Raw genomic sequence first — 230,686 nt, forward strand, 5'->3', positions numbered from 1 at the left:
CGCCGTCATGGCCTGACCGCGTCTCGTAACGGGCGATGATGGCGGCGTAGTACCGGTGGAAGAGGGCGGCGCCCGCCCTGAGGGCCTCGCTGCGCTGGGTCGCCCGCTCGCGCGCCGCCAGCTCCTGCGCGGCCCCGACCCGGGTGGGGCGCTCCTGGGCCGTGCGAGGGGCGCAGTGGCTCGCGCAGTCCTGCCCGGGCATGCCGGACGCGGCGGCGGAGCTCTCCGGGACGCCCGCGGCGCCGCCGGGCAGTGCGGACGCGACGGTCGTGACGAGTCCGAACAGGCCGGCCATGAGCATGAGCAGCCTGCGGCGACGTGGCGTTGTGCCGTCCACGCCCACCTCCGTCCGCTCGGTGTCGTCCAGCGCACACCTTAGTAGCGGCTGGGAGCACCGTCCACACGGCCGAGCCGTCCGGCCCGGCGTGGGCCCCGGCGTTCTGAGAGGAACCTCCGGTACGCCGGGTCTGGACGGGAAGATCACGTTTCGCTACCTTCCGCGCCATGACTCTCACGCGGAAGATCGTCCGGACCCTCCCGCTGGCGGGCCTGGCGGCGGCGGCCCTGGCCGCCGGACTCGCCGGGACGGCCCACGCGGGGACCCCGCACGCGGGACGTCCGCACCCGGGTGACGCGCGGCTCGGCTGGAGGCTCACCGACACGGGCGTGCAGGCGCGGTTCCGGGGCCTGGCGGCCGTGGACCGGCGCACCGCCTGGGCCGCGGGCAGCGGCGGGACCGTCCTGCGCACCGTGGACGGCGGCCGGACGTGGGCGAAGGCCGCCCCGGCGGACGCGGCGGGCCTGGAGTTCCGCGACGTGGAGGCGTTCGACGCCGACAACGCCGTGGTGCTGGCGATCGGCGACGGCGACGCGTCCCGGGTGTACCGGACGTCCGACGGCGGACGCACCTGGACGACCGGGTTCAGGAACGACGACCCGAAGGCGTTCTACGACTGCATGACCTTCTTCGACCGGCGCCACGGGCTCGCGGTCAGCGACCCGGTGGACGGCAGGTTCCGGATCCTGTCGACGGCCGACGGCGGCCGGAGCTGGAAGGTGCTCCCGAACGCCGGGATGCCCGCCGCGCTTCCGGGCGAGGCCGGGTTCGCCGCGAGCGGCCAGTGCCTGGTCTCACGCGGCTCCCGGGACGCGTGGATCGCGACCGGCGGCGGCGAGCGCTCGCGGGTGTTCCACAGCCGTGACCGGGGCCGCACCTGGACGGTCACCGACGCGCCGCTGCCGAGCGGCGCGGCGGCGGGCGTGTTCGGGCTGGCGTTCCGGGACGCCCGGCACGGCGTCGCCGTCGGCGGCGACTACCGCGCGGGCGAGCCGTCCCCGGACGCCGCCGCGACCACGGGCGACGCCGGACGGTCCTGGCGGCTCGCGCCGCGTCCGCCAGCCGAGTACCGCTCGGGAGTGACGTACTTCGGTCCGATGCTGTTCGCGGTGGGCCCGACCGGCAGTGACGTGTCCCGTGACAACGGACGCACCTGGACGCGCTTCGACACTGGCAGCTTCGACACCGTCTCGTGCGCGCGCGGGGGCTGCTGGGCGTCCGGCGAGAAGGGCCGCATCGCCCGCATGGGTTCGTAGGACCGCCGAGCCCAGTCGTTCCAGATTTGGCGATTCATCCCGAACCGGCGCTTCGTGACCGGCATCTCATGATGCGCACGGAGTCCATCGAGAACGGGGAATCAGCATGAGACTCAGCAGGAAGATCACGCGTCCGGCGATCGTGGTGGTCGCCGCCGGACTGGCGCTCGCCACGGGGGCGACCGCCGCGGGCGCGGCCGACCAGCAGGCCGCGGCCAAGCAGCGCCTCACGTCCTTCGGGTACGGCAAGGTGCGGATCGGGGAGTCCGCCAAGGCCGCGCTCCGCTCGGGCGCGGTCGTGGTCAAGCACCGCGACCGCTACTGCGTCGGCTACGACCTCAAGGGTCACCCGACCGGGCGCGACAACGTCGGCGGCTACATCTCCACGAAGTACGGCGTCGCGCTGATCACCGCCCCGAAGGGCGTCTCGACCACGCGCGGCATCCACGCCGGATCGTCGCTGGCCCAGCTCAAGCGCGCCTACCCGGGCGTTCGCCGCACCGTCCACGGCTACTACGACGTGACCGCGCCGGGCAACCGCAAGGCGCTGTACTCCTTCGCGGTGGGCCACGGCAAGGTCACCGGCGTCATGCTGGAACTCAAGAAGCAGAACTGCTTCAACTGACACCCCCGTGGGGAGGCGTCCGTGCAGGGCGCCTCCCCACTTGCGCCCCGCCGCTGTCCGGCCGCCCGGTGACCGTGGTCAGCAGCGTTCGCGCGGGTCGAGGCCGGTGGTTCCGGGGGAGCGGTCGCGGTAGGTGTCGGCGAGGAACGCCAGCAGGCGGTCGACGTCGTCGGCGTTGGACGCGACGCCGAGGGACGCCCTGATCGCTCCCGCGGTCGGCAGGCCGAGCCGGACGAGGTAGTCGTCGAGGGTGTCCTGGTCGGTGCCCGCGCGGGCGGCGGCGAGCAGCCGGGGCCGTTCGATGCCGAGCGCCGCCTCGCCCGCGCCCGGGTTGCAGAAGCAGCCCGTCCGGACCGAGATGCCGCGCGCGGCCGTGTCGCGGGCGACGACCCGTTCGTCCACGACACGGCCGTCCGCGCTCAGCACGTTGAAGGCGACCGTCCCGCCGCGCCGCCGGACCGTGCTGGGCCCGTAGATCCGGATCATGGGGCGTCCGGACGCGTGGCGGAGCGCGGCCAGGCCGTCGAGGAGGCGGCCGGTGAGGGCGGTGACGTGCGCGTGGACGCGGTCCATGCCGAGTCCGCCGATCCACTCGACGCCCTCGGCCACGTCCGGGATGGCGAGGAAGTTGAGCGTGCCGTCCTCGAAGGCGGTCTCGTCGCGGGCCAGGACGTGCCAGCCCCCGAGCGCGCTCGACGCCTGGATCGTCCCGCCCGCGAACCAGGGGCGGCGGAGCCGGGCGAGCGCCGCCCGGCGCGCGACCAGGCAGCCGACGCCGGTCGGGTAGCCGAACACCTTGTACCAGCTCACCGGCACGAAGTCGGGCTTGACGGCGCTCAGGTCCAGCGGGCTGGCGGGGACGAACGCCGCCGCGTCCAGCAGGACGTCGTAGCCGCGCCGCTGGGCGAGCGTGACCCATTCCAGCGGGTGCTGGACGCCCGTGAAGTTGCTCTGCGCCGGGTAGACGAACAGGCCGGGTGAGCGGCGGCGGGGCAGTCCGGCCCGCACGGTCGCGCCGTCCGCGCGCAGGTCCCCGGCACGGAGGGGGATGTACCGGACACGTACCCCGCGGGCCCTCGCGAACTCCCGGATGCCGTTCACCGAGTTGTGGTCGTCCATCAGCATGACCAGCCGGGTGCCGCGCCGGAACGGGTACGCCTCGCCGACCAGGCGGCACGCGCCGGTCGCGTTCGGGGTGAAGACGACCGCGTACTCGCCCGGGTCGGCGTGGAAGAAGCGCAGGACCGCCGCGCGGGCGTGCTCGACCAGGTCGGTGGACGCCTGGGAGGACGGGCTCTCCGAGTGCGGGTTCCCGAAGACGCCGTGCAGGTTCCGTTCGTGGTGTCCGTCGATCAAGCGGCGCGGGGCGAGGCCGGATCCGGTGAAGTCGAGGTAGGTCTGGCCCGTTTCGTCCAGCCGGGCGAACTCCCGTTCGCGCACCTCGCCGAACACGTCCATCAGTCACTCCCCCGGAGGACGGAACCCGCGCACACGTCGACGATAAACCAGGATAAATAGTCCAATCCATATGAATTGGGCCGCACGGCATGGCGGAAAAGGACCTTCGGCACGTGACTCCCACGGCCGTCTCCGGGAAGGATCGGCGGTGTGGGACAGGCGATCACCGGGAGGAAACCGTGAGCACGACCGCGCCGCCGACCGACGCCGAACTCGGCCTGATCGACGCCTACTGGCGTGCCGCGAACTACCTGTCGGCGGGCCAGATCTACCTGATGGCGAACCCGCTGCTGCGTGAGCCGCTGCGGCTCGGGGACATCAAGCCCCGGCTGCTCGGGCACTGGGGCACCTCGCCCGGCCTGAACCTCTGCTACGTCCACCTCAACCGGGTCATCCGGGACCGCGACCTCGACATGATCTACATCATGGGGCCGGGGCACGGCGGGCCGTCCGCCGTCGCGAACGCCTGGCTGGAGGGCACCTACAGCGAGGTCTACCCGGAGGTCCAGCAGAACGCGGCCGGGATGGAGCGGTTGTTCCGGCAGTTCTCCTTCCCTGGCGGCGTCCCGAGCCACGTCGCGCCGGAGACCCCGGGCTCGATCCACGAGGGCGGTGAGCTCGGCTACTCGCTCGCGCACGCCTACGGCGCCGCGTTCGACAACCCCGGCCTGGTCGTGGCGTGCATCGTCGGGGACGGCGAGGCCGAGACGGGGCCGCTCGCCACCAGCTGGCACTCGACCAAGTTCGTGGATCCGGTGCACGACGGCGCGGTGCTGCCGATCCTGGCGCTCAACGGCTACAAGATCGCGAATCCGGCGGTGCTGGCCCGGATCCCCGAGGACGAGCTGCGCGCGCTGTTCGAGGGCTACGGGTACGCGCCGGTGATCGTGTCCGGTGACGACCCGGCGCGGGTGCACCGGGAGATGGCCGCCGCGCTCGACGCCGCCCTGGACGAGATCGCGCGGATCCAGCGCGCGGCCCGCGAGGAGGGCGCGACGGACCGCCCGCGCTGGCCGATGATCATCCTGCGGACGCCGAAGGGCTGGACCGGCCCGAAGGAGGTGGACGGCCTGCCCGTCGAGGGCACCTGGCGCGCGCACCAGGTGCCGCTGGCCCGCGTCCGGGAGGACCCCGGGCACCTGGCGCAACTGGAGGCGTGGCTGCGGTCCTACCGTCCCGAGGAGCTCTTCGACCAGGACGGACGCCCGGTCGAGGCGCTCCGCGGCCTCGCCCCCGCCGGGGACCGGAGGATGAGCGCCAATCCGCACGCCAACGGCGGACGGCTGCTGCGCCCGCTCGCCCTGCCCGGCGTCGCCGCGCACGCCGTCCCCGTGGACAAGCGCGGCACCACGATGGCCGAGGCCACCCGTGTCCTCGGCGCCTACCTGCGGGATACGGTGTCCGCCAACCCGGACAACTTCCGGATCACGGGCCCGGACGAGACCCTCTCCAACCGGCTCGGCGCGGTCTTCGAGGTCACCGACCGGGTCTTCGCGGGCGAGCGGCGCGACACCGACGAGCACCAGGCGGCGTCCGGGCGGGTCATGGAGGTGCTGAGCGAGCACCTGTGCCAGGGCTGGCTGGAGGGCTACCTGCTCACCGGGCGGCACGGCCTGTTCAACACCTACGAGGCGTTCACGCACATCGTGGACGCCATGTTCAACCAGCACGCCAAGTGGCTGAAGGTCACGCGGGGCCTGCCCTGGCGGGTGCCGGTCGCGTCGCTGAACTACCTGCTGTCCTCGCACGTCTGGAGGCAGGACCACAACGGCTTCACCCACCAGGACCCCGGGTTCATCGACGTCGTCATGAACAAGAAACCCGAGGTCGTGCGCGTCTACCTGCCGCCGGACGCCAACACGCTGCTGTCGGTCGCCGACCACTGCCTGCGCTCGCGCGACTATGTGAACGTGGTCGTCGCGGGCAAGCAGCCCGCGCCGGTGTGGCTGCCGATGGACGAGGCCGTCCGGCACTGCGCGCGCGGCATCGGCATCTGGGAGTGGGCGAGCACCGACTGCGGCGCCGACCCGGACGTCGTCCTCGCGTGCGCGGGCGACGTCCCGACCCTGGAGACGCTCGCCGCGGCCGACCTGCTCCGGCAACTGCTGCCCGACCTGCGCGTCCGCGTCGTGAACGTCGTGGACCTCATGCGGCTGCTGCCGGTCGGGGAGCATCCGCACGGCCTGCCGAGCAACGAGTTCGACGCCCTGTTCACCACGGACAAGCCGGTCATCTTCGCGTTCCACGGCTACCCGTACCTGATCCACCGGCTCGCCTACCGGCACACCAACCACGACAACCTGCATGTGCGCGGCTACAAGGAGGAGGGGACGACCACCACGCCGTTCGACATGGTCATGCTGAACGACATGGACCGGTACCACCTGGTCATGGACGTGATCGACCGCGTCCCGGGCCTCGGCGGACGCGTCGGGCACATCCGGCAGCGCATGGCCGACACGCGGCTGCGGCTGCGCGCCTACACCCGCGACCACGGGGAGGACGCCCCCGAGGTCCGCGACTGGGTCTGGCCCTACTGAACCAGGTCTCATCAAGGGGGATTGCGATGCGTGTGCTCACTGTGAACCCGGGGTCCAGCAGCGTGAAGCTCGCGCTGCTGGACGCCGACGACGAGGTGCTCGTCCATGCCGAGCTGCCGACCGGAGGCGTGGAACGGGAGGCCGAGCGCGTGCTCGCCCTGGTCGCCCGGATGCCCCGCCCGGACGCGGTGGGCATCCGGTTCGTCCACGGCGGGCGGGACTACACGCGTCCGGTGGTCGTGGACGACGAGGTGACCAAGAACCTGCTCACGCTGACCGACCTCGCGCCGCTGCACCAGCCGATGTCGCTGTACGCGCTGGGGGAGATGCGGCGGGCGCTGCCGGACGTCCCGGTCGTGGCCTGCTTCGACACCGCGTTCCACGCCGGTCTTCCGTCCGCCGCCGCGACGTACGCGCTGCCCGAGGAATGGCGTGAGCGGTTCGGGATCCGCCGCTACGGCTTCCACGGGCTGTCGTTCGCCCACGCGTCGCGCCGCGCGGCCGGACTCCTCGGACGGCCACGCCGCATGGTCGTCTGCCACCTCGGCGCGGGGGCCTCGCTGGCGGCCGTCCTGGACGGACGGTCGGTCGACACGACCATGGGCTTCACGCCGCTCGAAGGGCTGGTGATGGCCACGCGCGCGGGCAGCGTGGACCCCGGCATCCCGATGTGGCTGCTCAGGCACGGCGTCCCGGCGGAGGAGATCGACGACGCCCTGGAACACCGTTCCGGACTGCGCGCCCTGGACGGGACGGGCGACATGCGCGAACTTCGGCGGCGGGCGGCGTCCGGGGACGAGACGGCGGAGGCGGCGCTCGACGTCTACCACCACAGCCTGCGCAAGTGCGTCGCCGCGATGGCCGCCTCGCTCGGCGGGCTCGACGCGCTGGTGTTCACCGGCGGCGTCGGCGAGCACGACGCGGCGGCCCGCGCCCGGCTGGCGTCCGACCTGGCGTTCCTCGGCGTCCGGATCGACGCGGTCCCGAACGAGAACGCGCACGGCGACGCCGTCCTCAGCCCGGCGGGGGGTGAGGTCGGCGTCGCCGTGGTCGGGGCCCGCGAAGACCTGGAGATCGCCGCGGGCACCCGCGCGGCCCTGGCCGGTTAGCCCCGTGGGGCGTCCGGCCGGGGCCGCGCGGGCGGACGGACTCAGTCGTCCAGTGCTCAGTCGTCCAGCGCGAGGAGCAGGCCCGCGGACCAGCTGAAGTTCGGCGAGTTGAGCGTCGCGCCGGTCAGCGGGTCGTAGTTCTCGTGCAGCGCGCCGTCGCCGAGCATGCCGGACGCGTTGGCGCGCAGCCGGTCGGCGAGGGCGCGGGCGTCGGCCTTGTAGCCGTAGCCGCGCAGGCCGGTGAGCGCGAAGTACGCCTGGTCGATCCAGACCGGCCCGCGCCAGTACTTGGTCGACTGGAAGTACGGCGAGCTCTTGGAGACCGTCGGGAACGGGACCTTGGTCGCGAACTCGTTCGGGTCGACCATCTTGAACCGGACGGCCGCCGCCTGCTGCTTCGAGGCGACGCCTGCCCACAGCGGGATCGCGCCCTCGATGCCGCGTCCGCGCTCGGTGAGGGTCTTCCCACCGTCGGCGGCCATGGACGAGTCGTAGAAGAAGCCCGACTTGGCGTCGTACATCCGCGTGCGCACGAGCCCGGCGACCTTGGCGGAGTCCTTCTCGAACCTCGCCGCCCCGGCGCGCTTGCCCAGCTTGCCCGCGATCAGCGCGAGGTAGTGCTTCTCGGCGGCCAGGTAGGCGTTGAGGTCGACCGACTCCTGGTTGATGGAGTAGCCGACGACCTTGCCGGACGCGTCGGTGTTGGCCAGCATCCTCACGCCGAGCTCCGCGTCGAAGCGCGGCGCGTTGTCCATGCCGCTCTCCCACGCGGCGGCCTGGCGCTGGTCCTCCTCGGTCCCGTTGGCCGGGTCGACCGTCGCGCCGTACTCGGCGAGCCCGTTGCGGTCGTGGTCACGGGTCCGGTACCACCAGTCGTGGTAGGCGACCAGCTTCGGGTACATCTCGCGGAGGAACGAGGCGTCCCTGTCCTTGAGGTAGACCTGCCAGACCGACCAGGCGGCGAGCGGCGGCTTGGTGTTGCGCTCGTTCCAGTTGCCGCCGCCCTCGGCCGGGGTGTTGTAGAAGATCGCGTCCGGGATCATGCCCGCGTCCTGCGGACGGTCCTTGGACCCCGCGGTGATCTGGTAGTCGAACATCGAGCGGATCTGGTCCCGGGCGAGCGCCGGGTCGAACTCCGCCGTGCCGACGGCCTGCTTCCAGGTGTCCCAGGACCACAGGCCGCTGAACCACTTGTAGGTGATGGACGGCGTGATTCCGTTGTGGCGGATCGCGCCCGCAGGGCCGCGCCAGTTCGACACCAGCGTCTCGACCGACTTGACCGCCAGGCCGCGCCGCCCGGCCGGGACGCCGCGCGTCACCTTGGAGACGTACCCCTGCCAGCGGGCGTCGCCGCGCGCCTCGGCGTGCTCGGGCGAGCGCAGCAGGCCCGCGACGGCCGGGGCCTCCGTACGCCGCTCGGCGTCGTCGAAGGTGTAGGTCTCCGCCCAGGTCAGGGCGCTGGTCGCCCGCGGCCTGACCGTGAGCGGGCGGGCCAGGTCGGTGGTGTAGGAGTCGCCCGCGACGGTCGTCCTGACCGGCTCGGCGTGGGTGATCTGGAACCGCTCGGTGCCGTTGGTCAGGTAGGACCAGGTCTTGCGGACCTTGGCGAAGTCGACCTGGACGCCGGTTCCGGTCGCCCTGAGGGAGGGGGCGCTCTTCATCGGCTCGGCGTCCGGGCGCAGCAGCTCGCCGGTCCAGCCGACCCGGAGCGTCCGGGCCGTCCGGCCGGTGTTCTCCACGAACGCGCGGACGAGCGCGGTGTGGCCGCTGCCGAAGCGCAGCTCCAGGGTCAGCTTCAGGCCGTCCAGCTCGTAGACCTGGCGGAGCAGGCCGGGCAGCGACGACAGCTTCGGCTTGGCGCCGGAGAGGTCGATCGCGTGGCCGTTCTCGCTGAGCCGGATGCGGCTGAACGCCTTGCTCAGCCACCACGGGTACTCCTGCGCGATGTACAGCGGGCCGGTGAAGCCGCCGTAGGTCGCGGGGTCCTCGGGCAGGGCGTAGGCGTGCCACGCGCCGCGGTCGGAGAACACGTTGATGTCGTTGAACTCCGGCGGCTCGGACGCCGTGGGGGTGCCGCGCATGTCGAGGACGTTGGCGTAACCGGACAGGCCGGGCGCGCCGGCGGGGGCCGCGTGGGCGGGCACCGCCGTCAGGGGGAGGAGAGCGACGACACCGATGGCGGCGCTGAGGGGATTGCGCATGGTCACCTTGTTTCGGATGCGGGGGGTTCGGGGGTGAGGACGGCGGCGCCGAGCGGGGGGAGGTCGAGCCCACCCCGGACGGTCGCGCCGGACAACAGATCAACACCGGACAATCCGGTCACGCGTGACACGGTGTCCGCGTGGTTCAGCAGGAACAGGTGGTCGCCGCGCCGGGTCACCTCGACGCCCTCGGGCGCCTCGTGGACCGGGCGCACCTCCGCCGCGTCCAGCACCAGGCCCAGCGCGGACGGCAGGTGGCAGCTGAAGTACCAGCCGAGCCCGTCGCCGTGGACGTTGCGGGTGATCGCGGGCCGTCCGGCCAGCGGCCCCTCGGCGTAGGACGCGACGCTCTCGGCGGTCGTGACGTCCAGCCACTCGCTCCAGTGCGTCGCCCCGCCCAGGTCCTCGACCCGCACGGTCGCGTCGTCGGGCACGGGCCAGAACTCGTCCACGACGACGCCGAGCGCGTCGCGCAGCGGCGCCGGGTAGCCGCCGAGGTGGATGTGGTCGTGCTCGTCCACGATCCCGGAGAAGAACCCGCAGGCCAGGTGGCCGCCACCGGCGACGAACCGGGTGAGCCGCTCGGCCGTGTCCGTCCGGAGCATGTACAGGTTCGGCGCGAGGACGACCTTGTACCGCTCGAAGTCGGCCTCCGGAGGGACGAAGTCGACCGCGATGTTCCGCCGCCACAGCTCCCGGTACCAGGACGCGACGATCGCCCGCAGCTCCAGCCGCGTGGACGGGTGGTCCTCCTGCTCCAGGGCCCACCACGAGTCCCACGACAGGACGATCGCGACGTCGGCCTCGGTGCGGCTCCCCGCGACCCCGCCGAGCTTCGCCAGCTCCGCCCCGAACCGGACGGTCTCGGCCCAGCCGCGCGACGTCGTCCCGCCGTGCGGGAGCAGCGCGCTGTGGAACTTCTCCGCGCCCGCGCGCGAGGCTCGCCACTGGAAGTACATGACGCCGTCCGCGCCGCGCGCGACCGTCTGCAGCGACCACAGCCGGTGCAGTCCCGGACGCTTCGGCACGTTCACCGGACGCCAGCTCACCGCCGACGGGGCCTGCTCCATCAGCAGCCACGGCCGGCCGCCCTTGAGCGAGCGCATCAGGTCGTAGTTCATCGCGGCCGTGATGTGCGCCTCGGGGTCGTGCGGGTCGGGGTAGGCGTCGTCGGACACGAAGTCCTCGCGGGACGCCCACCTCCAGTAGTCCAGCGCCTTGAACATCGACATGAAGTTCGTGGTCACCGGGACGCCGGGGGACACCTCGTCCAGCATGTCCTTCTCGCCCTGGTAGCAGGCGAGCAGCGCGTCCGAGCAGAACCGCCGCCAGTCGAGCGTCTGCGTCGGGTTGACCGGGCCGGGCGCGTCGCGCGGCGGCTCGATCTCGTCCCACGACCCGTAGTGCTGCGACCAGAACGCCGTGCCCCACGCGAAGTTCAGGGCCTCCAGGCTCGTGTACCGCTCGCGCAGCCAGCGCCGGAAGTCGGCCGCCGACTCCGCGCAGAAGCACTCGGTGACGTGGTCGCCGTACTCGTTGTGGATGTGCCACAGCGCGAGCGCCGGGTGGTCCCGGTACCGCTCGGCGATCTTCCGTCCGAGCGTGAGCGCCGCCTCCCGGTACACCGGCGAGGACGGGCAGTAGTGCTGCCGCGACCCGAACTCCAGCCGCACGCCGTCCGAGCGCACCGGCAGGACCTCCGGATGCGCGCGCACGAGCCACGCGGGCGGCGACGCCGTCGCCGTGGCCAGGTCGACCGCGATGCCCTGCCCGTGCAGGAGGTCGAGCAGCCGGTCCAGCCACCCGAAGTCCCACGTGTCCGGACCGGGCTGCAGCCTGGCCCAGGAGAAGACGCCGACCGTGATCATGTTGACCCCGGCCTCCTTCATGAGGGCGGCGTCCTCGGCCCACGTCTCCTCGGGCCACTGCTCGGGGTTGTAGTCCCCGCCGTACAGCATCCCCCCGACGCGCGTCAGGGTCTCGTTCCCGCCGCCGGTTCCCGTGCCGCGCGTCATCCCTTCACCGCCCCGCCGAGCAGGCCGGCGACGAACTGCCGCTGGAAGACGAAGAACACGATCATGATCGGGAGGGTCGCCACGAACGAGCCCAGCATCAGGCCGGAGTAGTCCACATGGGACAGCCCGATCATCTGGTTGAGCGCGATGGGCACGGTGAACTTCTCCTCGGTGTTCAGCATGAGCAGCGGCCAGATGAAGCTGTTCCACTGGCTCATGAAGGTGAAGATGACCAGGGCGCCGAGCTGCGGGCGGACGCCCGGCAGGACGATCTGGTAGAAGATCCGCAGATCGCTCGCCCCGTCGATGCGGGCCGACTCGATCAGCTCGTCCGGGAAGGCGAGGAACGCCTGCCGCATGAGGAAGATCCCGAACGCGTTGGCGAGGAACGGCAGGATGACCGCCTGGTAGGTGTCGGTCCAGCCGAGGTTCGCCATCATCTGGAACAGCGGGACCAGCAGCACCTGCATCGGGATCATCATCGTCGCCAGCACCACGCCGAGCAGGATCCCCCTGCCCCGGAAGGTGTACTTGGCCAGGCCGTACCCGCACATTGCCGAGATCAGCGAGCTGAGCACGGTGTACACGACGGCGACGCCGAGGCTGTTGACGACGACCCGTCCGAACCGGTGCTCGGACGAGAGCCGCGACAGGTTGTCCATCAGCGCCCCGCCGGGCATGAACGGCGGCGGCGAGCCGAACAGGTCGGCGGTGTCGTGCGTCGCCGCCACCGCCATCCAGTAGAACGGCACCAGGCTGACGACCGCGCCGGCCAGCAGGATCAGGTACGCGCCCGCCCGGCCCAGAATCCGCGGGTTCACCGCGCCCCCTTCCCCAACAGGCGGAACTGGATCAGCGACACCAGCCCGATGAGCAGCACGACCACCCACGCGATCGCCGCGGCGTAGCCGAAGTCCATCTGGTCGAACCCGACCTTGTAGAGGTACAGGACGGGCGTCATCGTCGCGTTGTCCGGTCCGCCGCGCGTCAGCACGTAGTTCTCGTCGAACAGCTGGAGCGTTCCGATCGTGGAGGTGATCGAGCAGAACAGGATCACCGGCTTGAGCTGCGGCACGATCACCCGCGTGAACGTGGTGACCGCGCCGGCGCCGTCGATGGACGCCGCCTCGTACTGCTCCCGGCCGATCGCCTGGAGCCCGGCCAGCAGGATCACCGCGTTGTAGCCCGTCCACCGCCAGGTGATCGACAGGATCAGCGAGATCCGCGCCCAGGTCGCGTCGTTCAGCCAGTCCACGCCGCCGACGCCGACGCCGTCCAGCAGCTGGTTGACCATGCCGCCGTCGGTCTTGAGCAGCACCCGGAACACCACGGAGTAGGCGACCAGGGTGGTGACGGCGGGCAGGAAGTACACCAGCCGCCACCCGCCGCGGAACCGCAGCCAGGACGCGTTCAGCACCCCGGCCAGCACCAGCGCCAGGCCGATCATGACCGGGACCTGGATCACCAGCAGCAGCGCGGTGTTGACCAGCGACTGCAGGAGCACCGGGTCCTGGACGAGCCGCCGGTACTGGCGGAGTCCGACCCAGACGGTCGCGCCGTCCTGGTCGGCGGTGAAGCTCTGGTACACGCTCGCGGCGAGCGGATAGGCGAAGAAGGCCACGAACAGGACGGTCGCCGGACCGGTGAACCACCAGTGGGTCAGGCTGAACCGTCGCCGGCGGGGCCGGGGAGCGTCCCCCGCGGGGACGCTCTCGAGCCTCGCGGGCTCGGTCTGCACGGCTGCCATGCGCTATCCGGCGGTCTGACGGCCGGTGGCGGAGGCGATCTGCTTGGCCGTGGAGTCCAGCGTCGCCTTCGGGTCCTTGCCGCGCAGCATCACGCCCGCGTTGGCCGACCACACCAGCTGGGTGGCCTTGGCGCCGTCCTTGGTGTACTCGATCGGCGGGACGGACGGCAGCAGGTCGGCGAAGACCTTGTTGACCGGCTGGCCGCCGAAGTACGGGTCGGCCTGCTGGACCAGCGGGTCCTTCAGCGCGGGCAGGAACGCCGGGAACAGGCCCTCGTTCTTGAGCATGGACACCTGGTTGGCGCTGTTGGCGAGCATGAACTCGGTGAACGCCCACGCGGTCTTCGGGTTCTTGGTCTGCGAGGTGACCGTGAGCAGCGAGCCGCCGTTGTTGGACGTGTGCGCCCCGCCCTGCTCGAACGCGGGAAGCGGGAACACGCCCCACTTGCCGCTCATCTCCTTCATCTCGCCGGTGAGCGTGCCGCCCCACCAGGCCGCCTGCGGCGTGGTGGCGGACTTGCCGGTCTTGGACGAGGTGACCGTGGCGTCCCAGCCGCGCGCCCAGTCGACCAGGCCCTTGTCGGACAGCTGCTTCAGGACGGTCATCGCCTTGACGGCCTGCGCCGAGTTCACGGCGACCTTGCCGTCCTTGAAGTACCCCTGACCCTGCTGCTGGAGCATCATCAGGAAGGTGTTGTCCTCGGCCGGGTCCAGGGTGATGAACTTGGTGCCGGTCTTGGCCTTGACCTGCTCACCGGCCTTGACGTAGTCGTCCCAGGTGTTGATCGAGTTCGGGTCGACGCCCGCCTTCTGGAACAGGTCGCGGCGGTAGAACACGCCGCAGGGTCCCGCGTCCCACGGCAGGGCCAGGGTGCGGCCCTTCTCGTCGGTCGCGGTCTTCCACGAGGCCTGGTTGAACTGGTCCTCGTACTTGGACGCGAGCGAGGTCAGGTCGTAGAAGCCGCCGGGGAACGAGCCGAGGAAGCTCTGGAACCGCGGGCCCTCGACGGTGGTGATGTCCGGCAGGCCCTTGCCCGCCTTCAGGCCGACGGTGATCTTGTCGTAGGCGTTGTCGTAGCCGATGTCGACAATGTTGATCTTCGTCCCCGGGTGCTGCTTCTCGAACTCGGGGGCGAGGCGCTTGAGCGCGGTCGCCGCGACGTCCCACGACCAGATCGTGACGTCGCCCTTGATGTCGGCGTCCGCCCCGGCGGCCAGGCTCGGCGCGGCCTTCTTGCCGCCCGATCCGCCGCCCGCGGCACAGCCGCTCACCGCGACCACGGCGGCCACCGCGCCCGCGAGCAGAACCGACCTTCGTGTCCGGTTCATCCGGTTGATACGCACCCTTGCCTCCTGACACCGTCATGCTGAATGCTGTATACAGCACACCGAATGATGATGTTTCGTCAAGAGGGGGAGCATGACCGGCTCGTTTGCCCACCCGTACATCCCCAATTCGGCACCCGATGTGAAGCGGGCGATGCTCGACGCCGTCGGGGCCGAATCGGTTGAGGACTTCTACGCCGACGTCCCCGCGGACCTGCGGCTGCAGGGCCCGCTCGACCTGCCGGCGCCGATGCGCTCGGAGGCGGGGCTCGTCCGGCACATGAACGGCCTGCTGGGCCGCAACACCAGCACCCGGGACGCGCTGAGCTTCCTCGGCGGCGGCGTGTACCAGCACCACGTGCCCGCCGTCGTGGACGAGGTGGTGGACCGTTCCGAGTTCCTCACCGCCTACGCCGGCGAGCCCTACGAGGACCACGGCCGCTTCCAGGCGCTGTGGGAGTACCAGTCGCTCATGGGCGAGCTGCTCGACATGGACGTCGTCAACGTCCCGACCTACGACGGCTTCCAGGCCGTGGGCACCGCGCTGCGCATGGCCGGACGGGTCACCGGCGCGCGCCGGGTCGTCGTCGCCTCGGCCGTCGCGGCCGACAAGCTGTCGAAGGTCGTCGACTACGTGCGTCCCGACCACGACGTGGTCGTCGTCCCGGTCGTGGACGGACGCGCCGACGTCGCGGCCGTCCGCGCCGCGATCGCCGAGGGCGACGTCGCCGCGGTCTACGCCGAGGCCCCGTCCTTCCTGGGCGTCGTCGACCCGGCGCTGCCCGAGCTCGGGGAGCTCGCGCACGAGGCCGGCGCGCTGTACGTGGTGAACTGCAACCCGATCTCGCTCGGCGTCGTCGCGCCGCCCGCGTCCTACGGCGCCGACATCGTCTGCGGCGACGTCCAGCCGCTCGGCGTGCACATGAGCTTCGGCGGCGGCAACGCCGGGTTCATCGCCACCCGCGACGAGGAGCACCTGGTCGCCGAGTTCCCGTCCCGGCTGTTCGGCGTCGTGCCGACCGTGGTCGAGGGCGAGTACGGCTTCGGCGACGTCGCCTACGAGCGCACGTCCTTCGCGATCCGTGAGGAGGGCAAGGAGTGGGTGGGCACGGCCGCCGCCCTCAACGGCATCGCCGCCGGCGTCTACCTCGCCCTGATGGGCCCGCAGGGGATGCGCGAGATCGGCGAGACCATCATGGCGAACACCCGCTACGCCATCACCCGGCTGTCGGAGATCCCGGGCGTCGAGGTGCCGAACGCCGACGCGCCGCACTTCGCCGACTTCGCCGTCCGGTTCACCGGCTCCCGCACCGTCGCCGAGATCAACGAGGCGTTGCGCGAGCGGGACGTCTTCGGCGGGCACGCCCTGTCCGAGCGCGACGCCCTGTACTGCGTCACCGAGGTGCACACCAAGGACGACATCGACCGCCTCGCCGCCCTGCTTGAGGAGATCGCACAGTGAGCGCCCCCGCCAACACCGGACCCGTCTCGACCGAGGACGCGCGGATCGCCCCGAAGCCCGCGCTGCGCCGCTTCCACCAGGCCCGCTGGGACGAGCCGCTGCTGTTCGAGCTGGGCACGCCCGGCACGCGCGGCGTGGCGGTGCCCGCGCCCGAGGTCCCCCTGGACGACTCGCTCCCCGAGGCCCTGCGCCGCAGGGAGGCCCCGGGTCTGCCGGAGATGTCGCAGCTGCACGTCCTGCGGCACTACCTGCGGCTCTCGCAGGAGAACCTCGGCGTCGACCTCAACATCGACGTCGGCCAGGGCACCTGCACGATGAAGTACAGCCCGAAGGTCAACGACCGGTTCGTCCGCGACCACCGGATCTCCGAGCTGCACCCGCTCCAGGACGAGTCGACCGTCCAGGGCGTCCTCGAGGTCATGCACCACCTGGAGAAGATGCTCGCGGAGATCTCCGGCATGGACCGGGTCTCGCTGCAGCCGGGCGCGGGCTCGGCCGCGATCTACACCAACATCGCGATGATCCGCGCCTACTTCGCCTCGCGCGGCGAGCTGGAGCAGCGCGACGAGGTCATCACGACGATCTTCTCCCACCCGTCCAACGCGGCGTGCGCCAAGACCGCCGGGTTCAAGGTCATCACCCTGTACCCGGACAAGGACGGCTACCCCGACATCGAGGCGCTGAAGGCGGCCGTCGGGCCGCGCACCGCCGCCCTGATGATCACCAACCCGGAGGACACCGGGATCTTCAACTCGCGGATCGCCGAGTTCGTCGACATCGTGCACGAGGCCGGCGGCCTGTGCGCCTACGACCAGGCGAACGCCAACGGCATCCTCGGCATCACCCGCGCGCGTGCCGCCGGGTTCGACATGTGCCACTTCAACCTGCACAAGACGTTCTCCACCCCGCACGCGTGCGGCGGTCCGGCGGCGGGCGCGTCCGGCGTGAGCGAGAAGCTCGTGCCGTTCCTGCCGCGTCCGACCGTGGAGTTCGACGGCACCCGCTACCACCTCGACGACGACCGTCCCGAGTCGGTCGGGAAGATCCGCCCGTTCTACGGCGTGGTGCCGAACCTGGTGCGCGCGTACGCGTGGATCATGTCGCTCGGCGCGGAGGGCCTCCGTGAGGTCGCGGAGATCGCCGTGCTGAACAACAACTACCTGATGAAGAAGATCCTGGAGATCCGCGGCGTGTCCGCGCCGTACGCCGAGGGCAAGCGGCGCATCGAGCAGGTGCGGTACTCCTGGGAGGAGCTCGGCAGGGACACCGGCGTGCACAGCGAGGAGATCGGCGTCCGCGCCGCCGACTTCGGCACGCACTACTGGACGAGCCACCACCCGTACGTGGTGCCCGAGCCGATGACGCTGGAGCCGACCGAGTCCTACTCCCGGCAGGACCTGGACGAGTACGCCGCGATCCTCGCCGAGGTCGCGCGCGAGGCGTACGAGGACCCGGAGACCGTCCGGACCGCCCCGCACAACTCGACGATCCACCAGGTCCGGCACGAGACCCTCGACGACCCGAAGACCTGGGCCGTCACCTGGCGCGCCTACCGCCGGAAGATCCTCGGCCAGTGAGATACGGACTGGTGGTCAACCCGGTCGCCGGACTCGGCGGCCGGGTCGGCCTCAAGGGCAGCGACGGCCCTGACGTGCAGGCCCGCGCCCGTGAGCTGGGCGCGGTCCCGCGCGCGTCCGAACGCGCGTCCGCCGCGCTGGCGGAGCTCGCGGCCCGGGTCGGCGCGCCGGTCGTGCTGACCGCCGCCGGGCCGATGGGCGAGGACGCGGCCCGCGCGGCCGGGCTCGAGCCGGACGTCCGCTACACGCCGGACGGCTCGGCCACGACGGCGGCCGACACGGTCGCCGCCGCCAGGGCCCTCGCTCCCGACGTTGACCTGCTGCTGTTCGCGGGCGGCGACGGGACGGCCCGGGACGTCCTGGACGCGGTCGGTTCGTCCGTGCCCGTCCTCGGCGTCCCGACCGGCGTGAAGATGCACTCGGCGGTGTTCGGCGTCGGGCCGCGCGCCGCCGGCGAGGTCGCCGCCCGTGTCGCCACGACGCGGGCGTTCACCGAGGCCGAGGTCATGGACCTGGACGAGGACGCCGTCCGGTCCGGCCGGGTCTCGGCCCGGCTGTACGGCCACCTGCTCGTCCCCGACGCGCCCGTCCGCGTGCAGCAGCGCAAGGTCGGCAGCTCGGCCGCCGACCCGTACGCGGTCGGCGGGATCGCCGCCGAGCTGGCCGGACGCGTCGGCGGCGGGCGGCTCGTCCTCGGCCCCGGCGGGACGACCCGCGCGATCGCCGCCGCGCTCGGCGTGGACGTCCCCGTCATGGGCGTCAACGTGCTGCGCGGCGGACGGTTCGTCGCCGCCGACGTCAACGCCGCCGAACTCGCCCGCATCGTCGAGGCCGATCCGGCCGGCACCTGGATCGCGGTCACCCCGATCGGCGGGCAGGGCTTCCTGCTCGGCCGGGGCAACCAGCAGATCGCGCCCGAGGTGCTGCGCGCCGTCGGCCCGGACCGGCTGCTGGCCGTCGCGACCGAGGCCAAGCTCGCCGCGCTCGGCGGCCGTCCGCTGCTGCTCGACACCGGAGACCCCGACCTGGACCGTGCCCTGGCCGGCTATCGCACCGTGATCACCGGCCGCGGCCGTACCGCCCGCTATCCCGTTCAAGGAGCCTGAAGATGATCGACCTGACCGGTAAGCGCGCCGTCGTGACCGGCGCCGCGTCCGGAATCGGCCGCGCCACCGCCGAGCTGCTCGGTGAGCTGGGCGCGTCCGTCGTGCTCGCCGACCTCAACGCCGACGCGGGCGAGGAGGCCGCCAAGGCCATCCCGAACGCCCTGTTCTCCCGCTGCGACGTCTCGAGGGCGGCCGACTGCGAGCGGACGATCGAGCTGGCCAAGGACGCCTTCGGCGGCGTGGACGTGCTGTTCAACAACGCCGGGATCATCCGCCGTTCGACCGTGTGCGAGATCACCGAGGACGACTGGGACCTGGTGATGGCGGTCAACATCAAGTCGATCATGCTGATGAGCCGGTACGCGATCCCGCTGATGGCCGAGGCGGGCGGCGGAAGCATCGTCAACACCGGGTCCGGATGGGGCATCCAGGGGGGCGCGCAGGCCGTATCGTACTGTGCGTCGAAGGGGGCGGTCGTCAACATGACCCGCGCGATGGCGATCGACCACGGGCCGCGGAACATCCGCGTGAACTGCGTCTGCCCGGGCGACACGGCCACCGGGATGCTCGCCGACGAGGCGGCGCAGCTCGGAGAATCGGTCGAGACGTTCTACGCCGACGCGGCCGACCGGCCGCTCGGACGCATCGGCACCCCACGCGACATCGCGAGCACCGTGGCGTTCCTCGCCAGCGACGCCGCGGCGTTCGTTTCGGGTGCCGTCCTCGCCGTGGACGGCGCGGGCACCGCCTGATCCAGGCCGGGTGCGCGGCGGGACGAACCGGCCGCGCGCCCCGCCGTCACGGTCGGATCCGGGGACTGGGGAAGAGGGAGAGCATGGCGATCGAGCGCCGTCCGCTGCGTGAGCAGATCAAGGACGAGCTGCTGGAGCGGCTCGGCCGGGGCGAGTTCGCCGCGAACGAGCCGATCAACGAGAACCGGATGGCCGCCGACCTCGGCGTCAGCCGGACCCCGCTGCGGGAGGCGCTGATCGCGCTGGAGCGCGAGGGGGTGATCCGCAGCGAGCGCGGCAAGGGCTTCCGGTTCGCGCCGATGAGCCGCAAGGAGTTCCTGGACCTCAGCACGATCGTGCGCGAGATGGAGTCCCTGGCGCTGCGGCTGAGCGACCCGGCGTTCCTGGTGTCGCTCGCGCCGCGGCTGCTGGCCGAGGCGCGCGCGTTCCCCGATCCGCGCGCGGCCTACGCCGTCCTGGAGAGCCACGACGACGCCTGGCACGAGATGCTGACCTCGGGCTGCCGCAACGAGCGGCTGCTGGACATGATCGGTTCGCTGAAGCTGACCATGCACCGCTACGAGCGGGTCGTGGTCGGCGACCAGGACGTGCTGGAGCGCTCGGCCGCCGAGCACGAGCGGATCGCCGAGTGCCTGCTCGAGGGCGACGTCGAGGGCGCGGTCACCGCGCTCAAGACCAACTGGGCGAGCGGTTCCGAGCGCATCCTGGAACGCTTCGACCGCGAACGCGACCGCCGCGCCGCCGCCGAGCCCACACCGTCCTGACGAAGCCCTGGCCCCGGCCGGCGATGGCCGGGGCCAGGGCTCGGTCAGTCCAGGGCCCGGCGGTCGGCGGCGATGCGGGCCGGGTCCCAGCCGGGCCGGGGCACCGAGTCGAGCAGGAGCCGGGTGTAGGGGTGCCGGGGCCCGTCGAGCACGGCCGCGGCCCGGCCCGCCTCGACGGTCCGTCCCCGGCGCAGGACGAGCAGGTCGTCGGCGACGTGCCGGACCAGCGACAGGTCGTGGCTGACGAACACGTAGGCGACGCCGAGCGAGGCGCGCAGGTCGCGCAGCAGCTCGACGATCTGGGCCTGGATCGACACGTCCAGCGCGGACGTCGCCTCGTCCAGGACCAGCGCCCTCGGCTCGACGGCGAGCGCGCGGGCGAGCGCGACGCGCTGCCGCTGCCCGCCCGACAGCCGCCGGGGGAGCGCCGCCGCCTCGCGTTCGCCGAGCCCGACCCGGTCGAGCAGTTCGTCCCGGCGGGCGCGGCGCGCGGCCGGGTCCAGGTCGAAGTGCAGCCGCAGCGGCTCCTCGACGGCGTCGGCGACGGTCACGCGCGGGTCGAGCGACAGGTACGGGTCCTGGAAGACCATCTGGATCGCGCGGGCGCGGGCGAGGCGGGCCGTCCGCCCGCGCGGCGGTGCGGTGCGGTCGGCGCCGTCCACCAGGACGCGTCCGGCGGACGGCCGCTCCAGCCCGACGAGCATCCGCGCGGTCGTGGTCTTCCCCGATCCGGACTCGCCGACGATCGCCAGGGAGCCGCCCGGCGGGACGGCGAACGACACGTCGTCGACGGCCGCGTGGTCGCCGAACGTCTTGCGCAGCCCCTCGACGGCCAGAACCGGCTGTTCAGTCATGGATCGGCTCCTCGGCGCGAAGACAGGCGACGGACACGCCGTCCACCGGGCGAAGGGTGGGCCGCTCGGCGGCGCACTCCGGCGCGGCGAGGCGGCAGCGGGCGGCGAAGGCGCACCCCTCCGGGTTCTCGGCGAGCGACACCGGACGGCCCGGCACGCCGCGCGGCGGCTCGGCGGACCCCATCCGGGGCGTCGCGGCCAGCAGGCCCGCCGTGTACGGGTGGCGGGGGCGCGCGAACAGGCCGTCCGCGGTCTGCTCCTCCACGATCCGGCCCGCGTACATGACGTAGATCCGGTCGCAGACGGCGGCGGCGAGGTCCAGGTCGTGCGTGACGAACAGCAGGCCCGTGCCGCGTTCGGCCTGGAGCCGGGTGAGGATCGAGATGACCTCGGCCTGGGTGGTGACGTCCAGAGCGGTGGTCGGCTCGTCGGCGAGCAGCAGCCGCGGGCCGCCCGCGAGCGCCCCGGCGATCATGACGCGCTGCAGCATGCCGCCGGAGAACTCGTGCGGGAACCGGCGCAGCGCCCGGCGCGGGTCGGGGATGCCGACCGCCTCCAGCAGCTCCTCGGCCGTCTTCCGCGCGGCGCGCGCGGGCGTGCCCCCGGCGCGCAGGCCCTCGGTGACGAAGTCGCCGACGCGGCGGACGGGGTTGATCGAGGCGCGCGGGTCCTGGAACACCATCGCGGCCTCGCGGCGGCGCAGCTCGCGCAGCCGCGCGGGCGGCATCGCTAGCACGTCGTCCCCGGCCACCCGGACGGTCCCGGTGGCGGTGGCCCCGGCGGGCAGCAGTCCGAGCGCGGCCCGGCTGGTCACCGACTTGCCGGAGCCGGACTCGCCGACCAGCCCGACCGACTCGCCCCGCGCCACGCGCAGCGACACCCCGTCGAGGACGGGCCGGGCGGCTCCCGAGGCGAGCCGGACGGTGAGGTCGTCGATCTCCAGCAGCGTCTCTCCCGTCGTCCCGGGCATCACGCCTCCCGCTTCGCGACGCGGTCGGCGACGCCCTCGCCGACGATGCCGAACGCCACGACCGCGACCACGATGGCCGCGCCGGGCGCGAGCGCGGGCAGCGCCGCGCCCTGGAGCAGCGCGTTCGCGCCGTTGTTGATCATCGCGCCCCAGTCGGCCGCGGGCGGCTGCACGCCGAACCCGAGGAAGCTGAGCGCGGCGAGGTCCATCAGCGCGTACCCGAAGTTCATCGCCGACTGCGCCAGCACCAGCGGCGCGATGTTCGGCACGAGGTGGCGCAGGCAGATCGTCCAGCCGGACCATCCCTGCACCCGGTACGACTGGATGTAGGGACGCGTCGTCTCCTGGACGGCCACGTTCCGCACGAGTCGTCCGACGTAGGGGACGTAGGCGATGCTCATCGCGACGGTCGGCGCGGTCAGGCCCGGCCCGAACACCGCGACGAGCACGATCGCCAGCAGCAGGCCGGGCAGGGCGAACACCAGGTCCATCGCCCGCGACAGCACCGCGTCCACCAGGCCGCCGCACCACGCGGCGGCGACGCCGACGAGGGCGCCGAGCGCGGTCGACACCGCGACGACGACCAGCGGGCCGAGCAACCCGCTGCGGGCTCCGTAGACCAGGCGGGACAACACGTCCCGTCCGGATTCGTCGGTGCCGAGCAGATGGTCGCCGGACGCGCCGCCGAGCGCGGCCGACAGGTCCAGGCCGTTCGGGTCGTATGGCGCGATCCAGGGGGCGAGCACCGCCACCAGGACGACGAGGACCAGCACGATCAGCGCTGCCGTCTGCAGAGCGTCGCCGCCGTGCAGGCGGCGCAGCAGGGCGCGCTTCTGGAAGGGGACGGCGGTCACCGGGCGGCTCCCTTCACTCGGGGGTCGATGAGGGGCTGGAGCAGGTCGACCAGCAGGTTCGCGGCCACGAAGGCGAACACGACCAGCAGGGACACGGCCTGCACCACGGGGAAGTCCTTGACGGTCACCGACGACACCAGCAGCTGCCCGACGCCCGACAGCCCGAACGCGGTCTCGACGATCGAGGTGCTGACCAGCAGCCCGGCGACGACGGTCCCGGTGACGGTGCTGATCGGGCCGAGACTGTTGCGCAGCACGTGCCGGCGGACGACGGTCGCGCCGGGAACGCCGCGTGAGCGGGCGACCTCGACGTGCTCGCGGGCGAGTTCCTCCAGCATCGCCGAGCGCGTCACGCGCGCCAGCAGGCCCGCGAACGTCAGCGCCAGGGCGATCGCCGGAAGCGTCAGGTGGCTGATCCGCCCCCCGAACCCGCTGCCGTTCCCGAACGCGGGGAACCAGTGCAGCTTCACCGAGAACACCGAGATCAGGCCGATCGCGGCGACGAACGCGGGCGTCGCGGTCGCCATGCCCGTGCCGATCAGGACGATCCGGTCGGCCGCCCCGCGCCGGAGCGCGGCGACCGCGCCGAGCGCCAGGCCCGCGACCAGGATCAGCAGCGCCGCGTAGGCGACCAGCCAGAGCGTGGTCGGCAGCCGGGACGCGATCAGCCCGCCGACGTCCTGCCGGAACTGCACCGACCGGCCGAAGTCACCGGTCAGCGCGTCGCCGAGCCACTTGGCGTACTGGACGGCGAAGGGGTCGTCCAGGTGGTACTGCGCGCGGATCGCGGCGAGCGTCTCCGGCGTGACGGGACGTCCCCGCATCAGGAACGTCGCCGGGTCGCCGGGCGCGAGGTAGAGGGAGCCGAAGACCGCCAGCGAGGTCGCGACCAGTGTCGCGACCATCGCGGCGAGCCTTTTGACCAGGAAGAACGCCACGTCAGCCCGCCGATCCGAGCATCGCCGCCCAGGGGTACATGAGCTGGGTGATCCCGGTCGGCGCGCCCGTCACCTTCCGGTTGAGGAACAGGCTGTGGGGGACCTCGTAGAGCGGGATCCAGACCATCTCGTCCACGGCGATCTGCTGGAGCCGCGCGACGACGGCGGCGCGGGCGGCGGGGTTCGGCTGGGTGTTGGCCTGGTCGACCAGCTTGTCGTAGGCGGGGTTGGAGTAGCCGCCGTAGTTGGAGAAGTTGCCGGTCTGCAGGATGCCGTAGAACTCCAGCGGGTCGGGCGTGGAGTCGTACCAGGTCGTCATCATCAGGTCCACGCCGGACCGGGCCTTGGGGTCGGAGAACAGGGCGCTGTAGGCGTCCGGCGCGACCGACCGCAGTTCGACGTTCAGCCCGATGGACCGTGCGGCGGCCTGGACGGCGTTGGCGATGACGCCGATCTCCGGAGCGACCGTGCTCGTCGTCATCACGAGCTTCTTTCCGGTCGCGCCCGCCTGCTGGACGAGCTGTTTGGCGCCCGCGACGTCGTGGGCGGGCTCGGGAAGTTTGGCGTAGTAGCCCTTGGCCGCCTCCGGCGCGATGCCCCAGGCGCCGGTCGCCCCGGGGGCCTTGGCCGGGGTGGCCACGCCCCCCGCCGCGGCCTTGATGATGCCCGGGCGGTCGAGCGCCATGGACAGCGCCTTGCGCACCCGCACGTCGCCGAGGGTCCCCTTGAGGTTGGTGGGGATGAGGGAGACAGCGGTGGTGTTGGGGCCGAAGTAGAGCTTGCCGTTGGGCGCGTTGCGCAGCTTCGCGAACCCGGACATGGGGATCAGGTAGCCGCCGTCGACCTCGCCGGACAGCATGGAGTTCACGCGGGTGGACGGGTCCTGGATGAAGACGTTCCTGACGGTGGCGGCCTTCGGCTTCAGGGACGCGTCCCAGTAGCCGTCGAACCGCTTCAGGGTGATCGACTGGCCCTTCTGCCACTTGTCCAGCGTGTAGGGGCCGGTGCAGTTCACGCCGCCGTCGGGGGTGCCGTAGGAGCGTCCGGCCCTGTTGAGCGTCGCGGCGCTCTCGACCGTCCCGGCCGAGGTGCCCATCTCCTCGTTGAACAGCTGGTCGGGCTTCTTCAGGTGGACGGTGACCTGCATCGGGCCGGTCTTCTCCACCGACGCGACGTTCGTGAACGCCGAGATCCAGTACGAGCCGATCTTCGGGTCCAGGTGCCGCTGGAGGCTGGCGACCACGTCGTCGGCGGTCAGCGTCGTCCCGTCATGGAACCTCACTCCCGGACGGATCGTGTAGACCCAGCGCTTGGCGTCGGGCGCGGACGAGGCGACCGCCAGGCCCGGCTGCATCTTCAGGTCCGGGGTGATGCGCTGCAACTGCTCGCAGACGTTGGCGAGCACGGTGTTCGGCGGGTAGTCGAACGCGTAGGCGTAGTCGAGCGACTGCGGCTCGCCGTACAGCGACCAGGTGACCGAGTCGACCGGGCCCTTGGCGGGCGGGGTGTCCTTGGAGATCTGGAACGCGCCGGAACCGACGGGTCTCGGACTGCCGCCGCAGGCGGCGGCCACGAGCGCGACGAGCGCCAGCGCGGCCAGGGAACGGGAGGTGCGCATCGGACGACCCCTTACGACGGTCCGGCCGCGGGGACCGGCCGGAGAGTGCTGGTGAGTATTGGTGAAGGAACGTTCCTGCACAAGACTTTGAAGGAACGATTCCGCACAGGTGAAGCGGGGGTGAACCGGGACATGGCCGGGCTAGGATCCGGGCATGACCTCACCCTCGCCCAGGGTCCGGCTGGTGGACGTCGCGCGCGTCGCCGGAGTGTCCAAGACGACGGTCTCCGACGCGCTGAACGGCACCGGCCGCCTGCCCGCCGCCACGCGCGAGCACGTCCGCGAGGTCGCGCGCGGCCTCGGCTACCGGCCCAACGCCACGGCCCGCAGGCTGCGCGCCGGGCGGACCCGGCTGCTGGGCCTGGCCGCCCGCGAGTACGTGTGCTCCCCGTGGGTCTACGCGGAGCTCGCGTACTTCTCCCAGCTGACGACCGCGGTCACCCGGACGGCGCTGGAGCACGGCTACGGCGTGGTGCTGCTGCCGACCGCCGCGCCCGACGACTGCTGGCTGGACATGCCCCTGGACGGCGTGTTCGTCATCGACCCGGTCGCGGGCGACCCGCTGGTCGCCGACTTCCTGTCGGCGGGCGTCCCGGTCGTGAGCGACCGCCGCGCCCTGGAGGAGGCCGCGGCCCGAGCGCGCGAGGCCGGAGGAACGAGCGGCGACGGAACCGCGGGCACGCGGCCCGCCCGGTGGCTCGACTTCGACTACGAACGCGCGACGCTCGACGTCCTGGACCACCTGCGCGAGCAGGGCGCGGAACGGATCGCCCTGGTCACCGCCCGGTCGACGTCCTGCTTCTTCGAACGCTCCGGGGAGGCCTACGGCCGGTGGTGCGCCCAGAACGGCAGGGTCCCGGTCAGCGTCGCGACCGACGCGCCCGGCCCGGCGCACGTGCTCGCCGCGGTCGAGACCGTCTTCTCCGCCTCAGCCTCAGCCTCGGGCCCGGCCTCAGCCGCCGGGTCGCCGGACGCGCTGCTCGTGCTGACCGAGGTCAGCCCGCCGCTGCTGCTCGACGCCCTGCGCAGACTCGGCCGGTCGGTGCCGGACGATCTGCTGGTGGTGTGCGCGACCGAGGACCCGGCCGCCGCCTACACCGACCCGGGGATGAGCACGCTCGGCTACCTGCCCGTCGAGAGCGCGCGGGCCGGGGTCGAGCTGCTGGTGGACGCGATCGAGGGGCGTCCCGGCCCGGACGGCCGGCTGTTCGGGGCCCGGCTGGAGGTCCGCGCGTCGTCGCTGGCCGCGGGGGCTCGACGCCGGACGCGCTGAGCTGCTGCATGACGGCCATCAGAGTCCTCCCGCGGTCATCCGTCAATGGTGTTGTCGTAAGCGCGGGCCGCCGGAAGCCGGGCCTCCATGGCGTCCAGGAGCAGATCGAGGGTGAAGGGGTACACGCTGTGGCGCATGTCGGCGGCGAGCAGCTGCGAGGTCGCGGCGATGTGCGGATGCGTCTCCCGGCTGAGCCCGGCGTACCGCCCCCGCCAGACCCTCAGGTCGGCGTCCCGCGCGGCCGGGGGCATCGCGATGGCCGCCGCCTCCAGTGCGGCCAGGCCGAGCGCGTGGTCGATGAACGCGTGGTAGAGGATGACGGCCTCGGCGTCGGGGAACCCCGCCGAGCGCAGCACGCCGAGGATCGCCTCCACCGCGCGCATCTCGTTGTCGCGCCCGGTCGTGCGGTGCGCCGCGAGCATCGCCAGCTGCGGGTGCGCCTGGTAGGACGCGTGGATCCGCAGCCCGATCTCGCGCAGGTCGGCGCGCCATTCGCCGCTCGGCGTCCAGCCCGCCTGGGTGCGGCCGATCAGCTCGTCCGCGACGGCCAGCAGCAGGTCGTCGGTGTCGTGGAAGTACCGGTACAGCGCGCTCGGGTCGGCGCCGAGCGCCGCGCCGAGCCGCCGGACGGTCAGCGCCGCCGCGCCGTGCCGGGCGACCAGCCGCAGCGCGGTCTCCACGATGAGACGCTCGGACAGCACGGTGCCCTGCTTGGTCGGCCGCCTGCGGCGGCGCCGGTCCTCGGGGGTGACGCGTTCGCTCATGCCGGGGACTTTACGTCAACGTTATTGACGTTGCGAGGGCGGGCGGGTTTGCCTTGGCTGCCGTCCGGGCCGCCAGGCACACGGTTCGGACGCGACATCGACATCATCGACGGGAGCGACACCCATGACCCATGCCGATCTGGTCTTTCTCGGCGGACCCGTCCACACGGTGGACGCGGCCCGCACGCGAGCGACCGCCCTGGCCGTCCGGGGCGAGCGCATCGCCGCGGTCGGGCACGACGAGGTGCGCGACCTGGTCGGCCCGCGCACCGAGGTCGTCGACCTGGCCGGGAGGCTGCTGGTCCCCGGCTTCGTGGACGCGCACGTCCACGCGGTCGGCGGCGGCGTGGAACTCGGCGAGTGCGACCTGACCGGGACGGTCGTGGTGGCCGACTACCTCGAGGCCGTCCGCGCGTTCGCCGCCGCGCATCCGGACCGCGCGTGGATCACCGGCGGCGGCTGGTCGATGGAGAGCTTCGAGGGCGGGCTCCCCGACCGGCGGCTGCTCGACGCGGTCGTGCCCGACCGTCCCGTGTACCTGCTCAACCGCGACCACCACGGCGCCTGGTGCAACACCCGCGCGCTGGAGCTCGCCGGGCTCACCGCCGAGACGCCCGATCCGTCCGACGGGCGGATCGAGCGCGAGGCCGACGGCACGCCCAGCGGCGTCCTCCAGGAGGGCGCGACGGAACTGGTCGGACGGCTCGTCCCCGCGCGGACGCCCGCCGAGACCCTCGCCGGGCTCCTGCGCGCGCAGGAGCTGCTGCACTCGCTCGGCATCACCGGCTGGCAGGACGCGGCGGTCGGCTCGTTCGGCGGCTTCGCCGGGAACGACGAGGCGTACCTGGCCGCCGCGCGGGACGGAAGCCTCACCGCGCGGGTCAACGGCGCGCTGTGGTGGGAGCGCGAGCGCGGCGCGGAGCAGATCCCCGAACTGGTCGAGGCGCGGGCGCGGCTGCGCCACGGCCGGTTCCGCGCGGACACCGTGAAGATCATGCAGGACGGCGTCGCGGAGAACTTCACCGCCGCGATGACCGGCCCGTACCTGGACGCCTGCGGCTGCGCGACCGACAACTCCGGGCTCAGCTTCGTCGACCCCCTGGCGCTGCGCGGCCACGTGACCGAGCTGGACGCGCTGGGCTTCCAGGTGCACTTCCACGCGCTGGGGGACCGGGCCGTCCGGGAGGCGCTGGACGCGGTCGAGGCCGCGCGGACCGCCAACGGCCACCGCGGCACCCGGCACCACCTGGCGCACCTCCAGGTCGTCCACCCCGATGACGTGGCGCGGTTCGCCCGGCTCGGCGCGATCGCCAACATGCAGCCGCTCTGGGCCGCGCACGAGCCGCAGATGGACGAGCTGACCATCCCGTTCCTCGGCCCCGAGCGCGCCGCGTGGCAGTACCCGTTCGGCGACCTGCTGCGCGCGGGCGCGACGCTCGCCGCCGGGAGCGACTGGCCGGTGAGCAGCCCGAACCCGCTCGCGGGCATCCACGTCGCCGTCAACCGCAAGGAGCCGGGGACCCGCGACGACCGCGTCTTCCTGCCCGAGCAGCGCCTCGACCCGGTGACCGCGCTCGCCGCCTACACCGCCGGATCCGCGCACGTCAACGGCCAGGACGACGCGGGCAGCCTGCGCGTCGGCAACCTCGCCGACCTGGTGGTCCTGGACCGCGACATCCTCACCGGCCCGCCGGAGGAGATCGCCGAGGCCCGCGTCCTGGCCACCTACGTCGGCGGCGAGGCGGTGTACAGGGCGGGCTGACCGGCGAGCGCGGTGAGCGCGCGGTGAGGAGGCGGTGAGCGCCGCCCGGCACTGTCTCCTCATCGCCGGTCCGCACCGAGGACCGGCCGCCGAGAAGGAGACGGCAGTGGACACGTCGCAGGGCAAGCTCGACGGCAAGGTGGCGCTGGTGACCGGCGGCTCGCGGGGGATCGGCCGGGCGGTCGCGCTGCGGCTGGCCGCGGAGGGCGCGTTCGTGGCCGTCCACTACGGCAGCGACGCGGACGCGGCGAAGCGGACGGTCGCCGACATCGAGAAGGCGGGCGGCTCGGCGGTCGCGATCCAGGCCCGGTTCGGCGAGGACGGCGCGGTGGACCGCCTGTTCGACGCGCTCGTCCGCGAACTGGACGGACGCGGCCTGGACATCCTGGTCAACAACGCGGGCATCGCCTCGGCCAGCCCCGCCGCGGCGCTCACCCCGGACGAGCTCGACCGGCTGCTGAAGGTGAACGTCTCCGCGCCGTTCTTCGTGACCCAGCGCGCGACGCCGCTGCTGAACGACGGCGGCCGGATCATCAACATGGGCTCGGTCGCCAGCCGGATGGCCGTGTCGGTGCAGATCGGCTACACCCTCACCAAGGCCGCCCTCGAGTCCCTGACGCCCACCCTCGCCAACGACCTCGGACGGCGCGGCATCACGGTGAACACCGTCGCGCCCGGCGCGATCCGCACCGACATGACCGCCGGGTACTTCGCGATCCCCGAGGCCGCCGCCGGGCTGGCGTCGATCACCGCGCTCGGCCGCCTCGGCGAGCCCGAGGACGTGTCGGACGTCGTGGGGTTCCTCGCCGGACCGGACGCCCGCTACATCACCGGCCAGACCATCGACGTCTCCGGCGGCACCTGGCTCGGCCCCATCGTCCCGTCCGCGTGAGGCCCCCTCCGGGCGCTTATGTCAACGCTATTGACGTAGTTCGCCGGGACCGGCTTCCCTGGCTCCTGCCGCGCCCCGTCCGGGGCGCGCAGGAGGACACGGCGGGGGCGGGCGCCCTCGCCGCGAAGGGAGGACGCTGTGGACCTGAACGGCAGGACGGTCATCGTCACGGGGGCGGGGAGCGGGCTCGGCCGCGCCTACGCGCTCGCGCTCGGCGCGGCCGGGGCCGCCGTCGTCGTCAACGACGTCGACGCCGAGGCGGCCGGGCGGGTGGCCGGGGAGATCGAGGCGGCGGGCGGGCGCGCGGTCGCCGAGCCCGGCGCGGTCGGGCCCGCCGAGGTCGCCGAGCCGCTCGCGGACCGCGCGGTCACCGCGTTCGGGCGACTGGACGCCCTGGTCACCAACGCGGGCATCCTGCGCGACCGGGTGCTCTGGAAGATGTCCGACGAGGACTTCGACGCGGTGCTCGACGTCCACCTGCGCGGCACGTTCACCTGCGTGCGGGCCGCCGTCCGGCGGATGCGCGACCAGGGCGAGGGCGGACGGATCATCGTCGTCGGGTCGCCCGCCGGACAGCGCGGGAACTTCGGCCAGACCAACTACTCGGCGGCGAAGGCCGCGATCGTCGGCATGGTCCGCACCTGGGCGATGGAACTGGCCAAGGCCGGGATCACCGTGAACGCGGTCGTCCCGGTCGCCGCGACGGCGATGACCAAGACCATCCCGGCGTTCGCGCCGCACATCGAGGCGTGGGAGGAGCGCGGCGAGCCGTTCCCGGCGTGGCTGCGCGCCGCCGAGGGGTTCGGGCTGCCCGAGGACGTCGCGGCCCTGCCGGTGTTCCTGGCGTCCGACGCGTCCGCGGGGGTGACAGGCCAGGCCATCGGCATCGGCGGCGACCGGCTCTCGCTCTGGTCGCACCCGCAGGAGGTCGCCGTCGCCTACCGGACCGGGGGCTGGACGGCCGACGACATCGCCACCGCCTGGCCGACCGGCGTCGGCGCCGCGGCGCAGACCGTCGGCATCCCCGCACCGAAGGACCCGAACGCGTGAGCCCCGCCGATGTGAACCCGGCCGATGTGAGTGATGATGGTGTGGAGCCCAACGGCGTGGGAGCGGCCGGTGTGAACCTCGACGAGATCGTCGCGATCGACGTGCACACGCACGCGGAGGTCTCCTCGTCCGGGCATCCGTCGCTGCCGCCGTACCTGATGGAGGCGTCCGAGAAGTACTTCGGCGCGCAGGGGCACCGGCAGCCGGCCATCGACGAGACGGCCGCGTACTACCGCGAGCGGAACATGGCGGCCGTGGTGTTCACCGTGGACGCCGAGCACGCGACCGGGCACCCGCCGATCCCGAACGAGGAGGTCGCGGAGGGCTGCGCGCGGCACCCGGGCACGCTCATCCCGTTCGCGAGCCTCGACCCCTGGCGCGGGAAGGCGGCCGTCCGCGCCGCGCGGCGGCTGGTCGAGGAGCACGGCGCGCGCGGCTTCAAGTTCCACCCGAGCCTCCAGGGATTCCACCCGAACGACCGGATGGCCTACCCGCTGTACGAGGCCATCGAGGAGCTGGGCGTCCCCGCCCTCTTCCACACCGGGCAGACCGGCATCGGCGCTGACGTGCCGGGCGGAGGGGGCATCCGGCTCGCGCCGTCGAACCCCATGCTCGTGGACGACGTGGCGGCGGGCTTCCCCGGGCTCCGGATCGTCCTGGCGCATCCGTCCTTCCCCTGGCAGGACGAGGCGCTCGCGGTGGCGCTCCACAAGGAGCACGTGCACATCGACCTGTCGGGCTGGTCGCCGAAGTACTTCCCGCCGCAGCTCGTCCGGTACGCGAACTCGCTGCTGCAGGACAAGGTGCTGTTCGGGTCCGACCATCCGGTGATCACCCCGGACCGGTGGCTGCGCGACTTCGAGGGGCTGGACATCAAACCCGGGGTGCGGCGGAAGATCCTCAAGACGAACGCGGCGCGGCTGCTCGGGCTCGCCGCCCCTGAGGAGGTGTAGCGCCATGCGAGACCAGGGCATCGGCTCGTGGACGGCCCGCCGCGCCCGCAAGACCCCGGATCGGATCGCGATCGTCCATGAGGAGACCCGGCGCACCTACGGTGAGCTGCACGAACGCGTGTGCCGCCTGGCGAACGCGCTACGCGGCTTGGGCGTGCGGCAGGGCGACCGGGTCGCGTTCCTCGGCCCGAACCACCCCGCCTTCCTGGAGACGCTGTTCGCGGCGGGCGCGCTCGGCGCGGTCTTCGTCCCGCTGAACACGCGCCTGGCGGTCCCGGAACTGGAGCACAACCTGACCGACTCGGGCAGCGGTGTGCTCGTCCACGCCCCCGAGCAGGCGGAGGCCGCCGCCGGGGCCGCCGGGTCCGTCCGGCACCGGATCGCGCTCGCCGGTCCGGACGGAGAAGGCGTCCTCGGTTACGAGGACCTGCTGGCCGGGGCGTCCGCAGAGCCGCTCGACACCCCGGTGAGCCTGGACGACCCGTGCCTGATCATGTACACGTCGGGGACCACCGGACGGGCCAAGGGCGCCGTCCTCACCCACGGCAACATCACCTGGAACAGCGTCAACGTCCTGGTGGACGTCGACCTGGCCGGGGATGAGACGACCCTTGTCGCCGCTCCGCTGTTCCACGCCGGGGCGCTGAACATGACCTGCCTGCCGACGCTGCTCAAGGGCGGGACGGTCGTGCTGATGTCCGCGTTCGACCCGGGGCGGGCGCTCGCAGAGATCGAGGCGCACCGCGTCACGTACATGTTCGGCGTGCCGGTCATGTTCGACGCGATGGCCGCGCACCCCGGCTGGCCGTCCGCCGACCTCACCAGCCTGCGTCAGCTCAACTGCGGCGGCGCGCCCGTGCCGCTCGGCACCATCGGCGTCTACCGGGAGCGCGGGCTCGCGTTCAGCCAGGGCTACGGCATGACCGAGGCGTCCCCGGGCGTCCTGTTCCTGGACAAGGCCGACGCGACACGTAAGGCGGGCACGGCGGGCGTCCCGCACTTCTTCACCGGCGTCCGGATCGTGGACCCCGCCGGACGGGACGTCCCGCCGGGGGAGAAGGGCGAGATCCTCGTCTCCGGCCCCACGGTGATGCGCGGCTACTGGGGCCGTCCCGACGAGACCGCGCGCGTGCTGGCCGGGGGCTGGTTCCACTCCGGCGACGTCGCGACCGCCGACGAGGACGGCCACGTCGCCATCGTGGACCGGATCAAGGACGTGATCATCTCGGGCGGGGAGAACGTCTACCCCGCCGAGGTCGAGGCCGTGCTCGCCCGGCATCCGGACGTGGCCGAGTGCGCCGTCGTCGGCGTCCCCGACGAGCGCTGGGGCCAGGTCGGCCGGGCCGTCGTCGTCCCGCGCCCGGGCACGTCCCCGGGCGAGGCGGAGATCCTCGCCTTCCTGCGCGAACACCTCGCCGGCTACAAGGTGCCGAAGTCGGTCGTCCTCGCCGCGGGCCTGCCCCGCAACCCCACCGGCAAGATCATCAAGCGGGCCCTGCTCGCCCACCTCGGAAAGGACCCAGCATGAGCTCCGACACCGCCCCCGCCACCGGCCCCGACACCACCGTCGCCCACGGCCTCGCCGGACTCCTCGCGCTGCGCGGAACCGACCTCGGCCACACCGCCTGGACCGAGATCGCCCAGGACCGGGTGAACACCTTCGCCGACGCCACCGGCGACCACCAGTGGATCCACACCGATCCGGCGCGCGCGGCGGACGGCCCGTTCGGCGGCACGATCGCGCACGGCTACCTCACCCTCGCCCTGCTCATCCCGCTGTTCGGCGAGCTGCTGACGATCGACGGCGTCAACATGAGCGTCAACTACGGGCTGAACAAGGTGCGCTTCCCGGCGCCGGTCCCGGTCGGCGCGAGGATCCGGCTGCGCGGCGTCGTCGCCGACGTGACCGAGGTGAAGGGCGACGGCGTCGAGATGACGCTCGACTTCACGATGGAGACCGACCGGAGCGACAAGCCCGCGCTCGTCGCCCAGGCCGTCTACCGCCACTACGCCTGACACCCGAACCTCGCCCGGCCCGGCGTCAGCCCCGGCCGGTCGGGGGCCTGTTCTCGTCCGGGGTCAGCATGCCGTGCATCATCTCGACCCAGGTGGCGACGAACGTCTCGTCGTCCACGCCGACCGAGGAGACCTTCAGCAGGCCGCTCATGACGCGGGACGAGAACAGGGCCCCGAGCCCGACCGACGCGACGGCGGCGGCGCGCTCCCCGGGGACGCCGGCGCTGTCCCGGAGCCAGGCGGTGAACTCGGTGAACGTCGTGTTCACCAGCTGGCGGACCGCGTCCTCGACGATCTCCGGACGGCTGCGCGCCTCGGTCAGCATGATGCGCAGCAGCTCCTCCTCGCCGTCCAGCTCGGCCAGCACGTAGCGCGCGCTCAGCGTCAGCTCGGCGCGCAGGTCGCCGAGGCCACCGAGCACCCGGCGGATGTCGCGCAGGGCGTCCAGCCGGCTCAGGTTGCGCTCGATGCCCGCCCGGAGCAGTTCCTCCTTGGTGCGGAAGTGGTGGTAGAGGCCGCCCGCGCCGGGGGTCAGCCCGGCGGCCCGCTCGATCTGCGCGACGCTCGTGCCGCGGTAGCCCTGCTCGCCGAACAGCCGCATGGCCGCGTCGAGGATCCGGTCCCGGGTCGGGGTTGACGACGTCATCTCCTAAGTAAACACTGAGGAGTAGACAGTGTCCACTTACGGGGGCTCATCGATGACCGAACAAGGCTGGTCCCATGTCGTGCGGCGCGGCCGGGTGTCCCGGGCCGCGCCGCTGCTGGGCGCCGCGAGCCGGACGGCGGGGGAGGCGATCGTCGCGTCCCTGCGCGGACGCCGCGACACCGGGTTCCACGAACGTGTCGCCGAGCGGTACGCGCAGCGGCTCGGCCGGTCCAAGGGCGTCCTGATGAAGGCCGGGCAGCTGCTGTCGTTCGTCAGCTTCACCCCCGCCGTGGACGGCCAGTACGCGCCGATCTACCGCGCCGCCCTCGCCCGGCTCCAGGACGACGCGCCCCCGATGCCCTACGCGGACGCCGCCGCGGTGGTCACCGCCGAACTGGGCGCGCCGCCGGAGGAGCTGTTCGCCGAGTTCGACCGCGAGCCGCTCGCCGCCGCGTCCATCGGGCAGGTGCACGCGGCGACGCTCCAGGAGGGACGCCGCGTCGCGGTGAAGGTGCAGTACCCGGGCGTGGCGGAGGCCATCCGCGCCGACCTGGCGAACACCGAGCTGCTCGTCGGCTTCTTCGGCCTGGCGCGCTCGATGGCCCCCGCCCTGACCCGCATGGACCTGCGCGGCCTCGCCCACGAGGTGTCCGAACGCATCGGCGCGGAGCTGGACTACCGCGCCGAGGCCGCCAGCCAGGCCGAGTTCGCCGGGATCTACCGGGGACACCCGTTCATCCGCGTGCCCGAGATCGTTCCGGAGCTGTGCGCCGACCGCGTCCTGACGATGGAGCTGTCGGACGGGATGCGCTGGCAGAAGGCCCTCACCGCCGAGCCCGCGCTGCGCGACCGGTGGGCCGAGGCGCTCTACCGCTTCACGATCGGCTCGCTGCGCCGGGTCGGGCTGTTCAACGCCGACCCGCATCCCGGCAACTACCTGTTCCACGAGGACGGCACCGTCACCTTCCTCGACTTCGGCTGCGTCAAGCGCTTCACCCCGCGGCAGGTCGCCGAGATCTGCGCGATGGTGACCGCCGCCGTGGACGACGACGCCGACGGGTTCGCCGCCGTGATGCGCGACACCGGGTTCCTGCCGGCGGGCGACGGGAACCTCGACCCGGCCGAGGTGGTCGCCTGGTTCCGGACGTCCCTGAACTCGCTGGTCGAGCCGCAGCCGTTCACCTTCACCCCGGAGCGGACGGCGGCCACGATCGCGAGCGCGTACTCGCCGAGCGGACGGTACGGGCCGCTCGTCCGGAAGCTGAGCCTGCCGCCCGAGTTCATGCTGCTCATGCGCATCGAGCTGGGCATGAACGCCGTCCTCGGCGAACTGAACGCCACCGGTCCCTGGCTGGACATCTGCGCCGAATGGGACCGCGGCGGCCCGCCCGCGACGCCGTACGGCGAGCTCGACCAGGCGTTCTGGAAGGAGCATCATGCAGGCCGCAGCCTCGCCTGAAACGACGGCTTCGCCTGAGGCGACGGCCTCGTCCGACGCGACGGCTTCGTCGGGCGCGAGGGTCGTCCGGGACGAGGCGCTCGACGCGTTCGTCGTCTCCGGCTTCGACGAGGCCGCGCGGGTGCTGCGCGAACCCGGCTGGAGCAGCGACCCGCGCCGGATCACCGGGCGGCCCCTCGACGTGCCGCCCGGCGTGCTCCTGTTCCTGGACCCGCCCGACCACACCCGGCTGCGCCGCCTGCTCAGCCCCGCGTTCACCCCGCGCGCGGTCGGGCGGCTGCGGACGCGCGTCGCCGCCATCGCCGACGCCGTCCTGGACGGCCTGTTCGCCGACGGGAACCGGGCGGACCTGATGACCGAGGCCGCCCACCTGGTCCCGCTCGCCGTCATCGCCGAACTCCTGGACGTCGGCGCGGAGGGCGCGCGGGTCTTCCGCGACCAGACGCCGGGGCTCGTCCGGATGCTGGAGGTCGCCCCGACCAGGGAGGACGTCGAGCGCGGAGTGGAGGCGTCCGACGAGGTCATGATGTTCCTGCTGCCGCTGCTGGTGGAGCGTCGCCGTGACCCCGGCGACGACTTCGTCAGCGCCCTGGTGAGGACGGACGAGCTGAGCCTCGAAGAGCTGCTCGCCACCTGCGTCCTGCTGCTCGCGGCCGGGCACGAGACGACCGCGAACCTCATCGGCAACGGCGCGCACGCCCTGCTGGGCGACCCCGGTCATATCGCCCACCTGCACGCCGACCCGGCGCGCGCCGTCGAGGAGCTGTTGCGCGCCGAGCCGCCCGTCCGGCTCGCGGGACGCGTCGCGCTCACCGACCACGAGCTGGACGGCGTGCGCGTCCCGGCGGGGTCGCGCGTGATCGTCCGGATCGACGCCGCCAACCGCGATCCGCGCCGGTTCGCCGATCCCGACCGGCTGGACCTCTCCCGCGCCCCCGGGCCGCACCTGGCGTTCGGCGGCGGCCACCACTACTGCCTGGGCGCGGCGCTGGCCCGGCTCGAGACGGCCGAGACCCTGACGCGCCTGTTCACACGGTTCCCGGAGCTGGCGCTCGCCGGTCCCGAGCCGCGCCGGCGGACGTCGAGCACCTTCCTCGGGTGGTCGGAGCTGATCGTCCGGCCCGGGTGAGCGGTCAGGCGTCCTTGCGGAGGAGGCCGCCGTACTCGTGGCCGGGGAAGTGGGCGGACGCGCCGAGGAACCGCTCCAGGTCGGCCGGGACGGGCGGCAGCGGCGGCTGGGACGGGTCCGGGCGCCAGTCCTTGATGTTGACCAGGCCCGGCTCCACCGGCGTCAGCCCGGACAGCAGTTCGTCCACCTCACCGGGAGAGCGCGTCCGCCACGGCATGCCGTTCGTGTTGGCCTGCTCGTCCATCGCGGCGCGGATCGCCGCGTCCGCGGTGACGATCTGGGTGAACGCCAGGTGGGAGCCGGGGACGGCGACGTCGTCCACGATGTGCCGCAGCAGGCCGCGCGGGTCCATGTCGTCCAGGAGGTGGTGGCCGACCGACAGCCACAGGACCGCGACCGGCTCGCCGAAGTCGATCAGCCGCTTCACGCCCGGGTCGGACAGGATGCGGTCCTGGTCGCGGAAATCGGCGGCGACGAACGCGGTCGTGTCGTCCTCCGCCATCAGCGCGCGGCCGTAGCTGAGCACGGTCGGGTCGTTGTCGACGTAGACGACGCGCGAGCCCGGCCCGAACTCGGCCGCGACCTGGTGGACGTTGTTGTTGGTCGGCAGCCCGCAGCCCATGTCGAGGAACTGCCGGATCCCCGCCTCGGCCGCCAGGTGGCGGACCAGCCGGTACAGGAACAGGCGGTTGTCGCGGGCGATGTCCACGATCCCCGGGAAGTGGGGGAGTGACTGGAGGGCGAACCGGCGGTCCACCTCGTACCAGTCCTTGCCGCCGAGCGACATGCCGTACAGGCGCGCCGACGACGGCGTGTTGTGAATGTCGGCGATGGCGTCGCTGCTACTCATCGGGACTCCGGTCGGGCGGGCGGCGAAGGCACATTCCGGACGCCACGCTACCGGCCGTCCCGCCGCCGCGAGGGAGTTCCATGATCTTGGTGTCGCGGACCTGTCCGCTTCGGGCCACGCCGGACGGCCCGGGGGACGGGTGACAAGCCCGGGCCGCGGGCGTATCAATAGGAAACCTTCTTAAATGCTGCGCCGCCGGGGGAGCGCTCGCCCGTCCTCGAAGGAGGCTCCCCCGATGGCTCCGACAACCCCGTCCGGCGCATCGTCCCGGCGCGCCGGGATCCTCCGCGCGCTCGCGGCCCTCGCGGTCGCCGTCCTCGCCGTGGCCCTGGCGGTCGCGCTGCGTCCCGGCGCCGCGCGGGCCGACGTCACCCGCAACTGGTACGGGGCCGCGCCCTACGTGATGCCGCTGGACAACGCCCCGCCCGACCTGTCCCAGGTCATGGCGGCGACCTCGCAGAAGTCCTTCGAGCTGGCCTTCATCCTCGCCTCGGGGAACTCCTGCTCACCGGCGTGGGACGGCACCGCGCCCGTCTCGTCCGACACGGCGGTCGGCGCGGTCATCAACACCGTCCGGGCGGCCGGGGGCGACGTGTCGATCTCGATCGGCGGCTACAACGGCACCAAGCTCGGCCAGGTCTGCTCGGGCGCCGCCGCCACGGCCGCCGCATACCAGCAGGTCATCAGCAAGTACTCGCTCAAGGCCATCGACTTCGACCTCGAGGAGCCCGAGTACGAGAACAGCGCCGCCGTCTCCAACGAGCTGGGTGCGGCGCAGATCCTCCAGCGGAACAACCCCGGGTTGTACGTGTCGGTGACGACCGCCGGGACGGCCTCGGGCACCGGCTGGTTCGGCACGCAGATGCTGAACACGGCCAAGGGCCTCGGCTTCACGCCGGACAACTACGCGATCATGCAGTTCGACGGCGGTTTCAGCGGATCGTCGTCGCAGATCTCGGCGCTGGAGAACTTCCACTCGCTGCTCATGAGCACCTTCGGCTGGGACGGCGCCACCGCCTACCAGCACGAGGGGTTCTCCGGCATGAACGGCCGCTCGGACTCCGGCGAGTACTTCTCCCAGGCCGACTTCCAGGCCGTCCTGAACTACGCGACGAGCCACCACCTGAGCCGCTTCACGTTCTGGTCGGTGAACCGCGACCGCCAGTGCGTCCCGCCCGACAACAACGGCCGGACGTCCGGGACGTGCAGCAGCGTCGCGCAGGGAGCATGGGACTTCACCAGGTTCACCGCCGCGTTCGCGGGCGCGACCCCGCCCACCTCACCGCCGACGACCCCGCCGACCAGTCCGCCGCCCGGGACCTGCACCGCCCCGGCGTGGAACGCCACGACGGCCTACAACGGGGGCGCCGTCGTGAGCTACCAGACCCACACATGGCAGGCCAAGTGGTGGACCTACGCCGACGTCCCGGGAGGCCCGGCCGGAGTCTGGGCCGACCAGGGCGCCTGCTGAGCGGCGCGGGACGCGCGGGGCGCCCGGCCTCAGCCGCCGAGCGCCTCGCGCTCGATCCGCTCGAACTGCGCGCCCATGGCCTCGGCCAGCGCGTTCGCGCCGGACAGCGGACGCACCATGACGGTGAGCTCGTCGATCAGCCCGTCCTCGCGGACGTGGACGAAGTCGCAGCCGTGCACCTCGCGCCCGCCGACGGTCGTGCGGAACACGAACGCGTGGTCGCGGCCGTCCGGATCGGAGATCTCCCGGACGTACCGGAGGTCCTCGAACACGCGCAGCACGCCGCGCAGGATCGCCATCGTGATCGGCTTGCCGGTGTAGGGCTTGAACACGACCGGGCTGGTGAACACCACGTCGTCGGCGAGCAGCGCCTCCATGGCGGCCATGTCGTGCGCCTCGGCGGCCTTCCGGAACGGATGCATGCCTCACCCCTGCTCAAATCGAGTCCGACCACGTGCCCGCAGGCTAGCACACGCACCTAATCAACAAATTGACTATCAGGGGCGGCTAGGCGAGGTGTTCGAGGACCGGGCCGAGGGTGTCCATGAAGGGCGCGTGGACGGTGACGTTGGTGAAGCCGTAGCGCTCGCGCGACTCCCGGATCTGGTCGGCGATCTGCCGCTCCGTCCCGACCAGCAGGAACGGGGTGTCGAGCACCTCGTCCAGGGTGAGGTGCGGCTGGAACCTGGTCGCCATCTCCGTCAGGACGCCGCGCCGGTCGGCGGTGACCTGCACGTGCTGGACGAGGACGTTCAGCTCGAGGCCGGAGAAGCGGTCGCCCGCCTGCTCCCGGACGAAGGCGACCCGGCCCGCGGCCTCCGCGGCGCTGCCGAGCCGGAACGTCCCGGGCGGCGCGCCGGGCACCTGGTAGGTCCCGGCGACCGCGACGATGTCGGCGTGCGCGGCGGCGACGCGGAGCACGCGGTCGCCGGTCCCCCCGACCAGCAGCGGCGGGCCATGGCCGCCGAACCCGATGTGCTGGACGGGCTTCAGGGCGTCCAGGCCGAACCGCTCCTCGGTCGCGGCCCGCTGCTCGTACCCGTCCGCCGCGAACAGCCGCTTCAGCTCGGCGATGGTCTCTTCCATCCGCCGGGCCCGCGCCCCGAAGCCCTCCCACGGGATGCCCGCCTCGTCGAACTCCCACTTCATGTGGCCCGCGCCGAGCCCGAGCTCGAGCCGTCCGCCGGTGAGGCGGTCGACCGAGGCGACCTCGCGGGCCAGCAGGTGCGCGTTCCAGAACGGGACGTTCAGCACGAGCGAGCCGACCCGCAGCCGCTCGGTCGCGTCCGCCGCCGCGACCATCGTCGGGAACGGCGCGGGCGAGCCGAGGTGGTCGGGCACGAGCGCGACGTCGAACCCGTACCGCTCGCCCCGGCGGCACTGGTCCACGAAGTCCTCGCGTGAGCGGATGTCGAAGAAGTTGAACCCGAAGCGGAAGTTCCTCATCGGCTGATCATCCACTCACCCGGCCGGGACCCGCCAGGTCAGGGCTCACGCCCACCGCGAACACCGCGGGCGCGAGCCCCCGGGGGAAGGGCCCGCTACTCCTCGACCCGGACCTTGTCCGCCTGCATTCCCTTCTGGCCCTGGACGGCCTCGAAGGTCACCGCCTGCCCCTCCTTCAGGGACTTGAAGCCGCTCGTCTCGATGGCGCGGAAGTGGACGAACAGGTCCGGGCCGGACTCCGGGCTGATGAAGCCGTAGCCCTTCTCGTCGTTGAACCACTTCACGGTGCCGTTCTGGCGCTCCGCCATGTCTGCTCCTGCTCACGTTCGAGTGTTCTGGCTCTGCAGATCCTCTCACGCAAAGCACCGATGTCCTTGCTTAGGGTGATGGTGTCGCCGCGCGTGTCAGGGGCGGCGGTGGCTTTGCTGGAAGCGGGCGGTCTTGGTGCGGTTTCCGCAGACGGCCATGGAGCACCAGCGGCGCGAGCCGTTCTTGGTGAGGTCGTAGAACCATAGGACGCAGGCGGGGTTCGCGCACTTGCGGACGCGTTCGCGGCGTTCGCCGAGGAGGCGGACGAGGTCGGCGGCGGCGATCCAGGCGGGCGTCCAGGCGGGGTCGTCGACGACGACCTCGGCGGCGGGCTCGCCGTCGCGTAGCAGCGGGCGTCGCGAACCGTGCGCGAGGACGGCGTTGAGCGGTCGTTCGTCCCCCTGCTCCAGGGCGGTGCGGACGGCGTCGCGCGCGGTCGTGAGGTGGGCGCGGACGACCTCGGGGCCCTCGGGCGGGACGGGGAGGGCGTGCTCGGTCAGCCAGCTCTCCAGGCCGTCCGGCTCGTCGAACTGGTCGAAGTCCTGCCCCTGGTCGATCCAGATCGTGTCGACGAGGTCGAGCGCCAGGGGTTCTCCGGTGAGTGGTCGTGGCATGCCCTCATCCTATCAACCGGCTAAGTGGACTTGACCGGTTGATCGTGTCCGGAGTACGTTCCTTCCATCGGCAACCGGCTAAACGCCTTTAGATGGTTGGAGAGAGACCATGGCGAACGTGCGCCACAAGACGGTCCGGATCGACGGGCTCGACGTGTTCTACCGGGAGGCGGGCGACCCGTCCGCGCCCACGCTGGTGCTGCTGCACGGCTTCCCGACGTCCTCGGTCGTGTACCAGGGGCTGATGAACGAGCTGGCGGGCGAGTTCCACCTGATCGCGCCGGACTACCCGGGCTTCGGCCTCAGCTCGGCCCCCTCGGTGGACGAGTGGGAGTACACCTTCGACCACCTGGCCGACGTGGTGGGCAGGCTGCTCGACGAGCTGGGCCTGACCCGGTACGCGATCCACGTCCACGACTACGGCGCGCCGGTCGGCTTCCGGCTGGCGACCCGGCACCCCGAGCGCATCACCGGGATCGTCACGCAGAACGGCAACGCCTACGACGAGGGCCTGACCCCGTTCTGGGAGCCGATCCGCGCCTACTGGGCCGACCCGTCGGCGGAGAACGGTGACGCGCTGCGCGGCCTGCTCACCCGCGAGGCCACCCACTGGCAGTACACGCACGGCCTTCCGGACGCGTCGCTGGTCGACCCGGCCTACGAGCTGCACGACCAGGCGCTCCTGGACCGTCCGGGCAACCAGGAGATCCAGCTCGCGCTGTTCCTGGACTACGGCGGCAACCCGCCGCTCTACCCGTCCTGGCAGGAGTACCTGCGCACGCGGCAGCCGCCGCTGCTGGCGGTGTGGGGTCGCGGTGACGAGATCTTCGGCCCGGACGGGGCGCTCGCCTTCGCCCGCGACCTGAAGGACGCGCACATCCAGCTGCTCGACACCGGCCACTTCCCGTTCGTCACCCGGACCGGGCAGAGCGCCGCGCTGATCCGCGACTTCCTCCGCCGCCTGACCGACTGACGACCCGAGTGCGCCTGCGGCCCGGTCGACACGCCCCGCGTGTCGGCCGGGCCGGCGTCGTTCGGCGCCCTTCATGCCGGCATGGTCACCCGCCCATCGGGAAGGGGGCGGTCGGCGCCATGGGGGCGCAGCCCATCGGCCCCATCGGCCCCATCGGCGGCCCGGGGATGGGGAGCGGGATGGGAAGCGGGATGGGCAGGGGAAGCGGGGCGGGGGCGAAGCCGCACGGGGCGGCGTCCCGCGCGGCGCCGACGTGGTTCGTGAGCGACGCGGCCTGGGCCGGTGACGCGCTCAGCAGGATTCCCAGGACTGCGGTGGCCGCACCGGCGGCGAGGGTCTTGCTCATAGAGATGACTCCCGTTCTGCGCTCGATCCCTCCCTGGGATCGATTCTTGGGCAGACACTCTATGGGCACGCTGCGTGACAGTTCTGTCACGCACCGGATCGTCGGCGCGCCGAAAGGGCGCTTCGCCCGGCTCCTGGCGGAGGCCGGGTGAAGCGCCCTTGAGGTGGAGAGGCTCCGCGCCGGTCAGGCGAGGGTGAGGAACATCTTCTCCAGTTCCTCCTCGCTCATCGGCGGGGCGCCCTCCTCGGCGGCGACCATGCACTGGCGCATCCCACTCGCGACGATCTTGAACCCGGCCCGGTCCAGGGCCCGGGCGACGGCGGCGAGCTGCGTGACGACGTCCTTGCAGTCGCGGCCGGCCTCGATCATGGCGATCACGCCGGCGAGCTGGCCCTGAGCGCGGCGGAGCCGGTTGAGGACCGCGCCCTGCGCGTTCTCGTCGACCTTCATCGCTGACCTCCCTGTCGAGCTGAGCGGCGACTCCATGGTACCCACGGGGGTATACGGTCGGACCGCTTTCGTGGCGGGCGTCTCATTCTCCGGGACGGCCTCGGGCTCAGTCATGGGAGAACCTGACGTCGGGCAGCAGCCGGTTCAGCCACCGCGGGCACCACCAGGCGGCCCGCCCGGTCGCGCGCAGCAGCACCGGGAGCAGCACCAGCCGGACGAGCAGCGCGTCCAGCAGGACGGCGACGCCCAGGATGACGCCCATCTCCTTCGGCGGCAGCGGCCCGGACAGCGCGAAGGTGAAGAACACCGCGACCATCACCCCGGCCGCCGCGAAGATCACCCGGCCGGAGCGCGCGAGCGCGCCGACGGCGGCCTGCTTCGGGTCGCCGGTCCGTTCCCACTCCTCCTTGGCCGTGGCCAGCAGGAACACGGTGTAGTCCATCGCGATCGCGAAGATCATGGCGAAGAAGAACACCGGGGCCCAGCCGTCCAGGAAGCCCTGCGGGGTGAAGCCCAGCAGGCCCGATCCGTGCCCGTCCTGGAACACCAGCCGGGCCGCGCCGAACGCGGCGGCGGTGGACAGCAGGCTGGTCAGCGCGCCGAGCGCGGCGATCAGCGGCGCCCGCAGCGCGAACAGCAGCAGGACGAACCCGAGGCCGACGACAGTGCCGAGCGCCAGCGGGGTCTTGGAGTCCAGCAGGTCCTTCAGGTCCAGGTTCTCCACGGCCGCGCCGCCGACCAGGGCCTTGTCCGGCAGGTCGGCGCGGAGCCGGTCCACGGTCCCGGCGAGGGCCGGGTCGGACGGGTCCACGTTCGGGACGGCCTGGACGAGCGACAGCCCGGAGCCGTCCGCGGACGGGGCGGCGGGCATGACGGCCCGGATGCCGGGGTCGTTGCGCAGCACCGACGAGGCGGCCTCGGCCTCGGCCTGCGGCGTGATGATCTGGAGCGCGCCGGGCGCGCCCTTTCCGAACGCCTCCTGGACGGCCGAGTAGCCCATGCGGGCCGACGCGTCCTCGGGGACGACGGTGATCGACGGCATCGCAGTGCGCAGGCCGAAGACCGGGATCGCGAGCGCGACCAGCAGCACGGTCGCGACCGCGCCGAACAGGGCCGGGCGGCGCCACAGCAGGCGTCCCCACGCCTCGAACCGGTTGGGCCGGGCCTTCGCCCCGTCCTTGCGGCGGGCCCACGGCGGCGTCCCGAGGTCGATCCTCCTGCCGAGCATCCCGAGGACGGCGGGCAGCAGCGTCAGCGTCGCGGCCAGGACGAACACGACGGCGAGCATGATCCCGCCCGCCATGGAGCGGAAGGCGGGGGACGGCACGAGCATCACGGCCGACAGGCTGACCAGCACGGTCACCCCGGACAGCAGGACGGCCTTGCCCGCGGTGTCCATCGTCTCGACCACCGCGCGGACGGGCCCGGACCGCTGGAGGGCGTCCCGGAACCGCATCACCAGGAACAGCGCGTAGTCGATGCCGAGCGCGAGCGCGAACATCATCGCGAAGTTCATCGCCCAGATGGAGATCGGGGTCAGCTCGGTCAGCAGCACCAGCGAGCCCGCCGAGGCGGCGAGTCCGGCGAGGGTGAGCAGCAGCGGCAGCCCGGCGGCGACGAGCGAGCCGAACGCCAGCACGAGGATGGCCATGGTCACCGGCCACGACAGCATCTCGGACTTCATCATCGCGTCGTGGTTGGCCTTGTTGAAGTCGCTCCACAGCACCGAGGCGCCGGTGGCGCGCACCTGGACGCCGTCCGCCGACAGCCCGGCGAGCGGGTCCTTGAGGTCGTCGGCGGCGCGGACCATCTCGTTGGGGTCGGCCGCCGCGCCCGCGAGGATCATCGCGGTCCTGCCGTCCTGGCTGACCGTGGCCCCCGGCTGGGGCCGGACGATCTGCCCGACGCGGGAGTCGGCGTCCAGCGTGGTGACGGCCTTGTCGACGATGGCCGCGACGGCGGGGTCGGTGACCGGCCTGTCGGCCTTGATGGTGACCTGGAGGGCGCTGGAGGCGTTGCCGCCGAAGTGCTTCTCGGCCAGCTCGCGGACCTGGACCGAGGCCGATCCGTCCGCCTGCCAGCCCGCCCCGGACAGCGCCGAGTTGACCTTGGGCGCGAACGCTCCGAGGACGGCGACCAGGATCACCCAGGCCAGCAGGACGAGCCGCGCGTGCCCCGCGGCCCATCCGCCGAGCCGGCCGAGCAGCCCGTCCCGTCCCGGTGGACGGTTCGCCTCCCGAGTGTGTCCCCCTCGGCTCTCCACGACGCTCATGCGGCTCCTCTCCAGGATCCGGACATACCCCATGGGGTATCTGACCAGGCCCACCGTACCTGATACCCCATGGGGTATCCAAAGGTGATCGGCGGCTCCCGCTCGGCGCGCTGGATTTCGCCGCCGGACGCCCTGGGGCCGGCGTTCTGGGAGTGTGTTGATAGAAACACGGTGGGTGACGATCTCTCCGGCTCAGGGGACGGACGTGGTGCGGCGACGTGTGGTGATCATCGGCGGGGGAGTCGCGGGAACGGCGGCGTTCGCCGCTCTCGCGCGTGCCGGGGTGGACGTCCAGGTCGACATCGTCGACCCGCTGGCCGCCGGAGCGGGTCCGGCCTTCGGGGTCGGCGACGCGGCACTGTTGTGCAACACCTCGGTGGACCTGATGTCCCTGCTCCCTGGCCTGCCCGCCGACTTCCACGAGTCGTTGCGCGCACGCGGCGTGCCCGCCGGACGCGAGGAGTTCGCGCCGCGCCGGGAGTTCGCCCGGTACCTGCGCGAGGTCTACGAAACCTGGGCGGGACGTCCGGGGATGTCGCATCGAAGGGTGTCGCGGCGCGCGCTGGCCGTCCGGCCCCTGGGGCCGGGCGAGGGGTATCGCGTCGTCCTGGACGACGGATCGGGCCTGACCGCCAGCGACGTCCTGGTGTGCCTGGGGTGGGGACCGCCGCGCGTCCCGGACGGTCTGCGCGACCGTCCGGGCATCGTGACCAGCCCCTTTCCCGAGGAGCGGATGCTGGAGTCGGTGCGGCCGTCCGGCCGGGTTCTCGTACTGGGGACGAGGCTGTCCGCCATCGACGCCGCGCTCCTGCTGACGCGCCACGGTCATCGGGTCACGCTGGCCTCGCCGTCCGGCGCGCTGCCCGCCGTGCGCACCCGAACCGTCCGGGGAGCCGCGCGGATCGATCCGGCCGAGGTGCACGCCCTCGACCCCGCCGACCCGCGCCTGACCCGGCGGATCCTGGACCTCGTCACCCGGACGCTCGGCACCGCGCCGACCTGTGCCGACGCGTCCATCGGGACGCTCGAACGGCTCCGCTCCGAGGTCGAACTCGCGCGCCGGGGACAGGTCGGCTGGCAGGACGTCCTGGTCGAACTGGTCGATCTCGCCAACCCGATCCTCGTCCGCCGGGACCAGGACGCGCGCCGCCGGGTCCTGAGGGCGTGCGAGCCGCTGACGCGCTACCTCGGCTCGTTTCCGCTCTGCAACGCCGAACGCCTGCTGGGGCTGCTCGACACCGGACAGGTGAAGGTGCGCGCGGGGACACCTCGACGCCTGGACGGTCCGTCCCCCTTCTGGCGGGTGCAGTGGCCGGACGGCCGGTCCGAGCACTTCGACGGCGTTGTCTGCGCGACCGGCTTCACCGGCAGGCCGCTGCGCGTGCGGAGCGGCGTCCTGACCCTGCCCAAGGCCCACGACGCGTCGCCCGTTGCGGGCGCGCCTCCGGAACTGGACGCCGACCTGCGTCTTCGCGTGGACGGCCGCAGTGAGCGGATCTGGCTGCTGGGCGTCTCGTCCGGTGTGCGCATGCCGTTCGTCAACGCCGTACATCACGCGACCGACCAGGCGGAGGCGTTCACGCGCGCCTTCGCCGAGACCTGACCCGCCTCACCCGAACCGGGCCGTCCAGGCGTCGAGCGACCACGGGGCCTGGTCGAGGAAGGGCAGGTCGGACCGCACCATCGGGCGGACGGCCAGGATCGGCAGCGGGCTGCGCAGCGGCCGGAACCCGGGGTTGCGGATGCCCTGGGCTGCGGGCGGGCCGGGATGGAACTCGCCGACCATCAGCCCGTGCCGCACGAACGACGGCTTCAACCGCCGCTGCGCGCCTTCGATGATCGTCCCCCAGTCGGGCTCGTCCACGCCGGGGAAGGCCACGAGCAGCGCCCGGTGCGGATCGTCCGCGCCGTCCTGCCGGGCCACGAACCAGGAGAGGTACCGGCGCATCACCCGCGCCACCTGCTCCGGCCCGTCCGGACGCGTCGGCCATACCGCGCCCAGCAGCCTCCCGCCCTCCAAGGCTTGCCGCGTGTACGGGCACACCGCGCCGGACCGTCCCAGCTCGGGATGCGGACGGCACAGGTAGTCCCGCACCCACCGGGTGATCACGTCGAGCGGATGCGGGCCCGCGTCCCCCCGATCGCCGAGCGCCTCCCCGGCCGGCAGCGGCCGGGGAGGCTCCCAAGGGCCGGTCATCGAGCCGAGAACACCTCCACCGGCTCGTCGGAGACGTAGAACCGGCGGGCCTCGGCCAGCAGCTCCTGGGTGCTGATGTGCCCGTCGCGGTCGGTGTCGAGGCCACGCGCGGACGCCGTCGCCTGCCGCTGGTTCGCGCCCATCGCGGTCAGGACCTGCGTCCAGGCGTCCACCGACACCCGGCCGTCGTCGTCGTGGTCGGCGACGGCGATGACCGCCTCGGCCCACGGGCGCAGCGCGTCGTCGAAGCCGCGCATGCCCGAGTGGAGGGAGTCCTGCGCGGCGGCGAGGAACTCGGCCCGGCCGATCGCGCCCTCGGGGTCGGCGTCGACGCTGCGCGCCAGGCCCTCGAAGTAGCGGCGGGCGGCCTCGTGCAGCGCCCGTCCCTTCTCCGATCCGGGGTTCTGCGCGACGGCCCTCAGGATGCCGTCGGCCATGAACTCCAGGTCCTTCCGGGAGATCACGCCGTCGTTGTTGCGGTCGAACGTCTCGAACCGTTCGGCGAGCTTGATGTCGTAGGTCCCCCGGCGGGCCTGCTCCACCTGTTTGGCGCCGTGCCGCTTCTTACCGTTGCGCGGCTTCTTGTTCGGGCGGACCGACGGCTTGTTGTTCTTCCTGTTCGCACTCACGGTGTCCTCCGGCAACTTGAATGTCGCGTTTCGCACCTATATCGCTACCCTGAGTGACCATCTGTATCCGAGATCATCTCTCTGGCGAACGGTAAGAGTCGGCAAACAGCGGTGGCTACGGGCGCAGGGTGACCGCGACGGGGAGGTGGTCGGAGGACGGGACGTCCCGTTTATCGGCGTCCTGGGCGGTCAGGTCCGGCGTGGGCGCAGCGCCGCGGCCTGCCGGTCGACGGTCATCGTCCCGTTCATGCCGAAGCCCATGCGCAGGTTGTAGGCGGCGACGCGGAGCCCGCCCCCGCCGGCGGGCCTCCAGGACGGCGTTCCCGGCCAGCTCGTGGTCAGTGTCACCACCAGGGCGGAAGCCAGCGCGGCGGCGAGCACGCCCCACTGCCGTCCCGCCTCGGGACGGCGCTCGGCGCGGCTGAACGAGACCGCCGCGACGACGACCGAGGCCACCACCGGCACCCACCGGTTCGGCATGCCGAGGTCGTAGGCCGAGTAGTACGCGAGAACAGCACCACGAAGACCAGGAACCCGGTCGCGGTGGCCAGTCCGCGCCCCGCGCTCGAGCCGGACGGGCGCGCCGCAGCCGCCCAGCCGAGGCATCCGGCGAGCGCGAGCTGCCCGGCGACCTGTGCGATCAGCGTCCAGGTGGGGGGCGCCGTGGACGCCGTCCACCGTCGCGCGCCCGAAGGCGAAACCGAGCGCCGACAGGACGAGCACGACCCCCGGCACCGCCGGGTGGCGCGTCCAGAACGCGGGCCGCTCGACCACCGCGACCGACAGGACGGCTCCCGTCGCCACCACCACGGCCGCCCAGATCGCGCCGTCCGCGCTGGCCTGCCCATGCGACGAGCTGCCCGTGTACAGACCCCACAGGAGGAGCGCCGGGCCGAGCGTCCACCACAACCGGCCACCCTGAGGGGTCTCCTCCTCAGGCGCGCGTCCGCGGCGCAGGGGGAAGGCGAAGATCCCCAGCTCCAGGACGAGCACGGCCCAGGGCCAGACGCCGCCCCGCCACACCAGGTCGATGCCGTCGAGCGCCGCATGCAGGACGCCCGAGGCGGCGAGCCCGGCGACGAACGTACGGCATCATCACCGGCACCGCCTTGGCCCCGGTCGCGGCCAGCCCGGGGAACTCCTCCTCCGGGACGCCGAGGTGGTAGAGCCACTCCTGCACGATCTCCTCGCCCGTGCACTCCTGCATCGGCTTCTTCACGTAGTCGCCGGGAACGTCCACGAACAGCGAGTACAGCCACGCGACGATCTGCCCCTCGGGCTGCTGCTTGAAGTGCGGCTGGCGGTTGACCGTCCAGCTCAGCAGCCAGGCGGAGTCGCGGACGGTGACGATGCCGCCGGTGACGACGCGTCCGCTGAACGGGTCGCGCTTGCAGATCTTCTGGATGTACCGGGGGATGCGCTCGTCCAGCGTGGTGACGGTCGCCGACTCCCACTTGGTCTCGGGGATGGGCGACCCGAACACGTCCGGACGGCCGAACGCCGGGTCCTTGGACGCGATGCGCCGCCACAGGTCCCACGCGGGCGCCGGGCCCTCGTTCGGCTTCGCCGGGGGAGGGGACCTAAGGTGGACCGTCCAGTCCAGAGAATGAGGTGCCGTGGAGAAGAAGCTGACGGCGAAGGGGACGGCCACCCGGAACCGGATCATCGTGGGGGCCGCCGAGGTGGTCCGGGAGACCGGCGTCGCGGCGGTCACGCTGGACGACGTCATGGCGCACACCAGGGCCAGCAAGAGCCAGCTGTTCCACTACTTCCCCAAGGGGAAGGACGAACTGCTCCTCGCGATCGCGCAGCACGAGGCCGACCAGGTCCTGGAGGACCAGAAGCCCTACCTCGGCCGGCTCGACTCGTGGGAGGCGTGGCGGAAGTGGCGTGACCTCGTGGTCGAACGCTACGAGAAGCAGGGCGACCGCTGCCCGCTCGGCTCGCTGTTCCTGCACGTCGGACGTGCCACCCCCGGTGCGCGCGCCATCGTCGTGGAGATGCTGGGGCAGTGGCAGGAGAGCCTCGCCGTCGGCATCCGGTCCATGCAGGCCGCCGGTCATCTGCCCGCCGACGTCGACGTCGACCGGCGGGCCGCCGCGCTGCTGACCTCCATCCAGGGCGGCGTCGCGATCCTCCAGGCGACCGGCCAGGCGGCCCACCTGCGCGCCGCGCTCGACCAGAGCATCGAGGACCTCCGCCGCAGCGCCGCCGCGTAGCCCCAAGTTTGGACTTGCCAGTCCATTTTCCCCTTCGCATAGTGGCATGTGCCCGCGCCGATCCCGGTGCGGGCGGTACCGAAGGGGATCGAGATGAGTGGACGGCTCGAGGGTAGGCGCGCGCTGGTGACCGGCTCGACCAGCAACATCGGACGCGCCGTCGCGGAGGAGTTCGCCGCCGAGGGCGCGCACGTGGTCGTCTCCGGACGCGACGCCGGTCGCGGCGCGGAAGTCGTGGACGGCATCCGCGCCCGAGGTGGACGCGCCGACTTCGTCCAGGCGGATCTGGACGGAACCGCCGAGGCCTCGAACGCCCTCGCCCGCGAGGCGACGGCCGTCCTGGGCGGCGGGATCGACATCCTGGTCAACAACGCGGGCGTCTTCCCCGGTGACAGCACCGTCGCCACCGACGAGAAGACCTTCGACCGCGTCTACGCCGTCAACGTGAAGGCCCCGTTCTTCCTGACCGCCGCGATCGCCCCGGCCATGGCCGAGGCGGGAGGCGGAGCGGTCATCAACCTGGGCTCGTGGGTCGCCCGCCTGGGAATCCCCGTCGGCGCGCTCTACAGCTCCACCAAGGGCGCGATGGAGACCCTGACCCGGGCCTGGGCCGCCGAGTTCGGCCCGCGGGGCGTCCGGGTGAACGCGATCTCCCCGGGCGTGGTCATGGACCCGGCCGCGGACGCCGCCCGCAGGGCCGCCCCCATGATGAACGGCACCCCCGCGGGCCGGATGGGCGAACCGAGGTCCATCGCCCGCGCCGCCGTCTACCTGGCCGGTGAGGAGTCCGCGTTCGTCCACGGCATCGTCCTGGACGTGGACGGCGGCCGGACCACGACCGCCGTCATCGCCGCCTGATCTCCGGCGGCACGAGATCCCCGGCGGCGCGGGTGGTCCTGATCGAGATGTGGGTGGATCTCGGTAGGTTTCCGGCATGAGTGTTGTGGAGCTGAGCGAGGACGAGGCCGAGGAGCTGGCCGAGTCGCTGTGCGGGATCGTGTCCGACTACCCGATGGACGATCCGCGGGTGACGCTCCAGGGGTGCGCCGACCGGCTCGCCGCGGGTCCGGGCGGGCCGGAGCGTGACGGGCTCGTCATCATCCTGAACGCCACGGCCTGGTACGCGGCCTCAGGACGGATCGGCGCGTCCGAAGTCCTCCAGGACATGGCGGCGGCGTTGGGCGCGGCGCTGGCGACGCTCGACCCCGACGCCTGCGACGGCGGCCACCCGCATGTCGACAGCGCGAGCTGGGACCTGGGGTCGGCCGTGAGCGTCGGGGCCCAGCTCCTCACCGAGAAGGGCCGCCGCCTCTACGACCCCGACGAGCACGAGCTTCCCCTGGAGGCGTGGCGCTGCCCGAAGGCACTCGCCGCGCTCGCCACCGAAGCCGTCGAGGCCCTGTCGGACAGGCTGCGGAAGATGCGCGGCGAGGGGATCACCGACGGCCTGGACGAGCGGTACGTCGCCCCGGACGGACGCGTCGACGTCCCCCTCCTCGCCCGCACCGCGCACGCCAAGTGGCAGAACCCCGACGCGTCCCCCGCCGCCGGGCTGTGGGCCGCCCACCGGATCGTCTCCGGCACGGCCGACACCCCGGAGGACCGCCTGGGTCTCCTGCTCTCCCTCGCTCTCTGCGTCTCGGCCTGGTACGACGGTCTCGTCGACCCCTACCTGCCCGCGATGGAGGCCGCGATCGCCACCATCGACCTCACGCCCGGCGAAACGGACTGTCCGCACGGCGACACGCCCCATCCGTGGTCCACCACCCAGCACCGCGACCGCCTGTCCGCCGTCACCGCCCTCTTCGGGCCCAAGGCCCCGTCCGCCGAGTGGTTCGCGCTCTGGTCCTGCCCACGCAACCTCTCCGACCTCGCCGACGAGTGCCTCACCTCGTTCAAGAACTGGCGCACCATGCGCATGTGCGACTGACCGGCCCGCGGCCCGGTCCCGTCCGAGGACATCGCGACGGCCGGGGTCGTGAGCTCGCCGGTCTCGCCTCGCGCCGGGGTCTGCTAGCGTCACGCGCTCGAGGCACAGGGGGAGACCGGCAATCGTGGTGATCACCAATCCGGACGTCGTGAACGCGCTCCGGCAGCTCGACCGACCGATGCGCGTGATCGTGACGGGTGGCGGGACCGGCGGGCACACCTATCCCGCGCTGACCGCCGTCCGCACACTCCAGGCCGGGTTGAGGGCCGTCGGAGCCCCGCCCGCCGAGGTGTTGTGGGTCGGCCAGGCCGACAGCCTGGAGGCCCGCGTCGCCGCCGGGGACGGCATCGAGTTCGCCGCGGTGGCGACCGGGAAGATCCGCCGGAGCGCCAACCCGCTGCGCATGCTGTCGGCGAGGAACATCCGGGACATGTTCCGGGTGCCGCTGGGCGTGGTGCAGGCGTGGTCGGTCGTGGGACGGTTCCGGCCCGACGTCGTCCTCGCCACGGGCGGCTACGTGGCCGTGCCGGTCGGGCTGGCGGCGTGGATGCGCAGGCGGCGGCTCGTCGTGCACGAGCAGACCGTCCGGCTGGGGCTGACGAACCGCGCGCTCGCCCGCGTCGTGACGCGGATGGCGGTGTCGTCGGAGTCGACGCTTCCGCTGCTCCCCGGATCGGCCCGCGAAACCGCCGTGGTGACCGGCAACCCCGTCCGGCCGGAGGTCCTGGCGGGGCACGCCGAGAAGGGCGCGGCGGCGCTCGGGGTGGACCGCCGGTACCCCACGATCTATGTGACGGGCGGGGCGCAGGGCTCGCAGCAGATCAACACGCTCGTCCTGGACGTCCTGCCGTGGCTTCTGGAGTACGCCAACGTGGTGCACCAGTGCGGTCCGGCCAACGAGGACGGGCTTCGGCAGGCCACCGCGAACCTGCCGCCCGCGCTCGCCGGCCGGTACCGCCTGGCGGGTTACGTCGGCCCCGAGCTCCCGGACGTGCTCGCACTCGCCGACGTGGTGATCTCTCGCAGCGGCGCGGGCACCATCGCGGAGCTCACCGCTCTGGGGAAGGCGTCCGTGCTGATCCCGCTGGCCAGCTCGGCGGGTGGCGAGCAGGCGCACAACGCGCAGCACCTCGAGCGGGCCGGGGCGGCGGTCGCGCTCGTCGGCGAAGTGACACCCCGCCAGCTCGCCGACGCGATCGGCCCATTGCTCGGCGACCCGTCCCGCCGCGCCGACATGGCACACCGAGCCCGCGCCCAAGGCCGCCCCGACGCCGCCGCCCACCTCGTCGCCGTCGTCCTGCAGACGGCGCTGACCTAGCAGATCGGCGGCGCGCGGTCAGGGGTTGGCGGGTTCGAGGTCCGCGAGGAGCTCTTCGAGGACGATGAGGGCCCGCCATGCCTTCGTCATGCCGAAGAGGGCGGAGAAGCGGACCACCGCCCGGACGTCCTGCGGGGTGGCCCCGGCGCCGAGGGCGCGGGTCACGTGGGCGCGGAAGCTCTCGTTCAGGGTCTGGTACAGGACGTCGACGGTCATCGTGGCGAACGCGCGTTCGCGCACGCTGAGCATCCGCATGTCGGCGCGCATGCGCGACTGGAGTGACATGTAGTCGGCGAAGCCCTCGTTCAGGTCGCGGACGCTCTGGAGCATCGCCGCGGGGAGCGGACTTCCCGTGCCGTCGGCGTTCACCGCGTGACCCGCGCCCGTCGGGCTCACGCCGAGGTCCCGCTCGATCGCGACGAGCCGTCCGAGCGCCGTCGCCGCCGCCGGGTAGCCGCTGTCGTAGGAGATGAAGCGGAGGAGCTCCCGCAGGTCGTCGGGGGAGAGGCCGTTCTCGTAGGCCGTCCGCACATGCTCCTCGAACGTTGGTCCGAGGGTCTGCTGGCAGACGTCGGCGACCAGGCGGAGCAGCGCCTTCTCGCGTGCGGACAGTTCGGGGATCCCGTCCGACAGCAGGCGGTCGGTGGCGTCGTGCATCTCGGTGAACACCGAGTCCAGGGTCTGGAGGCCCATCGCCGGTCCCTTCTAGGTTAACGGCTGTAGCGCTACGACTGTAGGGCAACGGGCGCGCCCTTACAATGGCGAACCATGGACACGACCTCCGCGCCCCGGGGACGCAACCCGCGCGGCCAGGGCTCGCGGCTGAAAGAGGACATCGTCGCGGCGACCCTGCGCCTGCTGGACGAGCTGGGCGACGACCAGGCCCTGTCCCTGCGCGCGGTCGCCCGCGAGCTCCGCATCGCGGCGACCTCGGTCTACATCCACTTCGCCGACCGCGACGAACTCGTCCTCGCGACGCTCGAACGCGCCCACCACGACCTCATGCGGGCCGTCGACGGGGCGGAGCAGGCCCAGACCGACCCCGTCGGCAGGCTCCGGGCCCGGGTCCTGCTGCTGGGCCGGTGGGTCCAGGAGCACCCCGGCCTCTACAAGGTGATGCACGAGAGCACGCTCAACCGGCGTGCGTCCATGGCGTTCAAGGCGGAGCTGGCCGAGCGCACGACCGCCGCCGTCCAGCGGTGCATGGACGCCGGTGTCGCCCCGTCCGACGATGACGCGGCGGTGGTCTCCCTGGACCTGAGGGCCGCCGTCCACGGCGTCATCTCCATGCGCGTCAACCAGCCGGACTTCCCCTGGCCGCCGTTCGAGGACCAGGTCGACCGCTTCCTCACCAAGCTCGTCGGCGTCTCACCGGGTCGTCGAACGGGATGACCTCCGGTTCCATGGCGAGGGCGCGGGCGAACGCGACGCGCTGCTTCCGGCCGCCCTGCCCGCCATCACCACCGATTTCATCCGGCCAATGCCCTGGCCGGAGAGCAGCCCCGGCCGTTTATCGGCCGGGGCTCATTTGTTCTTTCGGCGGGATGGTCCTGCCTTGGTGGAATTCGCCTGGCGGCGGATTCGGCTCAGCGGTTCATCGGCTCGACGAGTAGATGTGCCCGGCGAACTCGGCGAGCTGGTGGTCCGAAAGGTTCTGGGCGAGATCCGCCTCGCTGATCATGCCGACCATCCGTTTGTCCTCGATGACGGGGAGTCGGCGGATGCGGTGGTTCTCCATCTCGTGGAGCACCTCCGTGATGTCGGCGTCCGCGCCGATCCAGCGCGGGGTGCCCTCGATGACTTCGGACGCCGTGCACTCGGCCGCGTCGCGCCCCTCCGCGACACATTTCGTGACGATGTCCCGGTCGGTGATGATCCCGCACATCCGCTCGTTGTGCGTCTCGTCGCCGACGGGCAGCGCGCCCACGTTCAGCCGGCGCATCAGCTGGGCCGCGTGCTGGAGTGTGTCGCTCTTGGTGATCCAGTGAGCACCGGGATTCATGATGTCCCTGGCCGTGGTCATGCGTCCTCCTTCATCGCTGCGACCGCGAAGAGCGCGGTACGCCTCACGTGTGCTGCCTGGTCCCGGCCTTCGCGTCGCCTCCCGACATGTCGACTTCGCGAATCGAACCTTGACGCTTCGGCCACGCGGATTGGCGGGCACTGAGAACGAAGACCTCCACGATGGAGCCGCGATGGTTGACGTGAACTCGCGCGACGCCGGTCATTGTCGTGAGGGTCGGGCGCCAAGTCCGATCTGGCGACGGTCACTCAATGGTGACCGTGAGATCCATCGCTTGCTCCCTGAGGTGCGAGACGCTGGTGGCGTACCACCTAATCCTGACATGTCGGCGTTACTCCTGGCCACCGGCCTTGACCATACAGTCATGTCTCATGGGTGCCCATTTGCCCGCGCGGTGTCGCTTGACCGTCTCGCGGGAGCCTTCGCACTCGACCGGGCGCGTCCATCCACGCCTCACGGGGCCGGGCCCCGCCTGCAGTCATCGCGTGGTGGGTCGGCGAAAAAAGGGGAGGCGAGAACGATCATGGCGTTGGCAGGATGTCCTGGTCCATGTTCCATGTCCGCCCGTGAAAGGACCCACCGACCGTGGCTCGTGCCATCACTTTGATCCGCTCCGACTCCCTCTCCGACGTCGCGCAGTACGCCTACGCGGCCACGGCGCCCGCCGAGTCACGCCTGATCTTCCTCGCCGGGGCGTGCCCGCTGAACGATGACGGCTCCACGGCGGCGATCGGGGACTACCCGGGCCAGGCGGCGAAGGCCATCGAGAACATGCAGACCGCTCTCACCGCCGCCGGCGCGTCACTCCAGGACGTCATCAGTACGAGGGTCCTCGTCGTGTCGACCCGGCAGGCGGACCTGGGGGCCGCCTGGAAAGTGGTCAGGGAGGCGTTCGGCGATCACGACGTCCCCAGCACCCTGATGGGCGTCACCGTGCTCGGTTACGAGGACCAGCTCGTCGAGATCGAGGCCGTCGCCGCCGTACTCGATGCTTGAGACCCGTTGACGCCGGGGGTGGCCGGGCCCAGCGGTCGCCCGTCCTCGGCCCGGATCAACCGCGGTACGGTTCGAACGTGATCAGTGACGGAGGGGCTCAGCTCGGGCGACAGGCCGCGCAGCGCCTGGTCCACCTTGGCCGCTGCGTGATCGAGCCAGGCCTGACCGAAGCGGAGTTCGCTCGCATCGAGCGCGAGTACGGATTCGAGTTCGCCGACGACCACCGCGCGTTCCTCGCCGCCGGACTGCCCGTCCACGAGCCGCGGGAAGAGGAGCCGGGCACCACCTACGCGTGGGAGAGGCCATGGCCGGACTGGCGCAACGGCGCTCCCGACGAACTCCGCCGACACCTCGACTGGCCGATCGACTTCCTGCTCCAGGACGTCCGGCAGGGGCACTGGCACCCCGCGTGGGGCGAGCGGCCCGATTCCGGCGAAGCGGCCCTCGACCTGGCACGATCGCAGCTGGCCGGGGTGCCGAAGATGATTCCCGTCTATGGGCACAGGTTCTTGCCCGCAGGCCACGGCACCTTCGGCCACCCGGTCCTGTCGATCTGGGGCAGCGACATCATCTACTACGGCGCCGACCTGCTCGACTACATCAGCCAGGAGTTCGAAGAACCCCGCCCTGAGCACCCCGACGGCTGGGCGCTCCGGGCCACCGTGCCGTTCTGGCGCGACTACCTCTGAGCACCCCCACGTCGGCCCCGCTTCGCCCGGCCGTCTTCGAGTACCACCGGCCACCCGCTCCTGCCGTTGGCTAGAGGCGTGTCGCGGTGCGGACCAGGTCGGCGACGGCTTTGGACCTGCTGTGCGGCGGCCAGGCGATGACGGTCGTGACAGTCGGCGCGTCCGGCACCGGCACCGTCGCGTGATCGTCGCGCAGGTGGGCCCGGAGGGACTCGGGCACGACCGCGCAGGCCCGTCCGAGCGCGATCAGCTGGAACAGCTGGGTGTGGTCGCGCACCTGCGGTCCAGGTCCGTCCCGATAGCCACCGCCCGGTCGAGGCCAGCGCGGCAGGGGCAGGTCCGTCAGGGTGGTGACCTCGGCTATCGACATGTGGGGTCGGTCGGCCAAGGGGTGCCCCGCGGGCAGGACCACGACCTGCTGTTCGGTGTGCAGGTCCTCGGTGTCGAGTCCGGCCGTCGGGTCGAAGGGACGCTGGAGCAGAGCGACGTCGGCGCGCCCGTCGCGCAGCAGCCCCACCTGCTCGCCGGGCCCGCACAGCATCACCTCGACGGCGACCGCGCCGGGCTCGGCGGCGTAGGCGTCCAGCAGCTTCGACACCAGTTCGCTGGACGCTCCGGCCTTCGTGGCCAGCACCACGCCGGGTCGTTCGGCGGCTGCGCGGCGGGTGCGGCGCTCGGCGGCTTCGACCGCGTCGAGTGCGGCCCGGGCCTCCCTCAGAAGCACCGACCCGGCCTCGGTCAAGGAGATCGCACGAGCGGTGCGGTGCAGCAGAACCACGCCGAGCCGCCGCTCGAGCTGCTGGATCGCCCGCGACAGCGGTGGCTGCGCCATGGAGAGCCGTTGCGCCGCCCGCCCGAAGTGCAACTCCTCCGCGACGGCGACGAAGTATCGCAACTCCCGCGTCTCCACCGCGTCATCGTATCCGGCGCTCACCACGACCGATATCCGTGCGGTATCGACGCCCACCCAGTCGGTCCTGGACGTCCCACCCGAGCTCGCACCACGATCGATGACATGAGCGAACAGACGATCGCGCTGGTGACCGGTGCGAACAAGGGAATCGGATACGAGATCGCCGCGGGCCTGGGCGCCCTCGGCTGGCGAGTCGGCGTGGGCGCGCGGGATCAACGGCGCCGCGACACCGCGGTGGAGAAGCTGCGCGCGGCCGGGACCGACGCGTTCGGCGTTCCGCTGGACGTGGCGGACGACGCGAGTGTGGCCGCCGCGGCCGAGCTGATCGCCGGCCGCGTCGGAGGGCTCGACGTCCTGGTCAACAACGCCGCGATCACCGGTGGCATGCCGCAGACGCCCACCACGGTCGATCCCGCGACCGTGCGAGACGTCGTGGAGACCAACGTGATCGGGGTCGTCCGCGTCACCAACGCGATGCTGCCCATGCTGCGCGGCTCGGCATCGCCGCGGATCGTGAACATGTCCAGCAGCGTCGGCTCGCTCACCCTGCAGACCACGCCCGGCGTCGACATGGGCCCGGTTCCCGTTGCGTACTTGGCGTCCAAGACCTTCCTCAACGCCGTCACCGTCCAATACGCCAAGGAACTGGGCGACACCGACATCCTGATCAACTCCGGCTGTCCCGGCTTCACCGCCACCGACCTCAACGGCTTCCAGGGCGTCCGCACCCCCAACCAGGGCGCGGCGATCGCGATCCACCTCGCGACCCTGCCCGACGACGGCCCGACCGGCGGCTTCTTCGACGACGCCGGCCCAGTGCCCTGGTGACAGCCTCACCGGGCCCTGGCCTGTGGGCCGGGCCTTAAGATCATCGTGGCCGAGAGCCGGCCTGTATCAGCTCGTCCGGGAGTATCGCGTTGCGTTCGACATCGGGTTTCGCCGATCCCTACAACCCCACGGCCGAGGAGGTCGTCCGGTGGGCTTACGACCCGGACGCCTACGCTCCGACGCAGGACTTCGATCTCATGCTCCTCGGCGAGGACGTCTCTGGTGAGCTGCCGGGCCTGGTGGCCGATCCGGAGTGTCCCAAGCGGGGCTTCTTCCTCGGGGCGCTCTACGTCATCTCCGGCGACGCCGTGCGCTCCGAGTACAACCTCAGGACGCGCGAGCACCTCATGTCGTTGTTGCGGCGGGCGGACGAGTTGGACGAGCCGGTGACCGGGACCTGGGCGCGGCGGACCCGAGCGCTGATGGCGAAGCCGGAGACGTTCCAGTACGACCTGTGGTGCGACGGCGGCCTCGCCCGCCGCCCCTTCGACGACCCGGCCTGATCACGTGATGACCATCCTCATGCCACCCGAACCACGGTGATCGCGAAGCGGTCGCCGGATCGTGGTTCCCGCCAGGAGGCATGCCAGGTGTCCGAGGCTGACAACAAGGCGTTTCTGCAGGGGACCGCGAAGGGGAACGGGCGGCCGTTCGTCGACGCGCTGGCGGACGACGTCCGCTGGACGATCATTGGACGGACCGCGTGGTCGCGCACCTACGAGGGCAAGCGTGCCGTCCTGGACGAGCTGCTCCGCCCGCTCTCGGAACAACTGGCCAGGTTCAGGGGGAAGGACAGCGGCAGAAGGACGACTCAGGAGGCGAGGGGCTTGATCTCCCCCGCGAAGACGATGACCTGGTCGATGAGGCTCCGTCGCAGATGGACGACATCCGTTCCCGCCAGGCGGAGGCCTCCATCAGGCGTGGCGAAGACCCACTGGTAACGGGCCCATTCGTCAGGCATGTCCACCGCTGAGCAGCGCACCATCGTGCCGGTCCCCGCCGGGTGGCGTCGGATGTCCAACACGAACCGCTCGACCGCCCCGATTCCTTCGCTGCGACCCAACGGCCCCCAGAAGACCACGTCTGAGGTCAGGGCCTGGGAGAGCAGGGCAGTCACATGGCTGTCGTCCGAGGCGTTGAAGGCGGAGATGAACGTGTCGATCGCGGAGCGTGCGGTCTCTTCCGGCATGCCCCAGTAATACCAGCCGCTACGCGTGCGCTCCTCCCACAAGCCGCCTTCCGATCACGGTGAACCGTCCCGTTCACGGCACTAGTGATGGCCTTCTGAACAACCCGTCCTCGACATGGGCATAAGGGCCACGGCAGGGGCCACGGTTGGTCGGTCATGAGGTCGTTTCCGGCGTTGCGGTTTGAGCGCGTTCCAGGACCCGGTAGACCGTGGCGCGGCCCACGGAGAAGGATTCCATCAGGTCGGCTTCGAACTTGGCGAGGGTGGCCAGGAGGTTGAAGAACATCTCGCCCATCGGATCGGCGGGGTCATGGATCGTGCCGCCGACGGACAGGCGGACGCCGCGGCTGACGAGGGTGTCGCCGATGGCGCGGGCGTCTGTGGATGGCACACATGAGCAGGGCCTGCTCACTGCCGATCGCTTTTCTCGCCGGCGACCGCCTCGTCAAAGCCGACGAGCGTGGCCCTGCCGCTGCGGAGGTCGTGGACGGCGCCGGGCGCGGCGAACTCCAGCAGCCGGGCGCCTTCGGTCTCGACCTCGGCGCGCTCGGTGGCGGTCAGCGGCCGGAACGGGTCGATCTCCAGAGTCGCTGACGCCTTGCCCGGGTGGAGCTTCCAGGCGCCCGTCACCTGCCCGTCCACCAGGAAGGTGGCGCGCATTCCGTTGCGTGTCATGACTCGCTTGCGGGCCTCCCCCGAGATCACGCGGGCGCGGTCGGCGTGGGAGGCCAGCAGGTTGTCGTATTCGGGCAGGAAGCGGACCGGCGCGTGGGCGTCGGCGCCGGGGCGTGGCGCATTCGGCAGGTCGAACAGCTCCACCCCGTGCTCGTCGCGGAAGACCGCCAGTTGCGGCCGTAGCCTCTCCAGGACGGGACGCAGCCGGGTTCGGCCGGCCCATGTCTGCACGTCGGCGACCGAGGCCGGGCCGAACGCGGCGAGGTAGCGCAGCACTATGTGTTCGGAGTCGGCGGCGGAGGCGGGCTCGGCTCCGGTCCAGCCGGCCGCCGTCGCGTACCGGGTGGTGCCGCCGACGCCCCAGACGGCGCGTGGCGGCACCTGGACCAGCGGCACGAGGTTGCGCACCACGGTGGCGAGCGCGCGGGGCTCGTGATCGGGCCACCGCTCGTGCAGCGCCGCCCTGAGTTCCTTGGGGGTGAGGTGCCGTGCGTCGAGCAGCGCCCGGCCCGACTCCGCCACGGCCACACGGTCCAGACCGGTCAGGGCCGTTCTGAATGCAATGTCCAGCTCACGGTCGAGCGCGGGCTGCGCCCATGGCCGCAACGAGCGGTAGTCCGCCGTGGTGACCAGGTGGACGGTGCTACGCATCAGCGCGACCCGCACCAGGCGGCGCTCAGTCAGCGCGTCCGCCAGGTCGGCGGTACCGAACTTCCGCAACCTGCTCCAGAGCCCGAAGTAGGGCGCGTACGGCGCCTGCGCCTGCATGCCGACCAGCCAGGTGACCGCCTCCTCAGCGGTCGCGTCGGCCCGTTCCAGCAGCCACTGACGGGCCAGCAGGGCTCTCCCCAACTCCCGTCGCCCCAGTACCTGTGCCACCGTGCCGTCCTCTCCGTCCACACGGCTGGGGCGGCGGATGCCGTCCCAGCATCGTTGATCAGCCGCCGAAGTCGGCCCGGTGATCCGCGGCCCACCGGGCGTAGGTCCGCGCGGGGTGCCCGGTGATCTGCTCGATGACGTCGTTGACCGGCGCGGGCTTGCCGACCGCCTGCGCCATGAGAGCGAACAGCGCGGCCAGGAACTCGGGGTCCATGAACCGGCTCATCTGCTCCAGCACAGGCTCCGGGGCGAGGTCCTCGACGGTGAGCGGGCGCCCCAGCGTCTCGCCGAGGATGCGGACCTGCTGTGTCTGGGTGAGCGACTCGGGGCCGGTCAAGTCGTACGCCCGCCCCGCGTGCCCGCCGCCGATCAGGATCCGCGCGGCCACCTCGGCGACGTCACGCTCGTGCACGGCACTGAAGGCCGCTTCGGTGTACGGCGCGCGAACGACGTCGCCGCCCTGGAGCTGCATCGCGAACGTCAACGAGTTGATGGCGGGGAACAGCAGCCGCAGGAACGTCCACTCGATTCCGGACGCCTCGACGGCCCGCTCGACGTCGCGGTGGTACTGGGCGATCACGTCGGGCTGCCGCTCGGCGCCCGGGACGACCGCCCCCGAGGACAGGAACACCATCCGACGCACCCCGGCCCGGCCCGCGGCCGCCAGCAGCGGAGCGACATCCATCCCGTACTGCAGAACCAGGAAGGCGGCCTGGACGCCGGCCAACGCCGCCGGCAATGTCTCGGGCTTGGTCAGATCGGCCCGGACGACGTCGACTTCCTGCGGGAGCCCGGCCCGCTCCGGAGTACGGGTCAGCGCCCGCACCGGGGCACCCGCGGTGACCAGCTCCTCTACCGCCTGACGTCCGAAGTGTGCCGTGGCACCGATGACGAGATACATGAGATTTCCTTCATGTGAATACACGGGTCTGAGGGGGCCGCCGACAACCGGCGGCGGATCAGCGAACCTTGCCGAAGAGCTGCCGGATGTCGCCGACGAACAGATCGGGGGCGTCGTGCGCGGCGACGGCGAACGTCCGGATGGACTGGAAGTCCCAGGCGAAGTCGGCCAGGCCGAGGGCACGGTGGTCGGGCGGCGCCGACTCGCCCGCGGGCAGTTCCTCCGCCCACCGGGTCCGCGCCAGCCGCTGCTGGAGATCGTCGAGGTCGGCCTGGGGGATGCCGATCCGGAACGGGGCGGTCGTGCTGTCGTTCGTCATGGTCATCAGCGTAGGATCCATTTAGGCAGAGTTCGTTCCTAATGAACCCCGGGCGGCGGACTCCGAAGAATGTTGGAAACCTCGGCGCGGCTGCTGCGCCTGCTCCAGACGCCCCGCGAGTGGACCGGCGCCGAACCGGCCGAGCGGCTGGCGGTCAGCACCCGCACCGTCCGCAACCACCCAGCTCACCCGTGCACGCGACTTCGGACATTCACATGCGCTGGACGATCTCGACTGTCCGTCACCGATCTCCAACGGTCACCGAAGGGCGCGTCGACGGCCCGAAGGGGTGAGCGGCTCGGAGATCAGCCCCGTTGACAGCAGGGCAGAGGCGCACTTTCGGTTGTCCCCATTCTCTGGCCGGATCGGTATGTTTAGCATCAATTACAGAAAGTAGTTGTTCGGCCAATATTTGCTTGAGATGTGGGCCGTCGGCGGCCACAGTGGCCTGAGGAACCCTTGGATGGTGGACGGAAGGCGGGTGGCACGCCATGACCAAGCCGGCCACCCGCTCCACGCGGCGCCTCCACTCCCTGACCGGCCTGCGTGCGGTCGCAGCGGGCTTCGTACTCGTACCCCATGCGTTGTTCATCCCCCTTCATTATGCAAATGTCGCCGCCCAAAAAGCCGCCGCCGCACTGCTTCCTCTGGCCACCGCAGCCGTCAGTCTCTTCTTCATACTCTCCGGAACCGTCCTCACTTGGTCGGCTCGAGAGTCGGATACCAGGGCCCAGTTCTGGCGACGTCGGATGGTCCGGATATACTCGAACCACTCCATGGCATGGATTCTGGCCGTGTTTCTCGTCGCCACTTTTGGGAGCCAAGCGACTTTCGCCGCTCCCGGCGATGCAAGCTTTGACGTCTTCAGCCAAATAGCAGGTCTCGTCCTGCTGCAGTCCTGGATCCCGGCGGGCGACCACCTCCCGTTCGTCGCCAACCCACCCAGCTGGTCCCTGGCATGCGAAGTCTTCTTCTACGCGCTCTTCCCGTTCCTTCTCCCGGGCATCCGCAGAATCCCGCCTCGCCATCTCGCGCCGGCCAGCGCGGCTGCCGTGGCAGTCTGCCTGTCAGTTCCATGTCTGGCTCTCATGTTCGACGGTTCCAGTACCGTGCCCGACGTTCCTGTTCCCCTCGACCAAATCTGGTTCGCCTACACACTGCCTCTCATGAGACTTCCGGAGTTCGTTCTCGGGATGCTGGCCGCACGCATGCTCCAAGAGGGCATCTGGCCACAAGTGCCCCTGCGATACGGCATCGGCCTCGCCCTGGCCGCGATGGCGATGCTCGCTTTCCTTCCCCCTGTTTTCGCGTTCGGGCCCTACTTTGCGCTTCCGATGCTGCTGATCGTGGCAGGGACGGCAAGCCGTGAACTCCACAAAGCCCCTTCTTTTCTGCATCATTCCGTTATGGTCTACCTGGGCGACCGCTCTTATGCGCTGTACATCATCCACTACGTCGTGATCACGTATCTGTGCCGGTTCGTATTCGGATGGGACGCAGCGCTCGGCATCCTGGGCGCGACCGCGTGCTCGCTACTCCTGAGCATTCCCTGCTCCCTTGCAGCGGCCTGGCTGCTGCACAGATACGTGGAAAGGCCGGCCATGGCCCGCCTATCGGGCCGTCCGGCGACGACGAGCCCGGGCGGGCGAAACCTTACTGCGTAAAGAGCGCTGGCGGGAGCGGGCTGGAACGGGTTGATCTGGGTGAGATTCCCTACGGCGAAGCGGTTGGGCAGATGGGCTGCTGGGTCCGCCAGCGGCAAGAGGGGGTGATCGCAGATCGGGCCTGGCCGCGTTCTCGACGTTCACGGCCTGCGGACTGCCCGAGGTCGCCATGACCCCCTTTGCGGAAATGGCCGCCGCCATGGGAAAGGCCGCGCCCGCCGAAGGAGCGGTACGCGGCGCTGTAGCCGCCGCACTGGTGCAGCGCCGCGTTGATCCTTCGGGGGTTCATGCGGCTTTGAGTGGGCTGCCGTCGCAGGTCCAGCGGTAGGGCTTGGCGTCGTGTTCGTCGTAGGCCAAGACGAAGGTGGCGCTCGACGATGCCGGCGAAGGGAACCCCGCGCCGCACGACATACTCCCGGCGGATGACTCCGGTACATCGTGGGGGCTACGAACGACTTTACATCTATGGGCTGATTCGGTACGGGAGCTGTGGAACCTAGCGTCCATCCCATGAAACGCAATCGCCGTATCAGCGCTGTCGCGGTGCTGGCGCTCGCCGCCCTCGCCACCGGAACCGGCACCGGGTTCGCCGCCACGACCACACGGGTGGCCACACACACGTTCGACACCGCACCGGCCACGGCCACCGCGCCCTCGCGGTCCTTCCAAGGCACGCTCCCCGCGCCGACCGGCCCCTACGCCGCCGGCGAGGACGTCATCCACCTCACCGACGCGAGCCGTCCCGACCCGTGGGTGCCGTCATCCGGCCCCCGCCAACTGACCGTCACGATGGTCTACCCGGCCGTCCCCGGGACCGGGACTCCGGCCCCGTATATGACCCTCGCCGAGGCAGCCGGATCCATCCAGCACCGGAAGCTGCCGGCGAGCTCCGGCGTCACCCCACAGAACCTTTCCAGCGTCACCACTCACGCCTTCGACGGCGCGCGGCCGAAGAGCGGCAAGTATCCGCTGGTGGTCCTCTCACCCGCATACGAGGACCCGCGCATGACGCTCACCTCACTCGCGACCGACCTGGCCAGTCACGGCTACGTCGTCGCGCTCGTCGGCCACACCTACGAGGACACCGGCGAGACGCTGGCGAACGGCCAGACGCCGCCGTGCGCGATCTGCGATGACCCGGCGCTCGACTTCGGCTCCGTCACCGCCAGCCGCGCGCTGGACGTGTCGTTCGTGATCGACCGGTTGAAGCATGGCAATACCGCGTGGCGCCTGGCACACCTCATCGACAAGCACGAGATCGGCATGGCCGGACACTCCCTCGGCGGAGCGGCGGCCGCCGCCACGATGATCGCCGACCCGCGAGTACGGGCCGGAGTGAACATGGACGGCTCCTTCGACCCGGCCCCGATGCCCGGCCAGATCAACCGGCCATTCCTCATGTTGGGTATTCCCGCCAACCACTCGGTCGGCGGCCACGACACCACGTGGGGGCAGACCTGGGCCGCCCTCGGCGGCTACAAGAAGTGGCTGACGGTCGCCGGCGCCGACCACTTCAGCTTCAGCGACCTGCCCGTGCTTCTGGAGCAGGCCGGGTTCCCGACGCCGACCCTCTCCCCGGAACGCGGGGTGGTGATCACCCGCGAGTACGTGAAAGCGTTCTTCGACCAAACGCTGAAGGGGAGCCACAGTCCGCTGCTGGACGGCCCCTCGCCGAACGACCCGGAAGTACTCTTCCAGCACTAGCGCAGCGCCGCGTTGATCCTTCGGGGGTTCATGCGGCTTTGAGTGGGCTGCCGTCGCAGGTCCAGCGGTAGGGCTTGGCGTCGTGTTCGTCGTAGGCCAAGACGAAGGTGCGGGTGGCCGCGGCCAGTTCGTCGCGGGAGGCGAACTGGCCGCGGCGTAGTAGACGTCGGGTCAGGGTGAAGAACAGCTCGACTTGGTTGAGCCAGCTGGCGTGTTTGGGTGTGGTGGATGTTGAAGCGGGGACGGGTGGCCAGCCAGTCCTTCGTCTTCTTCGCGACGTGGGATGAGCCGCTGTCTATGACCAGGTGGACGCTGGTGCCGGCGGGGATGGACTCGTTGAGTTGGCGTAGGGAGCCGATGAAGGTGTCGGCGTTCGTCATTCCCTCGGCCAGTGGCAGGACCACCGAAGCCCGCTGCACCTGCCCGAACGGCGCCCGCAACGCCGCGGTCCCTTCGTCCTGCCAGGTCCGGTGCCAGCGCCGCACCGGTCGCACACTCCACGACAACACCCTTTGAAGGTCAGTGGTTGGCCGGTGAGGTGAGGTCGTAGAGGGTGTATTCGCCGAGGGTGGTTTGGGTGAAGTTCGTGTCCACCCAGTTCGCGATTTCGAAGCTGGTCGGCTTTTCGCCTCGGTTTCCGGGAGGGCCGCCATTGCCGGGAGAGCCGCCATTGCCGGGAGGGCCGCCGTTGCCGGGAGGGCCGCCGTTGCCGGGTGGGCCGCCGTTGCCGGGTGGGCCGCCGTTGCCGGGTGGGCCGCCATGTTTGGCGCCGATCTGGGGGCCGCCTCCCTCGATGTAGTAGCGGACTTGGCGTGCGGCGACCAGTGCTTTGAACTGTTCGAGTGTGGGTGCCGGGTCGTGCATGCCGAACCCGCCGATGCAGATGATCGGGGTGTTGCTGTCGAGTTGGAGCTTGGCGCCGTTCTGTGCGCCGATTGTCGCGGCCGACCATCGGGTGCCGGCGGATCGCAGCAGTGTGACCAGATCGGCGTCCGTGGTGGCCGGCTCGTCCCCTGTCTGGCCGGCCGGGCCCGGACCGCCCGCTTGGTTCGGAGTGCTGGCCTGGGGTCCGGCCAGCCCCGTGTCGGAGTGCGGTGTCGCGGCGGTGTCCAGCGCGTACGCGATGGGCCCGGCGAGCGCGCTGACCGAGACGGCCAGCGCGGTGGTGGCCACGGCACGCCGGGTGACGGCGCCGAGCAGGATCGCGGCGACGGCGACGGCGGCGGTCGCGACGACGATCCACCGCAGCCATGGCACGAAGTCGGGCACGCGGCCGAGGAGCACCCAGCCCCAGGCCGCGGTCCCGATCACCACCACGGCGAGGGTGACCCGGCCCGGCCAGGAGCCCCGGTGTCGCCACAGCCGGTGGCCGCCGATCGCGACGAGGGCGGCGAGTCCGGGTGCCAGCGCCACGGTGTAGTACTCGTGGAAGATCCCGCTCATCAGGCTGAAGACCAGCCCGGTGGTGAGAGTCCAGCCGCCCCAGATGATGAGCGCGGCGCGCACGGGGTCGGTGCGGGGGCGGTGACGGGTCAGCCAGAGCCCGGTGACGAGCAGCGCGAGAGCCGCGGGCAGCAGCCAGCCGGCCTGCCCGGCGGTCGATTCGTTGAACATGCGCAGCCAGCCGCTCTGTCCGCCGAAGCCCGCCGTCCCGCCTCCGAAGCCCCCGCCTCGGGCGCTCCGCATGCCGGTGGGGTTGCCGCTTCCGCCGAAGACGCGACCGAGGCCGTTGTAGCCGAGCGCGAGCTCAAGTGCGCTGTTGTTCGTGGATCCTCCGATGTAGGGACGGCTGCCGGACGGCCACAGTTCGACGGCCGCGAACCACCAGCCGCCGCTCACCACGATCGCGACGCCGGCCGCGAGGAGCTGGCGGATCCGTCGCCACGACCCGGTGGGCGCGGCGAAGAGGTAGGCGAGCGTGAACCCGGGCAGCACGAGGAACGCCTGGGCCATCTTGGTGAGGAACGCCAGGCCCATCAGCACTCCGGCGAGCAGCAGCCAGCGGGTGCCCGCCTTCTCGATCGCACGCACCGTCGCGTAGGCGGCGGCGGTCATGAGCAGCACGAGCAGCGCTTCGGGATTGTTGAACCGGAACATCATCGTCGCCACGGGGGTCGACGCGAGCACGGCGCCGGCGACGAGCGCCGCCTGCGGCCCGCTGACCCGGCGGACCGCGGCGTGGAGCAGCGCCACGGCCGCGACCCCCATCAGGGCCTGCGGCACGAGCATGCTCCACGGGGAGAACCCGAAGACCCGCGCGGAGAGCGCCATCACCCACAGCGAGCCGGGTGACTTGTCGACGGTGATGATGTTCCCGACATCGAGCGAGCCGAAGAAGAACGCGGTCCAGTCCTGTGCCATCGCCTGGACGGCCGCGGCGTAGTAGGTGTTGGCCCAGCCGACGGCGGCGAGGTTCCACAGGTGCAGCACGGCGGTGCCGCCGAGCAGCACGGTCAGCGCGACCAGCTCGCCCCGGCCGCGTCGATGCCCGGTGGTGCCGGGCGAGGGGGCCGGTGGTGCGGGTGGGATGGTCTGCGTGATGGTCATGCGGAGGTCTCCTGTGCCGGGGGTGCGTCGTCGGCGCGGCGGGTGCGGAAGATCCAGGAGCGGAACGCGACGAACCGCAGCACGGTGGCGGTCGCGTTGGCGGCGACGAGCGCCAGGATCTCGACGCCGCCCCGTCCGGCGGTGGGCGCCCAGGCCTCCAGCGCGGCGAGCGCGCCGGAGGTGAGCGCCAAACCGAGGCCGAACACCACCAGCCCCTGGAACTGGTGGACGGCGACACTCCCGCGGCCGCGCACACCGAAGGTCAGGCGCCGGTTGGCCGCGGTGTTGGCGACGGCGGTCACGAGCAACGCGACGAGGTTGGCCGCCAGGGGGCCGAGCGTGCCGCGCAGCAGTACGTACAGAGCCAGGTGGCTGAGTGTGCTGACCGCGCCGATCACCGCGAATCGTGCGAGCTGACCGGGCAGGCCGGGCGGGACACCCGCGGCGCCGGCGTCGGCGCGTAGCGCGCTGCGCCCGAGTTGGTGGCGCAGGTGCGCCACGGGGAGTCGCCCTGTCATGAGCGCCCGGCCCAGCCGGGCGATGCCCCTGAGGTCGGCGACGACGGTGGCGACGATGTCGACCCGCGAGTCGGGATCGTCGATCCAGTCGACGGGCACCTCGTGGATGCGCAGGTCCGACCGCTCGGCGAGCACCAGCATCTCGGTGTCGAAGAACCAGCTGGTGTCCTCCACCAGCGGCAGCAGGCGCCGGGCCACGTCGGCGCGGATGGCCTTGAACCCGCACTGCGCGTCGGAGAACCGGGTGGCCAGCGTGCGGTGCAGCAGCACGTTGTAGCCGCGGGAGATGAACTCGCGTTTCGCACCGCGCACCACACGCGAACCCCGGCTGAGCCTGGTGCCGATGGCGAGGTCGGAGTGCCCGGAGATCAGCGGTGCGACCAGCGGCAGCAGCGCGGCGAGGTCGGTGGACAGATCGACGTCGCAGTAGGCCAGCACCTGGGCGTCGGAGGACGACCACACCGTCCGCAGCGCGCGTCCACGGCCCTTCTCGGCCAGCCGCATCAGAGTGACCGCCGGCAGCTCCTCGGCGAGGCGGGTCCCGATGGCCTGGGTCGCGTCCGTGCTGGCGTTGTCGGCGATGGTGATCCGAAAGCTGTACGGCAGCTCGCTGAGCAGGTGGGCGTGCAGTCGCCGGATCGACGGCTCCAGGTCCTTTTCCTCGTTGTGGACGGGTACGGCGATGTCGAGCACGGGGTGCGCGGGTCGGGGACGGCCCGGTTTCGGCTCGGTCTCCGAGGTATCAACACTCATGCCGTCCACGGTGTCGATCGTCGCTGTGCGGTCCGTTTGCCTGACCTGTGCGGCCGCTGTGCGTTGACGAGGTGACGGGTGACGAGGTGACGGGTGAGGAGCCGGTCGCTCAGCGGGGCGCGGACGGCGCGGGCAGCCACACCGAGAACGCGGTCCGGCCGGGCCGGCTGACCACACTGACCTTCCCCCCGTGCGCGGTCACCACGGCGTCGACGATCGCGAGGCCCAGACCCGTCGACCCGCTGGTCCGTGAGCGCGACGACGAACCGCGGGCGAACCGTTCGAACACGTGCGGGAGCAACCCGGCCCGGATCCCGGGACCGGAGTCCACCACCCAGATGCGCGTGCCGTCGTCGGCGGCGGCCGATCCGACGGTGACGTCGGTCCCGGGCGGGGTGTGGGTGCGCGCGTTGGCCAGCAGGTTGCCGAGGACCTGTGCCAGGCGTGCCGCGTCGCCGGTGACCACCAGGGGATCGTCGGGCAGGTCCAGCCGCCAGCGATGGTCCGGACCGGCGGCGTGAGCGTCGCTGACGGCATCGATGACGAGCCGTGTCAGGTCCACCGGTTCGCGTTCGAGGGGGCGGCCCGCGTCCAGCCGGGCGAGCAGCAGGAGGTCCTCGACGAGCGAGCTCATCCGCTCGGCCTGCGACGAGATCCGGTTCAGCGCGTGCGCCGCCTCGGGACCGAGTTCGTCGTCGCGGCGGGTCAGCTCGGCGTAGCCGCGGATCGCGGCCAGCGGCGTGCGCAGCTCGTGGCTGGCGTCGGCCACGAAGCGGCGCAGCCGCGTCTCGGAGTCCTGGCGTGCCTCCAGCGCGGAGCCGACGTGATCGAGCATGCGGTTGAAGGCCGCTCCGACCTGGCCGACCTCGGTGCCGGCGCCGGCATGGGGCACCCGTTCGCCGAGGTCGACCTCGCCACGGTCCAGCGGCAGCGCGCTCACCCGCGCGGCGGTCGCGGCGACGCGTCGCAAAGGTCGCAGCTCACGGCGGATGAGAACGGCCCCGGCCGTCCCGGCGCCGAGCAGGGTGACACCGGCGACGACGAGTTCCGTTCTGACCAGGGCCGCGACCGTCTCGTCCACGGTCGCCTCGGGCAGACCGGTCACGAAGACCTCGCCTGAGGCCCCGTTCACGGCGACCATCCGGTACTCGCCGAGCCCGGTCAGGTCGAGGGTGCGTGGCAGGGCGCCGGGGGACAGGGGGAGCAGCTCCGCGGGCTCGGGGACCGGGCGCTCACCGGCCGCGTTGAGCATCCTGGCCTCCAGCACCCGCCCGTCCCGCACGACCGCCACCAGCATGCCGTTCCCTGGAGCGAAGAAGGCGGCGTCGCCCGATCCGAAGCGATGACTCGCCGAGCGCAGGTCACCGTCGAGACGGTCGATGAGGAAACCGCGCAACACCACCGCCGTGATGACCACGATCACCGACCCCGCGACGGCGAGCAGCAGCAGCACCAGGGCCACCAGCCGCGCCCGAAGCGACCAGGTCCTCACCCGTCGACCGCCGGCTTCAGGACGTACCCGGCGCCACGAACGGTGTGGATCATGCCGGGGCGTCCGGCGTCGATCTTCTTGCGCAAGTAGGAGACATAGAGTTCGACGACGTTGAACTGCCCGCCGAAGTCGTAGTTCCAGACCCGGTCGAGGATCTGCGCCTTGGACACCACGCGTTTCGGGTTGCGCATCAGGTAGCGCAGCAGGTCGAACTCCTTGGCGGTCAACTCGACCAGGTCGCCGTCGCGGCGGACCTCGTGGCTGTCCTCGTCGAGGGTCAGGTCGCCCACCACGAGGAGCGAGCCCTGCCTCGCCGCCGTCATACCGGCCCGGCGCAGCAGCCCGCGCAGCCGCGCGAGGAGTTCCTCCAGGCTGAACGGCTTGGTGACGTAGTCGTCGCCCCCCGCGGTCAGTCCCGCGATCCGGTCCTCGACGGCGTCCTTGGCGGTGAGGAACAGCACCGGCAGTTCCGGGTTCTCCGCCCGCATCCGCCGCAGCACCTCAAGCCCGTCCAGGTCGGGCAGCATGACATCGAGGATGACGGCATCGGGACGGAACTCCCGCGTCGCCCGCATCGCCGACGCCCCGTCGGCCGCGGTCCGTATCTCACAGCCCTCGTAGCGCAGCGCCAGCGCCAGCAGTTCCGACAGGGTCGCCTCGTCGTCGACGACCAGGACGCGCACCAGGCTGCCGTCCGGCCGACGCAGCCCGCCCTTGTTCACCTCGATCACATGCCGAGCCTCGCATGTGCGGCTGTGCCACCAATAGGCGATTCCTGTGTGTTTCCTGTGAGAGTGTCGAGCCTGTCCAAGACTCGGCCCTCCGGCCCGACACGCCGGACTGCCGCCTGGACGTCCCGGTTCAGGAGGTTCACGTGCGCGCCAGGCCAGGTGCTCAGGGGTGGCTCGAGCCGTGGCCGCCTGGCGTTGGACGGCTCGTTGGGGTGTGCCCGGCGGGACGAAAGTCCTCCGCGAGGTCGCGCAGGATGGGGCCGTACTTCGGGTGGGCGAGAGCGAAGGCCATCTGGGCGACGAGGTAGTCGGACGGGTTGCCGGTGTCGTACCAGCGTCCCTGGATGACCTGCCCGTATGCGTCCTTGGTGGAGGCGTAGGCGTTGATGGCGTCGGTCAGGTAGACCTCGCCCATCGGGTGGCCCTGCTTCTCGGCTTCGTACCAGCGTCGTGTCTGCTCGCGCAGTTCGTCGATGATGCCGGGGGTGACGACGTAGCCGCCGATCGCCGCGTATGAGGACGGCGCGTCGGCAGGGGCGGGCTTTTCGACCAGGCCGGTGATGCGCAGGAGGCCGTCGCCGAGGTCGTCCTTGACGATCGGCACGCCATAGCGTTGGGAGTCGCCGGGGTCCATGGGCATGAGGGCCAGGACCGGGCAGCCCGTCCGCTCGTAGGCGCGGATCAGCTGCTGGGCGCGGGGCACCTCGGCCACGAACACGTCGTCGGGCCACAGCACCAACACGGGCTCGTCGCCGAACGACCGGGCGGCGTTGAGGACCGGGGTGCCGTTGCCGTAGGGGCCGTGCTGGTCGAGATAAGTGATGTGGCCTCGGTGGGCGAGCTCGGCGACCTCCTCCACCGCGTCCGCGTAGGCCGTCTTGCCGTCGGCGCGCAGCTGCGCGACCAGGGCCGGGTTGGGCCTGAAATGGTCCTGGATGATGGATTTGCCGCCGGAGACGACGATGGTGATGTCGGTGATGCCTGAGTCGACCAGTTCCCGCACGGTGTGCTCGATCACGGGCTGGTCGCCGACCGGCAGCATCTCCTTCGGGATGGCCTTGGTCAGGGGCAGCAGGCGGGAGCCGAGTCCGGCGGCGGGGATCACGGCCCTGCGGATCGTCGGGGACATCAGGTCTCTCCCGGTCGTCGAACGGCACGCCGCACCTGCTGATACGGCATTCCCGACGCTACCAACGCGCCGCTTCCAGGAGCCGACGACACCCACGCTGAGGTCTACCCGACGGCGGCCCCTCCCTGAGCGCGCTCGCGCCTCGAGCCCTGGCGGTGCTCAAGCGCCCGGAATGATGATCCGCATCTCGGGCCGACGCGTCCGATGCCTCACGGCAGAACCTTACTGCGTAAAGGTCAGCGGCCGGTGTCGCCCTCGGCCGCTGGCCGGCGTGTGGTCGGCGCACTGGCGACCGCACGTGAGGAGTCGCCCCCACCTTCAAGGTCGCTGCGTGCTCTCCCCGGGCAGCGCGTTAAAGTCCGCGGCATGTTGTTGATCAAGGAAGACCACATCAGCGGGAGTCGAATCGGGGGGAACCTGGCATGAGTGACGAGGTGTACGTCCCAGGGTCAGGGCAGGGCGAACGGTTCGGCGGTCGCGGACATCGGGGATGGAAACGCTTGATCGTCGGATTACTCGCCGGTGGAGCCGCCGTGGCTGTCGTCGCCACGGCTGTCGTCCTGACGTCGGACGATGACGACGTCGGCACCAGGCCGTACAAGCTCGTCGCCCCCGCCACCATCGCGGGCTTCTCCTTCGATCCCGCCGCCAATGCCCTCGACCCGCCCAGCGAGCTGAGTGAGGACTACCGAGTGCGGCTCAAGGCCGCACTCGGTGGTACGCCCAGCGACCGCATGTCCGTCGTCTACACCGAGGCGGCCAGCGGATTGAAGCTCAGCATCGATGGTATGACGGGCACCGGTTTCATCCCCCGCAAGCACATGTCCGGGAAGAAGAGGCTCGATCGCGAGGCGAACAATCCACTCGAACTCCAGTCCGTGGAGCCAGGTCCCAACGGGGGGTCAGCCGAATGCTCGAATCTGGGAGCAGTAGGTGTCGGATGTTCCTGGCTGACGTCGACGACCTTCGTCGTCGTTCAGTTCAGCCCTAGAACGGGCGCCAACAAGGTCGGGCTGGACCGTGCTGTGGAGCTCCTTCACGCCGTACGGTCCGCTGTGGAGAAACCCGCCTAGCGCGCCCTGATCCTGAGCACTGACCAGACGCGTTCACCGGGTTCGATCAAGCACCCTCGCGGACATCGACGAGCGTGCCACCGGACCCGGTGAACGCGTGCGGTCGACTCGCTGGCCAGAGGTGGGGGCGCTCGAGCGTGGTCGCCGTTCCGGCAAGCAGGAGCACGTCGCAGATCGTTAGCGCCTCCGCGTCCTTCACAAGGATGGGGGCCACTTCAGGCGGGGGCTGGGTGTCGGAGGGGGCGCGTACGGTTTGGGCATGGGTGAGCAGTGGTGGTCGGGTGTGCGGCGGCGGGTTGAGGTGGCGGGGGCGGGGCCTGGGGGCGGCGAGGTGTTCGGGGCGCTTGGGCATGGGTGGGGCTTGGAGGAGCCGCTCACGCGGGACGAGGTTGCTGAGCTTGAGGCTCAGATCGGTGTGCGGGTTGCCGGAGGAGTACCGGGCCTTCCTGCTTCACGTCGGCGCGGGTGGTGCCGGGCCCGCGTACGGGGTGTTCCCGGTTCGGCGGGTGCAGGGCCGCTGGCGGTGGGAGGGCGATTGCGCTGACTTGGCCGACCTTTCGAGGCTTGCTGAGCCGTTCCCCGAGGGCCCGGACGCGAAGCTTGTCGCCGGACTCCTCGCCCAGCGTCCTGAGGAAGAGGACTTCGACGCCATCGAGGACTTCGACGAGGCCAACGAGGCGTGGGAGGAGCGGTGGGAGGGCGTCATGTTCGCGCGGGAGCGCACCGTGGGCGCCCTTGTCATTTCCGACCTGGGCTGCGCGCAGAGGGAGTGGCTGGTCGTCAGCGGCACTCACCGTGGGACGGTCTGGTCCGACTGCCGCGTGGACGACGTCGACCTCGTGCCGCTTCTCGAGGAGGGCGGCACTCCGGTCACCTTCGCCCGCTGGTACCTTCGCTGGCTCGAGGACGCGGAGCGCGGTGCGCTGACAGCGCTGTAGGGCCGTCCGCCGTCCGCGCGTGTGCTGGGCTTAGGGTTTGAGCGCGCCCGGGAGTTCCTGTCGCAGGTGGTTGAGTCGCGTGCGGAGGTCGTTCCAAGGGAAGGTGCCCTCGTTCGCCCCGGGCGAGTCGGGGGCGGGGAGCTGGTCGGGGTCGAGGATGACGGTGACGCCCCAGGCCCGGAGGTCGGCGACGCTGCGTTCGAAGGCGGGGTGGCGGGCCAGGGCCTGGTTGGGCCACGGGACGGCGATGATCGGGCGGCCGAGGCCGAGGGCCTCGTTGAGCAGGCCCAGGGCGAGAGTGTCGCTGATGCCCTGCGCCCATTTGTTGATGGTGTTGAAGGTGGCCGGGACGACGGCGAACGCGTCGGCGGGCGGGAGGACGTCGGGCTCGTCGGGACGCTTGTAGTCGGAGCGGACCGGGTAGCCGGTGAGCGTGCGCAGCTCGTCGGACGGGATGAACCTGGTGCCGGACGGAGTCGCGATCACGCAGACCGTCCAGCCGTCCGCCTGGAGCCGGGGGACGAGGTCCGTGAGGCCGCCGGCGGGTCGTCCGCCACAGGCGATGAGGTAAAGCACCGGTCCGTCGGGCACGTATTCTCCTTGTCGTGGGCGTCGCGCCCAGCCTGTCACGCCTGAGCTGAGGCCGGTTTGTTCGGGAGCCGCGAAGCTGATGGCAGCAAGGCTCCGCCTTTTGCGGGCATGACGGCCAGGGAATGGCAGTACCTGGCTGCCGCAGGTCCGTTCGTGCAGGCTGGGGGGCGACCTTCAATTTCGTCCGGGGGCGGCGTCAGTTTCTCAGAGGGACGAATGGGCGTGTTTCAACCTGCCGACTTCACCATCGCGGTGCCGGACCGCGACATCGTGGACCTACGGCACCGGCTGACGGCGACGCGCCGGCCCCGCGCCTGGCGCAGGCGCGCTGCGATTTCGGCCAGCGCGCGGGTTGCCCGCCTGTCACCTGCCGCCCTGATGGCTTGCCGCGCGGTGCCGAGTCCCGAGCCTGCCAGCCAGACTTTTGAGTCTTGCGGAGGAGCGGGGATCTCGGTGTCACCGCAATGATCGCCTTGGCCAGTGCCGCGTCAGGCGACGTTTGCCCTGTTGGTGATGTGCCGTACGGCTGAGCAGGGGTGTCACCGCTCAGGCGTCGGCGGTATGGGAGGCTGGGCCGGTGCCTGTAACCCTCCGTCCCCTGGACGCCCGACACTTCTCTGCCTGGCTCGAACGCAGTCGAGCCGAGTACGCCAAGGATCTCGTTACTCTGGGGCAAACGTCCGAGGACGCCAACCGGCACGCGGACGAGAGCATGGCTGAGTTCTTTCCGTCCGGGATACCGCTCCCGGAGCATGTGGTCTTCGACGTAGTCGACGATGCCGGGGTGACCGTTGGCTACCTCTGGATCGGACCGGACACGAGCGACGACGCCGGCGCCTGGTGGATCTGGGACATCGTGATCGACGCCGACAAGCGTGGTCGGGGCCTGGGACGAACGGCGATGCTCCTCGGTGAGGAGTACGCCCGGGCGCAGGGCGCTCACACTCTGGGTCTCAGCGTCTTTGGCTTCAACACAGGCGCGCGTGGCCTTTACGAATCGCTCGGCTACGAGACGACCTCGGTGAAGATGCGCAAGAAACTCGACTGAGCCTCAGGCGACATTTGCCCTGATGACGACGGCGCGTAGGCGCCGGTCGTCGGCGTGACGGTTTCGCCAGATGATGTAGCGGCGGATCATGCTGCCCTGTTCTTTGTGGGTGGCGTGGTCCGTACCGTCGAGAGTGAAGTAGCGCAGGGCGGTGAACTGGGCTTCGATGGGATTGAGCCAGGAGCGTTGGTTGGGGTGTAAGCGATCTCGACGTTGTTCGCCGTGGCCCAGGTGCTGACCCGCTGGCACTTCTTCGTGGTCAGGTGCGGGGAGAAGCTGTCACAGACGATCGCGATACGGATTTCGGGCGGGTAGAGGCTGTGTAGGTACCGGCAGAACGGTCTTCCTCTCCGGCGGGATGCTCCTCCGGCGAGTGAACGGAGAGCGAAAGACGCACTCACAAGAGAAGGCCGTAGGGGCCGCCACGATCCTTTACCGGCGCGGGCTTGGCGCAAGGGCTGCCGCTTCGTGCGAACACCGTCGATTTCACGAAGCTCGGTTCCAGAACGGCTGCGTCCTCGCAGTGGACTTGCTGCTGCTGAAGGACTTCACTGACGCGAGATGTGGAACGGCCATCCGGCCTATGCTTCTCGGGTGGCCAGACTTCCTCGCGTCCGCGCTGAGTTGATAGCCGAGTTCGATGAGCCCGTCGGTGCCGGGATCGGCAGAGTCCGCGGCGGCGGTTGGACGGTTCACGACACGGTGGGCAACGTCCTCTTGCTCGGCGCGGATCTGAAAGTTCGAGAACGCTTCCCTGTCCCTGGCCACTTTCGCGACGGCGGACGCTACGACTGGGACGTCCACCCCGGCGGTCGGTGGGCGGTGTTCGCCGGAGTCCACCGCACCGAATGCGTCGGGGCCGACGGCGCGGCCGTTTGGACACTCGATCACCCCGCGCGGCTTACCATCGACGCCGATCCGGTGCCGAGCTGTGCGGTGTTCCATCCCGGCGGCGATGAGTTGTGGGTGTTCGTTCCGGTCCTGGACGACGACCGGTTCGACGACGCCGGGTTCGGCACCCGGCGGCTGGTGGTGGACCTGCCCGGCATGACCGCCACCGGCACTCAGGCGGCCGATGAGTCCTGGGGCCAGGACGTCCTGTTCCATCCGGACGGCCAGCGAACCGGCTCATCCTCCTTCGACGGGCACAGCGTCGACGGGTACTGGTGGCGATGGCAGGACGGCGCGGGATCAGTCGCCGCAGCCGGAGCCGGACACCCGATCGACGTCCACCCCGACGGCACCGCCTGGCTTGGAAACGAATCCTGGACGCTCTCCATCAACCGATTCGAAGCTACGGCCGAGGCGGAAGACGGCGACTCCTCGATCCGATCGAGACATGAGTATGACCAGGCGTCCTTCATGGATCGGGAGCTCATCCTGGCCGTGCCCCGCGAGTCTGACTCCCACGTGTTGCTGGACGTCGGCACACTACGGGTTTCGGCCCTGGTGGAATACCCGAAGACCTTCAGCAACGAGAAGCGGGACGACATCGCCGGAGTAGGTGACGGCACGTGGATCACCACCAGTCGACGCCGGTTCACAGGAACACGACTGCGTCGCTGGCGACCGGCGTCCCAGCCCTAAGTCACCTTGATGATCTGGGTGAGGGCGGCGAGCTCCTCGCGGGTCGTGGTCAGCCGGGGCCCATCGGGGTCCTTGCTGTCGCGCACGCCGACAGCGGATGCGAGGTCAGCGAGTTCGACGCAGTCCCCGCCGTTGTCGGCGCTGTGGCTGCTCTTTCTCCAGCGCGGGTCATCCAGTCCCATGTTCTCGGCCGCCTTCCTGGTCTTGCTGAAGGGTGACGTTCATTGTCGATACCCGTGCCGGGGCTGACCAGACGCTTCCCGAAAGACGAACGCCCCTCGTTCCGCCGTGGTAGGGGAGCGGGGACGTTGCTGTGTTTGTGATTCAGATGTTCTTGATGATCTGGGTGAGGGTGGCGAGGTTCTCGCGCGTGACGGTGAGGTGGGGGCCCTCGGGGTCCTTGCTGTCGCGCACGCCGACCGTGGTCGCGAGGTCGGCGAGTTCGATGCAGTTTCCGCCGTTCTCGCCACTGTGGCTACTCTTGCGCCACGCTGGCATGTCGGCCTTCATAGTGCCTTGATCTCCTTTTGGATTACTTCGAGTGACTGGCTTTCTGGGGGTGCCTTGGCCTGGAGCTTCCGAAGTCACCTTGATGATCTGGGTGAGGGCGGCGAGGTCCTCGCGCGTCATCGTGAGCCGGGGCCCCTCGGGGTCCCTGCTGTCGCGCACGCCGACCGAAGGAGTGAGGTCGGCGAGCTCGACGCAGTCCCCGCCGTTCTCACCGCTGTGGCTGCTCTTTATCCAGCGTGAGTTGTTCTGGCTCATGATTCTTGGGCGCCTTCGGTAGTCGTGACCGGCAAGCCCTCCTTGCCATACCCGGGCCCAGGTTCGGTCAGTCACGTCAGGCAAAGAAGAACGCCCTCGTTCCGCCGGTGGAGGGGGAGCGGGGGCGTTGCTGTGTTTGTGATTCAGATGTTCTTGATGATCTGGGTGAGGGTGGCGAGGTTCTCGCGCGTGACGGTGAGGTGGGGGCCCTCGGGGTCCTTGCTGTCGCGCACGCCGACCACGGTCGCGAGGTCAGCGAGTTCGATGCAGGCTCCGCCGTTCTCGCCGCTGTAGCTGCTCTTGCGCCACCTGGGCATGTCGGCCTTCATAGTGCCTCAATCCCTTTCAGGATTACTTCGAGTGACTGGTTTTCGGGGAGTGCCTTGGCCTGAAGCTTCCTAAGTGCCTCCGACAAGCTGCTCAGGTCTTCGCGGGCGTCGGTCGTAACGCCTCGGACCGTGGTTTCCAAATATGCTACCTGGGTGCGATCCGGCATGGTGGCGATGCCAAAGGCCCCTCCGGTCCCTGCGGGCTGGCCGAAGAGCGTCACGACCTGCACGGAGATGTTCGGGCGCTCGGCCATGGAGGCCAGGTGCTGCAGTTGCTCTTTTCTGGTCTCACGTGTGCCGATGGGGTAGGTGAGCGCTGCCCGGGTCAGCAACACCGTGAGGGGGATGGGGGCCGGGTCGTCTCGTGTCAGGATCTCTTGGCGTTCGAGACGGCTCTTGATGGCCTTCTCTGTCCTGAGGAACTCGAACGCGTACGACTCGGTCTGGAGGAGGCCTGGGATGATCGTCGGCTCCCACCAGACGAGCGACTCGGCCTCGCCTTCTATCGCGGACCAGTCGGCGAACCAGCTGGGGACCGGGCTGCCGTCCTTGTAGAGGTCCTCCCACAGCTCCAGAAGAGCCCCGTTCGCCCCGGTCATCTGGTCGGCGACCACAGCGAATTCCCGCTTGCACGCCTTCTTGCCGTTTTCGATTTGCGAGACGAACGAGGCGGTTACATGGGTCCGCGCGGCTATGGCCTCTTGTGTGATGTTCGCCCGATTTCTGTGGCGCTTCATCTGGCTGCCGAACGCCTTGAGGGCGGGCTCTGACGTGGGACGTTGCCGCCGAGGACGCATGATCACGCTCCCTTAACCGAGGTAACCAGGATCGTTGTGCGCTTTGTACTTCTGAACTCTTCGAGCAGGTTCATTGCGAGTGTAGACGGTTGGGGCTTATCAACATGTGGACACGCGAAAAATCATTCGGAGAGGGAGGGTGACCGGCATGTCCATGCAGATCACGCCGTGCAGCCCGACGCCTCGGCTGGCGATCGACCGAAACGATCAGGAGGGGGTCAAGGATGCACGGGATTTTCTGGGTGATCTGCTGCAGGCGATCGGCATAGCCGACCCGGACGTGCTGTACACGGCGAAGCTGATCGTGACTGAATTGGTCACGAATGCCATCAAGCACACCGAAACCGCAGACATCGTCCTTCGCGCGTACGTGGCGGAGGACGGCCGTCCGACGATCGAGGTGGACGACGACAGCAACGTCCGCCCGGTGGTCAGGCCGATCACCCTCGACTCCTTCTCGGGCCGGGGGCTCGCCCTCATCGACGAGATCGCCGCCTGCTGGGGATGGGCGTTGCTCGATGGTGGCGGCAAGACCGTGTGGGCCGTCCTGGATCTGGTGGTGCCGTGATCGGGGGGAGGGGGACCGTTCCGGCGCGGGAGGTCATCCTGCTCGTGCTCCGGCGGATGTTCCCCGCCTGGGACATCCACCTGTGCCGTCAGGGCATCTGGCGCGCGGAGGGTTCCATCCTCATCTCGGCCAGCTCGTGTGACGGGTTCGTCCAGGCGCTGGGCGACGCCGATCCCGAGGCGTTCGCGAAGGTGCTCGAAGACCTGCGCCTGCCCACCTAGACAGGGAGGTCGGCGAGGGGCCGCATCCACCCCGTCTCGCGTCGACCCCGTCGGCCTCCCGCCAGACCCCGTCCGGCTCCGTGGCGCGCAGGTCATCAGCGGCCGGGAGGCGCGCTCCGGGATCTCACCCGCCGGAAGCCGCAAAAAGGGCTCGCCGCCCTCGAGGGTTCCGAGGGCGGCGAGTGTGGTGGTGGCTACTTGTAGGTGATGTCCACTCTCAGGTGGGCCTCGTTGGAGACGACTCGTTCGCCGTCGTCCTGGTTGGTGCCGGACGCGATGGCGGTGTTGTCGACGTAGCCCTGGGACTTCTCCCGCGAGGTGGCCTTGTGGACGCTGTAGCAGGTGACCGACTGTCCGGGTTCGAGGCTTCCGGACGAGCAGGACACGTCCCCGGTCAGGGAGTCGTGGACGGTGATCGCGTCGATCATCGTCTCGCCGTCGTTGGTGACGACGAAGCGGTACCGGATCACGTCGTGGTCGCGCCAGGCGCTCATGCGGGCGCCCCGCCTGGGCTTGGACCAGGTCCTGTGCTTGACCTTGTGCCCGGTCTTGTACCCGGTTTTGGTCCCGGACGGGCCGACGAACCCGGCGAACTCCTTGGTCAGGTGAAGGCTGGCCTCCGTCGGTTCGGCGCCGTGGATGGTGACCGTGACGGGCTCGGAGGTGGACGGGCCGCACTGGCCGTCGCCCTGGTAGTGCGCGATGACGGCGTGCTCACCGACGTCCAGGCTGCTGACGGTGAGGGTGGCCGTGCCGTCCACGAGTTCGGCGGCGCCCAGCGGGATTCCGTCGGCCTCGAAGACGACCGAGCCGGTCGCGGTTCCGGCCGGGCAGTCCACCTGGGCCGTCAGGGTGACCGGCTGGCCGTGCGCCTGCTCGTTTGGCGAGGCCTCCAGCGTGGTCGTGGTGTCCGCGGGTTCGACCGGGACGACGGCCAGCGTGTGATACTGGCCGGCCCCGATCACCAGGACCCGGACGTCTTGGGGCATGTCCGCCATGACGGGCAGGCTGCGGTTGGTGGTGCCGCCGTCGCCGAGTTGGCCGTAGCGGTTGTATCCCCAGGTCAGCACCCTGCCCTCGGACGTCAGCGCCACGGTGTGGTCGTCTCCGCCCGCGATCGCGGTGACGGTGGTGCCCTCGGGCAGGTGGACGTGGATCGGCACGAGGCTGCGCGTGGTGCTGCCGTTGCCCAGCTGGCCGTAGGAGTTGTCGCCCCAGGCGAGCATCCGCCCGTCGGAGTCGAGCGCGAGGCTGAACCAGCCGTGGCCGCTCCCGTCCCCGAGCGAGGTGATGGTGGTTCCCGCGGGGAGGTGCACCTGGACCGGGACGTTGCTGGTGGTGGTGCTGTTGTTGCCGAGCTGGCCATAGTTGTTCCATCCCCACGACCAGAGGCGACCGTCGGACGACAGGGCCAGGCTGTGGGCCGAACCCCCGACGACCGCCGTGAAATCGACGTTTTCGGGGAGGGGAACCCGCACTGGGACGCTGCTGTCGTTGTAGTTGCCGGTCCCGAGCTGGCCGGTGTTGTTGTAGCCCCAGGAGAGGACGTGTCCGGCAGAGGTCACCGCGAGGCTGTGCCCGGCTCCCGCGCCGATCGCGGTGATCGTGGTGCCGCTCGGCAGGTCCACCTCGACGGGCGCGTGCCGGTCGGTGGTGCTTCCGTCCCCGACCTGGCCGAAGTCGTTGTACCCCCACGCGAAGAGCCGTCCCGTGGAGGTGAGCGCGATGGTGTGGTCGTCGCCGGTGGCGATGGCGGTGATGGTGACACCTTCGGGCAGGGCCACCCGGACCGGCACGAGGCTGCCGTTGGAGGTGCCGTCCCCGAGCTGGCCGTTGGGGTTCTCGCCCCAGGACCAGACCTGCCCGTCCGAGGTCAGTGCGACGCTGAACCCGTAACCACCGCTGACCTGCTTGACCGAGGTGCCCGCGGGGAGCAGCGCCGTCACCGGCACGCTGCTGTGCGCGGTGGAGTCGTTCCCCAGCTGCCCGAACTGGTTGCGTCCCCAGGTCAGCACCTGGGTCGCGGCGTCACCGGGTTGACGGCCTTGCGCGGCGGCCCTGTCGGCCTGGACGCCCGTCAGCCCGACCACCATCGCCACGGCCACCACCGCGGCGATGAATCGATTCGTTTCCGCCCGTGCCCGGCGATACGGCCGGTCCGGCTTTCGCCCGCGGTGATGGAGCGCCACGATTCCCCCATTGAAGACAAGAGCGCGCACAAAGGAGCGCGAACCCAGGGAATCGAAACGTAGCAAGATCGCGGTTGCCCATTGATCAACCGACACCCAAGGCGACGCCTAATTGCGCGACCCCGAATGGGGAGATTTCTTTTATGGCCGAAATTGCTGGCGGTGGCCGAATGTGTGGGTGATGCCACCGCCGTCAGGCGTCAGGCGGAACGGTGTCCCGGAGGAGGGGGAGGAGGATGCGGAAGGTGGCGCCCTCGCCGGGGGCCGTCCGCAGGTCCAGCTCGCCGTTGTGGGCCGTGACCAGGGCCTGGGCTATGGGGAGGCCGAGGCCGGAGCCGCCGGTGGTGCGGTTGCGGGAGTCGTCGGTCCGGTAGAAGCGGTCGAACACGTGACGGCGCTCCTCGGAGGTCAGGCCGGGGCCCTGGTCGGCGACTTCGAGGACGGCGTGGTCGCCGATGGTTCCCACACCGATGCGGACGGGCGTGCCCGGCGGGGTGTGGGCGACGGCGTTGCCGACCAGGTTGGTGACGACCTGGCGGAGGCGCGCCTCGTCCGCCAGGGCGGGGGCGCTGGACGGACGGCCTCCGTCCGGGCCGGTGAGGGTGACCGGGCGGGCGGCGTCCAGGGCGCGGACGTCGTGGAGGGCGTCGGCGGCGAGGGTGCGCAGGTCCATGGGGGCCAGGTCGAGGTCGAAGGCGGAGCCGTGGGCGGCCTCGTCCACGCGGGCCAGCAGGAACATGTCCTCGACCAGGCGGGTGAGGCGGGCGGACTCCGCGGCGATGCGGTCCATGGTGCGGTCGACGTCCGCGCGGGTGGGGAGGGCGCCGAGGCGGTAGAGGTCGGTGTAGCCGCGGATGCCGACCAGGGGTGTGCGGAGTTCGTGGCTGGCGTCGGCGAAGAACCGGCGGGTGCGGGCCTCGGCCTCGGCGCGGTCGCGGAAGGCGGTGTCGATCTCGGCGAGCATCCGGTTGAGGGCGCTGGTGAGGTGGCCGACCTCGGTGCGCGGGCCCGCGAGTTCGGGGACGCGGTGGGAGTAGTCGCCCGCGGCGATGGCGGTGGTGGTCTCCTCGATGCGGGTCAGCGGGCGCAGGCTGGAGCGGACGGCGATCCAGCCCGCGGCGGCGAGGACGGCGAGGAGCGCGAGGCCCGCGATGAGGGAGAAGAGGCCCGTCCGGGCGATCGTCCGGCGGATCTCGTCCAGGGACGTGGCGACCGCGATGCTCCCGGACGCGGCTCGCTCCGGCGGGCCGAGCAGGGACGTCCCGGACCGGGGAAGCGTGACGACGCGCCACGGGTGGTCGCCTTCGAGGGCCTGGACGGTGAAGGGGCGTCCCTTCCTGGCCGTGACGGCGGCACGGTCCAGGCCGGGCAGCTTCGGGCCGCCGCCGGGGAGCGCGGTCCCGGCGTCGTAGACGCGCCGGACCGAGCCCTTGTCGTCCGCGAAGGTGATCGTCGTGTCGCCGAGGACGCTCAGCGCCGGGATGCTCGCCCGGCTGTTGCTGGCGGGCGGCAGCGGCGCGCGGGAGGCGACCTCGGCGGTGAGGGTGAGCCGGTCGTCCAGGCGTCCCTGGAGGTAGCCGCCGATTCCCAGGGTGACGACCGCCCCGGCGGCCAGGAGCCCCACCGCGACCAGGGCGACGGACAGGCAGAGGAGCCGCGTCCGCAGCGACGTCCGCCAGAGCAGCCCCCCGGTCCGGCCGGTCACGGCCGTGGCCCCCGCAGGACGTAGCCGACGCCGCGCACGGTGTGGATGAGTTTGGGTTCGCCGGTGTCGACCTTGCGGCGCAGGTAGCTGATGTAGGTGTCGACGATGCTCGGGTCGCCGCCGAAGTCGTACTCCCACACGCTCAGCAGAATCTGGCTCTTGGTCAGCGTCCGCTCGGCGTTGGCCATCAGCAGGCGCAGCAGGCGGAACTCGGTCGGGGAGAGCCGGACGGCCCGTCCGGCGCGGGTGACGCGGTGGCCCTCCGGTTCGAGTTCCAGGTCGCCGACGACGAGCCGGGGCGGCGGCTCGCCGCGCGTGCGGCGCAGCACGGCGCGGATCCGCGCGATGAGCTCCTCCAGGTCGAACGGCTTGGTGACGTAGTCGTCGCCGCCGATCTCCAGGCCGTGGATGCGGTCGCGGCGGTCCTCGCGCGCGGTGACGAACAGGACGGGCACCTGCCCGCCCATCGCGTCGCGGGGACCGGCGCGCAGCTCCCGGACGACCTCGAAGCCGTCCATGTCCGGGAGCATGACGTCGAGCAGCACCAGGTCGGGCGGGCGCGCCGCGGCCAGGTCGAGGGCCTCCCGGCCGGTCGCGGCGGCGTCCACCTCGAAGCCCGCGTAGCGCAGCGCGGTGCGCAGCAGTTCGCGGACGGTCGGCTCGTCGTCCACGACCAGCAGGTGGTCCTTGCGCATGGGTGTGTCGTCCGTCTCGGGTGGTGGTCCGGCCTGTCGATTAGAGATCATGCCCTGCGGTCGTGGACGGCAAGCGGGCAGGTCAGGGGGTGTGCGTCGGCCACCTGCCGTCCTCTGGAGCCGGAGCCGGAGCCGCGGCCGGGACGGGCGGGGCGGCGGGCCGTGCGGCGGGCTGGGCGATGGGCAGGTGTTCGCCCTCGACGTCCAGGTTCGGGACGATCCGGTCGAGCCAGCGCGGCAGCCACCACGCCCGCTTGCCGAGCAGCGCCAGGACGGCGGGCACGAGCGTCATCCGGACGACGAACGCGTCGAACAGCACGGCCGCGGCCAGCCCGAACCCGATCGTCTTGATCATCTGGTCGTCCGCGCCGAGGAACGCGGCGAACACCGCGATCATGATCAGCGCGGCGGCGGTGACCACCCGGGCGCCGTGCTCCATGCCGTGGACGCACGCGTCCAGCGGCGACCGGCCGCGCACGTGGGCCTCGCGCATCCGGGTCACCAGGAACACCTCGTAGTCCATGGCCAGGCCGAACACCACGCCGACCATGAAGATCGGCGTCATGGACATCAGCGGGCCCGGCTCGTCCACGCCGAGGAGGGAGCCGAGCCAGCCCCACTGGAAGACCGCGACCACCGCGCCGAGGCCCGCGCCGATCGACAGCAGGAACCCCAGGGCGGCCTTCAGCGGCACCAGCAGCGACCGGAACACGGCGATGAGCAGCAGGAACGCCAGTCCGACGACCAGGGCCAGGTAGGGGAGCAGCGCGTCGTCGAGCTTCTGGGACACGTCCACGTTCATCGCGGTCGTCCCGGAGACGAGGACGCGCGCGTGGGCGTCCCGCGCCAGGTCCGGGGAGCGCAGGGCGCGGACCAGGTCGGCGGTCTCGGTGGTGCCGGGCCCGGTCGTGGGCACGACGTTCACCACGGCCGTGTCGCCGGAGGCGTTCGACACCGGCTGCCCCACGGAGGCGACGCCGGGCATGCCGTGGATCCGTCCTGCGACGCCCTGGGCCGCGGCCTTGGCGCCGCCGCCGCCGTCTCCCTGGACGACCAGCGTCAGCGGCCCGTTGACCCCCGGCCCGAAACCGTCCGCGACCAGGTCGTAGGCGCGCCGCTGCGTGGTGGACGCGGGCTTGCTCTCGTCCCCGGGCAGTCCCAGCTCCATCGACGCGACCGGGACGGCGACCACGCCGAGGACCGCGACGCCGAACAGCAGCACCGCGACCGGACGCCGCGTCACGAACCGCGCCCAGCGCACGCCCATCGCCGGACGCGGCGCGGCGTCCCCACGACGGCGGCGGCGAAGCGGACGGGCCGGGCCGATCCACCGGCCCGCGATGCCCAGCAGCGCCGGAACCAGCGTGACCGCGATCAGGACCGCGAGGACGACCGCCCCGGCGGCGGCCAACCCCATCTGCGTCAGCACCGGGATCCCGACCACGCTCAGCCCGGCCAGCGCGATCACCACGGTCAGCCCGGCGAACACGACCGCCGACCCGGCCGTCCCGGTCGCGATCGCCGCCGCCTCCTGACGGTCCCGGCCCTCGGCCAGTTCGCTCCGGTATCGGGAGACCACGAACAGCGCGTAGTCGATGCCGACCGCCAGCCCGAGCATCGTGGACAGGGCCGCGGTCGTCGACCCCAGCCCCAGCGGGCCGGACAGCGCCGTGATCAGGCTCGACGTCGCCAGGACGCCCAGCAGCGCCGTCAGCAGCGGCAGCCCGGCCGCCACCAGCGACCCGAACGTGAGGACCAGGACGATCGCCGCGACCAGCAGCCCCACGCTCTCCGACGAGTGCCCGCCCTCCTGCGCGGACACGGCGTTGCCGCCAGCCTCCACGGCCAGCCGGTCCGACCTGGCGTGGTCCACTGTGTCGGTCAGCGCCGTCCGGGACGCGTCGTCCAGCTCCGACGCCGACACCTTGTAGGAGACCTGCGCGAAGGCGGTCGAGCCGTCCTGGCTCACCGACCCCGTCTTGAACGGGTCGGTGACGAGGGCGACCTGAGGGTCGTGGCCGAGCGCGCTGACGGTTTTCGTGACGTCCTCGCGCGCCTGCGCGTCGGTCACCTTGCCGTTCTCGGCCTTGAACACGACCCGCGCGGTCGCGCCGTCCGCCTTGAGTTCGGGGAACCGCTGGTCGAGCAGGTCGAAGGCGCGCTGCGCCTCGGTGCCCGGCATGGAGAAGTCGGTCGGCGGGGCGGCGGGAGCCTGGCCGGCCAGCACACCGGCCACGACCAGCAGCCCCGCCCAGAGCACCGCCATGAACCAGCGTCGCCGGAACGAGAACCGTCCCAGCGCGTACAAGAGAGTCGCCACAGGTAGGGCTCCAGTCAGATCACGGCTTCGGACGCCGGACGGCGGTCTCTCCGACCGCGCCCAGCGAAACCGAGAGTGCCAACCGAGCCTGACCGCCTCCGGTGCGATCCTGTGAGTTCCCTGAGAGCCGCGACGCACTCCAGGGACCAACGACCCCCAATCCACGGCCCCCGGCCCCCCGATCACAGACAACTCCCAGACGATCCTCCAACACTTGATCTCATCAAGAGTTGGCCTTATAAAGAGATCGTGCATGAGGAGACGGTCGAGGACAGGTTCTTTCGCGAGGTCGGTGGGACCTGCACGGAGCTGAGGCAGGCGTTCGCCCGGCATGTCGGGATGAGCGCGCACCGGGTGCAGCTGCTCGTCCGGCTGCGGCGGCAGGGCGAGACCAGTCACAGCGACCTGCGGCAGGCGCTGGGCGTCGACGGCGCGTCCATCACGCGGCTGGTCAAGGAGCTGGAGGGGGAGGGGCTGGCGCGTCGCCGCCTCGACCCGTCCGACAACCGGTACACGCTCGCCGCACTGACGCCGGACGGCGAGCGCGCCGCCGCGGACCTGGAGCGATCGCACCAGGCGTACCAGGAGCGCCTGCTCGACGGCCTTTCCGCGCAGGACCAGGACGCCGTGTTGCGCGCCCTGCGGCACATCCGGACGAACATCACCGAGCAGGAGAGAACATGAGCAACGACGTGCGGACGGTCGCCGAGGCGATGTACACCGCGTTCAACACCCGTGACCACGAGGCCGCCCACGACATCTTCACGGCGGATTTCCACAGCCACCCCATGGACGCGACCGGGCCGGACAGCGTCGCCACGCGCTGGCGGCAGATGCACGAGGCGTTCCCCGAGCTCCGGGTCACGGTCGAGGACATGGTGGTCGAGGGGGACACCGCCGCCGTCCGGACGAGCGTCCACGGCGTCCCCGGCCAGGCGCCCACGATGATGGAGATCTTCCGCGTTCGGGACGGACGCATCGCGGAGCTGTGGGGCCTGTCCTCGATGAGCCGCTGACCGGCCCCGCGAAGGGGCCGGTCAGCGGCGGGTCCGCTAGAGCCAGGCGGTCAGGCGGTCGAGGAAGGTGGTCGCCACCGCGGGACGGGGCTCGGCGAGGATGGCCAGCTCGAAGGCGTGCGGCATGTCCTCGTAGACGTCCAGGGTGACCTCGACGCCCGCCCCGGCCGCCGCCTCGGCGTAGAGCCGGGAGTCGTCCAGGAGGGCCTCGTTGCCGCCGACCACGACGAGCATGCGCGGCAGGCCGGCCAGGTCGCCGTGGATGGGCGACTGGGGCGCCCGGTCGTTCGGCAGACCGCCCAGATACTGGGTGACGACGTGCTCGAGGACCTTCCGCGACAGGCCGTCCCGGCCCGCGGGGGCGTCGATGGACGCGTTGGTCGCCGTGAAGTCGGTGACCGGGGACACCGGCACCACCGCGCCCGGGAGCGGAACGCCCTCCGCGCGCAGCGTGTGCAGGGCCTCCAGGACGAGCGTCGCGCCCGCCGACTCCCCGAAGAAGATCGTCCGCTCGGCCGGGACGCCCTCGGCGAGCAGCGCGCGGTACGCGCTGACCAACTCGTCGTGCGCGACCGGGAAGGTGTGCTCGGGCGCGAGCGAGTAGGCCAGGCCGAACGCCGGACGGCCCGCCGCCTTCGCCAGGTGATAGGCCATGGCCTGCTCGTAGTCGGGCAGGGTGTGCTCGAAGCCGCCGCCGTGCGCGTACAGGAGGACGCCCGCCTCCTGCGGTGTGCGGCCCGACGCGTCCACCCACCGGCCCGGCACCGGCAGCGTGAACGGCTCGGCGGTGTTCGCGTCGGACGGCAGCGGCGGCGGGCCGCCGAACACGCCGGACAGCGCGGCGGACAGGGTGTCGTAGGTGTCGGGGCCGGTGACACGGTGGGTCGTCAAACGGTTCTCCTTGTTCTTCAGGGTGGTCCAGAGGGGGGCGAGCCCTCGTTCGTCCAGGTGCCCGGGAAGCTCGTCCTCGGGCAGGTTCACGTGGGTCGTCCGGACGGGGTGCAGCGCGATGACCGGGATGGTCCGCGTCGTCTTGCGCTGGTACTCGGCCCAGCCGGGATCGGACGCGACGGCGCGCGCCCAGACCTCGTCGCGTTCGGCCCCTTCGAGGACGACCGCGTCGGCCTCCAGCGTGAACGGGCCGGTCTCGACGGTGACGCGCGGGTGGGCCACCAGGTTGTGGAACCAGGCCGGGTTCCGCTGGGCGCCTCCCGCCGAGGCGATCACCAGCAGCCGGTCCGGGTCGGGGAGGAATCCGGCGGGGGTGGTGTGCGGACGGCCGGTGCGCGCGCCCGTCGTGGTCAGCAGGACCAGGCGGGCGCCCTCGAACATGCCGCCCACGCGTCCGTGGTGGGCGCGGAACTCGTCGATGACCTGCTTCTGGAAGTCCACGAACGGTGTGGTCAAGACACTCCTCGTTGATCGTTCGCATGGCGAGGTGAAAGGGGGGGAAGGCGCGCCCGTCCGGCCGAGGGCGCGGGGGGATGAGGCAGGAAGCCGCAGGTCGGCGGGTGCGCTCGGATCACGGCGTCCGGACGAGGCACTCGGGGCGGGTGCTGTGCGCGAGCTCTCAGGCGGGAACGCGGTGAGTGCTCGGAGCCGGGGTAAGGGCCTAGTGGGACGTCGTGAACGGCGTCGGCGCGATGCGCTTAGGCGAGATCCATGCGGTAGACGGCCACCTGCATCATCCCCTTCGGGGTCTCCCGGTGCTCGCCCACTCGTCCGCGGCCTGGCCCGCCGTCCTCCGTCGGGGCTCCCTTGCGCACGCCACGCGGCACCGGGGTCCATTCAACGCAAGATCGCCACGGGCCGTCAAGTCGCGCCCGGACGGGGTGAGATCACTCTCTTGGTACCCCTGGGGGTATATGTGCTAGCTTGAAGGTGTTCATATACCCCCCGGGGTAAATGGCGACCGCAAGGAGGCGGGATCGTGTTCTTCGTCGAGACCCTTGAGCTGGAGGGCCTGGGCAACCGCAGCTACCTGGCCGGAGGGCCGCGCGCCGCGGTCGTCGTGGACCCGCCGCGCGACATCGACCAGGTGATCGCGTCGGCCGCCCGGCGCGGGGTGCGGATCGCCTACGTCGCCGAGACGCACGTCCACAACGACTACGTCACCGGCGGCCTCGACCTGGCCCGGATCACCGGCGCCGGGTACCTGGTGCCCGCCGCCGCGGACGTCGCCTACGACCGCGTCCCGGTCGCCGACGGCGACACCGTCACCCTGGACGAGGGCCTGGTACTGCGCGCGGTCGCCACCCCCGGCCACACGCCGCACCACACCTCCTACGTCCTGGAGGAGAGCGGACGGCCCGTCGCGGCCTTCACCGGCGGCTCGCTGCTGATCGGCTCCGTCGGACGCCCCGACCTGGTCGAGCCGCGCCTGACCGAGCAGCTGGCCCGGGCGCAGCACGCGTCCGTCCGGCGGCTGGCCGACGAGCTGGCCGACGAGGTCACGGTCCTTCCCACGCACGGTTTCGGCAGCTTCTGCTCGTCCTCGCAGGCCGAGGGCGACACCACGACGATCGGCGTGGAGCGCCGGCGGAACTCGGCGCTGACCAAGGACGTCGACGCCTTCGTCGCCGAGCTGCTCGAGGGCCTGGACGACATCCCCGCCTACTACGCGCACATGGGTCCGGTGAACGCCGCCGGTCCGGCCCCGGTGGACCTCACGCCGGTGCGCCGCGCGGGCGCCGCCGAGATCGCCGCGCGGCTCGCGGCGGGGGAGTGGGTCGTCGACCTGCGCAGCCGCGTCGCGTTCGCCGCGGGCCACGTCGCCGGGTCGTTCAACTTCGAGGGCGACGGCAAGCTCGCCACCTACCTCGCCTGGCTGATCCCGTGGGGCCGTCCGGTCACCCTGCTCGGGGAGGACGCCGAGCAGATCGCGGACGCCCAGCGCGAGCTGGCCCGGGTCGGCATCGACCGTCCGGCCGCCGCCGCGACCGGCGGGCCCGCCGACTGGATCGTCGAGGGCGACAAGCCGCGGTCCTTCGCCCGCGCCACCTTCGCCGACCTGGCCGCGACGCTCCGTGACGGCGGCGAGCCGCCGGTCGTCCTGGACGTCCGCCGCGACTCCGAGCGGGAGCTCGGCTTCGTCGAGGGCTCGGTCCACATCCCCGTCCACCAGCTGCGCGGGCGCATCGGCGAGATCCCGGCGGGCGAGGTCTGGGTGCACTGCGCGGGAGGGCTGCGGGCCGCGACGGCCGCGTCCCTGCTGGACGCCGTGGGCCGTCAGGTCGTGGCCGTCGACGACGGCTTCGACGCGGCCGTCGACGCGGGACTCACCATCGCCTCGGCCGACGGCGCCCACTGACCACCGACAGGAGGACACCACCATGATCTTCGGAAACCTTTTCGGCTCCTCGGGAGGCGGCGGCAGGATCTCCGCCAAGCAGGCGCGGCAGCGCGTCGAGGACGGCGAGGCCGTCCTGCTCGACGTCCGCGAGGCCGTCGAGTGGAAGGCGGGGCACGCGCCCGGCGCGCTGCACCTGCCGCTCAGCCGCCTGGCCGCCGGAGGGCAGCTGCCCGCCGCCGCGCGGAACAAGCCGGTCGTGGTCATCTGCCGGTCCGGCAACCGGTCCCGGCAGGCCGCGCAGATCCTCGCCGGGCGCGGCGCCGACGCGGTCGACGTGACGGGCGGCATGTCCGCCTGGGCGCGTGAGGGCTTCCCCGTGGTCTCTCCGGACGGTCGTCCCGGCTCGGTGGCATGACCACGCTGATCCTGGCCCTGGGCTGCGGAGCCGCGGCGGGGCTGGTGCTGGGCGCGCTCGGCGCGGGGGGCAGCATGCTCACCGTGCCGGCGCTGGTCTACCTGCTGGGGTTCACCCCGGCGCAGGCCACCACCGCCGGTCTCGTCATCGTCGCCGTGACCTCGCTCACCGCCCTCGTCACGCACTCCCGCGCGGGTGACGTGCGCTGGAAGGCGGGGACGCTGTTCGCGGTGGCCGGGATCGTCCCCGCCGCGGTGGCCGGGCTCGCGGCGGACCGCCTGCCGCAGCCCGTCCTCACCGCCGCCTTCGCGCTGGTCGCCGGGTTCGCGGCCGTCCGGATGCTGCGCGCCGCCTTCGCCAAGCCGTCCGCCTCCTGTGAGGACGGCGAAAGCGCGGGGGAGGGCCCCTCCGAGGCGCGGACGGCCACGGTCGCCGCCAGCGGAGGGAAGCCGGAGGCGCATCCGGGCAAGGCCGCCGCCACGGGGGCCGGGCTGGGCGCGCTGACCGGGCTGCTCGGCGTCGGCGGCGGGTTCCTCGCCGTGCCCGCGCTGGTCACCCGGCTCGCCTTCCCCATGCGGGCGGCGATCGGCACGAGCCTGCTGGTCATCGCGGTGAACGCGCTGGCGTCCCTGGCCATGCGCGGCTCCGCCGCGTCCTCCCTCGACTGGGCGACGGTCGTCCCGTTCGCCGCGGCAGCGATCCTCGCCGCGCGGGACGGACGGCGCGTCGCGTCCAGGGTCTCCGGACGCCTCCTGCAGCGCGCCTTCGCGTTCATGCTCCTGGCCGTCGCGGGCCTGATGCTCATCGACGCGCTCAGCTGACCCGTCCGCCGCCCTTTCGGGCGTTCGGCGGTCCCGATTCTCCAACCCCCCATGTCGAAATACCCCGGCCGGTATCCTACGGTGGGCCGACATCCCGGAAGAAAGAGAGTTCGTCACACCATGGCCATCACCTCCCTCACGCCCGAGCAGGCCCAGACCCGCCTGTCCGAGCTGACCGTCGTCGACGTCCGGACCCCGGGCGAGTTCGCCTCCGGGCACCTGCCGGGCGCCCTCAACGTCCCGCTGGACAGCCTCGACCAGGCCCTCGACGCCCTCAAGGCCGCCGCCGGGCGCGGCCCGCTGCTGGTGGTCTGCGCGTCCGGGGCCCGGTCCGGCCAGGCGTGCGAGCGGCTCTCCGCGCTCGGCGTCGAGGTCGCCACCCTGTCCGGCGGCACCCAGGCGTGGGCGAAGGGCGGACGCGACGTCCACAAGCCGGGCGGGCGCCGCGAGATCTGGGCGATGGACCGCCAGGTGCGCTTCACGGCCGGTTCCCTCGTGCTGGCCGGGGTCGTCGCGGGCGCGTTCTGGAAGCCCGCCCTCGTCCTGTCCGGCGGTGTCGCCGCGGGGCTGGTCTACTCGGCCGTCTCCAACTCCTGCGCCATGGCCGCGATGCTCTCCAAGCTCCCGCACAACCGCCCCCGCACGGGTGACCTCGACGCCGCCCTCGCCGCCCTCAAGGGCTGACGAACCGGGGAACGGACAAGGGCGGCGGCGCGGGGTGCCAGAGGGATGGCACCCCGCGCCGCCGCCCTTCACGTTCGTCCGGACGGCCGTCCCGTTGTTACGTCTCGGCCGTGGCGACGGCCGGGACCACCTTCGGCGCGGACGTGCGGGTCTCGACGCCGAACACCGCGACCGCGATGACGGCGAGGACCAGCGGGACGACGCCGAGCAGCGCGGTCAGGCCGATGGACGGCGCGGCGATGCCCGAGACCAGCAGGATCGTGACCAGGACGCCGCCGAGCTTGCCGACACCGGCCGACAGGCCCGAGCCGCGCGAGCGGATCCGCGTCGGGTAGATCTCCGAGCTGTAGGCCGCCAGCACCGACGCGATCACGCTCGTCCCGACGATCGGGCCCGCGAGCAGCACGTACAGCCAGTCGCGGTGCTTGGCCAGGTCGTCCCCGGCGAAGGTCAGCACCCCGAGCGCCGCGGCGACCAGGGCGGTGAACAGGATGATCGTCTTCTTCGCGCTCCACAGCCCGTAGAGGGCGGAGGCGAGGAACACCAGCGGCAGGCCCAGCAGCGCGGAGTCGCGCAGCGCCCGGTCCGCGGTGGCCTGGGGGAGCCCCAGCTTCTGCAGGTTGGACGGGATCCACAGCTGGAACCCGTAGGTGACCAGCCCGATGCCGAGACCGAGGACGACGACCGCGGAGGTCAGGCCGGTGAACGGCGGGCGGAACAGCCGTCCGAACCCGCCGTGCCCGTCGGCTCCGGCCTCGGGCTCCGGCTCCGGCTCGGTGGCCTCGACCAGGGACGCGCCGTAGCGCGCCATGACGGCGCGCGCCTCCTCCTCACGCCCGTGCGAGAGCAGGAAGCGCGGCGACTCGGGGATCCAGTGGTTCAGCAGGATCAGGACCACCCCGGTCGGCATGCCCAGCAGCCACAGGATGCGCCACGAGTAGGTCGGGACGAGCTCGGACGACAGCCAGCTGGTCACGACGTAGGCGAGGGCGAGCGTGCCGCCGATGAGCACCATCAGCCAGCCGCGGTGCCGTCCCGGGATCGTCTCGGCGAGCAGCGAGAAGGTGATCGGGAGCATGCCCCCGGCGCCCGCGCCCATCAGGAAGCACATGGCCAGGTTCCAGCCGAAGGACGGCATCGCGCCGCACGTCGCCGTGGTCACGAACAGGACCCCGGCGAACAGGATGGCCGCGCGCCGCCCGATGCGGTCGCCGAGCCAGCCCCACACGAACGAGCCCACCGCGGTGCCGCTGAGCCCGAAGAACGGCAGCAGCGCGACGGGCAGGTCGCCGTGCGGGTTGAGGGCCGACTTCAGCCCGTACTCCTTCGCCACGCCCGGCGCGGTGAACCCGAGCGAGATGGGCTTCATGGCGTCGATGGTGACGGCCGCGGTCAGGATCGCGATCAGCGCGATGTGCGCCGGGCGCAGCTTGGCGTCGCCCGCGGCGCGGACGCGCAGCTCGGCGGGCGGGGCCTTCTTCAGGAAGTCGCGCGGGACCAGGCCGTAGCCGACGGCCACCAGGCCCAGCACGATGAGGGCCATCCCGATCATCATCGGGGTGTCCATCGGCATGCCGTTGAGGTGGTAGTGCATGTCCTTGCCGTGCAGGTACATCGGCAGGTGCAGCAGCACACCCGCGACGCAGGCGGCGAAGCCGCCCCAGAAGAAGAGGGGGTGAGCGAAGGCAATGCCGCTCGAAGAGCGTGCTCGCATGGCGTGTGGTCGTCCTTCCGGACTCGGGGGGATGGCCAGAGCGGGGTACTTTGGGCTGGATGCGACGTGCGGGGTCCCCGTGCGGGGCGTGCTGGAGGATCGGACGTGTGATCAGGGTTCCCGGTTCGACTCGAATCGGAACGTTCTGGACACGCCGATGCGCGCGACCGTTCCCGGGGCCAGCGGCACCGGGGTGTCGGGAGGGATCCGCTCGAAGTCGGCCGCGCCGGGCGGCTTGACCGCGGTGCCGTTGACCGACCCCAGATCGACCAGGCGCACCTGCCAGCCGTCCAGCGAGATCAGGGTGTGCCGCCGGGAGATCGAGCCGTCGTCGTCGGTCAGCCGCATCGGGATCGCGCGCTTCTCGGCGACCTCGGTCGCGCGCCGCGGTTCCCGTCCGATGAGCAGGTCCGCGGTCAGCGGGACGGTCTGCCCGTCGTCGACCAGCAGCACGCCGAGCGGCGGACGCGGCCCCTTGAAGGGGGCGAGCGTCGCCTGCATCATCGAGATCCCGCAGACCGCGCAGTAGCGCGCCCGGGGATCGTTGAAGTGGTGGTTCTTGCAGTTCACGCCCAGCACGTGCGGCGGCTCGGGCATCGACCGTCCGGGCGACGAACCAGCCGACGAACCAGCCGACGACTTCGCGGCGGGCGCCGCGGAAGGCGACGCCGACGGTGAGGCCGAGGCAGACGCAGGGGACGCGGCGGGTGCGCCCGGCGAGCCCGCGCGCCGGGCGGCGGCGCCCGCGACCGGAATTCCCGGCCCGGGCCCAGGTGACGCGGAGGGCGACGCGGCGACCTTGTGCTCGATGCGCGTCCGGGGCGGCTCAGGTGCCGTCTCCGCCCGCGTCGCGTCCTGGCCTCTCGCGTCCTGCCAGCGCACGACCGGACGGTCGGCGTCCTTCCGGCCCTGTTCGGGCCGGTGCGGTTCCTGCTTGTTCGGGCGTGCGGCGCTCGCGGGCACGGGCAGCGCGCCCGCCACGCGGCGGCCCGTCTGGGCGATCTGGCGCAGCCCGCCGCCGTGCACGACGCCCGAGGAGAGCCGCAGGCGCGGGTCGACCTCTCCGGCGCCGGGCAGGACGAGGTCGAGCCGCACGACCGAACCGGAGACGGTCCGTTCCGTCCAGGCGTAGGAGGCGGTGCCGTCGATGCGGGTCTCGCGCCCGTCGGACGCCAGGACGCGCGCCTCGGCGCCCCCGCCGACCAGCACCGCGACCCCGCCGTCCGAGGTGGGACCGGCGGCGGCGCAGGCCAGCGGGCCACCGTCGCCCTCGTCCGCCGCCGACAGCACGCGGATCACCCGTCCGACCAGCTCACGGCCACCCTCGCCCGCCGCGGCGGCGTCGGCCAGGGCGGTCAGCAAGCCGTCGACGAGAACCGCCGCGGCGGACGGCCCCGGACGCGCGCAGACCAGCGACAGGTCCCCCTCCCGCGCGACCAGCCCGTCCCCGGGCAGCGGCCGGACGACGGGCGCGGGCGGGACGCCGTCCCGGGACGGCGCGGTCACAGGAGCCGTCCCCCGCGAAGCCGCCACTGCACGAACGGCACGCGCATCGGCCCGTTGGAGACCAGCCACACGCCGATCCACACGAACACGAACATCGTCACGAACGTGGACGCGGCGACCTTGCCGACGCCGGGCACGACCCCGGCCCGCAGCAGCAGGAACATCAGCAGGCCCTCGGGCAGGATCGTGACCAGCCCGAGAAGCGTCGGCCAGTCCTTGTCCCAGCGGAACTGCATGAGCAGGTGGTACAGCAGCTCCCAGAGGACGCCGACGACCGCCACCGCGAGCAGGATGAGGTACGCGGACTTGTACGTCGCGACAAGACCGCCGCCGGTGCCGGGAAGCACCGGGACGATCAGCGCGGTCAGCACCACGCCGACGGTGCCGAGCATGAACAGCCGGGTCTGGATCCGGCCGGCGAGAGTGGGGGTCACCTTCGCACTACTCCCTCTAGATCGAGCGGTTCAGGGCCCACTTCAGCCATTGGTTCGTCGAGCGCACCGGACCGAGCCGCTTGACGAACCCGCGCCTGGCGAGGTCGGCGGCGATGTCCAGCGCGGCGGTCTGCATGCCCATGAAGCTGTCCACGGCGAGGAAGTGGTTCCCGCCGGTGGCGGCGCCCGACGCGTACAGGGCGCCGTCGCCGCTCTCGGTGCCGAGCACCTCGAAGTTCGGCCCGACGGCGAGGCGTCCGGCGCCGTTGCGCCGCGCGCCGCCGTTCTGGAGCAGGTCGTCCAGGACGCGGTGCTCGGCCATGTCGGCCTCGAGGCCGGTGCAGTCGATGACGAAGTCGGAGACGATCCTGTTCCGGGCGCCGTCGTCGCCGCGGGTGTGGCTCAGCAGCCGTCCGTCCAGGGTGGGCTCGACCTTCTCGACCACCGCCTGGATCGGGTGGTACCAGCCGCCCTGCCTGCCCCGGCCCAGCTGCCCCTGCCAGCGGCGCAGCTTGGGCGTGGTGGTGCCGCCCACGGCCTTGACGATCTGCTTGCGCCGGTCGCCGTCCGCGGTCCGGTACTGCGCCTTGAGCTGGCCGCCGAACGCCGACTTGGGGAAGGTGAACGCCTGGTAGGCCCAGCCGTCCCCGCCCTTGCGGCGCATCCACACGCCCGGCCCGTGCGACCCCTTCACGTACGTGCGGAAGATGTGCACGATCTGCGTCTGCAACCCGAGCCGCTCGCGGTCGTCGATGAGCCGCTGCAGGACGCGCGAGGCGACGATCCCCGCGCCGCGCACCACGACCAGGCCCGGACGCGCCTTGAGGAACTCGTACACGTGCTCGTGCGGTTCGTAGGCGTTCACGACGCGGTGGTAGTCGTTGTAGGTCTCGCGGAACTCCTGCAGGTCGGGCAGGAACTTCAGGCCCGGGTAGCCGACCGCGAGGTGCACGTAGCGGGACCGGATGGCGATCCGCTTGGTCGGCGTCGTCCCGGCGGGCGGGGTGACCAGCGTGAAGTACCCGCCGCCCGCGCGGCGGCGCACCATGCGCACCTGCCCCTGGGCCAGCATGTCCCAGTACGCGATGCGCTGGGCCTCCTTGCGCACCGTCGCGAACACCGTCCCGGCGCGCGGGGCGAAGAAGTCGGCGAACAGCGGCTCGACCAGCACCTGCCACACGAGCGCGAGCGACTTGTCCTGCCACGCCTCCTGCATCGCGTACGACGGGAAGCCCCACAGGTTGTCGGGACGCGCCCCGGCATCCGACCGGATCCGTTCCCGCACCGGAAGCTGCGACACGCGGGTCAGGTACTCCCAGCTCTGCCACGGCGTCTCACTGGTGGACACCACCCGGATCGCCGACGCGGGCGCCCCCTGCACACGCAGGACGTCGGCCAGGATGAACGAGCCGAGCCCGCCGCCCACCGACACGAACGGCGTGTCGTAGATCGGTATGCCCGCCGCCGCCAAGGCCTGGTCGTACCAGACCGGCGTTCCGATCAGTTGCGGCGTCAGATCGCCGCGGGCATGAGCAGTCGACACGTGGTTGTCCCCCGGCAATCCGGCACCCCTGGAATATCGCGACATTTTATACAGAACTTATGTCGGCTAAGCGTCGTTACGGAGCCTCGGCGCGGCCCGGCGGCGGGTCTCGCCGACCCCTGCACTACCGTCCGTCCCGATGGCCTCGCGGCGGCGTCCGCTCGGTCATGAAGTTGGACGAAGCGAACCAGCCGCCCGTTCAGAACGGAGCCGACCTTTGCCCGAGCCGACCGAGAACCCCCGGCCCGACACCACACCACTCACCACCACGCGCGAAAGCGCGGCGCCGGGCATCATGGCACCCGACACCGCGCTGCGCCTCATCGGACGCGTCGAATCGTCCCTGTCCGACCGGGCGGACGCGCCCCGCCAGCCCGACGAGGGAGCGCCCGACGCGTGGCTGGTCTTCGAGGACCGCTACCTGCCCGCGCTCGCGGACCTGTCCCCGGGCGCCGACGTCCTGCTGCTCACCTGGCTCGACCGCGCCGACCGCGACACCCTCGCCGTCCACCCGCGCGGCGATGCGACCCGTCCGGTCACGGGCGTGTTCGCGACCCGCAGCCCTGACCGTCCGAACCCGATCGGCCTGCACGAGGTGCGCATCCTCGCCGTCGACGGTCCGCGCGTCCACGTGCGCAACCTCGAGGCCCTCGACGGGACGCCCATCCTGGACCTCAAGCCCCTCCTCACCTCGAACCGCTGATCCGGGGACGGTTGACGCGGGACGGTCAGCCGTCGCTCGGGAACCTGGCCTCACCCGCCCGCCGGCGCTCGGCGACCTCGACGAGCTTGGCGACCTGCCCGGCGGGGACGGTGACGCCCGGGGTCTCGAACGTCCAGCGAAGGAACTCCTCCACGCTCATCGCCGGAACGTCGCCGAGGTAGGGCAGGACGTAGACGGGGGTGTCCGGTTCGCTGCGCCAGCTGCCGGCCAGCGAGCCCATGTCCACCGCGTCGTAGCCGAGGACGTCGAGCAGGCGGACGGCCTCGGCCTTGGCGTGCTCGTCGTCGCCCGCGACGGGCAGCGCGCTGCGGTCCGGCGCGTCCGCGGGCCGGGCCAGGGTGACGATCTGGTGCGGGGTGATGTTGTTGAACGCCTTGACCACGCGGGAGTCCGGCAGGTGGCGTTGCAGCAGCGCGCTGGAGGTCAGCTCGGCCTCGTCCAGCTCGGACAGGTGACCGTCGCGCTCGGGGTAGTAGTTCGCGGTGTCCAGCACCGTCTTGCCGGTCAGGGCCTCGGCGGGAAGCCGTTCGAAGGCCGTCAGCGGGACGGCCGCCACCACGAGGTCGGCGGCGCGTGCCGCCTCCGCGGCGGTCGCGGCGCGCGCGCCCTCGCCCAGCTCGGCGACGAGTTCGGCGAGCGTCTCCGGGCCGCGCGAGTTGCTGAGGACGACCTCGAGACCGGCCGCGAGGGCCAGCCGCGCCACCGAGGCGCCGATCATTCCGCTGCCGATGAGTCCGAGCGTCTGGGACACGCCTGTCTCCGTTTCGTCGTGCTGTCGTGGAAGCGCCGAACGCCGGTCGGCGTTCGCGTTCGCGTCGGCTTGCGCGTGACAGCCTGCGACGGCCTCGTTCGCCGAACCAGGTCCGTGTCCCGCGTCCTCACGTCGTGATCACCCTGCGGGCGTCCGACGTAGGCTTCTCCGCGTGGACGACCGGACCGAGCTGAGCGAGTTCCTCAAGTCACGCCGCGCCCGCCTGCGGCCCCAGGACGTCGGGCTCCGCGACCACGGCCGCGTGCGCCGCGTCGCGGGCCTGAGGCGTGAGGAGCTGGCCCTGGTGGCGGGCGTCAGCATCGCCCACTACACCCGCCTGGAACAGGGCAGGGGCGACGGCGTCTCCGACGAGATCCTGGACGCCGTCGGAACCGCGCTGCGCCTGGACACCGACGAGCTGGCCTACCTGCACCAGATCGCGCGCCCTCCGCGGCGCTGCTCGGCCGCCGCCTCGCCCGAGGTGCCCGCGAGCTTCCGCTACCTGCTGGAGTCGTTCGTGATGACACCGGCGCTGGTGGTCGGCAGGCACGGCCAGATCCTCGGCTGGAACCGGCTGGCCGTCGCGGTGTTCGGCGCTTTCCCCGCACTGCCGGAGGACCGCCGCACCGTGTCACACCTCCTGTTCACCGTCCCCTCCCTGCGCGAGCTGTACGGCACGGGCTGGGAGGACGCGGCGCGTGAGCAGGTCGCGCAGCTCCGCGTCCTGTTCGGACGGCATCGCGGGGACGCCGCGTTCGTCGGGCACATCGCCCGCATGCGGGAGCTGAGCACCGACTTCGCGCGCCTGTGGGACGAACGCCCGGTCGCCCGCGTCCGGTCCCGGGTGCACGTGCTGCACCACCCGGTCGTCGGCGAGCTGACCCTGCACCGCGAGCTCGTCGCGCCGCCCGAGGAGCCCACGTGCAGCGGGCTGGACCTGTTCGCCGCCGAACCGGGCTCGCCGTCCGAACAGGCCCTGCGCAGACTCACGGCCCTCTAGGGCGGCGTCAGTCGAGGTCGAGGCCGAGGCCGCGGCGTCCGGTGGTGTTGAGGTCGGCCTCCCGGACGCGGTCGGGCCAGGCGCGCTCGTAGTGCTCGTCCGGGAAGTCCGACGGGCTGGAGCCGGTGGCGAACGCGTCGCGGACGTCCGCGGCGTAGCGCTCGTTGCGCGGGCACCACGGCGCGGCCGGGATGTACATGACGTTGCCCCAGCCCATCTGGCCGGTGACGGGCGCGACGCTGTGGATCATGTCGCAGTGCCACCAGACCGAGTCGCCGGCGCGGACGTCCGGGATGCCGGTGAGGGCCTCCATGAGCGGCGGGTGCCACCGCTCGCTCGCGGGGAAGACCTGGTTGACGGTGACGCCGCACATGTCGTCCTCGGGGACGTCCGGCAGCAGCGGACGCAGCATCAGGTACGCCATCGCGCCGGGGATCGGGACGGTGTGCAGGACGCCCTGGTCGTGGTCCATGTCCGACAGGGCCGTCCAGCCCTGGAAGGTGCGGAAGGCCGAGCACATGGTGGTGCCGGGGTACTGCGGGCCGTCGGTGCGGTGGGCGGCGTCCCACGGGTCGTACCGTTCGACCGTGCCGTCGAACAGGTGCCGGAAGGCCCGCTGGTAGGCCGAGGTCATCCACAGGTCGAGCGTGCCCGGGTCCAGGTGGGCGCCGAGGCCGCCCGAGTCGGCGCCCGGCGGGCGGCGGCGGATCCGGTCGGGGTAGAGCGAGTCGCGGTCCGGGTCGAACCACCGGACGCCCTCGGACTCGTGCTTCCACAGCGCGTTCAGGAACCTCTGGACGCGCGCCATCCGGTCGCTCTGGCGCGCCTGCATCTGCGCGTGGGACCAGTAGACCGGGTAGATCTCCGGCCTGGACCCGACGCTGCCGAAGAAGTCGTCGCCTGGCCCCCGGTACGCCTCGAAGAAGCCGTTGCGCTCGGTGTAGTCGACGATGTCGCGGTCCCAGGCGAGGGCCTGTTCGCGTGGGAAGTGGCCGCGGACGACGAGGCAGCCGCGCCGCCGCAGCGCCCGGACCGTCTCGTCCGGCACGGTCCCGGCCTGGACGTCGGCGTAGTCGATGACCGGCCAGACCTCCTCGCCCCGCTCGCGCGCCGCGGCGATGTCGGCGACCTCGGCCCGGACGGCCCGTTCGACGACGGCGAAGACCTCCTCGACGGTCCGGCCCGAGGCGGCGATCCGGGCGCGCAGAGCCCGCTTGACCTGCCGGATCGCGCCGGGCAGGTCGTCCGGGGTCCGCTCCCAGTGGGGCAGCGCGGGCAGCGGCGTGTTCGCCAGAACGGCGGGGCTGTTCGCGTCGGCGGGTCGGGTCACGGTGGCGGGCTCCTTCAAGGCAGGGCTCCTTACTTGAAACGGACATTACGCCCCGGAATCCCTTCTAGGCAAGGCTGCTTACTAGAATCCGGGCCATGACCCCCTCGAAGCCCACGCTGGACCTGGTCCGGAACGTGACCGACGAGCACGTCCTGCGCGCGCTCATCCGGCACCGGAGGATGACCCGCGCGGAGATCGCGGCCGAGACCGGCGTCTCCCGGCCGACGGCGGGCGAGAGCGTCCGGCGGCTGGTCGAGGCGGGCCTGGTGGCCGACTCGGGAGAGCGCACGCCCGGCGGACGTGGACGCGGCCGGGTCGGCTCCTACTACGTCCTCGCCGACGCCGCCCGGACGGCCTGGGCGATCAGCGTCGCGCCCGAAGGGGTCGTCGCCGAGGCCGTCGACGTCCACGGCGAGACGGTCGCCCGCGCGAGGGAGGGCTCCGGGCCGTCCGCCGCTCCCGACGACGTCGCCGCGGCCCTGCGCGCCGTCGCCGAACGGCTCGCCGCGGAATCGGGAACCCCGGCGTCCCTGGCCGTGGTGAGCGCGGCCGACCCCGTCGACCGCGCCACCGGCCGCCTCGTCCACCTGCCCGACTCGCACTTCCTCATCGGGGAACTCGACCCGCCCGGCATCCTCACCGGCCACGTCACAGGCCCGGTGACGGTCGACAACGACGTCAACTGGGCCGCCCGCGCGGAACTCGCCGCGAGCCCCGGCGACGACAGCTTCGCCTACCTCTACCTGGGGGAGGGCCTGGGGTGCGCGCTGGTGAGCGACGGCCGTGTCCTGCGGGGGAACCGCGGCCTGGCGGGCGAGGTCTCCCACCTCATCACCACCGGCCCCGGCGGACGGGCCGTCGCGCTGATCGAGGTTTTCGGCCTGCTCGGCCTGCGGCGGCCGGGTTCCACCGCCATCGACCCCGAGCGGCTTCTGAACGCGGCGACCGGCTCCGCCTCGGTCCGCGCGGCGCTCGCCGAGGCGGTCGGCGGCGTCCTCACGGCCATCGCCTCGCTCACCGACCCCGAGCACATCGTCGTCGGCGGCCCGTGGGGCCAGGACCCGGACATCTTCGAGGCGCTCCAGGACGCGACGTCCCGCAACCCCCGCGTCCCGGTCCTGCGTCCGGCCTCCGTTCCGTCGGCGGCGTCCATCGCCCTCCGCGCCGACGCCCTCGCCCGCCTGCGCGACAGCATCCTCGCCGCACCCCGCTGAGGGGCCTCACGCACAGACAGCAGGGCCGCCGCGCTCGGCGATGACGTCCGCGACCTGTACCTGGCCGGGCTGTGCGCCATCATCCGTCCCATCGACGAGGTGCTCAGCGTCGCCAACCCCTACCCCGACGGCGTCGCCGCCCACCTGGCCCGCCTCACCTTCGGCGCGCGCCCAGGCGACTAGCGGCGCGGGTTCCAGGCGACCGGGACGGCGACCGGGCCTCCCAGGATGGGGAGGTGGTCCTGGGTGTCGATGTCCCCGCGCGGGACGGCGAGACGCAGGCCGGGCAGTGCCCGGAGCAGGCTCGTGAGCGCGATCTGGCTCTCCAGGGCGGCCAGGCCCGAGGCCGGGCAACGATGGGCGCCCTTGCCGAAGGAGAGGTGCGGTCCCTCGTCGCGGCGCAGGTCGAGCCGGTCCGGGTCGGTGAACCGCAGCGGATCACGGTTGGCGTCGCGCAACATGACGCAGAGCTTGTCGTGGGGCGCGAGGGACACCCCGCACGCCTCGATGGGCTCGGCCGGGTAGCGCGGGGACGCCTGCCGGTTCGGGGTGACGAAGCGGAGCAGCTCCTCAGTCGCCAGGGGCGCCAGGTCCGGGTGGGCGCGCAGGTCGGCGAGCTGGTCGGGATGGTCGAGCAGCACGAGGACGGCCTGGGCGACGAAGCGCGCGACCGACTCCATGCCCGCGATCACCAGCTGCCCGAGCGCGGCGGTCAGCTCGTCGCGGCTCAGGCCGTCGGGCCTGCCCTCGGCCTCGACCAGGGCGCTGACCAGGTCGGCGTCCGGACGGCGGCGCTTGGCCTCGATGACGTCCTCGAGCAACGCGATCAGCTCACGGTGGTTGGCCGCGTTGACGTCGCGTTCCGGCGAGCCCACCGGGACCGCGGTCATCCCGGCGGTGAAGAGCGGACGGCGCAGGTACCGGCGCCCGAAGTCCGCCGGGAACCCCGCCGACCTGCACAGCGTCTCGACGGCGAAGGGGTAGGCGAAGTCCTCCACCAGCTCCGCGGTGCCGCCCGAACGGACGAGACCGCGCACCAGCCGGTCCGCCTCGTCCTGGACGAGGCCGCGCAGGGCCTGGGTGCGGTGCGAGGTGAACGCCGGTGCGATCAGGCGGCGCAGCCGGGCGTGGTCGGGATCGTCGGTGAACAGCATCAGACGGCCCAGCTTCGGCCGCACGTCCGGGGCGAGCCAGGACGCTCGCAGCTGTTCGGGGCGAGCCCACCGGTCCATGTCGTTGCGCAGCCGCTCGTCGGTCAGCAGCGCCTCGCCGCAGGCGTATCGCGTCACGAGCCAGTGCGGCGTTCCGTGGATGTCGCGGCCGTGACTGATTCCGTGGGACTCGTGCATCACCCGGCCGCCCGTCCGGCCAGGGAGGCGCGGAGCGCCGGCGTGTCCCCGGCCACGTCGCCGATCGTGACGTGGGCGCGGAGCAGGTGCCGCTCGGTGCCCGGCGGATACGCCTCCCGCGTGTGCAGCAGGGCCCGGTTGTCGGCGAGGACGATGTCGCCGACCTGCCACTGGTGCGCGTACATGTGCCGGGGATCATAGATCGCGTCCCGGATCCGCCGGACGGCCTCGGCTTCGTCGCAGCCGTCGGGCGCCCGATGCAGCGTGGTGCGTGGCGGGTTCAGGATGTGGACGCCCTCGGGCACCGGCTCGGTGAAACGCAGCGTCGGGGCGCCGGTGTGCGGATGGTCGACGACCAGCGGGCACGTCCGCGACAGCATCTCGCCGCGCAGAGGACGCTCGTACCGGAAGGTGAGCGTCCGCCACAGCGCGACGGTGTCGGGGTCGGTGTTCGCGATCACGCTGGTGGTGTCGCTGAACAGCGTCGCGCCGCCGTCCGCGCCCGAGCCGACGGACTTCAGGCACTGGAAGATCTGGATGTCGGGGGTGTCGGGCTTGTACACGCCGTCCCAGTGGATCGGCATGAAGCCGGTGTCGTTGACGTGGTCGTCCGGTTCGGCCCGCGCCACCACCGACGCGACCGGCTCGTCCCCCCACACCACCAGCGGCCCGAGCCCGCGAGCGAACGCCTCGAACCGGTCAGGGGACGACGCCCCGGCGAACCCGCGCAGCAGGACGAGGCGCTCGCGCAGGAGCAGCTCCTTCAGCCATTCCGGCGCCAGCCCCTTCAGGTCGGTCGTGCCGTCCGGCGAGAGCCGCACCCCGAACGGCGTCAGCCTGCGCTCCCGGACGGCGGGCCTGGCAGCGGACCGCGCGGGCGTTCCGTTCCCCGCGTGCGGCAGGTCGCGGACGGCGCGGAGCAGCACGGGCAGGGTCTCGACGACGGGCGCCCGATCCCACAGTGCGTGCAGCGGACGCCATCGCGCGTCGTCCGGGGACTCGACGAGGTGGCGCGCGGCCACGCCGAGCAGCGCCTGGAGGTCCCGATCCCAGGGCGCGGTCACGCCCTCGGCGGGCAGCAGGACGTCGATGAGCATCTGCATCCGGCCGCCGAGCGCCTCCTCCAGGGACGGCGTGACGACCGGCCTCGTCGGACGCCACGGCTGGGCGTCGAGCGAGAGGGCGCCGGTGAGGTGCCCGGCGATCAGGTCGGCGATGTGGGGAGCCAGCAGCACCCCGTTGCGGTACGCGGCGGTGGCGGCCAGCACGCGGGGATCCTCGGTGGGACCGACGAGCGGCAGGTGGTCGGGCGTGTACGGGCGATGCCCGACGCCGACGGACGCCAGCTCGCGATGGTAGACGCCGGTGTTCAGCTCGTCCCCGACGCTCTGCACCACCGCGAGGATCTCCTCCAGGGCCGGAGCCGTGGACGTCTCGCCGGGCGGTGTCAGACGGTTCGTGGAGCCGAGGTAGGCGGCTCCGCCCGCCCGTGGCACCAGGTGGGCGCCGCAGGCGAAGCGGCGCATGGGCGTCCGCACCGTCGTCGGCAACGCGAACCCGGTGTCACGCACCAGCACGCTGACGCCCTTGCCCGCCAGGATCGGCGGCAGGCCGAGCGACAACCCCGGAGACGCGTCGGCAAGCGCGCCGGTGCCGGTGCCCGCCGCCAGGACGACCCGTTCCGCCTCGTACCGTTCGTGGTTCGCGCACCGGACGACCAGCGGCCCCTCGGAGCCACCGTTCCCCGGTTCCAGAGCCACGGCGGTGGTGTCGGCCCATTGGACGTTCTCGCGCGCGGAGAGCAGGTGGGACAGGGTCTCCAGCAGTTCACCGCTGTCGACCGACGCCTCGTCCGGAAGCCACAGCGCCGCGTGCGCCGGGCAGGTGCGGGCGGGGGACAGGCCGGGAACCTCGGACGGCGGATGCGGTTCCGCCGACGCGCCGTGGTCGCGCGCGGCCCGCGCGGCCGTGTCCAGCGCCTCAAGGTCGCCGGTGCCGTGGGCGGTCGCGACCAGCCATATCCCGTTGGTCATCGTGACCGGGCGTCCGCTCTCCGACCGGAGCCGCGTCAGCCAGTCGCCGTAGGCGGCCCGCGCGGCGGCCCGGTGCGCGATCTCCGCCGTAGCCGACAGCGGATCGTCCTCGGCGGTCGTCTCACTGAACGGCGCCAGCATCGCCCCGGACGCGGCGGACGCCTGACCCGCGTGGCATCGCGGGCCCACCAGCAGCACCCGCATCCCCAGTCCGCTCACCGCCCGGGCGGTGGACAAACCGATGATCCCGGTGCCGATCACGGCGACGTCGGCGAGGTTTCCTGGGCCCACCGGTCACTCCTCTGCGCGGTCACCGTCAGTCACGGAAGCTCGCGGCCTATATCCCCAGATATCGCACAGAGTAAGCGGTCACATGCGAAGAGTGTCCATTTCGCTGGTGAGCGCGGTGACGACCGTTCCGTGCATGGTCTCCTTGATCTTGCCGAGCGTGCCGCGGTCCTTTCCGGCCAGGTCGCGGACCCTGGCGATCGCGGCGTCCAGCAGGCCGGCCTCCTCGGCGACGTCGTCGACGATGCCGTGGCGTGCCGCCAGGTGCCCGCCGAAGCGCTGCCCGGTGGTCATCGCCAGGGTCGCGGCGGAGGGCGTCAGCCTGCTCTGGACCAGAGCGGCCATACCGGGCGTGAACGGCATGAGGATGTCGACCTCGGGAAGGCAGTAGTAGCCGCGGTCGGCGCGCATGATCCGGAAGTCGTGCGCGGTCGCCAGCATCGCCCCGGCGCCGAACGCGTGCCCGTTGACGGCCGCGATCGTCGGGACGGGCAGGGTGAGGAAGCGCGCCAGCAGCGCCTGCACCTCCGCCACGTACGGGACGAGCCGGTCCCCGTTCGCAGCGAGCCAGTCCAGGTCGAGTCCGTTGGAGAAGAACTTGCCCCGGCCCGCGGTGACGAGGGCGGCGGGCCCGGGGTGGTCGACGACGGTGTCGAGATGGGCGCGGACGCTCTTCATCCAGTCCGGCGAGAACCGGTTCATGTCGTCGCCGAGGTCGAGGATGAAGACGTCGCCGTCGCGGCGCAGTTCGGGCATGGTCAGTCCTTCTTCTCGGGCTCGGCGGGCGCGGGCCGTCCGCCGCGCGCAGGGGGTGGTGGAAGTGCGAGGACGGCGCGGACCGCGACGTCCAGCCGCCGCCGGACGTCCGCGCCGATGACCGGCGGCCCGCCCGCGGACGGCCCGGTCAGCGCACGGTGGAACACGGCGGTCGGCAGGTCGACCAGGCACAGCGTCATCACCTCGACGCAGGCCCCGTCGCCGCGTCCCCACAGGTCACGGGCCAGCCGGACGAGCAGCCGGACCAGCCGCTCGTCCTGCGCGAGCATGGCCGAGGCGAGCTCGTCGGGCACCTTCGGGCCGAGCAGCTCGTCGCGCTTCACGCGCGCCAGCATCCGCGCCGCCGCGGGCCGCCGGTCGGCGAACTCCGCGAACGCGCTCGCCGCCGCGGCGACCGCGTCGCCTCGTCCCCCCGAGGCCGACGCCGCGTCGGCGAGCTCCTCCTGCAGATCAAGGAAGGCGCCCGCCGCCCGCAACCACATCTGGCCGAGCAGCACGGGCAACGACCCGAACGCGTGGTAGATCGCGCCGTTGGACATCCCGGACGCCGCCGCGAGCCCGCGGATCGTCACGCCGCCCAGCCCGGCGTCGGCCGCCAGCCGCTCGGCGACATCGAGCAACTCGTCGAGACCATGCGTCCGCGGCCGTGGCATGCCCGGGACTGTAACAGAGCACTCGCTCTGTAACCGTGTCCGGGGTCCGAGCCCAGACGGCGCACCGGCTCCGGCGGCGCCCGCCGGGCTCGGCCATCGCGGGAATTTCCGCGGTGCCCGCGAAGTCAGGGCCGCGCTACGCTCCTGACGCGTGGAACCGATCTTCGAACTCCCCTCCGGTTCTCCGCTGTCCGCGGCGGTCTCGGAGGAGTGGAGCCTGATCCCGCTGCGCGTCCCGCCCGGCTGGAACGTCATCTACAACACCCTGATGGCCTGCCGCCTGGCCGACGGCCGGATCGAGGTCAACGACTCCGAGGACCTGTACTGGGCGCGCACCACCCCGCCTCCGTGGTTCACCGCGGAGGAACTCGCGGAGAGCGATGACCTGCGGGCCCGGGAGTTCAACCTCGACATCGGCTGGTACGGCGCGTACGGCTTCCGCGTCGTGCTCCTCGACCCGGGCTGGGACGACATCCGGGCCTCCCACAACACCTTCGACGTCGACGACCTCGTCGCCGTCACCGAGAGGTGGATGCGGATGGTCAGCCAGGGCAAGACGCCCGAGTAGCGCGAGGAGAACCTTGAAGGCCCAACCTCTCCGCCCTGACCGGGGCGGCCCCGGTCAGGGCGTTGCACCGTGAGCCGGGCGCAAGGGATCCACTTCGGGAAGCGGTGCCGTGTAGGTCACCGTGACAACGAACATGGCGGGAGCGTGCCAGGCGCCCACGCGGCACGCCACCCGATTTTCGCGTCACGGCCCTGGCGTCGGCCGGCATTCCGGTTCTGCGGACGGCTCGTCCTCCAGCGCGGCGAGCCGTGCGCCCTTCACGCCCCGCCACAGCAGAGCCACCGCGACCGCCGCCAGGACGGCGGCCAGCGTTCCCAGGACCCAGGCGTCCGGCAGGGCGTCCCCGATGCGCAGCGCCCGCTCCTCCGCCGCTGCCTCGGTGTCCTCGCCGACGAGGCTGGGGAGGACGACACCACCGTCGTAATACAGGAAGCTCGCCCCGATGGCGATGAACAGGATCCCGCCGACCAGCGAGGTCGAGTGCGTGCGGAGCCGCCAGAGGGTGATCGGCCGCCCGCGCAGCCACCGCCGGTGACCGAGGTCGAACCGGTCCCAGAGCAGCGCCAGGACGAACAGCGGGGCCGCCATGCCCAGCGCGTACACCGCCAGCAACGCCGCCCCGCGCACCGGTTCGCCCCCCACCGCCGAGATCGTCAGGATCCCGCCGAGCAGCGGCCCGGTGCAGAACCCCGACAACCCGTACACGGTCCCCAGCAACCCCACCGACAGGACGGAACCGGCGTCTCCGCGCCGTCCGGCGACCTGTCCGAGCCGTGTGAGGCCGAACCCGAGCCCGAGGATCTGCGCGACGCCGAGCGCGATGACCGTCCACCCGCCGATGCCGATCAGCAGGTCCCGGTGCCCGTAGAGCAGCCGTCCGGCCGCCGCGCCCGCCGCGCCCAGCGGCACCAGCGTCAGGCAGAGCCCGAGGTAGAACACGGCGGTGCGCCCGACGAGCCGCGTGTGGTCGGTGAAGGAGTAGGCGAAGAACGCCGGGACCAGCAGGGCGCTGCACGGGCTGAGCAGGGTGAGCAGCCCGCCGAGGAAGGCCGCGGCGTATCCGACGCCGTTCACCGGCCGCCCTTCGCCGCGTCGACGGCGTCGGCGAACTCCTTGAACGGCTGCGCGCCGAGGAGCGGCTTCCCGTTGATGATGAAGGTCGGCGTGCTCATGGCGCCCACGATGTACCCCTCGTCCCAGTCGTCCTGGACGGCCTCCTTGGTCTCCTCGCTGTTCATGTCCCGGCGGAACCGCTCCATGTCGGGGACGCCCGCCTGCCGCGCGAAGGCCATGATCTTGTCGTTCGCGAAGTCCCCGGCGTTGCGGCGGCGCGGCTTGGCGTAGAACAGGTCGTGCAGCTGCCAGAACCGTCCCTGCAGCGCCGCGGCGTACCCCGCGCGCGCGGCGTTCCGGGACTCGGGACCGAAGATGGGGAAGTTCCGCCACTCGATCCGCAGCACGCCCGTGTCGACGTACTCCCGGATCAGCCGCGGCTTGGTCTCGCGGGCGAACCGTCCGCAGAACGGGCACTGGAAGTCGGAGTACTCGATCATCACCACCGGGGCGTCGACCCGTCCGATCGCGTAGGGGTCGCCGTTCTGCCGGTGCGGCTTCCCCGGCTTTCCGTCGGTCGGCGGAGTGGTCAGCGGCGACGCGGACGCGGTCCCCTTCGCCGGGGGAGCGGCCGCCTTACGCGGCGGGTCGTCCCCGCCCCGCGTGAAGGCCAGCACCGTGATGAGCAGCGCCGCGACCAGCAGCGCCGAACCCCCGACGATCAGACGGCGCGACGCCGCCCTGTTCGCAGAAGACATTCGTGAACACCTCTCGATAGAGGGAAGCGGAAGGGCGGCCCGCCCTGGATCAGCCGCGAACGGCGACCGGGCAGGCGACCTCACCGGAAAGCCGCCGAACAGCGGCGAAACCCAAAAGCACGACTGAAAGCACCCCGAGCAACGGCTGAAGCGGAGCCCAGACCGTCAGCGCCCCCGAGGACCCGACGAAGACCAGCACCAGCTTGTTACATGTTGGGCAGCCGACCGCGAGAAACGACATCGCCCCGCCCAACGGCCCCAGACGTGTCGGACCGGAGCGCCCACCGGCATAGCTGGCGACGACCAGCCCACCGAGCACCGCGGTGGCCGCCAGGATCGGGTAGTTCCACCACTGCACCGGCACCGACCGTCCGAACACCGGATTGGGCACCACGTCGGTCGGAATCCCCACGACCAACGCGGACACGACACCCGCCGCCAGGGCCACCGTCCATCGACGGGCGGTCCACAGCCCGAGCGCCCGCCCGGCGAGCCCCAAGGCGGCCCGTGAGGTGGTGAACGCCCGTGCGACCGAGCGCAGAAGCATCATCGAACAAGAACTCCGTTCTGTCAGACCGGCATGACCGTCGAAAGACGGCCGCCTAGATCCGCAGAACGCAGAGACGCCCCACATCAGGGGGAGCCGACGGAGCGCACCCGTACGCCTGACCGGCCGATTCCAGGGAGCTGTCGCCCTCAGCGGGCGAGAGGACCGTCGCCACCTGCATGCTGGACGCGGCGGGCGCGATGGAGGAGTTCTCGGCCACCGCCTGCTTGGTGCAGTGCCCCTGCCCGGCCGCACCGCCCGAGCCGTCCGGCCGCGCCGACGCGCGCTGGACGGCATCGACGCGAACGGCGTCGTCGAACCGGCAGACCTGCACGTCCGCGCCGACCGACTGCGTGGCCGCGCCGACCGACCGCGCGGGCGCGTCGCCTGACCGTGCGGGCGCGCCGAACGACCGTGCGTCCGTGTCGATCGATCGTGCGGGTGCGCCGACCGACCGTGCGGACGCGTTCGCGGACGCGTTGACCGGATTCGTGGCTGCGCTGACGGACGCGATGCTCTTGCCCGCCTGGGTCAGGCATCCCACGACGAGGAGCGAGACGAGCGCGAGCAGCGCGAGGCGCAGCGAGGACCATGCAGGTTTCGCCATGAACCCGCGCTCCCCTCCTGCCCGCGGTCACGTCAGGGATCACTATAGGCCGCTCACCAGTGCCCGACGCCGCTCGAGCCCGAGGACGGACCGGGAGCTGCGGATCGCGCGTCGGGGACCGCCCGCGATGCGATGAGCAGGACGCCGATGGCCAGGGCGGTGACGACCGCGAGGACCAGGTGGCGTTTCGGGAGCCTGCTGGTCCTGTGCTTGGCGGCGGCGATGCCCATGCCGACCAGTGCCATGCGGACCAGCACACCGGTGACGGCCCCGAGCAGATCGGCATGATCCAGCCCGGCAGCGGGCTGACGGCGGTGATCACGATGCCCACGGCCGGGCTGAGGGAGGCCACGACCAGCCACGGAGCCAGGCGCTGGCGGGCCAGCTGCAGGAACCCGGCCAGCGCCAGGCCGTCGCTCGCGGAGCTCACCATCAGGGCGGCGATGACGACGGCGGACGTGGAGACGGCCAGCGTGGCGCCCTCGATGACGCGGTGCAGGCTGAGCGCGGCGGCCGTGCCCATGCCCCCGAACGCCGCGGCGGTGGCCGCCTGGCGGAGCCGCCGGTGACGTCCCGGAGCGTGGACGCCGCGCGGCGGCCGATGCCCGCCCGGGTCGTCCTCGTGAGTGTGGGCGCAGCCCTTGCGCGTCAGATAGGTGAGGACGGCGAAGCTGGTGGCGGCGGCCAGGCCGACGCCCCAGATCGGGACGCCGGTGCGTGCGGCCCCCTCCCAGGCGTCGGGAAGCAGGTCGGTGATCGCGACGATCAGCATGGTGGCCGAGGCGACGGCGAGCCACATCGCCACGTGCGCCGAGTCGCGGTGCGCCAGCCACGCTCCGGCGAGGGTGGCGGCGCAGACCAGGGCGACGGCGGCCCAGGTGGCGGGGCCGAGGGGTGCGGGACCGTCCGGCGGCGGTGTCGCGGACAGGACGGCGGCGAGCGTCATGGACATGCTCGAGTTCCCGTTCGCTGGTGGGGGCGGACGGCCCGTCGTGGGCGGGCGGTTCAGGACTGCTCGGTGCCGGACCGCTCGTGGGGGCCGGGCCGTGGGCCGGGCTGCTCGGGGAGTTCGGGCGGAGGGCCTGGTTGGGACAAGGGCGCTGGGGACCGGTGCTCGCGGGGCGACTGACGCGGGACGCGCCGGTGGTCGGCGCCCGTCGCCGCTCGGCGGTCTGCTGGGCCAGCGCCATGACCCGTTCGAGGGCGGCACGGCGTTCCGCCTCGTCCTTCGCGTCCGGCGAGAGACGTTTGTCGGTGTCCTGCCGCGCGCGGTCGGCGAGCTGGCGGCAGGTGGCGGCGAGCCGGCTGCCGAGCCGGGCGTTCTCCTCGTACAGGACGGTCAGCGTGGTCTCGACACGTCCGAGGAGGGCGTCCACCTCGCTGAGGTCGTAACCCTCACGGAAGCGGGTCGTGGAGAACACCGCGGCCCGGACCTCGTCCGGCGTCACCGGCTTGTGGCCGTGCCGGACGCTCGACTCGAGGCCGCCAAACCCGCCGCCCGTCGCGGCTGACGCCGCGGACACCCAGGGGTGGCCTCCCGGCGAGCGGCCCCGCCGGACGCGGGTGACGGTTGACAGTGCGCGGGCGAAAGGCACTAATCTCCACATGTGAGCAAGCGTGCAGATATAGCTGCGACCCCCCTGGACGGCTGCGACGTCCGGATGGTCGACCCCGAACGCGTGGCCGCCGTGCGCGCCGTCATGCCCGGCGGCGAGGTCGTGGCCGACCTCGCCTCGGTCTTCTCGATGCTCGCCGACCCCGGACGCGTGCGGATCATCACGGCGCTCCTGGAGGGCGGCGAGATGTGCGTCTGCGACCTCGCCGCCGTCTGCGCGAGCAGCGAGTCGGCGGTCTCCCACGCCCTGAGGCTGCTGCGCGCCGGGCGGGTCGTCACGGTCCGCAGGTCCGGCAGGGTGGCGTACTACCGGCTGGCGGACTCCCACGTCCGCCTGCTGCTCGACCTCGCGCTGACCCATTTCGGACACGAGACCTCGTCGGCGGCCCGCGAGGGCCTGCCCGGTCCCGAAGCCCGCTGACCCGGGCCCGACCCCCTCTATTGGAGTCCCCCATGGAGAATCCGGCTGGACGCACGCGGGAAGCGGCGGCCACGGTGACCGACGACGATCACGGCCACGACGAACGCGAGCCCGACTATGACGGGCACGACCACGACGGGCACGACCATGAGGGCGACGGGCACGGTCACGGGCATGGCCATGGTCACGGGCACGGAGTGTCGGCGGACGCCGACCGCCGCTACCTGACCGGCGCGCTGGTCCTGATCGCCGGGTTCATGGTCGGCGAGGTCGTGGTCGGCCTGCTGGCGCAGTCGCTGGCGCTGGTCTCCGACGCCGCGCACATGCTGACCGACGCCGCGTCGATCGTGCTGGCGCTGGTGGCGATGCGGCTGTCGGCGCGTCCTCCGCAGGGCGGCTTCACCTACGGGCTGAAGCGGGCGGAGATCATGTCCGCCCTGATCAACGGCATCAGCCTGCTGCTCCTGGCCGCGTTCTTCGTGTACGAGGGCATCGACCGCCTGATCGATCCGCCGGAGGTCGAGGGCGGCCTGGTGGTGGCCACGGGCCTGGCCGGGATCGTGGTCAACGTCCTGGCGACCTGGCTGATCAGCAAGGCGAACCGGTCGAGCCTGAACGTCGAGGGCGCCTACCAGCACATCCTGAACGACCTCTTCGCGTTCATCGCGACCACCATCGCCGGCACGGTCGTCCTGTTCACCGGCTTCGCCCGGGCCGACGCGATCGCCGCGCTCATCGTGGCCGTGCTCATGCTCAAGGCCGGGTACGAGCTGGTCCGCGGCGCGGGCCGGGTGTTCCTGGAAGCCGCCCCCGACGGCCTGAGCCCGGCCGAGGTCGGAGCCTCCATGGCGGCGTCCCCGAGCGTGGTCGAGGTGCACGACCTGCACGTCTGGGAGGTCACCTCGGGGTACCCGGCCCTGTCGGCGCACATCCTGGTCGAGGTGGGCGGCGACTGCCACGCCGTCCGCCGCGCGATCGAGGCGATGCTGAAGGCGGAGTACGGGATCGACCACACCACCCTCCAGGTCGACCACACCGGGTCCGAGGTCGTTCCGGCGGGCTCGTCCGCCGCGGCCGACGACCACTGCGCCGACCCTCACGGCCCCGTCCACCGCTCCCCGAACCACTGACCGATCCCCGCCACCGCGCTCGCCCCCGAACCGGACGCGCCGACCCGGTTCGGGTGGGCGCCGGCCGACCTCGTCGCCGCCGACGGCATCGGTCGCGGGTCCGCGCGCAATTACCGTTCGTCACTTTGTGGGAACCGCCGCCAACTCGCTGGTCAGGGCCAATATCACGGCCGGACGGCAACTGTCGAGATGAACGGATGCCGTCCCCTGGCAGTCGGGCGATTGACGCCCATTGAGCCAAGGTGATCTTCGCGATACGGTCAATCCGCAGTAAGGCCGCCACGGGCCGTTCGGTGCATGCAGGAGGGCCACGATGGGCTTCGCGGGACCGCGCAAGACGGTCGTCATCGTCGGTGCGGGCCTCGGCGGCACCGCCACCGCCATTCGCCTGATGCAGTTCGCCAGGGAACCGTTGCAGATCGTGGTGGTCGAGAGGCGGCCCGAATACCGGAACGCCGGTATCGCCTATCACCCGTCCGGCAACGACTGGCACCACGTCTTCAATATCCAGGTGGGCCGCATGTCGATGTTCCGCGAGGACGTCGACGACTTTCTGTCGTGGATCGACCACGAGGCCGACCGGACGGACTGGCCCCCGGAATGGCGCGGCTTCACCTTCTTCGAGACCGGACCGGCTCCCCGCCGGATCTACGCCGACTACCTCACCGCCCGGCTCGCCGCCGCCGTCGGCGAGGCGTCGATCGGGGTGACGCTGCGCGAGATCGACGGCGAGGTGGTCGACCTCGAGGTCGCCGCCGACCACGTGGACGTCGTCCTGGAGGAACGTTCCCGGGACCGCTCCGGAACCGGATCCCCCAGGACGACCCTCAGGGCCGACCACGTCGTCCTGGCGACCGGCCTGGAGGAGCGGGACCTTCCGTTCGCGACCGACGTGGGGGACCATCCGGCGTTCGTCCGGCACCCCTACTCGCAGGACGGGATCGAACGCATCCTCGGCGTCCCGAAGGACGCCGAGGTCGCCATCGTCGGCACGCTGCTCAGCGCGTACGACTCGGCGTCGATGCTCCTGCGGCGCGGCCACACCGGGACGATCCACATGATCTCGCGGTCGGGCCTGACGCTCCGCGCCTACCCCTCGGACCACCGCCACCGCGTCCTCACCCTGCCCGAGCCACGACTGGGAGCCGACGACTACGAGGGCCGCGACCGCCTCGTCCGGCTCCTCATGGACGAATGGCAGCGGCTGTGCGCGATGGTCGCGCGCGAGTACCCCGGCGTCGATCCCGCGGTGGTGACCGAGCATGTCGCCAAGTCGTGGGAGTCGCACCTACCGCGCGTCCTGGAGCGCGTGCCGTCGTCCGACCTCCGCGCCCTGCTCGACGAGCACGGAAGCCTGCTGGCCACCCTGCGCGTCGGCGCCGTTCCCTACATCACCGAGGTCGTCGGGCCCGCGCTGGCCGATGGTGGACAGGTCGTCCTCACCACCGGGAGGGTCGAGGCGGTCACGGGCACCGGGACCGCCAGGCTGAGGGTGTCGGTGGCGGGCCGGGGGCCGGTGCGGACGATCGACGCGGACCTGGTGATCTCGAACTTCGGACGCGAGACCGATTACGAGCGCGTCGGCTCACCGCTCTGGACGAGCCTGAAGCGCCAGCGCCTCGCCACGCCGCACCGGCGCACCGGACGCGGTGTCGAGGTGGACGAGCGCGGCGTCCTGCTGCGGCCGGACGGCACCCGCTCCGGCCCGATCTCCGTGGTCGGCGCCCCCCGTGAAGGGGACGAGATCGTGCGACACGGCCGGCTGGGCGCGTTCGCCTTCAACCTCGCCGCCATCAAGAACCATTCCGTGGGCATCGCCGCGACGGTGCTGCACCGGCTCGAAGACCGTTTCGAGGAGCCCCCGGAAGCCCTGGCGGACCTGGACGACCCGAAGGCGAGTGAGGAGTTCGAACGCGCGGTCCAGCTGGACGTGCACCGGATGGCCGCTCGCAGGCGGCGCGACCGGGACGTCCTGGCGGTCCGGCTCGAGGAGCGCCTGGGCGCCCTTCACCGCATTCTGACCGTCGACAACGACATCGCCGTGTCGGAACGCGCACTGCGAATCGCCGTCAACACGGCCGCCATGACGAGACTCAACGACCTGTCGGTGACACCCCGGGACCTTCGGGCCATGCTCCACCTCGACGAATCCCCGGAGTCCCCCTGAACCTCCCGGTCTCCCGCCGAGCCTCCGGGTCACGGTGAACGCCCGGAGTCGCGCTGAACACGGTTCGTCCGGCATTCGAGAAGATGCGTCGCCGTTCCGGGGGATGCCAGCCTCTAACCATGTCCGCGAACCCTCGCGAAATTCCAGGGGTAATGCTCGTCGGTTCACACCAGCGCGCCGTCCGTGGCCTCTGCAATCGCACAGGGAACCCGGGCGACGGCGCCATTCTGGTGGTCGACACGCTCACCCCCGAACGCTACGAGGCCATCGTTTCCAGCTCCGCCGTCATCTGCGCCAAAGGTGGCAGGACCGGCCACATGCAGTCCCTCTGCCGGTCGCGCGGAATCCCCGTACTCCGGGTCGACCCGTCCGAGCTGGACGCGCTCGTCGGCGAGATCACCCTGCTGCCCGACCGCGCGGCGGTCGTCCTCGGCGGCGTCGAACCCGCGCCGGGACCGGCCGAGGACCGGACGGCGTCCTTCGACGACATCGAGTCGATCTGCGTGGTCATCGCCGACGCCACCGACATCCGCTCGACCAACGCCCTCGCGCCGCGCGTCCACCGCGCGAACTCCTGGTTCATCCGCGAGGAGTTCCTCTGCTTCGCCGCCGGCCTGAGCCCGATCGACGCGCTCCGGGCGGGCCCCCGCGAGGCCGAGAGCTACGGCGCGAGGGTGGCCGAGGAACTGAGCTCGATGGCGGCCGAGCTCCTGCCCGGCCAGCGCCTGATCATGCGGCTGCTCGACCTCCGCTCGGACGACGCCGCCAAGATCACCACCCGTGTCCCGGTGGACGCCGAGCCCAACCCCGAGATGGGCCGCCACGGCGCGCGATGGCTGCTCCGCGAACCCCACTACCCGCTCGCCTTCCGGACGCTGCGCACGCACCTTCGCAAGCACCTGGGCGAGGACGCCGACCGGGTGAGCTTCGCCGTTCCGTTCATCAACGACCCGGACGAGTTCGTGCGGCTACGACGCCACCTCGACCTGGGAGGCGACACACCCCTCGGCGTCTTCGTCGAGACCCCGGCCGCCGTCCACTCGGCCCCGGCCTTCTGCGCCGCCGGAGCCAGCGAGCTGTTCGTCGGCACCAAGGACCTGATCCAGTTCTACCTGGCCGCCGACCGGGGCAACCACCTGGTCTCGTCGGTCTACCAGACCCGGCATCCGGCGGTCCTGGCCGCGCTGCGCCAGACCGTCGAGTCCGGCCACGCCGCCGGTGTCCCGGTGCACGTGTTCGCCCTGGGCGCCGACCTGGACCACTATCTGCGGCACCTCCCGACCCGCACCCTCATGATGTGCACCGCCGAACTCCAACAACTCGCCACCAGAACAGCCGCCTAGCCGAAGCCCCCCGTCCGCGCGTTACCAGCCGCGTTCCCACCAGGTGGGGATGGAGGGGCGCTCCCTGCCGAGGGTGGTGTCCTTGCCGTGGCCCGGGTAGACCCAGGTCTCGTCGGGGAGGCGGTCGAAGACGCGCTCGGTGACGTCGGTCATGAGCTGCCGGAAGCGGGTGGGGTCGCCCCAGGTGTTGCCCACGCCCCCGGGGAAGAGGCTGTCGCCGGTGAACAGGTGGGGACGGTCGGCGCCGGTGTGGAGCAGGGCGATGGAACCGGGCGTGTGGCCGCGCAGGTGGATGACCTCGAGGGTCGCCTCTCCCACCTGGATGCGGTCGCCGTCGTGGACGGGCTCGGTGACCGGGACCGGGAGCGGGTCGGCGTCGAAGGGGTGGGCGGTGACCGGAGCGCCGGTGGCCTCGACGACGTCCTTCAGCGCGACCCAGTGGTCCTGGTGGCGGTGCGTGGTGACGATGCGGCTCAGCGGGCCGTCGCCGAGGATCCGCAGGAGGCGGGACGGCTCGTTGGCGGCGTCGACGAGCAGTTGGTCGCCGGTGGCGGCGCAGCGCAGGACGTAGGCGTTGTTGTCGTACGGGCCGACCGCGACCTTGGTGATGGTGAGACCGGGCAGGTCGCGGGTGTCCGGTGGTCCGCCGACCTCGACGTTGCCGGTGTAGGCCATGGCTTCTCCGATCCTGGGTTCGTCTCGCATCTTCCCCTATCGCGCCTGCACGAGTGGAATGAGTCCGCGGACTCATCGGAGTCGTGTCGTGTGAGGCGGAATGGACCGGCGAAGGGACGCACGATGGGGGCGGAGGTGACGGTGGGCGCGATCGAGGGGCGTCCCGGCGGGTTCTGGAGCCGGCTCAGCAGGTCGGACCAGCAGGCGCTGTGGGCGATGGGCCGGCGGGTCGAGGTGCCGCCCGGGGGCATGCTGTGCCATCAGGGGGTCGTCTCACCGGCGGTGGTCGTGCTGTTCCCGGCGGGATCGCGGACGACGGGACGGATCCTGGCGAAGGAGTTCGTCGCCAACGGCGAGGGCGACGAGTCGATCATCGAGCTGTTCGGCGCCGGGGACCTGGTGGCGGGCCTCGCGCCGTGGGGCCATCCGCAGCGCGGGACGGTCGCGGCGCTCGACCACCTGGCGGCGCTGCGCGTGGACCGGCGCCAGTTCGGCGGGCTGCTCGCGGCGAATCCGCAGGTCGCGGCGGCCGCGATGGACGCCTTCGCCCATCAGGAGACCTACAGCGGACGGCGGCACGCGGTGCGCGTCGCCGACCATCCGCAGCGGCTCGCGCACCACCTGCTGGAGCTCGCGCACCGGTTCGGCGACCCGGAGGCCCGGCCGTCCGGTGGGCCGGAGCGCGCGGTCGCGGTGCCGTCGCGGCTGAGCCAGGCGGATCTGGCGAACTGGGCGGGCGTGTCCCGCGAGACGCTGGTGCGCTGGTACCGGCGGTGGCGCTCGAAGGGGATCATGACGCCGCGTCCGCTGACGCTGCTCGACCCGGAGGCGCTGCGGCGGGAGGCGGCGCCGTGGGGGGACGAGTGGCCCGCCGTCCCGGCGTGGGAGACGCCGCCGGAGCCCGGCCAGGGACCGCCCGTCGGCCTGGCGCGGCAGGCGCCGGTGCGGATCGGCGCGTCCGGCCCGCCGCGGCGGCTGCCGCCGGACAAGCCGTTCTTCACCGGGCGGGCGATCAGCCTCGGCAAGCTCGACCTGCTGCTCGCGCAGTCGCGGTGGCCGCGCGCGGTGCTGATCCAGGGCATGGCCGGGGTGGGGAAGACGACGCTGGCGGTGCACTGGGCGCACCGGGTCGCCGAGCGCTTCCCGGACGGGGTGATCTTCACCGAGCTGCGGAACGGGACGCGCGGCCCGGCGAAGCCGGCCGAGGCGATGGGGCAGGTGCTGCGCGGGGTCGGGGTGCCCGGCGACCAGTTGCCGCGCACCGAGGCCGAGCTCGCCGCGCAGTGCCGGTCGCTGCTGGCGGACCGGCGGCTCCTGCTCGTCCTGGACAACGCGTCCGGCGCCGACCAGGTCCGTCCGCTGCTGGACGCGGTGAACGCGGGCCTCGTCGTGCTGACGGCGCAGCGCCGCATGCCCGAGCTGGCCGGGGAGGACGGACGCCCCGACGGCGACATCCGCGTCCTGGAACTGCGCGAGATGAGTCCGGACGAGGCGGCCGACCTGGTCGCGGGCGTGCTCGGCCCGGGCGACCCGCGTCCGCGCGAGGAACGGCGGGCGGTGCAGCGGCTGTCCCGGGAGTGCGGGTTCCTGCCGCTGGCGCTCGCGGTCGCGGCGGGCGCGCTCGCCGAGAACCCGGACGTCCCGATCGCCGAGACCGTCCGGACGCTCGCGGACCGGTCCGGGGCGTCCTACCCCGCGCCGATGCGGCCGACGTTCGACCTGGCCTACCGGGGGCTGCGGCGCGACCACCGGGCCGCGTTCCGGATGCTCGGCCTCGCCGCCGGACCGGACGTGACGCCCGCCGCCCTCGCCGCCCTGCTGGGCGGCCCGGCCGACGTGGCGGCGGAGGCGCTGGAGGGGATGCGGCAGGCGTTCCTGGTGCACGAGACCGGGCCCGGCCGGTACCGGATCCACGACCTGCTCCGCGACTTCGCGCACGAACGCGGCCTCGCCGAGGACGCCGACACCGACCGGTTCGCCGCGCAGCGCCGGTTCCTGGCGTCCTGCCTGGCCTCGGCGCGTTCGGCCGCGCGGGCGCTGGACCGGCGGCGGCGTCCGTCCCTGGACGACCGCAACGTGCCCGATCCGGCGCGGCCCGGTTCGGCGGAGGCGAGGGCGCAGGCGCTCGCCTGGTTCGAGTCCGAGCGGCGGACGCTCGTCGCGGCCGTCCAGCTCGCGGCGCGGCTCGGCCTGCACCGGACGTGCTGGGAGCTGGCGGACGCGCTGTTCGGCTTCCAGGAGTTCCGCCGCTACAGCGAGGACAACATCGCCGTCCACCAGGCGGGCCTGGGCGCGGCGCGCGCCGAGGAGAACTGGGCGGCGGCGGCCGTGATGCTGCACAACCTGGCCGTCGCGCACTTCGACGTCGGACGCGCCGTCCAGGCGATCGGGTACAGCGAGGACGCCCGCCGCGCGTTCCGCTCCGCCGACCCGCCGAACCGGTACGGGGAGGCCGTGGCGCTGGCGACGCTCGCCGACGTCCACGCCGCGCAGGGCCGCTACCTGACCGCGATCGAGCACGCGCGGCGGTCCCTGGACATCCATCGCGAGCTGGACGAGCAGGGCGGCGTCGGGCGCGGCCACGAGACGCTCGCCCGCGCGCACCTCGCGCTCGCCGACTACGAGACCGCGCTCGGGCACGCCCGGCGGGCGCTGGAGATCCGGCAGGGTCTCGGCGACCGGCGCGGGATCGCCGAGACGCTGCTGACCACCGCGCTCGTCCACCGCAGGCGCGGCGTGGTCGACGACGCGGTCGCGAACGCGCTGGAGTCGTTGTTCCTGCGCGAGGAGGACGGCGACCGGTTCGGGTCGGCGCAGGCGCTGACCGAGCTGGCCCGCATGTACGCGACGCTCGGCCTGCGCGACCTGGCCCGCCGCGACGCCGAGCGCGCCCTGCGCATCTACCGTGAGCTGGGCGTCCGGCACGGGCAGGCGCGCGCGCTCACCACGCTCGGACGGCTCGCCTGCGACGCCGCCCGGTTCGCCGAGGCGTTCACCTTCTGTGGGCAGGCGCTGGGCATGCACCGCGACACCGGCGACCGGCACGGCGAGGCCGAGACGCTCGCGCAGCTCGGCGTCGTGTGCTGGCGGCTCGGCCGGTACCGGGAGGCGCGCGAGCGGCTCGGCCGGGCGCTGGACATCCGCCGCGAGATCGGCGACCAGCACGGCGAGGCGCACGACCTGGAGAACCTGTCGGTCGTGATGCGCCGCCTGCACCGCTACCAGGAGGCGTTCGTCCACGGCCTGGAGGCCCTGGAGCTGTGGCACCGGCTCGGCGCCCGCGGCAACATGGCCGGGACGCTCGGCAGCCTCGCCCGCACCTACATCAAACTCGGCCTGCCGGACGAGGCGGAGCGCGCCGCCCGCCAGGCCCTCGCGATCCGCCGCGAGATCGGCGACTCCTACGGGATGGGCATCGGCCTGGACACCTTCGCCGCGACCCTGCGCGCGGGCGGACGGGCCGACGAGGCGTTCAAGGTGCAGACCGAGGCGCTGCGCGTGCTCGGCGAGGTCGGCGACCGGCACAGCGAGGGCGCGGCGCTCGTCCACCTCGCCCGCATCCACCTCGAGCTCGGCCGCGCCGAGGACGCCCTGGAGGCCGGGCGGCGCGGCCTGGACCTGGCGCAGGAACTCGGCGACACCCGCGAGCAGGCCCGCGTCCTGCACCACATGGGGCACGCCTGCCAGCAGCTCGGACGGCACGCCGAGGCGTCCGGGCACCTCAACACCGAGATCACGATCCGCCGCGACATGGGCGACAACACGGGACTGCGGCGCGCGCTGGAACGCCGCCGCGCGTCCCTGACGGCGCTCGGCGACCAGACCGGCGCGGCCGACTGCGCCCGCCGGATCCGCGCGATCGACCAGTGGCTCGAGTCGGAGGGCCCGGAACCGGTGTGACGTCCGCGACACACCGCGCTCTGTGCCGAATTACCTGGTTTCGGGGTGTCGCCGCGCGTTCACTATCTAGGTCAGGGAGACCTGCGCGCGCGGCCTCCCCGCCTGGGCCGGCCGCGCGGGAGAGGAGACGGGAGCGATGCCGGTCGCGTTCTGGGACGCGCTGCCGGGGCCCGCACGGGAGGCGCTCGAACACGCCGGGACCGTGGCGCTGATCAGGCCGGGAGCCTTCCTCGCACGCGAGCACACCCGCTCGACCAACGTGTACGTGCTGCGCTCCGGCGCGGCGAAGGTCTGGGTGGACCGGGACGGCGAGACCGTCATCCTGGAGGTGCTGGGCCCCGGCGACGTGGCCGGGGAGATGGAGATCGCCGACGGCGGCGAGCGGAACGCCAACGTGGAGGCGCTGACCCGCGTCGAGGCGCTCGCGCTGCCCGGCGACCGCTTCCGCGCCGTCCTGGACGGGCATCCGGCCGCGATCTGGGCGCTCACCGCGGTGCTGTCGGAGAAGCTGCGCGACGCCAACGACCTGCGCACCGCGCACTACCCGGACGCGCCGGGCCGCCGCCTGGCGTCCCGGCTGCGCCGCCTCGCCGAGCGGTTCGGCACCCCGGTCGCGACCGGGGGTCTGGTCGTCCGCCTTCCGCTCTGCCAGCGCGACCTCGGCCGCTGGGCGGGCATGGGCCGCCGCAAGGTCGCGCAGCTGCTCGCCCGCGAGCGCCTCGGCGACGGCATCGTCGTCACCCGCACCGCGATCACCCTGCGCTCGCCCGAGGTCCTGGACCGGCTCGCGGGCGACGACCCCGACGGCCTGTTCGCCGACACCGGCTGACCCGCGTCCGGTTCGGGCCGGACCGTTCCCGGGTGGGCGCGCGGTCGCTTCGCGGCGACGCGCGCGCCCGACTCGACGGTGAGCTTCGGTGTTACGGGACGGACGGGTCGACGGGCCACCTCGGCGGGGAGGGGAGGGCCACGTCCGGACGGGTGGTGAGGCCCGCGCCGTCCGACCGCCCGGTGATCCACGCGAGCAGCGCCGCCGCCGAACCCGTCACCTCGGGGCCGTCGCCGAGGTCGGCGGACTGCCCGGTGTCGGTGGCGCGCAGCCGCAACCCCCGCAGACCACCGTGCTCGTCCGGGCCGACCTCGGAGAGCCCGCGCAGGGTGAAGCCGAGTTCGGCGCGCACGTAGTCCGCCGGCCAGTCGGCGGGGCCGTACCCGGCGGCGAGGTCGACATGGTGAACCTCGACCTCGCGCCACCGCCGGTGCAGGACGAACCAGGCGGGCATCTCCGGCCCGACCAGGCCCTGCACGCGGAAGTCCCAGGCCGCCTCGGACAGCGTCCGTGTCTGCTCGGCGAACCGCTCCGCCGACGTCCGCAGGTCGTCGACCAGCTCGCCCGTGCCGCGTCCCGCGCCCGCGCGCAGCCCCTCCTCGCGCGCCTCCATGCTCGGGTACTGCGGAACCTTCTCGCCCGTCCGCGCCCACTCCAGCAGGTTCCACAACGAATCGGCGTTGCGCGCCACGTGCGTGGCGACATGCCCACGCGTCCAACCCGGCAGGCCAGAGGCCGCCCGCAGCTCCGCGTCGCCGAGCCCGGCCACGCTCTTGGCGAGCCGGTCCGCGCCCGCCTCGATCGCCGCCAGCATCGCCGCACGTTCGTGCGCGGATCCGCCAGTCACGCCGCCCATCACGCCTCCTCGACGTTCTCAGGAGAGCTCATCCTGACACGCCGCGGCCCGCGTTGAACCTCAGGATGCGCTGAGCGAACGCCCCGGCCCCGCGTCGGTGAGGACGTTGAGGACGAAGCCGGTGGTGCGCCGGTGCCAGAGGCCGGGGCGGCGCAGCATGGCGTGGCCCTCGCCCGGCACGGTGACGAAGGCGAGTGACGTGGCCACCGGTCGCGCGCGGTCGGCGTACCGGACCGACGCCCGGTACGGCGTCGTGCCGTCCTCCGTCCCGTGCATGACCAGGACGCGTCGTCCCGCGAGTTGCCCGACGGGTTCGTCCCGAGGCACCCACGGGGCGAGCGCGGCGACCCCGGCCACCTGCGGATCGTCGGCGACCCGCAGCGACGTCCGCGCACCCATGGAGTGGCCGACCAGCACGATCGGGACGTCCGGATGCGCCTTGCGGATCACCTCAAGCGCCCAGCGGGCGTCCGGCACCGGGGACGCCTCGTCGCCGTTCCAGCCCCGGTAGCGGTAGCCGAGCGACCAGACCGCCAGGCCGTGCCGCCGTCCGGCGCTGAGCAGGTGCATGGCGAAGGGGACCATGCGCAGCGCGGGTCCCTGCCGCGCGGTGGCGGGCTCGCGGCCGAACTCCCGGCCCCCGTGCAGGACGAGCGCCACCGCGTCCGGACGGGCCGGACCACGCGGCCGCAACCGGGGTTGGAGATCCAGGGGGCGGGGCGGCAGATCCATGAGGCCAGCTTGTCACGGTTGCGGTGATTTCGTGGTCGGGCCCCCGGCGACCGCACGCCTTCGCGAACAGGATCCGACCTGCCGGAACATACTCCGGATGCGAGGCCATACACCCTGCCGACGTGAGGCGATACCGGACGGGGGCGCGCTTGGTGAAGCCCGGGAACTCCTTTGCCCGACGTGCTACCTGGCCATGAGATCGGCCGATCTAACTTGTGATCATGACCTTGCGTGGTCGCGTCGATCCTCTGCGTTGGTGTGGCCTGGCGATCGCCGCTGTGTTCGCCGTTCCGGCCGCTCCGGTGTATGCGGCCGATCGGGCCTGGGGTGCGGATCGGGCCTGGGGCGCCGAGGGCGCCGCGGCCGGGGCCCGTGGCCGTTGCGCGGCGCGGGCGTCCAAGGTCGTGTGCGTCGACCTGACCCGGCAACGGCTCTGGGTGCAGCGGGGGCACAGGACACTCTTCGGGCCGGTGGCCATCCGTAGCGGACGCCGAGGGCGGCCCACGCACACCGGATGGTTCCGCATCTGGTGGCGGCACAAGTTCCACTGGTCGACCGCCTACGCATCGCCGATGCCGTTCAGCCAGTTCTTCAGCGGAGGGCAGGCCATCCACGGCGTCTACGGCGACATCACCACCGGACCGGGTTCGCACGGTTGCATCAATCTCGAATACGCGGCGGCCCGGCGGCTCTGGGCCCTCACCTCGACCGGGCAGCCGGTCCACATCTGGGGACGCAAACCCCGCACATGACGCGATCCGGCCGTCCTGCCGTCCCGACGCCGGACGGACGGCGGCAACACGACGCACAGCCCCGTATTCACCACCGTGAGGAGAACGATGAGCACCACCCCTGGCGCGAGGCGCCTGATCACCACACTGACCGCGACCGCGGTCGTGGCGCTCGCCGTCGACGGCACCGCCGCATACGCAGCGGCGGCGGGAGGCGGAGGCGGTGATGACTGCGACCATTACGGCAAGCACATCGTGTGCCGCGTCCCCGCGGCCGGACGGCCCGGCCCGCGAGGCCCACGAGGCCCGCGAGGCCCGGAGGGCAAGCCCGGCGCCGTCGGTCCGCAAGGTCCAGAAGGGCAAGCCGGTGCCGAGGGTCCGAGAGGGCCGGTGGGACAAGCCGGTGAGGACGGTCCGAGAGGTCTGGCGGGGGAGGATGGACACCCCGGTCCGCCCGGGCCGCCCGGGGAGGATGGGCACCCCGGTCCGAGAGGTCTGGCGGGGGAGGATGGGCACCCCGGTCCCCCCGGCCCGCCGGGGGAGGACGGGCACCCTGGTCCGCGAGGTCCGAGAGGTTCGAGAGGTCCGGCGGGGGTGGACGGCAGGAACGGGGTGGCCTCGCCGACCGTCATCGCGTACGGCGAGCCGACGGACGTGCTCGACGGCGTGCCCACCTTCGTGAAGGCGACCTGCCCGTTCGGCACCACGCTGACCGGCGGCGGGCTCAGGGACGACATCTCACCGGGATCCGCTCGCCTGCCGCTGATCGTCAGCTCCTACCCCGACGCGTCCGCGAAGACCTGGATCGTCAAACTCGGAGCCCTCTCCGCAGGCTTCGGCGGCATCACGGCCACCGCCTACGCGGTGTGCCTGCCGGTCGGTTGACCTCGCCCCACGGCAGGGAACACGGAACCACGTGCCGCCTCTCGTCGTGCCGGGAACGTCCCGGCACGACGAGAGGCGGCCGACGGCAGGGGATATCTGACCCGGCCCCGTGGAGCTGACGGCCCCGGCGTGGCACCGGTCAGAGTCCATTCGTCACGGTTGCGGAAAATGGGTGGAGCGGTCCCGGGGGCTCGGCGAGCATCGCGGTATGAGCATCGAGCGCCCGTCCGAGCCGTCCGAACCGCCTGAACCGTCCGAACCGCGCCTTGATCCGCGGCCTGATCCGCGCTCGGGGGCGCGCCCGCCGGAGCGGATCGTCCTGCCCGGCCTGACCCTCCGCCGCGCCGCCGAGGACGACGTCCCGGCCCTCCTGAAGGCCCTGAACGACTCGTTCGACCACCTCCACCCGTGGATGCCGTGGGCCGCCGAGCCGCAGACCCTCGAGGCCGAGCGCGCCTGGATCGTCCAATCCCGCCGGAACTGGGAGGACGGCACCGACTACGCCTACCTGCTGGAGTGCCCGGACGGCGCGATCGCGGGCACGGTCGGCCTGCACGGCAGGCTCGGCCCCGGAGCCCTGGAGATCGGCTACTGGGTGCACGTGGCGTACATACGGCGCGGCTTCGCGACGAGGGCGGCCGAGGCGGTCACCGAGGTCGCGTTCGGGTTGCCCGGCATCGAACGCGTCGAGATTCACTGTGACATCGCCAACAAGCGCAGCGCGGCCGTCCCGTCCAGGCTCGGGTACGAGCTGATCGCCGTCGAGGACGACGTCCGCGAGGCCCCGGCCGAGGAGGGCCCGAGGATGCGCTGGGGCATGACCCGCGAAGCCTGGGCCCGCCGGGACGCCTGAGACCGGCAAGGCCCTGTGCGGCAAGGGCGGGAGCCCCCCCGGCGAACCCGCCACGGCCCCTGCCCGCACGGCGAACACAGGGTGTGACCAGGTGTGGCCCGGCGCGTTCCGGTGGCGGTAGATCTTCGAACACGTGTACGGTTCGGGCGTGGCCGGAGGTCCCGTGGGGGCGGGACGGCCGAGGTGAAATTCGGCGGGCCTTTTTTCTGTTGTCAAGACGGGGGAGTCCGCGCGCGCCTGCGTTCTGTCGGACCCCCTGACTACCGTGGGGACATCCCGTCCCATCGCCGCCGTGCCCCAGAAGAGGAACCGGAATAGACGCCGTGCATGACCGACTCATCGTGCGAGGAGCACGCGAGCACAACCTGAAGGACGTCTCGCTCGACCTGCCGCGGGACGCGATGATCGTGTTCACCGGGCTCTCCGGGTCCGGCAAGTCCAGCCTGGCGTTCGACACGATCTTCGCCGAGGGCCAGCGCCGGTACGTCGAGTCGCTGTCGGCCTACGCCCGCCAGTTCCTCGGGCAGATGGACAAGCCCGACGTGGACTTCATCGAGGGCCTGTCCCCGGCGGTCTCGATCGACCAGAAGTCGACCAGCAAGAACCCGCGCTCCACGGTCGGCACGATCACCGAGGTCTACGACTACCTGCGCCTGCTGTACGCGCGCATCGGGCACCCGCACTGCCCGGTCTGCGGCCGTCCGATCAGCCGCCAGGCCCCCCAGCAGATCGTCGACCGGGTGCTGGAGCTCGACGAGGGCACCCGCTTCCAGGTGCTCGCCCCGGTCATCCGCGGCCGCAAGGGCGAGTACCTCGAGCTGTTCCGCGAGCTGCAGTCCAAGGGCTACTCGCGCGCGCTCGTGGACGGCGAGATGGTCCGCCTGGACGAGCCGCCCACGCTCAAGAAGCAGGAGAAGCACGACATCTCGGTGATCGTGGACCGGCTCGCGGTCAAGGACTCGGCGCGCCAGCGGCTCGCCGACTCCGTCGAGACGGCCCTCGGCCTCGCGGGCGGCACGATCGTGCTCGACTTCGTCGACCTCCCCGAGGACGACGAGAACCGCACCCGCATGTACTCCGAGCACCTCTACTGCCCCTACGACGACCTGTCGTTCGAGGAGCTGGAGCCCCGCTCGTTCTCCTTCAACTCGCCCTACGGCGCGTGCCCCGAGTGCACCGGTCTCGGCACCCGCATGGAGGTCGACCCCGAGCTCGTCGTCCCCGACGAGGACCTCGCGCTCGGCGAGGGCGCCATCCAGCCGTGGTCGGGCGGGCACGTCAGCGACTACTTCCTGAGGCTGCTGTCGGCGCTCGGCGACGCCATGGGCTTCGACCTGAACACGCCGTGGCGCAAGCTGCCGCTGAAGGCGCGCAGGGCGATCCTGAACGGCCACGAGACGCAGGTGCACGTCCGGTACAAGAACCGGTACGGCCGCACCCGCTCGTACTACACGGCCTACGAGGGCGTGATCCCCTACATCCACCGGCGGCACGCCGAGTCCGAGAGCGACTCCTCGCGCGAGAAGCTCGAGGGCTACATGCGCGAGATCCCGTGCCCGGCCTGTCAGGGCGCGCGCCTGAAGCCGGTCGTCCTCGCGGTGACGATGGGCGGCAAGTCCATCGCCGAGGTCTCGGCGATGCCGATCGGCGAGGCCGCCAAGTTCCTGCTGGCCATGGAGCTGAACGACCGCGACCGGCACATCGCCGAGCGGGTCCTGAAGGAGATCAACGCCCGGCTCGGGTTCCTGCTGGACGTCGGCCTCGACTACCTCACCCTCGACCGCGCGTCCGCGACGCTGGCGGGTGGCGAGGCGCAGCGCATCCGGCTCGCCACCCAGATCGGGTCCGGGCTGGTCGGCGTCCTGTACGTGCTGGACGAGCCGTCCATCGGCCTGCACCAGCGCGACAACCAGCGGCTGCTGGAGACGCTGCTGCGGCTGCGCGACATGGGCAACACGCTCATCGTCGTCGAGCACGACGAGGAGACCATCAACGCCGCCGACTGGATCGTCGACATCGGCCCGCGCGCGGGCGAGCACGGCGGCAAGATCGTCGTGTCCGGCACCGTCGAGGAGCTCCTCGCCTCCGAGGACTCGCTGACCGGGCAGTACCTGTCCGGCCGCCGTGAGATCGCGGTGCCCGAGATCCGCCGTCCGCGGACCAGGAGCCGCGAGATCACCGTCAAGGGCGCGCAGCAGAACAACCTGCGGGGCGTCGACGTGGCGTTCCCGCTCGGCGTGTTCACCGCCGTCACCGGTGTGTCCGGGTCGGGCAAGTCCACGCTGGTCAACGACATCCTGTACAACTCGCTGGCCAAGCAGCTGCACGGCGCGAAGACCGTCCCGGGCAAGCACAAGCGGGTCAACGGCGTCGACCAGCTCGACAAGGTCGTGCACGTCGACCAGTCGCCGATCGGCCGCACCCCGCGGTCGAACCCGGCGACCTACACCGGCGTGTTCGACCACATCCGCAAGCTGTTCGCGCAGACCACCGAGGCGAAGGTGCGCGGCTACCAGCCGGGCCGGTTCTCCTTCAACGTCAAGGGCGGCCGCTGCGAGAACTGCTCGGGCGACGGCACCATCAAGATCGAGATGAACTTCCTGCCGGACGTCTACGTCCCGTGCGAGGTCTGCCACGGAGCCCGGTACAACCGGGAGACCCTGGAGGTCCACTACAAGGGCAGGACGATCTCCGAGGTGCTGGACATGCCGATCGAGGAGGCCGCGGTCTTCTTCGAGCCGGTCACCGCGATCCACCGGCACCTGAAGACCCTGGTGGAGGTCGGCCTCGGCTACGTCCGGCTGGGCCAGCCCGCGCCGACCCTGTCCGGCGGCGAGGCGCAGCGCGTCAAGCTCGCCTCCGAGCTCCAGCGCCGCTCGACCGGCCGCACGATCTACGTGCTGGACGAGCCGACCACCGGCCTGCACTTCGAGGACATCCGCAAGCTCCTCGGCGTGCTGAACGGCCTGGTCGACAAGGGCAACACGGTCATCGTCATCGAGCACAACCTGGACGTCGTCAAGACCGCCGACTGGATCATCGACATGGGCCCCGAGGGCGGCTCCCGCGGCGGCGTCGTCGTCGCGCAGGGCACCCCCGAGGAGGTCGCGAGGGTCGAGGGCAGCCACACCGGCACCTTCCTCGCCAAGATCCTCAACTGACCCGAGGACGGGCTGCGGGCCGCGCGGAATCTCCTTCCGCGCGGCCCGTGGCATGTCCGGAACGCGGATCAGGGGCTGGTGATCGCGCCAGGGTGGGCGCGGGCACGGTGCCCAGGCCGACGACGATGAGGCCGGTTCCGAAAAGAGCGCCGGTGTGAGGGAAAGCGCGCACCGCCCGGGCGGCTTGCGGCGGGGGTGCTGCGGGGGGCGGCGGATCGTCCGGAATGATGGTGACCATGAGCGACGAAGCGACGAGCGGGGGCCGGGAGAACCGGGTCGCCGGAGGTGGAGAGGCGCCGGAGGGGGCCGTCGGACGCCGGATGGTGTTGTGCGGGACGGGCGTGGTGGGAGCGGCGCTCGGGGCGGGGTTGCTGACCGGCTGCGGGCCGAAGTCGAACAAGGCGGCGCCCGTGAGCGACCTCAAGGGCAAGGAGATCGCCAAGGTCGCCGACGTCCCGGTCGGCGGCGGCAAGGTCTTCGCCGACACCAAGGTCGTGGTGACCCAGCCCAGCCAGGGCGTTTTCAAGGCGTTCAGTGCCATCTGCACCCATCAGGGCTGCTTGACCAACCGGGTGGCCGGCGGCGTGGTCAAGTGCCCGTGCCACGGCAGCGAGTTCAAGATCGCGGACGGCTCGGTGGCGCAGGGCCCGGCGAACAAGGCGCTGACCGAGTACCCCGTCCAGGTCAAGGGCGACGGCATCGTCGTCGTCTGACCCGCGGCGCTCCGCACGGTTCGTCTTTGGCGCTCCGCGGGCGATCCCCTGGATTGAACCGGTCCTGATCGCGATACGTGCTCCCGGTGACGGCGAAGAACCCCCAACCCGCACCGGAGGTCCGGAATGTCGCAGGCGCACGAGCAGACCACGACCGGAGACGCACCCGAGCGGCCCCCGTCCGGCGACCTCGCCCGGCGGGGGCTGCTGCTCGGTGTGAGCGTCGTGGGCGCCGCCGGGCTGGCCGCGGCGTGCGGCGGGTCGTCCGACGACGGGTCCGGGGCGACGCCCTCGACGGCGACGCCGACGACCAACGGAGGGATGACGGAGAGCGGCGGCGGGGGGATCGTGCTCGGCGCCGCCGCCGACATCCCGGTGGGCGGCGGCAAGGTCTTCAAGGGGCCGAAGATCGTGGTCGTCCAGCCGAAGCCGGGCGAGTACCACGCGTACACGGCCGTCTGCACGCACATGGGCTGCACGGTCGGATCGGTGGAGAACGGCCTGATCAGGTGCCCCTGCCACGGCAGCGAGTACCGCATCGAGAGCGGCGAGGTCGCGCGCGGGCCCGCGGCGAAAGCCCTGGTCGAGAAGCTGATCAAGATCTCCGACGGGAAGATCATCCTCGTCTGAACGCGTCCGCCCCGTCCGCGTCGGCGCGGGCGTCCGCCGTGCGCGGTCCGTTCGCGCCCGGCGGGGCGTCCGGGCCGACGGCCGGGGCGCCGGACGACTCGGTGTAGCGCACGGCCTCGCCGGCGGGTTCGGCGGGGCCCGCGCCCTCCCGGACGCGGGTCTCCTCGGGGATCTCGGCGCGGAGCCGGGGGAGCGCCTCGGGATGGTGGTCGCGCAGGTAGCCGATCAGGTGCTCGCGGACGTCGCAGCGCAGGTCCCAGGCGCTCGCCGAGTCGGCGGCGCTCATCAGCGCGCGCATCTCGACCAGCCCGTTCGGCAGGACGTTGGTCTGCTGGAGCACCCAGTCGCGCTGGTCCCACAGCGGGTGTTCGCGCAGGTAGTCGTGCAGGACGGTGCGCAGTTCCCCGATCGGGACGTTCCAGTCCACCCGGAGCTCGACCGCCCCGATCACCCGGCTGGTGTGCCGCGTCCAGTTCTCGAACGGCTGTTCGATGAAGTAGGACACCGGAAGGATGAGCCGCCGCTCGTCCCAGAGCCGCACCACCACGTACGACAGCGTCAGCTCCTCGATCCGTCCCCACTGGCCCTGGACGACCACCACGTCGTCCAGGCGCAGCGCGTCGCTGAACGCCAGTTGCAGCCCGGCCAGGAGGTTTCCCAGGGTGGGCCGGGCGGCGATGCCGACGACCAGCCCGGCGACGCCCGCCGACGCCAGGACGCCCGCGCCGAGGGCCCGGACGGCGGGGAAGGTGAACAGCGCCACCGCGACCGCCAGCACGGTCAGCACGACCGCGCCGATCCGGCGGAGCAGCAGGAGCTGGGTGCGGGTGCGGCGGGCGCGCCGGTTGCGTTCGCCGGAGACCCGGGTGAGCCGCTCCAGAGGCGGGTCGGTCAGCGCGTAGAAGATCCGCAGGATCAGCCAGGCGGTGGCGCCGGTCGCCGCGATGTGCAGCAGGTGCCGCAGGTCCGCGCCCAGGCGCGGCGGCAGGTCACCGTACGGGACGGCCCCGTCGGCGCTGACCGCGGCGGCGAACGCGAAGGCGGGCGCGGTGCAGCGGCGCGCGGCCTCCCCGGCGGCGGGCCAGCGGGCCGACAGGCGCCCGGCGAGCAGCCGCCGGGCGCCCTCCACGACGCCCACCGACACGGCCACGGCGATCACGGGAACGATCAGCGCCCAGAGCGTCGGCAAAGCGGAATCCCCCCTCGGACTCGTCCGGACGAACGCGGTGGTCACTCCGGGGGGATCCTTTTCCGCGGCAGGCCGTTCGGAACGAGATCCCGATCACGTCGGGGGGCCTCACGGGGCGCTGGTTGTCGGTGCCGCCGACTAGGCTTTCCATGTGGCAGATCCGGCGACCTATCGACCAGCACCGGGGACGATCCCCGACGAACCCGGCGTGTATCGCTTCCGCGACGAACACGGCCGGGTGATCTACGTGGGCAAGGCCAAGAGCCTGCGCTCCCGGCTGGGCTCCTACTTCGCCGACTTCGCCACCCTGCACCCGCGCACCCAGACGATGGTGCGCACCGCCGCGCGGGTCGACTGGACGGTCGTGTCGACCGAGGTCGAGGCGCTCCAGCTGGAGTACAGCTGGATCAAGGAGTTCGACCCCCGGTTCAACGTCAAGTACCGGGACGACAAGTCCTACCCCTACCTCGCGGTCACCCTGAACGAGGAGTTCCCGCGCGTCCAGGTCATGCGCGGCGCCAAGCGCAGGGGCGTGCGCTACTTCGGCCCCTACTCGCACGCCTGGGCGATCCGCGAGACCGTCGACCAGATGCTCCGCGTGTTCCCCGTCCGCACCTGCTCGGCCGGGGTGTTCAAGCGGCAGCACCAGCTCGACCGGCCGTGCCTGCTCGGCTACATCGACAAGTGCTCCGCGCCGTGCGTGGGCCGCGTCACCCCCGAGGAGCACCACCTCCTCGCCGAGGACTTCTGCGACTTCATGGCGGGCAACACCGGCCGCTACATCAAGCGGCTCGAGCGCGACATGCGCGAGGCCGCCGCGTCCATGGAGTACGAGCGGGCCGCGCGGCTGCGCGACGACATCCGCGCGCTGGAGGCGGCGCTGGAGAAGCAGACCGTCGTGCTCGCCGACGACACCGACCTCGACATGGTCGCCTTCGCCGAGGACGAGCTGGAGGCGGCCGTCCAGGTGTTCTACGTCCGCGGCGGGCGCATCCGGGGCCGGCGCGGCTGGGTGGTCGACAAGGTCGAGGCGGTCACCACCGCCGACCTGGTCGAGCAGTTCCTCATCCAGATCTACGGCGACAGCGAGGCGGTGCCGCGCGAGGTGTACGTCCCGGCGCTGCCGCCGGACGCCGACGCCATGACCGAGCTCCTGACCGAGGCGCGCGGCGGGCCCGTGAGGCTGCGCGTCCCGCAGCGCGGCGACAAGAAGGCGCTGCTGGAGACCGTCCAGCGCAACGCGCACGAGGCGCTCAAGCAGCACAAGACGCGCCGGGCCAGCGACCTGACCACCCGCAGCCTCGCGCTCAGCGAGCTGCAGGAGGCGCTGGAGCTCGACGAGGCCCCGCTGCGCATCGAGTGCTACGACGTGTCGAACCTCCAGGGCACCAACGTCGTGGCGTCCATGGTCGTGTTCGAGGACGGCCTGGCCCGCAAGGGCGAGTACCGCCGCTTCACCATCAAGGCCGTGGAGGGGCAGGACGACGTCCGGTCCATCCACGAGGTGATCACCCGCCGGTTCCGCCGCTACCTGGCGGAGAGCGAGAAGACCGGCGAGCTGGCCGTCCTCGGCGACGGCCACGAGGACGCCGAGCGCGCGCCCGGCGCGGACGGCTCCGGGCCCGGTGCCGCCGACTCGGGGGAACCCGCCGCGCACGGCCCGATCGACCCGGAGACCGGCAAGCCGCGCCGCTTCGCCTACCCGCCGAACCTGGTGCTCGTGGACGGCGGCCCGCCGCAGGTCGCCGCCGCGCAGCGGGCCCTGGACGAGCTCGGCGTGGACGACATCGCCGTGGTCGGCATCGCCAAGCGGCTGGAGGAGCTGTGGCTCCCCGGCGACGACGACCCGGTGATCCTGCCGCGCAACAGTGAGAGCATGTTCCTGGTCCAGCGGGTGCGCGACGAGGCGCACCGCTTCGCCATCACCTTCCACCGCCAGAAGCGGTCGAAGTCGATGACCGTCAGCGAGCTCGACGGGGTGCCGGGGCTCGGCCCGGCCCGGCGCACGGCGCTGGTGAAGCACTTCGGCTCGGTCAAGCGCCTGAAGGAGGCGACGCCCGAGCAGATTGCGGAGGTGCCCGGCATCGGCCTGCGCACCGCCGAGACGATCGCCGTCGCGCTGAACGGCCCGGGAGCCGCCGCGGCGACGCGTCCGGCCGAGGACGCGGCGCGGCGACCGGACGGCGGCACGGACGCGGGCGCGGAGCCGGGCACGGGAACGGACACAGGCAAGGGCATGACGCCGGACGCCACGGGGGCGGCGGACGGCGGGACGGAACACCGGGGCGACGCCGACAACAGGGGGAAACGAACGTGACCAGCGAGACGCACATTCCGGACATCGTGATCGTCACGGGCATGTCCGGCGCGGGCCGCAGCACGGCCGCCAAGTCCCTGGAGGACCTGGACTGGTTCGTGGTCGACAACCTGCCGCCCGCGCTGCTGGCGACCATGGCCGACCTCGGCGGCCGGGTGAAGGACGCGGTGCCGCGCATCGCCGTCGTCGTGGACGTGCGCAGCCGCGCGTTCACCGCCGACCTGCACTCCTCGATCGCCGAGCTGGAGGCGCGCGGCGTCCACCCGCGCGTGGTGTTCCTCGAGGCCAGCGACGAGGACCTCGTGCGCCGGTTCGAGAGCGTCCGCCGTCCGCACCCGCTGCAGGCCGACGGACGCCTGGTCGACGGCATCGCGCGCGAGCGCGAGCTGGTCCGCGAGGTGCGCGCCGAGGCCGACCTGGTGCTCGACACCAGCGGCCTGAACGTGCACGAGCTGCGCAACAAGATCATCGGTTTCTTCGGGGACGGCAGCCGCGAGTCGCGGCTGCGCGCCACCGTCGTGTCGTTCGGCTACAAGTACGGCCTGCCGGTCGACGCCGACCTGGTCGTCGACTGCCGGTTCCTGCCGAACCCGCACTGGGTGCCGGAGCTGCGGCCCAAGACCGGCCGCGACGCCGACGTGCGCGACTACGTCCTCGCCCAGCCCGGCGCCAAGCAGTTCCTGGACGCCTACACCGAGGTGTTGCGCCTGCTCACGACCGGGTACGAGCGCGAGGGCAAGCACTACGTGACACTGGCCGTGGGATGTACCGGCGGCAAACACCGTAGTGTGGCCATGGCCGAGCAGATCGCCGCACGGCTGCGGGACGAGGGCGTCGAGGTGCAGGTCGCCCATCGCGACCTCGGCCGCGAGTGAGCCGCGCGGGTGAGCGCCCGCGCGGGTGGACCGAGGAGACTGACGAACCGGTGAACCCCCGTGGGCCCAAGGTCGTCGCGCTCGGCGGGGGGCACGGCCTGTACGCCTCGCTGTCGGCGCTGCGCCGCGTCACCGACGCCCTCACGGCCGTGGTCACGGTCGCCGACGACGGCGGCTCCAGCGGGCGGCTCCGCCGCGAGCTGGGCGTCATGCCGCCGGGCGACCTGCGAATGGCGCTCGCCGCGCTGTGCGGCGACGACGAGTGGGGCCAGACCTGGCGGGACGTGGTGCAGCACCGCTTCCGCAGCGAGGGCGCCCTGCACGACCACGCCGTCGGCAACCTTCTGATCGTCGCCCTGTGGGAGTTGTTCGGCCAGTCGGCCCCCGAGGCCGTCCCGAACGCGCCGACCGGCCCGTCGGCCGCCGGAACTCCCGCCACCACCGCGACCGGCGCTGGAGGCGCGCCCGCGGGTGCTGCTTCCGTCGGTGCCGTGCCCTTCGGCGGGCCGTCCGGCGGGGGAGCGGCGGTCGGGGGTCCGGGGGTCGTGGCCGGGCTCGACTGGGTGGGACGGCTGCTGGGCGCGCACGGACGCGTGCTGCCGATGGCGTCGGTGCCGCTCGACATCGTGGCGGACGTGCGCGGCGGCGATCCGGCGTGCCCGGGCGAGGTCGTCAAGGTGCGCGGGCAGGTCGCGTGCGCGAAGACGCCGGGCACGGTCGAGGGCATCTCGCTGATCCCGTCCGACCCGCCCGCGTGCCCCGAGGCGCTCGCCGCGATCGAGGACGCCGACTGGGTGGTCTTCGGCCCGGGATCATGGTTCACCAGCGTCCTGCCGCACCTGAAGGTGCCGGAGCTGGCGCGCGCGCTGCGCCGGACGTCGGCGCGCCGCGCGGTCGCGCTGAACCTCGCGCCGCAGCCCGGCGAGACCGACGACTTCTCGCCGCAGAACCATCTCGAGGTGCTCCAGGCCCACGCGCCCGACCTCCAGATCGACGTGGTGCTGGCCGACCGGGGCGTGGTGGACGAGCCGGACGCCCTGGAGAAGGCCGTCGGCGATCTCGGAGGGCGCCTGGTGCTCGCCGACGTGGCGGCCGCGGACGGCTCGCCACGTCATGATCCCGCCCTGCTGGCCCAAGCCTTCGTACAGATATTCGCTGACTGACGTCCGGCCGGGCCGCGATCGGCCACACTGCTGGAAGTTCGATAGGGGGAGGGGTTCATCTATGGCGATGACCGGCGTGGTGAAGGACGAGCTGAGCCGGCTCCAGGTGCTCAAGCCGTGCTGCCGCAAGGCGGAGGTCTCGACGCTGCTGCGCTTCGCGGGCGGCCTGCACCTGGTGAGCGGGCGCATCGTGATCGAGGCCGAGATCGACACCGGGTCGGCCGCGCGCCGCCTGCGCCGCGACATCGCCGAGGTGTTCGGGCACACCTCCGACGTGGTGGTGCTCGCCCCGTCCGGGCTGCGCAAGGGCAACCGGTACGTGGTCCGGGTGTTCCGGGACGGCGAGTCGCTGGCCCGGCAGACCGGGCTGATCGACAACAACGGCCGTCCGGTGCGAGGGCTGCCCCGGCACGTGGTCGCGGGGGCGGCCTGCGACGCCGAGTCGGCCTGGCGGGGGGCGTTCCTGGCCCACGGCTCGCTGACCGAGCCGGGCCGGTCGATGTCGCTGGAGGTGACCTGCCCGGGCCCGGAGGCGGCCCTGGCGCTGGTCGGCGCGGCCCGCCGGTTGAAGATCCACGCCAAGGCCCGCGAGGTGCGCGGGGTCGACCGGGTGGTCGTCCGGGACGGCGACGCGATCAGCGCCCTGCTCACCCGGCTCGGCGCGCACGACTCCGTCCTGGCCTGGGAGGAGCGGCGGATGCGCCGCGAGGTCCGGGCCACCGCCAACCGGCTCGCCAACTTCGACGACGCCAACCTGCGGCGCAGCGCCCGCGCGGCGGTCGCGGCGGGCGCCCGGGTCGCCCGCGCCCTGGAGATCCTCGGCGACGACGCCCCCGAGCACCTGGTCAGCGCCGGGCGGCTCCGGCTGGAGCACAAGCAGGCGTCCCTGGAGGAGCTCGGCCAGCTCGCCGACCCGCCGCTGACCAAGGACGCCATCGCGGGCCGTATAAGGCGTCTGCTCGCCATGGCCGACAAGCGCGCCGGCGACCAGGGCATCCCCGGCACCGAGGCGAACCTGACCGCCGAGATGCTCGCCCCCTGACCCGAGGCCGTTCGGGGGCAGGCGAGATCGCGCGGGGTCAGGCTTCGAGCGCGCGCCGCAGCACCTCCGCCGTCTCGGACTTCTGCCGGTCCGAGACCCTCGAGGGGATGGCCGCCGAGCCGTGGAAGGTCCCCGCGAACACGTGCAGCTCCGTGGAGACCCCCGCCTGGAGCAGCCGGGTCCCGTAGATCAGGGCCTCGTCGCGCAGCGGGTCGAGCTCGGCGGCGCTGATGTAGGCGGGCGGCAGCCCGGACAGGTCCTCGGCCCGCGCGGGGGCCGCATGCGGCGGCACGTCCTCGCGTCCGCCCAGGTAGCGCCGCCAGCTGATCTCGGCGTTGGGCCTCGTCCAGCCGGGGGTGTCGGTGAAGGCGCGCATGGACGGGGTGTCGAGCCGGTCGTCCAGTTCGGGGATCAGCAGCGCCTGGAACCGGATCGCGGGTCCGCCCAGGTCGCGGACGCGGAGCGCGAGCGCGGCGGCCAGCCCGCCGCCCGCGCTGACCCCGGCGACCGCGATCCGGGAGGGGTCGACGTCCTGTCCGGCCAGCCAGACCAGGGCCCGGTGGCAGTCGTCCAGGGCGGCCGGGTAGGGGTGCTCGGGCGCGAGCCGGTAGTCGACGGAGGCCACGGTCGCGCCGACCTCGTCGGCGAGCGAGAGCGCCTCGCGGTGGGTGGTGTCCAGGTCTCCGACGCAGAACCCGCCGCCGTGCATCCACAGGATCGCGGGCCCGCCGGGCCCGAGCCGCTTGGGCCGGTACAGCCGGACGCGCGCCTCGGCCACGTCGGTGATGTCGGTCCGGGAGACCGTTTCGGGGTCGGCGGGACGGGCGGCGGCCATGCGCCGCCGCAGCTCGCGGCCGGCCTCGATGTCGCTGAAGGTGGGGTCGGGCAGGGCCGGGAGGAAGGCTTCGAGTTCGGGGTCCATGCCGATCATCCTGGCCGGTGGTGCGCCGCCTGTCGGCCGACGCCCGTCGCCGGTCCGGGGCCCGTCGGTCGACGCTCGTAGACTGCCGCCGTGGAAGCCCTGGTGAACCGCCTGTCGGAGTTGGATCCGGACGTCGGCGGCGCCGTCCGGATCATCGCGTTCTTCGACCCCCTGGTGCGTGCCGGAGTGGGGTTCGCCACGCTCGTTCGCGCGACCGCGGGGCTGGCCGGATGCCCGGTGGCGCTGCTCGCGGACGGCGCGGAGTCCGAGGTCCGCGACGGCGGCGCGCCCGGGAAGCGTTCGGGCGAGGCTCCGGTCGTCCTGTCCGGGGCACGGGTCGGGACGGTCTGGCTGGAACGTCCGGGCGGCCCGCTCCCCCTGGACGAGGTGCTGCTGGAACGGCTCGCGCTGGCCGCGGCGGCCGTCTGGGAGCGCGGCGGCGCCCCGGTGTCCATGACCGACCCCGCGCTCGTCGAGCTGGTGATCGCCGAGGAGACCGGCGAGCCCGCCCGCGCCCGGGCTCTCAGCCTCCTCGGCCTCGCCCCGGGCACCCCGCTTCGCGCCTTCGCGGTCGGGCTCCCGGCCGACGGAACCGGGGGCGGAGGGCTGCCGGCGGAGGCCCTGGCGACGCTCGCACGCAGGCTCGGCGGACGCGCCGCACATCTGGGGGATGTGGGCGTCGTCCTGGCCCGCGGCGGCACACTCGCCGAGGTCGCGACGGGCGCACCACGCGCGGAGCCCCCGACGGGCGGCCCGCTCGCGCGGTCTCTGGAGGCGGGGTCGTTCACCGGGGTCCCGGCTGGCGGGCCGCCCGCGCGATCCCCGGAGGCCGGGCCGTTAACCGAGGTCCCGGCGGGCGTGCTGCTGGGAGCGGGGCCGGTGATGTCGGCAGCCAGGGCGGACGAGTCGTGGCGGCGGGCGCGGGTGGCCCTGCGGTTCGCGGGTCCGGGACGGCCGTTCGTCGACCACGCGGAGCTGGGCGCGCTGGCGGTGCTGGCGGACGTCCCCCGCGACATCCTTGCGGCGAACCCGGACGTGGCGGCGGTGGCGGCCCTGCCGGACAGCGACCGGGAGACGCTGGCCGCGTTCTGCGCGCGGGGGTCGCTGCGGGCGGCGGCGACCGAGCTGCACCTGCATCACACGAGCGTCGCCAAACGGCTACGGAACGTGGAGGCGAGGCTCGGCCTGCGCCTGGAACGGCCGGACGATCTGCTGCGCGCGCACCTGGCGGTGGTCGCCCACGGCCTGCTCAGCTGAGCGTTCCGCTCGGATTTCTGGGTATTTCGTCACTCCGGCCGTGTCCGGCCGTGTCCCGACGGACGGCGGGCCGTTGGCGTGTCGGGAGCCGAACCGGTGGGAATGAACCCGTCGGTTTCAGGGGACATGTGCGATTGGTCTAGACGGTGCGGTCTAGACCTCTGCCTGTCCTGGTCCGGGAGCCGGTCCGGACAAGGGCGCGTCACCTGGCGAAATCCGGCCCGCCGGTGCGGGGACGGGGCGGCCGGTTCGGTAGGGTCGAGTGCGGGGGAGACCCCTGGGATCAACGGTAGGCCGCCCGGAATTCACCCGTGCCGGGCGCGTGACGACGTACGAGGAGAGCGGTTCCGTGACCATCCGAGTAGGCATCAACGGTTTCGGCCGGATCGGACGCAACTTCTTCCGCGCGGTCAAGGCCAGCGGAGCCGACATCGAGGTCGTGGCGGTCAACGACCTCACCGACACCGCGACGCTCGCCCACCTGCTCAAGTACGACAGCATTCTGGGCCGCTTCCCCGAAGAGGTGAAGGCGGCCGGTGACGAGATCCTGGTCGGCGGCAAGCCGATCAAGGTCATGGCCGACCGCGACCCGGCCAACCTCAAGTGGAGCGACCACGACGTGGACGTCGTCGTCGAGTCCACCGGCTTCTTCACCGACGCCACCAAGGCCAAGGTGCACGCCGACAACGGCGCCAAGAAGGTCATCATCTCGGCTCCGGCCAAGAACGAGGACATCACCATCGTCATGGGCGTCAACGACGACCAGTACGACCCGGCGAAGCACACGGTGATCTCCAACGCCTCCTGCACCACCAACTGCCTGGCCCCGATGACGAAGGTGATCCTCGACACCTTCGGCATCGAGAAGGGCCTGATGACCACCATCCACGCCTACACGCAGGACCAGAACCTGCAGGACGCCCCGCACAAGGACCTGCGCCGCGCCCGCGCCGCCGCGATCAACATCGTGCCGACCTCCACCGGCGCGGCCAAGGCCATCTCCCTGGTGCTGCCGGAGCTGAAGGACAAGCTGGACGGCTACGCCCTGCGGGTGCCGATCCCCACCGGCTCGGCCACCGACCTGACCGTCGAGGTCGGCCGCGAGACCACCGCCGACGAGGTGAACGCGGCGCTCAAGGCCGCCGCCGAGGGCCCGCTGCGCGGCATCCTCACCTACACCGAGGACCCGATCGTCTCCTCCGACATCGTCACCGACCCGGCGTCCTGCATCTTCGACGCCGGCCTCACCAAGGTCATCGGCAACCAGGTGAAGGTCGTCGGCTGGTACGACAACGAGTGGGGCTACTCCAACCGCCTGGTCGACCTGGTCAAGCTGGTCGGCTCCTCGGTCTGAGCCGCGCCGCCCGCCGTGGCCACGGACGCGCGTCCGTGGCCACGGCGGGCGCACGTCTGCGGGCGGCCCGCGCACCCGGCCGCCCGCGGCACACCCGCACGCGACTCGACGGAAGGACACCGCGTTCCGATGCGCACCATCGACGACCTGGACGTGACCGGCCGCACGGTGCTGGTCCGCACCGACCTGAACGTGCCGCTCGACGGCTCCACGATCACCGACGACGGCCGGATCCGGGCCAGCGTGCCCACGATCAAGGCCCTGGCCGCGCGCGGCGCCAAGGTGATCGTCTGCGCCCACCTGGGCCGTCCCAAGGGCGAGGTCAAGCCCGAGTTCTCGCTCGCGCCCGTCGCCGAGCGGCTCGGTGAGCTGCTCGGTCAGGACGTGACGTTCGCGACCGACGTCGTGGGCGACTCCGCTCAGGCCGCCGCCGCGGGTCTCGCCGAGGGCCAGGTCGCCCTCCTGGAGAACCTGCGCTTCGAGCCCGGCGAGACCAGCAAGGACGACGCCGAGCGCGCCGCGTTCGCCGGCCGCCTGGCCGCCCTGGCCGAGATCTACGTCGGGGACGGCTTCGGCGCCGTCCACCGCAAGCACGCCAGCGTCTACGACGTCCCGAGGCTGCTGCCGCACGCCGCCGGGTACCTGATCGCGGCCGAGCTGGACGTGCTGAAGAAGCTCACCGACGACGTCGCCCGCCCCTACGCGGTCGTCCTCGGCGGCTCCAAGGTCTCCGACAAGCTCGGCGTGATCGACAAGCTGCTCGGCAAGGCCGACCGGATCCTGGTCGGCGGCGGCATGGTCTTCACCTTCCTCAAGGCCCAGGGCCACGAGGTCGGCACGTCCCTGCTGGAGAACGACCAGCTCGACACCGTCCGCGAGTACCTGGCGCGGGCGGAGGAGAACGGCGTCGAGATCGTCCTGCCGACCGACATCGTGGCCGCCACCGCGTTCGCCGCCGACGCCGACCACGAGGTCGTCCCGGCCGACGCGATCCCGGCCGACCGGATGGGCCTGGACATCGGCCCGAAGTCCGGCGAGCTGTTCGCCTCCCGCCTCGCGGACGCCCGGACCGTGTTCTGGAACGGCCCGATGGGCGTGTTCGAGATGGAGCCGTACTCCCACGGGACCCGCGCCGTGGCGCAGGGCCTGCTCGACTCGGGCGCGTTCACCGTGGTCGGCGGCGGCGACTCCGCCGCGGCGGTCCGCCTGCTCGGCTTCGACGAGGACGCGTTCTCGCACATCTCCACCGGCGGCGGCGCCAGCCTGGAGTATCTGGAAGGCAAGACCCTGCCCGGCCTGACTGCCCTGGAGGACTGACCGAGATGGCCCCTTCCGCTAAGGCCCCCGCGCGCAAGCCGCTGATGGCGGGCAACTGGAAGATGAACAACAACCACTTCGAGGCGATCGCGCTCGTCCAGAAGCTCGCTTTCGGGCTGAAGGAGGCCGACCTCGCCGCGGTGGACGTCGCCGTCCTGCCGCCGTTCACCGACATCCGCTCGGTGCAGACGCTGGTGGACGCCGACAAGCTGGAGATCACCTACGGCTCGCAGGACATCTCGCAGCACGCGTCCGGCGCCTACACCGGCGAGATCTCCGGGGCGATGCTGGCCAAGCTCGGCTGCGCCTACGCGACCGTGGGGCACTCCGAGCGCCGCCAGTACCACCACGAGGACGACGCCCTGGTCAACGCCAAGGCCAGGGCCGCGATCGCGAACAAGATCACTCCGATCGTGTGCGTCGGCGAGGGCCTGGAGGTGCGCAAGGCGGGCGAGCACGTCCCGCACTGCCTGGACCAGGTCGCGGGCGCGCTGGAGAAGATCCCCGCCGACCAGGTCGCCGAGCTGGTGATCGCCTACGAGCCGGTCTGGGCGATCGGCACCGGCGAGGTCGCCACGCCGCAGGACGCGCAGGAGGTCATCGGCGCGATCCGGGCCCGGGTGGGCGAGCTGTACGACGGCGAGACGGCCGCCAAGGTGCGGATCCTGTACGGTGGCTCGGTCAAGGGGAACAACATCGCCGGGATCATGGCGCAGCCGGACGTGGACGGCGCCTTGGTCGGAGGTGCCAGTCTGGACGCGGGTGAGTTCGTCAAGATCTGCCGTTACCGGGACCTTCCGGCCTGAATCCGGCGGTGGGGGACCGGCGACTTGAGATCAATTCGGTCTCGACCCGCCGGTTCTTGCCGAACCAGCGAAGAGTTCGTCGTACCCTGCGGGGGTGACGGGTAAACCGCCCGGCTAGATCCTCCGTCCAACATCAGACAGGCCCCGCCTCGGCGGGGCAGGCCAGAGAAGGCGCGCAACTGTGATCATCGCTTCGTCCATCGTGCTTATCATCACGAGCTTGCTGATGGTGGTTCTCGTCCTGATGCACAAGGGCAAGGGCGGGGGACTGTCCGACATGTTCGGTGGCGGCATCTCGTCGTCGCTGGGCGGATCGTCGGTGGTCGAGCGGAATCTGGACCGGCTGACCATCGGTGTCGGCGTCGTCTGGTTCGCCTCGATCATCGTGCTGGGCCTGCTGTTCAAGCACGGCTGAGCCGCGCTCGCCGGGCCTGGTCCCGTAGCACTGAGCCGAAGTAACACCAACACCGCCGAGCCGCCGCCCGGCTCCCCAAGAGCGACCTCGAAGCGGGCGGCGGCGTATCGACCGAGGAGTATGTCCGTGGGTAGTGGCAACGCGATTCGGGGAAGCCGTGTCGGCGCCGGTCCGATGGGTGAGGCCGAGCGCGGGGACGCGGCGCCCCGTGTCTGGGTGACCTTCTACTGCGCCAACCGGCACGAGACCCGTCCGAGCTTCGCGACCGACGTCGCGGTCCCCGACACCTGGGACTGCCCGCGCTGCGGGTTCCCGGCCGGGCAGGACAAGGACGCCCCGCCGGCCCCGCCGAAGACCGAGCCCTACAAGACGCACCTCGCGTACGTGAAGGAGCGGCGCAGCGACGCCGACGGTGAGGCCATCCTCGAGGAGGCCCTCAACAAGCTCCGCGAGAAGCGTGCTGCCGTGAAGCGCGCCATGGAGGCCGCGCGTTCCTGACGCGCGAGTCCCTCCGGCCCGGTACCCGAATCAGCGGGGGCCGGGCCGTTCCGTTTCCGGCCTCAGGCGGCGGGGGCCGGGTCTCCCGCTGGAGCCGGAGCTGGAACCGGGGCTTCCGCTGAAGCCGGGTTCCCTGCCGGGGCCGGGTCCTCTGCTGGAGCCTGGGCCATTGAGGGGGCAGGTTCCGGCGCTGGGGGCGGGGGCGGGTCGATGCGGCGGGCGAGGGCCTGGCCGAGGCGCTGGCCCGGCTTCTCGATCCAGCGGTGGGTCGCCCAGCTCGCGGCCAGCAGGACCACCAGGAACGGGACGAAGTACAGCGGCTGATCGCTCTTGGGCCGTCCGACGGTCAGGTCCAGGCCCATGAGCAGCAGCTCGTGGAGCAGGTAGGCGGAGTAGCTGACCACGCCGGACCAGGCCAGCCAGCGCGGGACGTGCCGGTCCCGCAGCGCGTACCCGACCGCGAACAGGACGAACGCGCCGACGACGGCGAGCGCCCAGGCGCGCTTCTCACCGAGGTCGGTGTCCCAGTCGGTGTAGCCCTTGACGCGCCAGATCCCGGTCCCCGCCGCGCTCGCCATCACCAGGACGCAGACGCCGACGGCGGTGCGGCCCCTGATCTGGCCGCGTTCGGCCCGGTGGACGACCGTCCCGGTGAACATCACGGCCAGGATCGCCAGGCCCTGCCAGGGGTCGACGCGTCCGTTCACCATGACGAGGGTGAGCGCGAGGACGCCGCCGAGCAGCGCCCCGGCCCGCGCGACGGCCGTCCGCCGGGCGCAGGCCAGCCCGATCGACGCGGCCATCAGCAGGAACGCCGCGAGCGAGACCCAACCCTCCCCGAACCGCGCGGACAGCGCCCCGGCGGGCAGGACCAGCGCGAGCGCGGGGGCGCCGATCGCCAGCGTGGAGGCCGTGGCCACCGACCTCCGGTGCCATCCGACCGAGAAGAGCGCCACCACGAGCAGGTAGAACGCCATCTCGTAGGACAGCGTCCAGAGCACGTTGATCGCGCTCGGGACGCCGAGGAGGTCCTGCATCATCGTCAGGTGCGACAGCGCCACGGTGACGGGGTGGTAGTCGGTCGCCAGGCCGTCCCGCAGCTCGTACCCGCCCGTCAGGTGCAGGACGACCACCACCGCGACGGCGGCGAGCAGCAGCGGGTAGATCCGGAAGACCCGGCCGGTCCAGAACCGCCGCACCGATCCGCGCCGCTCGAGCGACGCGGGCACGATGTAGCCGCTGACCAGGAAGAACACCAGCACGCCGAACGCCCCCGGATCGAACCAGGCCAGGATCGTCCGGCGGGAGTCCGGCAGGTAGTGGTAGGACGCGTGGTGCAGCGCCACCGTGATCGCGGCGACACCGCGCAGGGCGTCCAGCCAGCCCAGCCGGACGATCGCGTCCGGTCTGCGAAGGGGGGGTTCGGAACGCATCCCAGCGACCCTAGCGCTTCGGAGTTAGCGGGGCATAAAAGACCAATCGGAACTTCTGGTGTCGGCTCGGCCACGGCCCGGGGCGGATCCTCCGTGGCCTGGGGCGAGGCCGGCTGCGGCCCGGGTCGTGCCCGCCGTGGCCTGGGGTGGGCCGCTATGATGACGACCACGCGACTGGCGCAGTCAAGGTGGAGTCGACCACCGGGGAGCGAATACCGCCGTCCGCACACCGCGCGCCTGGGTGTACGGGACACCTCACCATGCCGGGGTGCCCGACCGAGCCTCCGGCCCGACTGAACCCACAGCGGAGGCAGCCGTGCACGTCCCGTCGATTCCCCATCTGACGTCCGAGGACCCGGAGATCGCCGGTCTGGTGGAGGCCGAGGCGCGCCGCCAGTACGAGAAGATCCGGCTCATCGCCTCGGAGAACTACGTGTCGCCCGCGGTCCTGGAGGCGACCGGCAGCGTCCTGACCAACAAGTACTCCGAGGGATACGCGGGCCGCCGGTACTACGAGGGCCAGCAGAACGTCGACCCGATCGAGCTGACCGCGATCGAGCGGGCCAAGGCCGTGTTCGGGGTCGAGCACGCCAACGTCCAGCCGTACTCCGGCTCGCCCGCCAACCTCGCGGTCTACATGGCGTTCCTGAACCCGGGCGACACCGTCCTCGGGCTGTCGCTGCCGATGGGCGGCCACCTCACGCACGGCTGGTCGGTGTCGGCGACCGGCAAGTGGTTCAACCCCGTCCGGTACGGGGTGCGCGCCGACACCGGCCGCGTCGACATGGACGAGGTGCGCGACCTGGCGCTGCGGGAGCGGCCGAAGCTGATCTGGTGCGGCGGGACGGCGATCCCGCGCACGATCGACTTCCCGGCGTTCGCCGAGATCGCCCGGGAGGCCGGCGCGGTCCTGGCGGCCGACATCGCGCACATCGCGGGCCTGATCGCGGGCGGCGCGCACCCGTCCCCGGTCGGCCACGCGGACGTGATCACCACCACGACGCACAAGACGCTGCGCGGCCCGCGCGGCGCGATGGTGATGTCCACCGAGGAGCACGCCAAGGCGGTCGACAAGGCGGTCTTCCCCGGCCTGCAGGGCGGCCCGCACAACCACACGACCGCCGCGATCGCGGTGGCGCTGCGCGAGGCGGCGCAGCCGGACTTCCCGGCCTACGCCCGGCAGGTCGTCGCGAACGCCCGCGCGCTCGCGGCGGCGCTGCTCGCCCGCGACTACGACCTGATCTCCGGCGGCACCGACAACCACCTGATCCTCATCGACCTGACGAACAAGGGCGTCGCGGGCAAGCCCGCCGCGCAGGCGCTCGACCGGGCCGGGATCGAGCTGAACTACAACGCCGTCCCGTTCGACCCGCGCAAGCCGTTCGACCCGTCCGGGCTGCGCATCGGCACGGCGGCGGTCACCACGCGCGGGCTGACCGAGAAGGACATGGAGCCGCTCGCCGCGTGGATCGACGAGGTCGTCCAGGCGTCGGCGAAGGGTGACGAGGCCGTGGTGGGACGGGTCGCGGCCGAGATCCGCGGGCTCATGGCCGCCCACCCCATGCCCGGCTGGGCCCCCACCCCCTGACCCGGGGGCGGAACATCGCGTCGCTCTCCGTGGGGTGAAAGATCCGGGTGGGGGCTGGACATGTGCAGGGTGACCGACCAATGAGGGGTCACATGTACAGGAGCCCAGATGTTGAGGAACCCGGATGGGTGAGGACGAGTTCGCGGACGTCTTCGCCGCGACCTACAAGCCCTTGCTCGGATACGCCCTGCGCCGCTGTGACTCGCCCGAGGACGCGGCCGACGTGGTGGCCGAGACGTTCGCCATCGCCTGGCGGCGTTCGGCGGAGATGCCGGGCGGGGGAGAGGCCCGGCTGTGGCTGTACGGCGTCGCGCGCCGCGTCCTGGCCAACCAGCGGCGCGGGGCGCGACGCCACGGCCTGAGGACCGAGGCGCTGATCGCCGAGCTGGCCGTCCACGCGCCGCCGCGGGACGACTCGGCGGTCGCCGAGGTCTTCGGCCGCCTTCCGGACCGCGATCGCGAGCTTCTCGCGCTCGTGGCCTGGGAGGGGCTGTCCACCACCGAGATCGCGACGGTGCTCGGCTGCTCGTCCAACGCCGTGAGCATCCGCCTGCACAGGGCACGCAAGCGCTTCGCGCGTGCCCTGCGGTCGGCGGGCGTCGAGCGCCCGCCCGCCGCCGTGAGGGCCAGGCCCGTTCTCCAGGAGAGTGATCTGACATGACATCCCGCATCGACGATCTCGTGGCGGGTCTGGCCACGGTGAGCGACGGCGACATCAGGAGCGAACCGGACGGCGTCGGTGGGCGGTCCCTGCTGGAGGCCGTCACCGCCGGGGAGGTGCCGGAGCCTCGGCGACGTCGTCGTCCGCGTCTTCTTCCCGGGCTGGCGGGCGGGGCCGCCGTCGTCTCGGTCGCCGCCGCCGCGGTCGCCGTCCTGGTGGTGGACGGCCGGGATCCGGAGCCGCTCCGCAGCTACGCCAACGCGGCCGTGGCGATCGACGTCAAGGACTCCGAGTACGAGGTGGAGGTCAGGAACGCCTACGCCGACCAGCGTGAGTTCAGTGAGGCGTTCGCCAAGGTCGGACTCGACGCCAGGCTGCGCATCGTCCCGGTCACGCCGGGGCATGAACGCACGGTCGTGCGGATCGGTTCGCTGCACGAGCCCAAGGGCGGGATGCCTGCGGGAGGTATGTCGGGAACAACCGATGTTGTGATGAAATGCCCACCGGCTCAGGGCTCCTGCCCGTTGAGGGTCCGGGTCGGCGGCGCGATGTACCGCCTGGGAGGAGCCGACATCGTCATCGGGCGCAAAGCCGACCCCGGTGAGGTCTACTTCGACGCCCAGCCGGTCCGCGGCGACCGCGCCAAGGGTCTGAGCCTGACCGGCCGGACCGTCGCCCAGGCCCTCGCCGAACTGCGTCGCCGCGGCCTCACCCCGGCGTTCGCGCTCGGGGTGTTCAAGGCCGACGGGTCGGGCTCGTTCTGGGACGCGCCGGTGACGTGGCGCCCTTCCGGCGAGCGCCGCGTCACCGGGGCCTGGATGCGAAGCTCCGACTCGGTCGGGCTGATGGTCGTCCCGCAGCCGGGCGACCCGCAACCTCAGCCGGTCGGCTGACCGGCGCTGACGAGCCAGACGGAGCCGCGGATGCGGACTCCGTCCGGCTCGGCGAAGGGCGCGAGTCCGTCCCGGAGTTCCTCGCGGACCCGGATGAGGGCGGCCTGGTCCAGGTCCCGGAGGTTGTGGCGGACCGGGCCCTGGCTGAGGATGAAGTCGGCGGCGTCCGTGGCGTCCCGGCCGTAGTCCATCGGTGCCGAGACCGGTCGCACGTCCACGTCCGCCAGGCCCGCGTCGCCGAGCACGGCGCGGATGCGGTCGGGGTCGGACAGCGATCCCATTCCCTGGGCGGCCGGTGAGGGGCCGCGCATCAGCGGCGCGAGCGCTGCCGTGGCCTGGGCGTACTCGCTGTCGGGGCCGCCCGCCTGCGGGACGATGAACACCATCCGTCCGCCGGGCCGCAGCGCGCGGGCGATGTTGGCGAACGCGGCCGTGGGGTCGGTGAAGAACATGACGCCGCCGCGGCTGAGGACGACGTCGAACCCGCCCTTCCCGAAGGGGTGGACCTCGGCGTCGGCCCGTTCGAACCGCGCGTTGGCGATGCCCTGCTCGGCGGCGTCGGCGCGGGCGCGGGTCAGCATCGGCTCGGAGATGTCGACGCCGACCGCTCGCCCGGCACGGCGTGCGGCGAGCAGGGTGATCTGTCCCGTGCCGCATCCGACGTCCAGGACCTCGTCGTGCCCGCCGATCGCGGCGAGGTCCAGGATCGGCTCGTTGAAGCCGCCCATCATCGCGTCGTACCGCGCGGCGTTCTCGGCCCAGGCCGTCCCCTCCCATCCGTTCCACGCCTCCGCCTGCTGGACGTTGACAACACCGCGCATCAGGTCTCCCTCGTCTCATGGTCCAGTGACTAGAGTTGAACTCTAGTGTTCGACTCTAGAGATATACTCGCGCCATGGACACCGTCAAGCGGCCGGAGAAGCGGCCCGACAGGCGGGCCGAGCGCTCGCGCCGCACCCGGGAGAAGGCCGTCCAGGCGGCGCGGGAGCTGTTCGTCGAGCAGGGGTACGGGGCGACGAGCCTGCAGCAGGTCGCCGACCGGGCGGGCCTGGCGGTGCAGACGCTGTACTTCGTGTTCGGCAACAAGCGCACGCTGTTCAAGGACGTCGTGGACACTTCGATCGCGGGCGACGCCGAACCGGTGGCGACCTTGGACCGGGAGTGGTTCCGTGCCGCGTGCGCCGCGCCCACCGCGGCCGAGCAGTTGCGCGCGCACGTGCGGGGCACCGGCGAGATCCTCGCCCGGGTCGCCCCGATCACGCCGATGATCGCCGCCGCGGCGGCCACCGATCCGCAGATCGCCGCCGAGTGGCCCGACGGTCCCGACCCGCGTTTCACCGTGCATCAGGCGGCGGCCCGGGCGCTGGTCGGCAAACCCGGGGCGCACCCCGGCGTTTCCGCCGACGGGGCGGCGGACGTGCTGTTCGGCCTGCTCAGCCCTGAGCTGTACCTGCTGCTCGTCCAGGAGCGCGGCTGGTCGGCGGACAGGTGGGAGGAGTGGTGCTACGCGACCTTGGCCGCCCAGCTGGTCGAGCCGGTGTAGCCGGTCGTCAGGCGCGGCGGAGGACGGTGATCATGCGCCAGGCGCCGGGGTCGGTGAGGGCGACGTCGCCGAAGTCGCCGTACTGGGCGACGGTCTCCAGCGCTCCGGACAGCCGGACGGCGGCGGTCAGCTCGGTCGCGGTCCAGAAGCGGTAGGGGACCACGTCCTCGATCACCCGGGTCGGGCTGTCCGCCTTGGTGATGGTCATGGTGACGTGGTCGTCGGCGATCTGCGTGACCGGGTCGAGCTCGTCGGACGGCTCGCCCCACCGGACCGTGGCGGCCACGCCGTCACGGTCGACCGTCCAGCCGGTGGAGACGCTCGGGTCGCCCGTGAGCCGGTCGCGGGGGTGCGACATCTCCAGGACGTAGAGCCCGTCGGGGCCGAGGTGGTCGGCGGTGCGGTCCAGGTGCGCGACGAAGGAGTCCAGGGTCATGAGGTGGGACGTGGAGTCCAGCATCGTCACGACCAGGTCGAACCGGCGGCCGAGGGCGAAGGAGGTCATGTCCTCCTGGACGACGTCCAGCTCGAGGCCCGCCTCCTTGGCCTGCTGGTCGGCGTAGGCGCACATGGCCGGGTGCAGGTCGAGGGCGGTGGCGGTGACGCCGCGCCGGGCGAACTCGCGGGCGTGCTCGGCCGGGCCCGCCGCCAGCTCCAGGACGGTCCGGGCCGCCGCGCCGGACGAGCGGTGCCGGACGGTCCACTCCAGCAGGGCGTCCACCTCCGCGGACACGTCGCGGAACGAGCACGCCAGCTCGTAGGCCCAGGGATCGTCGTAGATGCCGCTCACGACGCCAATCCTGCCAGGCGCGCCCCGGGCCTCCCGACGTCAGCCCCGCGCGGAACGCTCCGGCGCGGACGACTCCCCGGGCGCGGCGGGCGCGGGACGGCCGTCCAGGCGGAGCCGGATCTCCACGATGCCCGGCTCGCCGGTGCGGCGGGTCCGGCCGCCGAGGGAGACCAGCAGCCGCCGCATCCGGGTGTTCTCGGCGAGCGCGGTGGCGCGCAGCTCGACCAGGCCCCGCTCGCGGCCGAGGACGGCGAGCAGTTCGGCGAGCGCCCGGCCGAGGCCGCGGCCCTGCCAGGCGTCCTCGACCAGGAACGCCACCTCCGCGACGCCGGGATCGAGCACGTGGATGAGGTGGGCGAGCGCGAGGACCGAGCCGTCCGGGCCCTCGCCGACCAGCGTCAGCCCGTGCCAGGGCTCGCAGAACCGTTCGATGGCGGCGCGCGGCGGGAACGGCTTGGCGCTGAAGTACCGCATGCGGCGGCTGTCCAGGGAGCAGCGCTCGTGCATGGCGCGGACGGCGTCGGCGTCGTCCCGCTCGATCGGACGCACGGTCACGCGCGTCCCGTCGGCCAGCGGCAGTACCCGGGACGCGGACGCGGCGGACGGCGGCCCGGCCGGCAGCGCCGCGCGCACGAGGGCGTCCGCGCGGGCGGCCTCGGTCGTGGTGAACGGCAGCCCGGGACGACTCATCCGCACCGACCGCCGTCCGGCCCGGACGGTCAGCACCTCCCCTTCGTCGTCACCTGCGGCCGGGGCGGTCGTCCAGGCGGCCTCGTGCGCGCGCAGTAGTTCGGCCAGGATCTCGGGCAGCGCGTGGGGTTCGAGGCGGGCGCGGGTGGCGAGGGCGAGGGCCCGGGTCGGCTCGTCCACCAGCTCGCGCGGGCGCGCGGGGACGATGGTCGTGCGGACGCCTCCCGCCCACGCCGCAGCGCTGGCGAGCTCGTCCGGGCCTGCCCCGCCGGACGGGACGTCCACGACGAACTCGTCCACCACGCCCTCGGTCCCGACCTGGACGGTCAGCCCGAGGATGTTCGCGCCGCGCGCGGCGAGCGCGGCGGTCAGGACGGCGAGCCTGCCGGGGCGGTCCTCGATCTCGGTGCGGATGCGCAGCAGCGGCATTGACCTGGTCCTTCCGGGCCGGTGGGGTTCTGGCCAGGCCACTGTCGCCCGCCGGTGTTACGGAAGCGCTACACCCGCGTGAGGTGAGAGTTTCACCTTCGGCACCGGTCTTGAGCGACCCCGCGCGAGCGCCTAGCGTCACGTAAGTGATCTGCGTTCTGTCCGGCCCCGGCGGAGGTTTCCGCCGCGCGGTGCGGTGAGCCGGGAGGTGCGCACCGGGCGGCTGGCGCTGCGCCCGGTGAGCATGGGCGACCACACGGCGCTGCTGGCGCACTGGACGGGCCCGCTCGTCCGCCGGCACCTGTTCGGCGACCGGCGGGTCTCCGCCGAGCAGGTCACCGAGATCATCGAGGCCAGCCGGAGGGACTTCGCCGCCGAGGGCTACGGCCTGTGGGCGCTGCGACCGGCCTCCCGCCGCTTCGGCGAGTCCTCGGTGACCGGGCGCGCGCTGGTCGGGGTGGCCGGGCTGTGCGGCCCGGACGCGGCGGGCGACGTCGAGATGGTCTACAGCCTGGAGCCGGACCGCTGGGGCCAGGGCCTGGCCGCCGAGGCGTGCCTGGCGGTGCTGCGGCACGCGTTCACGACCGCCGGGTTGCGCCGGGTGACCGCCGAGATCGACATGGCGAGCGCCTCGTCCCTCGGTGTCGCGCAGCAGCTCGGGATGCGGCACCGGGGGATGGGCCCCGGCGGCACCGCGATCTACGCGATCGACCGGACGCAGTGGCTCGGAACGCGTCATAGGCAGACGCGAAGACAACAGAATCCGTCGCCAGAGATGCTTTAGGCGGTCGAATACAGCAGTATTGGCGCATGTCTACTGCGTCCGGGGCCACCCCCGCCTCCGCCCCCCGTTCCGCCGCGTTCGGCAACGGCGCGGTGTCCCACTGGTACCGCGAGCCCGGCCTGCCCGCGCCCGGCGACCGCCTGCCCGGCCCGCGCGCCGCCGACGTCTGCCTGGTCGGCGCGGGCTACACCGGGCTCTGGACGGCCTACTACCTCAAGAAGGCCCAGCCTGACCTGCGGATCGTCGTCCTGGAGAAGGAGTTCGCGGGGTTCGGGGCGTCCGGGCGCAACGGCGGCTGGGTCGTGGGGGAACTGGCCGGATCGCGGGAACGGTACGCGCGCCGCCACGGGCGCGAGGCGGCCGTCGCGCTCCAGCGGGCCATGTTCGCGACCGTGGACGAGATCCTGCGCGTGGCGAAGGACGAGGGCATCGACGCCGACCTGGTCAAGGGAGGCGTCCTCAACACCGCGCGGAACGCGGCCCAGGCGGCGCGGGTGCGCGCCCTGGTCGAGGAGAACCGCGCGTGGGGCTGGACGCCGGACGACATGGTCCTGCTGGACGGGCGCGAGGCGGACGAGCGGATCGGCATCGCGGGCCAGCGCGCCGCCACGTTCTCGCCGCACTGCGCCCGCGTCCAGCCCGCCAAGCTCGCGCGCGGGCTCGCGGCGACCGTCCGGGCGCTCGGCGTGGAGATCTTCGAGGACACGCCGGTGCTGCGCGTCGTCCCGCGCGAGGGCGGGCGTCCGGCCGCCGCCGTCACCCCGTACGGCACGGTCACCGCCGAGTACGTGCTCCGCGCGACCGAGGGCTTCACCGCGCGGCTGGCCGGGCACCGCCGCGACTGGCTGCCGATGAACAGCTCCATGATCGTCACGACCCCGCTGCCGGACGCGGTGTGGGACGCGATCGGCTGGCGGCACGGCGAGGTGCTGGGCGACATGGCGCACTACTACATGTACGCGCAGCGCACGGCGGACGGCCGCATCGCGTTCGGCGGACGCGGCAGGCCCTACCGCTACGGCTCCGGCGTGGACGACGCGGGCGTCACGCGGCCCGGGACCGTCGACCAGCTCTGGCGCATGCTGACCGGGATGTTCCCCGCCGTCGCCGGCGAGGCGAGCGTGGACCACGCCTGGTCGGGCGTCCTCGGCGTCCCGCGCGACTGGTGCTCCACGGCGGTCGTCGACCACGCCACCGGCCTCGGCCACGCGGGCGGGTACACCGGGCACGGCGTCGCGACCACGAACCTGGCCGGACGCACCCTGCGCGACCTGGTGCTCCGCCACGACACCGAGCTGACCGCGCTGCCGTGGGTGAACTGGCGGGTGAGGCGCTGGGAGCCCGAACCGCTGCGCTGGCTTGGCGTCCAGGCGATGTACGCGCTCTACCAGGTCGCGGACGGCCGGGAGGCGGCATCGGACACGCCCCGCACGTCGGCGGTCGCCCGCGTCGCGGACGCCATCACCGGCCACTGAGCTGGTAATTTCGGCGGGATGAGCACAAAGGGGACGCAGGGGTACGGCGTCGAGGCGGACCGCCTCGCCGACCAGTACGAGTCGCTCACCAGCGACGACGTGCTCGGCGACGTGCTGCACCTGATCCCGGGCAAGCCCGGGCGCGTCCTCGACGTCGGCGCGGGGACGGGCCGGGACGCCGCCGCCCTGGCGCTGCGCGGCCACACGGTGACGGCGGTGGAGCCGACGCCCGAGCTGCGCGCGCACGGCCGACGGCTGCACGAGGGCGCAGGGATCGCGTGGGTGGACGACACCCTTCCCGATCTGTCCGCCGTGAGCGGGACGTTCGATCTGGTCCTGCTCGTCGCGGTCTGGATGCATCTCGAAGCGGCCGAACGGCCTCGGGCGATGCGTCGCCTCGCCGGGCTGCTCGCGCCCGAGGGGACGGTGCTGCTGACGTTGCGGCACGGTCCGACCCCGCCGGGACGGCACATGTTCGACGTCCCGGCGGACGAGACGGTCGCGCAGGCCGACGAGGCGGGACTGCGCGCCGTCCACCTGAGCACGTGGGGCGACCTGCTCGGGCGTCCCGGCGTGCGCTGGACGACCCTCGCGTTCACGTCCCGGCCCCGCCCTTCCAGCTAGCGAGGCCGAGGACGCCGGTCCGTTCGCGGCCGGTCTGTTGCCAGCTCGTCTATGCCAAGTCGGTCTACTGCCAGCCGGTGCTGTCGTTGGGCGGCGGGGGGCAGGTGCTGTTCATCTCTTCTCCTCGTTACTCGTGGGCGGGTGGGAGGTCCGGATCGATCGTCGGTCGATGGGTTCCAGAGGTGGACGGGAGGATCTCGTCGGCCAGGATGCGGCGGACCGCCTCGGCCACGGCCGTCTCGCCGCCGTCCGGTTCGCCGTTTCCAGGTTCGCCCGTGAGGACGCCGACGCCTATCGCCAGACGGCCCTCCTCGACGGCGGCGCGGAGGGCCTCCTCGTCCACGACCCCCTGGGCGGCCGGGTAGACGAGGCGGGCCGTGGGGCGGACGCGGGACAGGGCGGCGGCGCCGATCAGCCCGGGTGTCAGGACCTGGACGGCGATGAAGTCGGCGCAGGCGAGCAGGTCGTCCAGCGGCAGGACGGTGATGTGCGGGCTCGCGCCGCGCCTGCGCTCGGGGGCGGGATCCCAGGCGGCGACCCGCATCCCGAACGCGCGCATCCGCTCGGCGACCATCGTGCCGCAGGCGGAGAGGCCGACGATGCCGAGCACCTTGTCCTCCAGGCGCACGCGCGGCGGGGTGTGGCGGGCGGCCGAGACCAGGAGGTCGACGGTCAGCTCGGCGTGGCCGACGACGCACGCGGTGCGGGCGTTGACGACCATGACCCCGGCGCGGGCGGTCGCGGCCATGTCCACCCGGCCGGGGCCCGCCGCGAGGTTCGCGACCACCCTCAGGCGTCCGCCGGCCACGACGACCTCGGCGTCCACCGGGGTCGCGCCGTCGACCACGAGGGCGCTGGCGTCCGCCACGGCGGCGACCAGCGCGGCCTGGTCGGCGCCGTCGCAGTGCCGGACGTCGAGACCGGGGGCGAGCGCCTCGGCGGCGGCCGGGGAGATCTCGCCCGCGACCACGACCACCGGACGCGCGGAACGTTCTGCTGGCGGGAGGCCGTTCACGGGTTCCAGCCTGCGGCCGGCCGCTATATTTTCTCTCCATCCGGGGCCCGGTCGGGCCCGCGGTCAAGCCGTGAGGGCGGCGTTCACGCGTTGGATCGCGGCGGCGCGCAGCTGGGACGTCTCCTCGGCCAGCACCCGCTCCCTGGCCACCGCGCGCATGAGGGGATGGAAGCGGCTCCGGTCGGGCCGCTCCGGGACGGCCTCCAGAAGATGGGCTTCGACGAGCTCGTCCACGTGCTCCTGTGTCTCGGCCAGAGGACGGTCCAGGAGGACCGAGGCCGTCCAGAGGGAGAAGGACGGCGCGCTCAGCAGTGACAGGAGGCGCAGGGAGCGGCGCAGGTCGCCCCTGGGCAGCCGGTGGCCGAGCGCGAGCACGGCCCGGACGTCCAGGTCGGCGACGCACAGCTCGTCCAGGATCCGGTGCGGGTCGGCCAGGCGGTCGGCCAGCCGCGACAGCGGACGGTGCGGGTGGCCGACCAGGCGGGCGCCGCAGGCGCGGACCGCCAGGGGGAGGAAGCCGCAGCGTTCCGCGATGAGCGCCAGCGCGCCGGGTTCGGCGGCGGCGCGGCAGGGACCCGCGTGGCGGGCGAGCAGCGCGGCGGCCTCGGCGGGTTCGAAGGGCTCCAGGGGGATGCGGGCGGCGCCCTCCAGCGCGGCCAGCCGGGTCCGCCCGGTCACGAGGACGCCGCAGCCGGAGGCGCCGGGCAGCAGGGGGCGGACCTGCCGTTCGCCGGACGCGTCGTCCAGCACGATGAGGACCCGGCGTCCGGCCAGGCGATCGCGGTAGAGCCGGGTGAGCGCCTCGGTGTCGCGCGGGAGGTCCCCCTCCCCGTCCTGCTCCGCGTCCTGCCCGCCGAGGGCGTTCAGCAGGTGGGCGAGGGCCTCGCCGGGGAGGAGGGGACGGCGGGTGCCGCCCCGGAGGTCGACGTGGATCCGCCCGTCCGGGTAGGCGTCGCCGACCTCGTGCGCGACGCGCAGCGCCAGCGCCGTCTTGCCCACGCCGCCCATGCCGGTGATCGCGCACACCCGGGGCGCGGCCGCCTCGCCGAGGTAGGCCCGGGCGAGGACCAGCGCGGTCTCCCGGCCGGTGAAGTCGGCGGGCGGCGGCGGCAGGCGCGCGGGGACGGGCGCCGGCGCGGGCGTCCGCAGCGAGACGCTCGCCTCCGGGGCAAGGAACGCGCGCCTGTCGGCCAGGATCGCCTGGTGGAGTTCCTGGAGCTCGGCCGACGGGTCGATGCCCAGTTCCTCGGCCAGGACGCGCCGGTGCTCGTGGAAGGCGGCGAGCGCGTCGGCGTGGCGTCCGCACCGGTAGAGCGCGACCATCAGCTGCGCGCGCGGCCGTTCCCGCATGGGATGGGCGGTGACCAGGGCGGTGAGTTCGGGGACGAGGCCCGCGTGGCGGCCCAGGGCCAGGTCGGCCTCGATCCGGTCCTCCAGGACGGCCAGCCGGGCCTCCTCGAGCCGCGGGCGTTCCAGGTCGGCGAGGGCCTCGGTGACGCCCGCCAGCGCCTCGCCCCGCCACAGCGCCAGCGCGTCCGACAGCGCCCGCGCCGCCGCGTCGACGCGGTGTTCGGCGAGGGCGGCGCGGCCTCCGGCGGCGAGCCGTTCGAACCCGGTCAGGTCCAGGTCGTCGCGTTCGATGCGCAGCCGGTACCCGGGCCGGTGCCGGTCGACCACCGCGTCGTCGCCGAGAAGGCCGCGCAGCCGGGAGGCGTAGGTCTGGATCTGGGCCTGCGCGGTCGCCGGGGGCGCGTCCTCCCAGAGCATCTCGACCAGCGTCCGGTCCGACACCACCCGTCCGTGCGCGAGCGCCAGGGAGGCGAGGAACGTCCGCAGCTTGGACCCGCGCAGTTCGACCCTGTCGACGTCGTTCCACAGCTCGACCGGACCGAGGACCCGGACCCGCATCGATACCCCCTTCGGCGTCGCGATCCGTGACGGAGGGTGAGCGGAGAGCGCGGTCCGTCGCGTCGGGGTGGGTGGGCCGGACCGCTTCCGTGGAGCTCCCGCCGGAGCCCTCCAGGGACACAGCGTGCGGGACGTTCCGCGAGGTCGTCACTGTGCGCGACTGGCAGCTTCATGCCGTGGCAGGGTCTGTCCACCTGTGGTCAGCGAATCGCCGGTGACTTCGCCCACGTCGAAGTCCGATGCACAATCCGGAACGGGACATGATCAAGATCAGGACCGAGGGGGATGGGGATGCTCCGAGGGCTCGGACTGGGATCCGACGCCGAGGCGCTGTACCGATCGATGATCAGGAATCCGCGTGGCTCCACCGCCGAGCTGGCGCGGCGGCTCGCGTGGACCGAGGCCCGGGTGCGCGAGGCCCGCGGCCAGCTCGTCACGCTCGCGCTGGTGCGCCACTCCTGGGAGGAACCGGGAGAGTACCGCGTGGTCAGTCCCGAGGTCGGCCTGGAGACGCTGCTGACCCGCCAGGAGGCGGAGGTGCGCGAGTACCAGCGGCGCATCGCCGCCAGCCGCGCCGCGGTCGCCAGCCTGCTCGACGAGTACGGCGAGCTGCGCTGCGGCGGCGACGGCCTCGACGCCGAGCGGCTGGTCGGGATCGACGCCATCCGGTCGCGCATCGAGGAGCTCGCGCACCGCTGCGAGTCGGAGGTCCTGGGGTTCGCGGACGGGGGTCCGCAGACCGCCGACAACATGTCGGCCAGCTGGCCGCTCGACCGGGCGATCCTCGCGCGCGGCCTGCGGATGCGCACGGTCTACCTCGACAGCATCGCCGGCAGCCCGCCGAGCGCGGCCTACGCGCGCAGGCTCATCGGCGCGGGGGCCGAGGTGCGGACGGTGGCCGCGCTGCCGCTGCGCATGGCGCTGTACGACCGGAGCACCGCGCTGGTGCCGGTCGATCCCGAGGACAGCGGCGCGGGCGCGATCCTGCTCCGGGGGACCGGGCTGCTCACCGCGCTGTACGCCCTTTTCGAGCAGGTGTGGGAGGGGGCCTCCCTGTTCGGCGGGGAACCCTGCCGCGACGCCGACGGGCTGCTGGCGCAGGAGCGCGAGGTGCTGCGGCTGCTCGCCCAGGGCCACACCGACGAGGCCGTCGCGCGCAGGCTCGGGGTCTCGGTGCGCACGGGACGCCGCATCACGGCGGGGGTGATGCGGCGGCTCGACGCGCGCAGCCGCTTCGAGGCCGGGGTGAAGGCCGTGGAGAGGGGCTGGCTGAAGGCCCTCTGACCGGTCCCGGCGCCGCCGCCCGGGGGGAGAGGCGGTCGTACCGGGTTGCGGTGTGCCGGGGCGAGGCGGGGCGGCGTCCGGGCGGGCGGGGGCTGGCAGCATGCTGCCGCCGCAGGGTCATGCACGGCGGCCGGGCACGATTCCGTCCGGTCTTCGTCAACAATCGCGGGGGATCCACGGAAATCGACATCAGGGACATAGTGGACATCATCACAACGGCCGATCAGACGGGGTGAGGCAGTCGAGCATGGACACGAGGAATGGGGACGTGAGTCCGATCGCGAGCCTGGCGGAACGGGTCGGCGAACACGCGGGCAAGGCGCCGTCGCGCATCGCGGTCGTGGACGTGGAGGGACCGGGCAGGGGCGACCCCGCCGGGCTCACCTACGCCGAGCTGGACGCCGCCGGGCGCGTCCGGGCCGCCTGGCTGAGCGGCCACTGCTCACCCGGGGACCGGGTGCTGCTCCTCTACTCGACCGGCACCGAGATGCTGAAGAGCCTGCTCGGCTGCCTGCGCGCGGGCGTGATCGCGGTGGTCGCGCCGGTGCCCGGCCCGGCCCGGCACCTGTCGAGCGCCACCGGCATGGCGCTGGACGCCGAGCCGCGCGTGGTCCTCACCGACGCCGCCGACCTCGTCGCGGTCTCGGACTGGGCGGCGCAGGACGGCCTGCCCCGGATGACACTGCTGATGACCGGCGGCCCGGGCGACCACAGGGCGCTGGTGGAGTCCGGGACCGTCCAGGCGGAGTTCGAGAACGGCGTCACGGAGTTCGGGGACGGCGTGGCGGGGCTCGGATCCGTCCCGCAGGATGCGGTCGCGCTCCAGTGGTACGTTCCACGGCCCGGCGCCGGGCCGGAGCGCGTCTCCTGCACCCATGCCGAGATGGCGCGCAGGCTCGACGACACGGCGAGGGCCATGGAGCTGACCGCGGGGGTTCGCTCCGGCGCCTGGCTGCCGATGTGGTCCGGGGGGACCGCCATGAGGCAGGTGCTGGCCACGCTCTACGCGGGCGGCACGGCGATCACGGTCTCGCCGGACGAGCCGATGCCGCCGCGCCACTGGCTGGAACTCATCGACCGGCATCGCGTCGAGGTGAGCGGGGCGCCCGCGCGTTTCTACGACGAGTGCGTGCGCGGCGTGCCCGACGAGTGGATCGACCGGCTCGACCTCTCGTGCTGGCGGCTGGCCCTGATCGAGGCGGGCCAGGCCGCCGAGGGCGCTCCTGCGCGGTTCGCCGCCCGGTTCGCGCGTGCCGGTTTCCGGCCCGGGGCGTTCGCGGTCGGCTACTCGCCCGCGCCGTGGGTGTCGCTGGTGTCGACGTCCCCGGCGCTCGTCCAGGCCGAGGTCCGGACGCTGGAGCACGGGGTGCTGAGGCCGCTGCGCTCCGGCACGCTCGGCGCCACCGGCCCCACCACGGGGTCTGCCGACGCCGACGCCGTGTCTCTCGTCGGCCTTGAGATCCCGCCGGGCCTGACGCTGGACGTCGTCGATCCGCGCACAGGGGAGACGCTCGCGGACCTGCGCGTCGGCGAGATCGAGATACCGAGCAGGGACGGACTCGGACGAGAGCGCACCGGCGACCTCGGCGTCCGCCACGCCGGGCGGGTCCACCTGGTCGGCCGGAGCCACGAGACCCTCTCCGCGTACGGCCGCACCCTGTATCCGGGGATCGTCGAACGCCGGGTGCGGGGCCTGCACCGCGCGTTCGAGGGCATGGCGGGCGGCGTCTTCACCGTCCCGGCGCCGCACGGACGGCTCGTCGTCGTGCACGAGTTCCGGCAGGGCGGCGACGAGGAGTTCTGCCTGCCCGCGCTCACCCGGACGATCCGGGACGCCCTCGCGCACCGCCTCGGAGCGCAGGCGGGCAACGTCGTGCTCCTGCGCGCGGGTGACGTGCCGCGCACGCTGGACGGCGGGGTCGACCGCGCTCTGCTGCGCGACCTGTTCATGGCCGACGCGCTGGCGCCGCTCCACGAGGAACTCGACCCGGAGGTCCGGCGGCGCTACCGCCGTGAGCTCCCGGCCCGGCCCGTCCGGCTGCACCGGTCCCGCGCCCGCCGGACCGCCAGATCCGTGAGGTAGCGGCGATATAGGCCAAATATTGGCGTCCCCGTGACAGTGGAGAAGTCCTGGGCCGGGGGCGGCCCGGGACCGCACTCCTGAAACGAAAGCGCACTCGGGAAAAAGGGGAAGCCGTGCCCGGAAAGCTCGCGCGAGGTGTGCTCGAGAGCATCGGCGACACGCCTCTCGTGGAGCTGGAGAGAATCCTCGCGGGATCGTCCCTGCGCGTGTTCGGGAAGATGGAGCGGTTCAACCCGGGCGGGAGCGTCAAGGACCGGACCGCGCTCGAGATGCTCCGCGACGGGATCCGCTCCGGTGAGCTCGAGCCGGGCCGGTCGGTCGTGGTGGAGTCCACGTCCGGCAACCTCGGCGTGGGGCTGGCGCAGGTCTGCCTCTACTACGGGCTGCGCCTGGTCTGCGTGGTGGACGCCCGGACGACGTCCCGCAACCTGGCGGCGCTGCGGGCGCTCGGCGCCGAGGTGGAGGTCGTGACCCGGCCCGACCCCGAGACCGGCGAGTTCCTGCCGGTGCGGCTGCGCCGCGTCCGGGAGCTGGCCGCGACGCTGCCGCACGCCTACTGGCCGAATCAGTACGCCAACCCGCTGAACCCGCGCGCCCACATCCGGACCATGGACGAGATCGGCCAGGCCCTGGACGGCCGGGTCGACTACCTCTTCTGCCCGGTCAGCACCTTCGGGACCCTGCGCGGCTGCGCCGACTACGTGCGCGAGCGCGGGCTGGCCACCAAGATCGTCGCGGTGGACGCCGTGGGCAGCGCCATCTTCGGCGACCCGCCCGCGCCCCGCCTCATCCCGGGGCACGGCGCCTCGGTCCGCCCGGCCCTGGCCGACACCGGCGCGGCCGACGAGGTCGTGCACGTGACCGACCTGGAGTGCGTGGCCGCCTGCCGCCGCCTGGTGCGCCGCGAGGCGGTGCTGGCCGGCGGGTCGTCCGGCGCGGCCGTCGCCGCCCTGGAGAAGCTCGCGGACGGCCTGCCCCGCGGCTCCCACTGCGTTCTGATCTTCCCGGACGGCGGCGACCGTTATCTCGACACCATCTATTCCGACGACTGGGTGTTCGAGCATTTCGGCGAGGTCTCGCATCTGTGGAAGGAACCCGGGGACGGCGCCGCGGAAAGGGCGGCGGGCGGCTCCGGGCCCGGCATCTGAATCCATTGAGTCCATCGAGTTGGCACATCCGTGAATCCGTGAATTCGGAAGGACGTCCCCATGGCCGAAGAGCAGACCGACGCGCGCCCGTACCGCGTCGTCCTCAACGACGAGGAGCAGTACTCGATCTGGTGGGCCGACCGCGACCTGCCCGCGGGCTGGCGCGCCGAGGGCACCGAGGGCACCCGTGAGGAGTGCCTGGAGCACATCGGCGCCGTCTGGACCGACATGCGCCCGCTGAGCCTGCGCCGCCGCATGGAGCAGGGGGCCGCGGGCTGACGTCCGGCCCTCCGCCCGTTCCCCTTTCCCCGCACGCCCCGTCCCTTCGGCGCCCGACCGCCGGGCGTCCGTTCCGTCCTGCCCGCTTTCCGCCTGCCCGCCTTCCGCCTGGGAGTCTCAATGTCCTTCGTGCCGGGCCCGCCCGGGGAGACCGCCACCGTTCCCGCCCTCATCGCCCGCAGGGCGGCCGAGTCGCCCGGCGCGGTCGCCGTCGTGGACGGGGCGGGCGAGCTGACCTACGCCGAGCTCGACGCGCGGGCCGACGGGCTCGCGCACCGCCTGCGCGGGCTTGGGGCGGGACGGGGCGCGCGGGTGGGCGTGTGCCTGCCCCGCGGCGCCGATCTGGTCGTCGCGCTGCTCGGCGTGTGGCGGTCGGGGGCGGCGTACGTGCCCCTCGACCCCGGCCATCCGCGGAGCAGGCTCGCGTGGATGATCCGCGACACCGGCGCCGACCTGGTGCTCACCGACGCCACCGGGGGCGCGGGTGCGGAGGCCGCACGGGAGGCGGGCGCCCGCGCTGTCGTCATGAGCGATGCCGAGGCGGCCGTCCCGGACGGGGCGACGCTCGAGCCGGTGACCGGGCCCGACATCGCGTATGTGCTCTACACGTCCGGTTCGACCGGCGAGCCCAAGGGCGTGGTGATCGACCATGCCGGGTTCGCGGGCGCGGTCGGCTGGCTGGCGCGCGCGCACGCGTTCTCGCCCGGCGACCGCCTCCTGCACAAGACGGCCATGACGTTCGACGCCGCCCAGCTCGAGGTGTTCGCGCCGCTGGTCGGCGGGGGAACGCTGGTGGCGGCGCCGGACGGGGCCGAGCGCGACCCGGCCGCGCTGCTTCGCGCGATCGCCGCGCACCGGATCACGATCGTCCAGCTGGTGCCGTCCCTGCTGCGCGCGCTGGTGGACGAGCCGGGCTGGGACGGCTGTGCGGACCTCCGGCTTGTCCTGTCGGGCGGCGAGCAGTTGCACGCGGAGCTGGCCCGGCGGCTGCGCGACCGGGTGCCGGTCGAGGTCGTCAACACCTACGGGCCGAGCGAATGTTCGGTGGACGTGACCGCACACCGCTTCGACCCGGCCCAGGTGTCGGGGCCGGTCGCGATCGGCAGGCCCATGCCGGGCATGAGAGTGATCGTGCTGGACGGGGCGGGCCGTCCGGTGCCGCCGGGCGCGCGCGGTGAGCTGCACATCGGCGGGATCGGCGTGGGCCCCGGCTATCTGAACCGTCCGGACCTGACCGCCGAGCGGTACGTGCCCGACCCGTTCGGCCCGCCGGGCTCGCGGCTGTTCCGCACCGGCGACCAGGTCTTCTGGCGCGACGACGGCACGCTGGAGTTCGTCGGCCGCCTCGACCACCAGGTCAAGGTGAACGGCGTCCGCATCGAACCCGGCGAGGTGGAGGCGGCGCTGACGGCCCATCCCCGGGTCGCGCAGGCCGTGGTCGCCCCGTACGAGACCGAGGGGCTCGGCCTCCGCCTGGCCGCCTACGTCCGCCTGACCGCCGACGCCGACTTCGGCCCCGCTGAGCTCGCCGGCGACCTGCGCGACTTCCTCGGCGAACGGCTGCCGGGCACGCACGTTCCGTCGGCGTTCGTCGAGATCGAGTCCTTCCCGCTCAACTCCAGCGGCAAGGTCGACCGCGCGGCGCTGCCCGACCCGGCGAAGGCGGGCGACCTGCCCTGGGCGCCCGACTCGCCGCCACGGACACCGGAGGAACGGCTGGTCGCCGACCTCTGGGAGGAGCTGCTCAAGGTCGAGGGCGTGCGCGCCCGGGATGACTTCTTCCGGCTCGGCGGCACGTCGCTCCAGCTCACCCGGCTGGCCAACCGGCTGCGGACGGCCTCGGGCCGGGACATCCACCTGCCCGGGCTGCTGGCCGCCGCGACCGTCGAGGAGCAGGCCCGCCTGATCGCCCCGCCCTCCGGCGAGAACCCCGAAGAGTCCGGCGACGGGGACGTCGGCGTGGTGCGCGTGCCCGGGGAGAACGGGTTTCCCCTGTCGTTCGGCCAGCGCCGCCTGTGGGTGCTGGACCGGATGAGTCCCGGCGGCTCCGAATGGGTGTCGCCGCTCCTCGTCCGCGTCCCCGACGGGATCCCGGCAGACGCGGTGCGCCGGGCGCTGGACGCGCTGGTGGCCCGGCACGAGACGCTGCGCACCCGGTACGACGTGGTGGACGGTGAGCCCGTCCAGCTCATCGACCCTCCGGGCCCCGCCGAGTTCCGCACGGTGGAGGTCGCGCGCGGGGGTCTCGCGGCCCTGCTCGACGAGGAGTTCGGCCGGGGCTTCGACCTGCGGGACGGCCCGGTCATGCGCGCCGCGCTCGCCGTCCTCCCCGGCGAGCGGGTCCTGGTCGTGACGATGCACCACATCTGCTGCGACGGGTGGTCGGCCGCCATCCTGGAGCGCGAGTTGCGGGTGCTGCTCGGCGAGGGGCCGGGCGTCCTGCCGGAGCTGCCGGTGCGGTACGCCGACCACGCCGTCTGGCAGCGCGGACGGCTGACCGAGGACGCGATCGAGGCCGAGCTCGGCCACTGGCGCCGCGTCCTCGCCGGGTCGTCCCCGCTGTCGCCGCGCCCCGACCGCGCCCGGCCGCCCGTGCGGGACCCGCGCGGCGCCCTCGTGCCGTTCACCGTTCCCCGGGCCGTCGTCGAGGAACTCACCCGCGTCGGACGGCGGAACGACGCGACCCCGTTCATGACGCTGCTCACCGCGTTCGGCGTGCTGCTGGCCCGCCACACCGGCGAGTGGGACGTGCCGGTCGGGACGCCGGTCGCCGGACGGCACCGTCCCGAGGTCGAGGGCGTCGTCGGGTTCTTCCTGAACAGCCTGGTCGTGCGCTGCGCCCTCGGCCCGGAGGCGACCTTCGAGGAGGCGCTGCGACGCGTCCGGGACGCCTGCCGCGACGCCTTCGCCCACCAGGAGCTGCCGTTCGAGCGGCTCGTGGAGGACCTGGCCCCCGACCGCGACCTGTCCCGCACCCCGCTCTACCAGGCGGCCTTCGACCTGCACGACGACGAGCTCACCGCCTCGGCCGGCGGGGACGACCTGGAGGCCTACGTCCGGGCCTGGCGCGTCGCCAAGACCGACCTGACGCTGTTCATGCGCCGCGAGCCCGACGGGACGATGGCCGGGGGCCTGGAGTACGCCACGGCCCTGTACGAGCCGTCGACCGTCGAGCGGATGGCCGGTCGCTTCGGCCTGCTCCTGGAGGCCGTCGCGGCCCGGCCCGACACCCCGGTGGGCGCGCTCGGGCTCCTCCCCGGCGACGAGCTGGAGCGGCTGCTGGCGTGGGGTGAGGGAGTCCCCGTCTCGGAGTCGCCGCTGCCCGGGGCGACGAGGACGGTTCCCGAGGCGGTCGAGGCGCGGGCCGCCGAGTCGCCCGGGACGGTCGCCGTGGCCATGGACGACGGCTCGCTCACCTTCGGGGAGTTGGAGGCCCGCGCCAATCGCCTGGCCTGGTACCTGGCCGGACGGGGTGTGGGCCCGGAGTCGGTGGTGGGGGTGCTGCTGGGTCGGGGTGTCGAGCTGGTGGTGTCGTTGCTGGCGGTGTGGAAGGCGGGGGCGGCGTTCGTGCCGTTGGAGCCGTCCGCTCCGGCTGAGCGGACCGCCGCGATGCTGGCGGACGCCGGTGCCTCGCTGACGCTGACCGAGGCGGTCCTGAACGAGGACTCGGACGAGATCGCTCGCATGCCGGTCGTCCGGCCGGACCGGACCACCGACCCGGACCAGATCGCCTACGTCATCTTCACCTCGGGTTCGACGGGCCGTCCGAAGGGCGTGGCGGTGACGCATCGGGGTCTGGCGAACCATGTGGGCTGGGCTGCTGGCGAGTTGGTGGGTGATTCTGAGGGTGGTGCGCCGGTGTTCTCGTCGGTGGCGTTCGACCTTCAGGTGCCGAACTTGTGGGCTCCGCTGGTGGCGGGTCGTCCGGCGTATCTGTTCCCGCAGGACGGTGACCTCGCCGACCTCGGGAAGTGGCTCGCGGCGTCCGGCCCGTTCGCGTTCATCAAACTCACGCCGTCTCACCTGGAGATCCTCGCCGGTAAGCTCCCGGCGGACGAGCTGCGCGGGCTGGCCGAGAACTTCGTCATCGCGGGTGAGGCGCTGCCGTCGGCACTGGCCGTACCGCTGGCGAGGGTGAACGCGCGGGGACGCCTCCTGAACGAGTACGGGCCGACGGAGGCGTCGGTGGGGACGTGTGTGTTCCCGGTCGTGGGTGCTGTGGCCGGTGAGGTGGTGCCGATCGGCCGTCCGCTGCCGGGGATGACCATGCGCGTCCTGGACGCCGACATGCGCCTCGTCCCCGTGGGAATGGCGGGCGAACTGTTCGTGGGCGGCGTCGGTGTCGCGCGCGGTTATGTGGGTCGTCCCGAGTTGACCGCTGACCGGTTCGTGCCTGATCCGTTCGGTCCGGCCGGTTCGCGTTTGTATCGCACCGGCGATCTGGTGCGCGTGCTCCCCGATGGTTCCGTGGAGTTCCTGGGACGCCTGGACGACCAGGTGAAGATCCGCGGGTACCGGATCGAGCCGGGCGAGGTCCGGACGGTCGTCGCCGCGCACCCGGCGGTGGCCGACGCCGTGGTCGTCGCCCACGACGAAAGGCTCGTCGCCTACGTCGTCCCCGCCGGAGACGTGTCCGGCCTGCGTGAGCACTGCGCGGCGGCGCTGCCGGAGCACATGGTTCCGGCGGTGTTCGTGGAGCTGGCGGCGATCCCGCTGAACGCCAACGGCAAGGTCGACCGCCACGCCCTCCCCGACCCCGGTTCCGGAGCGGGCGAGGACGAGATCGTCGAGCCCCGCACCATCGTCGAGGAACGCATCGCCGAGATCTGGGCCGAGCTCCTCGGCGCCACCGTGAGCGTGCACGCCAACTTCTTCCAGGCCGGCGGGAACTCGATCGTCGCCATCCGGCTGATCGCCGAGATCCAAGAGGCCTTCGACATCGATCTGCAGGTCCGGACCGTCTTCGAGAACCCGACCATCGCGGCGCTGGCACTGGACGTGGAGGCCCGCGTCCGCGCGGAGGTCGCGAGCCTCTCGGACGCCGACCTGCTCGCCGACCCGCTTCCCCTGGAGGGGCAGGACAGATGAGCATCGACGAGAACGCGCCCGACGCCGGAGCGCTCCGCGACGAGCTGATCCGGCGCCGCCTCCGGGGCGCCGGACGCGGCCGGTCCGGGCGCCGGGCCGCGGCGATCGGCCGCGCCGACCGCACCGGCCCCCTGCCGCTGTCGTACGGGCAGCAGCAGATGTGGTTCCTGCACCGGCTGGACCCGGACAGCGCCGAGTACGCCGTCCCGCTGGTGCTGCGGATGCGCGGGCGGGTCGAGCGGGAGCCGCTGGAGCGCGCGTGGCGCGAGATGATCGTCCGGCACGAGATCCTGCGGACCCGCTACGCGATGGCGGGCGCGGCCCCCGTCCAGGTCATCGACGAGCCCCGCGACGTCCCGCCGCTGGACGACGCCGACCTGACCGGCCACCCCGCCGCCGAACGCGAGGCCCTCGCCGACCGGCTCGTCACGAGCGAGACCGGGAAGCCGTTCGATCTCGAACACCGCTGGCCGGTGCGCGGCACGCTCGTGCGCCTCGCGGACGACGACCACGTGCTCGTCGTCGTGTTCCACCACATCGCCTGCGACGCCTGGTCGTGCCAGGTCTTCGGCACCGAGCTGGCCGCGCTCTACCGCGCCTTCGCCTCGGACGAGCCCACGCGGCCGTCCGGAACGTCGGCCGAGCTGCCGGAGCCGTCCGTCCAGTACGCCGACTTCGCGGCCTGGCAGCGCCGGGAACTGGCCGGTGACGCACTGGAAGGCCAGCTCGCCTACTGGCGGGACCGTCTCGCCGGGCTCGCGCCCCTCGACCTCCCCACCGACCGGCCGCGGCCCGCCGTCCGCGAGCACGCGGGTGCCGAGCTGTCGTTCGACGTCCCCGAAGCGCTGGGGGAGCGCGTGCGGGAACTGGCGGCGCGCCACCGGACGACGCCGTTCGTGGTGTTCCTGACCGCCTTCCAGGTGCTGCTGGCCCGTTACACCGGGCGGCAGGACGTCCCCGTGGGAACCGTGGTGTCCGGCAGGACCCGGCCCGAACTCCAGCGCCTCATCGGCTACGGCATCAACACCCTGGTCATGCGGGCGTCCTGGGAGGGCGACCCGTCGTTCGCGGACCTGCTCGACCGCGGCCGGGACATGGTGCTGGACGCCCACGACCACCAGGCCGTGCCGTTCGCCCGCCTGGTGGACGAGCTCCAGCCCGAGCGCGACATGTCGCGGACCCCGCTCTACCAGGCCGCCTTCACCATGCACGGCGAGCGCAACCAGGGCGTCGAGATGCCGGGCGTGCGGGTGGAGGAGTTCGGCTCGGGCTCCGGCCCGGCCAAGTGCGACCTCGAACTCCAGGTCATGGAGGGATCCGGCGGCGCGTTCTCCGCGCGGCTCCGCTACGCCACGTCGCTGTTCGACGCGGCCACGGTCGAGCGGACCGCCCGGCACCTGCGCTCCCTGCTGGAGGCGGCGCTCGACGACCCCGCGACGCCCGCGTCCCGCCTGGAGATCCTGGACGACGCCGAACGGGCGCTCGTCCTCGCCGGACCCGCGGCCCGGCCGCCCGTCACCCGCTGCGCGCACGAGCTGTTCGAGGAGCGCGCCGCCGAGACCCCGGACGCGACCGCCGTCGTCGCAGGCGGCGAGAAACTGACGTACGCGCAGGTCAACGAGCGTGCCAACCGGCTCGCCCACCACCTGCGCTCGCACGGCGTCGGCCCCGAGTCGCTGGTCGGGGTCTGCCTCGAACGCGGCCCGGACCTCATCCCCACCCTGCTCGGCGTCCTGAAGTCGGGCGCGGCCTACGTCCCGCTCGACCCGGTCAACCCTCCGGAACGGCTCGCGGGTGTGGCGGCCGACGCGGGCGTGCGGGTGATCGTGACCCGGCCCGAACTGCTGGAGCTGGCCGGGAAGGTCCACGACGGCACCACCGTCGTGGTCGGACGGGACGACGCGGACGCGCCAGCTACGAACCCGCCGAACCGCTCGGTCCCCGGCAACGCGATCTACGTGATCTACACCTCCGGCTCCACTGGGCGGCCGAAGGGCGTGACGCTCACGCACGCCAACGTCGTGCGGCTGATGACCACCGCCCACGAGCGGTACGGGTTCGGCGCGGCGGACGTCTGGTCGCTGTTCCACTCCTACGCCTTCGACGTGTCGGTCTTCGAGATGTGGGGCGCGCTGATGTCCGGCGGGACGCTCGTCGTGGTGCCCCGCGACGTCACCCGCTCACCGGACGACTTCCTCGACCTGCTCGCCGACAACGGCGTGACGATCCTGAGCCAGACGCCGACGGCGTTCCGCGGGCTCGTCGCGGCGGCCTCCGACGGGGACGGGCGGATCGACCGGCTCGCCCTGCGCGCCGTCGTGTTCGCGGGCGAGCGGCTGGAGACCGCGGAGCTCCGCCCGTGGGCCGACCGGCTCGGCCTGGACGTCCCGGCCCTGGTCAACATGTACGGGATCACCGAGACGACCGTCCACTCGACCTACCACCGGCTCACCGGGGACGACCTCGGCCCCGCGTCCGGCAACCGGGTCGGGGAACCGCTCGCCGACCTCGCGATCCGCCTCCTCGGCCCGCACGGCGACCCGGTGCCGGTCGGCGTCCCGGGGGAGATCCACGTGGCCGGGCCCGGCGTCGCCCGCGGCTACCTGAACCGGCCGGGCCTGACCGCCGAACGGTTCGTGCCCGACCCGTTCGGCCCGCCCGGCTCGCGGATGTACCGCAGCGGCGACAGCGCCCGGCGCACCGCGGACGGCGGCCTGGAGTTCCTCGGCCGCCTGGACGACCAGGTGAAGGTGCGCGGCCACCGCGTCGAGCCGGGCGAGATCGAGGCCGCGCTGTCCGGGCATCCCGGGGTGCGTCAGGCCGTCGTCGTGGTCCGCGACGAGCGGCTCGTCGGCTACCTCGTCCCCGCCGAGGACGGACAGGTCCCCGGTGCGGGCGAGCTGCGCGAACTGCTGGCCCGCACGCTGCCCGACCACATGATCCCCGCGGTGTACGTGCCGCTGGCGGCGATCCCGCTCACGCCCAACGGCAAGCTCGACCGGCGCGCCCTGCCCGAGCCGGACGGATCGGCGGTCCGCGAGCTCGGGGCGCACGTCCCGCCGCGCACGCCCGGCGAGGCCCAGGTGGCGGCCGTGCTGGCGGAGGTCCTCGGTGTCGGGCGCGTCGGCGTCCTGGACGGGTTCTTCGAACTGGGCGGCGACTCGATCAGCGCGGTCGCGCTCGTCGGCGAGCTGCGCGCACGCGGCCTGGACGTCTCGGTCCGGGACGTCTTCGCGCACCGCACGGTCGCCGCGCTCGCGGAGCTGGCCGCCTCCCGCCCCGCGCTCCCGGACCGGGGCGGAGCGCTCGTCCGGCCGTTCGAGATGATCCCCGAGCGCGACCGGGCCGCGCTGCCGGACGGCGTCACCGACGCCTACCCGCTGTCGCAGAACCAGATCGGCATGCTCGTCGAGATGCTGGCCGAGGACGGCCGCAACGCCTACCACAACGTCACCCTCTTCCGGATCAACGACGGCGCTCCCTTCGACGCGGACGCCTTCCTCGCGGCGGGCCGGATCGTCGTCGCGCGCCACGAGGCGCTGCGCACGTCCATCCACCTCACCGGCTACTCGGTGCCGCTGCAGCTCGTGCACGCCACCGCCGAGATGCCGATGGGCGTCCACGACCTCACCGCGCTCCCCGAGGAGGAGACGCGGGCGGCCCTGGCGGAGTTCTCCGCCCGCGAGCGGGCGGCGCTGTTCGACCTCGGGACACCCTCGCTGATGCGCTTCCACGCGCACCTGACCGGCGACGGCGGGTTCTGGATGGCGGTGACCGAGTGCCACCCGATCCTCGAGGGCTGGAGCCACCACTCCCTGCTCATGGAGTTGCTGGACTGCTACCGGGCCATCCGGGACGGCCGGGAGCCCGCGCCCCACGACCCGCCCGCGGTCCGCTTCGCCGACTTCATCGCCGCCGAGCGCGCGTCCCTGGAGTCGGGCGAGGACCGCGACTACTGGGACGGCGTGGTCGAGGGGTACGCCGCGTTCACCCTCCCCGCCGCCTGGTCCGGTGAGCGGCCCCCACCCGAGGGCCCGGACCCCAAGCCGAGCGAGAAGCACCTGGTCGGCATCCCGTGGCACGACCTCGAGGACGGCCTCCGCGCGCTCGCCACCAGCGCCGGAACGTCGCTGAAGAGCGTGCTCGTCGCCGCCTACACCAAGGTCATGGGCCAGCTCACCGAGGAGCCCGCCTTCCACGTCGGGCTGGTCTGCGACGCCCGGCCCGAGGTGCTCGGCGCGGACCGCGTCTACGGCATGTACCTCAACACCCTGCCGTTCGCCGTGGACCGCGGCGCCCGGACGTGGCGGGAGCTCGTCCGCCGCACGTTCGAGCGCGAGGTCGAGCTCTGGCCGCACCGCCGCTTCCCGTTCCCCGAGATCCGGCGGCGGGCCGGAGGACGGCGGCGGCTGATCGACGTCTACTTCAACTACCAGGACTTCCACCAGGTCGACACGGCCCTCGTCGACGACCGGGAGGGCAGCGACGACGCGCCGACCGAGTTCCCGCTCACCATCTCCTCGCGGGTCGGCCACGTCATCCTCACCGCCGACTCGCACCACCTCACGCTCGAGGACACCGACCGGCTCGGCGCGATGTTCCGCGCCGTCCTGGAGGCGATGGCCGCCGCCCCGGACGGCGACGCCGAGCGCACCCTGCTGCCGCCCGGCGAGCGCGACCGGATCCTGGACGGCCTGGCCGCCGGGCCGGACGTCCCGGAGGCGACCGACGCCTGCTCGATGATCGAGGAGCAGGCGGCCCGCACCCCCGAGGCGGTCGCGGTCACCCGCGCGGCGGGGACGGCCGGCGATGCGCCGGTCACCTATGCCGAGTTGTGGGAGCGGAGCGGACGGATCGCGGGTCGGCTGCGCGACCTCGGCGCGGGCCCCGAGACCGTGGTCGGCGTGCTGCTCGGACGCGGCGCGGACCTGATGGCGACCCTGCTGGGAGTGTGGCGGGCGGGCGCGGCGTACGTGCCGATGGACCCGTCCGACCCGGCGGAAAGGCTCGCCCACGTCCTGGCCGACGCGGGCGCTCCGGTCGTGGTGACCGAGCACGCGTACGCCGGACTGCTCGACGGCCGCTTCGGCGGCGTCCGCCTGCTGGTCTCCGACCTGATGGCGTCCGAGGAGGTCGTGTCGGAGCCGGTTCACCGGGATCCGGACTCGACCGCCTACGTGATCTACACGTCCGGGTCGACCGGTCGTCCGAAGGGCGTGCGGGTCACCCACCGGGGCCTGGCCGGATACCTGTCCTGGGCGGCCTCGGAGTACATCGGCCGCGACGGCGGGCCTGGCGCGGGTGTGGCGGGTGGTGCGCCGTTGTTCTCTTCGGTCGCCTTCGACCTGTCGGTCACGACGCTGTTCGCGCCGCTGGTCGCCGGACGGCCCGTCCACATGTTCCCGCAGGACGGCGACCTCGCCGACCTGGGCGGATGGCTTGTCGCGACCGGCCCGTTCGACTTCGTCAAGCTGACCCCGTCCCACCTGGGGATGCTCGACCACCAGCTCGACGGGGACCGGGCCGCCGGGCTCGCCGGGACGCTGGTGGTGGGCGGGGAGGCGCTGCGCGGCCCGGTCGCCGCGCGGTGGTCGGGGCTGCTCGGCGGCGGCCGGGTGGTGAACGAGTACGGCCCGACCGAGATCACCGTCGCCGACGCCGCGTTCACCGTGACCGAGCCGTGCCCGGAGAGCGTGGTGCCCGTCGGGCGCCCGATCCCGGGCACCACCCTGTGCGTCCTGGACGACCTGATGGAGCCCGTCCCGTTCGGCGTCGCCGGTGAGCTGTACGTGGGCGGCGTCGGCGTCGCGCGCGGTTATTCGGGCGATCCGGCGATGACGGCGGAGCGTTTCGTGCCGGACCCGTTCGGGCCGGCCGGGGCGCGCCTGTACGCCACCGGCGACCTCGCGCGGCTGCGTCCGGACGGGAACGCCGAGGTGCTCGGCCGCCGCGACGGCCAGGTGAAGATCCGCGGCCACCGGGTCGAGCCGGGGGAGGTCGCGGCCGTGCTGCGCGAGGCCCCGGGCGTCCGGGACGCGGCGGTCGTCGCCGGGCGGGACGCGTCAGGCGGGCTCCGGCTCGTCGCCTACGTCGTCACCGACCAGGAGGAGCCGGGCGGAGAGCCGCTGGGCCGGGAGGAGGCGGACCGGCTGGCCGTGCACTGCGAGGCCCGGCTTCCCGACCCGATGGTGCCGCGCACGTTCGTGAGGCTCGACCGCGTCCCGCTGACCAGGGCGGGCAAGCTCGACGAGCGCGCCCTGCCCGTCCCCACCGGCGAGGCCGCGGGCGTCGGACGTTCCCATGTCGCGCCGCGCACCCCGCTGGAGGAGCGGGTCGCCGCGCTGTGGGGCGAGGTCCTGGACGTCGGCCGCGTCGGCGTCGAGGACCCGTTCTTCGAGCTGGGCGGCGACTCCATCCGGGCCGTCGTGCTCGCGGCGGCGCTGCGCGCCGACGGGTTCGAGGTCGGCGTCCGGGACGTCATGGAGCACCGGACGGTCGCGGGCCTGTGCGCCCGGCTCGCCGAGCGGTCGGCCGACGGCACGTCCGCCCAGGCGGCGATGCCGTTCGCCCCGGTCGCTCCGTTCGCCCTGATCTCCGAGACCGACCGCGCCCGGCTGCCGCACGGCGTCGTCGACGCCTACCCGCTGTCGCAGAACCAGGCCGGGATGCTCGTCGAGATGCTCGCGGACGACACCCGCAACAGCTACGTGGACGTCACGTCCTTCCGGATCCGCAGCGGCCGTCCGTTCTCCCCGGAGGCGTTCCAGGACGCCCTGGACACCGTCGTGGAGCGGCACGAGGTGCTGCGCTCGTCCATGGACCTGGACGGCCTCTCGGTGCCGATGCAACTGGTCCACGACAGCGCCGACATCCCCTGCGACGTTCGCGACCTGCGCGGGTTGGTCGAGGAGGAGCAACGGGCCGCCCTCGCCGCCTTCGTCGCCGCGGAGCGGTCGCGCGGGTTCGGCGACGACGTCGGCGGGCCGCTGCTGCGCGTCTTCGTCCACCTGCACGACGACGACACCTGGCGCTGCACGTTCGTCAAGAGCCACGCCCTCCTGGACGGATGGAGCTACCACCTGCTCCTCGGCGAGCTGGTCGACGCCTACGAGCGCACGCTCGCCGGACGGCCCGGCGAACCGTCCGGTGAACGGCCCGCCGTGCGGTTCGCCGACGCCGTCGCCGCCGAGCTCGCCGCGCTGGACTCGGCGGAGGACCGCGCCTACTGGAAGCAGATCGTCGGCGGACGCGGCGCGCTCACCCTGCCCGGCGGCTGGCGCGGCGACGACGCCCTCCCGCCGGTCGACATCCGCTCCGGCCTGTCGTTCCGCGACCTGGAGCCGACACTGCGCGCCCGCGCGGCCGAGGCCGGGGTCTCGCTCAAGAGCGTCCTGCTCGCCGCGCACCTGGCCGTGCTGAGCCGGATCACGCCCGAGCCGGAGTTCCACACCGGGCTCGTCACGCACGTCAGGCCGGAGGCCCCGGGCGCCGATCGCGTGCTCGGCATGCTGCTCAACACGCTGCCGTTCCCGATGGACCGGACCGCCCGCACGTGGCGGGAGCTGGCCGGACAGGTCTTCGACCGCGAGGTCGAGCTGTGGCCGCACCGGCACTTCCCGCTCCCCGCGATCCAGCGGGAGCGGGGCGGCGGCCGTGTCGCCGACGTCTTCTTCAGCTACATGGACTTCGACAACGTCGGGTCGGACCTGGCCGAGGACGAGGGCAACGGCATCAACGCCAGCGCGACCGAGTTCCCGCTCGGCGTCACCGTGCTGGGCGGCATCCTCACCCTGCGCACCGACTCCCACACCATGACCCAGGAGAACGCCGACCGGCTGGCGGCCATGTACCGCGCCGCGCTGGAGGCGATCGCCGACGACCTCGACGGGAACCCGCACGCCGTCCCGCTGCCGGAGGACGAGCTGGAGCGGCTGCTGTCGTGGGGCGCGGGGGCTCTCGTTCCGGAGGCGACCACGCCGGAGCGTTCGCGGTCGGTGCCGGAGCTGGTCGAGGCTCAGGCCGCGGTGTCCCCCGGCGCGGTCGCGCTGGTCGCCGGGGGAGCCCCGGTCACCTTCGGGGAGCTGGACGCCCGCGCCAACCGCCTCGCCAGGCACCTCATCGGACGAGGCGTGGGCCCGGAGTCGGTGGTCGGCGTCCTGCTGGGCCGGAGTGCCGACCTGGTGGTCTCCCTGCTGGCGGTGTGGAAGGCGGGGGCGGCGTTCGTGCCGCTGGAGCCCTCCGCTCCGGCGGAGCGGACCGCGTCGATGCTGGCGGACGCCGGCGCCTGCCTGCTGCTGGACGAGGCGTTCCTGAACGAGGAGGCCGAGCACGTCCGGTCCATGGCGTCCAGCAAGCCCGAACGCACTCCGGACCCGGACCGCGCCGCCTACGTGATCTTCACGTCCGGTTCGACGGGGCGTCCGAAGGGCGTGCAGGTGACGCATCGCGGTCTGGCGAACCATGTGGGCTGGGCTGCCGGGGAGTTGATCGGTGAGGCCGACGGGGGCGCGCCGGTGTTCTCGTCGGCGGCGTTCGACCTTCAGGTGCCGAATCTGTGGGCTCCGCTGGTGGCCGGCCGTCCGGCGTATCTGTTCCCGCAGGACGGCGATCTCGCCGACCTCGGGAAGTGGCTCGCGGCGTCCGGCCCGTTCGCGTTCGTCAAGCTGACCCCGTCCCACCTGGAGATGCTCGTCCACCAGATCGACGGTGACCAGGCCCGGAGCCTCACCGCGACGCTCGTCGTCGCTGGCGAGGCGTTCGAGCGGCGGACGCTGGAGGCGTGGCGGGAACTGGCGCCCACCACCCGGATCATCAACGAGTACGGGCCGACGGAGGCGTCGGTGGGGACGTGCGTGTTCCCGGTCGTGGGTGATGTGGCCGGTGAGGTGGTGCCGATCGGCCGTCCGCTGCCCGGGATGACCATGCGCGTCCTGGACGCCGACATGCGTCTGGTCCCCATCGGTGTCACCGGTGAGCTGTTCGTTGGCGGAGTTGGCGTCGCGCGCGGTTACGTAGGCCGTCCTGAGCTGACGGCTGACCGGTTCGTGCCGGATCCCTTCGGCCCGGCCGGATCACGCCTCTACCGCACCGGCGACCTCGTGCGCGTGCTGCCCGATGGTTCCGTCGAGTTCCTGGGACGCCTGGACGACCAGGTGAAGATCCGCGGTTACCGGATCGAGCCCGGCGAGATCCAGGCCCGGATCGCCACCCATCCGGGTGTGGCCGAGGCGGTGGTGATCGCCCGTGACGAGCGCCTGATCGCCTACGTCGTCCCTGCGGGAGACGTGTCCGGCCTGCGTGAGCACTGTGCGGCGGCGTTGCCGGAGCACATGGTTCCGGCGGTGTTCGTGGAGTTGGCGGCAATCCCGCTGAATGCCAACGGCAAGGTCGACCGCCGCGCCCTCCCCGACCCGGGGGAGACGCAGGAGGACGAAGGCTTCCTCGCCCCGCGCACCCCCGCCGAGGAACGCGTCGCGGCGGTCTTCGGCGAGGCGCTCGGCCGCGCCCGCGTCGGCGCGCACGACGCCTTCTTCGAGATCGGCGGGGACTCGATCAGCGCCATCGTCGTGGTCGGCACCCTGCGCGACGAGGGCTACGACGTCTCCGTCCGCGACCTCTTCGCGGCCCCCACCGTCGCCGGGCTGGCCGAGGCCGCGACGGGACGCGACGCCCTCGCCGAAGCCCGGCGTGCCGTCGAGCCGTTCGAACTCCTCACACCCGCCGACCGGGCCGCGCTGCCCGCCGGGGTCGCCGACGCCTATCCGATGTCGCAGGCCCAGATCGGCATGCTCGTGGAGATGATGGGCGGCGAGGGCCACTACCTGAGCTTCGCCGCCTACAGGATCCCCGACCCGCGGCCCTTCGACGAGAACGCGCTGCGCGCCGCCGCCCAGACCGTCGTCCGGCGGCACGACGTGCTGCGCTCCTCCCTCGACCTCGGCTCGTACTCGGTCCCGATGCAGGTCGTCCACGAGACCGTCGAGGTCCCGGTGAGCGCCCGCGACCTGCGGGACCTGCCCGAGGGCGAGCGCGAGCCCGCGCTCATGGACCTGCTCGCGGCGGCGCGGGACGAGCCGTTCGACCTGGCCGTGGCGCCGCTGCTGCGCCTGGCCGCGTTCGTGGCCGACGACGACGGCTGGTGGCTGGCCGTCGCCCGCCCGCACGCCGTCACCGAGGGCTGGAGCCACAACTCGCTGCTCGCGGAGCTGCTGGACTGCTACCGCCGCACCAGGGACGGCCTCGAACCCGCGCCCTACGAGGCGCCACCCGTGCGCTTCGCGGACTTCATCGCCGCCGAGCTGGCCTCACTCGACTCCGAGGAGGACCGCGCCTACTGGCGGGAGGTCGTCGACGGCCACGCGCCGGTCACCCTGCCCGAGGGCTGGGGCGAGGCCGGGACCGGGCCGGGCGAGCCCTACGACGTCCGGGTGGAGCTGGGAGATCTCGAGGGGCCCCTCAACGTCCTCGCCGCGCGGGCCCGCGTCTCGATGAAGAGCGTCCTGCTCGCCGCGCACGTGAAGGTGATGAGCGGGCTGACCGACGCCGCCGCGTTCCACGTCGGGCTGATCTGCGACGCCCGCCCCGAGATCCTCGGCGCCGACCGGGTGTACGGGATGCACCTCAACACGGTGCCGTTCGGCATGAGGCGCACCGCCCGCACCTGGCTCGACCTCGTCCGGCAGGTCTTCGACCGCGAGGCCGGGCTGTGGCCGCACCGCCGCCACCCGATGCCCGCGATCCAGCGGGAGTGGGGCGGCGGACGCCTGGTCGAGGTGGTCTTCAACTACTTCGACTTCGGCCGGGCGAACGCGTCCGGGGAGGGCGGCGGCGCCGACCTGCGGCTCGGTGACTCGCGCACCGAGTTCGGGCTGACCGTGCACTGCCGTCCGGACCGGCTCAGCCTCAGCACCGACACGAGCGTGCTCACCCGCGCCAACGGCGAGCGGCTGGCCGGGATGTACCGGGCCGTCCTGGCGGCGATGGCCGCCGACGCCGACGGGGACGCCCGCGCCGCCTGCCTGGAGCCGGGGGAGCGGTCCCTGCTGCTCACCGAGCTGACCGCGACCGCCGCCGAACCCGAGACGATCCGCGTCCGGACCGAGTTCGAGCGGCACGCCGCCGAGACCCCGGACGCCGTCGCCGTCGTCGCGGACGGCGAGGCGCTCACCTACGCCGAGCTGAACGCGCGCGCCGACCGGCTCGCGCACCGGCTCCGGGCGCTGGACGTCGGCCCGGAGACGCTGGTCGGCATCTGCGCGGGCCGGTCGCCGGAGCTGATCCTCGGCGTGCTCGCGGTCTTCAAGGCGGGCGGCGCCTACCTGCCGCTCGACCCGGAGTCACCGCCCGAGCGGCTCGCCCACATCGCGGCGGACGCGGGCCTGGACACCGTCCTCACCTGCCGTGACCTCCTGGAGGTCGCACCCACCGACGGGCGCGCCACGATCCTGCTGGACGACCCCGACCAGTGGCCGGAGCCGTCCGCGAACGCCCTCCCCGCGGCCGATCCCGACCAGGATCACGACCACCTGGCGTACGTCATCTACACCTCGGGGTCCACCGGCAGGCCGAAGGGCGCCATGGTGACCGGGCGCGGGATGGGCAACCACCTGCTCGCCAAGATCGAGGACCTCGATCTGACCGCCGCCGACTCCGTCGTCCTGAACGCCTCGCCCGCCTTCGACATCTCGGTGTGGCAGATGCTGGCCGCCCTGGTCGCCGGCGGCGGCGTCCGGGTGGTGGACGGGCCGACCGCGCTCGACCCGGAGGGCCTGTTCGCGCTGGTCGCCGCCGACCGCGTCACCGTCCTGGAGGTCGTCCCGTCGCTGCTGCGCGCGGCGCTCGACACCTGGGACGGCGGCGTCGCCGCTCCCGCCCTGCCCGACCTGCGGTGGCTCGTGGTGACCGGCGAGGCCCTGCCGCCGGAGCTGTGCGCCCGCTGGTCGGCCCGCTTCCCCGGGATCCCGGTGGTGAACGCCTACGGGCCGACCGAGTGCTCCGACGACGTCACGCACGCCGTGATCACCGCCGAGGACGGCGCGTCCACCGAGACGCGGGTGCCGATCGGCCGTCCGGTCCGCAACACCGGGCTGTACGTCCTGGACGAGTGGCTGCAGCCCGTCCCGGTCGGTGTCCCCGGCGAGCTGTGCGTCGGCGGCTCCGGGGTGGGACGCGGCTACCGGGGCCGCGCCGACCTCACCGCGGCGGCGTTCGTGCCCGACCCCCACGGTCCCGCCGGAGCCCGCCTGTACCGCACCGGCGACCGCGCGCGCTGGCTGCCGGACGGCTCGCTGGACTTCCTGGGCCGCCTGGACGACCAGGTGAAGGTCCACGGCCACCGGATCGAGCTCGGCGAGATCGAGGCCGCGCTCGCCGCCGCTCCCGGGGTCCGGCAGCCCGTGGTGGTCGTCCGCGACGAGCGCCTGATCGCCTATCTGGTCCCGGAGGACGGCGCCCGCCCCGCCCCGGCCGGCCTGCGCTCGGAGCTGGCCCGCACGCTGCCCGACTACATGGTGCCCGCGGCGTTCGTCGCGCTGGAGCGGCTGCCGCTGAGCTCCAACGGCAAACTCGACCGGCGTTCCCTGCCCGTCCCCGGCGAGGCCGACTTCGCCCGCGGCGAGCACGTGGCCCCGCGCACCCCGCTGGAGCGGCGCGTGGCCGAGGCGTGGCGGCGTGCCCTGGACGCCGAGCGGGTGGGCGTCGACGACGGGTTCTTCGACCTCGGCGGCGACTCGATCCGCGCGGTCGCGCTGGTCGGCGCGCTGCGGGCCGAGGGCCTGGACGTCGCCGTCCGGGACGTCCTCGAACACCGCACGGTGGCCCGGCTCTGCGCGGTGCTCGCGGGCCGGGAGCGGCTCACCGGCGACGACCGCGCCCTGGTGGAGCCGTTCCAGCTGATCTCCGAGGAGGACCGCGCCGCGCTGCCGGAGGGCGTCGTCGACGCCTATCCGCTGACCCGCAACCAGACCGGCATGCTCGTCGAGATGCTCGCCGACGGCGGCCACAGGGCGTACCACATCGTCAACACCTTCCGGATCCTCGACGAACGCCCGGTCGACGTGGACGCGCTCGCCGAGGCCGCGCGCACGCTCGTGGCGCGGCACGAGATCCTGCGCACCTCGATCCACCTCACCGGGTACTCGGCGCCGATGCAGCTGGTCCACGACCCGCGCGGCGCGGCCGGCGTCCGGGTCGGGACGCGGGACCTGCGGGACGTGCCCGATGTGACCGGCGCGGCGGGCGAGCGGATCCTGCGGGAGTTCGTCGCCGCCGAACGGGCCGACGCGTTCGACCTGGAGACCGCGCCGCTGCTGCGGATGTTCGCCCACCAGGAGAGCGACGAGGCCTGGTGGCTGACGTTCACCCAGGCGCACCTGATCACCGAGGGGTGGAGCTACCACCTGCTGCTGATGGAGCTGCTGGAGGTCTACCACCGGGTCAGGGACGGCCTCGAACCCGAGCCGTACGCGGCGCCCGCCGTGCGCTTCGCCGACGCCGTCGCGGCCGAGCTGACGTCGCTGGAGTCGGCCGAGGACCGCGGCTACTGGCGGCGGATCACCTCCGACTACGCGCCGCTGGCGCTGCCCGCGAGCTGGGCGACGTCCGCGTCCCCGACGGCGTCCGGGACGGCCGGGACCGAGGCCCGGGTCGAGCCGGTGTACGCCCAGGTGCCGTTCGAGGATCTCGGCGACGGCCTGCGAGCCCTCGCCTCGTCCACCGGGGTCTCGTTGAAGGCCGTGCTGCTGTCCGCCCACCTCAAGGTGATGAGCCAGATCACCGACGCGCGGGCGTTCCACACCGGCCTGGTCTGCGACACCCGGCCCGAGGAGCTCGGCGCGGACCGGGTCTACGGCATGTACCTCAACACCGTCCCGTTCGCGACGGACCGGGGGGCCCGGACGTGGGGCGACCTCGTCCGGCGGACCTTCGACCGCGAGGTCGAGCTGTGGCCGCACCGCCGCTACCCGATGCCCGACATCCAGCGGGAGTGGGGCGGCGGGCGCCTGGTCAACGTGTACTTCAACTACCTGGACTTCCACCAGGTCGACACCGACGCCGTCGACACCGGCCGCCGCATCAGCAACGCGCCGGTCGAGTCGGGGATCGGGCTGACCGTCCACAACCGCGGCGACCGCCTCTACCTGAGCACCCACACCGGGGCGATCGGGGGCGCCGCCGCCGAACGCCTCGCCGGGATGTACCGCGCCGTGCTGGAGGACATGGCCGCCGGTCCGGACGGCGACGCGCTCGCCATGTACGCGCCCGGCGGCGACGCCGACGACCGGGCCGAGCACGCGCCCGAGGCCACCGTCGGAGCCTGCCTCCACGAGCTGTTCGCCGAGCAGGCGGCGCGCGCGCCCGGCGGCGCGGCCGTCACCGCGGGCGGGGTGACCCTCACCTACGCCGAGGTGGACGAGCGCGCCGAGCGGCTCGCCCGCCGCCTGCGGGCCCTCGGGGCCGGACCCGAGCGGCTCGTGGGCGTCTGCCTCGGCCGCGGCCCGGACCTGCTGCCGACGCTGCTCGGCGTCCTGAAGTCCGGGGCGGGATACCTCCCGCTCGACCCGGGCAACCCGGCCGACCGGCTCCGCTACATCGTCGAGGACGCGGGCGCGGACCTGCTGGTCACCGACGACGCACGCACCGGGCTCGCACGGACGATCCACGGCGGGCCGATGATCGTCCTCGACGCCCCGGAGGAGGCCGCCGTGCTCGCCGGTGAGGCCGAGGACGGGCAGGACGGCGCTGCCGCGCCCGCGCCGACGATCGTGCCCGGCAACCTCGCCTACACCATCTACACGTCCGGATCGACGGGCCGTCCCAAGGGCGTCGCGGTCACGCACGCCAACGTCGTCCGGCTCATGACGACCGCGCAGGAGCACTACGCCTTCGACGACTCCGACGTGGTCTCCATGTCCCACTCCTACGCCTTCGACGTTTCGGTGTTCGAGATGTGGGCGGCGCTGCTGAACGGCGGACGGCTGGTGCTGGTGCCCACGGAGGTGTCCCGCTCGCCCGAGGACCTCCTCGACCTGCTGGTCGAGGAGGAGGTCACCGTGCTGTCGCAGACCCCGACCGCGTTCCGCTCCCTGGTGAGCGCGGCGGCGTCCGGCGACCCGCGGATCAGGCGGCTCTCCCTGCGCGCGGTCGTGTTCGCGGGGGAGCGGCTCGACATCCCCGAGCTGCGGCCCTGGGCGGAACGCTGCGGCCTGGCCCGCACCGCGCTGGTCAACATGTACGGGATCACCGAGACCACCGTCCACACGACCTACCACCGGATCACCAGGCGCGACCTGGACCCGGAGGCGGGCAACGGGGTCGGCCGCCCGCTCAGCGACCTGCGCGTCCACCTGCTGGACGCGGAGGGCAACCGGGTGCCGAACGGGGTGGCGGGCGAGATCCACGTGTCGGGTCCGGGCGTGGCCCGCGGCTACCTCGGCCGTCCCGGCCTCACCGCCGAACGGTTCCTGCCCGACCCCTTCGGCCCGCCCGGGGCGCGGATGTACCGCAGCGGCGACCTGGCGATCCGCCGGGACGACGGCACGCTGGAGTTCGCCGGACGCATCGACGACCAGGTCAAGATCCGCGGGTTCCGGGTCGAGCTCGGCGAGATCGAGGCCGCCCTCGCCGCCGACCCGGCGGTCGAGCACGCCGTGGTGCTGCTGCGCGACGACGGGCGCGGCGAGCCCGCCCTGGTCGGCTACCTCGTCCCGGCGGACGGGGAACGGCCCGACGCCGCCGTCCTGCGGGACCGGCTGGCCGGGACCCTGCCCGAGTACATGGTGCCCGCGGTGTTCGTCGCGCTGGACCGGATCCCGCTCACGCCCAACGGCAAGCTCGACAAGCGCGCGCTCCCGGCCCCCGGGGCCGCCGCGCTGCGGGCCCGGCGGGCCTACGTCGCCCCGCGCACCGCGCTCGAACAGCGGATCGCGACGGTCTGGTCCGCGGTGCTGGGGGTGGAGGGCGTCGGCGTCGAGGACGGCTTCTTCGACCTCGGCGGCGACTCGATCCGCGCGGTGTCGCTGGTCGGCGCGCTGCGGGCGGGCGGACTGGACGTCGGCGTCCCGGACGTCCTGTCCCGCCGGACCGTCGCCGGGCTCGCCGAGGCGCTGGCGGACCGCGCCGAGATCCACGAGTCGGAGGCCAGGGTCGCCCCGTTCGAGCTCATCGCCGAACGGGACCGTGAGCGGCTGCCCGCGGACGTCGTCGACGCCTACCCGCTCACCCAGGGGCAGGCCGGGATGCTCGTCGAGACGCTCTCCGGCACCGGCCGCCCGAACTACCACATCGTCAAGACCGTGGGCTTCTCGGCGGCCGAGCCGTTCGACGAGGACGCCCTGCGCAGGGCGATGGACGAGCTGGTGGCCCGGCACGAGATCCTGCGCACCTCGATCGACCTGGAGCGCTACTCCGAGCCGCTGCAGCTCGTCCACCGCGAGGCGCGGATCCGGCTGCGCGTGGTGGACGCCCGCGACCTGGACGCGGACGCCGAGGGACCGGCGCTCGCCGCGCACCTGGACGCGGAGGCCGACGCCCCCCTGGACCACCGGACGGCCCCGCTGATGCGGCTGACCGTCCACCGGCTGGCGGGCGGACGCTGGCAGGTGACCTTCGCCCAGTCCCACGTCATCCTGGACGGCTGGAGCTTCTACCTCCTGCGCACCCAGGCGCTCGACCTCTTCCGCGCCTACCGCGACGGCCGCGAGCCCGAGCCCCACACCGCCCCCGACGTGCGGTTCGCCGACTTCGTCGCGGCCGAGCGCGCCGCCCTGTCCGGCGACGGCGACCGCGACTTCTGGCGGTCGGCGCTGGACGGCGCCGCGAAGTTCACCTTCCCGGACGGCTGGGGCGCGGTCTCGTCCGGCCCCGGCGAGGTCCACCTCCATCAGGTCCACTTCGACGATCTGATGGAGGGGATCGACGAGCTGGCGCGCAGCGCCGACGTGCCGATCAAGAGCGTGCTGCTGGCCGCGCACCTGAAGGTCCTGAGCCAGCTCACGCACGAGCGGGCGTTCGTCACCGGCCTGATGTGCCACTCGCGGGCCCAGGTGATCGACGCGGACCGGGTCGCGGGCATGAGCCTCAATGCCCTCCCGGTCGTCATGACCCGGGACTCCGGCAGCTGGCGGGACCTGGTCGCCCGGGTCTTCGCCACCGAGGCCCGGATCTGGGAGCACCGGCACCTGCCGATGTCGGCGATCCAGCACGACCTGGCCGGGGGCGAACGCCTCATCGACGTCTACTTCAGCTACATCGACTTCGACCAGCCCGAGGAGGGACCGGTCGACCGCAGGCTCGACTTCTGCTTCAGCACCAACGAGTTCCCGCTGACCGTCGCCGTGCAGGCGGCCCGGCTCACCTTCCACACCAACTCCAGGGTGCTGTCGGAGGAGAACGCCGGGCGGCTCGCCGCGATGTACCGGGCCGTGCTCGCCACGATGGCCGCCGACCCGGACGGCGACTCCCGGCAGGTCTGCCTACCCGAGGGCGAGGGCGAGACGCTCCGGCGCGCCGCGACCGGGCCGGAGGCCGTCCACGGGACGCGCACCGTGCCCGAACGGATCGCCGACCAGGCCGTCCGCACGCCGGACGCGGTCGCGGTCGTCTGCGGCGAGGACGTGCTCACCTGCGCGGGGCTCGTCGAGCGGGCCGACACCGTCACCGCCCGGCTGCGGGACCTCGGCGCGGGCCCCGGCGACGTCGTGGGCGTCCTGCTCGACCGGAGCGTGGACCTGATCTCCGGCCTGCTGGGCGTGTGGCGATCCGGAGCCGCCTACCTGCCGCTCGACCCGACCCACCCCGCCGCGCGGCTGGGCGAGGCCCTCACCGACGCGGGCGCGGTGGCGCTGCTGACCCGGGACGGCCTCGGCCTCGCCGAACCGCTCGGCGAGGTCTTCGGCGGCGCCGTCCTCACCGTGGAACGGCTCGAGGACGCCCCGGCACCGGTGCCGCACCCGCCCGCGTGTCCGCACCCGGACGAGGCGGCGTACGTGATCTACACGTCGGGCTCGACGGGACGGCCCAAGGGCGTCCAGGTGACCCACGGCGCGCTGGCCAACCACGTCGGCTGGGCCGCTGCGGAGCTCGCCGAACGCGGGCCCGGCGGTTCGGCGGTCTTCTCGTCCGTGGCGTTCGACCTGGTCGTGCCCAACCTGTGGGCGCCGCTCATGACCGGGCGGCCGGTGCGCCTGCTGCCGCCCGACCTGGAGCTGACCGGACTCGGCGAGGAACTCGTGCGGCACGCCCCGTTCGCCTTCCTCAAGCTCACCCCCGGCCACCTGGAGATCCTGTCCCGGCAGGTGACGCCCGAGCAGGCCGCAGGCCTCGCCGGGGTGGTCGTCGTGGCGGGCGAGGCGCTGCCCGCCGGGCTCGCCGGGCAGTGGCTCGACCGGCTCGGACCGGGACGGCTCGTGAACGAGTACGGACCGACCGAGACCGCGGTCGGCGCGACCGTCCACCCGGTGACCGCGCCCGCGGACGGCGAGGTGGTGCCGATCGGAGCGCCGCTGCCCGGCGTCCGCACGCACACCCTCGACGAGAACCTGTGCGAGGTGCCGATCGGTGTCGCGGGCGAGCTGTTCGTCGGGGGCGCGGGCGTCGCGCGCGGCTACCTGGACCGGCCCGCGCTGACCGCGGAGCGGTTCGTGCCCGATCCGTTCGGCCCCCCGGGATCGCGGCTGTACCGGACGGGCGACCTGGTCCGGGTGCGGCCGGACGGAGCCACCGAGTTCCTCGGACGGCTGGACCACCAGGTCAAGATCCGCGGACACCGGGTCGAGCCCGGCGCCGTCGCCGCACTGCTCACCGCCCATCCCGCGGTCCGGGAGACGGCCGTGGTCGCGGACCGCACCGAGGCGGGCGACGTCCGGCTGGTGGCCTACGTCGTCCCAGCCGACGCTGTCCCGGGCGACGGGCCCGACGGGGGCGAGGCCGAACTCGCCGCGTACTGCGCGGCCGAGCTGCCCGCGCACATGGTCCCGGCGGTCTTCGTCCGGCTGGACGCCCTGCCGCTCAACGCCAACGGCAAACTCGACCGGGCGGCGCTGCCCGCGACCGGGACGCGTCCGGACCGGCCCCACGCCGAGCCCGCGACGCCGACCGAACGCGGCCTGGCCGACATCTGGAGCCGCGCGCTGAAGGTCGAGCGGGTCGGCCGGGACGACGGGTTCTTCGAGCTCGGCGGGCACTCCATCCTCCTCATCCAGGTCGTCCTGGAGGCGGTGCAGGCCGGGCTGCCGGTGACGCTGCTGATGTTCTACCAGCACGAGACCCTCCGCGACCTCGCCGCGGCGATCGACGCGGCCGAACCACTCCCCGAACCCCAACCCGAACCCCAACCCGAACCCCAACCCGAACCGCGGAAGGCGGCGGCGTCCGTTCCGAGCCCCACGGAGGCGGAACCGCTTCAGGACGGGGTGCCGGGGCTCAGCGCCGCGATCATCCGCGACGGCGAGGTGGTCGCCCTGGAGACGCGCGGCGTGCTCGTGGCGGGCGGGAACGACCCCGTCACCCCGGACACCTGCTTCCAGGTCGGTTCGATGAGCAAGCACGTCACGGCGTTCGCCGTGCTCCGCCTGGTCGACCAAGGCGTCCTGGGCCTCGACGAGGACGTCGCGGCCCACCTCACCGCCTGGCGCGTTCCGGACGGGGCGCGCGTCACCGTCCGGCACCTCCTCGCGCACCTGTCGGGGCTCGCGCCCAACCCGGGCAAGGGGTACCCGCGCGGGGGGCCGGTCCCGACGGTGACGGACGTGCTGCACGGCCGCCCGCCCGCGACCAACCCGCCAGTGACGATGGACCTCGAGCCGGGGACGGTCTTCCGGAAGGCCAACGTGCACTACTCGGTCCTCCAGCAGGTCATGACCGACGCCACCGGCCGGGCGTTCCCGGACCTGATGCGCGACCTGGTCCTCGGCCCGGTCGGGATGACCGGGAGCGGCTTCGAGCACTCCTTCCCCGAGGAACCGGGCCGCCGGGCCGCGCGCGGGCACGACGAGACCGGCGCGCCGGTCGAGGGCGGCTGGCTCCTCCGCCCGGACATGGCCGCGGCCGGGCTCTGGACGACCGCGGCGGACATGGCCCGGTTCGCGCTGGAGGTCCGCCGCTCGCACCTCGGCCGTCCGCTGGCGCTGCTGTCGGCGGAGAACGCGAGGCAGATGCTCACCGCGCAGCACGACGGCCCGTTCTACGGCCTCGGAACGGTCGTGGATCCGGGGGGAGGGGATCCGGGGTTCGGGCACGGCGGCGAGCCGGTCGGCTACCACGCCCTCACGATGCTGCGGCTCGGCGCGGGCACCGGGGCCGTCGTCCTCACCAACGGCTCGTCCGGCCGGGACGCGGTGCGCGCGCTGCTGGCCGGAGTCGACGCCATGGGCGGGGTGATCGCGTGAGCGAGATCGTCGAAGAGGTCGCCGCGCCGGACGAGCCGACCGAGCCCACCGCGCCGCTGCGGCGCAATCGCGACTTCCTCATGCTGTGGTTCGGCGCGGGGTTGTCGATGCTCGGCGGGCGCATCAGCGTGGTCGCCTACCCGCTGGTGATGATCTGGCAGGGCGGCTCGACGGCGGGCGCGGGCCTGGTGGGCTTCGCGGCGCTGCTGCCGACGCTGCTCGTCCAGCTGCCCGCGGGCGTGCTGGTGGACCGCTGGGACCGGCGGCGGCTGATGATCTGGTGCGACGTGGCCGGGTTCGCCGCCATGGGCAGCGTCGGCGTCGCGCTGCTGTACGGGCACGTCTGGCTGCCGCACCTGATGGCCGCCGCGTTCGTCGAGGGCGCGGCGACGATCTTCTACCGGCTGGCCGAGCGGGCCGCCGTCCGCAACGTCGTGCATCCCCGGCACCTGCCCGCCGCGCTGGCGCAGAACGAGGCGCGCGGACGGGCCTTCGGGCTGATCGGCGGCCCCTCGGGCAGCTCGCTGTTCGCGCTCGTCCGGTGGTCCCCGTTCGTCGTGACCGCGGCCGGGCACGCGCTGGCGTTCGTCATGCTGCTGCTGATCAGGCGCGACTTCCAGACCGAGCGGCAGGACGAGCCGCGCCGGCTCCAGACCGAGATCCGCGAGGGGATCGGCTGGCTGGTGCGGCAGCGGTTCCTGCGGGCGGCCGTGGTCCTGGTCGCCGCGACCAACATCCTCTTCCAGGTCCTGAGCCTGGCGCTGGTGGTCATCGTCAAGGAGAGCGGCGGCTCGCCCGCCGCGGTCGGCGTCATCAGCGTCGTGTCGGGGGTCGGCGGCGTCCTCGGGGCCCTGTCGGGTTCGTGGTGGGTGAAGCGGCTGCCGCTGGCGACCATCATCACCCTGTCGTTCGCGGCCTGGACCGTCCTGATGCCGGCGGTCGCGCTGACCGACGACCTGGTCCTGCTCGGCCTGCTGTTCGCCGGGATGACGTTCTGCGGCGCGGTGATGAACGTGACCGCGGGCGTCTACCAGGTGCGGATCACCCCGGACGCCATGCAGGGCCGGATCAGCAGCGTCGTGCTGCTGGTCACCTCGGGCGCCAACTCGTTCGGGGTCATGGGCGCGGGCTTCCTGCTGAGCGGGTTCGGCTCCACCGCGACGCTCGCGGGCGTGGGCGTCGTGATGCTCCTCATCACGATCACGGCGGCCGTCAGCCCGGCCGTCCGCAGCGGCAACCGGATCCGCCTGACCGACGACCCGGCGGACGGCCCGGACGGACTGGACGGCCTGGACCGTCCGGACGGCCGGGATAGCCGGGATAGCGAAGAAATATAGGCGTCCGGCGCACGCTGGAGATCACGGTCCGGGACGGTGAGGGAGAGGCAGATGGGCGACGGCTCGCGGTGGGCCCCACTGGAGATCGACCCGGCGGGGGCCGGGGCCGAGGCGAGCGCGGCCGGGCTGGCCGCCCACCTTCGCGCCCTCGGCGACCTCGAGGCGCTCCTCGCGCACGAGAAGGCGCTGGTCCTGCGCGGCTTCGGCGTCACCCAGGGCGAGCTGGACCCGATCCTGGACCTCCTGCTCCCCAACCGGCTGGCGTACGTGCACGGCAACTCGCCGCGCACCAAGGTCGGCAAGAACGTCTACACCTCCACCGAGTACCCGCCCAAGTACACGATCTCGATGCACAACGAGATGTCGTACGCGCACCGGTGGCCCGCCAGGCTGGCGTTCTTCTGCGAGCGCGCGCCGGAGACCGGCGGCGCCACCCCGGTCGTGGACGGGGCCCGCTGGCTGGCCGCGCTGGACGACGACGTGCGCGCGGCCTTCGCCGGAGGAGTCCGCTACCACCAGAACCTCCACGACGGCCTCGGACTCGGCAAGAGCTGGCAGGACACCTTCGAGACCGGGGACCGCGCCGACGTCGAGTCCTACCTGAAGGAGTCCGGGGCCGAGTGGGAGTGGCGGCCGGACGGCGGGCTGCGGGTCGGCCAGCTGCGTCCCGCCACGATCACGCACCCGGTCACCGGCGAGGAGGTCTGGTTCAACCAGGCCGACCAGTGGCACGCCGCCGGGCTCGGCGACGAGACCGCCGCCGCCCTCGCCAAGATCATGCCGGCGGAGGACCTGCCGCAGTCGGTGACCTACGCCGACGGCTCGCCGATCCCGCCCGAGCACGTGATCCAGGTCCGCGACCGGGGCCTCGACTGCGCGGTGGACGTCGACTGGCGGGCCGGTGACCTGCTGCTGATCGACAACGTCCTCGTCGGGCACGGCCGCCGCCCCTTCACCGGGCCGCGTCGCGTCCTCGTCGCGATGTCGGACTGACACCCGCCCGGACGCCCGCGACCGAAGCCCGCATCCCCGCGATCGAAGACCCCGTCAGCCACGTCCACCACGAGGACCGGAGAACAGACCGATGACCGAACAGGGGCGGGTGCTCCCGTACAGGGTGGCCGCCGAGCCGGGCGGATCCTCCTCGGCCACCGAGTTCATCGAGGCCGAGCGGCCCCGGCTGCGCGGGCTGCTGTCCGAGCACGGCGCGATCCTGCTGCGGGGGTTCGCGATCGGCGGTGTCGAGGGGTTCGCGGGCGTCGTGCGCGCCCTGTCGGGGGAGCCGCCGCTGAAGTACGCCGAGCGGTCCTCGCCGCGCTCGGCCATCAAGGGGCACGTCTACACCTCGACCGACTACCCGCCGGACGAGGAGATCTTCCTCCACAACGAGAGCTCGTACCAGGTCACCTGGCCCAGGTTCCTGTACTTCTTCTGCGACCGTCCGCCCGAGACCGAGGGCGCCACGCCGCTCGCCGACGCGCGCCGCGTGCACGCCTCGATCGACCCCGGTGTGCGGGAGGAGTTCGCCCGGCGCGGCTGGATGCTCGTCCGCAACTTCCACGAGCGGTTCGGCGTCACCTGGCGGGACACCTTCAACACCGGGGACCGCGCGGAGGTCGAGGCGTACTGCGCGCGCCGCGGCCTGGAGCTGGAGTGGCGCGGCGAGGACGGCCTGCGCACCCGGGCCGTCCGCGAGACCGCCCACGTCCACCCCGAGACCGGCGAGACCGTCTGGTTCAACCACGTCACGTTCTTCCACCACACGACGCTGCCCAAGGACGTGCGGGAGGGGCTGCTGGCGATCCTCGGCGAGGAGGGCCTGCCGACCAACACCTACTACGGCGACGGCGGCCGGATCCCGGACGACGTGCTGGACCACCTGCGCGCGTGCTACCGCGAGAACCTCGTCCGCGAGGACTGGCGGCAGGACGACGTCCTGGTCATCGACAACATGCTCACCTCGCACGGCCGCGAGCGGTTCACCGGGCCGCGCAGCATCGCCGTCGCCATGGCCGAGTCGTACGACCCGGCCGGGACCGGGTCGTACGACCCGGCGGGGAGCGCCTGACCCGTGGGCCTCTCCTGGATCCGCGCCTTCCGTCCGCGCCCCGCCGCGCGCCTGCGTCTGATCTGCTTCCCGAACGCGGGCGGGGCCGCCTCGGCCTTCCGTGACTGGCCCGACCTGCTGCCCCCGTCCGTCGAGCTGCTCGCCGTGCAGTACCCGGGCAGGCAGGACCGCTACGCCGAACCGCTCGTTCGGGACCTGACGGCGATGGCGGACGCGATCGCCGAGGAGGTCATGGCGGTGCTCGACCGCCCGGCGGCGCTGTTCGGGCACAGCATGGGCGCCATCGTGGCGTTCGAGACGGCCCGGCGCGTCCGGCCGCGCTACCCGTCGCCGCTGGCGCACCTGTTCGCCTCGGCGTGCAAGGCCCCGGACGCCCGCGTGCCCACCGGGCTGCGGTTCGACGACGAGGAGGTCAGGGCGTTCATCCACCGGCTCGGCGGCTCGGGCGCCGCGCCGCTCGCCGACGAGGGGCTCTGGCGGCTCACGCTGCCGATGCTGCGCAGCGACTTCCTGATGGCCGACGACTACCGCTACACGCCGGGCGCGCCGCTGACCTGCCCGATCACCGCCATCGCCGGGGACGCCGACACCACGTTCACCGCCTCCGACGCGCCGCGCTGGGCGGCGCACACCGTCGGCGGGTTCGAGGCGCGGACCCTGCCGGGCGGCCATTTCTACAACGAGGACGTCCCGGGGGACCTGGTGGCACTTCTGCTGGAGCGGTTGCGGGGGGATCTGGACGGCTCCGACGAGCGGGTGGAGGCGCGCGATGCCTGAACTCGGCGAACCCGAACACAGCGGACACGAACTCGGCGGCCCCGGCCCCGGCCCCGGCCCCGGATCCGGTGAGCGGTTGCGGCTGTCTGCCGCCCAGACCGGGGTGTGGCTGGCGCACCAGCGCGACCCGTCCGGCCGCCGGTACGCCGTCGGCGAGTACCTGGAGATCCACGGGCCGGTGGACCGGCGGCTGATGACGGAGGCGTGGCGGCGGCTGCGCGGCGAGGCCGACGTCCTGCGCGTCCGCTCGATCGAGGAGCGCGACGGGCTGTGGCAGGTCCTCGCCCCGGCGGACGACGCGGACGGACCGGAACTGCCGTATGCCGACGTCGCTGGGGAAGCCGAACCGGACGCGGCGGCGCTGGCCCTGATGCGGGCCGACATGGACCGGCCGTTCGACCTGGCCACCGGGCCCCTCAGCTCGTTCATGCTGCTCAAGCGGGCGGACGACCGCTACACCTTCTACCACCGCTACCACCACGCCGTCGCGGACGGCTTCGGCTACTCACTCGTCCCGCGGCGGCTCGCGGCGATCTACACGGCGCTGGAGCGGGGCGAAGAACCCGGCCCCTCGGGGTTCGGATCGCTCGCCGGGCTGGTCGCGGAGGACGCCGCCTACCGCGCCTCCGACGACTTCGTCCGGGACCGCGCGTACTGGACGGAACGCTTCGCCGACATGCCCGCGCCGACCCGCCTGATCCGCGGCTCCGCCCGGCCAGGGGAGCGCGACACCCGGCAGCGGCTGCGCCGGACCGGCGCCCTGAGCCCCGGGATGACCGCCGCCCTCCGCGCGGTCGCGCGGGACGCGCGCACGGGCTGGCCCGTGGTCTTCGTGGCGGCCGTGGCCGCCTACCTCGCCCGGATGACCGGACGGCGCGAGGTCGTCCTCGGCCTGCCGGTGACCGGGCGGACCTCCCCGTCCGCGCGCCGCACGCCCGGGATGCTGGCCAACACCGTCCCGCTGCGGATCGAGGTCCCCCCGCAGGCGAGCCTGGCCGACCTGCTGCCCGTGGTCGGCGCGGAGTTCGGCGCGGCGCTCGCGCACCAGCGCTACCGGCACGAGGACCTGTGCCGTGACCTCGGGCTGACCGGGGACGACCGGGGCTTCCTGGGCGCGATGGTCAACATCCTGACGTTCCCGCGCGGAACGGCCTTCGGGGGAGCGCCCGCGACCGCCCACAACCTGTCGTCCGGGCCCGCCGTCGATCTCACCTTCGGCGTGTACGACGGGGCCGAGGACGGCGGCGCGGCGATCGCCTTCGACGCCAACCCCGACTTCTACGACGAGGACGACGTCGCCGACCACCGGGACCGGTTCCCCCGGTTCCTCGCCGCCGCCGTGGCGGACCCCGCACGGCCGGTCGGCGAGATCGACCTGCTGACACCGTCCGAGCGGGACACGCTGCTGCACCGCTGGAACGACTCGGCGCGCTCCCGGGACCGCGACGGCACGCTGCACGGACGCTTCGCCGCGCAGGCCGCCGCGACGCCCGGCGCGGTCGCGCTGGAGTCCGACGGAGCGGCCCTGACCTTCGGAGAGCTGGACGCGCGGTCGTCCGACCTGGCGTCCCGGCTGCGCGCGATCGGCGTCGGCCCCGAGCGGTTCGCGGCCCTGGTGATCCCCCGGTCGCCGGAGTTCGTCGTGGCGATGCTGGCGGTCCTCAAGGCGGGCGGCGGCTACCTGCCGGTCGACCCGGAGTATCCGGCCGAGCGGATCCGCCACATGCTGGAGGACTCCGCCCCGATCTGCGTGATCACCGGCGCCGGGGCCGGGGCGCCGGACGTCCCGGGCCCCGCGCGCGTGGACCTGGACGCGGACGCCCGGGTGCGCTCGCTCACCCCGGGCCAGCTCCCCACGACCTCCGCCCAGCCCCCGGACGACCCCGCCCCCGCCGAAGCCACCTCCACCGAAGCCGACGACGCCCACCCGGCCTACGTCATCTACACCTCAGGATCGACCGGCCTGCCCAAGGGCGTCGTCGCCACGCACGCCGGGGTGGTCAACCTCGCCGCCGACCACATCGAGCGGTTCCTGATCGCCCCCGGAACCCGGATGTTCCAGCTGAACTCGCCCAGCTTCGACGCGTCCGTCGCCGACATCTGGCCCGCGCTGCTGTCGGGCGCGACGCTCGTGCTGGCCCCGGCCGGGCGTCCGCCGCTGGGCGAGGAGCTGGTCCGGCGGCTCGCCGAGGACCGGATCACGCACGCCGCCCTGCCGCCCGTGGTGCTCGCGGGCCTGCCCGAGCCCGACCTGCCCGGCCTGGTCACGCTGGCCACCGGCGGCGAGGTGTCCGAGCCGGAGGTGGTGGCGCGCTGGGCGGCGGGCCGCCGGATGATCAACGTGTACGGGCCCACCGAGGCCACCGTCGCCGCGACCGCGAGCGACCCGATCCGCGGCCGGGAGCGTCCGCCGATCGGCCGTCCCGTCTCCAACACGCGGGTGTACGTGCTCGACCCCGGCCTGCGGCTCCTGCCGCCGGGCGTGCCGGGCGAGCTGTTCGTCGCCGGGGACGGCCTGGCCCGGGGCTACCTGCGCAGGCCCGCGCTGACCGCCGACCGCTTCGTCCCGTGCCCGTACGAGCCGCCCGGCGGGCGCATGTACCGGACCGGGGACCTGGTGCGGTGGCGGCCCGACGGGTGCCTGGAGTACCTGGGCCGCACCGACGACCAGGTGAAGGTGCGCGGCTTCCGGATCGAGCCCCGCGAGATCGAGACGGTCCTGATCGGGCATCCCGCGGTGCGCGCCGCCGCCGTCGTGGCCCGGGAGGACCGGCCGGGCGACCGGCGGCTCGCCGCCTACGCGGTGCTCGAGCCGGGACGGGACGCGCGGCCCGCCGACCTGCGCGAGTTCGCGGCCGGGGCGCTGCCGGACTTCATGGTCCCCGCCGCCGTCGTCGTCCTCGACGAGCTGCCGGTCACGCCGAACGGCAAGGTCGACCACCGCGCGCTGCCCAAGCCCGACTTCGCCGCGCCGGTCACCGGACGGCCGCCGCGCACCGCCGCCGAGCGGACGCTGTGCGCGCTGGTCGCCGAGGTCCTCGGCCTGGAGGCGGTCGGCGCGGACGACTCCTTCTTCGACCTCGGCGGCGACAGCGTCATGGCGCTGCAGCTGGTCTCCCGGGCGCACGAGGCCGGGCTGCGGATCTCCTCCCGGGAGGTGTTCGAGCACCGGACCGCGGCGGGCCTCGCGGCGGCGGTCCGCGACGCCGACGCCGGGACGGCCGAACCGCCCGGGGAGCGCCTCGGGACCGTCCAGGCCACCCCGATCGTCCGGTGGCTGCTGGAGACGGCGGACGAGATCGACGGCTTCCACCAGTCGGTGCTGCTCCGCGCGCCCGCGGGCCTCGGCGGCGGGCGGCTCGCGGCGGCGCTGAAGGCGCTGCTCGACCACCACGACGCGCTCCGCCTGACGCTGCGTCCGGACGGGTCGCTCGAGATCCCCCCGCCGTCCGGGCCGGACGCCGTCCCGCCCCTCACCCGCGTCGACGTCGCCGGGCTCGGCGAGGACGAGACCGCCGCGGTCGTCGCCGCCGAGGCCGCCGCCGCGCGGTCCCGGCTCGCGCCCCGCGAGGGCGCGACGCTCCAGGCCGTGTGGTTCGACGCCGGGGCGAGCACCCCGGGACGGCTCCTGCTGGTCGTCCACCACCTGGCCGTGGACGGGGTGTCCTGGCGGATCCTGCTGCCCGACCTGGTCACGGCGTTCGACGGCGGTGTCCTGCCGCCGGTGCCGACCTCGTTCCGGCGCTGGGCGAACGGGCTCGCCGCCACCGCGCCCGCCCACGCGGGCGAGCTCGACCACTGGACGCGGACCCTGGACCGGCCCGACCCGCCCCTGGCCAGGCGGCCCCTCGATCCTGCCGCCGACCGTGCCGGGGAGGCCGGGCGGCTCCGGCTGCGCCTGCCCGCGGACGTGAGCGCGCCGCTGCTGACACGCGTCCCGGCCGCCTACCGGGCGGGCGCGGCGGACGTCCTTCTCACCGGCCTGGCGCTGGCGGTCGCCGAGTGGCGGGGCCGCACCGGCCGGACGACCGTGCCCGACGTGTTGCTGGACGTGGAGGGCCACGGCCGCGAGGAGTCGGTGGTGCCGGGCGCGGACCTGTCCCGCACGGTCGGCTGGTTCACCAGCGCCCATCCGGTGCGGCTCGAGCCGGGCCTTGCGTCCTGGGACGAGGTCGTCGCGGGCGGCCCGGCCGCCGGGACCGTGCTCAAGCGCGTCAAGGAGTCGATGCGGGCCGTCCCCGCCCACGGGCTGGGCCACGGCCTGCTCCGGTACCTCGACCCGGAGAGCGGCCCCGAGCTCGCCAAGTTCGCCGCGCCGCAGATCGCGTTCAACTACCTCGGACGCTTCGACCTGGACGGGAACGGCGACTGGAGCCCGATCGAGGTCGAGGGCGGAGCCGATCCGCGGATGCCGCTCACCCACGTCCTCGGGTTCGACGTCATCGCCCGTGACCAGGCGGGCGACGGCGGCCCCGAGCTGGAGGCCACGGTGACCTGGGCGCCGGGCCTCCTGGACCGGGACGACGTGGCCGCGCTCGCCGACCTGTGGACGGCGGCGCTGCACGGCCTGGCCAAGCACACCGGCGCCGGACGCACGCCGTCCGACGTGCCCGCGACCGGCCTCGACCAGGCACGGATCGAGGAACTCGAGGCCGCCCATCCCGGCCTGGCCGACCTCCTGCCCCTGGCGCCGATGCAGGAGGCGCTGCTGTCGCACGCCTTCCTCACCGAGCACGAGGTGGACGTCTACAGCGCCCAGCTGCGCTTCGACCTCGAAGGCCCGCTCGACCCGGCGGCCCTGCGCACGGCCGCGGCGGCGGTGCTCGCCCGGCACGCCAACCTCCGCGCGGCCTTCCGCTACGACGGGCTGACGCGGCCCGTCCAGGTGCTGTGCGCCGAGATGGCCCCGCCGTGGACCGAGGTCGACCTGACCGCCCTGGGGGAGTCCGCCGCGTCGGCCGAGGCCACCTGCCTCGCCGAGCGGGAACGCGCCCAGCGCTTCGACATGGCACGGCCGCCCCTGCTGCGCTTCCTCCTGCTCAGGCTCGCGCCGGAGCGGTACCGGCTGGTGCTGACCATCCACCACATCCTGTGGGACGGCTGGTCCACCCCGGTCCTGCTGGAGGAGCTGTTCACGCTGTACGAGCGGGGCGGCGACACGTCCGGCCTGCCGCGCGTCACCCGCTACGGCGACTACCTCGGCTGGCTGGACGGGCAGGACGCCGACGCCGCGGCGACCGCCTGGACGGACGCGCTGAACGGCCTCACCGAACCCACCCTGGTCGCCCCCGCCGTCGAGGACCTGCCGTCCGCGCCCCAGGACCAGATCCGCAGCGGCCTGGACGAGGAGGCGACCGCCGCGCTCACCGCCTGGGCGCGCCGCAACGGGCTCACCCTGAACACCGTCGTCCAGGGCGCGTGGGGGCTGCTGCTCTCACACGCGACCGGACGGGACGACGTGGTGTTCGGCGGCTCGGTCTCCGGCCGTCCGCCCGAGCTGCCCGGGGTCGAGCGGATGGTGGGCCTGTTCACCAACCTGGTCCCGGTGCGCCTCGCGCCACGCGACGGCGAGACCGTCCTCGCGTTCCTCACCCGGACGCAGGACGAGCAGGCCGCCCTCATCCCGCACCACCACCTCGGCCTGGCGGAGATCCAGCGGCGGGCGGGCGAGGGCGCGCGTTTCGACAGCACGATGGTGTGCGTCAACTACCCCCTGGACGTCGCGGCGCTCGGCTCGCCGCTGCGCGAGGTCAGGCTCGCGGGCCTGGAGGTCGACGAGGGCACCCACTACCCGCTCCGCCTCATCGCGATCCCCGGCCCCCGGCTCGAACTGTGGCTCGGCTACCGGTCCGACGCGTTCGAGCGGGCCGAGATCGAGCGCCGGGCGGCCCGGCTGACCCGGCTGCTGGAGAACCTCGCGGCCGATCAGGACCGTCCCGTCCGCGAGATCGACGTGCTCACCCCCGAGGAGCGGCAGCGCCTCCTGATCGAGTGGGGAGGCTACGGCCAGTAGGCACCAGGCGTCCCGTCCCCCGTCGGACCCCCTCTGTGGAGACCCCCATTCTGTGGAGACCCCCATGCCCCTTGCCTCATCCCCCGTCCCCCCACTGCCCCCGCACCAGCTCCTGATCTTCCTGCTCCAGGTCTTCGCGCTGCTCGGACTCGCGATCCTCATGGGACGCGCCGCCGCCCGCATCGGCATGCCCGCCCTCGTCGGGGAACTGCTGGTGGGACTGCTGCTCGGCCCGTCGCTGCTCGGCCACATCGCGCCCGACCTGTCCGGCTGGCTGCTGCCGCGCGAGGCCGGCCAGATGCACCTGCTCGACGCGTTCGGCCAGATCGGCGTCCTGCTCCTGGTCGGCATCACCGGCAGCCACCTGGACTTCGCCATGGTGCGCAGGCGCGGCCGGACCGCCGCCCAGGTCAGCCTCAGCGGACTGCTCATCCCGCTGGCGCTCGGCGTCGGGGTCGGCTACCTGGTGCCGGGCTCGCTGGTGCCGGACAGCGTCGACCGGCCGGTCTTCGCGCTGTTCCTGGGCGTGGCCATGTGCGTGAGCGCCATCCCGGTCATCGCCAAGACGCTGACCGACATGAACCTGCTGCACCGCAACATCGGGCAGCTGACGCTCGCCGCCGGGATCGTCGACGACATCATCGGCTGGCTGCTGCTGTCGGTCGTGTCGGCGCTCGCGGTGTCGCACCTGGACGGCGGCCGGCTCGGGCTCTCCCTGCTCTACCTGGCGCTGGTCGTGGCGTTCGCCGCGCTTCCCGGACGGCCCCTGGCGCGGTGGATCCTCCAGCGCGCGGGCGCCTCGGCCGGGCCCGGCGGCACCGTCGCCGCCGCCACGGCGCTGATGCTCGGCGGCGCGGCGGCCACCCAGGCGATGGGGCTCGAGGCGGTCTTCGGGGCGTTCGTGGCGGGCATCGTCATCGGCACCTGCGGGGCGATCGAACCGCACGCCCTGGCGCCGCTGCGGACGGTGGTGCTGGGCGTGCTCGCCCCGGTGTTCTTCGCCACGGTCGGGCTGCGCGTGGACCTGTCCGCGCTCGCCCGTCCCGAGGTGCTGGGCACCGGCCTCGCCGTGCTGGCGGTCGCGATCCTCGGCAAGTTCGGCGGCGCCTACCTCGGCGCCCGGCTCGGGCGGCTCGGCCGCTGGGAGGCGCTCGCGCTCGGGGCCGGGATGAACGCGCGCGGCGTCATCGAGGTGGTCGTCGCGATGGCCGGGCTGAACCTCGGCGTGCTGAGCGGAGAGACGTTCACGATCGTGATCCTGGTCGCCGTCGTGACCTCGCTCATGGCGCCGCCGATCCTGCGCGTGGCCATGGCGCGCGTCGAGCACACCGCCGAGGAGCGGCTCCGCGGCGCCGCCCTGCTCGGGCCCGAGGCCGGAGAGCGGATCGGGTGAGGTCATGAGGCCAGGCGAGACCGCGCGTCGCGGCGACGGCACGGCGCCCCACGTGGTGTTCCTCAGCGGGACCCTGCACGCCGGATCCAAGGCCGACCGGATCGCGGCCTGGTGCGCGCGACGCTGCCGCGGCGCCACGACGACGGTCTTCACCGGCGAGGACCTGGAGTTCCCGCACTACCGGTACGGGCTGAGCGGCCGCCACCCCCAGCTGACCCGGTACCTGTACGAACTCGCGAACTCCGACGGGGTCGTGCTGCTCTCCCCGGCCTACCACGGCACGATCTCGGGGCTGCTGAAGAACGCCCTCGACTACGCCAACGACCTCGCGCAGGAGCGCCGCCCGTTCCTGCAGGACAGGTCCATCGGGTGCGTCGCGCTCGCGCTCGGCGACCAGGGCGCCGCCTCCACGCTCGCCACGCTGCGGACGGTCGCCCACGCGCTGCGGGGCTGGCCGACGCCCCTCGGCGTGACGCTCACCGCCGCGACCGCGGCGCTGCGCCCGGACGGCGAGCCCGCGAGGCCCGAGACCAGGGACCGCCTCGACCTCATGCTCGGCCAGGTCATGGCGGTCGCGAGGCGCAACGCCGAGGCCCGGCGGCGGTTCCGGGTACGGGCCGCGCTCGGACCGGAACCCGTGCGCGCCGACACCCTGCTGGCCCAACACGCCGCCGGCCGACACCACCACGAGTGAGGATGACGATGACCACGCGACTGCCCGACTGCCGCGGCATCGGCGAGGCCTTCGCCGAACGCGCCGCGGCGACGCCCGGGAAACCGGCCTTCGTGTTCGTCCGCGAACCGGACGACGGGCCGGACACGATCCTGACCTACCGCGACCTGGAGCGCCGGGTACGCCTGTGCGCCCGGCTGCTGCGCGGACGGCTCGCCCCGGGGGAGCGCGTGATGCTCGCGCTGCCGACCGGGCCGGACTTCGTCGTCGCCTACCTCGGCTGCCTGACGGCCGGGGTGGTCGCCGTGCCCGTCCCGGCGCCGGACGGCCGCCGCGAGGCCCTGGAACGCGTCACCGGCATCGCCCGCGACGCGGGCGCCGCACTGGTCCTGACCGACGAGCCGGGGCTGGAGGCCGCGCGCGCGTGGACGGACGAGGCGGGCCTGGACGGGCTCGCCTGCCTCACCCTCGCGCACCTGGACGAGGGGGAGGAGGCCGAGCTCGGACCCGGACCCGAACGCGGCGACCTGGCCGTCCTGCAGTACACCTCGGGATCCACGGGCGACCCCAAGGGCGTCATGCTGACGCACGGCAACATCCTCGCCAACGTCGAGGCGCTCCGGGTCGCGGGCGGGCTCGGACCGTCCGACCGGCTCGGCGGCTGGATCCCGCTCCACCACGACATGGGGCTGTTCGCGCTGCTCAGCAACGCCCTGCTGATCGGCGGGACGTGCGTGCTGATGTCGCCGGTGGCGTTCCTCAAGCGCCCGGTCGAGTGGCTCCGGACGATCGACCGGCACGGCCTGACCGGCACCGCCGCGCCCAACTTCGCCTTCGACCGCTGCACCCGCCTGGTCACCGACGAGCAGCTCGCCGAGCTGGACCTGTCCCGGCTGCGCTACATGTGGAACGGGTCGGAGCCGATCCACGCGCCCACCATGGACGCGTTCACCGAGCGTTTCGCCCCCTGCGGGTTCCGTCCCGAGACGATGAGCCCCGGCTACGGCCTGGCCGAGGCGACGGTGTTCGTGTCGCTGCGGACGGCCGCGCCGCGCACGCGGACGGTCGACGGCCGGGACGTCGTCGGCTGCGGGACCGTCGCCGGGCTGGACGCGCGGATCGTCGACCCCGGGACGCGGCGCGCGCTCCCGGACGGCGAGATCGGCGAGATCTGGCTGAGCGGCGCGAGCGTCGGGCGCGGCTACTGGCGTCGCCCGGAGGAGAGCGCCGCCACGTTCGAGGCCGCCGTCGAGGGGGAGGGCGGCCGGTGGCTGCGCACCGGCGACCTCGGTTTCCTGACCGACGACGAGGTCTTCGTCACCGGGCGGCTGCGCGAGATCCTCATCGTGCACGGCCGCAACCTGTTCCCGCAGGACCTGGAGCAGGCCGCGCGGGAGGCCCACCCGGCGCTGACCGGGCTGGTCGGCGCGGCCTTCCAGGTCCCGGCGCCGGACGAGCGGGTCGTCCTGCTGCACGAGGTGTCCTCGCGCGCCGAGCCCGCCGACCTGCCCGGGATCGCGCGCGCGGTCTCGCGGCGGCTCGCCACCACGCTCGGCGTCCCCGCCGGGAACGTCGTGCTCGTCCGCCGCGGCACGGTGCGCCGCACCACCAGCGGCAAGATCCGGCGCGGCGAGATGCGGACGCGGTTCCTCGGCGGCGGCATGGCCGTCCTGCACGCCGAACTGGAACCGGCCGTGCGGCGCGTCCTCGAGCGTCCGCTGGTCGCGGCCGGTGAGTCATGACCGGCGCGCCCGCGGCGACCCGGGAACGGACGGACCCCGTCGCCGCCCTGGAGGCGTTCCTCACCGAGCGAAGCGACACCGCCGACACCGCCGCCACCGAGCGAAGCGATGTCTTCTCCGCTGAGCGCGCGGGCGAACTCGACCGGGACGAGGAGCTCCCGGCCGAGGCATGCGCGCTGCTGGACGCGTTCGGCCTGCCCGCCTACTACGTCCCGGTCGGCGCGGGCGGACGGCTCGACGACCACGAGGTGCTGTTCCGGCTGTTGCGGACGGTGGCCGCACACGACCTGACGGTCGCGGTCGCGCACGGCAAGACCTACCTGGGGGCCGTCCCGGTCTGGATCGCGGGCACCCCGGAGCAGGCCCGGAGCCTCGGCGCGCGGGTCGCGGCCGGAGCCCGCGTGAGCTGGGCGCTGACCGAGCCCGAACACGGCGCGGACCTGCTGGCGAACGAGGTCTCGGCCACGCCCGCCGAAGGCGGCGGCCACCGGCTGGACGGGACCAAGTGGCCGCTCAACAACGCCACGGCTGGGAGCCACCTCTGCGTCCTCGCCCGCACCGACGACAGCGGTGGGCCGCGCGGCCACAGCCTCTTCCTCGTGGACAAGGCCGATCTGCCGGACGGCTCCTACCGCCTGCTGCCCAAGGCGCGCACGCACGGGATCCGGGGCGCCGACATCAGCGGGATCGCGTTCGACGGCGCCCTGCTGCCCGCGACCGCGATGGTCGGACGGGAGGGCGGCGGGATCGAGACCGTGCTCCTCGGGCTGCAGCTCACCCGGACGGTCTGCGCCTCGCTGTCGGCGGGCGCGGCCGAGCACGCGCTGCGGCTGGCGGCGGGTTTCGCGGCCGAGCGGCTCATCCAGGGCCGTCCCCTCGTCGAGCGTCCGAACGTCCGCGCCGTCCTCACCCGCGCCGCCGCCGCGCTGACCGCCGTCGAGGCCGCCGGGATCGTCGGCGCCCGGGCGGCCCACGGCCTCACCGGGGAGATGAGCGTGGTCTCCGCGGTGGTGAAGGCGCTGGCGCCCACGCTGACGGACCGGATGCTCGGCGAACTGGCCGAGCTGCTCGGCTCCCGCGCCTTCCTCACCCGCGAGTACGCGTCCGGCGCGTTCCAGAAGATCCAGCGCGACCACCAGGTCGTCGGGATCTTCGACGGCAGCACCATCGTCAACCGGAACGGCCTGATCAACCAGTTCCCCCGCCTTGTCCGCGCGTACGCGGCGGGAACCGCGGACGCCGAGGGCCTGGCGGTGACGGCCCGCGCGGGCACCCCGCCGGGCGAGCTGGACTGGGCGCGGCTGTCGCTGGTCTCCCGGACGGGCTGCAGCGTCGTCCAGGGCGTGCGCGCGGCGGTGGCGCAGCTGGAAGGGAGCGCGGAGTCACAGAGCCTCCTGCCGCTCGCGCGGGAGGTGCTCGCGGCGACCGACGCGGTGCACGTGCGGATGGTCGCGGTCGGGCCGTCCGCGCGGCCGGACATCGCGGCCTTCGAGGTCGCCGCCGACTACGAACTCTGCTTCGCCGCCGCGGCGTGCCTGCACCTGTGGGCCGCGGGCGCGGCGCACGGGACGCCGGACGGCGCGCTGTGGCTCCGGATCACCCTGCGCCACCTGCTGGCGGAGCTGGGACGCGCGCCGGACCCGGACCCCTCCGACGACGAACGGATCGCCGGGCTCCTGACCCGCGCGGTCGCGGACGGCGCGCCGCTGTCGCCCCTCCACGGGCGGAAAGGAGGGCCGTCATGAGCACCGGCACGAGCACCATCACGAGCACGGCGACGGACGTGGACCGGCTCGACGGGCTCCTCGGCGACCCCTGGGACGCGGGCAACCCCACCGGCTTCGCCGCGCTGCTGGAGGCCGACGAGCGGGAGGAGATGCACGCCGAGTCCGAACGCGTCCTGGACGGTTACGGCCTGAACGCCGAGTTCGTCCCGGTCGGGCTCGGCGGCAGGCTCGCGCAGGTCGACCGGCTCGTCCAGGTGATGCGGGCCGTCTGGCGACGCGACCCCTGCCTCGGCCTCGGCTACGGAGCCAGCTCGTTCATCGCCTCGGTCAACGTCTGGAGCGCGGGCGACGAGCGGCAGCGGCGCGAGGTCGCGGACCTGCTGCTGGCGAACCGCAAGGTCGCCTCGGCCTACCACGAGCTCGCCCACGGCAACGACTTCTCCCGGGCCGAGTTCGCCGCCGTCCGCGACGGCACGGGCTGGCGGCTGGACGGCCGCAAGGAGGTCGTGACCAACCTGCGCCGGGCGGACGCCCTGGTGGTCTTCGCCAGGACGCGTCCGGACCCGGGCAGCCGCAGCCACGCGCAGTTCCTCGTGCCCAAGGCCGGGATCCCCGAGGGCGCGCTGCGCTATCTGCCGCGTTTCCCGAGTTCGGGCATGCGCGGCGTGCAACTCGGCGGCGCCGTGTTCAACGGCTGCCCCGTCCCCGGCGACGCGCTCCTGGGGGACGAGCCGGGCCGGGGGATCGAGACCGCGCTCAGCTCGTTCCAGCTCACCCGCAGCGCGCTGCCCAGCATGTGCGTCGGCGTCGTCGACACCGGGCTGCGCGCGGCCCTCGCCTCCGCGCTCGACCGGCGGCTCTACGGCGGCGCGGCGGCCGACCTGCCCTACGTCCGGGCCGTGATCGGGCGCGCCCAGGCCGACCTGCTGGCCGCCGACGCGTTCGCGACGGTCGTCACCAGGGCGCTGCACGTGCTGCCCGAGGAGACCGGGGTGTCGGCGCCGGCCGTGAAGTACCTGGTCTCCCGGCTGCTGATCGACGCCATGGACGAGCTGAGGACGGTCCTCGGCGCGCGGGCCTACCTGCGGGACGGCCCGTTCGGCGTCTTCCAGAAGCTGGCGCGTGACCTGGCTCCCGCCGGGTTCGCGCACGTGTCGCGCGCCGCCTGCCAGGTGACGATCCTGCCGCAGCTGCCGAGGCTCGCGCGGCGGGCCTGGTTCGAGGGCGGGCCCGCGCCCGCCGGGCTGTTCCGGCTCGGCGGCGACCTCCCGCCCCTGGACTTCGGCGCGCTGCGGCCGGGCGCGCCCCGCTCGGACGGGCTGAGCGGCACGCTCGTCGAGACCGCCGAGACCTGTTCGGACGGCGTGGTCGGCCGCTTCGCCGCGCGCTTCCGCGACGAGCTGGACCGCCTCCGCCGCGACTGCGCCGCGCTCGGCCCGCGCGACCTGACCATCGACGCCCGCCCCGAGGCGTACGCGCTGGCGGGCCGCTACACCGTCGTCCTCGCCGCCGCCGCGTGCCTCGGCGTCGGGCGGCACGGACGGGACGGCCTCGGCGACCTCGACGAGCGCTGGCTGCCCGCCGCCCTGGACCGGCTCGACCGGCGGCTCGGCGGTCCGCCCGTCCTCACCGAGCCCGAACGGCGGGACCTGGAGGAGGCGATGTTCCGCCTGGCCCGCGAGCGCCACGACGGGCGGCGGCTCCTCGACCTGACCGGCCGCGCCGTCCGCGGCTGACCCCGGCCGCGCCCGCGCCCGTTCCGCACATCCCCACCGGAGGAACCGCATGACCGAACCGACCACCGACACCTTCGCGACGCCCGGAGACCCCGGCCCGCCGGGGCCGCCGTCGGCCGACCGCCTGCGGACCTGGCTCGCCGCCAGGGTCGCCTACTACCTGGAACGCGCGGTGGACGAGATCGACCACGAGGCCCCGCTCACCTCCTACGGCCTGGACTCGGTCTACGCCTTCTCCATCTGCGGCGACATCGAGGACGCCTTCCACCTCGCGGTCGACCCGACGCTGGTCTGGGACCACGACAGCGTCGCGGCGCTCGCCGCCCACCTGGCCGGCGTCGCCGCCGCCGCCACCGACTCCGCCACCGACCTCGGCACGAACTCTCACTAGGGGACAGCTCATGCGGGATACCAAGATCGACAGCGTGGTCATCCTCGGCGGCGGCACGGCCGGCTGGATGACCGCGTCCTACCTCGGCAAGGCCCTGCAGGGCACCGCGCGGATCACGGTGCTGGAGGCGCCGGGCATCCCGAGGATCGGCGTGGGCGAGGCCACCGTGCCGAACCTGCAGAAGACCTTCTTCGACTACCTCGGGCTCTCCGAAGAGGAGTGGATGCCCGAGTGCAACGCCGCGTTCAAGATGGCGGTGAAGTTCATCAACTGGCGGACTCCGGGCGAGTCCACCCCGCACGCCCGCTCCGACGCCCAGGGCAGCGACCACTTCTACCACCCGTTCGGGCTGCTGCCCGAGCACGACCGGATCCCGCTGTCGCACTACTGGAACGACAACCGTCACCACGGCAGGACCGACGAGCCGTTCGACTACGCCTGCTTCCGCGAGCCGGCCCTGATGGACGCCAAGCGCGCCCCGCGCGACATGGAGGGGCGTCCGGTGACCCGGTACGCCTGGCACTTCGACGCCCACCTGGTCGCCGACTTCCTGCGCCGCTTCGCCACCGGCAAGCAGGGCGTGATCCACGTCGAGGACGAGCTCGCCCGGGTCGAGCAGGACGAGCGCGGCTTCGTCACGGCGCTCGCCACCAAGGGCGGGAAGCGGCTGGAGGGGCAGCTGTTCATCGACTGCTCCGGCTTCCGCAGCCTGCTGATGAACAAGGCGATGGGGGAGCCGTTCATCGACATGGGCGACCACCTGCCGTGCGACAGCGCCGTGGCCACCCAGATCCCGCACGACGACGAGGCGCACGGCGTCGAGCCCTACACCTCGGCCATCGCGATGAGCAGCGGCTGGACCTGGAAGATCCCGATGCTGGGACGCTTCGGCACCGGCTACGTCTTCTCCAGCAGGCACCAGTCCCGCGAGGACGCGACGGCCGAGTTCTGCGAGATGTGGGGCCTGGACCCCGAGACCACGCCGCTCAACCAGGTGAGCTTCCGCGTCGGCCGGAACGAGCGCACGTGGGTCAAGAACTGCGTGGGCATCGGCCTGTCCTCGTTCTTCCTCGAGCCGCTGGAGTCCACCGGCATTTACTTCATCACCGCGGCGATCCACCAGCTGGTCCGGCACTTCCCCGACACCGACTTCGACCAGGCCCTCATCGACTCGTTCAACGAGGAGATCGCGGTCATGTTCGACGACACCCGCGACTTCATCCAGGCGCACTTCTTCCTGGCGCCGCGCATGGACACCCCGTTCTGGCGGGACGCCAAGGACATCCACCTGCCGGAGAACATCCGCAAGAAGGTCGACATGTACAAGGCGGGGCTGGCGGTCAACCCGCCGGTCACCGACGAGAGCACCTACTACGGGAACTTCGAGGCCGAGTTCCGCAACTTCTGGACCAACGGCAGCTACTACTGCATCTTCGCGGGACTGGGCCTGACCCCCGACCACCCGCTGCCGCTGCTGGCCCACAAGCCCGAGTCGGTCGAGGCGGCGCAGCCGCTGTTCTCCGAGGTCAAGCGGGCCCAGGCGGACCTGGTCGCGTCCCTGCCGAGCAACTACGACTACCTGCGCAGGCTGCACGGGAGGTGACCGGCGCCCCGCCTCCCCCGCGACCGGCCCCGGGGCGGTCCACCGCCCCGATCTCAGGGTCCCCCTGATCTGGTCTCAGGGGGACCCTGGTTCCTTCCCGGACCCTGGCCGCGTCACGGGGGCACCCGCTAGCGTTCGTTGGCATGTGCAAGAGGTTGACATGGGCACCGGGGATCTGACGGGAGACGACCTGGTGAAGGTGCTGGCGACGCTCGCCAATCCGCACCGGATACGGGTGATCGCGGTCCTGTCGAAGCAACGGAACTATGTGAGCCGGTTGGCCCGGGACCTGGGCATCAGCCGGGCGCTCCTGCAGGTCCACCTGCGCAGGCTGGAAGCGGTGGGGCTGGTGACGGCCACCCTCGAGTTGTCGGAGGACGGGAAGGCGATGAAGTTCTACGAGGTCGCGCCCTTCGCGCTGAACCTCACCCCCGAGAGCCTCGCTGCCGTGGCCGGGACGCTGGCGCCGCCCGCGGCCGAGGACGCCGGTACCGACCGTCCGGACGGCGCGGGCCGCGCGGGCGGCGCCGGAGACGGAGGCCGCTGATGGACTCCTGGATCTTCGAGGACATCCTCTCGGTGATCGGCGTGTTCGTCCTGCTCACCACGGTCATCACGGTGGGGATCCGGCAGGTCGCGGGCGTCAAGAAGGCCAGGGCGCAGGCCGTGCACGACCAGGACTACCACCGGATGGCCGAGACGGCCCTGCTCCTCCAGGAGCACACCGAGCTCCGGCTCCGCGAGATCGGCGCGCGCCTCGACGACATCGGGGCGCGGCTCGACGACATGGGCGGCCGGGTGGAGTCGATGGAGCGCATCCTCAAGGAGGTCGAGTAACGACCCTGGCCCGATCTGGGCCGCCGAGCTGCAACTCGGCGACCCAGCGATGGACGACGCACCACCGCCTCGCCCGCGGGCGAGGTCTCACCGGAAACGCGCCTCCATGGAAAGGAGAGCAGCCCATGCTGCCCGATGGCAAGTCGACCAGCGACGGCGCCGGCGGCTCCGATCCATACGAACTCTCCCTCCCGCTGAGCGGCTGGCTGCTGCGCATCGCCCGGGGCACCGGACGCCGCCCCGCCCTCGAGGTCTACTCCCGCACCGGTTGCGAGGACGTCTCGGCCGCCGCGGTCATCGGCGCCGCGCTGCTGCGCGGCACCCGCCGAGGCCACGGGTCCGGACGGCCCTGGTCGCTGGCCTGGGGGCAGGTCCCGCTGGACGCGGACACCGTCCACGTGGTGTTCCGCAGGCGGCAGGAGTCCGTGATCGCCCGCCCGGTCCTCCTGCTGGGCCTCTTCTGGGTGGCCGAGGTCGACTCGGGCTTCCGCTCGGTCACCGTCTCGGCGGGCCCGGTGCGGGCGACGGCACGGGTCATGGCGGCGTGATCCCCCACAGCTGAGCGAGGAGAGAAACGGTCATGTCCGAGAACCCCCCGAAGCCCCCCGAAGACCCCACACCCCCTGAGGCCCCGACACCGCCCGAGGACGCCACACCGTCCGAAGACGCCCGCCCGGACGAGCCCGCGCCAGAGGCGAGCGGCGACCCGCTCCCCGAACAGGACCCTGAGACGACATCCGAAAAGCCGTCCGAAAAGGCCCACAAAGAGGCGACCGAGCCCGTCCCCGCTCCGGCGGAGGCTCGGCGGGCCGTGCGGCGGCCGGTGGTGGAGCGGGTCGCGGCCTGGTCGGCCCGGCACAAGTGGTGGGCCATCACCGCGTGGTTCGGGCTCGTCGTCGTCGCGTTCGTCCTGAGCGGCCTCGTGACCGGCGACCAGGCGCACACCACCGGTCCCGGCGAGGCCGGGCTCGGGCAGAAGATCCTGAACGAGCAGAAAGTGGACGGGGCGGCCCGCGAGAACGTGCTCGTCCAGGAACGGACGCCCGGCGCGCCCTTCGCCTCGGACCCGAAGGCGCGGCAGGCGGCCCAGGACCTGGTGACCGCGCTGAGGGCCACCCCGGCGTCGGGGATCATGTCGCCGCTGGACCCGGGGTCGGGCCGCCGCCTGATCTCGTCCGACGGACGGTCCGGCCTGGTCGTCTTCGAGCTGACCGGCACCGACGACGAGAAGGACGCCAAGTTCGACGCCACCAGGAAGGCCGTCGACGACGTCCGCGCCAAGTATCCGGACCTGCGCGTCGCGCAGGCGGGGGACCGCAGCATCAGCAAGGCCACCGACGAGGTCTACGGCAAGGACTTCGAACGCTCCGAGGTGCTGTCGCTGCCGCTCACGCTGCTCATCCTCGTGGTGGTGTTCGGCGCGCTGATCGCCGCGGGCATCCCCGTCCTGCTGTCGCTGTCGGCGGTGGTCGCCACCGTCAGCCTCGTGCAGGTCATCAAGCAGTTCATGCCGATCAACAGCACGGTGGCCTCGATGGTCCTGCTGATCGGCATGGCCGTGGGCGTCGACTACTCGCTGTTCTACCTGCGCCGCGAGCGCGAGGAGCGGGCCGCGGGCCGGTCGGTGGGCGAGGCGCTCCGCATCACCGCCCGCACCTCGGGCCGCGCGGTCGTGATGTCGGGCATCACGGTCATGCTCTGCCTGTCCGGGCTGTTCCTCACCGGCATCGACGTCTTCCGCGGCATGGCGGTCGGCACGCTCCTCGTGGTCGGCCTCACCGTCGTCGGCTCGGTGACGGTGCTGCCCGCGCTGCTGTCCGCGCTCGGCCGCTGGGTGGACCGCGGCCGGATCCCCTGGCTCGGCAGGCGGCGGACGGCCGCGGGCGAGTCACGGGCCTGGGCCGCGATCGCGCGCTCGGTGGTGCGGCGGCCGGTGCTGTTCGGGGGAGCCGCGGCGCTGCTGCTCGCGCTGCTGGCGATCCCCGCCTTCGGCATGCGCCTCCAGGACCCGTCCCTGACCAACGACCTCCCGCGCAGCAACGCGACGGTGGACGCGGCGGCGCGCATCCAGGAGGCGTTCCCCGGCGGTCCGTCCCCTGCCGAGGTCGTCGTCTGGGGCGACCAGGTGAACGGCCCGGCGGTCAAGCGGGCCGTCGACGGACTCCACGAGCAGGCCGCGGCGAGCGGCGGCGCCCTGGGCGAGCCGATCCAGGTCGACCAGGTCGGCGAGGCCCTGGTGGTCAACGTCCCGCTGGCGGGATCAGGGTCGGACGCGGCGTCCACACGGGCTCTGAAGCTGCTGCGCGAGCGCGCGCTGCCCGAGACCCTCGGCAAGGTGGACGGCATCCACTACGCGGTCACGGGCAAGACGGCCGGTCCCCACGACTTCGCCGCCCGGCTACACGGCCGCTCGCCGGTCGTCTTCGCGTTCGTCCTCGCGCCGGCGTTCGTCCTGCTGCTCGCGGCGTTCCGCTCGGTGGCGATCCCGCTGGTGTCGATCGCGCTGAACCTGCTGTCGGTCGGCGCGGCCTACGGGGTGGTGACCTGGGTCTTCCAGGACGGCCATCTCACCTCGGTGTTCGACTTCACCTCCTACGGCGCCGTCCTGAGCTGGCTGCCGCTGTTCATGTTCGTGATGCTGTTCGGGCTCAGCATGGACTACCACATCTTCATCCTCAGCCGGATCCGCGAGCGGCGCCTCGGCGGCGCCGGACACCGGGACTCCATCATCGGCGGCATCGCCAGCAGCGCCGGCGTGGTCACCAGCGCGGCCGTGGTGATGGTCGCGGTGTTCTCCATCTTCACCACGCTGTCGGCCATCGAGTACAAGATGTTCGGCGTCGGCATGTCGGTCGCCATCCTCCTCGACGCCACCATCGTCCGCGGCGTCCTCCTCCCAGCGATCATGAGCCTCCTCGGCCGCGCCACCTGGGCCATGCCCACCTGGCTCCACTGGCTCCCCGGCGACGACGCCCCCACAGCCGCCGCACCCTCCCCGAAGAACGACCCCGACCACCCGGAGACCACCCCAGAACCCGAGCCCAACCCCAAAGCCACGTCCGCCGCCGGATAACCCCCCACCCCGAGCCGGCCGCGCGGCACCCCCACCCCGCGCGGCCGGCCCGCCCACCAACACAACGCACCAACCCAACATCCACACCCCCGACATGCGCCGCCGCCCGAGCAGCCGCGTCCGCCAGGCCAAACACTCCAACCGACACCCTCGTCCCGCCGTGAACGAGACACCGCAACCTCGATCAAGGAGCCAAGGCTCTCACCCGCCGCCCGGACCCGACACGGAAGGGACGCGGTCACTGCGGCGACAAACAAGGTCTGTCGCAGCGGCCCTACGTCGGTGACCACCAGATGCGCGGCCACGCTCCGCCCCCACGGTCCAAGGCCGTCGAACTCGGCCACGCGCGGCCGGCGCTCGACCTCGCCTCGGCGATTCCCGCGGCGGTGGGGGCCACCGCCAGGAGAACCACGAGCACCAGCAGGGTCTGGCGCTGCCCCATGGGGCGAGTGTCAGGCGCGCACGGTACGGGTCCGCCGCTGGTAGGACAGCGAGCAGACGCTGAGCGACACCCCGATCGACGTGAAGTTGAGGAACCCGATGACGAACACTCCCGGTGCCAGCCCGGCGGTGTGCGCCGTTGAAAGCCCGCCGGTGAGGATCACCGACATCCCTATGCACCCGTAGGCGCCGAGCCCTAGCCCGGCGGTCCAGCCAGGGGTCAGCGGGATCCATCGCAGTACCCGGCGACCTCGCAAGAACGGCACCCAGCGCGGGTAGACCTGGCCCCACGGCCGGACGAGGGCGCCGAGCAGGACGATGCCCAGCATGATCCCCACGACGGTGAAGTCGATGCCGTGCCGCTCCAGCCACACCAGGAACCGGGGAGCCCCGTTCTTGGCGAACTCGTCGCCCAGATTCATCCTGGCCGGCTTGCCCGCCGTCCCGCCCGCCAGCCAGTAGATCTTCATCACCAGATAGGGGACGGCCCCGGCGGCGCCCGCGACCGCCGTCCAGACCACGGCTTTGGAAGGGCCGCGATACCGTGCGCCGCCTGTCGATCGACTCATCTCGTCATACTCCCGAGGCGCCCGCACGGCAGGCATCCCCTCGCAGCACCGGTCCCTTCGTCCCAGCGACGGAGATTCGCCTCCCTCCCACGGGGCTTCCCACCAACCATCCAGCACCGCTAACGCGACTTCGCCCAAGCCGACTCCAAGCGCCCGACACCATCAAGTGCCCCAGCCAGGACGCTGCGATGTCCTGACGCATCACCGCCGGGAATCGACAGCCCATCCCGCACATCACCGCGTACAGCTCGGGCTTGGAGACCGCCCCGCTATCCACGCCCCCTCACGGCGGGTGACATGACAGGTACTCTCAACGCAAGCCCAAGGCATTGCTGAAGCGAGGTCAGTGAGGCGGTGGAACTCATCCGCAACCACCTGCGCGACGGCGCCGCAGTCCCCGGGCGCGGCCACGACCTGGACTTCACCAATGCCGTTTCGACGGCGGCAACCCCCACGATGGTGCTCACGGGCGGCTGTCGGCAGGTTCGAAGAAGCCCAAGGCCCCTGCGAAGTCCCAGACTTGTCGGTGATACGGGCGCTGCTCGTCGTCCTGTGAGGCTGGCTCCGCCCCCGTGACTGCGGAGCCATGCAGGGCTCGGCTAGATCCAGGTGTAGTTGTCGTCGGTGACCGGCGGCAGCAGCGGCGACGGGATCGGCGCGTCTGGGCTGGGAAGGTCTGCTGGCTGCGGGGTGTTCGGTGCTCGGCCTGCGGCATGAGAGTGACCCCGGGCTGTGCGAGACGAGAGCGTGGATCAAACCCAGGCGGATCTTGGAGCATCCGGCTGCGACAGTCCGGCGGCCTCGGGCTCTTCGCGGTCTGTGGACCGATAGCCTGGACGTGTGCAGGAACCGGTGACCGGGAGCGACCAGGATGGCTGACGCCGAAGACGTTCGCCGACTGGCACTCGCGCAACCTCACGCGGTCGAGATCGACAGCGACGGCTTCGATTTCCGGGTTGGCGGCAAGGGATTCGTCTGGTCCTACCCCGAGCGCAGACCGGGTGGTCCGCGCGTCATCCGCACTGACATCGCCGTGCTGTACGTCGGCGACGAGGCAGAAAAGCAGGCGTTGCTGCTCGGTGAGCCGGAACGCTTCTTCACCACACCCAGCTACGACGGGATGCCTCTGGTCATGCTGCGGCTGGGCGAAGTGGATCTCGATCGTCTGGAAGAGCTCATCACGGACGCCTGGCGCATGCGTGCACCGGATGCGCTCGTCGACGACCTTGACACCGCAGCCGATCAGCCCAACACAGAATCAGAATGAACGAAGCCTGCCGGGCCGAGACCGCAGTCCGCCGCGTCTGCGCATTTACGGACATAGTCCGTTCAGGATCCCGGGTCAGACACCCGGCCACCTGGACGGATCCCTACGACGATCACCTTCTGGCATCAGCGGACGTTAGGTCCCTCCGCAGTGCGCAGACCCGTGCCTCCAGGACGTCGGGGGTGCGGTGGGGAACGGTGTGCGGACGGCTGGAGCGATCACGCAGGCCCGCGAGTCCTTCCTGTCGCCACCGGCGCACCCACTTGTGCGCGGTCTGCCGGGAGATCCCCATCTCGGCCGCCACATGTGCGACCGGACGCCCCGCGGCGACACGCTCGACCAGCAATCGCCGCCCATGAACCGTCAGCCGGGCATTACGGTGGGACACGAAGACCTCCAGCGTGGTCGGGAGCCCAGACACCTCCACCACACCGGGGGTCTTCACCTTTCAGCAGGCACCCCACAGCCCGCGTCAACAACGTTCGTGGTCATTACACCTAGCGGGGCCGCCGGGCCGCCAGATCAAGAATCACGGTTCCGGTCCTCCTCGCGGGTCAGCCGCTGACGGCGGATCGCCCGGTCGATGTCGTCAACGGTGACCATCCCGAGTAGGTGGCCGTCCTCGATGGCGAGGGCCAGGACACCGCCGATCAGGGGACGGCGTCCGAGGAGTTCCATGGCGGGGGCGGACGGGGCGACGCGATACTCCGGCGGAACGTCGGCGGCGACGGCGCCCACACGGGACGCGGCCGGACCGGACGCGAGGAGGCGGTCGAGCAACCTCAGGTCGACCACGCCGACCGGACGGCCGTCCGCGTCGACGACCGGGAACGCCGACTGGCGCGAGTCGTCCACGACGCGACGAGTGAAGTCGGCGACGGTGTTCCAGGCGGCGGCCACTTCGGGGCGTGAGGTCATCACATCGGCAGCGGTCAGCCCGTGCAGCAACTCTTTCACCTCGCGGAACGCCTCCTCGGCCTCGGACGCTCGCATCAGGAACCAGCCGAGCAGCATCAACCAGAGCCCCGCGACGCCGGCGAACAGCACCTGCACCACACCCAGCCCCATCAGCGCCGCGCCGATGAGGCGTCCGGCGCCGGTGGCCGCCTTGTCCGCGCGGGCGCGATCGCCGTAGTGCCGCCACAGCAGCGCGCGCAGCACACGGCCGCCGTCCAGCGGCGCGCCCGGCAGCAGATTGAAGACGCCGAGCAGGAGATTCGTCACCGCGAGCCAGCCCAGGCTGAAACCGACCAGCTTCGGCGCGTGCCAGGCGTCGGCCAAGACCGCGCCCACCCCGGCCAACAGCCCGAGCAGGAGACTGGTCGCGGGTCCCGCGATCGCGATGGCCAGGTCGCTGCGGGGAGTCGGGGCCTCGGCCTCGAATTCGGAGAGACCGCCCAGCATCCACAACGTGATGCGCTTGACCCGGATGCCCGAGCGGAGCGCGATGACGCAATGCGCCAGCTCGTGCGCGACGAGGCACCCGAAGAATACCGAGGCGATCAAGAGCGCGGTGAGCAGGTACAGCGCAGTCGGCAGTCCCGGCCGCACCGGGGGGAGCGCGCCGTAGGCCAACCCCCCGGTGATCAACGTCATGATCACCAACACCGACCAGTGCAGCCCCACCGGGATACCGGCGATCGTCCCCAGCCGGACGTTCTGCTTCATGGAACACCGCCCCAACCTCCACCATGCCACCCGGCGCCGGACCAGAGCCCCATCGCCTTCCGCGAAGGGACCTGCGCTGCGCCTCGCGCGGCGAGACCTGGACAGTCCGCTCTCCGCGTCCCGTCCTCGTCAGCGCCGACCAGACGCCAAGCGTGCAAGTCCCGTGCTTCCCACATTCGTCCCAGGCCGCCAGCGGGGCTGCCGGATCCCAGCCGTGATCAGGCCCCAGGGCGCGGTCGACTCGGCCGTTGATGGCCTGTCACAGCTGATGGAGGCAGCCGGTCGAGGGCGGAACGAACATACCGACGACCGCCCCCGTGTGACGGGACGTCATGCCCACACGAGAGCGGCGCCGGACGACGGCTCAGTTCAATACCTCACCGGGCCGCCGGATAGAGGTGCTCGACGAAATCGGACGATGTCCCGGTGATGATCCCGCACAACCGATCGTTGCGAGTCTCGTCGCCGACGGGAAGCGCGCCTTCATTCGCCTGGCGCATCAGCTCACACCTCACGCTCTGGCTCCTCGTCGGGTGCCTGTTCGCGGTCGGCCCCTCGCGGTGACCCGGCCCCGGTCATGTCCGCGGTATGGAGGCCGATGGTGGGTATCTCCCTTGCGTCCACCTGCGCAGGATGAAGCTCGTTCTTGACGGCGGTCGCACTCGTGAGCGCGAGCTTGCGGAACGCCTCGGTGATATCTGTAAAGCGTCAGGCTTCAAGCCTGCTCTTGTGACGGTCGCCGATGGTGACCACAGGATCGATTACTCCCCCCCGGGGGGGGAGATCTCGCATGTCCTTCATATGCAATCCTGACACACCAGATGCCATTCCGAACCATCGATATTCATCACCACTGAAGTCTCATGGATGTCAATTTTACTTCGATTTCCCAAAACGTGGGAACAAGGTAGTACCGCCGTTTCGCTGGATATATCTCATGAAACAACTGTCCAGACTGGAAGCGAAGTGTCTCTGAGTCTTTTTCATGCTCGGTTGGTCTCGTGATTCTGTGGGACGGCGATGGCCTTGACGAGGTGGCCGGCTTTGCTTGGGCGACCGCGCCGACAGCAGCGTCACGGCTTCCTCCACGTACCGCCAGGCCGTGCTGATCGACACTCCGAACCCGCTGCTGACCTCGGCGAACGTCTCGCTTCTGCGTAGATGAACCAGCACCAGCAGTGCCGTGTGGGTTGGCGGGGTGGGGGTTTGGGTTAGTCGCGTAGGGCGGCCTGTTCTATTACGCGGCCTCGGAGGGTTTGCCAGGCGGGGAGGGTGGCGGCGGCGACGGCTGTGGCGGCGCACAGGGCGGTGATTTCGAGGATGGCGAGCCAGGGGATGTGGAGGGAGGTGCCGCCGACCAGGGTGTCGAGTGCGGCCCACTGTCCGGCGAGGACGGCGGCGGTCGCGGCGGACGACAGGACGAGGCCGATCAGGACCACCATCAGGGACTCGGCGGCGATGAAGCGCAGTGTCTGGCGGCGCGTGGCTCCGGCCATGTTCAGCGCGGCGATCTCGCGGCGGCGTCCGGCCGCCGCCATCATGAGGACGTTGGCGATCGCGATGCACGAGTAGACGAGCGCGATGGCCAGGATCGAGTAGGCGGCCGACCGGTGCTGTTTCTGCTGCGCGTCGACGGCGCCCGTCAGTGCGGCGATCGGGACGACCCGGGCGGCCTGTCCGCGCGTCGCGTTCCGCAGGGCGCCCGCGACGGCCGCCGGGTCGGTCCCGGGCCGGACGCGCACCTCGATCCGGGACGGCAGGCCGCCGACGGCGTGCGCGGACGACAGGTAGCCGACGTCGCCCGCGATGCCGTCCTTGGTGATCGCCGCGACCCGCACGGCCGCTGTGGATCCGTCCGGGAGGGTGACCCTCATCGGGGAGCCGACCGAAAGGTCGTCGCTGCGCGCCAGACGCTGGTTGACGATCAGGAAGTCGTCGGCGAGGCCGGACGCCGAGCCGCGGTCCAGGCGCAGGTTCTCCACGGACGCCATCGCCGCGGGCTCCACCGCGTCCGCCGAGAGGGTGTCGACGAACTGGCCCTGCGGCGTCGAGAGGAGGGCGCGGGTCGGTGTCACCGTCGCGACGTCCACGCCCGGGACGGTACGGACCGCGTCGGCCGTCCGCTGGTTCAGGACGGCGATCCCGGTCGGCACGACGACGAACTGCGCGCGGGTCTGCTGCCTGGCCTGCGCCACCCGGGCGTCGTCGGCGGACGCCTGGGCGCTCAGCACCGAGGCCGACAGCCCGATCGCGATCACGACCGGGGTGACGGTGGCGGCGGTGCGCCGCCGCGACGCGAGCAGGTTCTCCCGGACGACCATCGCGCCCGCGCCCATGCGGGCCATCGGACGCGTCGCCAGGCGCGTGAGCGGGCCCATGACCACCGGGGCGAACAGCGCGAACCCGCCGACCAGCAGGAGCGGTACGGCCGCGTACTTGCGGAGGTTGCCCGCGTAGATCGGGTACCGCTGGGCGATGACGACGCTGGTGACGACGCCGCCGGTCAGCAGCGCCAGGCCCAGCAGCCAGCGCAGCGCGGTCATGCCCTTGCGGTCCACGACCGCCTCGCGCAGCGCCTCGGTGGGACGGACTCGTCCGGCCCGCAGGGACACCGCCGCCGCGCCCGCGACGGCGGACACGAGGCCGAGCAGGAACGCGATGACCAGGGGGATCGGGTTGATCTCGATCGTGAACCATTCAGGTGCGACGCCCTGGTCGACCATCCAGTCGCCGAGGACGGGGACCGCGAGGGTCCCGAGGACGCATCCGGTGAACGACGCGGCGAGGCCGACGACCGCCGCCTCGGCGAGGACGAGTTTGCGCACCTGGTCGGGGGTGGCCCCGACCGTCCGCAGCAGGGCCAGTTCGCGGCGGCGCTGGTCGACGACGAACGCGAACGTGACCACCACGAGGAAGATCGCGACCGAGACCACGATGCCGGTGGACGTGCCCGCCATGCCCTGGGCGTTCAGCAGACCGTCCCGGCCGCCGCTGGTGTCCGGGTCGGCCTTGCCGCGCTCGTCGCCGGTCAGCACCTGCGCCGCTCCGCCGACCGCGCCGCGCACCTCGCCCGCCTTGCCGAACGCGACGACGGCGTCGACGCGGGGCGAGATCCGCGCGGCCTCGTCGTCGCTGAAGAACACGGCGTGCTCGAACCAGGCCGAGCCGGTCACGCCCACGATCCTCGCCTGGCGCACGCCGTCCAGCGTGGTCACCGGCAGGGTGCGGCCGACGCTCGCCTTCGCGCCGCCGCCGACCACGACCTCGTCCGCCGCGCGCGGGGCGCGCCCCGCCACCAGCCGGTACGGGGTGAACTCGGCGGCCGACCACGGATGTCCGACCTGGTCGGACGGCCCGCCCTGCACCCGGACTGGGAACGTTCGGTCGGGGACGGCGCGGCCGGTCGCGGCGATCTTCGCGAAAAGCTCGGGCGGTATCCCGGCGGGACGGTCGAGGACGTGCTCCTCGCCGTCCTCGTCGCCCGCGAACCGGACGCCGTTGTGGGGCAGCACCACGGTGGGCGCGTCCGCGAAGCGCTGCGGACCGGAGAAGGGCGTGCCGAGGGTCGCCGCCATCGTCAGGGCCATCGTCGCGATGACGCCCGTGCCCAGGGCGAGCGCCACGAAGGCGCCGAGGAAGCTCACCCAGCGGGTGCGCAACGTGGCGAGTGCGAGCCTCAGCACGGCTCCGCCTCCTTCAGTGATCCGCTTCCTTCGGCGATCGGCCCCGGCACGACCAGCCTCAGCAAGAGGCGGCCTCCAGGCGCGCCATCCGCGCGGCCACCGACTCGGCGGTGGGCGCTTCCATCTCGTCCACGACCCGGCCGTCGGCCAGGAAGACCACCCGGCTCGCGTACGCGGCGGCGACCGGGTCGTGCGTGACCATGATGATCGTCTGCCCCTGCTCGGCCGCCAGCCCGGCGAGCATGCCGAGCAGCTCGCGTGAGGTGCGCGAGTCCAGCGCGCCGGTGGGTTCGTCGGCGAACAGCACCTCGGGACGGGTGACCAGGGCGCGGGCGATGGCGACCCGCTGCTGCTGCCCGCCCGACAGCTCGCTCGGCCGGTGCCCGGCCCGGTCGGCGAGCCCGACCTCGCCGAGCACCTTCAGCGCGCCGGATGGATCGGGCCTGCTCCCGGCGAGCAGCAGCGGCAGCTCGACGTTCTGGCGGGCGGTCAGCGAGGGCATCAGGTTGAACGACTGGAAGACGAACCCGACGCGGCGGCGCCGGAACTCGGTGAGCGCCTTCTCCCGCATGCCGTTGAGCGTGGTGCCGCCGATCTCGACCGTGCCCTCGTCGACCCGGTCGAGGCCCGCCGCGCACTGCAGCAGCGTCGACTTCCCGGACCCGGACGGTCCCATGATCGCGGTGAAGGTGCCCGCCGTGAACTCCAGCGAGACACCGCCGAGCGCCGTGACCCGGCCGCCGCCCGCTCCGCCGAAGGACTTGCGGATCGCCGACAGCCGGACCACCGGCTCGGCCGTCACCACCGGCTCCGCCGTCACCACGCCGAACGCCGATCGACACCGATGCGCACCGGCCACCCCGTCTCGTCCGTCGATGCGAGCACGAACCGAACGCCCGCCATCCTCTCGCGGCGTTCTATACCGGGGCAATATCGAGCGACGCCCAGGCGGACGAGGCGTCCGGGAGCCCCTCGGTGTCGCCGGGGGACGCCACGACCGAGGCGGCCAGCGCCGTCCCGAGCCGGGCGGCCCGGGCCGGGGACGCGCCGGAGAGCCGTCCGGCCAGGTAGCCGCCGAGCATCGCGTCGCCCGCGCCGACCGGGTCCACGACCGTGACGGCCGCGCTCGGCAGGTGCCCCGGACCGTCCGGGGACGCGTGCCAGACGCCGTCCGGCCCGGCCTTCAGCAGCACCTCGCCGACGCCCGCCTCCCGCGCGGTGGCGAACACCTTGACGGGATCGTCCGTCCCGAACAGGGCGTCCGCCTCCTCCAACCCGAGCGCCAGGAGCCCGACGCGGCCGAGCAGCGACCGCAGAACGTCGGCCACCGGCTCGATGGGCCCGAGCGCGGGCCGCAGATTCGGATCGAGCACCACGAGCCCGTCCGCCTGTTCCGCGAGCCGCCGCACGAGCGCCGCGGGCCCCGGTCCCAGCGCGACGGTGATCCCGGACAGCAACACCGCGCGCGCACGAGCCGCGAGCACACGATCGGCGTCGGATTCGTCCATCGCCGAGGCCGCCGACCCACGCCGGTAGTAATGCACGCGCCGCTGACCGTCCGGCCCACCGGGTAGCCCTCGGTGGCACGGTCCAGGTGCCCGCCGCCGATGAGCCCGGGCGCGACCGCGTTCACCCGCACGCCCGACGGCCCGCACTCCAGCGCGAGCTGCCGGACGAGGGCGTCCAGCCCGCCCTTCGCGGTCGCGTACGCGGCCAGCCACGGCGCGGCGAGGAACGAGTTCACCGAACTCACCGCGACGATCGCCGACCCGCGCTCCATGCGGGGGGAGCGCGGCGCGGGTCAGGAAGAACGCGGTGTCCAGGACCGAGCCGAGCGCCGTCCGCCACTGCTCGTCGGTGGTGTCCCGGACGGACGCCACCGGCATCACGGCCGCCGCCGGGACGAGCACGTCGAGCCGTCCCAGCGTCTCCGCCGCCGCCGCCACGACCTCGCCCGCCACGGACGAGTCGGTGCAGTCGGCCACCAGGAAACCGGCGTACACCGGGTCGTCGCACGGCTCGAGCCCGACGCCGACCACACGTTCGCCGCGCGCGGCGAACGCGGCGGCGATGGCGCGCCCGATCGGCGAGTTCCCGCCGGACAGCAGCACACCCCTCGACGAGGCCCCGGAACTCACGGCGCCGCCGGAAGGTCGAGGACGGCCAGGACCTCGTCCAGGCCCGCGAGTGTGCCCGCGTCCAGCGGACGCGCCGGAGCGCGCACCGCCGCCGACGCGATCAGCCCGCGCCGGACCAGCACTTTCTTGTGCACCGCCCAGGCGTATCCCTGCCGCATCCCGAACCGGATCAGCGGCAGCAGCCGCGCGAACGCCGCGTGCGCGTCGGCGCGCCGCCCGGCCGTCCAGTCGGCGAGGATCGGCGCGATCACGTCGGTGAACTCGCACGCGGGCATCGTGCCGACCGCGCCGCCCGCGTACTCCTCCAGGACGAACAGGGCGTTCTGCCCGCCGAACACCGCGAAGTCCGGGTCGACGCCGCGCACGACCGCGGCGACCTTCGGCGCGGTCGGCGGGGCCTCCACCTTGACCGAGCCGACGCCGTGCGGCTTGCTCAGCTCGACGATCAGGCTCTCCGGCATGGCGACGCCGGTCGCCCCCGGCGCGTCCTGCACCATCACCTCCGGCCCGACCTCGCCGAGATCGCCGTAGAAGTCGACCAGCTGCGAAGGCGTCGGCTTCACCATGAACGGCGGCAGGACCATCAGCGCGTCCGCTCCGCCCTCGGCGGCGGCGCGCGCCTGCTCCAGCGCGGTCGGCGTGCCGGTCGCGGCGACGCCCGCGACGATCGGCACCGCGCCCGCGACCGTCTCGCGGACGGCCGCCAGCACCCGCGCGCGGTCGTCGGCGGTCAGCGCGAACCCCTCGCTGGCCATGCCGAACAGGGCGACGCCGGTCGCGCCGGACGCGACCTGGAACGCGGTGAGACGGCGCAGGCCCGGCAGGTCCAGCGAACCGTCAGGGCTGAACGGGGTGGCGAGAACGGGGACGAGCCCGGACAGGCTCACTCAGACCTCCAGGGGGGTTGACGAGAACTCGGCGACGGCGTCGAGGTCGACCTAGACGCCGAGACCGGGGCCGGACGGCACGGCGAAGCCCGTCGCGCCGCCGGTGATCGGGGTGGTCAGGACGCGTCCGCCGACCTCGTGGGACGTCGGCTGGAACTCGAAGAACGCCAGGTCGGACAGCGCGGCGCTGGCGTGCAGCCCGGCGGCGAGCACGACGCCGAGGCCGGTGGAGTGGTGCGGCGCGACCGGCAGGTGCCGCGCGGCGGCCAGCTCGCCCATCGCCATCAGCTCGGTGATGCCGGTGCGGCCCACGTCGGGCTGGACGAGCCCGGTCGCGCGCCGGTCGAGCCAGTGCGTTAGCTCGTACCGGTTCCGCAGGGTCTCGCCGATCGCGATCGGCAGGTCCACGCGTCGGGCCAGGTCGCGGTGGCCCTCGACGTGGCCGAGGTGCAGCTTCACGCGGGTCGCGCCGCGCTCCACCCACTCCATGGCGAGGGCCGCGCGCTCCTCGTTCGTCGGACGCGGCAGCCCGCTCACGTACACGGGGATCTCGGTGCGGAAGGCGCCTCCCAGCAGGGCGGACACCGGACGGCCGGTGAGGCGTCCGGCCACGTCCCACAGCGCGATGTCGACGGCGGCGAGCGCGTCGGCCTGGTGTCCGACGAGGTGGCCGCGCTCGCGCATTCCGCACGGCGCACCGCCACGGCGTCCCCGTCGTCGCGGGCGCGGCCACGCCGACCGAGATCGTCCAGGCGCTGGAGGCCGGGACCGACCTGGTGAAGCTGTTCCCGGCGTCCCAGTTCACCCCGGACGACCTGCGCGCCATCGTCCAGGCCGTCCCGCACGCCCCGCTCGTCCCGACGGGCGGCGTGTCTCTCGCGTCCGCCGCGTCCTGGCTGAACGCCGGCGCCGGCGCCGTCGGCATGGGCGGCGAACTCGTCCGAACCCCGAACAAGAAGTACGCACCTTCCTCAAGACCCTGCGGGCCGCCTAGTCGGGCAGCTTGCGCAGGATCTCCTCCAGTAGTTCGTGCCGGCGGAGGGTGGCGCTCCAGAAGAAGGACGCCAGCCCTGAGAAGAACGCCACCCCCGCCAGCACGGCCACCATGATCCCGACCATGAACCCGGTGATGTGGACGGCCTGGGTTCGCGGGTCGTCCCGGCTCATCGGAAGCACGACGACGGGATCGTTGTCGATCGCGGTGAACAACAGTCCCGCCGACACGATGGCCAGCATGGCGGCGGTGACCATGAGGAACCGGCCCACGGAGATCCAGCTGTCGGATGTCATGCCGCGATCGTGAGTGCCCCAGGTCACAGCCCGGGCGTCCCGTCCGCATCCGGCCGCATGGCGGCCCGCAGGTGGTACTCCGCCTGCGGGCCACCGGTCGGCTCGGGGGTCAGCCCGTCGCGTCCGCCCTGGACGCTCCTCGGCACCAGACCTCGACGGCGTCGGCTCGGTTCGTGACGTTGAGCTTGGTGAAGATCCGGTTCAGGTGGTTCTTCACCGTCTTCTCGGAGATGAACACGCGGTTGGCGATCTGCGGGTTGGACAGACCTTCGGCCACCAGCTCGAGGATCTCGGCCTCGCGCGCGGACAGGCCGTAGCGCTTGTGGGGCGCGTCCGCCGTCGAGATGGGATGTCCGGACCCGGTGGTCAGCGCAGGGGATGCGGCATCGACGAGCACAGCGACACGGGCGCTTGTCAGGGGATCGCTGGGTGCCGACGGCTCTCCCAGGAGGCGGATCCACCCCTGCGCCACGGTCTCCTTCACGTGGACGGACTGCGGAAGGTAGTCGCCGGGATCGAGGACGCCGTTGCGGACCATCTCGTCATACAGATAGTCCGAGAGGATCACCCCGACCTCGGCGGCGCGTTCGGTGCACTTCTGCTTGAACGGGCCCGCGTCGAGCAGCCGGAACGGCAGGACGAGCGCATGACCGCAGAAGCCGTGACGGTCCCGCAGGACGTAGCCGACGTGCAGCGCGATCCGCACCCGGAGCTGCCCGATGGCGCTGGACAGCCGGTTGTGACGGCGAACCTGCCGCGCGATCTCCGTCACGACGGGCCCCACGAGAACCTCGGGTGCCGCGTCGGGCGGTGCGATGACCAGCGCGCCGTCGCCCCGGTCCTCGTGGTGGACGTCGGCCCAGGGAATGCGCGCCGCTCCGAAGCCTGACCGTAGGGCGCCGAACAGGGCCGAGCGGACGTGTACCCGGGCGTCATCGTCCCGCCACGGGGCTCCGAAATCGGCGATGTTCAGGACCATCACCATGGCGAAGCGGCCTTCCGGACGATCGGACGGCGGCGGCTGGCCTTTCGCCGCGTCGGGCTCCCGGCCCTTCTGGGACGAGGGGTCCACGGAGGCACGGATCCAGGCGTCCTCCCACTCGGCCAGCTCGGCCGGATCGTCGATCCCGCACGCTCGCAGGTAGGCCCCCACCACTCCGGGGCTGGGCAGGCGCCGGCCGGCCAGCAGGTCGGAAAGGGAGGACTTGGAGACGGGGGTTCCGTTCCGCTGAGCGCGCTGCTCCAACGTGCGCAGCGAGGGCAGTCCCGCCTTCTCGTGGGCCTGCCGGAGCAGGCGCAGGAGTCCGTCCCGGCTGCTGGTGTGGGGGAGCAGGGTGGAGATCTCGGTCATGCGCACCCGTCCTCGTCAGCGGGAGGCGCCATGTGGATCCGGCGCCAGGCCGTCGTCCACCGCCGCTCCTCCTGCTCGCCCGCCCCGCAGCCGCGGATGCATCCGCGCAGGTAGGTGAGCTTGAGGACGGGCTTGTCGGCTCTGTCGTAGAGCAACTTGCTGACGGTGCCGTGGGAGAACGCCCCGTTGGAGTCCCTCGCCACGTCCCGGCAGGACGGGCTGCCCGCCCAACGCCAGAACTGCCGCATGAGGTCCTCGAGTTCGGTGAAGGTGGCGGCGGTCAGCGGGTCGGGTTTGAGGTCGAGGCCGTCGACGTCGTCGACCAGCCTGTCAGGGGACGGCATCGGCTCACGCTCCCTGGGCGCGCGACCCGGCGCGGTACGCCAGGAGATGGCCGCCCACGGTCAGAGCCGCCAGTGAGATCGCCCCGGACGCGCCGGTCGCGGTGTACGCGCCCGCCGCCGAGGCGAGCCCGGTGGTGACCGCCGACGCGCCCGTGATCACCGTGGCGGGACGGATCTTGCCCTCGATCTTGAGGGTGACTTTCATCGGTGCGTGTGCCCTTCGCTCGGTACGGGATCCGGCCTTCGAAGAGCGACCTGCCGCCGTGGACCCCGGACCACCGGTCTGCCAACCGGCCTCCCCAAGGCGTCGAGCCGCCCGTTATTGGGGCATCTTCTCTCCGCGGAGCCACGTGGGGAATGCGGCATGACAATCTTGGACGGTTCTAGACACAGTTGTTTCACCGTGTCCGGGATGGAGTGGTCCGCCCCGTACCCGGATGGCCCAAGCTGTCCAAAGCTGTCGGCTGGGACTACTGGACACCTCGCGCGAGCGCTTTCCTAGAGACCGGAAGCCGTCCGCGGCCTCCGCCCCCGAACGTGACCGGTACGGGATCCGGCCCGTTGACCAGGGGAACCGATGACGCCCCGGCTGCCACCGGTGCTCGTCGAACAAGGGCCTGCCAGGACTGAACGCCCCGGCAGGCCCTTTAGCTCTGCCCGCACTTCCTGCCGCGGCCGGACGCCGCCCCAGCCCCACCAGGGTGCGTTTGGGAGGGAGTGACCGGGGTGGCTCTCGAAGACGTCCTGGCGGCGACGCTGTGGACCGGCGTGTCGCTGGCCGCCTGCACTCATCACCGCGCTGGCGGCGTGTGGACGGTTCGAGGTGTTGCTGCTCGTGCCCTACGCCGTCCACTTCGCGATCGGCACGCTGGCCGTCACTCTGCTGGCGTGAGGGGGATGTCCGCCCAGACCGTCGTGCGGTCGCCGTCAGCCCGGTGACCCCAGGCGCTGGTCAGAGCCTGGACGATGTGCAGCCCGCGCCCGGACTCGCCCTCAGGCGCAGGACGCAGACAAGGACGGCGGCCGTCCGCGCCATCGTCCGTCACCTCCACACGCACATGCTCCGGCCCGCGCAGCAGCGCGATCGTCACCTTCCCGCCCCGCCCGGACGCGGTGTGCCGAATCGCGTTCCCGGCGAACTCGTCCACGACGAGCGTGAGGTCGTCCAGCGCGTCACTGCCGTCGTTCACATGCGCGGGCACGAGCGTGTCGAAGATGAAGGAACGTGCGTACCGGACGGACTGCGGCTGTCCCGGCAGCGTCAGCGACGCGAGGACGGTCATCTGAATGCTCACGCCGCGGCCTCCGTCGCGATGCGATGCGCGGCCCGCGCGAGGTGCGGCTCGTTGAGCAGGCGTCCGCGCCACACCAGCCGCCAGCACCCGTCCCGGAAGACGGCGAGAACGGGCTCGTTGCGCCCGTCCCGGCACGGCACGAAAACCACAGGCTCGGC

The 230,686-nt window shown here is 72.6% G+C and carries 191 protein-coding genes, 7 pseudogenes and 1 riboswitch (1 of these 199 cut by a window edge); of the genes and pseudogenes, 103 read left to right on the forward strand and 95 right to left on the reverse strand.

Features of this window, described 5'->3' with window-relative positions; all coding sequences use genetic code 11:
- Window positions 1-337: hypothetical protein (locus P696_RS42140; protein WP_211245564.1), on the reverse strand; the 337-nt coding region annotated here is incomplete at its 3' end.
- 167 nt (window positions 338-504) lie between these two features.
- Between P696_RS42140 and P696_RS0100010 the strand changes: the two genes are divergently transcribed.
- The gene (locus P696_RS0100010; protein WP_051466436.1) at window positions 505-1,593 is read left to right on the forward strand and encodes a WD40/YVTN/BNR-like repeat-containing protein; all 1,089 of its coding nucleotides are present in this window, start codon (window positions 505-507) and stop codon (window positions 1,591-1,593) included.
- Window positions 1,594-1,699: 106 nt separating this feature from the next.
- Window positions 1,700-2,218 carry a hypothetical protein gene (locus tag P696_RS0100015; RefSeq protein WP_051466438.1) on the forward strand — a complete coding sequence of 173 codons (519 nt, stop codon included), beginning with the start codon at window positions 1,700-1,702 and terminating at the stop codon, window positions 2,216-2,218.
- Between the two features lie 78 nt (window positions 2,219-2,296).
- Here P696_RS0100015 and P696_RS0100020 read toward each other — a convergent pair whose 3' ends face one another.
- Window positions 2,297-3,676 (reverse strand): aminotransferase class V-fold PLP-dependent enzyme, encoded by a 1,380-nt coding sequence (locus P696_RS0100020; protein WP_034482652.1) that lies wholly within the window; start codon window positions 3,674-3,676, stop codon window positions 2,297-2,299.
- A gap of 179 nt (window positions 3,677-3,855) precedes the next feature.
- Here P696_RS0100020 and P696_RS0100025 point away from each other — a divergent pair, with 179 nt between their 5' ends.
- Window positions 3,856-6,216, forward strand: a complete 2,361-nt coding sequence (locus P696_RS0100025; protein WP_026410737.1) for a phosphoketolase family protein — start codon at window positions 3,856-3,858, stop codon at window positions 6,214-6,216.
- A gap of 26 nt (window positions 6,217-6,242) precedes the next feature.
- Entirely contained in the window at window positions 6,243-7,325 is a 1,083-nt protein-coding gene (locus P696_RS0100030) for an acetate/propionate family kinase (RefSeq protein WP_026410738.1), read from the forward strand.
- A 56-nt stretch (window positions 7,326-7,381) separates the two neighbouring features.
- Here P696_RS0100030 and P696_RS0100035 read toward each other — a convergent pair whose 3' ends face one another.
- From P696_RS0100035 to P696_RS0100055, 5 genes are read right to left on the reverse strand one after another with little or no spacing between them, the layout of a single operon-like run.
- Window positions 7,382-9,526, reverse strand: coding sequence for an MGH1-like glycoside hydrolase domain-containing protein (locus P696_RS0100035; protein ID WP_026410739.1), 2,145 nt, complete (start codon window positions 9,524-9,526; stop codon window positions 7,382-7,384).
- 2 nt (window positions 9,527-9,528) lie between these two features.
- Window positions 9,529-11,541 carry a beta-galactosidase gene (locus P696_RS0100040; protein WP_211245565.1) on the reverse strand — a complete coding sequence of 671 codons (2,013 nt, stop codon included), beginning with the start codon at window positions 11,539-11,541 and terminating at the stop codon, window positions 9,529-9,531.
- Window positions 11,538-12,362, reverse strand: coding sequence for a carbohydrate ABC transporter permease (locus P696_RS0100045; protein ID WP_026410741.1), 825 nt, complete (start codon window positions 12,360-12,362; stop codon window positions 11,538-11,540). Before P696_RS0100045 ends, P696_RS0100040 begins: the two co-directional genes overlap by 4 nt.
- Window positions 12,359-13,288 (reverse strand): carbohydrate ABC transporter permease, encoded by a 930-nt coding sequence (locus P696_RS0100050; protein WP_084336573.1) that lies wholly within the window; start codon window positions 13,286-13,288, stop codon window positions 12,359-12,361. Before P696_RS0100050 ends, P696_RS0100045 begins: the two co-directional genes overlap by 4 nt.
- A 3-nt stretch (window positions 13,289-13,291) precedes the next feature.
- A complete protein-coding gene (locus P696_RS0100055) occupies window positions 13,292-14,632 on the reverse strand; it encodes an ABC transporter substrate-binding protein (protein ID WP_211245566.1) in 1,341 nt (446 codons plus the stop codon).
- Between the two features lie 76 nt (window positions 14,633-14,708).
- On the opposite strand from P696_RS0100055, the gene gcvPA reads away from it, so the two are divergent.
- The 5 genes from gcvPA (at window position 14,709) to P696_RS42150 (ending at window position 20,275) form a co-directional block, all read left to right on the forward strand.
- On the forward strand, window positions 14,709-16,076 hold the full coding sequence (gene gcvPA, locus P696_RS0100060) for an aminomethyl-transferring glycine dehydrogenase subunit GcvPA (RefSeq protein WP_026410744.1): 1,368 nt from the start codon (window positions 14,709-14,711) through the stop codon (window positions 16,074-16,076).
- Entirely contained in the window at window positions 16,073-17,653 is a 1,581-nt protein-coding gene (gene gcvPB, locus P696_RS0100065; RefSeq protein ID WP_084336575.1) for an aminomethyl-transferring glycine dehydrogenase subunit GcvPB, read from the forward strand. The genes gcvPA and gcvPB overlap by 4 nt, the downstream gene beginning before the upstream one ends.
- Window positions 17,650-18,759: an ATP-NAD kinase family protein gene (locus P696_RS42145; RefSeq protein WP_064743829.1), complete on the forward strand. Its 1,110-nt coding sequence runs from the start codon at window positions 17,650-17,652 to the stop codon at window positions 18,757-18,759. The genes gcvPB and P696_RS42145 overlap by 4 nt, the downstream gene beginning before the upstream one ends.
- 2 nt (window positions 18,760-18,761) lie before the next feature.
- On the forward strand, window positions 18,762-19,511 hold the full coding sequence (locus P696_RS0100075) for an SDR family NAD(P)-dependent oxidoreductase (protein WP_026410746.1): 750 nt from the start codon (window positions 18,762-18,764) through the stop codon (window positions 19,509-19,511).
- 83 nt (window positions 19,512-19,594) lie between these two features.
- On the forward strand, window positions 19,595-20,275 hold the full coding sequence (locus P696_RS42150) for a GntR family transcriptional regulator (RefSeq protein ID WP_051466441.1): 681 nt from the start codon (window positions 19,595-19,597) through the stop codon (window positions 20,273-20,275).
- A 44-nt stretch (window positions 20,276-20,319) separates the two neighbouring features.
- Here the strand turns inward: P696_RS42150 and P696_RS0100085 are convergent, their stop codons facing one another.
- The 5 genes from P696_RS0100085 to P696_RS0100105 are packed head-to-tail and all read right to left on the reverse strand — an operon-like array spanning window position 20,320 to window position 25,509.
- Entirely contained in the window at window positions 20,320-21,129 is an 810-nt protein-coding gene (locus P696_RS0100085; protein WP_026410747.1) for an ABC transporter ATP-binding protein, read from the reverse strand.
- Window positions 21,122-22,099, reverse strand: coding sequence for an ABC transporter ATP-binding protein (locus tag P696_RS0100090; RefSeq protein ID WP_034482656.1), 978 nt, complete (start codon window positions 22,097-22,099; stop codon window positions 21,122-21,124). The genes P696_RS0100085 and P696_RS0100090 overlap by 8 nt, the downstream gene beginning before the upstream one ends.
- The gene (locus tag P696_RS57200; protein WP_026410749.1) at window positions 22,099-22,953 is read right to left on the reverse strand and encodes an ABC transporter permease; all 855 of its coding nucleotides are present in this window, start codon (window positions 22,951-22,953) and stop codon (window positions 22,099-22,101) included. The genes P696_RS0100090 and P696_RS57200 overlap by 1 nt, the downstream gene beginning before the upstream one ends.
- The gene (locus tag P696_RS0100100; RefSeq protein ID WP_026410750.1) at window positions 22,950-23,891 is read right to left on the reverse strand and encodes an ABC transporter permease; all 942 of its coding nucleotides are present in this window, start codon (window positions 23,889-23,891) and stop codon (window positions 22,950-22,952) included. Before P696_RS0100100 ends, P696_RS57200 begins: the two co-directional genes overlap by 4 nt.
- A gap of 1 nt (window position 23,892) precedes the next feature.
- Entirely contained in the window at window positions 23,893-25,509 is a 1,617-nt protein-coding gene (locus tag P696_RS0100105) for an ABC transporter substrate-binding protein (protein ID WP_026410751.1), read from the reverse strand.
- Between the two features lie 154 nt (window positions 25,510-25,663).
- Here P696_RS0100105 and P696_RS0100110 point away from each other — a divergent pair, with 154 nt between their 5' ends.
- On the forward strand, window positions 25,664-26,782 hold the full coding sequence (locus P696_RS0100110; RefSeq protein ID WP_026410752.1) for a LacI family DNA-binding transcriptional regulator: 1,119 nt from the start codon (window positions 25,664-25,666) through the stop codon (window positions 26,780-26,782).
- A gap of 35 nt (window positions 26,783-26,817) precedes the next feature.
- On the opposite strand, the gene P696_RS0100115 is transcribed toward P696_RS0100110, so the two are convergent.
- Window positions 26,818-27,546, reverse strand: coding sequence for a TetR/AcrR family transcriptional regulator (locus P696_RS0100115; RefSeq protein ID WP_026410753.1), 729 nt, complete (start codon window positions 27,544-27,546; stop codon window positions 26,818-26,820).
- Window positions 27,547-27,670: 124 nt separating this feature from the next.
- Between P696_RS0100115 and P696_RS0100120 the strand changes: the two genes are divergently transcribed.
- From P696_RS0100120 to P696_RS42155, 6 genes are all read left to right on the forward strand, one after another.
- Window positions 27,671-29,308, forward strand: coding sequence for an amidohydrolase (locus tag P696_RS0100120; RefSeq protein WP_026410754.1), 1,638 nt, complete (start codon window positions 27,671-27,673; stop codon window positions 29,306-29,308).
- A 106-nt stretch (window positions 29,309-29,414) separates the two neighbouring features.
- Window positions 29,415-30,200 carry an SDR family NAD(P)-dependent oxidoreductase gene (locus P696_RS0100125; protein ID WP_034482658.1) on the forward strand — a complete coding sequence of 262 codons (786 nt, stop codon included), beginning with the start codon at window positions 29,415-29,417 and terminating at the stop codon, window positions 30,198-30,200.
- 138 nt (window positions 30,201-30,338) lie between these two features.
- Window positions 30,339-31,250 carry an SDR family oxidoreductase gene (locus P696_RS0100130; protein WP_026410756.1) on the forward strand — a complete coding sequence of 304 codons (912 nt, stop codon included), beginning with the start codon at window positions 30,339-30,341 and terminating at the stop codon, window positions 31,248-31,250.
- Window positions 31,247-32,203 (forward strand): amidohydrolase family protein, encoded by a 957-nt coding sequence (locus P696_RS0100135; RefSeq protein ID WP_281174895.1) that lies wholly within the window; start codon window positions 31,247-31,249, stop codon window positions 32,201-32,203. Before P696_RS0100130 ends, P696_RS0100135 begins: the two co-directional genes overlap by 4 nt.
- A gap of 4 nt (window positions 32,204-32,207) precedes the next feature.
- The gene (locus tag P696_RS0100140; RefSeq protein ID WP_026410758.1) at window positions 32,208-33,731 is read left to right on the forward strand and encodes an acyl-CoA synthetase; all 1,524 of its coding nucleotides are present in this window, start codon (window positions 32,208-32,210) and stop codon (window positions 33,729-33,731) included.
- The gene (locus tag P696_RS42155; protein ID WP_051466443.1) at window positions 33,728-34,219 is read left to right on the forward strand and encodes a MaoC family dehydratase; all 492 of its coding nucleotides are present in this window, start codon (window positions 33,728-33,730) and stop codon (window positions 34,217-34,219) included. Before P696_RS0100140 ends, P696_RS42155 begins: the two co-directional genes overlap by 4 nt.
- A 25-nt stretch (window positions 34,220-34,244) precedes the next feature.
- Here P696_RS42155 and P696_RS42160 read toward each other — a convergent pair whose 3' ends face one another.
- On the reverse strand, window positions 34,245-34,865 hold the full coding sequence (locus P696_RS42160; protein WP_051466445.1) for a TetR/AcrR family transcriptional regulator: 621 nt from the start codon (window positions 34,863-34,865) through the stop codon (window positions 34,245-34,247).
- A gap of 52 nt (window positions 34,866-34,917) precedes the next feature.
- Between P696_RS42160 and P696_RS0100155 the strand changes: the two genes are divergently transcribed.
- Both P696_RS0100155 and P696_RS42165 read left to right on the forward strand, forming a co-directional pair.
- On the forward strand, window positions 34,918-36,324 hold the full coding sequence (locus P696_RS0100155) for an ABC1 kinase family protein (RefSeq protein ID WP_026410759.1): 1,407 nt from the start codon (window positions 34,918-34,920) through the stop codon (window positions 36,322-36,324).
- Entirely contained in the window at window positions 36,302-37,453 is a 1,152-nt protein-coding gene (locus P696_RS42165; RefSeq protein ID WP_051466449.1) for a cytochrome P450, read from the forward strand. The genes P696_RS0100155 and P696_RS42165 overlap by 23 nt, the downstream gene beginning before the upstream one ends.
- Window positions 37,454-37,457: 4 nt before the next feature.
- On the opposite strand, the gene P696_RS0100165 is transcribed toward P696_RS42165, so the two are convergent.
- The gene (locus P696_RS0100165) at window positions 37,458-38,303 is read right to left on the reverse strand and encodes an SAM-dependent methyltransferase (RefSeq protein ID WP_026410760.1); all 846 of its coding nucleotides are present in this window, start codon (window positions 38,301-38,303) and stop codon (window positions 37,458-37,460) included.
- Window positions 38,304-38,538: 235 nt separating this feature from the next.
- On the opposite strand from P696_RS0100165, the gene P696_RS0100170 reads away from it, so the two are divergent.
- Window positions 38,539-39,774, forward strand: a complete 1,236-nt coding sequence (locus P696_RS0100170; RefSeq protein ID WP_051466451.1) for a chitinase — start codon at window positions 38,539-38,541, stop codon at window positions 39,772-39,774.
- A gap of 29 nt (window positions 39,775-39,803) precedes the next feature.
- On the opposite strand, the gene P696_RS0100175 is transcribed toward P696_RS0100170, so the two are convergent.
- The 4 genes from P696_RS0100175 to P696_RS0100190 form a co-directional block, all read right to left on the reverse strand.
- Window positions 39,804-40,196 (reverse strand): nuclear transport factor 2 family protein, encoded by a 393-nt coding sequence (locus P696_RS0100175; RefSeq protein ID WP_026410762.1) that lies wholly within the window; start codon window positions 40,194-40,196, stop codon window positions 39,804-39,806.
- 85 nt (window positions 40,197-40,281) lie between these two features.
- Window positions 40,282-41,220, reverse strand: a complete 939-nt coding sequence (locus P696_RS0100180; RefSeq protein ID WP_026410763.1) for a TIGR03621 family F420-dependent LLM class oxidoreductase — start codon at window positions 41,218-41,220, stop codon at window positions 40,282-40,284.
- Window positions 41,221-41,315: 95 nt separating this feature from the next.
- Window positions 41,316-41,528, reverse strand: coding sequence for a cold-shock protein (locus P696_RS0100185; protein WP_026410764.1), 213 nt, complete (start codon window positions 41,526-41,528; stop codon window positions 41,316-41,318).
- Between the two features lie 96 nt (window positions 41,529-41,624).
- Window positions 41,625-42,143 (reverse strand): CGNR zinc finger domain-containing protein, encoded by a 519-nt coding sequence (locus P696_RS0100190; RefSeq protein WP_026410765.1) that lies wholly within the window; start codon window positions 42,141-42,143, stop codon window positions 41,625-41,627.
- 109 nt (window positions 42,144-42,252) lie between these two features.
- Between P696_RS0100190 and P696_RS0100195 the strand changes: the two genes are divergently transcribed.
- Window positions 42,253-43,116, forward strand: a complete 864-nt coding sequence (locus P696_RS0100195; protein WP_026410766.1) for an alpha/beta fold hydrolase — start codon at window positions 42,253-42,255, stop codon at window positions 43,114-43,116.
- A gap of 85 nt (window positions 43,117-43,201) precedes the next feature.
- On the opposite strand, the gene P696_RS55495 is transcribed toward P696_RS0100195, so the two are convergent.
- The 3 genes from P696_RS55495 to P696_RS0100210 form a co-directional block, all read right to left on the reverse strand.
- A complete protein-coding gene (locus P696_RS55495; protein WP_157429437.1) occupies window positions 43,202-43,462 on the reverse strand; it encodes a hypothetical protein in 261 nt (86 codons plus the stop codon).
- A 183-nt stretch (window positions 43,463-43,645) separates the two neighbouring features.
- A complete protein-coding gene (locus P696_RS0100205) occupies window positions 43,646-43,912 on the reverse strand; it encodes a metal-sensitive transcriptional regulator (RefSeq protein WP_026410768.1) in 267 nt (88 codons plus the stop codon).
- 106 nt (window positions 43,913-44,018) lie between these two features.
- Window positions 44,019-46,184, reverse strand: a complete 2,166-nt coding sequence (locus P696_RS0100210; RefSeq protein WP_026410769.1) for an MMPL family transporter — start codon at window positions 46,182-46,184, stop codon at window positions 44,019-44,021.
- A gap of 175 nt (window positions 46,185-46,359) precedes the next feature.
- Here P696_RS0100210 and P696_RS0100215 point away from each other — a divergent pair, with 175 nt between their 5' ends.
- Entirely contained in the window at window positions 46,360-47,787 is a 1,428-nt protein-coding gene (locus P696_RS0100215; protein ID WP_170026273.1) for an FAD/NAD(P)-binding protein, read from the forward strand.
- 6 nt (window positions 47,788-47,793) lie between these two features.
- Here P696_RS0100215 and P696_RS42170 read toward each other — a convergent pair whose 3' ends face one another.
- The 4 genes from P696_RS42170 to P696_RS51880 all read right to left on the reverse strand — a co-directional run bounded on the left by P696_RS42170 (window position 47,794) and on the right by P696_RS51880 (window position 50,661).
- Window positions 47,794-48,381 (reverse strand): DUF6875 domain-containing protein, encoded by a 588-nt coding sequence (locus P696_RS42170; RefSeq protein WP_034482661.1) that lies wholly within the window; start codon window positions 48,379-48,381, stop codon window positions 47,794-47,796.
- Window positions 48,378-49,010 carry an EF-hand domain-containing protein gene (locus tag P696_RS0100225; protein ID WP_026410771.1) on the reverse strand — a complete coding sequence of 211 codons (633 nt, stop codon included), beginning with the start codon at window positions 49,008-49,010 and terminating at the stop codon, window positions 48,378-48,380. The genes P696_RS42170 and P696_RS0100225 overlap by 4 nt, the downstream gene beginning before the upstream one ends.
- A 189-nt stretch (window positions 49,011-49,199) precedes the next feature.
- The gene (locus P696_RS42175) at window positions 49,200-50,033 is read right to left on the reverse strand and encodes an endonuclease/exonuclease/phosphatase family protein (protein WP_084336581.1); all 834 of its coding nucleotides are present in this window, start codon (window positions 50,031-50,033) and stop codon (window positions 49,200-49,202) included.
- Window positions 49,945-50,661, reverse strand: coding sequence for an oleate hydratase (locus P696_RS51880; RefSeq protein WP_245627451.1), 717 nt, complete (start codon window positions 50,659-50,661; stop codon window positions 49,945-49,947). Before P696_RS51880 ends, P696_RS42175 begins: the two co-directional genes overlap by 89 nt.
- On the opposite strand from P696_RS51880, the gene P696_RS0100240 reads away from it, so the two are divergent.
- The 4 genes from P696_RS0100240 (at window position 50,627) to P696_RS0100255 (ending at window position 54,477) form a co-directional block, all read left to right on the forward strand.
- A complete protein-coding gene (locus P696_RS0100240) occupies window positions 50,627-51,229 on the forward strand; it encodes a TetR/AcrR family transcriptional regulator (RefSeq protein WP_026410773.1) in 603 nt (200 codons plus the stop codon). The two genes, P696_RS51880 and P696_RS0100240, sit on opposite strands and share 35 nt — an antisense overlap.
- Window positions 51,230-51,322: 93 nt before the next feature.
- Window positions 51,323-52,087, forward strand: coding sequence for an SDR family NAD(P)-dependent oxidoreductase (locus P696_RS0100245; RefSeq protein WP_026410774.1), 765 nt, complete (start codon window positions 51,323-51,325; stop codon window positions 52,085-52,087).
- Between the two features lie 76 nt (window positions 52,088-52,163).
- Complete coding sequence (locus P696_RS42180; RefSeq protein WP_157429438.1) at window positions 52,164-53,159, forward strand: hypothetical protein; 996 nt, start codon at window positions 52,164-52,166, stop codon at window positions 53,157-53,159.
- Window positions 53,160-53,337: 178 nt separating this feature from the next.
- On the forward strand, window positions 53,338-54,477 hold the full coding sequence (locus tag P696_RS0100255; RefSeq protein ID WP_026410776.1) for a UDP-N-acetylglucosamine--N-acetylmuramyl-(pentapeptide) pyrophosphoryl-undecaprenol N-acetylglucosamine transferase: 1,140 nt from the start codon (window positions 53,338-53,340) through the stop codon (window positions 54,475-54,477).
- A gap of 18 nt (window positions 54,478-54,495) precedes the next feature.
- Here P696_RS0100255 and P696_RS0100260 read toward each other — a convergent pair whose 3' ends face one another.
- Window positions 54,496-55,170: a carboxymuconolactone decarboxylase family protein gene (locus P696_RS0100260; protein WP_026410777.1), complete on the reverse strand. Its 675-nt coding sequence runs from the start codon at window positions 55,168-55,170 to the stop codon at window positions 54,496-54,498.
- Between the two features lie 75 nt (window positions 55,171-55,245).
- On the opposite strand from P696_RS0100260, the gene P696_RS0100265 reads away from it, so the two are divergent.
- Window positions 55,246-55,869: a TetR/AcrR family transcriptional regulator gene (locus tag P696_RS0100265; RefSeq protein ID WP_026410778.1), complete on the forward strand. Its 624-nt coding sequence runs from the start codon at window positions 55,246-55,248 to the stop codon at window positions 55,867-55,869.
- Between the two features lie 202 nt (window positions 55,870-56,071).
- On the opposite strand, the gene P696_RS0100270 is transcribed toward P696_RS0100265, so the two are convergent.
- Entirely contained in the window at window positions 56,072-56,500 is a 429-nt protein-coding gene (locus P696_RS0100270; protein ID WP_026410779.1) for a CBS domain-containing protein, read from the reverse strand.
- Between the two features lie 585 nt (window positions 56,501-57,085).
- Between P696_RS0100270 and P696_RS0100275 the strand changes: the two genes are divergently transcribed.
- Together P696_RS0100275 and P696_RS0100280 are read left to right on the forward strand one after the other, a co-directional pair.
- Window positions 57,086-57,496: a RidA family protein gene (locus tag P696_RS0100275; protein WP_026410780.1), complete on the forward strand. Its 411-nt coding sequence runs from the start codon at window positions 57,086-57,088 to the stop codon at window positions 57,494-57,496.
- A 77-nt stretch (window positions 57,497-57,573) separates the two neighbouring features.
- The gene (locus P696_RS0100280; RefSeq protein ID WP_026410781.1) at window positions 57,574-58,185 is read left to right on the forward strand and encodes a hypothetical protein; all 612 of its coding nucleotides are present in this window, start codon (window positions 57,574-57,576) and stop codon (window positions 58,183-58,185) included.
- A 70-nt stretch (window positions 58,186-58,255) separates the two neighbouring features.
- Here P696_RS0100280 and P696_RS0100285 read toward each other — a convergent pair whose 3' ends face one another.
- Complete coding sequence (locus P696_RS0100285) at window positions 58,256-59,095, reverse strand: LysR family transcriptional regulator (RefSeq protein WP_026410782.1); 840 nt, start codon at window positions 59,093-59,095, stop codon at window positions 58,256-58,258.
- Between the two features lie 105 nt (window positions 59,096-59,200).
- Between P696_RS0100285 and P696_RS0100290 the strand changes: the two genes are divergently transcribed.
- Together P696_RS0100290 and P696_RS0100295 are read left to right on the forward strand one after the other, a co-directional pair.
- A complete protein-coding gene (locus P696_RS0100290; RefSeq protein ID WP_026410783.1) occupies window positions 59,201-59,926 on the forward strand; it encodes an SDR family NAD(P)-dependent oxidoreductase in 726 nt (241 codons plus the stop codon).
- An 89-nt stretch (window positions 59,927-60,015) separates the two neighbouring features.
- Window positions 60,016-60,429, forward strand: a complete 414-nt coding sequence (locus P696_RS0100295) for a hypothetical protein (RefSeq protein ID WP_051466456.1) — start codon at window positions 60,016-60,018, stop codon at window positions 60,427-60,429.
- A gap of 308 nt (window positions 60,430-60,737) precedes the next feature.
- Here the strand turns inward: P696_RS0100295 and P696_RS0100300 are convergent, their stop codons facing one another.
- From P696_RS0100300 to P696_RS58995, 5 genes and pseudogenes are all read right to left on the reverse strand, one after another.
- Window positions 60,738-61,115, reverse strand: coding sequence for a hypothetical protein (locus tag P696_RS0100300; RefSeq protein ID WP_026410785.1), 378 nt, complete (start codon window positions 61,113-61,115; stop codon window positions 60,738-60,740).
- Window positions 61,116-61,269: 154 nt separating this feature from the next.
- Entirely contained in the window at window positions 61,270-61,506 is a 237-nt protein-coding gene (locus P696_RS0100305) for a recombinase family protein (RefSeq protein WP_026410786.1), read from the reverse strand.
- 17 nt (window positions 61,507-61,523) lie between these two features.
- Window positions 61,524-62,669 carry a winged helix DNA-binding domain-containing protein gene (locus tag P696_RS0100310; protein ID WP_245627452.1) on the reverse strand — a complete coding sequence of 382 codons (1,146 nt, stop codon included), beginning with the start codon at window positions 62,667-62,669 and terminating at the stop codon, window positions 61,524-61,526.
- A gap of 58 nt (window positions 62,670-62,727) precedes the next feature.
- Window positions 62,728-63,570, reverse strand: a complete 843-nt coding sequence (locus P696_RS0100315; RefSeq protein ID WP_026410788.1) for an NAD(P)H-binding protein — start codon at window positions 63,568-63,570, stop codon at window positions 62,728-62,730.
- A gap of 204 nt (window positions 63,571-63,774) precedes the next feature.
- A pseudogene (locus P696_RS58995) lies at window positions 63,775-63,895 on the reverse strand (epoxide hydrolase N-terminal domain-containing protein); the annotation flags it as partial.
- A gap of 63 nt (window positions 63,896-63,958) precedes the next feature.
- Between P696_RS58995 and P696_RS55500 the strand changes: the two are divergent.
- From P696_RS55500 to P696_RS0100330, 3 genes and pseudogenes are all read left to right on the forward strand, one after another.
- A pseudogene (locus P696_RS55500) lies at window positions 63,959-64,063 on the forward strand (DNA-binding transcriptional regulator); the annotation flags it as partial.
- A 317-nt stretch (window positions 64,064-64,380) separates the two neighbouring features.
- On the forward strand, window positions 64,381-65,553 hold the full coding sequence (locus P696_RS0100325) for an acyltransferase family protein (RefSeq protein ID WP_084336587.1): 1,173 nt from the start codon (window positions 64,381-64,383) through the stop codon (window positions 65,551-65,553).
- A 510-nt stretch (window positions 65,554-66,063) separates the two neighbouring features.
- Window positions 66,064-67,257: an alpha/beta hydrolase family protein gene (locus tag P696_RS0100330; RefSeq protein ID WP_026410791.1), complete on the forward strand. Its 1,194-nt coding sequence runs from the start codon at window positions 66,064-66,066 to the stop codon at window positions 67,255-67,257.
- Window positions 67,258-67,776: 519 nt separating this feature from the next.
- On the opposite strand, the gene P696_RS42185 is transcribed toward P696_RS0100330, so the two are convergent.
- The 5 genes from P696_RS42185 to P696_RS42190 form a co-directional block, all read right to left on the reverse strand.
- Window positions 67,777-69,804, reverse strand: a complete 2,028-nt coding sequence (locus P696_RS42185; protein WP_051466458.1) for a glycosyltransferase family 39 protein — start codon at window positions 69,802-69,804, stop codon at window positions 67,777-67,779.
- Complete coding sequence (locus tag P696_RS0100345; RefSeq protein ID WP_026410793.1) at window positions 69,801-71,075, reverse strand: bifunctional glycosyltransferase family 2/GtrA family protein; 1,275 nt, start codon at window positions 71,073-71,075, stop codon at window positions 69,801-69,803. Before P696_RS0100345 ends, P696_RS42185 begins: the two co-directional genes overlap by 4 nt.
- Before the next feature lie 109 nt (window positions 71,076-71,184).
- Entirely contained in the window at window positions 71,185-72,567 is a 1,383-nt protein-coding gene (locus P696_RS0100350) for a sensor histidine kinase (protein ID WP_026410794.1), read from the reverse strand.
- Window positions 72,564-73,298, reverse strand: a complete 735-nt coding sequence (locus P696_RS0100355; RefSeq protein ID WP_026410795.1) for a response regulator transcription factor — start codon at window positions 73,296-73,298, stop codon at window positions 72,564-72,566. The genes P696_RS0100350 and P696_RS0100355 overlap by 4 nt, the downstream gene beginning before the upstream one ends.
- A gap of 163 nt (window positions 73,299-73,461) precedes the next feature.
- Window positions 73,462-74,427, reverse strand: a complete 966-nt coding sequence (locus P696_RS42190; RefSeq protein ID WP_051466460.1) for a UTP--glucose-1-phosphate uridylyltransferase — start codon at window positions 74,425-74,427, stop codon at window positions 73,462-73,464.
- Window positions 74,428-74,849: 422 nt separating this feature from the next.
- Between P696_RS42190 and P696_RS0100365 the strand changes: the two genes are divergently transcribed.
- Both P696_RS0100365 and P696_RS42195 read left to right on the forward strand, forming a co-directional pair.
- On the forward strand, window positions 74,850-75,500 hold the full coding sequence (locus tag P696_RS0100365) for a hypothetical protein (protein ID WP_157429439.1): 651 nt from the start codon (window positions 74,850-74,852) through the stop codon (window positions 75,498-75,500).
- 398 nt (window positions 75,501-75,898) lie between these two features.
- Window positions 75,899-76,438: an SMI1/KNR4 family protein gene (locus tag P696_RS42195; protein WP_245627453.1), complete on the forward strand. Its 540-nt coding sequence runs from the start codon at window positions 75,899-75,901 to the stop codon at window positions 76,436-76,438.
- Between the two features lie 30 nt (window positions 76,439-76,468).
- Here P696_RS42195 and P696_RS0100375 read toward each other — a convergent pair whose 3' ends face one another.
- A complete protein-coding gene (locus P696_RS0100375; RefSeq protein WP_026410797.1) occupies window positions 76,469-77,029 on the reverse strand; it encodes a flavoprotein in 561 nt (186 codons plus the stop codon).
- 577 nt (window positions 77,030-77,606) lie between these two features.
- Between P696_RS0100375 and P696_RS0100380 the strand changes: the two genes are divergently transcribed.
- Entirely contained in the window at window positions 77,607-78,077 is a 471-nt protein-coding gene (locus P696_RS0100380) for a GNAT family N-acetyltransferase (RefSeq protein WP_026410798.1), read from the forward strand.
- A gap of 3 nt (window positions 78,078-78,080) precedes the next feature.
- On the opposite strand, the gene P696_RS53800 is transcribed toward P696_RS0100380, so the two are convergent.
- The gene (locus tag P696_RS53800; protein WP_245627454.1) at window positions 78,081-78,326 is read right to left on the reverse strand and encodes a hypothetical protein; all 246 of its coding nucleotides are present in this window, start codon (window positions 78,324-78,326) and stop codon (window positions 78,081-78,083) included.
- Between the two features lie 345 nt (window positions 78,327-78,671).
- On the opposite strand from P696_RS53800, the gene P696_RS0100390 reads away from it, so the two are divergent.
- Window positions 78,672-79,664: a hypothetical protein gene (locus tag P696_RS0100390; protein ID WP_157429440.1), complete on the forward strand. Its 993-nt coding sequence runs from the start codon at window positions 78,672-78,674 to the stop codon at window positions 79,662-79,664.
- Here the strand turns inward: P696_RS0100390 and P696_RS0100395 are convergent.
- From P696_RS0100395 to P696_RS0100415, 4 genes are all read right to left on the reverse strand, one after another.
- Window positions 79,661-79,846, reverse strand: coding sequence for a DUF397 domain-containing protein (locus P696_RS0100395; protein WP_026410800.1), 186 nt, complete (start codon window positions 79,844-79,846; stop codon window positions 79,661-79,663). The two genes, P696_RS0100390 and P696_RS0100395, sit on opposite strands and share 4 nt — an antisense overlap.
- A 142-nt stretch (window positions 79,847-79,988) precedes the next feature.
- Window positions 79,989-80,429: a DUF397 domain-containing protein gene (locus tag P696_RS59000; RefSeq protein WP_342668987.1), complete on the reverse strand. Its 441-nt coding sequence runs from the start codon at window positions 80,427-80,429 to the stop codon at window positions 79,989-79,991.
- A 143-nt stretch (window positions 80,430-80,572) separates the two neighbouring features.
- Entirely contained in the window at window positions 80,573-80,746 is a 174-nt protein-coding gene (locus P696_RS0100410) for a DUF397 domain-containing protein (protein WP_245627455.1), read from the reverse strand.
- A gap of 8 nt (window positions 80,747-80,754) precedes the next feature.
- Window positions 80,755-81,555: a helix-turn-helix domain-containing protein gene (locus P696_RS0100415; protein WP_157429441.1), complete on the reverse strand. Its 801-nt coding sequence runs from the start codon at window positions 81,553-81,555 to the stop codon at window positions 80,755-80,757.
- Window positions 81,556-81,703: 148 nt separating this feature from the next.
- Between P696_RS0100415 and P696_RS42205 the strand changes: the two genes are divergently transcribed.
- Together P696_RS42205 and P696_RS0100425 are read left to right on the forward strand one after the other, a co-directional pair.
- Window positions 81,704-82,123 (forward strand): ATP-binding protein, encoded by a 420-nt coding sequence (locus P696_RS42205; protein ID WP_051466462.1) that lies wholly within the window; start codon window positions 81,704-81,706, stop codon window positions 82,121-82,123.
- Entirely contained in the window at window positions 82,120-82,344 is a 225-nt protein-coding gene (locus tag P696_RS0100425) for a hypothetical protein (RefSeq protein ID WP_026410803.1), read from the forward strand. The genes P696_RS42205 and P696_RS0100425 overlap by 4 nt, the downstream gene beginning before the upstream one ends.
- Before the next feature lie 194 nt (window positions 82,345-82,538).
- Here the strand turns inward: P696_RS0100425 and P696_RS42210 are convergent, their stop codons facing one another.
- The 4 genes from P696_RS42210 to P696_RS42215 form a co-directional block, all read right to left on the reverse strand.
- Window positions 82,539-84,437 carry an RCC1 domain-containing protein gene (locus P696_RS42210; protein WP_245627491.1) on the reverse strand — a complete coding sequence of 633 codons (1,899 nt, stop codon included), beginning with the start codon at window positions 84,435-84,437 and terminating at the stop codon, window positions 82,539-82,541.
- A 289-nt stretch (window positions 84,438-84,726) separates the two neighbouring features.
- A complete protein-coding gene (locus tag P696_RS0100435) occupies window positions 84,727-86,238 on the reverse strand; it encodes a sensor histidine kinase (RefSeq protein WP_026410804.1) in 1,512 nt (503 codons plus the stop codon).
- Window positions 86,235-86,933 (reverse strand): response regulator transcription factor, encoded by a 699-nt coding sequence (locus tag P696_RS0100440; RefSeq protein WP_026410805.1) that lies wholly within the window; start codon window positions 86,931-86,933, stop codon window positions 86,235-86,237. The genes P696_RS0100435 and P696_RS0100440 overlap by 4 nt, the downstream gene beginning before the upstream one ends.
- A gap of 82 nt (window positions 86,934-87,015) precedes the next feature.
- Window positions 87,016-89,253 (reverse strand): MMPL family transporter, encoded by a 2,238-nt coding sequence (locus tag P696_RS42215; RefSeq protein ID WP_084336591.1) that lies wholly within the window; start codon window positions 89,251-89,253, stop codon window positions 87,016-87,018.
- Window positions 89,254-89,502: 249 nt separating this feature from the next.
- Between P696_RS42215 and P696_RS51885 the strand changes: the two genes are divergently transcribed.
- Window positions 89,503-89,937 (forward strand): MarR family winged helix-turn-helix transcriptional regulator, encoded by a 435-nt coding sequence (locus P696_RS51885; RefSeq protein WP_051466466.1) that lies wholly within the window; start codon window positions 89,503-89,505, stop codon window positions 89,935-89,937.
- The gene (locus P696_RS0100455) at window positions 89,934-90,269 is read left to right on the forward strand and encodes an ester cyclase (protein WP_034482669.1); all 336 of its coding nucleotides are present in this window, start codon (window positions 89,934-89,936) and stop codon (window positions 90,267-90,269) included. The genes P696_RS51885 and P696_RS0100455 overlap by 4 nt, the downstream gene beginning before the upstream one ends.
- 36 nt (window positions 90,270-90,305) lie before the next feature.
- On the opposite strand, the gene P696_RS53810 is transcribed toward P696_RS0100455, so the two are convergent.
- Window positions 90,306-91,676 carry a nitroreductase/quinone reductase family protein gene (locus P696_RS53810; protein ID WP_157429442.1) on the reverse strand — a complete coding sequence of 457 codons (1,371 nt, stop codon included), beginning with the start codon at window positions 91,674-91,676 and terminating at the stop codon, window positions 90,306-90,308.
- 523 nt (window positions 91,677-92,199) lie between these two features.
- Between P696_RS53810 and P696_RS0100475 the strand changes: the two genes are divergently transcribed.
- From P696_RS0100475 to P696_RS0100490, 4 genes are all read left to right on the forward strand, one after another.
- Window positions 92,200-93,579: an MBL fold metallo-hydrolase gene (locus P696_RS0100475; RefSeq protein ID WP_026410807.1), complete on the forward strand. Its 1,380-nt coding sequence runs from the start codon at window positions 92,200-92,202 to the stop codon at window positions 93,577-93,579.
- Window positions 93,580-93,601: 22 nt separating this feature from the next.
- Entirely contained in the window at window positions 93,602-93,976 is a 375-nt protein-coding gene (locus tag P696_RS0100480; protein WP_051466468.1) for a rhodanese-like domain-containing protein, read from the forward strand.
- Window positions 93,973-94,797, forward strand: a complete 825-nt coding sequence (locus P696_RS0100485; RefSeq protein WP_026410809.1) for a sulfite exporter TauE/SafE family protein — start codon at window positions 93,973-93,975, stop codon at window positions 94,795-94,797. Before P696_RS0100480 ends, P696_RS0100485 begins: the two co-directional genes overlap by 4 nt.
- A gap of 120 nt (window positions 94,798-94,917) precedes the next feature.
- On the forward strand, window positions 94,918-95,481 hold the full coding sequence (locus P696_RS0100490) for a rhodanese-like domain-containing protein (protein WP_026410810.1): 564 nt from the start codon (window positions 94,918-94,920) through the stop codon (window positions 95,479-95,481).
- 97 nt (window positions 95,482-95,578) lie between these two features.
- On the opposite strand, the gene P696_RS0100495 is transcribed toward P696_RS0100490, so the two are convergent.
- The 4 genes from P696_RS0100495 to P696_RS0100510 all read right to left on the reverse strand — a co-directional run bounded on the left by P696_RS0100495 (window position 95,579) and on the right by P696_RS0100510 (window position 100,678).
- On the reverse strand, window positions 95,579-97,195 hold the full coding sequence (locus tag P696_RS0100495; protein WP_026410811.1) for an MFS transporter: 1,617 nt from the start codon (window positions 97,193-97,195) through the stop codon (window positions 95,579-95,581).
- 111 nt (window positions 97,196-97,306) lie between these two features.
- The gene (locus tag P696_RS0100500) at window positions 97,307-98,701 is read right to left on the reverse strand and encodes an FHA domain-containing protein (protein ID WP_051466469.1); all 1,395 of its coding nucleotides are present in this window, start codon (window positions 98,699-98,701) and stop codon (window positions 97,307-97,309) included.
- Window positions 98,698-99,135, reverse strand: coding sequence for a hypothetical protein (locus tag P696_RS0100505; RefSeq protein WP_026410813.1), 438 nt, complete (start codon window positions 99,133-99,135; stop codon window positions 98,698-98,700). The genes P696_RS0100500 and P696_RS0100505 overlap by 4 nt, the downstream gene beginning before the upstream one ends.
- A gap of 16 nt (window positions 99,136-99,151) precedes the next feature.
- Window positions 99,152-100,678, reverse strand: a complete 1,527-nt coding sequence (locus P696_RS0100510) for a hypothetical protein (protein ID WP_245627456.1) — start codon at window positions 100,676-100,678, stop codon at window positions 99,152-99,154.
- 217 nt (window positions 100,679-100,895) lie between these two features.
- Here P696_RS0100510 and tsaA point away from each other — a divergent pair, with 217 nt between their 5' ends.
- Complete coding sequence (gene tsaA, locus P696_RS0100515; protein ID WP_245627457.1) at window positions 100,896-101,381, forward strand: tRNA (N6-threonylcarbamoyladenosine(37)-N6)-methyltransferase TrmO; 486 nt, start codon at window positions 100,896-100,898, stop codon at window positions 101,379-101,381.
- Between the two features lie 25 nt (window positions 101,382-101,406).
- Here tsaA and P696_RS0100520 read toward each other — a convergent pair whose 3' ends face one another.
- A complete protein-coding gene (locus tag P696_RS0100520; protein WP_026410816.1) occupies window positions 101,407-102,153 on the reverse strand; it encodes an NADPH-dependent F420 reductase in 747 nt (248 codons plus the stop codon).
- Between the two features lie 172 nt (window positions 102,154-102,325).
- On the opposite strand from P696_RS0100520, the gene P696_RS42235 reads away from it, so the two are divergent.
- Window positions 102,326-103,153, forward strand: a complete 828-nt coding sequence (locus P696_RS42235) for a helix-turn-helix domain-containing protein (RefSeq protein WP_051466473.1) — start codon at window positions 102,326-102,328, stop codon at window positions 103,151-103,153.
- Window positions 103,154-103,160: 7 nt separating this feature from the next.
- Here the strand turns inward: P696_RS42235 and P696_RS0100530 are convergent, their stop codons facing one another.
- Window positions 103,161-104,483 (reverse strand): DUF1479 domain-containing protein, encoded by a 1,323-nt coding sequence (locus P696_RS0100530; protein WP_211245569.1) that lies wholly within the window; start codon window positions 104,481-104,483, stop codon window positions 103,161-103,163.
- Between the two features lie 95 nt (window positions 104,484-104,578).
- On the opposite strand from P696_RS0100530, the gene P696_RS0100535 reads away from it, so the two are divergent.
- Complete coding sequence (locus P696_RS0100535) at window positions 104,579-105,697, forward strand: ROK family transcriptional regulator (protein WP_026410818.1); 1,119 nt, start codon at window positions 104,579-104,581, stop codon at window positions 105,695-105,697.
- Window positions 105,698-105,876: 179 nt separating this feature from the next.
- Here P696_RS0100535 and P696_RS42240 read toward each other — a convergent pair whose 3' ends face one another.
- The 4 genes from P696_RS42240 to P696_RS0100560 form a co-directional block, all read right to left on the reverse strand.
- Window positions 105,877-107,046 carry a cytochrome P450 gene (locus P696_RS42240; RefSeq protein ID WP_157429443.1) on the reverse strand — a complete coding sequence of 390 codons (1,170 nt, stop codon included), beginning with the start codon at window positions 107,044-107,046 and terminating at the stop codon, window positions 105,877-105,879.
- A complete protein-coding gene (locus P696_RS51890; protein ID WP_051466477.1) occupies window positions 107,046-109,370 on the reverse strand; it encodes an FAD-dependent oxidoreductase in 2,325 nt (774 codons plus the stop codon). The genes P696_RS42240 and P696_RS51890 overlap by 1 nt, the downstream gene beginning before the upstream one ends.
- 78 nt (window positions 109,371-109,448) lie before the next feature.
- Window positions 109,449-110,123, reverse strand: a complete 675-nt coding sequence (locus P696_RS0100555; RefSeq protein WP_026410819.1) for an enoyl-CoA hydratase-related protein — start codon at window positions 110,121-110,123, stop codon at window positions 109,449-109,451.
- A gap of 2 nt (window positions 110,124-110,125) precedes the next feature.
- Window positions 110,126-110,797, reverse strand: a complete 672-nt coding sequence (locus P696_RS0100560) for a TetR/AcrR family transcriptional regulator (RefSeq protein ID WP_026410820.1) — start codon at window positions 110,795-110,797, stop codon at window positions 110,126-110,128.
- Between the two features lie 151 nt (window positions 110,798-110,948).
- On the opposite strand from P696_RS0100560, the gene P696_RS0100565 reads away from it, so the two are divergent.
- Window positions 110,949-111,365, forward strand: a complete 417-nt coding sequence (locus tag P696_RS0100565; protein WP_026410821.1) for a hypothetical protein — start codon at window positions 110,949-110,951, stop codon at window positions 111,363-111,365.
- Window positions 111,366-111,548: 183 nt separating this feature from the next.
- Here the strand turns inward: P696_RS0100565 and P696_RS0100570 are convergent, their stop codons facing one another.
- From P696_RS0100570 to P696_RS57765, 5 genes are read right to left on the reverse strand one after another with little or no spacing between them, the layout of a single operon-like run.
- Entirely contained in the window at window positions 111,549-112,439 is an 891-nt protein-coding gene (locus P696_RS0100570) for a cytochrome c biogenesis CcdA family protein (protein WP_026410822.1), read from the reverse strand.
- The gene (locus P696_RS0100575; RefSeq protein WP_051466479.1) at window positions 112,436-113,176 is read right to left on the reverse strand and encodes a DsbA family protein; all 741 of its coding nucleotides are present in this window, start codon (window positions 113,174-113,176) and stop codon (window positions 112,436-112,438) included. Before P696_RS0100575 ends, P696_RS0100570 begins: the two co-directional genes overlap by 4 nt.
- 49 nt (window positions 113,177-113,225) lie before the next feature.
- Complete coding sequence (locus P696_RS0100580) at window positions 113,226-113,726, reverse strand: hypothetical protein (RefSeq protein ID WP_245627458.1); 501 nt, start codon at window positions 113,724-113,726, stop codon at window positions 113,226-113,228.
- A gap of 52 nt (window positions 113,727-113,778) precedes the next feature.
- Window positions 113,779-114,330 (reverse strand): hypothetical protein, encoded by a 552-nt coding sequence (locus tag P696_RS0100585; RefSeq protein ID WP_026410825.1) that lies wholly within the window; start codon window positions 114,328-114,330, stop codon window positions 113,779-113,781.
- A gap of 53 nt (window positions 114,331-114,383) precedes the next feature.
- Window positions 114,384-114,575, reverse strand: coding sequence for a hypothetical protein (locus P696_RS57765; RefSeq protein ID WP_245627459.1), 192 nt, complete (start codon window positions 114,573-114,575; stop codon window positions 114,384-114,386).
- Window positions 114,576-114,614: 39 nt separating this feature from the next.
- Between P696_RS57765 and P696_RS57770 the strand changes: the two genes are divergently transcribed.
- Entirely contained in the window at window positions 114,615-114,899 is a 285-nt protein-coding gene (locus P696_RS57770; RefSeq protein ID WP_026410827.1) for a hypothetical protein, read from the forward strand.
- 783 nt (window positions 114,900-115,682) lie between these two features.
- Here P696_RS57770 and P696_RS59145 read toward each other — a convergent pair.
- A pseudogene (locus P696_RS59145) lies at window positions 115,683-115,937 on the reverse strand (DivIVA domain-containing protein); the annotation flags it as partial.
- Between P696_RS59145 and P696_RS42250 the strand changes: the two are divergent.
- The 4 genes from P696_RS42250 (at window position 115,938) to P696_RS0100620 (ending at window position 121,006) form a co-directional block, all read left to right on the forward strand.
- Entirely contained in the window at window positions 115,938-116,366 is a 429-nt protein-coding gene (locus tag P696_RS42250; protein WP_245627460.1) for an ArsR/SmtB family transcription factor, read from the forward strand.
- Between the two features lie 32 nt (window positions 116,367-116,398).
- Window positions 116,399-117,496, forward strand: a complete 1,098-nt coding sequence (locus P696_RS0100610) for a cation diffusion facilitator family transporter (protein WP_084336597.1) — start codon at window positions 116,399-116,401, stop codon at window positions 117,494-117,496.
- Window positions 117,497-117,809: 313 nt separating this feature from the next.
- Entirely contained in the window at window positions 117,810-119,663 is a 1,854-nt protein-coding gene (locus P696_RS0100615; RefSeq protein WP_026410830.1) for an FAD/NAD(P)-binding protein, read from the forward strand.
- Window positions 119,664-119,815: 152 nt separating this feature from the next.
- Window positions 119,816-121,006, forward strand: coding sequence for a putative PEP-binding protein (locus tag P696_RS0100620; RefSeq protein WP_281174896.1), 1,191 nt, complete (start codon window positions 119,816-119,818; stop codon window positions 121,004-121,006).
- Between the two features lie 21 nt (window positions 121,007-121,027).
- On the opposite strand, the gene P696_RS0100625 is transcribed toward P696_RS0100620, so the two are convergent.
- Window positions 121,028-121,681 (reverse strand): MBL fold metallo-hydrolase, encoded by a 654-nt coding sequence (locus P696_RS0100625; protein WP_026410832.1) that lies wholly within the window; start codon window positions 121,679-121,681, stop codon window positions 121,028-121,030.
- Between the two features lie 123 nt (window positions 121,682-121,804).
- Between P696_RS0100625 and P696_RS0100630 the strand changes: the two genes are divergently transcribed.
- On the forward strand, window positions 121,805-125,581 hold the full coding sequence (locus P696_RS0100630) for a tetratricopeptide repeat protein (RefSeq protein ID WP_026410833.1): 3,777 nt from the start codon (window positions 121,805-121,807) through the stop codon (window positions 125,579-125,581).
- Window positions 125,582-125,717: 136 nt separating this feature from the next.
- Complete coding sequence (locus tag P696_RS51895) at window positions 125,718-126,410, forward strand: Crp/Fnr family transcriptional regulator (RefSeq protein ID WP_051466483.1); 693 nt, start codon at window positions 125,718-125,720, stop codon at window positions 126,408-126,410.
- 91 nt (window positions 126,411-126,501) lie between these two features.
- Here P696_RS51895 and P696_RS0100640 read toward each other — a convergent pair whose 3' ends face one another.
- Together P696_RS0100640 and P696_RS42260 are read right to left on the reverse strand one after the other, a co-directional pair.
- The gene (locus P696_RS0100640; RefSeq protein ID WP_051466485.1) at window positions 126,502-127,266 is read right to left on the reverse strand and encodes a maleylpyruvate isomerase family mycothiol-dependent enzyme; all 765 of its coding nucleotides are present in this window, start codon (window positions 127,264-127,266) and stop codon (window positions 126,502-126,504) included.
- A gap of 60 nt (window positions 127,267-127,326) precedes the next feature.
- On the reverse strand, window positions 127,327-127,998 hold the full coding sequence (locus tag P696_RS42260) for an alpha/beta hydrolase (protein ID WP_084336599.1): 672 nt from the start codon (window positions 127,996-127,998) through the stop codon (window positions 127,327-127,329).
- A 221-nt stretch (window positions 127,999-128,219) separates the two neighbouring features.
- On the opposite strand from P696_RS42260, the gene P696_RS53820 reads away from it, so the two are divergent.
- From P696_RS53820 to P696_RS57780, 6 genes are all read left to right on the forward strand, one after another.
- Entirely contained in the window at window positions 128,220-128,750 is a 531-nt protein-coding gene (locus tag P696_RS53820) for a L,D-transpeptidase (RefSeq protein ID WP_157429444.1), read from the forward strand.
- 573 nt (window positions 128,751-129,323) lie between these two features.
- Window positions 129,324-129,614 (forward strand): hypothetical protein, encoded by a 291-nt coding sequence (locus P696_RS57775; RefSeq protein ID WP_026410835.1) that lies wholly within the window; start codon window positions 129,324-129,326, stop codon window positions 129,612-129,614.
- Window positions 129,615-129,822: 208 nt separating this feature from the next.
- Window positions 129,823-130,467 carry a GNAT family N-acetyltransferase gene (locus tag P696_RS42280; protein ID WP_051466490.1) on the forward strand — a complete coding sequence of 215 codons (645 nt, stop codon included), beginning with the start codon at window positions 129,823-129,825 and terminating at the stop codon, window positions 130,465-130,467.
- Window positions 130,468-130,790: 323 nt separating this feature from the next.
- Window positions 130,791-133,628: an excinuclease ABC subunit UvrA gene (gene uvrA, locus P696_RS0100665; protein ID WP_026410836.1), complete on the forward strand. Its 2,838-nt coding sequence runs from the start codon at window positions 130,791-130,793 to the stop codon at window positions 133,626-133,628.
- A gap of 236 nt (window positions 133,629-133,864) precedes the next feature.
- A complete protein-coding gene (locus P696_RS0100670) occupies window positions 133,865-134,341 on the forward strand; it encodes a Rieske (2Fe-2S) protein (protein ID WP_084336757.1) in 477 nt (158 codons plus the stop codon).
- Window positions 134,342-134,467: 126 nt separating this feature from the next.
- Window positions 134,468-134,971: a Rieske (2Fe-2S) protein gene (locus P696_RS57780; protein ID WP_026410838.1), complete on the forward strand. Its 504-nt coding sequence runs from the start codon at window positions 134,468-134,470 to the stop codon at window positions 134,969-134,971.
- Here the strand turns inward: P696_RS57780 and P696_RS42285 are convergent.
- The gene (locus tag P696_RS42285; protein WP_051466492.1) at window positions 134,958-136,160 is read right to left on the reverse strand and encodes a mechanosensitive ion channel family protein; all 1,203 of its coding nucleotides are present in this window, start codon (window positions 136,158-136,160) and stop codon (window positions 134,958-134,960) included. The two genes, P696_RS57780 and P696_RS42285, sit on opposite strands and share 14 nt — an antisense overlap.
- A 151-nt stretch (window positions 136,161-136,311) precedes the next feature.
- Between P696_RS42285 and uvrC the strand changes: the two genes are divergently transcribed.
- The 4 genes from uvrC (at window position 136,312) to whiA (ending at window position 141,557) form a co-directional block, all read left to right on the forward strand.
- Window positions 136,312-138,477, forward strand: a complete 2,166-nt coding sequence (gene uvrC, locus P696_RS42290; RefSeq protein ID WP_084336605.1) for an excinuclease ABC subunit UvrC — start codon at window positions 136,312-136,314, stop codon at window positions 138,475-138,477.
- Window positions 138,474-139,352: an RNase adapter RapZ gene (gene rapZ, locus P696_RS0100690; protein ID WP_026410839.1), complete on the forward strand. Its 879-nt coding sequence runs from the start codon at window positions 138,474-138,476 to the stop codon at window positions 139,350-139,352. Before uvrC ends, rapZ begins: the two co-directional genes overlap by 4 nt.
- Before the next feature lie 50 nt (window positions 139,353-139,402).
- Entirely contained in the window at window positions 139,403-140,515 is a 1,113-nt protein-coding gene (locus P696_RS57785; RefSeq protein WP_026410840.1) for a gluconeogenesis factor YvcK family protein, read from the forward strand.
- Between the two features lie 61 nt (window positions 140,516-140,576).
- A complete protein-coding gene (gene whiA, locus P696_RS0100700; protein ID WP_026410841.1) occupies window positions 140,577-141,557 on the forward strand; it encodes a DNA-binding protein WhiA in 981 nt (326 codons plus the stop codon).
- Between the two features lie 37 nt (window positions 141,558-141,594).
- On the opposite strand, the gene P696_RS0100705 is transcribed toward whiA, so the two are convergent.
- Window positions 141,595-142,479, reverse strand: coding sequence for an alpha/beta hydrolase (locus P696_RS0100705; RefSeq protein WP_245627461.1), 885 nt, complete (start codon window positions 142,477-142,479; stop codon window positions 141,595-141,597).
- A 90-nt stretch (window positions 142,480-142,569) separates the two neighbouring features.
- Between P696_RS0100705 and P696_RS0100710 the strand changes: the two genes are divergently transcribed.
- The 6 genes from P696_RS0100710 to P696_RS0100735 all read left to right on the forward strand — a co-directional run bounded on the left by P696_RS0100710 (window position 142,570) and on the right by P696_RS0100735 (window position 148,126).
- A complete protein-coding gene (locus tag P696_RS0100710) occupies window positions 142,570-143,736 on the forward strand; it encodes a helix-turn-helix domain-containing protein (protein ID WP_026410843.1) in 1,167 nt (388 codons plus the stop codon).
- A 349-nt stretch (window positions 143,737-144,085) separates the two neighbouring features.
- The gene (gene gap, locus P696_RS0100715) at window positions 144,086-145,090 is read left to right on the forward strand and encodes a type I glyceraldehyde-3-phosphate dehydrogenase (RefSeq protein ID WP_026410844.1); all 1,005 of its coding nucleotides are present in this window, start codon (window positions 144,086-144,088) and stop codon (window positions 145,088-145,090) included.
- Between the two features lie 129 nt (window positions 145,091-145,219).
- Window positions 145,220-146,407, forward strand: a complete 1,188-nt coding sequence (locus tag P696_RS0100720) for a phosphoglycerate kinase (protein ID WP_026410845.1) — start codon at window positions 145,220-145,222, stop codon at window positions 146,405-146,407.
- A 5-nt stretch (window positions 146,408-146,412) separates the two neighbouring features.
- Window positions 146,413-147,213 (forward strand): triose-phosphate isomerase, encoded by an 801-nt coding sequence (gene tpiA / locus P696_RS0100725; protein WP_026410846.1) that lies wholly within the window; start codon window positions 146,413-146,415, stop codon window positions 147,211-147,213.
- Between the two features lie 181 nt (window positions 147,214-147,394).
- Window positions 147,395-147,628 (forward strand): preprotein translocase subunit SecG, encoded by a 234-nt coding sequence (secG, locus tag P696_RS0100730; RefSeq protein ID WP_026410847.1) that lies wholly within the window; start codon window positions 147,395-147,397, stop codon window positions 147,626-147,628.
- A gap of 126 nt (window positions 147,629-147,754) precedes the next feature.
- Window positions 147,755-148,126, forward strand: a complete 372-nt coding sequence (locus P696_RS0100735; protein WP_084336763.1) for an RNA polymerase-binding protein RbpA — start codon at window positions 147,755-147,757, stop codon at window positions 148,124-148,126.
- Between the two features lie 62 nt (window positions 148,127-148,188).
- On the opposite strand, the gene P696_RS42295 is transcribed toward P696_RS0100735, so the two are convergent.
- Window positions 148,189-149,559 (reverse strand): acyltransferase family protein, encoded by a 1,371-nt coding sequence (locus P696_RS42295; RefSeq protein WP_064743830.1) that lies wholly within the window; start codon window positions 149,557-149,559, stop codon window positions 148,189-148,191.
- Window positions 149,560-149,719: 160 nt separating this feature from the next.
- Window positions 149,720-149,809: riboswitch (ZMP/ZTP riboswitch) on the forward strand.
- A 66-nt stretch (window positions 149,810-149,875) separates the two neighbouring features.
- On the opposite strand from P696_RS42295, the gene P696_RS0100745 reads away from it, so the two are divergent.
- The 3 genes from P696_RS0100745 to P696_RS0100755 all read left to right on the forward strand — a co-directional run bounded on the left by P696_RS0100745 (window position 149,876) and on the right by P696_RS0100755 (window position 152,701).
- Window positions 149,876-151,147 (forward strand): serine hydroxymethyltransferase, encoded by a 1,272-nt coding sequence (locus P696_RS0100745; RefSeq protein WP_026410849.1) that lies wholly within the window; start codon window positions 149,876-149,878, stop codon window positions 151,145-151,147.
- Between the two features lie 124 nt (window positions 151,148-151,271).
- The gene (locus P696_RS0100750; RefSeq protein WP_026410850.1) at window positions 151,272-151,808 is read left to right on the forward strand and encodes an RNA polymerase sigma factor; all 537 of its coding nucleotides are present in this window, start codon (window positions 151,272-151,274) and stop codon (window positions 151,806-151,808) included.
- Window positions 151,805-152,701: a hypothetical protein gene (locus P696_RS0100755; RefSeq protein WP_026410851.1), complete on the forward strand. Its 897-nt coding sequence runs from the start codon at window positions 151,805-151,807 to the stop codon at window positions 152,699-152,701. Before P696_RS0100750 ends, P696_RS0100755 begins: the two co-directional genes overlap by 4 nt.
- On the opposite strand, the gene P696_RS0100760 is transcribed toward P696_RS0100755, so the two are convergent.
- On the reverse strand, window positions 152,686-153,522 hold the full coding sequence (locus tag P696_RS0100760; protein ID WP_026410852.1) for a class I SAM-dependent methyltransferase: 837 nt from the start codon (window positions 153,520-153,522) through the stop codon (window positions 152,686-152,688). The genes P696_RS0100755 and P696_RS0100760 overlap by 16 nt on opposite strands.
- 74 nt (window positions 153,523-153,596) lie before the next feature.
- Between P696_RS0100760 and P696_RS0100765 the strand changes: the two genes are divergently transcribed.
- Entirely contained in the window at window positions 153,597-154,244 is a 648-nt protein-coding gene (locus P696_RS0100765) for a TetR/AcrR family transcriptional regulator (protein WP_026410853.1), read from the forward strand.
- A gap of 7 nt (window positions 154,245-154,251) precedes the next feature.
- Here the strand turns inward: P696_RS0100765 and P696_RS0100770 are convergent, their stop codons facing one another.
- Both P696_RS0100770 and P696_RS0100775 read right to left on the reverse strand, forming a co-directional pair.
- Entirely contained in the window at window positions 154,252-155,034 is a 783-nt protein-coding gene (locus P696_RS0100770; protein WP_026410854.1) for a class I SAM-dependent methyltransferase, read from the reverse strand.
- A 39-nt stretch (window positions 155,035-155,073) separates the two neighbouring features.
- Window positions 155,074-156,153: a GNAT family N-acetyltransferase gene (locus tag P696_RS0100775; RefSeq protein WP_026410855.1), complete on the reverse strand. Its 1,080-nt coding sequence runs from the start codon at window positions 156,151-156,153 to the stop codon at window positions 155,074-155,076.
- Window positions 156,154-156,349: 196 nt separating this feature from the next.
- Between P696_RS0100775 and P696_RS42300 the strand changes: the two genes are divergently transcribed.
- The 3 genes from P696_RS42300 to P696_RS0100790 are packed head-to-tail and all read left to right on the forward strand — an operon-like array spanning window position 156,350 to window position 159,036.
- Window positions 156,350-156,937: a GNAT family N-acetyltransferase gene (locus tag P696_RS42300; RefSeq protein ID WP_064743832.1), complete on the forward strand. Its 588-nt coding sequence runs from the start codon at window positions 156,350-156,352 to the stop codon at window positions 156,935-156,937.
- Window positions 156,938-156,963: 26 nt separating this feature from the next.
- The gene (locus P696_RS0100785) at window positions 156,964-158,412 is read left to right on the forward strand and encodes an NAD(P)/FAD-dependent oxidoreductase (RefSeq protein WP_051466494.1); all 1,449 of its coding nucleotides are present in this window, start codon (window positions 156,964-156,966) and stop codon (window positions 158,410-158,412) included.
- An 18-nt stretch (window positions 158,413-158,430) separates the two neighbouring features.
- Window positions 158,431-159,036, forward strand: coding sequence for a class I SAM-dependent methyltransferase (locus P696_RS0100790; RefSeq protein WP_026410857.1), 606 nt, complete (start codon window positions 158,431-158,433; stop codon window positions 159,034-159,036).
- A gap of 127 nt (window positions 159,037-159,163) precedes the next feature.
- Here the strand turns inward: P696_RS0100790 and P696_RS42305 are convergent, their stop codons facing one another.
- Window positions 159,164-160,051 (reverse strand): NAD(P)-dependent oxidoreductase, encoded by an 888-nt coding sequence (locus tag P696_RS42305; RefSeq protein WP_170026279.1) that lies wholly within the window; start codon window positions 160,049-160,051, stop codon window positions 159,164-159,166.
- 63 nt (window positions 160,052-160,114) lie between these two features.
- The gene (locus P696_RS42310) at window positions 160,115-161,959 is read right to left on the reverse strand and encodes an AfsR/SARP family transcriptional regulator (protein WP_051466498.1); all 1,845 of its coding nucleotides are present in this window, start codon (window positions 161,957-161,959) and stop codon (window positions 160,115-160,117) included.
- Between the two features lie 285 nt (window positions 161,960-162,244).
- Here P696_RS42310 and P696_RS0100805 point away from each other — a divergent pair, with 285 nt between their 5' ends.
- The 22 genes from P696_RS0100805 (at window position 162,245) to P696_RS42360 (ending at window position 215,595) form a co-directional block, all read left to right on the forward strand.
- A complete protein-coding gene (locus tag P696_RS0100805) occupies window positions 162,245-163,243 on the forward strand; it encodes a helix-turn-helix domain-containing protein (protein ID WP_245627462.1) in 999 nt (332 codons plus the stop codon).
- 268 nt (window positions 163,244-163,511) lie between these two features.
- Window positions 163,512-165,326 carry an AMP-binding protein gene (locus tag P696_RS0100810; RefSeq protein WP_026410859.1) on the forward strand — a complete coding sequence of 605 codons (1,815 nt, stop codon included), beginning with the start codon at window positions 163,512-163,514 and terminating at the stop codon, window positions 165,324-165,326.
- A gap of 113 nt (window positions 165,327-165,439) precedes the next feature.
- On the forward strand, window positions 165,440-166,474 hold the full coding sequence (sbnA, locus tag P696_RS42315; protein WP_051466499.1) for a 2,3-diaminopropionate biosynthesis protein SbnA: 1,035 nt from the start codon (window positions 165,440-165,442) through the stop codon (window positions 166,472-166,474).
- Between the two features lie 60 nt (window positions 166,475-166,534).
- Window positions 166,535-166,753 carry an MbtH family protein gene (locus P696_RS0100820; protein WP_026410860.1) on the forward strand — a complete coding sequence of 73 codons (219 nt, stop codon included), beginning with the start codon at window positions 166,535-166,537 and terminating at the stop codon, window positions 166,751-166,753.
- Window positions 166,754-166,873: 120 nt separating this feature from the next.
- Window positions 166,874-171,841, forward strand: a complete 4,968-nt coding sequence (locus P696_RS0100825) for a non-ribosomal peptide synthetase (RefSeq protein WP_034482679.1) — start codon at window positions 166,874-166,876, stop codon at window positions 171,839-171,841.
- Entirely contained in the window at window positions 171,838-192,225 is a 20,388-nt protein-coding gene (locus tag P696_RS0100830) for a non-ribosomal peptide synthetase (protein WP_026410862.1), read from the forward strand. The genes P696_RS0100825 and P696_RS0100830 overlap by 4 nt, the downstream gene beginning before the upstream one ends.
- Entirely contained in the window at window positions 192,222-193,562 is a 1,341-nt protein-coding gene (locus tag P696_RS42320; protein ID WP_064743834.1) for an MFS transporter, read from the forward strand. The genes P696_RS0100830 and P696_RS42320 overlap by 4 nt, the downstream gene beginning before the upstream one ends.
- A gap of 51 nt (window positions 193,563-193,613) precedes the next feature.
- Window positions 193,614-194,555 (forward strand): TauD/TfdA family dioxygenase, encoded by a 942-nt coding sequence (locus P696_RS0100840; RefSeq protein ID WP_026410863.1) that lies wholly within the window; start codon window positions 193,614-193,616, stop codon window positions 194,553-194,555.
- 91 nt (window positions 194,556-194,646) lie between these two features.
- Entirely contained in the window at window positions 194,647-195,630 is a 984-nt protein-coding gene (locus P696_RS0100845; RefSeq protein WP_026410864.1) for a TauD/TfdA family dioxygenase, read from the forward strand.
- Window positions 195,631-195,633: 3 nt separating this feature from the next.
- Window positions 195,634-196,407 carry a thioesterase II family protein gene (locus tag P696_RS0100850; RefSeq protein WP_026410865.1) on the forward strand — a complete coding sequence of 258 codons (774 nt, stop codon included), beginning with the start codon at window positions 195,634-195,636 and terminating at the stop codon, window positions 196,405-196,407.
- On the forward strand, window positions 196,400-202,420 hold the full coding sequence (locus P696_RS0100855) for a non-ribosomal peptide synthetase (RefSeq protein ID WP_051466502.1): 6,021 nt from the start codon (window positions 196,400-196,402) through the stop codon (window positions 202,418-202,420). The genes P696_RS0100850 and P696_RS0100855 overlap by 8 nt, the downstream gene beginning before the upstream one ends.
- A gap of 64 nt (window positions 202,421-202,484) precedes the next feature.
- The gene (locus tag P696_RS42325) at window positions 202,485-203,813 is read left to right on the forward strand and encodes a cation:proton antiporter (RefSeq protein WP_034482682.1); all 1,329 of its coding nucleotides are present in this window, start codon (window positions 202,485-202,487) and stop codon (window positions 203,811-203,813) included.
- Window positions 203,814-203,817: 4 nt separating this feature from the next.
- Entirely contained in the window at window positions 203,818-204,507 is a 690-nt protein-coding gene (locus tag P696_RS42330; RefSeq protein ID WP_064743836.1) for an NADPH-dependent FMN reductase, read from the forward strand.
- 8 nt (window positions 204,508-204,515) lie between these two features.
- A complete protein-coding gene (locus P696_RS42335) occupies window positions 204,516-206,228 on the forward strand; it encodes a fatty acyl-AMP ligase (protein WP_064743862.1) in 1,713 nt (570 codons plus the stop codon).
- A complete protein-coding gene (locus P696_RS42340) occupies window positions 206,225-207,973 on the forward strand; it encodes an acyl-CoA dehydrogenase family protein (RefSeq protein WP_051466506.1) in 1,749 nt (582 codons plus the stop codon). Before P696_RS42335 ends, P696_RS42340 begins: the two co-directional genes overlap by 4 nt.
- On the forward strand, window positions 207,970-209,691 hold the full coding sequence (locus P696_RS42345; protein WP_051466509.1) for an acyl-CoA dehydrogenase family protein: 1,722 nt from the start codon (window positions 207,970-207,972) through the stop codon (window positions 209,689-209,691). Before P696_RS42340 ends, P696_RS42345 begins: the two co-directional genes overlap by 4 nt.
- 49 nt (window positions 209,692-209,740) lie before the next feature.
- Window positions 209,741-210,082 (forward strand): acyl carrier protein, encoded by a 342-nt coding sequence (locus P696_RS42350; protein ID WP_084336613.1) that lies wholly within the window; start codon window positions 209,741-209,743, stop codon window positions 210,080-210,082.
- A gap of 10 nt (window positions 210,083-210,092) precedes the next feature.
- On the forward strand, window positions 210,093-211,685 hold the full coding sequence (locus tag P696_RS0100890; protein ID WP_026410867.1) for a tryptophan halogenase family protein: 1,593 nt from the start codon (window positions 210,093-210,095) through the stop codon (window positions 211,683-211,685).
- 160 nt (window positions 211,686-211,845) lie between these two features.
- Window positions 211,846-212,232: an ArsR/SmtB family transcription factor gene (locus P696_RS42355; protein ID WP_051466510.1), complete on the forward strand. Its 387-nt coding sequence runs from the start codon at window positions 211,846-211,848 to the stop codon at window positions 212,230-212,232.
- On the forward strand, window positions 212,232-212,522 hold the full coding sequence (locus P696_RS0100900) for a hypothetical protein (protein WP_026410868.1): 291 nt from the start codon (window positions 212,232-212,234) through the stop codon (window positions 212,520-212,522). Before P696_RS42355 ends, P696_RS0100900 begins: the two co-directional genes overlap by 1 nt.
- A gap of 125 nt (window positions 212,523-212,647) precedes the next feature.
- Window positions 212,648-213,070 carry a hypothetical protein gene (locus tag P696_RS0100905; RefSeq protein ID WP_026410869.1) on the forward strand — a complete coding sequence of 141 codons (423 nt, stop codon included), beginning with the start codon at window positions 212,648-212,650 and terminating at the stop codon, window positions 213,068-213,070.
- 32 nt (window positions 213,071-213,102) lie between these two features.
- A complete protein-coding gene (locus P696_RS42360; RefSeq protein WP_084336615.1) occupies window positions 213,103-215,595 on the forward strand; it encodes an MMPL family transporter in 2,493 nt (830 codons plus the stop codon).
- A gap of 452 nt (window positions 215,596-216,047) precedes the next feature.
- Here the strand turns inward: P696_RS42360 and P696_RS42365 are convergent, their stop codons facing one another.
- Window positions 216,048-216,605: a hypothetical protein gene (locus tag P696_RS42365; protein ID WP_157429445.1), complete on the reverse strand. Its 558-nt coding sequence runs from the start codon at window positions 216,603-216,605 to the stop codon at window positions 216,048-216,050.
- 871 nt (window positions 216,606-217,476) lie between these two features.
- Here P696_RS42365 and P696_RS0100925 point away from each other — a divergent pair.
- Window positions 217,477-217,872, forward strand: coding sequence for an MmcQ/YjbR family DNA-binding protein (locus P696_RS0100925; protein WP_026410870.1), 396 nt, complete (start codon window positions 217,477-217,479; stop codon window positions 217,870-217,872).
- Window positions 217,873-217,990: 118 nt separating this feature from the next.
- On the opposite strand, the pseudogene P696_RS53830 reads toward P696_RS0100925, so the two are convergent.
- The 11 genes and pseudogenes from P696_RS53830 to P696_RS42375 form a co-directional block, all read right to left on the reverse strand.
- Window positions 217,991-218,260 (reverse strand): annotated as a pseudogene (locus P696_RS53830) (helix-turn-helix domain-containing protein); the annotation flags it as partial.
- 134 nt (window positions 218,261-218,394) lie between these two features.
- Window positions 218,395-219,540, reverse strand: coding sequence for a site-2 protease family protein (locus tag P696_RS0100930; protein WP_026410871.1), 1,146 nt, complete (start codon window positions 219,538-219,540; stop codon window positions 218,395-218,397).
- A 377-nt stretch (window positions 219,541-219,917) separates the two neighbouring features.
- Window positions 219,918-220,055 carry a CBS domain-containing protein gene (locus P696_RS55510; RefSeq protein WP_157429446.1) on the reverse strand — a complete coding sequence of 46 codons (138 nt, stop codon included), beginning with the start codon at window positions 220,053-220,055 and terminating at the stop codon, window positions 219,918-219,920.
- A 361-nt stretch (window positions 220,056-220,416) separates the two neighbouring features.
- Entirely contained in the window at window positions 220,417-220,842 is a 426-nt protein-coding gene (locus tag P696_RS59150) for a helix-turn-helix domain-containing protein (RefSeq protein ID WP_425394117.1), read from the reverse strand.
- Window positions 220,752-223,223, reverse strand: coding sequence for an ABC transporter permease (locus P696_RS0100945; RefSeq protein WP_026410872.1), 2,472 nt, complete (start codon window positions 223,221-223,223; stop codon window positions 220,752-220,754). Before P696_RS0100945 ends, P696_RS59150 begins: the two co-directional genes overlap by 91 nt.
- A gap of 58 nt (window positions 223,224-223,281) precedes the next feature.
- Window positions 223,282-224,025, reverse strand: coding sequence for an ABC transporter ATP-binding protein (locus P696_RS0100950; protein ID WP_157429447.1), 744 nt, complete (start codon window positions 224,023-224,025; stop codon window positions 223,282-223,284).
- Between the two features lie 115 nt (window positions 224,026-224,140).
- Complete coding sequence (locus P696_RS59155) at window positions 224,141-224,878, reverse strand: sugar kinase (protein ID WP_425394123.1); 738 nt, start codon at window positions 224,876-224,878, stop codon at window positions 224,141-224,143.
- Window positions 224,879-224,886: 8 nt separating this feature from the next.
- Window positions 224,887-225,003, reverse strand: a pseudogene (locus tag P696_RS59160) (short-chain dehydrogenase); the annotation flags it as partial.
- A 13-nt stretch (window positions 225,004-225,016) separates the two neighbouring features.
- Window positions 225,017-225,361 (reverse strand): annotated as a pseudogene (locus P696_RS59165) (SDR family oxidoreductase); the annotation flags it as partial.
- A complete protein-coding gene (locus P696_RS0100960; RefSeq protein ID WP_026410874.1) occupies window positions 225,358-226,248 on the reverse strand; it encodes a dihydrodipicolinate synthase family protein in 891 nt (296 codons plus the stop codon). The gene P696_RS0100960 and the pseudogene P696_RS59165, both read right to left, overlap by 4 nt.
- A 51-nt stretch (window positions 226,249-226,299) precedes the next feature.
- Complete coding sequence (locus P696_RS42375) at window positions 226,300-226,932, reverse strand: enolase C-terminal domain-like protein (RefSeq protein WP_034482683.1); 633 nt, start codon at window positions 226,930-226,932, stop codon at window positions 226,300-226,302.
- A 17-nt stretch (window positions 226,933-226,949) separates the two neighbouring features.
- Here P696_RS42375 and P696_RS59170 point away from each other — a divergent pair.
- A pseudogene (locus tag P696_RS59170) lies at window positions 226,950-227,357 on the forward strand (hypothetical protein); the annotation flags it as partial.
- On the opposite strand, the gene P696_RS55515 reads toward P696_RS59170, so the two are convergent.
- The 6 genes from P696_RS55515 to P696_RS0100995 all read right to left on the reverse strand — a co-directional run.
- Window positions 227,239-227,538, reverse strand: a complete 300-nt coding sequence (locus tag P696_RS55515) for a hypothetical protein (protein WP_026410875.1) — start codon at window positions 227,536-227,538, stop codon at window positions 227,239-227,241. The pseudogene P696_RS59170 and the gene P696_RS55515 overlap by 119 nt on opposite strands.
- Window positions 227,539-227,647: 109 nt before the next feature.
- On the reverse strand, window positions 227,648-228,889 hold the full coding sequence (locus P696_RS0100975; protein WP_026410876.1) for a LuxR C-terminal-related transcriptional regulator: 1,242 nt from the start codon (window positions 228,887-228,889) through the stop codon (window positions 227,648-227,650).
- Window positions 228,886-229,233, reverse strand: coding sequence for a hypothetical protein (locus P696_RS0100980; protein ID WP_026410877.1), 348 nt, complete (start codon window positions 229,231-229,233; stop codon window positions 228,886-228,888). The genes P696_RS0100975 and P696_RS0100980 overlap by 4 nt, the downstream gene beginning before the upstream one ends.
- A gap of 4 nt (window positions 229,234-229,237) precedes the next feature.
- Complete coding sequence (locus tag P696_RS0100985; protein WP_026410878.1) at window positions 229,238-229,438, reverse strand: hypothetical protein; 201 nt, start codon at window positions 229,436-229,438, stop codon at window positions 229,238-229,240.
- Between the two features lie 670 nt (window positions 229,439-230,108).
- A complete protein-coding gene (locus P696_RS42380) occupies window positions 230,109-230,528 on the reverse strand; it encodes an ATP-binding protein (RefSeq protein ID WP_051466516.1) in 420 nt (139 codons plus the stop codon).
- Window positions 230,525-230,686, reverse strand: the 3' portion of a protein-coding gene (locus tag P696_RS0100995) for a hypothetical protein (protein WP_026410879.1). 99 nt of this gene lie beyond the right edge of the window; 162 of the gene's 261 nt are visible here — the last part of the coding sequence; the start codon falls outside the window, past its right edge; it ends in the stop codon at window positions 230,525-230,527. The genes P696_RS42380 and P696_RS0100995 overlap by 4 nt, the downstream gene beginning before the upstream one ends.

It is taken from the genome of Actinomadura oligospora ATCC 43269 (assembly GCF_000518265.1).
Taxonomy (GTDB): Bacteria; Actinomycetota; Actinomycetes; order Streptosporangiales; family Streptosporangiaceae; genus Spirillospora; species Spirillospora oligospora.

Coding starts and splice junctions, on each gene's coding strand:
- P696_RS0100325 (WP_084336587.1), top strand. CDS start 64,381: ATGACCAAGCCGGCCACCCGCTCCACGCGGCGCCTCCACTCCCTGACC.
- P696_RS57765 (WP_245627459.1), bottom strand. CDS start 114,575: ATGGCACTGGTCGGCATGGGCATCGCCGCCGCCAAGCACAGGACCAGC.
- P696_RS0100010 (WP_051466436.1), top strand. CDS start 505: ATGACTCTCACGCGGAAGATCGTCCGGACCCTCCCGCTGGCGGGCCTG.
- P696_RS0100170 (WP_051466451.1), top strand. CDS start 38,539: ATGGCTCCGACAACCCCGTCCGGCGCATCGTCCCGGCGCGCCGGGATC.
- P696_RS42150 (WP_051466441.1), top strand. CDS start 19,595: ATGGCGATCGAGCGCCGTCCGCTGCGTGAGCAGATCAAGGACGAGCTG.
- P696_RS0100175 (WP_026410762.1), bottom strand. CDS start 40,196: ATGCATCCGTTCCGGAAGGCCGCCGAGGCGCACGACATGGCCGCCATG.
- P696_RS0100410 (WP_245627455.1), bottom strand. CDS start 80,746: ATGCCCAGGTGGCGCAAGAGCAGCTACAGCGGCGAGAACGGCGGAGCC.
- P696_RS0100820 (WP_026410860.1), top strand. CDS start 166,535: ATGGCCGAAGAGCAGACCGACGCGCGCCCGTACCGCGTCGTCCTCAAC.
- P696_RS0100790 (WP_026410857.1), top strand. CDS start 158,431: ATGAGCACAAAGGGGACGCAGGGGTACGGCGTCGAGGCGGACCGCCTC.
- P696_RS0100610 (WP_084336597.1), top strand. CDS start 116,399: ATGGAGAATCCGGCTGGACGCACGCGGGAAGCGGCGGCCACGGTGACC.
- P696_RS0100720 (WP_026410845.1), top strand. CDS start 145,220: ATGCGCACCATCGACGACCTGGACGTGACCGGCCGCACGGTGCTGGTC.
- P696_RS0100115 (WP_026410753.1), bottom strand. CDS start 27,546: ATGAGCGAACGCGTCACCCCCGAGGACCGGCGCCGCCGCAGGCGGCCG.
- P696_RS42330 (WP_064743836.1), top strand. CDS start 203,818: ATGAGGCCAGGCGAGACCGCGCGTCGCGGCGACGGCACGGCGCCCCAC.
- P696_RS0100155 (WP_026410759.1), top strand. CDS start 34,918: ATGACCGAACAAGGCTGGTCCCATGTCGTGCGGCGCGGCCGGGTGTCC.
- P696_RS0100185 (WP_026410764.1), bottom strand. CDS start 41,528: ATGGCGGAGCGCCAGAACGGCACCGTGAAGTGGTTCAACGACGAGAAG.
- P696_RS0100490 (WP_026410810.1), top strand. CDS start 94,918: ATGGCCATCACCTCCCTCACGCCCGAGCAGGCCCAGACCCGCCTGTCC.
- P696_RS0100975 (WP_026410876.1), bottom strand. CDS start 228,889: ATGACCGAGATCTCCACCCTGCTCCCCCACACCAGCAGCCGGGACGGA.
- P696_RS0100980 (WP_026410877.1), bottom strand. CDS start 229,233: ATGCCGTCCCCTGACAGGCTGGTCGACGACGTCGACGGCCTCGACCTC.
- P696_RS0100020 (WP_034482652.1), bottom strand. CDS start 3,676: ATGGACGTGTTCGGCGAGGTGCGCGAACGGGAGTTCGCCCGGCTGGAC.
- P696_RS0100845 (WP_026410864.1), top strand. CDS start 194,647: ATGACCGAACAGGGGCGGGTGCTCCCGTACAGGGTGGCCGCCGAGCCG.
- P696_RS0100015 (WP_051466438.1), top strand. CDS start 1,700: ATGAGACTCAGCAGGAAGATCACGCGTCCGGCGATCGTGGTGGTCGCC.
- P696_RS42185 (WP_051466458.1), bottom strand. CDS start 69,804: ATGACCATCACGCAGACCATCCCACCCGCACCACCGGCCCCCTCGCCC.
- P696_RS42360 (WP_084336615.1), top strand. CDS start 213,103: ATGTCCGAGAACCCCCCGAAGCCCCCCGAAGACCCCACACCCCCTGAG.
- P696_RS0100090 (WP_034482656.1), bottom strand. CDS start 22,099: ATGCCCGGGACGACGGGAGAGACGCTGCTGGAGATCGACGACCTCACC.
- P696_RS0100040 (WP_211245565.1), bottom strand. CDS start 11,541: ATGACGCGCGGCACGGGAACCGGCGGCGGGAACGAGACCCTGACGCGC.
- P696_RS0100905 (WP_026410869.1), top strand. CDS start 212,648: ATGCTGCCCGATGGCAAGTCGACCAGCGACGGCGCCGGCGGCTCCGAT.
- P696_RS0100330 (WP_026410791.1), top strand. CDS start 66,064: ATGAAACGCAATCGCCGTATCAGCGCTGTCGCGGTGCTGGCGCTCGCC.
- P696_RS0100775 (WP_026410855.1), bottom strand. CDS start 156,153: ATGCCGCTGCTGCGCATCCGCACCGAGATCGAGGACCGCCCCGGCAGG.
- P696_RS0100840 (WP_026410863.1), top strand. CDS start 193,614: ATGGGCGACGGCTCGCGGTGGGCCCCACTGGAGATCGACCCGGCGGGG.
- P696_RS0100290 (WP_026410783.1), top strand. CDS start 59,201: ATGAGCGAACAGACGATCGCGCTGGTGACCGGTGCGAACAAGGGAATC.
- P696_RS0100930 (WP_026410871.1), bottom strand. CDS start 219,540: ATGAAGCAGAACGTCCGGCTGGGGACGATCGCCGGTATCCCGGTGGGG.
- P696_RS57770 (WP_026410827.1), top strand. CDS start 114,615: ATGATCCAGCCCGGCAGCGGGCTGACGGCGGTGATCACGATGCCCACG.
- P696_RS0100630 (WP_026410833.1), top strand. CDS start 121,805: ATGGGGGCGGAGGTGACGGTGGGCGCGATCGAGGGGCGTCCCGGCGGG.
- P696_RS0100205 (WP_026410768.1), bottom strand. CDS start 43,912: ATGAAGGTCGACGAGAACGCGCAGGGCGCGGTCCTCAACCGGCTCCGC.
- P696_RS42280 (WP_051466490.1), top strand. CDS start 129,823: ATGAGCATCGAGCGCCCGTCCGAGCCGTCCGAACCGCCTGAACCGTCC.
- P696_RS0100575 (WP_051466479.1), bottom strand. CDS start 113,176: ATGTCTTCTGCGAACAGGGCGGCGTCGCGCCGTCTGATCGTCGGGGGT.
- P696_RS0100750 (WP_026410850.1), top strand. CDS start 151,272: ATGGGTGAGGACGAGTTCGCGGACGTCTTCGCCGCGACCTACAAGCCC.
- P696_RS42210 (WP_245627491.1), bottom strand. CDS start 84,437: ATGGTGGTCGGGCTGACGGGCGTCCAGGCCGACAGGGCCGCCGCGCAA.
- P696_RS42375 (WP_034482683.1), bottom strand. CDS start 226,932: ATGCGCGAGCGCGGCCACCTCGTCGGACACCAGGCCGACGCGCTCGCC.
- P696_RS0100825 (WP_034482679.1), top strand. CDS start 166,874: ATGTCCTTCGTGCCGGGCCCGCCCGGGGAGACCGCCACCGTTCCCGCC.
- P696_RS0100855 (WP_051466502.1), top strand. CDS start 196,400: ATGCCTGAACTCGGCGAACCCGAACACAGCGGACACGAACTCGGCGGC.
- P696_RS42165 (WP_051466449.1), top strand. CDS start 36,302: ATGCAGGCCGCAGCCTCGCCTGAAACGACGGCTTCGCCTGAGGCGACG.
- P696_RS42335 (WP_064743862.1), top strand. CDS start 204,516: ATGACCACGCGACTGCCCGACTGCCGCGGCATCGGCGAGGCCTTCGCC.
- P696_RS0100625 (WP_026410832.1), bottom strand. CDS start 121,681: ATGGCCTACACCGGCAACGTCGAGGTCGGCGGACCACCGGACACCCGC.
- P696_RS0100035 (WP_026410739.1), bottom strand. CDS start 9,526: ATGCGCAATCCCCTCAGCGCCGCCATCGGTGTCGTCGCTCTCCTCCCC.
- P696_RS0100260 (WP_026410777.1), bottom strand. CDS start 55,170: ATGGGCCTCCAGACCCTGGACTCGGTGTTCACCGAGATGCACGACGCC.
- P696_RS0100900 (WP_026410868.1), top strand. CDS start 212,232: ATGGACTCCTGGATCTTCGAGGACATCCTCTCGGTGATCGGCGTGTTC.
- P696_RS0100760 (WP_026410852.1), bottom strand. CDS start 153,522: ATGCGCGGTGTTGTCAACGTCCAGCAGGCGGAGGCGTGGAACGGATGG.
- P696_RS0100555 (WP_026410819.1), bottom strand. CDS start 110,123: ATGCCCGAACTGCGCCGCGACGGCGACGTCTTCATCCTCGACCTCGGC.
- P696_RS42345 (WP_051466509.1), top strand. CDS start 207,970: ATGAGCACCGGCACGAGCACCATCACGAGCACGGCGACGGACGTGGAC.
- P696_RS0100255 (WP_026410776.1), top strand. CDS start 53,338: ATGCGCGTGATCGTGACGGGTGGCGGGACCGGCGGGCACACCTATCCC.
- P696_RS0100120 (WP_026410754.1), top strand. CDS start 27,671: ATGACCCATGCCGATCTGGTCTTTCTCGGCGGACCCGTCCACACGGTG.
- P696_RS0100830 (WP_026410862.1), top strand. CDS start 171,838: ATGAGCATCGACGAGAACGCGCCCGACGCCGGAGCGCTCCGCGACGAG.
- P696_RS0100765 (WP_026410853.1), top strand. CDS start 153,597: ATGGACACCGTCAAGCGGCCGGAGAAGCGGCCCGACAGGCGGGCCGAG.
- P696_RS0100670 (WP_084336757.1), top strand. CDS start 133,865: ATGAGCGACGAAGCGACGAGCGGGGGCCGGGAGAACCGGGTCGCCGGA.
- P696_RS0100640 (WP_051466485.1), bottom strand. CDS start 127,266: ATGGGCGGCGTGACTGGCGGATCCGCGCACGAACGTGCGGCGATGCTG.
- P696_RS0100925 (WP_026410870.1), top strand. CDS start 217,477: ATGGCTGACGCCGAAGACGTTCGCCGACTGGCACTCGCGCAACCTCAC.
- P696_RS0100805 (WP_245627462.1), top strand. CDS start 162,245: ATGGGGATGCTCCGAGGGCTCGGACTGGGATCCGACGCCGAGGCGCTG.
- gcvPA (WP_026410744.1), top strand. CDS start 14,709: ATGACCGGCTCGTTTGCCCACCCGTACATCCCCAATTCGGCACCCGAT.
- P696_RS0100315 (WP_026410788.1), bottom strand. CDS start 63,570: ATGTATCTCGTCATCGGTGCCACGGCACACTTCGGACGTCAGGCGGTA.
- P696_RS42325 (WP_034482682.1), top strand. CDS start 202,485: ATGCCCCTTGCCTCATCCCCCGTCCCCCCACTGCCCCCGCACCAGCTC.
- P696_RS0100245 (WP_026410774.1), top strand. CDS start 51,323: ATGAGTGGACGGCTCGAGGGTAGGCGCGCGCTGGTGACCGGCTCGACC.
- P696_RS0100440 (WP_026410805.1), bottom strand. CDS start 86,933: ATGCGCAAGGACCACCTGCTGGTCGTGGACGACGAGCCGACCGTCCGC.
- P696_RS42355 (WP_051466510.1), top strand. CDS start 211,846: ATGGGCACCGGGGATCTGACGGGAGACGACCTGGTGAAGGTGCTGGCG.
- P696_RS0100620 (WP_281174896.1), top strand. CDS start 119,816: ATGCTCGTCGGTTCACACCAGCGCGCCGTCCGTGGCCTCTGCAATCGC.
- P696_RS0100075 (WP_026410746.1), top strand. CDS start 18,762: ATGATCGACCTGACCGGTAAGCGCGCCGTCGTGACCGGCGCCGCGTCC.
- P696_RS57780 (WP_026410838.1), top strand. CDS start 134,468: ATGTCGCAGGCGCACGAGCAGACCACGACCGGAGACGCACCCGAGCGG.
- P696_RS0100890 (WP_026410867.1), top strand. CDS start 210,093: ATGCGGGATACCAAGATCGACAGCGTGGTCATCCTCGGCGGCGGCACG.
- P696_RS0100195 (WP_026410766.1), top strand. CDS start 42,253: ATGGCGAACGTGCGCCACAAGACGGTCCGGATCGACGGGCTCGACGTG.
- P696_RS53820 (WP_157429444.1), top strand. CDS start 128,220: ATGACCTTGCGTGGTCGCGTCGATCCTCTGCGTTGGTGTGGCCTGGCG.
- P696_RS0100535 (WP_026410818.1), top strand. CDS start 104,579: ATGACCCCCTCGAAGCCCACGCTGGACCTGGTCCGGAACGTGACCGAC.
- P696_RS0100560 (WP_026410820.1), bottom strand. CDS start 110,797: ATGCCACGGCCGCGGACGCATGGTCTCGACGAGTTGCTCGATGTCGCC.
- P696_RS0100415 (WP_157429441.1), bottom strand. CDS start 81,555: ATGCGTCCTCGGCGGCAACGTCCCACGTCAGAGCCCGCCCTCAAGGCG.
- P696_RS0100270 (WP_026410779.1), bottom strand. CDS start 56,500: ATGACCACGGCCAGGGACATCATGAATCCCGGTGCTCACTGGATCACC.
- P696_RS0100485 (WP_026410809.1), top strand. CDS start 93,973: ATGACCACGCTGATCCTGGCCCTGGGCTGCGGAGCCGCGGCGGGGCTG.
- P696_RS0100705 (WP_245627461.1), bottom strand. CDS start 142,479: ATGGACCCCGAACTCGAAGCCTTCCTCCCGGCCCTGCCCGACCCCACC.
- P696_RS0100085 (WP_026410747.1), bottom strand. CDS start 21,129: ATGACTGAACAGCCGGTTCTGGCCGTCGAGGGGCTGCGCAAGACGTTC.
- P696_RS0100985 (WP_026410878.1), bottom strand. CDS start 229,438: ATGAAAGTCACCCTCAAGATCGAGGGCAAGATCCGTCCCGCCACGGTG.
- P696_RS0100580 (WP_245627458.1), bottom strand. CDS start 113,726: ATGATGCTTCTGCGCTCGGTCGCACGGGCGTTCACCACCTCACGGGCC.
- P696_RS0100265 (WP_026410778.1), top strand. CDS start 55,246: ATGGACACGACCTCCGCGCCCCGGGGACGCAACCCGCGCGGCCAGGGC.
- P696_RS0100785 (WP_051466494.1), top strand. CDS start 156,964: ATGTCTACTGCGTCCGGGGCCACCCCCGCCTCCGCCCCCCGTTCCGCC.
- P696_RS0100110 (WP_026410752.1), top strand. CDS start 25,664: ATGACCTCACCCTCGCCCAGGGTCCGGCTGGTGGACGTCGCGCGCGTC.
- P696_RS55515 (WP_026410875.1), bottom strand. CDS start 227,538: ATGACATCCGACAGCTGGATCTCCGTGGGCCGGTTCCTCATGGTCACC.
- P696_RS0100105 (WP_026410751.1), bottom strand. CDS start 25,509: ATGCGCACCTCCCGTTCCCTGGCCGCGCTGGCGCTCGTCGCGCTCGTG.
- P696_RS55495 (WP_157429437.1), bottom strand. CDS start 43,462: ATGAGCAAGACCCTCGCCGCCGGTGCGGCCACCGCAGTCCTGGGAATC.
- P696_RS0100395 (WP_026410800.1), bottom strand. CDS start 79,846: ATGGGACTGGATGACCCGCGCTGGAGAAAGAGCAGCCACAGCGCCGAC.
- P696_RS0100495 (WP_026410811.1), bottom strand. CDS start 97,195: ATGCGAGCACGCTCTTCGAGCGGCATTGCCTTCGCTCACCCCCTCTTC.
- P696_RS42190 (WP_051466460.1), bottom strand. CDS start 74,427: ATGTCCCCGACGATCCGCAGGGCCGTGATCCCCGCCGCCGGACTCGGC.
- P696_RS42260 (WP_084336599.1), bottom strand. CDS start 127,998: ATGGATCTGCCGCCCCGCCCCCTGGATCTCCAACCCCGGTTGCGGCCG.
- P696_RS42350 (WP_084336613.1), top strand. CDS start 209,741: ATGACCGAACCGACCACCGACACCTTCGCGACGCCCGGAGACCCCGGC.
- P696_RS51895 (WP_051466483.1), top strand. CDS start 125,718: ATGCCGGTCGCGTTCTGGGACGCGCTGCCGGGGCCCGCACGGGAGGCG.
- P696_RS0100455 (WP_034482669.1), top strand. CDS start 89,934: ATGAGCAACGACGTGCGGACGGTCGCCGAGGCGATGTACACCGCGTTC.
- P696_RS0100210 (WP_026410769.1), bottom strand. CDS start 46,184: ATGAGCGTCGTGGAGAGCCGAGGGGGACACACTCGGGAGGCGAACCGT.
- P696_RS42365 (WP_157429445.1), bottom strand. CDS start 216,605: ATGAGTCGATCGACAGGCGGCGCACGGTATCGCGGCCCTTCCAAAGCC.
- P696_RS0100345 (WP_026410793.1), bottom strand. CDS start 71,075: ATGAGTGTTGATACCTCGGAGACCGAGCCGAAACCGGGCCGTCCCCGA.
- P696_RS42170 (WP_034482661.1), bottom strand. CDS start 48,381: ATGACCGGCCCTTGGGAGCCTCCCCGGCCGCTGCCGGCCGGGGAGGCG.
- P696_RS0100030 (WP_026410738.1), top strand. CDS start 6,243: ATGCGTGTGCTCACTGTGAACCCGGGGTCCAGCAGCGTGAAGCTCGCG.
- P696_RS42340 (WP_051466506.1), top strand. CDS start 206,225: ATGACCGGCGCGCCCGCGGCGACCCGGGAACGGACGGACCCCGTCGCC.
- P696_RS0100365 (WP_157429439.1), top strand. CDS start 74,850: ATGAGTGACGAGGTGTACGTCCCAGGGTCAGGGCAGGGCGAACGGTTC.
- P696_RS0100180 (WP_026410763.1), bottom strand. CDS start 41,220: ATGAGGAACTTCCGCTTCGGGTTCAACTTCTTCGACATCCGCTCACGC.
- P696_RS0100140 (WP_026410758.1), top strand. CDS start 32,208: ATGCGAGACCAGGGCATCGGCTCGTGGACGGCCCGCCGCGCCCGCAAG.
- P696_RS42205 (WP_051466462.1), top strand. CDS start 81,704: ATGTCCATGCAGATCACGCCGTGCAGCCCGACGCCTCGGCTGGCGATC.
- P696_RS0100755 (WP_026410851.1), top strand. CDS start 151,805: ATGACATCCCGCATCGACGATCTCGTGGCGGGTCTGGCCACGGTGAGC.
- P696_RS0100585 (WP_026410825.1), bottom strand. CDS start 114,330: ATGGCGAAACCTGCATGGTCCTCGCTGCGCCTCGCGCTGCTCGCGCTC.
- tpiA (WP_026410846.1), top strand. CDS start 146,413: ATGGCCCCTTCCGCTAAGGCCCCCGCGCGCAAGCCGCTGATGGCGGGC.
- P696_RS0100480 (WP_051466468.1), top strand. CDS start 93,602: ATGATCTTCGGAAACCTTTTCGGCTCCTCGGGAGGCGGCGGCAGGATC.
- whiA (WP_026410841.1), top strand. CDS start 140,577: ATGGCGATGACCGGCGTGGTGAAGGACGAGCTGAGCCGGCTCCAGGTG.
- P696_RS42295 (WP_064743830.1), bottom strand. CDS start 149,559: ATGCGTTCCGAACCCCCCCTTCGCAGACCGGACGCGATCGTCCGGCTG.
- P696_RS0100165 (WP_026410760.1), bottom strand. CDS start 38,303: ATGAGTAGCAGCGACGCCATCGCCGACATTCACAACACGCCGTCGTCG.
- P696_RS0100300 (WP_026410785.1), bottom strand. CDS start 61,115: ATGCCGGAAGAGACCGCACGCTCCGCGATCGACACGTTCATCTCCGCC.
- P696_RS0100050 (WP_084336573.1), bottom strand. CDS start 13,288: ATGGCAGCCGTGCAGACCGAGCCCGCGAGGCTCGAGAGCGTCCCCGCG.
- P696_RS0100615 (WP_026410830.1), top strand. CDS start 117,810: ATGGGCTTCGCGGGACCGCGCAAGACGGTCGTCATCGTCGGTGCGGGC.
- P696_RS42155 (WP_051466443.1), top strand. CDS start 33,728: ATGAGCTCCGACACCGCCCCCGCCACCGGCCCCGACACCACCGTCGCC.
- P696_RS42180 (WP_157429438.1), top strand. CDS start 52,164: ATGAGTGTTGTGGAGCTGAGCGAGGACGAGGCCGAGGAGCTGGCCGAG.
- P696_RS42160 (WP_051466445.1), bottom strand. CDS start 34,865: ATGACGTCGTCAACCCCGACCCGGGACCGGATCCTCGACGCGGCCATG.
- P696_RS42240 (WP_157429443.1), bottom strand. CDS start 107,046: ATGCACGAGTCCCACGGAATCAGTCACGGCCGCGACATCCACGGAACG.
- P696_RS0100190 (WP_026410765.1), bottom strand. CDS start 42,143: ATGCCACGACCACTCACCGGAGAACCCCTGGCGCTCGACCTCGTCGAC.
- P696_RS59000 (WP_342668987.1), bottom strand. CDS start 80,429: ATGAGCCAGAACAACTCACGCTGGATAAAGAGCAGCCACAGCGGTGAG.
- P696_RS42310 (WP_051466498.1), bottom strand. CDS start 161,959: ATGCGGGTCCGGGTCCTCGGTCCGGTCGAGCTGTGGAACGACGTCGAC.